Annotated in this window: 186 protein-coding genes and 3 tRNA genes (2 of these 189 running past the window's edge); 81 read left to right on the forward strand and 108 right to left on the reverse strand. The window is 62.2% G+C overall.

The window, feature by feature from the left end:
• From ASE26_RS03660 to ASE26_RS03685, 6 genes are all read left to right on the forward strand, one after another.
• Positions 1-3084 carry the 3' portion of a hypothetical protein gene (locus tag ASE26_RS03660; protein ID WP_057245621.1) on the forward strand. Its footprint begins 201 nt before the window's first position, so the window shows 3084 of its 3285 coding nt (coding positions 202-3285); the start codon falls outside the window, past its left edge; it ends in the stop codon at positions 3082-3084.
• 17 nt (positions 3085-3101) lie between these two features.
• Positions 3102-3779 (forward strand): hypothetical protein, encoded by a 678-nt coding sequence (locus tag ASE26_RS31005; protein WP_162246573.1) that lies wholly within the window; start codon positions 3102-3104, stop codon positions 3777-3779.
• Positions 3780-3798: 19 nt separating this feature from the next.
• The gene (locus ASE26_RS03670) at positions 3799-7416 is read left to right on the forward strand and encodes an Ig-like domain-containing protein (RefSeq protein ID WP_162246572.1); all 3618 of its coding nucleotides are present in this window, start codon (positions 3799-3801) and stop codon (positions 7414-7416) included.
• A gap of 11 nt (positions 7417-7427) precedes the next feature.
• On the forward strand, positions 7428-9020 hold the full coding sequence (locus ASE26_RS03675; RefSeq protein WP_082507402.1) for a di-heme oxidoredictase family protein: 1593 nt from the start codon (positions 7428-7430) through the stop codon (positions 9018-9020).
• Positions 9021-9056: 36 nt separating this feature from the next.
• Positions 9057-9509 carry a site-specific integrase gene (locus tag ASE26_RS03680; RefSeq protein ID WP_156409864.1) on the forward strand — a complete coding sequence of 151 codons (453 nt, stop codon included), beginning with the start codon at positions 9057-9059 and terminating at the stop codon, positions 9507-9509.
• 89 nt (positions 9510-9598) lie between these two features.
• Complete coding sequence (locus tag ASE26_RS03685) at positions 9599-9889, forward strand: hypothetical protein (protein WP_057245623.1); 291 nt, start codon at positions 9599-9601, stop codon at positions 9887-9889.
• Positions 9890-10202: 313 nt separating this feature from the next.
• On the opposite strand, the gene ASE26_RS03690 is transcribed toward ASE26_RS03685, so the two are convergent.
• From ASE26_RS03690 to ASE26_RS03700, 3 genes are all read right to left on the reverse strand, one after another.
• Positions 10203-10293, reverse strand: a tRNA-Ser gene (locus tag ASE26_RS03690).
• A gap of 123 nt (positions 10294-10416) precedes the next feature.
• Complete coding sequence (gene acs, locus ASE26_RS03695; RefSeq protein WP_057245624.1) at positions 10417-12408, reverse strand: acetate--CoA ligase; 1992 nt, start codon at positions 12406-12408, stop codon at positions 10417-10419.
• Positions 12409-12468: 60 nt separating this feature from the next.
• Positions 12469-13617, reverse strand: coding sequence for an acyltransferase (locus ASE26_RS03700; RefSeq protein ID WP_082591283.1), 1149 nt, complete (start codon positions 13615-13617; stop codon positions 12469-12471).
• A gap of 133 nt (positions 13618-13750) precedes the next feature.
• Between ASE26_RS03700 and ASE26_RS03705 the strand changes: the two genes are divergently transcribed.
• The 4 genes from ASE26_RS03705 (at position 13751) to ASE26_RS03720 (ending at position 16899) form a co-directional block, all read left to right on the forward strand.
• Positions 13751-14359: a TIGR00645 family protein gene (locus ASE26_RS03705; protein WP_055933441.1), complete on the forward strand. Its 609-nt coding sequence runs from the start codon at positions 13751-13753 to the stop codon at positions 14357-14359.
• Positions 14360-14377: 18 nt separating this feature from the next.
• Positions 14378-15904, forward strand: coding sequence for a fumarate hydratase (locus ASE26_RS03710; protein ID WP_057245626.1), 1527 nt, complete (start codon positions 14378-14380; stop codon positions 15902-15904).
• Positions 15905-16741: a glutamate racemase gene (murI, locus tag ASE26_RS03715; RefSeq protein WP_055933436.1), complete on the forward strand. Its 837-nt coding sequence runs from the start codon at positions 15905-15907 to the stop codon at positions 16739-16741.
• 82 nt (positions 16742-16823) lie between these two features.
• Positions 16824-16899, forward strand: a tRNA-His gene (locus ASE26_RS03720).
• Between the two features lie 33 nt (positions 16900-16932).
• Here the strand turns inward: ASE26_RS03720 and ASE26_RS03725 are convergent.
• Positions 16933-17259: a helix-turn-helix domain-containing protein gene (locus tag ASE26_RS03725; RefSeq protein WP_055933434.1), complete on the reverse strand. Its 327-nt coding sequence runs from the start codon at positions 17257-17259 to the stop codon at positions 16933-16935.
• A gap of 80 nt (positions 17260-17339) precedes the next feature.
• Here ASE26_RS03725 and ASE26_RS03730 point away from each other — a divergent pair, with 80 nt between their 5' ends.
• From ASE26_RS03730 to ASE26_RS03755, 6 genes are all read left to right on the forward strand, one after another.
• Positions 17340-18245, forward strand: a complete 906-nt coding sequence (locus tag ASE26_RS03730; protein ID WP_082591290.1) for an NAD(P)-dependent oxidoreductase — start codon at positions 17340-17342, stop codon at positions 18243-18245.
• Positions 18246-18304: 59 nt separating this feature from the next.
• Complete coding sequence (locus ASE26_RS03735; protein WP_057245628.1) at positions 18305-19228, forward strand: hypothetical protein; 924 nt, start codon at positions 18305-18307, stop codon at positions 19226-19228.
• Positions 19229-19247: 19 nt separating this feature from the next.
• Entirely contained in the window at positions 19248-20225 is a 978-nt protein-coding gene (locus tag ASE26_RS03740) for a hypothetical protein (RefSeq protein WP_055933425.1), read from the forward strand.
• Positions 20218-21540 carry an adenylosuccinate synthetase gene (locus ASE26_RS03745; RefSeq protein WP_057245629.1) on the forward strand — a complete coding sequence of 441 codons (1323 nt, stop codon included), beginning with the start codon at positions 20218-20220 and terminating at the stop codon, positions 21538-21540. Before ASE26_RS03740 ends, ASE26_RS03745 begins: the two co-directional genes overlap by 8 nt.
• 31 nt (positions 21541-21571) lie before the next feature.
• Positions 21572-22276, forward strand: a complete 705-nt coding sequence (locus ASE26_RS03750) for an NIPSNAP family protein (RefSeq protein WP_055933419.1) — start codon at positions 21572-21574, stop codon at positions 22274-22276.
• 78 nt (positions 22277-22354) lie between these two features.
• Positions 22355-22795 carry a hypothetical protein gene (locus ASE26_RS03755; RefSeq protein ID WP_055933416.1) on the forward strand — a complete coding sequence of 147 codons (441 nt, stop codon included), beginning with the start codon at positions 22355-22357 and terminating at the stop codon, positions 22793-22795.
• Between the two features lie 214 nt (positions 22796-23009).
• Here ASE26_RS03755 and ASE26_RS03760 read toward each other — a convergent pair whose 3' ends face one another.
• From ASE26_RS03760 to typA, 9 genes are all read right to left on the reverse strand, one after another.
• A complete protein-coding gene (locus tag ASE26_RS03760) occupies positions 23010-23351 on the reverse strand; it encodes a hypothetical protein (protein ID WP_055933414.1) in 342 nt (113 codons plus the stop codon).
• 81 nt (positions 23352-23432) lie between these two features.
• Positions 23433-23996, reverse strand: coding sequence for a hypothetical protein (locus ASE26_RS03765; protein ID WP_156398058.1), 564 nt, complete (start codon positions 23994-23996; stop codon positions 23433-23435).
• An 80-nt stretch (positions 23997-24076) separates the two neighbouring features.
• Positions 24077-24409: an energy transducer TonB gene (locus ASE26_RS03770; protein ID WP_055933573.1), complete on the reverse strand. Its 333-nt coding sequence runs from the start codon at positions 24407-24409 to the stop codon at positions 24077-24079.
• 35 nt (positions 24410-24444) lie between these two features.
• The gene (locus ASE26_RS03775) at positions 24445-24777 is read right to left on the reverse strand and encodes an energy transducer TonB (RefSeq protein ID WP_055933408.1); all 333 of its coding nucleotides are present in this window, start codon (positions 24775-24777) and stop codon (positions 24445-24447) included.
• 51 nt (positions 24778-24828) lie between these two features.
• A complete protein-coding gene (locus ASE26_RS03780; protein WP_055933405.1) occupies positions 24829-26559 on the reverse strand; it encodes a methyl-accepting chemotaxis protein in 1731 nt (576 codons plus the stop codon).
• Between the two features lie 338 nt (positions 26560-26897).
• Positions 26898-27893, reverse strand: a complete 996-nt coding sequence (gene dusA / locus ASE26_RS03785) for a tRNA dihydrouridine(20/20a) synthase DusA (RefSeq protein WP_057245630.1) — start codon at positions 27891-27893, stop codon at positions 26898-26900.
• 100 nt (positions 27894-27993) lie between these two features.
• The gene (locus ASE26_RS03790; RefSeq protein ID WP_055933265.1) at positions 27994-30135 is read right to left on the reverse strand and encodes a DUF3141 domain-containing protein; all 2142 of its coding nucleotides are present in this window, start codon (positions 30133-30135) and stop codon (positions 27994-27996) included.
• A gap of 66 nt (positions 30136-30201) precedes the next feature.
• Complete coding sequence (locus tag ASE26_RS03795; protein WP_057245631.1) at positions 30202-30819, reverse strand: DUF1080 domain-containing protein; 618 nt, start codon at positions 30817-30819, stop codon at positions 30202-30204.
• 49 nt (positions 30820-30868) lie between these two features.
• Positions 30869-32704: a translational GTPase TypA gene (gene typA / locus ASE26_RS03800; protein WP_055933258.1), complete on the reverse strand. Its 1836-nt coding sequence runs from the start codon at positions 32702-32704 to the stop codon at positions 30869-30871.
• A 167-nt stretch (positions 32705-32871) separates the two neighbouring features.
• Between typA and ASE26_RS03805 the strand changes: the two genes are divergently transcribed.
• From ASE26_RS03805 to ASE26_RS29660, 3 genes are all read left to right on the forward strand, one after another.
• Complete coding sequence (locus tag ASE26_RS03805) at positions 32872-34062, forward strand: tetratricopeptide repeat protein (RefSeq protein ID WP_055933255.1); 1191 nt, start codon at positions 32872-32874, stop codon at positions 34060-34062.
• Entirely contained in the window at positions 34062-35213 is a 1152-nt protein-coding gene (locus ASE26_RS03810) for a polysaccharide deacetylase family protein (protein WP_057245632.1), read from the forward strand. Before ASE26_RS03805 ends, ASE26_RS03810 begins: the two co-directional genes overlap by 1 nt.
• A 319-nt stretch (positions 35214-35532) precedes the next feature.
• The gene (locus ASE26_RS29660) at positions 35533-35829 is read left to right on the forward strand and encodes a DUF4351 domain-containing protein (RefSeq protein ID WP_162246570.1); all 297 of its coding nucleotides are present in this window, start codon (positions 35533-35535) and stop codon (positions 35827-35829) included.
• A gap of 55 nt (positions 35830-35884) precedes the next feature.
• Here the strand turns inward: ASE26_RS29660 and truB are convergent, their stop codons facing one another.
• The 13 genes from truB to ASE26_RS03875 form a co-directional block, all read right to left on the reverse strand.
• Positions 35885-36820: a tRNA pseudouridine(55) synthase TruB gene (truB, locus tag ASE26_RS03815; protein ID WP_055933249.1), complete on the reverse strand. Its 936-nt coding sequence runs from the start codon at positions 36818-36820 to the stop codon at positions 35885-35887.
• Positions 36817-37218 (reverse strand): 30S ribosome-binding factor RbfA, encoded by a 402-nt coding sequence (gene rbfA, locus ASE26_RS03820; protein ID WP_055933246.1) that lies wholly within the window; start codon positions 37216-37218, stop codon positions 36817-36819. Before rbfA ends, truB begins: the two co-directional genes overlap by 4 nt.
• Positions 37219-37307: 89 nt before the next feature.
• Positions 37308-40196, reverse strand: a complete 2889-nt coding sequence (infB, locus tag ASE26_RS03825; protein WP_055933242.1) for a translation initiation factor IF-2 — start codon at positions 40194-40196, stop codon at positions 37308-37310.
• A gap of 63 nt (positions 40197-40259) precedes the next feature.
• Positions 40260-41825 (reverse strand): transcription termination factor NusA, encoded by a 1566-nt coding sequence (nusA, locus tag ASE26_RS03830; protein WP_055933239.1) that lies wholly within the window; start codon positions 41823-41825, stop codon positions 40260-40262.
• Entirely contained in the window at positions 41822-42310 is a 489-nt protein-coding gene (gene rimP / locus ASE26_RS03835) for a ribosome maturation factor RimP (RefSeq protein ID WP_055933236.1), read from the reverse strand. The genes nusA and rimP overlap by 4 nt, the downstream gene beginning before the upstream one ends.
• 229 nt (positions 42311-42539) lie before the next feature.
• A complete protein-coding gene (gene rluB, locus ASE26_RS03840) occupies positions 42540-44579 on the reverse strand; it encodes a 23S rRNA pseudouridine(2605) synthase RluB (RefSeq protein WP_055933233.1) in 2040 nt (679 codons plus the stop codon).
• Positions 44566-45300, reverse strand: a complete 735-nt coding sequence (scpB, locus tag ASE26_RS03845) for an SMC-Scp complex subunit ScpB (RefSeq protein WP_055933230.1) — start codon at positions 45298-45300, stop codon at positions 44566-44568. The genes rluB and scpB overlap by 14 nt, the downstream gene beginning before the upstream one ends.
• A gap of 180 nt (positions 45301-45480) precedes the next feature.
• Positions 45481-46491, reverse strand: a complete 1011-nt coding sequence (locus tag ASE26_RS03850; RefSeq protein ID WP_055933227.1) for a glucokinase — start codon at positions 46489-46491, stop codon at positions 45481-45483.
• Positions 46492-46702: 211 nt separating this feature from the next.
• A complete protein-coding gene (locus ASE26_RS03855; RefSeq protein WP_055933224.1) occupies positions 46703-47692 on the reverse strand; it encodes a VTT domain-containing protein in 990 nt (329 codons plus the stop codon).
• 30 nt (positions 47693-47722) lie between these two features.
• Positions 47723-49945, reverse strand: coding sequence for a response regulator (locus ASE26_RS03860; RefSeq protein ID WP_055933221.1), 2223 nt, complete (start codon positions 49943-49945; stop codon positions 47723-47725).
• A gap of 70 nt (positions 49946-50015) precedes the next feature.
• Positions 50016-51689 carry an ABC transporter ATP-binding protein gene (locus tag ASE26_RS03865; RefSeq protein WP_057245633.1) on the reverse strand — a complete coding sequence of 558 codons (1674 nt, stop codon included), beginning with the start codon at positions 51687-51689 and terminating at the stop codon, positions 50016-50018.
• A 1-nt stretch (position 51690) separates the two neighbouring features.
• Positions 51691-52719 (reverse strand): ABC transporter permease, encoded by a 1029-nt coding sequence (locus ASE26_RS03870; protein WP_057245634.1) that lies wholly within the window; start codon positions 52717-52719, stop codon positions 51691-51693.
• Positions 52720-52728: 9 nt separating this feature from the next.
• Positions 52729-53664, reverse strand: coding sequence for an ABC transporter permease (locus ASE26_RS03875; RefSeq protein ID WP_055933212.1), 936 nt, complete (start codon positions 53662-53664; stop codon positions 52729-52731).
• A 241-nt stretch (positions 53665-53905) separates the two neighbouring features.
• On the opposite strand from ASE26_RS03875, the gene ASE26_RS03880 reads away from it, so the two are divergent.
• The 4 genes from ASE26_RS03880 (at position 53906) to ASE26_RS03895 (ending at position 66115) form a co-directional block, all read left to right on the forward strand.
• On the forward strand, positions 53906-56671 hold the full coding sequence (locus ASE26_RS03880) for a TonB-dependent receptor (protein WP_057245701.1): 2766 nt from the start codon (positions 53906-53908) through the stop codon (positions 56669-56671).
• Positions 56672-57047: 376 nt separating this feature from the next.
• Positions 57048-59945 carry a TonB-dependent receptor gene (locus ASE26_RS03885; RefSeq protein WP_057245635.1) on the forward strand — a complete coding sequence of 966 codons (2898 nt, stop codon included), beginning with the start codon at positions 57048-57050 and terminating at the stop codon, positions 59943-59945.
• Positions 59946-60112: 167 nt separating this feature from the next.
• On the forward strand, positions 60113-62929 hold the full coding sequence (locus tag ASE26_RS03890; protein ID WP_055933205.1) for a TonB-dependent receptor: 2817 nt from the start codon (positions 60113-60115) through the stop codon (positions 62927-62929).
• A 393-nt stretch (positions 62930-63322) separates the two neighbouring features.
• Complete coding sequence (locus tag ASE26_RS03895; protein WP_055933202.1) at positions 63323-66115, forward strand: TonB-dependent siderophore receptor; 2793 nt, start codon at positions 63323-63325, stop codon at positions 66113-66115.
• A gap of 74 nt (positions 66116-66189) precedes the next feature.
• Here the strand turns inward: ASE26_RS03895 and aroG are convergent, their stop codons facing one another.
• The gene (aroG, locus tag ASE26_RS03900; protein WP_055933199.1) at positions 66190-67248 is read right to left on the reverse strand and encodes a 3-deoxy-7-phosphoheptulonate synthase AroG; all 1059 of its coding nucleotides are present in this window, start codon (positions 67246-67248) and stop codon (positions 66190-66192) included.
• Positions 67249-67488: 240 nt separating this feature from the next.
• Positions 67489-68319 carry a choice-of-anchor L family PEP-CTERM protein gene (locus tag ASE26_RS03905; protein ID WP_055933196.1) on the reverse strand — a complete coding sequence of 277 codons (831 nt, stop codon included), beginning with the start codon at positions 68317-68319 and terminating at the stop codon, positions 67489-67491.
• Positions 68320-68608: 289 nt separating this feature from the next.
• On the opposite strand from ASE26_RS03905, the gene ASE26_RS03910 reads away from it, so the two are divergent.
• Positions 68609-71272, forward strand: a complete 2664-nt coding sequence (locus ASE26_RS03910) for a TonB-dependent receptor (RefSeq protein ID WP_229207185.1) — start codon at positions 68609-68611, stop codon at positions 71270-71272.
• Between the two features lie 403 nt (positions 71273-71675).
• Entirely contained in the window at positions 71676-74522 is a 2847-nt protein-coding gene (locus tag ASE26_RS03915; RefSeq protein ID WP_055933193.1) for a TonB-dependent receptor, read from the forward strand.
• A gap of 56 nt (positions 74523-74578) precedes the next feature.
• Here ASE26_RS03915 and udk read toward each other — a convergent pair whose 3' ends face one another.
• The 4 genes from udk to ASE26_RS03935 all read right to left on the reverse strand — a co-directional run bounded on the left by udk (position 74579) and on the right by ASE26_RS03935 (position 81729).
• Complete coding sequence (gene udk, locus ASE26_RS03920) at positions 74579-75211, reverse strand: uridine kinase (protein ID WP_055933189.1); 633 nt, start codon at positions 75209-75211, stop codon at positions 74579-74581.
• Positions 75212-75273: 62 nt separating this feature from the next.
• Entirely contained in the window at positions 75274-76734 is a 1461-nt protein-coding gene (gene tldD / locus ASE26_RS03925; RefSeq protein ID WP_055933186.1) for a metalloprotease TldD, read from the reverse strand.
• Positions 76735-76771: 37 nt separating this feature from the next.
• A complete protein-coding gene (locus ASE26_RS03930; protein ID WP_082507393.1) occupies positions 76772-77569 on the reverse strand; it encodes a carbon-nitrogen hydrolase family protein in 798 nt (265 codons plus the stop codon).
• Positions 77566-81729 (reverse strand): YhdP family protein, encoded by a 4164-nt coding sequence (locus ASE26_RS03935; protein ID WP_307144622.1) that lies wholly within the window; start codon positions 81727-81729, stop codon positions 77566-77568. Before ASE26_RS03935 ends, ASE26_RS03930 begins: the two co-directional genes overlap by 4 nt.
• A gap of 101 nt (positions 81730-81830) precedes the next feature.
• Between ASE26_RS03935 and glnE the strand changes: the two genes are divergently transcribed.
• The gene (gene glnE, locus ASE26_RS03940) at positions 81831-84548 is read left to right on the forward strand and encodes a bifunctional [glutamate--ammonia ligase]-adenylyl-L-tyrosine phosphorylase/[glutamate--ammonia-ligase] adenylyltransferase (RefSeq protein WP_057245636.1); all 2718 of its coding nucleotides are present in this window, start codon (positions 81831-81833) and stop codon (positions 84546-84548) included.
• Positions 84549-84639: 91 nt separating this feature from the next.
• Here the strand turns inward: glnE and ASE26_RS03945 are convergent, their stop codons facing one another.
• Complete coding sequence (locus tag ASE26_RS03945; RefSeq protein ID WP_055933177.1) at positions 84640-85218, reverse strand: glutathione S-transferase family protein; 579 nt, start codon at positions 85216-85218, stop codon at positions 84640-84642.
• Between the two features lie 92 nt (positions 85219-85310).
• On the opposite strand from ASE26_RS03945, the gene ASE26_RS03950 reads away from it, so the two are divergent.
• Positions 85311-86279 (forward strand): YafY family protein, encoded by a 969-nt coding sequence (locus tag ASE26_RS03950; RefSeq protein WP_055933561.1) that lies wholly within the window; start codon positions 85311-85313, stop codon positions 86277-86279.
• A gap of 125 nt (positions 86280-86404) precedes the next feature.
• On the opposite strand, the gene gap is transcribed toward ASE26_RS03950, so the two are convergent.
• Both gap and tkt read right to left on the reverse strand, forming a co-directional pair.
• Positions 86405-87415, reverse strand: coding sequence for a type I glyceraldehyde-3-phosphate dehydrogenase (gap, locus tag ASE26_RS03955; RefSeq protein WP_055933174.1), 1011 nt, complete (start codon positions 87413-87415; stop codon positions 86405-86407).
• A 24-nt stretch (positions 87416-87439) separates the two neighbouring features.
• On the reverse strand, positions 87440-89431 hold the full coding sequence (gene tkt, locus ASE26_RS03960; protein ID WP_057245637.1) for a transketolase: 1992 nt from the start codon (positions 89429-89431) through the stop codon (positions 87440-87442).
• 126 nt (positions 89432-89557) lie between these two features.
• Here tkt and ASE26_RS03965 point away from each other — a divergent pair, with 126 nt between their 5' ends.
• Positions 89558-90283, forward strand: coding sequence for a 16S rRNA (uracil(1498)-N(3))-methyltransferase (locus ASE26_RS03965; protein ID WP_057245638.1), 726 nt, complete (start codon positions 89558-89560; stop codon positions 90281-90283).
• Between the two features lie 166 nt (positions 90284-90449).
• On the opposite strand, the gene ASE26_RS03970 is transcribed toward ASE26_RS03965, so the two are convergent.
• The gene (locus ASE26_RS03970) at positions 90450-93242 is read right to left on the reverse strand and encodes a TonB-dependent receptor (protein ID WP_057245639.1); all 2793 of its coding nucleotides are present in this window, start codon (positions 93240-93242) and stop codon (positions 90450-90452) included.
• A 236-nt stretch (positions 93243-93478) separates the two neighbouring features.
• On the opposite strand from ASE26_RS03970, the gene ASE26_RS03975 reads away from it, so the two are divergent.
• Positions 93479-95113, forward strand: a complete 1635-nt coding sequence (locus ASE26_RS03975; protein WP_057245640.1) for an NAD(P)/FAD-dependent oxidoreductase — start codon at positions 93479-93481, stop codon at positions 95111-95113.
• Here the strand turns inward: ASE26_RS03975 and ASE26_RS03980 are convergent.
• From ASE26_RS03980 to glnA, 7 genes are all read right to left on the reverse strand, one after another.
• Positions 95088-96431, reverse strand: a complete 1344-nt coding sequence (locus tag ASE26_RS03980) for a GAF domain-containing sensor histidine kinase (RefSeq protein WP_055933160.1) — start codon at positions 96429-96431, stop codon at positions 95088-95090. The two genes, ASE26_RS03975 and ASE26_RS03980, sit on opposite strands and share 26 nt — an antisense overlap.
• A gap of 9 nt (positions 96432-96440) precedes the next feature.
• Positions 96441-97982 carry an HD domain-containing phosphohydrolase gene (locus tag ASE26_RS03985; protein ID WP_162259159.1) on the reverse strand — a complete coding sequence of 514 codons (1542 nt, stop codon included), beginning with the start codon at positions 97980-97982 and terminating at the stop codon, positions 96441-96443.
• 42 nt (positions 97983-98024) lie between these two features.
• Positions 98025-98990, reverse strand: a complete 966-nt coding sequence (gene corA, locus ASE26_RS03990; RefSeq protein ID WP_055933154.1) for a magnesium/cobalt transporter CorA — start codon at positions 98988-98990, stop codon at positions 98025-98027.
• A 135-nt stretch (positions 98991-99125) separates the two neighbouring features.
• Positions 99126-100610, reverse strand: coding sequence for a nitrogen regulation protein NR(I) (gene ntrC, locus ASE26_RS03995; RefSeq protein WP_057245641.1), 1485 nt, complete (start codon positions 100608-100610; stop codon positions 99126-99128).
• A 9-nt stretch (positions 100611-100619) separates the two neighbouring features.
• Positions 100620-101711: a nitrogen regulation protein NR(II) gene (gene glnL / locus ASE26_RS04000; protein ID WP_055933149.1), complete on the reverse strand. Its 1092-nt coding sequence runs from the start codon at positions 101709-101711 to the stop codon at positions 100620-100622.
• Positions 101708-102193: a DUF4124 domain-containing protein gene (locus tag ASE26_RS04005; RefSeq protein WP_057245642.1), complete on the reverse strand. Its 486-nt coding sequence runs from the start codon at positions 102191-102193 to the stop codon at positions 101708-101710. The genes glnL and ASE26_RS04005 overlap by 4 nt, the downstream gene beginning before the upstream one ends.
• A gap of 99 nt (positions 102194-102292) precedes the next feature.
• On the reverse strand, positions 102293-103708 hold the full coding sequence (gene glnA / locus ASE26_RS04010) for a type I glutamate--ammonia ligase (protein ID WP_055933143.1): 1416 nt from the start codon (positions 103706-103708) through the stop codon (positions 102293-102295).
• Between the two features lie 218 nt (positions 103709-103926).
• Between glnA and ASE26_RS04015 the strand changes: the two genes are divergently transcribed.
• Complete coding sequence (locus ASE26_RS04015) at positions 103927-104388, forward strand: rhodanese-like domain-containing protein (protein WP_055933140.1); 462 nt, start codon at positions 103927-103929, stop codon at positions 104386-104388.
• A 1-nt stretch (position 104389) separates the two neighbouring features.
• Here ASE26_RS04015 and ASE26_RS04020 read toward each other — a convergent pair whose 3' ends face one another.
• From ASE26_RS04020 to ASE26_RS04060, 9 genes are all read right to left on the reverse strand, one after another.
• Positions 104390-105790, reverse strand: coding sequence for a sulfatase-like hydrolase/transferase (locus ASE26_RS04020; protein WP_055933137.1), 1401 nt, complete (start codon positions 105788-105790; stop codon positions 104390-104392).
• A gap of 136 nt (positions 105791-105926) precedes the next feature.
• Positions 105927-108395, reverse strand: coding sequence for a TonB-dependent siderophore receptor (locus tag ASE26_RS04025; RefSeq protein ID WP_057245643.1), 2469 nt, complete (start codon positions 108393-108395; stop codon positions 105927-105929).
• 106 nt (positions 108396-108501) lie between these two features.
• Positions 108502-109800 (reverse strand): TAXI family TRAP transporter solute-binding subunit, encoded by a 1299-nt coding sequence (locus ASE26_RS04030; protein ID WP_057245644.1) that lies wholly within the window; start codon positions 109798-109800, stop codon positions 108502-108504.
• A 135-nt stretch (positions 109801-109935) separates the two neighbouring features.
• Positions 109936-113031, reverse strand: coding sequence for a transglycosylase domain-containing protein (locus ASE26_RS04035; protein WP_373922084.1), 3096 nt, complete (start codon positions 113029-113031; stop codon positions 109936-109938).
• Between the two features lie 429 nt (positions 113032-113460).
• Positions 113461-114246, reverse strand: coding sequence for a molybdopterin-binding protein (locus ASE26_RS04040; RefSeq protein WP_055933129.1), 786 nt, complete (start codon positions 114244-114246; stop codon positions 113461-113463).
• The gene (locus ASE26_RS04045; RefSeq protein WP_057245645.1) at positions 114231-115058 is read right to left on the reverse strand and encodes an EI24 domain-containing protein; all 828 of its coding nucleotides are present in this window, start codon (positions 115056-115058) and stop codon (positions 114231-114233) included. The genes ASE26_RS04040 and ASE26_RS04045 overlap by 16 nt, the downstream gene beginning before the upstream one ends.
• Positions 115059-115061: 3 nt before the next feature.
• Positions 115062-116027, reverse strand: a complete 966-nt coding sequence (locus ASE26_RS04050) for a sterol desaturase family protein (protein ID WP_055933123.1) — start codon at positions 116025-116027, stop codon at positions 115062-115064.
• The gene (locus ASE26_RS04055) at positions 116024-116788 is read right to left on the reverse strand and encodes a polysaccharide deacetylase family protein (protein ID WP_057245646.1); all 765 of its coding nucleotides are present in this window, start codon (positions 116786-116788) and stop codon (positions 116024-116026) included. Before ASE26_RS04055 ends, ASE26_RS04050 begins: the two co-directional genes overlap by 4 nt.
• The gene (locus tag ASE26_RS04060) at positions 116788-117756 is read right to left on the reverse strand and encodes a cytochrome D1 domain-containing protein (RefSeq protein WP_055933117.1); all 969 of its coding nucleotides are present in this window, start codon (positions 117754-117756) and stop codon (positions 116788-116790) included. Before ASE26_RS04060 ends, ASE26_RS04055 begins: the two co-directional genes overlap by 1 nt.
• A 141-nt stretch (positions 117757-117897) precedes the next feature.
• Here ASE26_RS04060 and ASE26_RS04065 point away from each other — a divergent pair, with 141 nt between their 5' ends.
• Complete coding sequence (locus ASE26_RS04065) at positions 117898-118254, forward strand: FKBP-type peptidyl-prolyl cis-trans isomerase (protein ID WP_055933114.1); 357 nt, start codon at positions 117898-117900, stop codon at positions 118252-118254.
• A 19-nt stretch (positions 118255-118273) separates the two neighbouring features.
• Here ASE26_RS04065 and ASE26_RS04070 read toward each other — a convergent pair whose 3' ends face one another.
• The gene (locus ASE26_RS04070) at positions 118274-119032 is read right to left on the reverse strand and encodes an anti-sigma factor (protein ID WP_055933111.1); all 759 of its coding nucleotides are present in this window, start codon (positions 119030-119032) and stop codon (positions 118274-118276) included.
• Positions 119029-119532 (reverse strand): RNA polymerase sigma factor, encoded by a 504-nt coding sequence (locus ASE26_RS04075; RefSeq protein WP_082507390.1) that lies wholly within the window; start codon positions 119530-119532, stop codon positions 119029-119031. The genes ASE26_RS04070 and ASE26_RS04075 overlap by 4 nt, the downstream gene beginning before the upstream one ends.
• An 89-nt stretch (positions 119533-119621) precedes the next feature.
• On the opposite strand from ASE26_RS04075, the gene ASE26_RS04080 reads away from it, so the two are divergent.
• The 10 genes from ASE26_RS04080 to ASE26_RS04130 all read left to right on the forward strand — a co-directional run bounded on the left by ASE26_RS04080 (position 119622) and on the right by ASE26_RS04130 (position 126034).
• The gene (locus tag ASE26_RS04080; RefSeq protein WP_057245647.1) at positions 119622-120962 is read left to right on the forward strand and encodes a S8 family serine peptidase; all 1341 of its coding nucleotides are present in this window, start codon (positions 119622-119624) and stop codon (positions 120960-120962) included.
• Between the two features lie 107 nt (positions 120963-121069).
• Complete coding sequence (locus ASE26_RS04085; RefSeq protein WP_055933105.1) at positions 121070-121975, forward strand: hypothetical protein; 906 nt, start codon at positions 121070-121072, stop codon at positions 121973-121975.
• Positions 121976-122147: 172 nt separating this feature from the next.
• Complete coding sequence (locus tag ASE26_RS04090; protein WP_028100727.1) at positions 122148-122435, forward strand: HU family DNA-binding protein; 288 nt, start codon at positions 122148-122150, stop codon at positions 122433-122435.
• A gap of 110 nt (positions 122436-122545) precedes the next feature.
• Positions 122546-123127 carry a DUF1176 domain-containing protein gene (locus ASE26_RS31815; protein WP_055933101.1) on the forward strand — a complete coding sequence of 194 codons (582 nt, stop codon included), beginning with the start codon at positions 122546-122548 and terminating at the stop codon, positions 123125-123127.
• The gene (locus tag ASE26_RS31820; RefSeq protein ID WP_255357536.1) at positions 123070-123459 is read left to right on the forward strand and encodes a DUF1176 domain-containing protein; all 390 of its coding nucleotides are present in this window, start codon (positions 123070-123072) and stop codon (positions 123457-123459) included. The genes ASE26_RS31815 and ASE26_RS31820 overlap by 58 nt, the downstream gene beginning before the upstream one ends.
• Before the next feature lie 86 nt (positions 123460-123545).
• Entirely contained in the window at positions 123546-123797 is a 252-nt protein-coding gene (locus ASE26_RS04105) for an acyl-CoA-binding protein (protein WP_028100729.1), read from the forward strand.
• A gap of 81 nt (positions 123798-123878) precedes the next feature.
• Entirely contained in the window at positions 123879-124217 is a 339-nt protein-coding gene (locus ASE26_RS04110) for a hypothetical protein (RefSeq protein WP_057245648.1), read from the forward strand.
• The gene (locus ASE26_RS04115) at positions 124217-124735 is read left to right on the forward strand and encodes a DUF2867 domain-containing protein (RefSeq protein WP_055933092.1); all 519 of its coding nucleotides are present in this window, start codon (positions 124217-124219) and stop codon (positions 124733-124735) included. Before ASE26_RS04110 ends, ASE26_RS04115 begins: the two co-directional genes overlap by 1 nt.
• Before the next feature lie 105 nt (positions 124736-124840).
• The gene (locus ASE26_RS31365; RefSeq protein ID WP_156409866.1) at positions 124841-125761 is read left to right on the forward strand and encodes a GNAT family N-acetyltransferase; all 921 of its coding nucleotides are present in this window, start codon (positions 124841-124843) and stop codon (positions 125759-125761) included.
• A 3-nt stretch (positions 125762-125764) separates the two neighbouring features.
• On the forward strand, positions 125765-126034 hold the full coding sequence (locus ASE26_RS04130) for a hypothetical protein (protein ID WP_057245649.1): 270 nt from the start codon (positions 125765-125767) through the stop codon (positions 126032-126034).
• Here ASE26_RS04130 and ASE26_RS04135 read toward each other — a convergent pair.
• A complete protein-coding gene (locus ASE26_RS04135) occupies positions 126031-126312 on the reverse strand; it encodes a polyhydroxyalkanoic acid system family protein (protein ID WP_055933084.1) in 282 nt (93 codons plus the stop codon). The genes ASE26_RS04130 and ASE26_RS04135 overlap by 4 nt on opposite strands.
• 121 nt (positions 126313-126433) lie before the next feature.
• Between ASE26_RS04135 and ASE26_RS04140 the strand changes: the two genes are divergently transcribed.
• The 8 genes from ASE26_RS04140 to ASE26_RS04175 all read left to right on the forward strand — a co-directional run bounded on the left by ASE26_RS04140 (position 126434) and on the right by ASE26_RS04175 (position 132406).
• Positions 126434-127843, forward strand: a complete 1410-nt coding sequence (locus ASE26_RS04140; protein ID WP_055933080.1) for a hypothetical protein — start codon at positions 126434-126436, stop codon at positions 127841-127843.
• Positions 127840-128118, forward strand: a complete 279-nt coding sequence (locus ASE26_RS04145; RefSeq protein ID WP_055933076.1) for a protealysin inhibitor emfourin — start codon at positions 127840-127842, stop codon at positions 128116-128118. Before ASE26_RS04140 ends, ASE26_RS04145 begins: the two co-directional genes overlap by 4 nt.
• Positions 128119-128258: 140 nt before the next feature.
• Positions 128259-128582 carry a ferredoxin FdxA gene (gene fdxA / locus ASE26_RS04150; protein ID WP_055933073.1) on the forward strand — a complete coding sequence of 108 codons (324 nt, stop codon included), beginning with the start codon at positions 128259-128261 and terminating at the stop codon, positions 128580-128582.
• An 81-nt stretch (positions 128583-128663) separates the two neighbouring features.
• Positions 128664-129731, forward strand: coding sequence for an NAD(P)/FAD-dependent oxidoreductase (locus ASE26_RS04155; protein ID WP_055933068.1), 1068 nt, complete (start codon positions 128664-128666; stop codon positions 129729-129731).
• A gap of 208 nt (positions 129732-129939) precedes the next feature.
• The gene (locus ASE26_RS04160; RefSeq protein ID WP_057245650.1) at positions 129940-131175 is read left to right on the forward strand and encodes a polyhydroxyalkanoate depolymerase; all 1236 of its coding nucleotides are present in this window, start codon (positions 129940-129942) and stop codon (positions 131173-131175) included.
• Between the two features lie 76 nt (positions 131176-131251).
• Positions 131252-131557, forward strand: coding sequence for a metalloregulator ArsR/SmtB family transcription factor (locus ASE26_RS04165; RefSeq protein WP_055933062.1), 306 nt, complete (start codon positions 131252-131254; stop codon positions 131555-131557).
• Positions 131558-131561: 4 nt separating this feature from the next.
• Complete coding sequence (locus tag ASE26_RS04170; protein WP_055933060.1) at positions 131562-131993, forward strand: YeeE/YedE family protein; 432 nt, start codon at positions 131562-131564, stop codon at positions 131991-131993.
• Positions 131990-132406: a DUF6691 family protein gene (locus ASE26_RS04175; protein ID WP_055933057.1), complete on the forward strand. Its 417-nt coding sequence runs from the start codon at positions 131990-131992 to the stop codon at positions 132404-132406. The genes ASE26_RS04170 and ASE26_RS04175 overlap by 4 nt, the downstream gene beginning before the upstream one ends.
• Before the next feature lie 341 nt (positions 132407-132747).
• Here ASE26_RS04175 and ASE26_RS04180 read toward each other — a convergent pair whose 3' ends face one another.
• On the reverse strand, positions 132748-133524 hold the full coding sequence (locus tag ASE26_RS04180) for an ABC transporter substrate-binding protein (RefSeq protein ID WP_055933054.1): 777 nt from the start codon (positions 133522-133524) through the stop codon (positions 132748-132750).
• Positions 133525-133639: 115 nt separating this feature from the next.
• Here ASE26_RS04180 and rsxB point away from each other — a divergent pair, with 115 nt between their 5' ends.
• Positions 133640-134317 carry an electron transport complex subunit RsxB gene (rsxB, locus tag ASE26_RS04185; RefSeq protein ID WP_055933051.1) on the forward strand — a complete coding sequence of 226 codons (678 nt, stop codon included), beginning with the start codon at positions 133640-133642 and terminating at the stop codon, positions 134315-134317.
• Positions 134314-134961 carry an endonuclease III gene (gene nth, locus ASE26_RS04190; protein ID WP_055933048.1) on the forward strand — a complete coding sequence of 216 codons (648 nt, stop codon included), beginning with the start codon at positions 134314-134316 and terminating at the stop codon, positions 134959-134961. Before rsxB ends, nth begins: the two co-directional genes overlap by 4 nt.
• Before the next feature lie 108 nt (positions 134962-135069).
• Here nth and proB read toward each other — a convergent pair whose 3' ends face one another.
• The 4 genes from proB to rplU all read right to left on the reverse strand — a co-directional run bounded on the left by proB (position 135070) and on the right by rplU (position 138467).
• Positions 135070-136188 (reverse strand): glutamate 5-kinase, encoded by a 1119-nt coding sequence (proB, locus tag ASE26_RS04195; RefSeq protein WP_055933045.1) that lies wholly within the window; start codon positions 136186-136188, stop codon positions 135070-135072.
• 137 nt (positions 136189-136325) lie between these two features.
• Positions 136326-137435 (reverse strand): GTPase ObgE, encoded by a 1110-nt coding sequence (gene obgE, locus ASE26_RS04200; RefSeq protein WP_055933043.1) that lies wholly within the window; start codon positions 137433-137435, stop codon positions 136326-136328.
• Between the two features lie 416 nt (positions 137436-137851).
• Complete coding sequence (gene rpmA, locus ASE26_RS04205; RefSeq protein WP_055933040.1) at positions 137852-138112, reverse strand: 50S ribosomal protein L27; 261 nt, start codon at positions 138110-138112, stop codon at positions 137852-137854.
• Positions 138113-138155: 43 nt separating this feature from the next.
• Entirely contained in the window at positions 138156-138467 is a 312-nt protein-coding gene (gene rplU / locus ASE26_RS04210; protein WP_055933037.1) for a 50S ribosomal protein L21, read from the reverse strand.
• Between the two features lie 228 nt (positions 138468-138695).
• Between rplU and ispB the strand changes: the two genes are divergently transcribed.
• Complete coding sequence (gene ispB, locus ASE26_RS04215; protein WP_055933545.1) at positions 138696-139646, forward strand: octaprenyl diphosphate synthase; 951 nt, start codon at positions 138696-138698, stop codon at positions 139644-139646.
• 33 nt (positions 139647-139679) lie between these two features.
• Here ispB and ASE26_RS04220 read toward each other — a convergent pair whose 3' ends face one another.
• The gene (locus ASE26_RS04220; protein ID WP_057245651.1) at positions 139680-140489 is read right to left on the reverse strand and encodes a hypothetical protein; all 810 of its coding nucleotides are present in this window, start codon (positions 140487-140489) and stop codon (positions 139680-139682) included.
• Positions 140490-140837 carry an arsenate reductase (glutaredoxin) gene (gene arsC, locus ASE26_RS04225; RefSeq protein ID WP_057245652.1) on the reverse strand — a complete coding sequence of 116 codons (348 nt, stop codon included), beginning with the start codon at positions 140835-140837 and terminating at the stop codon, positions 140490-140492.
• A gap of 91 nt (positions 140838-140928) precedes the next feature.
• On the opposite strand from arsC, the gene ASE26_RS04230 reads away from it, so the two are divergent.
• Together ASE26_RS04230 and ASE26_RS04235 are read left to right on the forward strand one after the other, a co-directional pair.
• Positions 140929-141005 (forward strand) — tRNA-Pro (locus ASE26_RS04230).
• Between the two features lie 151 nt (positions 141006-141156).
• Positions 141157-143733, forward strand: a complete 2577-nt coding sequence (locus ASE26_RS04235; RefSeq protein WP_057245653.1) for an MXAN_6230/SCO0854 family RING domain-containing protein — start codon at positions 141157-141159, stop codon at positions 143731-143733.
• On the opposite strand, the gene ASE26_RS04240 is transcribed toward ASE26_RS04235, so the two are convergent.
• From ASE26_RS04240 to ASE26_RS04280, 9 genes are all read right to left on the reverse strand, one after another.
• Positions 143725-146145: a glycoside hydrolase family 31 protein gene (locus tag ASE26_RS04240; protein WP_082591286.1), complete on the reverse strand. Its 2421-nt coding sequence runs from the start codon at positions 146143-146145 to the stop codon at positions 143725-143727. The two genes, ASE26_RS04235 and ASE26_RS04240, sit on opposite strands and share 9 nt — an antisense overlap.
• Positions 146132-147397: a sugar MFS transporter gene (locus ASE26_RS04245; RefSeq protein WP_055933022.1), complete on the reverse strand. Its 1266-nt coding sequence runs from the start codon at positions 147395-147397 to the stop codon at positions 146132-146134. The genes ASE26_RS04240 and ASE26_RS04245 overlap by 14 nt, the downstream gene beginning before the upstream one ends.
• Before the next feature lie 23 nt (positions 147398-147420).
• The gene (locus ASE26_RS04250; RefSeq protein ID WP_057245655.1) at positions 147421-149823 is read right to left on the reverse strand and encodes a GH92 family glycosyl hydrolase; all 2403 of its coding nucleotides are present in this window, start codon (positions 149821-149823) and stop codon (positions 147421-147423) included.
• Positions 149823-150746 (reverse strand): carbohydrate kinase, encoded by a 924-nt coding sequence (locus ASE26_RS04255; RefSeq protein ID WP_057245656.1) that lies wholly within the window; start codon positions 150744-150746, stop codon positions 149823-149825. The genes ASE26_RS04250 and ASE26_RS04255 overlap by 1 nt, the downstream gene beginning before the upstream one ends.
• A complete protein-coding gene (locus ASE26_RS04260; protein WP_057245657.1) occupies positions 150739-151953 on the reverse strand; it encodes an AGE family epimerase/isomerase in 1215 nt (404 codons plus the stop codon). Before ASE26_RS04260 ends, ASE26_RS04255 begins: the two co-directional genes overlap by 8 nt.
• A gap of 19 nt (positions 151954-151972) precedes the next feature.
• Entirely contained in the window at positions 151973-152959 is a 987-nt protein-coding gene (locus ASE26_RS04265; protein WP_055933008.1) for a LacI family DNA-binding transcriptional regulator, read from the reverse strand.
• 192 nt (positions 152960-153151) lie between these two features.
• Positions 153152-155800 (reverse strand): glycoside hydrolase family 2 protein, encoded by a 2649-nt coding sequence (locus tag ASE26_RS04270; RefSeq protein ID WP_055933006.1) that lies wholly within the window; start codon positions 155798-155800, stop codon positions 153152-153154.
• A 114-nt stretch (positions 155801-155914) separates the two neighbouring features.
• Complete coding sequence (locus tag ASE26_RS04275; protein ID WP_082591287.1) at positions 155915-158989, reverse strand: TonB-dependent receptor; 3075 nt, start codon at positions 158987-158989, stop codon at positions 155915-155917.
• A gap of 250 nt (positions 158990-159239) precedes the next feature.
• Positions 159240-160004 carry a carbohydrate-binding family 9-like protein gene (locus tag ASE26_RS04280; RefSeq protein ID WP_057245703.1) on the reverse strand — a complete coding sequence of 255 codons (765 nt, stop codon included), beginning with the start codon at positions 160002-160004 and terminating at the stop codon, positions 159240-159242.
• Positions 160005-160137: 133 nt separating this feature from the next.
• Here ASE26_RS04280 and ASE26_RS04285 point away from each other — a divergent pair, with 133 nt between their 5' ends.
• The 5 genes from ASE26_RS04285 (at position 160138) to ASE26_RS04305 (ending at position 165568) form a co-directional block, all read left to right on the forward strand.
• A complete protein-coding gene (locus tag ASE26_RS04285; RefSeq protein ID WP_229208108.1) occupies positions 160138-160902 on the forward strand; it encodes an AraC family transcriptional regulator in 765 nt (254 codons plus the stop codon).
• A gap of 35 nt (positions 160903-160937) precedes the next feature.
• Positions 160938-161864, forward strand: a complete 927-nt coding sequence (locus ASE26_RS04290) for a DMT family transporter (RefSeq protein WP_057245658.1) — start codon at positions 160938-160940, stop codon at positions 161862-161864.
• A 62-nt stretch (positions 161865-161926) separates the two neighbouring features.
• Complete coding sequence (locus ASE26_RS04295) at positions 161927-162214, forward strand: hypothetical protein (protein ID WP_055933000.1); 288 nt, start codon at positions 161927-161929, stop codon at positions 162212-162214.
• A 42-nt stretch (positions 162215-162256) separates the two neighbouring features.
• A complete protein-coding gene (locus ASE26_RS04300; RefSeq protein WP_055932997.1) occupies positions 162257-162799 on the forward strand; it encodes a hypothetical protein in 543 nt (180 codons plus the stop codon).
• 15 nt (positions 162800-162814) lie between these two features.
• Complete coding sequence (locus tag ASE26_RS04305) at positions 162815-165568, forward strand: TonB-dependent receptor (RefSeq protein ID WP_055932994.1); 2754 nt, start codon at positions 162815-162817, stop codon at positions 165566-165568.
• Here the strand turns inward: ASE26_RS04305 and ASE26_RS04310 are convergent.
• Entirely contained in the window at positions 165565-167880 is a 2316-nt protein-coding gene (locus tag ASE26_RS04310; RefSeq protein ID WP_055932991.1) for a DNA polymerase II, read from the reverse strand. The genes ASE26_RS04305 and ASE26_RS04310 overlap by 4 nt on opposite strands.
• 119 nt (positions 167881-167999) lie before the next feature.
• Here ASE26_RS04310 and ASE26_RS04315 point away from each other — a divergent pair, with 119 nt between their 5' ends.
• Positions 168000-168482: an outer membrane beta-barrel protein gene (locus tag ASE26_RS04315; protein WP_055932988.1), complete on the forward strand. Its 483-nt coding sequence runs from the start codon at positions 168000-168002 to the stop codon at positions 168480-168482.
• 49 nt (positions 168483-168531) lie between these two features.
• Here the strand turns inward: ASE26_RS04315 and ASE26_RS04320 are convergent, their stop codons facing one another.
• On the reverse strand, positions 168532-169872 hold the full coding sequence (locus ASE26_RS04320; protein ID WP_057245659.1) for a S41 family peptidase: 1341 nt from the start codon (positions 169870-169872) through the stop codon (positions 168532-168534).
• A gap of 142 nt (positions 169873-170014) precedes the next feature.
• On the opposite strand from ASE26_RS04320, the gene ASE26_RS04325 reads away from it, so the two are divergent.
• A complete protein-coding gene (locus tag ASE26_RS04325) occupies positions 170015-172378 on the forward strand; it encodes a S9 family peptidase (RefSeq protein ID WP_057245660.1) in 2364 nt (787 codons plus the stop codon).
• A 70-nt stretch (positions 172379-172448) separates the two neighbouring features.
• On the opposite strand, the gene ASE26_RS04330 is transcribed toward ASE26_RS04325, so the two are convergent.
• Genes ASE26_RS04330 through ASE26_RS04340 form a run of 3 tightly spaced genes read right to left on the reverse strand, consistent with a single transcriptional unit; the run spans position 172449 to position 175347 of the window.
• Positions 172449-172898 carry a thioesterase family protein gene (locus ASE26_RS04330; protein ID WP_055932978.1) on the reverse strand — a complete coding sequence of 150 codons (450 nt, stop codon included), beginning with the start codon at positions 172896-172898 and terminating at the stop codon, positions 172449-172451.
• Positions 172899-172912: 14 nt separating this feature from the next.
• Entirely contained in the window at positions 172913-174142 is a 1230-nt protein-coding gene (locus ASE26_RS04335) for a M20/M25/M40 family metallo-hydrolase (RefSeq protein WP_055932975.1), read from the reverse strand.
• Positions 174139-175347 (reverse strand): urate hydroxylase PuuD, encoded by a 1209-nt coding sequence (locus ASE26_RS04340; protein ID WP_057245661.1) that lies wholly within the window; start codon positions 175345-175347, stop codon positions 174139-174141. Before ASE26_RS04340 ends, ASE26_RS04335 begins: the two co-directional genes overlap by 4 nt.
• A 113-nt stretch (positions 175348-175460) precedes the next feature.
• On the opposite strand from ASE26_RS04340, the gene ASE26_RS04345 reads away from it, so the two are divergent.
• Both ASE26_RS04345 and ASE26_RS04350 read left to right on the forward strand, forming a co-directional pair.
• Positions 175461-176390 carry a LysR family transcriptional regulator gene (locus ASE26_RS04345; protein ID WP_055932969.1) on the forward strand — a complete coding sequence of 310 codons (930 nt, stop codon included), beginning with the start codon at positions 175461-175463 and terminating at the stop codon, positions 176388-176390.
• Between the two features lie 156 nt (positions 176391-176546).
• Complete coding sequence (locus ASE26_RS04350; RefSeq protein ID WP_057245662.1) at positions 176547-178301, forward strand: allantoate amidohydrolase; 1755 nt, start codon at positions 176547-176549, stop codon at positions 178299-178301.
• Between the two features lie 6 nt (positions 178302-178307).
• Here ASE26_RS04350 and ASE26_RS04355 read toward each other — a convergent pair whose 3' ends face one another.
• The 4 genes from ASE26_RS04355 to ASE26_RS04370 are packed head-to-tail and all read right to left on the reverse strand — an operon-like array spanning position 178308 to position 183889.
• Complete coding sequence (locus tag ASE26_RS04355) at positions 178308-179390, reverse strand: CaiB/BaiF CoA-transferase family protein (protein ID WP_055932963.1); 1083 nt, start codon at positions 179388-179390, stop codon at positions 178308-178310.
• A 1-nt stretch (position 179391) separates the two neighbouring features.
• The gene (locus ASE26_RS04360) at positions 179392-181524 is read right to left on the reverse strand and encodes an FAD-dependent oxidoreductase (RefSeq protein ID WP_055932960.1); all 2133 of its coding nucleotides are present in this window, start codon (positions 181522-181524) and stop codon (positions 179392-179394) included.
• Between the two features lie 12 nt (positions 181525-181536).
• Positions 181537-182742: an acetyl-CoA C-acetyltransferase gene (locus ASE26_RS04365; protein ID WP_055932957.1), complete on the reverse strand. Its 1206-nt coding sequence runs from the start codon at positions 182740-182742 to the stop codon at positions 181537-181539.
• A 10-nt stretch (positions 182743-182752) separates the two neighbouring features.
• Positions 182753-183889, reverse strand: a complete 1137-nt coding sequence (locus tag ASE26_RS04370) for an acyl-CoA dehydrogenase family protein (protein WP_055932954.1) — start codon at positions 183887-183889, stop codon at positions 182753-182755.
• Between the two features lie 93 nt (positions 183890-183982).
• Between ASE26_RS04370 and ASE26_RS04375 the strand changes: the two genes are divergently transcribed.
• A complete protein-coding gene (locus ASE26_RS04375; protein WP_055932951.1) occupies positions 183983-184618 on the forward strand; it encodes a TetR/AcrR family transcriptional regulator in 636 nt (211 codons plus the stop codon).
• A gap of 4 nt (positions 184619-184622) precedes the next feature.
• Here the strand turns inward: ASE26_RS04375 and ASE26_RS04380 are convergent, their stop codons facing one another.
• The 10 genes from ASE26_RS04380 to ASE26_RS04425 form a co-directional block, all read right to left on the reverse strand.
• Positions 184623-184976 (reverse strand): hypothetical protein, encoded by a 354-nt coding sequence (locus tag ASE26_RS04380; protein WP_055932948.1) that lies wholly within the window; start codon positions 184974-184976, stop codon positions 184623-184625.
• A 112-nt stretch (positions 184977-185088) separates the two neighbouring features.
• Positions 185089-185523, reverse strand: coding sequence for an EamA family transporter (locus tag ASE26_RS04385; RefSeq protein ID WP_055932945.1), 435 nt, complete (start codon positions 185521-185523; stop codon positions 185089-185091).
• 7 nt (positions 185524-185530) lie between these two features.
• The gene (locus tag ASE26_RS04390; protein ID WP_055932942.1) at positions 185531-186766 is read right to left on the reverse strand and encodes a Zn-dependent hydrolase; all 1236 of its coding nucleotides are present in this window, start codon (positions 186764-186766) and stop codon (positions 185531-185533) included.
• Between the two features lie 10 nt (positions 186767-186776).
• Positions 186777-188171 carry a dihydropyrimidinase gene (hydA, locus tag ASE26_RS04395; RefSeq protein WP_057245663.1) on the reverse strand — a complete coding sequence of 465 codons (1395 nt, stop codon included), beginning with the start codon at positions 188169-188171 and terminating at the stop codon, positions 186777-186779.
• Positions 188172-189650, reverse strand: a complete 1479-nt coding sequence (locus ASE26_RS04400; protein ID WP_055932936.1) for an NCS1 family nucleobase:cation symporter-1 — start codon at positions 189648-189650, stop codon at positions 188172-188174.
• Complete coding sequence (preA, locus tag ASE26_RS04405; protein WP_055932933.1) at positions 189647-190933, reverse strand: NAD-dependent dihydropyrimidine dehydrogenase subunit PreA; 1287 nt, start codon at positions 190931-190933, stop codon at positions 189647-189649. The genes ASE26_RS04400 and preA overlap by 4 nt, the downstream gene beginning before the upstream one ends.
• Complete coding sequence (locus ASE26_RS04410; protein WP_055933534.1) at positions 190933-192300, reverse strand: NAD(P)-dependent oxidoreductase; 1368 nt, start codon at positions 192298-192300, stop codon at positions 190933-190935. The genes preA and ASE26_RS04410 overlap by 1 nt, the downstream gene beginning before the upstream one ends.
• Before the next feature lie 11 nt (positions 192301-192311).
• Entirely contained in the window at positions 192312-193814 is a 1503-nt protein-coding gene (locus ASE26_RS30435) for a CoA-acylating methylmalonate-semialdehyde dehydrogenase (RefSeq protein ID WP_055932930.1), read from the reverse strand.
• Positions 193815-193829: 15 nt separating this feature from the next.
• Positions 193830-194945, reverse strand: coding sequence for an alanine dehydrogenase (ald, locus tag ASE26_RS30440; protein ID WP_055932927.1), 1116 nt, complete (start codon positions 194943-194945; stop codon positions 193830-193832).
• Positions 194946-194957: 12 nt separating this feature from the next.
• Complete coding sequence (locus ASE26_RS04425) at positions 194958-196274, reverse strand: aspartate aminotransferase family protein (RefSeq protein ID WP_055932924.1); 1317 nt, start codon at positions 196272-196274, stop codon at positions 194958-194960.
• Between the two features lie 163 nt (positions 196275-196437).
• Here ASE26_RS04425 and ASE26_RS04430 point away from each other — a divergent pair, with 163 nt between their 5' ends.
• Together ASE26_RS04430 and ASE26_RS04435 are read left to right on the forward strand one after the other, a co-directional pair.
• A complete protein-coding gene (locus ASE26_RS04430; protein ID WP_057245664.1) occupies positions 196438-197892 on the forward strand; it encodes a PLP-dependent aminotransferase family protein in 1455 nt (484 codons plus the stop codon).
• Entirely contained in the window at positions 197879-198532 is a 654-nt protein-coding gene (locus ASE26_RS04435; RefSeq protein ID WP_055932918.1) for a TetR/AcrR family transcriptional regulator, read from the forward strand. The genes ASE26_RS04430 and ASE26_RS04435 overlap by 14 nt, the downstream gene beginning before the upstream one ends.
• Here the strand turns inward: ASE26_RS04435 and ASE26_RS04440 are convergent.
• Genes ASE26_RS04440 through ASE26_RS04450 form a run of 3 tightly spaced genes read right to left on the reverse strand, consistent with a single transcriptional unit; the run spans position 198513 to position 199905 of the window.
• Complete coding sequence (locus ASE26_RS04440) at positions 198513-199085, reverse strand: diguanylate cyclase domain-containing protein (protein WP_055932915.1); 573 nt, start codon at positions 199083-199085, stop codon at positions 198513-198515. The genes ASE26_RS04435 and ASE26_RS04440 overlap by 20 nt on opposite strands.
• 14 nt (positions 199086-199099) lie before the next feature.
• A complete protein-coding gene (locus ASE26_RS04445; protein ID WP_055932912.1) occupies positions 199100-199534 on the reverse strand; it encodes a nuclear transport factor 2 family protein in 435 nt (144 codons plus the stop codon).
• Positions 199534-199905: a VOC family protein gene (locus tag ASE26_RS04450; RefSeq protein ID WP_055932909.1), complete on the reverse strand. Its 372-nt coding sequence runs from the start codon at positions 199903-199905 to the stop codon at positions 199534-199536. The genes ASE26_RS04445 and ASE26_RS04450 overlap by 1 nt, the downstream gene beginning before the upstream one ends.
• A 117-nt stretch (positions 199906-200022) precedes the next feature.
• Here ASE26_RS04450 and ASE26_RS04455 point away from each other — a divergent pair, with 117 nt between their 5' ends.
• From ASE26_RS04455 to ASE26_RS04485, 7 genes are all read left to right on the forward strand, one after another.
• A complete protein-coding gene (locus ASE26_RS04455) occupies positions 200023-200574 on the forward strand; it encodes a GNAT family N-acetyltransferase (protein ID WP_057245665.1) in 552 nt (183 codons plus the stop codon).
• A 113-nt stretch (positions 200575-200687) separates the two neighbouring features.
• Entirely contained in the window at positions 200688-200930 is a 243-nt protein-coding gene (locus ASE26_RS04460) for a hypothetical protein (RefSeq protein ID WP_156398042.1), read from the forward strand.
• A complete protein-coding gene (locus tag ASE26_RS04465) occupies positions 200923-201819 on the forward strand; it encodes a sensor histidine kinase (protein WP_055932901.1) in 897 nt (298 codons plus the stop codon). Before ASE26_RS04460 ends, ASE26_RS04465 begins: the two co-directional genes overlap by 8 nt.
• 3 nt (positions 201820-201822) lie before the next feature.
• Positions 201823-202611 (forward strand): LytTR family DNA-binding domain-containing protein, encoded by a 789-nt coding sequence (locus ASE26_RS04470; RefSeq protein WP_055932898.1) that lies wholly within the window; start codon positions 201823-201825, stop codon positions 202609-202611.
• A gap of 78 nt (positions 202612-202689) precedes the next feature.
• A complete protein-coding gene (locus ASE26_RS04475) occupies positions 202690-203115 on the forward strand; it encodes a VOC family protein (RefSeq protein ID WP_057245666.1) in 426 nt (141 codons plus the stop codon).
• Entirely contained in the window at positions 203115-203516 is a 402-nt protein-coding gene (locus ASE26_RS04480; protein ID WP_057245667.1) for a VOC family protein, read from the forward strand. The genes ASE26_RS04475 and ASE26_RS04480 overlap by 1 nt, the downstream gene beginning before the upstream one ends.
• Complete coding sequence (locus ASE26_RS04485; RefSeq protein ID WP_055932888.1) at positions 203513-203893, forward strand: SgcJ/EcaC family oxidoreductase; 381 nt, start codon at positions 203513-203515, stop codon at positions 203891-203893. The genes ASE26_RS04480 and ASE26_RS04485 overlap by 4 nt, the downstream gene beginning before the upstream one ends.
• Here the strand turns inward: ASE26_RS04485 and ASE26_RS04490 are convergent.
• The 7 genes from ASE26_RS04490 to xapA all read right to left on the reverse strand — a co-directional run bounded on the left by ASE26_RS04490 (position 203886) and on the right by xapA (position 212473).
• Complete coding sequence (locus ASE26_RS04490; protein WP_055932885.1) at positions 203886-205100, reverse strand: nucleoside deaminase; 1215 nt, start codon at positions 205098-205100, stop codon at positions 203886-203888. The genes ASE26_RS04485 and ASE26_RS04490 overlap by 8 nt on opposite strands.
• A 5-nt stretch (positions 205101-205105) precedes the next feature.
• Positions 205106-205510, reverse strand: a complete 405-nt coding sequence (locus ASE26_RS04495; protein WP_055932884.1) for a cytidine deaminase — start codon at positions 205508-205510, stop codon at positions 205106-205108.
• 80 nt (positions 205511-205590) lie between these two features.
• On the reverse strand, positions 205591-206913 hold the full coding sequence (gene deoA, locus ASE26_RS04500; protein ID WP_055932881.1) for a thymidine phosphorylase: 1323 nt from the start codon (positions 206911-206913) through the stop codon (positions 205591-205593).
• A gap of 54 nt (positions 206914-206967) precedes the next feature.
• The gene (locus tag ASE26_RS04505) at positions 206968-209355 is read right to left on the reverse strand and encodes an aldehyde dehydrogenase family protein (RefSeq protein ID WP_373922083.1); all 2388 of its coding nucleotides are present in this window, start codon (positions 209353-209355) and stop codon (positions 206968-206970) included.
• A 12-nt stretch (positions 209356-209367) separates the two neighbouring features.
• Complete coding sequence (gene deoC, locus ASE26_RS04510) at positions 209368-210330, reverse strand: deoxyribose-phosphate aldolase (protein WP_055932875.1); 963 nt, start codon at positions 210328-210330, stop codon at positions 209368-209370.
• Positions 210327-211520 (reverse strand): phosphopentomutase, encoded by a 1194-nt coding sequence (locus ASE26_RS04515; RefSeq protein ID WP_055932872.1) that lies wholly within the window; start codon positions 211518-211520, stop codon positions 210327-210329. The genes deoC and ASE26_RS04515 overlap by 4 nt, the downstream gene beginning before the upstream one ends.
• A 113-nt stretch (positions 211521-211633) precedes the next feature.
• The gene (gene xapA / locus ASE26_RS04520) at positions 211634-212473 is read right to left on the reverse strand and encodes a xanthosine phosphorylase (RefSeq protein WP_055932869.1); all 840 of its coding nucleotides are present in this window, start codon (positions 212471-212473) and stop codon (positions 211634-211636) included.
• Positions 212474-212694: 221 nt separating this feature from the next.
• On the opposite strand from xapA, the gene ASE26_RS04525 reads away from it, so the two are divergent.
• Genes ASE26_RS04525 through ASE26_RS04535 form a run of 3 tightly spaced genes read left to right on the forward strand, consistent with a single transcriptional unit; the run spans position 212695 to position 215612 of the window.
• The gene (locus ASE26_RS04525) at positions 212695-213795 is read left to right on the forward strand and encodes a carbohydrate kinase (protein WP_055932866.1); all 1101 of its coding nucleotides are present in this window, start codon (positions 212695-212697) and stop codon (positions 213793-213795) included.
• Positions 213796-213798: 3 nt separating this feature from the next.
• Positions 213799-214725, forward strand: a complete 927-nt coding sequence (locus ASE26_RS04530; protein ID WP_055932863.1) for a pseudouridine-5'-phosphate glycosidase — start codon at positions 213799-213801, stop codon at positions 214723-214725.
• Positions 214710-215612, forward strand: a complete 903-nt coding sequence (locus ASE26_RS04535) for a LysR family transcriptional regulator (RefSeq protein ID WP_055932860.1) — start codon at positions 214710-214712, stop codon at positions 215610-215612. The genes ASE26_RS04530 and ASE26_RS04535 overlap by 16 nt, the downstream gene beginning before the upstream one ends.
• Here the strand turns inward: ASE26_RS04535 and pcp are convergent.
• The 4 genes from pcp to ASE26_RS04555 form a co-directional block, all read right to left on the reverse strand.
• Positions 215609-216253 (reverse strand): pyroglutamyl-peptidase I, encoded by a 645-nt coding sequence (gene pcp / locus ASE26_RS04540; RefSeq protein WP_057245668.1) that lies wholly within the window; start codon positions 216251-216253, stop codon positions 215609-215611. The two genes, ASE26_RS04535 and pcp, sit on opposite strands and share 4 nt — an antisense overlap.
• Positions 216250-217200: a DUF979 domain-containing protein gene (locus ASE26_RS04545; protein WP_057245669.1), complete on the reverse strand. Its 951-nt coding sequence runs from the start codon at positions 217198-217200 to the stop codon at positions 216250-216252. The genes pcp and ASE26_RS04545 overlap by 4 nt, the downstream gene beginning before the upstream one ends.
• Positions 217197-217892: a DUF969 domain-containing protein gene (locus ASE26_RS04550; protein WP_057245670.1), complete on the reverse strand. Its 696-nt coding sequence runs from the start codon at positions 217890-217892 to the stop codon at positions 217197-217199. Before ASE26_RS04550 ends, ASE26_RS04545 begins: the two co-directional genes overlap by 4 nt.
• A 92-nt stretch (positions 217893-217984) precedes the next feature.
• A complete protein-coding gene (locus tag ASE26_RS04555; protein ID WP_055932847.1) occupies positions 217985-220249 on the reverse strand; it encodes a TonB-dependent receptor in 2265 nt (754 codons plus the stop codon).
• A gap of 392 nt (positions 220250-220641) precedes the next feature.
• Between ASE26_RS04555 and ASE26_RS04560 the strand changes: the two genes are divergently transcribed.
• The 4 genes from ASE26_RS04560 (at position 220642) to ASE26_RS04575 (ending at position 225312) form a co-directional block, all read left to right on the forward strand.
• Complete coding sequence (locus tag ASE26_RS04560; RefSeq protein WP_055932844.1) at positions 220642-221640, forward strand: BMP family protein; 999 nt, start codon at positions 220642-220644, stop codon at positions 221638-221640.
• Positions 221641-221722: 82 nt separating this feature from the next.
• Entirely contained in the window at positions 221723-223252 is a 1530-nt protein-coding gene (locus ASE26_RS04565) for an ABC transporter ATP-binding protein (RefSeq protein ID WP_055932841.1), read from the forward strand.
• Positions 223253-223254: 2 nt separating this feature from the next.
• Positions 223255-224337 (forward strand): ABC transporter permease, encoded by a 1083-nt coding sequence (locus ASE26_RS04570; protein WP_055932838.1) that lies wholly within the window; start codon positions 223255-223257, stop codon positions 224335-224337.
• A gap of 3 nt (positions 224338-224340) precedes the next feature.
• Positions 224341-225312 carry an ABC transporter permease gene (locus tag ASE26_RS04575; protein WP_055932835.1) on the forward strand — a complete coding sequence of 324 codons (972 nt, stop codon included), beginning with the start codon at positions 224341-224343 and terminating at the stop codon, positions 225310-225312.
• Here ASE26_RS04575 and ASE26_RS04580 read toward each other — a convergent pair.
• Positions 225299-225862: a PEP-CTERM sorting domain-containing protein gene (locus ASE26_RS04580; protein WP_057245671.1), complete on the reverse strand. Its 564-nt coding sequence runs from the start codon at positions 225860-225862 to the stop codon at positions 225299-225301. The genes ASE26_RS04575 and ASE26_RS04580 overlap by 14 nt on opposite strands.
• Positions 225863-226066: 204 nt before the next feature.
• Here ASE26_RS04580 and ASE26_RS04585 point away from each other — a divergent pair, with 204 nt between their 5' ends.
• A complete protein-coding gene (locus ASE26_RS04585; protein WP_229207181.1) occupies positions 226067-226903 on the forward strand; it encodes an ABC transporter substrate-binding protein in 837 nt (278 codons plus the stop codon).
• Positions 226904-226914: 11 nt separating this feature from the next.
• Here ASE26_RS04585 and ASE26_RS04590 read toward each other — a convergent pair whose 3' ends face one another.
• The 3 genes in view from ASE26_RS04590 to ASE26_RS04600 are tightly spaced (at most 13 nt apart) and all read right to left on the reverse strand, a layout consistent with a single transcriptional unit that may run on beyond the window.
• A complete protein-coding gene (locus tag ASE26_RS04590; protein WP_055932829.1) occupies positions 226915-227940 on the reverse strand; it encodes a S1/P1 nuclease in 1026 nt (341 codons plus the stop codon).
• Positions 227937-229178 carry a phospholipase D-like domain-containing protein gene (locus ASE26_RS04595; RefSeq protein WP_057245672.1) on the reverse strand — a complete coding sequence of 414 codons (1242 nt, stop codon included), beginning with the start codon at positions 229176-229178 and terminating at the stop codon, positions 227937-227939. The genes ASE26_RS04590 and ASE26_RS04595 overlap by 4 nt, the downstream gene beginning before the upstream one ends.
• Positions 229179-229191: 13 nt before the next feature.
• On the reverse strand, positions 229192-230686 hold the 3' portion of the coding sequence (locus tag ASE26_RS04600) for a bifunctional UDP-sugar hydrolase/5'-nucleotidase (protein WP_055932824.1). It continues 161 nt past the right edge of the window; only the last 1495 of its 1656 coding nucleotides appear in the window; its start codon lies off the right edge, out of view; its stop codon occupies positions 229192-229194.

Genomic DNA, 230686 nt, shown 5'->3' on the forward strand with positions numbered 1-230686 from the left:
AACGCCGACGGCAGCGTGCAGAGCATCGTCGGCGTGCTGCATGACGATGGGCGGCAAGGCGACGCCATTGCAAACGACCAGTTGTACACGCTGGACATGCAGCTCAACGAGGCGAATGCAGGCAGCGTGCGCTTCCAGGTCTCGGCCGCCTACAAGCGCGAAATCAAGCGCACCCTCTCGGCCCCGCTTACGCTGGCGGTAACGGGTGCAAGCGGCGCTCCCAAGATCACGGCCGCCAGCTTCAGCGTCGCCAGCACCCCGGCCGGCGCCGCTGTGATCGGCCTGGCCAGCGCCAGCGTCGAGTCCGAAGTCCCGCCCACTTCCCTCGTGCTGCAGAAAATCGATGGCGACGGCGCGGTGCTGGCGAACCTGGGCCAGTTGCACGACGACGGTGCGGAAGGCGATGCGCAAGCTGCCGACAAGATCTACAGCCTGCTCAGCACCATCCTTGAAAACGCGCCCGGTACCGTGCGCTATCGCGTGGCCGGCAGTTTCCCCGGCTACAGCCAGGCGGTGTATTCCAGCGTGCTCAGCGTAGCGATCACCGGCACCGCCACCAGCGTCGAGATCACCGCGCCGGCCAGCGGAGCCTACCTGAACACGCCGGTGGTCACCGTCTCGGGCAAGGTCGGCGACCCGGCCGCCCAGGTCACGCTGAACGGCATCGCCGCCATTCTCAGCGGCACCAGCTTCAACGCCTCCGTTCCGCTCAATGAGGGGCCCAACACCATCACGGCCGTCGCCACCAATAGCGGCGGCAGCACCACCACCAGCAGCATCCTGGTCACGCTCGACACCACCGCACCGAAAATCGAAATTTACTCGCCGTCCGCCAACGGCAGCACCAATGCCGCCAGCGTCACCGTCAGCGGCATGGTCAACGACATCGTGGTCGGCACCGTCAATCCGCAGCAGGCTACCGTCACCGTCAACGGCATCAGCGCCGAAGTGCTGAACCGAAGCTTTACGGCACGCGAAGTGCCGCTCAGTCCCGGCGCCAACACCATCCAGGCCACGGTCACCGACCGCGCCGGCAACCGGGCGACCACCAGCACCACGCTGACCCGGCTGGCGGCAGCCGGCGGGCTCCGGCTCGTGTCGGGCAACAACCAGAGCGGCCCGGCCGGCAACCTGCTGCCCGCGCCACTCGTGGTGGCGCTGACCAATGCCCAAGGCGCGCCGCTCGCCAACCAGCCTGTCGTGTTCAGGGTCGTCGGGCTGGACGGCACACTGGCCGCCGGCACGGCCCCGGGCAGCGCGCTCTCCGCGCTGGCCGTCAATACCGACACCGAAGGCAAGGCCAAGGTGTTCTACCGCCTGGGCCGGCGCACCGGCAGCGGCAACCTGGTCGAGGCCAGTACCGCCGGCAGCCAGGCTACCGTCGACTTCGTTGCCATCGGCGCACCCGGCGGCCCCAAACTCATGGTGGTCGACTCCGGCAATACCCAGACCGGTGTGGTAGGCCAGCCCCTGCCCCTGCCCTTGATTGCCATCGTCACCGATGCCCACAACAACCGGCTCGCCAACATTCCCGTCACCTTCCAGGTGAAAGGCGGCGGTGGCGGATTCGGCGCGACGCACCAGGCCACGTACCAGACCACCAGCGACAGCGATGGACGTATTGCCGCGACCTTGATCCTGGGACCGGACCAGGGTGTCGGCAACAACGTGGTGGAAGCCAATTTCACCGGCAACCCCGGCTTCGCGGCTGCCTTCAGCGCTACCGGCCTGGTGCCGGGACCGGCGGCGCAAACCCGCATCACCGGCGTGGTGCTGGACAACAGCAACAACCCTCTCCCCGGCGTTACCATGCGCCTGCTGCACATTACCCAGGGCAACCGCAGCAATATCCCGCAGGAGATGGCGACGCCCGTGCAAACCGACGCGCAAGGCCAGTTCGTAATGCAGCCGGTACCGGTCGGCGTGTTCAAGCTGATGGCCGACGGCGGCACAGCCGCTCGCCCCGGCACCTGGCCGACGCTGGACTTCGACATGATCACCGTCGCGGGCCAGAACAATACCCTCGGGATGCCGGTCTTCCTGCCCGAAATCAACCCGAACAACCGCATCTGCGTCAACGAAACCACGGGTGGCACACTGACCCTGCCCGAGGTGCCCGGCTTTGCCCTGGCCATCGCGCCCGGTTCGGCCACCTTTGCCGGCGGCTCGCGCAGCGGCTGCGTATCGGTCACACCGGTCAATATGGACAAGGTGCCGATGGCGCCCGGCTTCGGCCAGCAGCCGCGCTTCGTGGTCACCATCCAGCCGGTCGGCACCCATTTCAGCCCGGCCGCGCGCATGACCATGCCCAACGTCGACGGCCTGCCTCCGCGCGCCGTGACCGAGATGTATTCCTACGACCACGACCTGGCGAGTTTCGTCGCCATCGGCAGCGCCACGGTAAGCGAGGACGGCGCAACCATCACTTCCGATCCGGGTGCCGGCGTGATCAAGGCAGGCTGGCACTGCGGCGGCGACCCGAACACCTCCGGCTCCGCCGGCACCTGCCCCACCTGCAAGCAATGCCAGGGCAGCACCTGCGTGCCGGTGGCCGATAGTCCGGCAATTCCGCCACCGCCTGCATCGCCAACACCAGCGGCGAGCAACGACAATGGCGATGCGGTCGCACTTGGCGAGTTCGGTGCCAATACCGGTTTTGGTTACGATGAGGCCTTAAGCTGCGCGTCCATCTGTGCCGGCGGCAGCGAACAGGCGGCAATGAACGGCGACATCACCCCAAAAGCCGCCTGGCGTGTCACCATTCACACCAAGGCGCAAGTTGCCGGCTGCGGCGCGATCACGCGCACCGCCGCCAATATTTCGCGCACCACGACGCATGAACTGAAGCACGCCAGCCTCCTGATGTCAGTCATCAACGGGGCAAAAGGCATCGTCGGCACAAAGTACGCATCAATGCAGGCATGTAATCAGGCAAAAACCGCCGCAGTGACACAGCTCTCCGCCGACTGGAGCGCCATGGTGGCACGCCAGGCGGCGCATACCGATTTCGCAGGGGAGATGCGTTATGGCTTCCAATGCCAGGGCGGTGTGACGGTGGAAGTGCCAAGTGGCGTAACGTATTGATCGAAGAGGAGGAAGGCATGAAACGATTGATCAAAGGACTACTCATGATAATCATCTGCAGCGCAGGACCGGCCGTCCTTGCGGAGGACGTCTTTTACCCGGGCGGTAAAAAGCAAATTCTTTCGACCGCCGAAAAGGTCCAGCGCAGCATGGGCAACGCTGCGTTTATCGCGGAAGGCCGCTTCATCGCCGCGCAACCGGGCCATAAGATGGAAGTCCTGGACAACGCCAGGGGGATGCAAGAGCTGGAATTCCAGATTAGCCAACGCTTCGATCACGGCAAAGCCGTCGCCGGCAAAACCATCCCGCTGAAACTGGTCACCTACCGCCCCGCGGAAGGAAAAGCGGCGCTTTCGGACAGCCAGGCGCTGTCCTTGAGCCGCGATGTCGAGCGCAAGGCCAGCGGCAGCCTGGTGGTCTTTGACCAGTACCAGAATGCGCTGGCAAACGCGCGTGCGCCCCTGCTGAAGGCGCCGGACTACCTCAAAGAGTTCTTCGTGGTGCCAGTCGCTGTCGGCGGCCTTGACAATCCTTACCGCTTGGCCGATGTGGTTGTGCAGCTGCGGAAGAAGTACATCATCTTCGTCATGCGCGAAATCGATGGCAGCAAGCCGACCACCATGTTCCAGAACGAACTCGATATTTACGATGCAGACGATGCCGAAGTCATTGCGGCGCTGGGCAGCACAAAATAAACCGAACCCGGGGGGCGCGATGAAGTTCTTATTTGACGGCGTGAGAGATGCACTGGCAGCGGCGTTAACGTGCACCCTACTGCTCTCCGGCATGCCTGCGTATGCGCAATCCAATGGACTCAACGAGAACTGCACAGTCAGCGTCCTTAACCGCAATGTTCAGGTCAAGGCAGACGGCACCTGGGTATTACCCAACCTGCCGGCCAATTTCGGCAGGGTACGGGCCCGCGCCACTTGCGTGCAAAGCGGCGTCACCTCGTATGGACAGTCGAGCGAATTCACGATTCCGGCCAACGGCTCGGTCTCCCTGCCGCCCATCTTGCTTGGCCCCACCACCCCGATCCCGTCCAGCCTGCGCGTCAGCCTGGGCGCGCCGGTGCTGACCAGCGCTGGCGCTACCACCCAGCTGCAGGCGCTGGCGACCTACCCGGCCGGCAACCAGGTCGATGTCACGGCCACGGGCACCAGCTACGGCATCAGCAATCCGGCCATTGCCACCATCAGCCCCAGCGGCCTGGTGACCGCCGTGCGCAGCGGCACCGTGGCGATCCAGGCCACCAACGAAGGGACGCAAGGCATCACCCAGCTGCGCGTCGCCCTGTCTGGCGCCGACAGCGACGCCGACGGCATTCCGGACGATGAAGAACTGCGCCTCGGCATGAATCCCAACAACGGGGCCGACGCCCTGCTCGACCTGGACCATGACGGCCTGACCGCAGTGGACGAATACCGCGCCGGCACCAATCCCCGCAATCCCGATACCGACGGCGATGGCCTCAGCGACGGCGATGAAGCGCATTGCACCCGTGGTTTCTGCACCAGTCCGCTGCTCGCCGATACCGACGGCGACGGCGTACGCGACGGCATCGAGATCCAGACCGGCAGCGACCCGACCAACCCGGCCAGCGTCAACCTGGGCGCAGCGTTGGCCGGCGTCCGCGTCACGCCGGGCAACTTCACCCTGGTCGTCAACTCCTTGTCCGGCAGCGCCAGCGTGCAGCTGACCGTGACCGGGACGCTGATCGACGGCAGCGAGATCAACCTCACCAGCAGCGCGCGCCAGACGCAATACGCCAGCAGCAATGTCGCCTCCTGCAACTTCGGCGCGCCCGATGGCCGGGTCTACGCCAGCACTGCGGGCAGCTGCACCATCACGGTCAGCAACAACGGCCATTCCGCCACCGTGCTGGGAACCGTGCAGGATTTCGCGCCGGGAGCGCTGTCCTTCGTCGCTATTCCCGGCCTGGCCAACGGCGTGGCGGTGGGCGGTGAATTCGCCTATGTCGCAGCGGGCTCGGCCGGCTTGCACGTGGTGGCACTCGGCAGCGACCGCCGCACCCCGACCTTGCTGGCCAGCCTGAACCTCGGTGCCAGCGCCAACGACATCACCCTGGCCGGCAACATCGCCTACCTGGCCACCAGCGGCGGCCTGAAGGTAGTGGATGTGTCCACGCCAGCCGCACCGCGCCTGCTGGGCACCTTCGCAGCGGTGGGCAACGCGATGGGCGTGAAGGTGCGCGGCAGCATGGCCTACGTGGTATCGGGCAGCAGCCTGTACCTCGTCAGCGTGGCCAATCCCGGCGCCATGATCCAGGCCGGCACCATCGGCCTGGGCGGCACGGCCTGGAACCTGGACCTCGATCCCAACCGCAACCTGGCGGCCGTGGCAATGGGCGAAGCCGGCTTGAAACTGGTGGACGTCAGCAACGTGTCGGCGCCGCTGCTGCGCGGCACGGCGGCCACCGGCGATGCGCGCGGCGTTGCCTTGCGCGGCAATACAGCCATCGTGGCCGATTACGCCAACAGCATGACCTCGGTCGACATCGCCAACCTGGCAGCCCCGGCCATCCTGTCGCGCACGCAGCAGTCGCTCGGCGGCCTGCTCAACAACGTGATCCTGAGCGGCAACTTCGCGCTGGGGGCGGACGTGCTCTTCGTCAACGGCGTTCCTATCGTCGACACCAGCAACCCGCAGGTATTGCAGCCGCGCGCGATCCTGAACTTCAGCGCCCGCGACGACAACGGCATGGGCATTGCCGCCGATGACAGCTACATCTACCTGGCCGCCGACCGCAACAGCCTGGCACGCGGCGGCAGCAGCGGCGACAGCCGCCTGTACATCGGCCAGTACCAGCCACGCATCGACCTGGCCGGCGTACCGCCGACAGCCGCCATTACCGCGCCGGCCAACGGTGCCCTGGTCTATGAAGGAGCGCCGCTGACCATTGCGGTGGACGCCCAGGACGACATTACAGTCGCCTCGGTGCGCTTCCTGGTCAACAGCCAGCCGGCATTCACCGGCACCGGCGCGCCCTACCAGTACACCTTCACCGTGCCGACCGGCGTCTCCAGCCTGGAGCTGGGTGCGGTGGCGCGCGACCTGGGCGGCAATGAAGGCAGCGCCCAGGCGGTTACCGTCAGCGTAGCGCCTGACCCGTTGACCCAGGCGATCGGCCAGGTAACCGATGCCGAAGGCACGCCGCTGGCGGGGGCCCTGGTCACCGCTCCGGGTGGCCGCAGCGCCACCAGCGGTGCCGACGGCCGCTTCGCCATCAGCGGCGTACCCACCGTGCTTGGCAACCTGGTGCTGCAAGCGTCCTACACCCCGCCAGGCGGCGCCATGCGCAATGGCTCATCGGCGGCCGTGGCGCCGGTCCTGGGCGGGCAGACCGATGTAGGGCGCATCAGCGTCATCGACGTCCGCTTCGAAACCGACTATGGCACGCTATGGACCACTTGCGACGACTGCTACACCGGCCGTAGCCTGCCCTTCCCGTTCCCGTTCTACGGCCAGAACGAGAACACCGCTTATGTCGGCACCAATGGCTACATTACCTTTGGCTCGGGCGACGACACTTACGCCGAGAATGTGGCGGACTTCAGCAACCGCAAGCGCGTTTCCGCCTTCTTCGACGACCTGATCGGCGGCGGCGGCGTGCTGATCAACGACACCCTGCCCGATCGCTTCATCGTCACGTACGACCGCACCCGCCAATACGGTGAAGGCGGCAGCAATACCCTGCAGATCCAGCTGTTCCGCGACGGCCGCATCGTATTCGCTTTCAAGGGCATCACGGCACTCAGGAGCGGTGCGATCACCGGCATCACGCCGGGCCCGAATTCACCCTTCCAGCAGGTCGATTTCAGTGCCACGCCGACGCTGGAAGTCCCGGCCGCCACTGCGGTCTACGAGTACTTTACCGGCGCCAGCCCGTTCGACCTGGATAACAGTTTTGTCGTACTGACGCCGGCGCCAGGCGGCGGCTATAGCGTGCGCACCGTGCTGCCGGCAATGGGCGCTGCCACTACCGCCCTGTCCGGCGGCGGCGCAGCGGCGCAGCAGGCCGCGCCGGCACAGTTACGCGCCGCGGCACAGCGCCCGGGACGCATCCTTGCCGGCAAGTCCCTGGCCAATGCCGAAGTGCGGGTGCGCTCTTCGGCAAATGCCAGGTATCTCGGCATGGCCAATACCGATGGCCAGGGCCGCTTCACGCTAAGCGGCGTGCCGGCCGGCGGCATCAACGTCGAAGTCTGGCGCGACGGCATGATGCTCGGACGCGGCACCGGCCGCTCCGCTGCCGACGGCGGCGCCTTGCAAATCGAACTGGTGTCGCCCGAGGCGCCACAGAAGAAATAAGGGGACCGGCGATGCAAAGGAAATTACTCACCGCACTGGCCTTGGCTGCACTTGCCGCCAGCGCAGCCGCCACCAGCGTGCTGGTCGACGCCTCCTTGCGCCAGACCGAGATCGGCCTTGAGCTGGGCCTGCCCGTCCACATGCAGGACGACGAAGAGTACACGGCGCCGCTGGAACGGCTGCTCGAACATGGGCGCCGCGTGTTCTCCGCCAACTGGACCAAGGCCGAAGGCGGCGGCCGCCCGCTCACCAAGGGCAATGGCCGCGGCTTGTCCGATGTGTCGATGCCGCTGGTTGGTGCGCGCGGCTTCAACCGCATTTCCGGCCCGGATGCCAACTCCTGCATGGGCTGCCACAACCAGCCGTTCGGCGTGACAGGCGGCAGCGGCGATTTCGTGGCGAATGTGTTCGTGCAGGGCCAGCGCTTCGACTTCGCAACATTTGAGCGGACCGACCTGGTGCCGACGCGCGGTGCGCTCGATGAACGCGGCAAGCCGGTCACTCTGGCCAGCATCGGCAACTCTCGCCATACGCCGGGCATGTTCGGCGCCGGCTATATCGAGATGCTGGCACGCGAGATCACCGCCGACCTGCAGCGCATCCGCGACAGCATGAAGCGCGGCGAAACGCGGGCACTGACCGCGAAAGGGGTCAGTTTCGGCAAGCTGACCCGGCGCAGCGACGGCTTGTGGGATGTCAGCCAGGTTACCGGACTGCCGCGCCTTAGCCTGATCACGGCCACGCCAATCGACCCGCCCACGCTGTTGATCAGGCCCTGGCACCAGGCCGGCAATTCGGTATCGCTGCGCGACTTCACCAACACCTCGTTCAACCACCATCATGGCATGCAGTCGACCGAACGCTTCGGCGCCAATACCGACCAGGACGGAGATGGCTTCAGCAACGAGCTGACCCGCGCCGACGTGACCGCTGCTTCCATCTTCCAGGCTGCCATGGCGGTGCCGGGCCAGGTCATTCCAGGCAATCCCAAAATTGCGCAAGCGATCGTGCACGGCCAGGCGAAATTCAATTCATTCGGCTGCGCAAGCTGCCACGTGCCGGCCCTGCCGCTCAGCCGCGAAGGCTGGACCTTCACTGAACCTGGCCCCTTCAACCCGGTTGGCAACCTGCGCGCGGGCGATGCCAGGACCGTCCAGGTCGACCTGAACGATCCTTCGCTGCCGCTGCCGCGCCTGGCCCCCGAACATCCCGACGACCTGGTGATGATGGTGCCGGCCTACACCGACTTCAAACTGCACGACATTTCCGACCCGTCCGATCCCATGCCGCTCGAATCGCTGGACATGAACTGGCCTGTCTGGGCGCCCAAGTTCCCCGAAGGTAACCGGCGCTTCCTGACGCGCCGGCTATGGGGTGTTGCCAATTCCGGCCCGTATTTCCATCACGGCATGTACAGCACCATGCGCGAAGCGGTACTGGGACATGCAGGCGAAGCCCTTGCCTCGCGCAAGGCTTACCAGGCCGCCAGTAAATATGACCAGGACACCTTGATTGAATTCCTGAAGTCGCTGCAAGTCCTGCCGCCCGGCACTACCGCCCTGGTGGTCGATGAGAACTTCAAGCCAAGGACGAGCCAGCGATAAACTGTACTGGCTCGCCAAGAGGGCATCATCAACGCCGTGCGCATGGCCAAACGGTGCCCTGCTGGCGACGCTGTCAGAAGTACTTTGTCGGTCAATGCGTTCGTCCACTCTGAGATCAAGGCCGCATTGAAGATGGAGACCTGGAAAAGCAATAAAAGCCGGAACAATCAGCTCTCAATCATCAAGCGCGTTTTCGAACTGGCGGTGATGGACAAGCAGATCAAGGAAAACCCCTGCAGCGGCCTGGAACACGCCAGCTTCCAGGCGCCTGGGCCTGACCCCTTCTCCTTGGACGAAGTTCATAAGATCCTGACCAGCATTGGAAAGCACTACAGCGAGCAAATCCTCAACTACGCCCAATTCCAGTTCTTCTCCGGTCTGCGTACATCAGAGTCGATTGCGCTGGAATGGTCAAACGTAGACCTCAACAAAGGTGAGGTCAAGGTGGACGTCGTGAACGTATATGACGAAGAACAGGACGCGACCTAGACTTCGACCGTCCGCATCGTGAAGCTGCCGAGGGAAGCCATGGCTGCACTCGTCGCGCAGAAGAAAATATACCCATAGTCGGGGGCAAGGTGTTCAACGACCCGTACTATAACGAGCCTTGGATCTACCACCGGGTTACCCGCGCAGCGTTCTGGACCACAACGCTAAAACGCTTGGGCATCCGGCACCGGCGCACATACAACACGCGACACACGTTCGCCACAATTGGCCTGATGGCCGGCGCGAACCCGGCATACATGGCCCGTCAGTTGGGCCACAGCCTCGAAATTTTCTTCAAAGTCTATGCCAAATGGATCGATGGGCAAAACGACTCCAGAGAGCTGGCGAAGATGCAGGTGGCGATAACGGCCTCATTGTAAAAACCGGCCCCGCGCCGGTTTTTACTTTCCCTTGCTATTTCAACCCGGCTTTTTGAAATGCCGCACTGAGAGTCGTGGCGGCCTGGTTCGCTGGTCGCGTCTTAAACTCTGACGTTGCAACAGCTTTCAGGGTGTTGGCGCTGACCGAAAATTGATGGGTCAGAATTCACACAGCGGCCTGAGCTGAGGGGAGCAGGGGAATGACCGATTTATCCCAAAGTTAACCCAATAACTCTGCGAAAAAGCCCAAAAAAAAAGCCAGCTATCTAAGCTGGCTTTTTTTCGCAAGTAAATCAACTACTTACGCACATTCTGGCGGAGAGACGGGGATTCGAACCCCGGATAGGCTATGAACCTATACACGCTTTCCAGGCGTGCGACTTCAACCACTCATCCATCTCTCCTACATTCTCACGCTTATCGCGAGAGGCCCGAATTATAGCAGGGTTATGCAAGAGTGCAAAGGGTTTCTATTTAAACCCGGCAAACCTGGGTCAGACCCAAGGGTCTGACCCGCCCGTTCAGGCTTAGGAGGTTTCTTTCAGTTGCTCGAGGATGGCTGGGTTCTCCAACGTCGAGACGTCCTGGGTGATGGTTTCGCCTTTGGCGAGCACGCGCAGCAGGCGGCGCATGATCTTGCCGGAGCGGGTCTTCGGCAGGTTGTCGCCGAAGCGGATCTCTTTCGGCTTGGCGATCGGGCCGATCTCCTTGCCTACCCAGTTGCGCAGTTCGGTGGCGATCTGCTTTGCTTCGTCGCCGGTCGGGCGGGCGCGCTTCAACACTACAAAGGCGCAGATCGATTCGCCGGTGGTTTCATCCGGCTTGCCCACCACGGCGGCTTCCGCCACCATCGGATTGGCGACCAGCGCAGATTCGATCTCCATCGTGCCCATACGGTGGCCGGACACGTTCAGTACATCGTCGATACGGCCGGTGATGGTGAAGTAGCCGGTTTCGGCGTTGCGGATTGCGCCGTCGCCGGCCAGGTAGTATTTGCCGCCCAGCTCCTCAGGGAAGTAGCCGGACTTGAAGCGGTCCGGGTTGCCCCAGATGGTGCGGATCATCGAAGGCCATGGGCGTTTGACGACCAGGATGCCGCCGCTGCCGTTCGGTACGTCGTGCCCTGCTTCGTCCACGATCGCGGCCATGATGCCTGGCAGCGGCAAGGTGCACGAGCCTGGCACCATCGGGGTGGCGCCTGGCAGCGGGGTGATCATGTGGCCGCCAGTTTCGGTCTGCCAGAAGGTGTCGACGATCGGGCACTTCTCGCCGCCCACGTTCTTGTAGTACCACATCCAGGCTTCCGGATTGATCGGTTCACCTACAGTGCCCAGCAGGCGCAGCGAGGAAATGTCGAAGTTCTTCGGATGCACTTTCGGATCGACGTCGGAGGCCTTGATCAGCGAGCGGATCGCGGTCGGTGCGGTGTAGAAGATATTGACCTTGTGCTTGGCGATGGTTTCCCAGAAGCGGCCGGCGTGCGGGAAGGTCGGGATGCCTTCGAAGACAACCTGGGTCGCGCCAACGGCGGTCGGGCCGTATGCGATATAGGTATGGCCCGTCACCCAGCCGATATCGGCGGTACACCAGTACACGTCTTCCGGCTTGAGGTCGAACGACCACTTCATGGTCAGCGCGGCCCACAGCAGGTAGCCGCCGGTGGAGTGCTGCACGCCTTTCGGGGTGCCGGTGGAGCCGGAGGTATAGAGGATAAACAGCGGATGCTCCGCGTCCACCCATTCAGGTTCGCAGGTGGCGGCCTGGCCTTCAACCAGATCGTGCAGCCAGATGTCTCGGCCTTCGGTCCAGGCAATATTGCCGCCGGTGCGCTTGTACACCACCACGTTCTTGATGGTGTCGCAGCCGCCCATGGCCAGGGCTTCGTCGACGATGGCTTTCAGCGGCAGTTGTTTGCCGCCGCGCAGTTGCTCGTCGCAGGTCAGCACGGCGACAGCGCCGGCGTCGATGATGCGCTCCTGCAGCGACTTGGCGGAGAAGCCGCCGAACACCACGGAGTGGGTGGCGCCGATACGGGCGCAAGCCTGCATTGCCGCTACGCCCTCAACCGACATCGACATATAGATCACGACGCGGTCGCCTTTCTTGATGCCGCGTGCCTTCAGGCCGTTGGCGAACTTGCAGGTCTTGTCGTGCAGCTGCTGGTAGCTGACGCGGGTCACCTGGCCGTCATCCGCTTCGAAGATGATCGCGGTCTTGTCGCCCAGGCCGTTCTTGATATTGCGGTCCAGGCAGTTGTACGAGACATTCAGCTTGCCGTCTTCGAACCATTTGTAGAACGGCGCGTTGTCTTCGTTCAGCGTGCGGGTGAACGGCGTTTGCCATTCCACGTGCTCGCGCGCCAGGCGCGCCCAGAAGCCTTCATAGTCGCGCTCCGCTTCGTCGCACAGCGCTTTGTAGGCGGCCATGCCCGATACTGCGGCCTTTTCGACGAATGCCGCTGGCGGCGCAAAAATACGCGATTCCATTGGTCCCTGTTGGTCGGCGCCCTGGTTGGTCATGCTTGTCTCCGGTTAGTGATGGTTTGCTTGCAACAATAGAGCTTGTCGCTTACTGCGCCCTTACATTTTTCGAGGCGCTACTTTTGCCATTTTAATCACATCCAGCCCCTCTGGTACAGGCGGCGCTGGCAGCACGCGGTCCACGAGCAATACCAGTTTGCGGCGCGTCCATCCGCCCAGCTGGCGCTCCAGCAGCCAGTGCGAAGCCGATGCAACCGGGATCGCCAGCAACAGCGCGAGGAAGATCTCATTCCAGCTTTGCGTATGCAGCCCGCGCTTCTCCAGCCAGCTAATCAAGACCAGTTGGCTTAGATAATGCGTCAAGTACATCGAGTAGGACACGGTGCCGGTCCACACCAGCCAGCGCGGCATATTCAGGGTGACGGTTTTGCTGGCAACAGCCAGCACAAGCAGCATAACTGCCAAGGGCCAGCCCCACCCTGCGGGGCCATGGAAATCGCCAACTCCGGACCAGCCCCACCACAGTACAAAGCCAACGCTGCAGATGACGGCCTGCCACGCCACCGAAACGTTCGGGAAGCGCACGCGTGGGCTCAGGTAAAGCAGACCAATCACCACACCTGCCAGGAACTCATAAATAATCGGGTTGGTCACCAACTGCATATAGCCGGAGCGAAATTGCAGGAACTGCTGCACATTCAGCGTGGGACCTCCATGGTTCAGGGGCAGAAGCACAAGGGTCAGCAGCATCCAACTGGCGAGCACTAGCCACCGCAGGCGCCCCGCCAGCATGCTAATGCCAAAGACGATGTAGAAGTACATTTCGAAGGCCAGCGTCCACGCCAACGGAAACACCAGCCCGAAGTAAGGCGCCTGTTCAGGCACCTGAGGCCGGAGAGTCAGGGATCTAAATAGGAAACGCAGCTGTTCTGCATCCTGGAAGAACGACAGGCCATCGCGCCTGACGAAAATCCACAGCAAGGTCACCACTGCGTAAGCAGGCCAAATGCGAGCAAAACGCTTGACCGCGAATACGGCCGCGTTGCGCACGCCGCTGGCGTTCTGGGTGGTGTACACCATGATAAAGCCGCTAATCAGGAAAAACAGGTCAACACCCATTGCGCCGGGCCGGAAGAAGGCATCAGCCAGAACAAAGTTCGGCGTGCCGCTCAGTAAATAACGACCATGCGTAAATACCACGCCCAACACGGCGAGGCCGCGCAGACCTTGTAACCAATCAAGCTTCATCTTGGCTTAAAAAATAGACAAAAGTCTGTACTTTAGCACCCCCCCATCAGTGAAGCAATGCGCTTGCCGCTGCTGCGTTGCCCTGCGCGTGTAGAATATCGGCTGTTTTTCAACGCTTGAACAATAACCGCAGATGACCGAACCACTGAACCCCAACGGCAAACGCCTTAGCCCGATCCCCGCCTTTATCTTCATGTCGCGCTGGCTGCAGCTTCCACTGTACCTGGGCCTGATCCTGGCGCAGTGCGTCTACGTGTTCCATTTCTGGGTCGAGCTGAAGGACCTGATTGGCGCAGCACTTGGCAACGCTTCCTCGCTCGACCACATCCTGCAAGCGGTAACCGTCAAGGGAACCGAGGCGCCGACCAAACTGACCGAAACCACCATCATGCTGGTGGTCCTGGGCCTGATCGACGTGGTGATGATTTCCAACCTGCTGATCATGGTGATCGTGGGCGGTTACGAGACCTTCGTTTCGCGCATGCACCTGGAGGGCCACCCAGACCAGCCGGAATGGCTGTCGCACGTGAACGCCTCGGTGCTGAAGACCAAACTGGCAATGGCGATCATCGGCATCTCTTCGATCCACCTGCTGAAGACCTTCATCAACGCCCACGCGTACGACGAAAAGGTCCTGATCGCGCAGACCGTCATTCACATCGCATTCCTGCTGTCCGCAATGGCGATTGCGTACACCGATCGCATCACCACCCTGACGCACCACGATTCCAAGCAACACTAATTAGCCAACGAGCCAATCATGACCATCATCAAGCAAGACGACCTGATCGAATCTGTTGCCGCCGCGCTGCAGTACATCAGCTACTACCACCCAGCCGATTACATCCAGCACCTGGCGCGCGCGTACGAAGCCGAGCAAAGCCCGGCAGCGAAAGATGCGATCGCCCAGATCCTGACCAACTCCCGCATGTGCGCGGAAGGCAAGCGTCCGATCTGCCAGGACACCGGCATGGTGAACGTCTTCCTGAAGATCGGCATGGGTGTGCGCTTTGAAGGCTTCAAAGGCACCGTGACCGACGCCGTCAACGAAGGCGTGCGCCGCGCGTACAACTTCGCCGACAACAAGCTGCGCGCGTCCATCGTGGCCGACCCGCACTTCGAGCGCAAGAACACCAAGGACAACACCCCGGCCGTGGTCCATATGGAACTGGTGGAAGGCAATACCGTGGAAGTGGCCGTTGCGGCCAAAGGCGGCGGCTCCGAGAACAAGACCAAGTTCGTCATGCTGAACCCATCCGACTCGCTGGTGGACTGGGTGCTGAAGACCGTGCCGCTGATGGGCGCCGGCTGGTGTCCGCCAGGCATGCTGGGCATCGGTATCGGCGGCTCCGCAGAGAAAGCCATGCTGCTGGCCAAAGAATCGCTGATGGAAGACATCGACATGTTCGAGCTGAAAAAGCGCGGCCCGCAAAACAAGCTGGAAGAACTGCGTATCGAACTGTGCGACAAGATCAATGCCCTGGGCATCGGCGCGCAAGGCCTGGGCGGCCTGACCACCGTGCTGGACGTGAAGATCAATATGTACCCGACCCACGCCGCCTCCAAGCCGGTCGCCATGATCCCGAACTGCGCGGCCACCCGCCACGCCCACTTCGTGCTGGATGGTTCCGGCCCGGCCTACATCGAGCCGCCGAAGCTGTCCGACTGGCCTGATGTCACCTGGGCTGCAGATACCGAGAAGTCCAAGCGCGTCGACCTGAACACCCTGACCAAGGAAGAAGTGGCTTCCTGGAAGCCGGGCCAGACCCTGCTCCTGAACGGCAAGATGCTGACCGGCCGCGATGCCGCCCACAAGCGCATCCAGGACATGCTGGCCAAGGGCGAGCAGCTGCCGGTGGACTTCACCAACCGCGTAATCTACTACGTTGGCCCGGTCGATCCGGTCGGCACCGAAGTCGTTGGCCCAGCCGGCCCGACCACCGCGACCCGCATGGACAAATTCACCGACATGATGCTGGAAAAAACCGGCCTGATCTCGATGGTCGGCAAGGCGGAACGCGGCCCGACCGCGATCGAATCGATCCAGAAGCACAAGTCGGCCTACCTGATGGCTGTCGGCGGCGCTGCTTACCTGGTATCGAAAGCGATCAAGGGCGCCAAGGTTGTCGGCTTCGAAGACCTGGGCATGGAAGCGATCTATGAATTCGACGTGGTCGACATGCCAGTCACCGTAGCCGTCGATTCCACCGGCACGTCCGTGCACAACACCGGCCCGAAAGAATGGCAGGTGAAGATCGAGTCCCTGAAAGCGGCGCAGCCAGCATAAATGATCCATCCAATCCCCTCCTCCGCCGACGCGCCGATCGGCGTTTTTGATTCCGGCGTCGGAGGGCTCTCCGTGCTGCGCCATATCCACGCGCAGCTGCCGCACGAGCACGTGATGTACTTCGCCGACTCCGCCTTTGCGCCTTACGGTGCGAAGACGGACGAATGGCTGGTGCAGCGCGCAGTCGCCGTCACAGCCTTCCTGCTTGAGAAGGGCGCCAAGGCGCTGGTGGTGGCTTGCAATACCGCCACCGTGGCGGCCATCAAGGCAGTGCGCACGGCTTACCCTGCGCTGCCGGTGGTTGGCGTGGAACCTGGCCTCAAGCCTGGCGCCGCGGCCACCCGCAATGGCACGGTCGCCGTCATGGCGACGGCAAGCACGCTGCGCGGAGAGAAGTTCCTGGCGCTGCGCGAACAGATCTCCGGCACCAGCGGCACGCGTTTCCTGCTGCAGCCATGCGTCGGCCTGGTGGAACGCATCGAACAGGGCGACCTGACCGGTGAAGAAACTGCTGCCATGCTGAAGGGCTATGTGGAGCCGCTGCTGGAACAAGGCGCGGATACGCTGGTCCTCGGCTGCACCCACTACCCGTTTGTGCGGGACGCCATCGCGCAGCTGGTTGCGGAACGCGGCGACGCCGCAGCGGTCACGCTGATCGACACCGGCGACGCCGTAGCCCGCCAGCTGGCACGCCTGCTGGAAGGCGCCGGCCTGCTGCGTCCGGGCGGCACGCCTGCCCACCTGCACGGCTACACCAGCGGCAACGCAGCAGCCTTGCAGCAGCAGTTCGCCAACCTGCTTGGCCTGCACCCCAAGGTCGAATCAGTGGTCGTTTGAAATATATTTGCCAGATTATCGGAGTCCCTATATAATCTCGGCTCTGTCGCGCTACGGGGCGATAGAAAAGCAGTTTTCAGTGGTGGCTGTAGCTCAGTTGGTAGAGTCCAGGATTGTGATTCCTGTTGTCGTGGGTTCGAGCCCCATCAGCCACCCCACCGAATTCATGAAGAAGGCCTGATAGTTCGCTATCAGGCCTTTTTTGTTTGTGCAAACTTCTCGCCCCAGCGCGCGACCGGTCCCAGCGCGGCATTCAGCTCCGCACCCAGCTCAGTCGTCGAATACTCGACCCGTGGCGGCACCTCGGGGAACACCTCGCGCCGCACGATGCCGTCAGCTTCCATTTCCCGCAGTTGTTGAATCAACATTTTCTCCGTGATGTCGCCCAGCACGCGGCGCAAGCCGCCCGGACGCACCGGTCCCGCCTGCAGTTCGTACAGGATCAGCGCCTTCCATTTGCCGCCAATGACCTCGAAGGCCGGGCCGATGCCGCAGTTATAAGGTTTGCTCGCAGCCATTGAATCTCCACAAAACTTACCAAATGGGAAGTACCCCACAAAAAAGTAGGTACTTGCCGAGCTTTATGGTACCCCAAGATATGGCAACTCCCACCCACATTAAGGAGTTTGAAATGAAAAGCATCGCTATCATTGGCCTTGGCCAGATGGGCTCTACCCTCGCCCGCCTTTTGCTCGAGGCAGGCTTTGAAGTCCACGTTTGGAATCGTTCCCCCGGCAAGACCGCAGCCCTGGCCGAAGCCGGCGCCCATCTCGCAGCAACGCCGGCGGATGCCGCCAGCCGCGCGCAGTTCGCCGTGATGTGCGTACACGATCACGCGGCGGCAATGGAGATCCTTTCGCAGCAAGGCGTATGGCACGCATTGAAAGGCAAGGCGCTGCTGCAGTTCACCACCTTCAGTCCGCAGGAAGCAGCGGCGGCGTTCGAAGCGGCGCGTGCACACGGCATGGCCTACCTGTCCGGCGCGATCCAGGTTGCTCCGGAGCAGATGGGCAAGCCGGATACCACGATCCTGCTTTCCGGCCCGCGCACCGTAGCCGATTCGGCCAACGCAGTGCTGGCAGCCTTGGGCGGCAACGTCGTCTGGCTCGGTGAACGCGCCGCGGCAGCGGCCACCATGGACCTGGCGACGCTGTCTTTCGTGTACGGCGCAACGGCAGGCTTCCTGCAAGGCGCGGCACTGGCGCAAAGGGAAGGCCTTGACCTCGAGCACTACGGCGCTATCGTGCAGGCCATGTCGCCTTCGTTCGGCGAATTCCTGCGGCATGAAGCCAAGGTGATAGCCAGCGGCGATTTCGCCGTCACACAAAGCCCGCTTTCGATCTCGGTCGATGCCACGCGCCGCATCCTTGGCGCGATGCATGAAGCAGGCCTCGACGCAACGCTGCCGGCGGTCATTGCGCAATTGCTTGAGCGGGCCGTGGCACAAGGCTATGGCGGCGAAGAGCTGGCAGCAGCCGTAAAGGTGATCGGCGTAAAATCCTGAGGTTGGTAACTTTGCATTCCTGAAATATAATTAATTTCAGACAACCCTCCAGGACCAGCGTGGATTTCCAGTCTTTGCATTGCCCGCAATGTGGCGGGGTGCTGCCGCGCCAGGCAATCTGGCGCACAGTCGCCTGCCCTTATTGCGACGCCACCGTCACCCGTTCCGATTCGGTGGTCGACATCGCCCGTTTCCACGAAGCGCTGCAGCGCTTCCAGAACGATCCCGCCGGCCAGGACGCCCGCTGCGGCGAACGGCGCTACCGCATCGTGCGCCAGTTGTACCAGGGTGCCGCTTCACGCGTCATGCTGGCGCGCCGCTGCGGACGCCTGGGTGAACACGTCGTCCTCAAATTCGCCGACGCCGCAAAGCTGGAGCTCGAGCGTGATGGCCTGCGCCAGCTGCAGGCGGACACCTCCTCCGGCTCCGCCTACTTCTCGCAGCGCCTGCCGGAATCCATTGCCTTGGGACCGGATGGCAATGGCGGCACGGTGCACGTGCTGCGTCACCCGCCTGGCTACTGGGGCAGCCTGGCCGAAGTCCACCGTCATTACGGGACTGGCCTGGATGCACGGCATGTAGTCTGGATGTGGCGCCGCGTGCTCGAGGTGCTGGCGCATGTGCACAGCATCGGCTGGAACCACGGCGCTGTCAGCCTGGAACACATGCTGGTGCACCCGGCCGACCACGGCATATTCATGGTCGGCTGGTCGCGCGCGAAACGCCATGGCGACGAGTCGCGCGACCTGATGCAATTGGCGTGGAGCATGCGCGCCTTGCTGGCCGGTCAGCATGCCGGCGATGACGCCCCTGCCCTGCCGGCATCGCTGCCGGCGCCGCTGGCGGAACTGTTGCAGCGCGCCAGTTCCGACGCTCGCTGGCTGCGCGCGCGCGGCGCTGCCGGCCTGCACCACGAGGTTACCAGCGCGGCAGCGGCGGCATTCGGCGCGCCGCGTTTCCTTCACTTCCAACCAACACATTAATCGTATCCAAAGGAGCCAAATGGGACACGGTAACTACTCCTTCTCGGCGCACGCCGCCCTGGTCGCAGACCGGGCGTCCGCCTCGCGCACCGAAGTATTCCAGCAACGTAACTGCCATCCGCTGATGAACCCCAAGGACATCAAGATGCGCGAGTCGCGCGACAATGCCGACCACCCGAATTCGCTGGGCATCGTCTTCGCGCTCGACGTAACCGGCTCGATGGGAGATATCCCGCAGCAGTTGGCCACCAAAGAGCTGCCGACTTTCATGCGCCTGCTGATGGCCTGCGGCGTCGCTGACCCGCAAATCCAGTTCATGGCAATCGGCGATGCCGTATCGGACCACGCGCCTTTGCAGGTCGGTCAATTCGAGTCGACCGCGGAACTGATGGACCAGTGGCTGACCTGGAGCTACATCGAAGGCGGCGGCGGCGGGTCTGGTGAAGAAAGTTATGAACTGGCCTTCTACATGGCAGCCCAGCACACCGACCTCGATTGCTGGGCCAAGCGGCGCAAGAAAGGCTACCTGTTCGTGACGGGCGACGAATTGCCCTACCCAGCGGTGTCGCGCCACCAGATCGAAGCCCTGGTTGGCGACCGCCTGGACCAGGACTTGCCGATCGAAGAGGTGATTGCCGCCGCTTCCGAGACCTTCCACCTGTTCTTCCTGATTCCTGACCTGCAGCGCCGCCAGCGTTGCGAGGCGCGCTGGCGCGAGCTGCTGGGCGACCATGTGATCTGCATGGAAGACCCACAGGATGCCTGCGCCGTCGCAGCTTCTATCGTAGCCCTGACTGAAGGCGCCTTGCCGAAGCTGGACGCGCTGCCAACCGTGCTGACAGGAGAAGGTATCGATGGCGGCCGCGTTTCCGCCATCGTACGCGCCCTGCGCCCATACGCAGCCTTGCTGGATGGCGGCACAGCGCATGACATTCCGGTGTCGTCGCCTGCCGTGGCGCTCGGCGAACGTCCATGGTGGAGGCGTCTGTTTGGTTGAGGGCAGGATCGTATCGGTCATCGGACTCGCCTTCGGTGACTGCGGCAAAGGCTTGTTCACGGACTACCTTTGCCGCGCGAAGTCGGCGCACACCGTCGTGCGCTTCAATGGCGGCGCGCAAGCGGGGCACAACGTGGTCCTGCCTGATGGCCGTCATCACACTTTCTCGCAATTCGGCGCCGGCACCTTTAATCCCGGCGTCGCGACCGTCCTGTCGGCGCCGGTCGTAATTCACCCCACTGCCCTGCTGGTTGAGGAAGCCTATTTGCAGCGAGCAGGTGTCGGCGACGCGCTGGATCGCCTGTCCATCGATGCACGCTGCCTCGTCACCACGCCCTACCACGAAGCCGCCGGCCGCCTGCGTGAACGTGCGCGTGGCCCCGCCGCACACGGCAGCTGCGGCGTAGGCTTTGGTGAAACGGTGGGCCATGCGCTGGCCCGGCCCGAACAAGCACTGCGCTATGCCGACCTGCTGCATCCCTGGCGCGCCCACGACAAGCTGGAAGCCATGCGCCAAAGCTTGCGCGCCACGCTGTCCGGCGAGGCCGCGGCGCTCAACCCGCAAGATGCGGCAATCCTGGACGATCCTGGATTCGGCCTGCTGTGGCTCGAGCACGCGCGACGCCTCATCGCCGCAGTGCCGCCCTGCGCGCCGGGCCGGATCGCCGCGCAGTTGGCCCGTCCAGGCAACATCGTGATGGAAGGCGCGCAAGGCATGCTGCTCGACGAATGGCACGGCTTCCACCCCCATACAACGTGGAGCAGCACCGGTCCCGCTGCTGCCGAAGCAGCATTGGCCGGCTACGGCCTTTCCGAGCGCATCACGCATCTCGGCGCCATGCGCAGCTACTTCACCCGCCACGGCCAGGGCCCGATGCCAACGGAGGACCACGCCTTGCGAAGGCTGGCAGAGCCGCATAACAATGACAGCGGCTGGCAGGGCCGCTTCCGCCGAGGCCACCCGGACGCCGTCCTGCTGCGCTATGCGCTCGCGGCCGCGCGCCGTATCGACGGCCTGCTGGTCAGCCACCTCGACGCATTCGAAAGCGCGCCAGGCCTGCGCTGGGCCCACAGCTACAACCTGCACGGCCACGAAGTCCACGACCTCGCGCCATCCGCGCACCTCGACCTGTCACACACGGCGGCACTATGCGAACAGCTAAACGCCGCAAGCCCGAACTACGCAGCCACACCTATCGCCAATGCCGAAGCGTTCTTGCGCGAACTGGAAGCAATCAGCAAACTGCCAGTCGTCCTCGGCTCACATGGCCCGACCTGGCGCGACGTTGCGGCACTTCCCGCAAATAGGGCCTGATCCGACCGCATTGCCGCCTAAGCTGGCATGCATGGATACCTACCCAGTCATTGAATTCCGCCGCTACACGACTGTAGAAGGCGGGCAGGCAGCGTTCTCGCGCTATTTCGAAACCTTGTTCCCGGAAGCCTTCCAGCAACTGGGCGCGCTGGCGCTCGGCCAGTTCACGGAGCGCGGCAATCCGAACAGCTTCCTCTGGATGCGCGGCTTCACCAGTTGGGAGCAGCGCGCCGTGGTCAACGCCGCCTTCTACTACGGCCCGGTATGGAAGGAGCATAAGGCTACGCTGAACGGCCTGATGACCGACAGCGATAACGTCCTGCTGCTGCGCCCCTGGCGGCCCGGCAGCGGCGTGCCGGCAATGCCCGCTGTCGATCCTGTGCTGGAACCTGAAGGCGCGCAGGGCGATGTGGTCGCCATCCTGTGCAGCGTCAAACCCGGCCAGGTGGAGCAATTTGCTGAACTGGCCGCACCGGCCTTCGCCGCTTGGCGCGAAGGCGGCTGGCACGAAGCCGGCACCCTGGTCACGCTCGACATGCCGAACAACTTCCCGCAATTGCCTGTACGCGGCGATGGCCCGCACCTGGTGTGGCTGGGCAGCGCCGCGCCAGGCTGTCAACCGCCCGCGCTGGAAGCACTCACTGACGCAGCGTACGGCCTGTTGCGCGAGCCGCCGGAGCGCATCCTGCTGCGTCCGACGCATCGGTCGCGCCTGCGGTACAACACAAAAATATAAGCAACGGCCATTGTGCTGCGGCATTTGTTTTGGGGATAAAATAACGACTCAGAGAATATTGCGCCTACGAAAGAAATCATGTCTGAGTTGAAAGATCTATCCACTTACAGCAAGGACACCCCGGTAGGCCTGCCAGCCCTTGGTGGCCGCGCCGGCGTGTTCGTCCCCACCGACTTGTTCGACGTGGCGAACTCCAGCACCATCCGCAAAGGCGCCGGCATTGTCGGCTTCGGCAATCCCGACGGTTCGCTGACGATCTATTTTGAAGCCAACCGCTTCGACGATTCTTCCCTGCATAAATGGGAAAACAAGGCGCGCAAAGCCTACGACCGCATGGTCGCCGTAGCGCCGACCGTTTCCAAAGCCAAGATGGATGCCAAGTTCCTGGAGCAGGTTGGCTACATAGACGGCGCCGGCATCACGCTGAAAGAGCCGGACCGGCTGAACGATTGGCTGAACCTGTCGAACGCCCTGGATACCGCACCGGAAGCAGCCGTGGTGTTGTGGGGCAAGAAATAGCGGACGAGCAATAGTCCTACAAAGGCATCGGCGACTCTCCGATGCCTTTTTTGTTTGCACTTGATTAAGATGAGATCATGATCTTAGGCAGGAGCATCCCATGTCCCACCATCCATTCACCAGTAGCGCTGTGCTGCTCAGCCTGGTGGCCTCGGCAACTTGGCTGCTGTGCTCGGCGGACGTGCTGATGCACATCCCCCTTTTCTTCCACTGATTACCAGCGGCGGCCACGATAGCCGTGGCGGTGGCCGTTGGTGAACAGGAAATCAAAGCCGATGGTCACCGGCGGGTAAGCATACACCGGCGCTGGCGCGTAATACGGCGCTGGCGCTACGTACACCGGCTGCGGCGCCGCATACACAGGCTGTTGTTCCACATACACCGGCTCGCTCGAATAGCTCACCGGGGCGCCAGAGCGCGCTGCGGTACCGTTCGCCACCGGAGTGACCGACACCGTCCGCCATTCGTATGGATTGCTGGAGGCATAGCGCACCGGCTGTTGGGCGCAACCGGCCAGGCCCAGGGCCAGTACCGGCAAGATCATCAAAGTTTTCATGGCATTCTCCTTCCCAGGATTCAACTATAGGGAAAATTCGGGCGCATGTCGCAGCTTTTACAAATGCTTACCGCGAGCAACTCAAATATACGGAATATCGCATTTGTCGACCGGTTTACCTGCCGCATCGACGCGCTGGGCACATAGCTGGTAAGTGATCCCGAAATCCATATCGACCCGGTACACCTTGCCGTATGGCAGGGACACCGTTTCCTGCAGCACGTGCTGGTAGCTCAGGGCAGGCACATCCGCCGGCACGGCGATCGAGGTATGGAAGTTGCGCCGGCGATCCTGCTGGCGGCGGTGCACATCGACATTCAGGCCCAGGTCGAGCGTAACGCCACCCGGTTCGTAGTTATAGCGCGTCACGTTGCGCGAGGCGAGCAGCACGCCCCAGGCGCAAGGCAGGGCATCCGGGCAGTGCTTGAGCTGGGCTAGCGGGAAGATTTCCTCATTGTTGCTTAATTCCGGCAACTGCCAGACGGTGCGCGTGCCATCCACCTTGCCGCTGGCGGCATTCGGCCATGTCATTGAATTTACGACAACAACATACTGCTTGTTGCGCGCCGGGTCATTCGGGTTGCGCCACATGGCGCAACCGGATAGCAAAATGCCGGCTAGTGGAATGAGAAACAGAACTTTCATACGGGCTACCCAGACGTGATACCCGCAGATTAACAAAAAACGGCCCGCGAGGGGCCGTTTTCTTATACAGGAACACCAGGTCAGTCCAGTTTCCAGGCGTAGTCCACCTTGGTCCAGGTTTCGGCCGGTGCGCCGTCCTTGGTGCCAGGCTTGAATTTGCAGGCGCTCAGCGCCTTCATTGCAGCCTTGTCCAGGTTCTTGAAGCCGGACGACTTGTCCAGCTTGGAATCCTTGACTTCGCCGTTGGCGGCAACCAGGAAGGACATGCTCACGGTGCCCTGCTCTTCATTCATCAGGGACGCTTTTGGATACTCAGCCTTGCAATTCTTGGCATCGAACGATGCCGGTACTTCGGCCGCGAAGGCCGATGCGCCCATTGCGAGCGCTACAGCCATAACACTCAACTTGGTCATCATGATGTTCCCCTACTGAATGAGAAAGAAATGAATTACAGGGACCAGACGTAGTCGACCTTGGTCCAGGTCTGGGCTACGGCGCCATCCTTGGTGCCTGGCTTGAATTTGCAAGCGCTGATGGCCTTGACCGCAGCCTTGTCCAGGTTCTTGAAGCCGCTGGATTTATCGACTTTGGAATCCATCACTTCGCCGCCAGCCGAAACCAGGAAGGACATGGTGACCTGGCCTTGTTCTTCGTTCAGCAGGGAAGCCTTCGGGTATTCAGCCTTGCAGTTCTTGGCATCGAATACTGCCGGGGTTTCGCCCGCAAACGCGGAAGCGGAAACGATGGATGCTGCGACAAAACCAATCAGACGCTTGTTCATTTCAAATCCCAATCAAAAATTATGAAAAACTGCGGGTCTGTACCCGATTAATTAAAACTCTTCCCACTCGTCGCTGCCGGCAGTGGCGGCGACAACTTTCTTAGGTGCTGGTGCCGCGGCCGGCTTGGCAGCAGGCGCGCGTTTCGCTGGCGCCTTCGGTACCACGGCCACAGCGGTCTGGGTGACAGCCGGCTTGGCGGCGGTCAGTGCATATTCAGCTTCAGCATCGAGCTTGAAGATCGACACCACGCGCGACAGTTCGCCAGCCTGGTCTTGCAGCGACTGCGCAGCGGCAGCGGCTTCTTCAACCAGCGCGGCATTCTGCTGGGTCATCGCGTCCATCTCGATGATCGACTGGTTCACCTGCTCGATGCCGGCGCTCTGTTCCTGCGAGGCGCTGGCGATTTCGCTCATGATGTCGGTCACACGGCGCACGGAAGCAACCACTTCATCCATGGTCACGCCAGCCTGGCCCACCAGTTTCGAACCGCGCTCCACTTTCTCGACGGAGTCGCCGATCAGGGACTTGATCTCTTTCGCAGCGCCAGCGGAACGCTGGGCCAGGTTACGCACTTCCGATGCCACCACAGCGAAGCCGCGGCCCTGCTCACCGGCACGTGCTGCTTCAACAGCGGCGTTCAGCGCCAGGATGTTGGTCTGGAAGGCGATGCCGTCGATCACGCCGATGATGTCGACGATCTTGTTGGCCGAAGCGTTGATCGAGCTCATGGTCTCAACCACTTGCGACACAACCTGGCCGCCTTTCAGCGCCACGTCGGAGGCCGATGCCGCCAGCTGGTTGGCTTCACGTGCATTGTCGGCGTTCTGCTTCACGGTGGAGGTCAGTTCTTCCATGGCGGAAGCGGTCTTCTCCAGGTTCGAAGCCTGCATTTCGGTACGGGACGACAGGTCGATATTGCCGGCGGCGATTTCGCGCGAAGCGGTGCCGATGGTTTCGGTACCCTGGCGCACCTGGCCGACGATGTCCACCAGGCTGTCGCGCATTTCCTTGATTTCGACCAGCAGCGAATCCTTGTCGGTGGACGAGGTGTGGATGCTCACCGACAGGTCGCCGTTGGCGATGGCGCCGGCAATCGAAGCGGTGTAGTCAGGCTCGCCGCCCAGTTGCTTCAGCAGGCCGCGGGTGATGACCCAGGCCGCGAAGATCGACACCACCATGGCGGCCAGGCCAGCCACGATCATGAACAGGCGTGCCGAGGAGAAGCCTTCGGCAGCTTCAACCTTCATTTCTTCGTTGATCTTGTCTTCCAGCGAAGCCAGCTGGCCCAGTGCTTCGGTCCACTTCTTCTGCGCCGGCTTGATTTCTTTCAGGTAGATCTTGGTTGCAGCCAGGGCATCGTTGGCCAGCCACAGTTCGGACGCCTTCTTCACGGCCGGCAGCACCAGCGTTTCCTGCGCCTTCACTTGCGCCAGCAGCGCTTTTTCTTCAGGGGTGGCATCTTTGGCGTACACGGCGGCCAGCTTGGCGTCGGCATCCTGGTAGTCCTTCAGTTCCTTGTTGATGCGCGCCAGTTCCGGCTCCATGTCGGAAGGCTCGGACATCAGGGTCAGGATCTTCAGGTCGCTGACGTTTTCAACGTTGTTGCGCATGTCGATCACCAGGCGGGTCGCGACGGCATTCACACTCACGACATGATCCAGGCGGTCCTGAATCTGAGCCATGCGCCAGATGCCGACGACAGTGATAATGGCGAGAAACACCAGTACCAGTGCGAAACCGAGGCCAAGACGGGCCCCTACCTTCAGTTTACTCAAATTCATTTCGGCTCTTATTTAGAAAGATTTTCGATTGCCTAAAGGATAACGGTGTCAAACATTTACCGAATCCACTGACCCTTGCTGCTACGCAAGTAGCGACAGTAGCAAACTATGACTGCGAATGCAAAGACCGCTATCGCCGTGGGATGAAACCTGTCGTATTTCATCCCTAAAACACACGGTAGGAACCGTAAATAGCATGTGTGAATCAGGGAAATTATAGACTCGAGGTTTCCACACGGCAAGCAAATTTTGCTTACCGTGTGAGCAATTGAACTTCCTTCGGGGAAACAGCTCAGCAGCAGCGCAAATCGGAAGTGAATGCGCAGGACAACTTGTGTTTACTTGGTTCGGCTGAAAGCCTCGAGCAAGATGCGGGGATCGCCGGCCGCCAGCTTCTTGGCGTCGGACAGGGTCTGGCGATACTGGCGCGCACCCTGCAAGCCCTGCGCCAGGCCCAGCATGTGACGCGTGATGGTGTTGATTTTCAAGCCCTTGCCGCCCTCTTTCGCCAGCTGTTCCTCGATATACGGCATCATCGCTTCCAGCACCTGCTGGCGGCTGCGCGGCTCTTCAGCCGCGCCGTAGTAGCGCTGGTCGAAGGCAGCCATCAGGTAAGGGTTGTGGTAGGCCTCGCGGCCCAGCATGACGCCATCCACATGCTGCAGGTGGGTGTCGACTTCTTCCAGGGTCTTGATGCCGCCGTTGATCAGGATCTCGAACTGCGGGAAATCCTTCTTGAGCTGATAGGCGTATTCGTATTTCAGCGGCGGGATCTCACGGTTCTCCTTCGGGGACAGGCCCTTCAGGATCGCGTTACGGGCATGCACCACGAAGGTCGTGCAGCCGGCTTCCGCCACGGTGCCGACGAAATCGCGCACGAAATCGTAGCTTTCCTCGTGATCGATGCCGATGCGGTGCTTGACGGTGACTTCGATGTCGACCGCGTCCTTCATCGCCTTGACGCAATCGCGCACCAGTTCCGGCTCGGTCATCAGGCAGGCACCAAATGCGCCCTTCTGCACGCGCGGCGACGGGCAACCGCAATTGAGGTTGATTTCATCGTAGCCCCACTTTTCGCCCAGTTTGGCGGCGCTGGCAAGATCCTTCGGATCGGATCCGCCCAGCTGCAGCGCCACCGGATGCTCCTCGTCATTGAAGCGCAGGTGGCGCTCCACATCGCCGTATACCAGCGCACCGGTGGTCACCATCTCCGTGTACAGCCAGGTGTACTGCGAGATCAGGCGATGGAAATGGCGGCAATGGCGGTCGGTCCAATCCATCATCGGCGCCACGGACAGGCGGCGGGAAGGCTTGGGGGCGATCGAGGTGGTCATAATGCAAAGCTCAACAAACGGGGCCGCATATTATAGCGAAAGTCGGGGTCAGGTCTGGCAATCGGACAAAATGTCCGATTGCTAGACCTGACCCCGACTTTCAAGCGAAGAGTTCTTCGACGCGGGACAGGCGGCGGGCGGCTTCGCCCGTCAGGGAGCCGGAGGCGGTCATGATCTGGCGGATGCCTACCAGCGCGCGCTTGCGGTCGGCGTCGGCCAGCAGTTTAGGCAGGGCCGACATGGCGCGTTCTTCGTCCAGTTGCAGGATCATGTTCTGCTCCTGCACTACCTCTTTGAAGCGCGCCAGCGATATGCGTTCCTTGGCCGGCAGCAGCGCGCGCAACTCGCGCAGGACGCCAAAGGCCCGTTCGTCGGCCACGCGCACCTCGGGACTGCGGGCGATATACAGGATCGAACGCACCACCGCCTCGCGCTCGCCGCCACTGGCCAGCCGCTTGGCAGCTTCGGTGCGGCGCGCAGCCACCACCGATTCGCGCGCGATATCGCGCCCGATGCGGCGGCGGATATTGGCCGAATCGGCGCGCAAGCCAAGCAACGTTTGCAGCAGCGGCTGGCCATAGGTGGACAGGAAGAACTGCTCCACCGACTGGTCGCGCATCACCTGGTACTGCTCGAGCGCTGCCACGATCTGTTCCGAAGCCGCCTCCTGCAGCTTGAGGAAGAAGTTATCCTGCGCGGCGGGCTTGCGCTGCTCCCTCACCTGTTCCGCAAGTGCGCTGATCCCGCTCAGGAACGGGTTCATGTCGGAGAACAGCTCATAACGCATGCGGTAGGGATGCATGCGCCGCATCCACTCCGCCGATTGCTCATTGGTCGCGGCTTGCACGAACGGGCTGACGAAAGTGCGATACAGGCCCTGGTTGATCTCCGACAGGCGCGCCACCGTGGCGAAGCGGCGCTCGTCCTCATCATCGTTGCCGCCCAGCGCGCGCAGTTCGTTCAAGTCGCGCCGTTCGAAGCGCACCACGTAATTCCCATCGGCCAGCTCGGGGCTATGCACGCCCTCTCCGGCCTTGTCGATAAACACCGCTTCGTACAGGCCCGGCGGCAGCACGTCGATCAAGTCCATGGAACGCGTGAATTCGTCATGCTCCTTGTTGGCCACAGAGGCTGACACGAAAATGCCCAGGTGCCCGATCGATTCGTGCAGCGTGTACACCGCCGTTTGCCCGCCGGCCACCAGCGCAGCGTCGTCCTCATACAGATCGAGCAGCCAGCCCAGCGCCTGCTGCGGCGGCGTGATGTCGTCGCCCCAGGAGCAGAACACCACGATCGGTGAGCGGATATTGCGCAAGTCGATGCGGCGGCCCGCGGTGTCATGAATCGTGCCGTTGCTCAGGCGATTGCCGACAAACAGGTTATCGGTGATGAACTGGATCTCCTCCGCGTTCAGCAGCACCGGATTACCCCACCAGCGTTCGAATTCCAGGAAGCGCTTTTCCTCGGTATCGACATTGGCGTACACGTGGTAGCTCTTCTTCCAATAAGTATTGGAAGGATTCATGTTCTCGAAATTGCTGACCAGGTGGGCGCCATCGAACTTGCCGTTGCCAAGGTCGCCCGCCAGGGACGTCATCCAGGTGCCGCCGGTCAGGCCGCCCAGGTAGCGCAAGGGGTTCTTGCCGCGTACGCCGGCCCAATACGACAGCGGCGCGCCGGCCAGCACCAAGGGGCCGGCCAGCTCGGGATGCAGTGCGGCCGTCATCATGATCTGCCAGCCGGCCTGGCAATTGCCGATCAGGGCCGGCTTGCCTTCGGCTTGCGGGTGCAGGTAGGCCACCTGCTCGATGAACTGCGCTTCGGCGTGGCAGACGTCTTCAATCGTCTGTCCGGGCACCGGTGCCGGCAGGAAGCCAATGAAGTAGCAGGGATTGCCGGCCTTCAGGACCACGCCGATTTCGCTGTCCTGCTTCATGCCGCCGATGCCCGGCCCGTGCCCGGCGCGTGGATCGACGACGATAAAAGGTCGCTTGGTGTCGTCGATCTCCACGCCTTCCGGCGGGATAATACGCATCAGGGAATAGTTCACCGGCCGCGCAAGCGTGCGGCCATCGAGCAGGGTCTCGAATTCGAAATTGAGCACATGAGGCGCGGTCTCGCGCTCGCGCGCATTGCGCTCGGTACCGCGGCGATACAGGACGTCCATGAACAGGATCGAGCGCTGCCAGGTGTCGGTCCAATATTCCACGGCCTGTGCGGCCAGGTTGCTAGGTTCGGCCATGCGGGTTCTCCTCGTCGATTCCGGCTTGGGACATACAGGTTACCACGCTCATGTGCCCAGCGTGCTTCACTCCAGTGGCGTCAATTCCACATGGCGCAACTCGTACGGCGTGCCCTCAAGCTGGAAGCCAATCCGTCCTTCGCGTGGCAATGTGCCAGTCACGCGATTCTGTACCACTCCGTTAACCGACACCTCGATCACGCCATTGCGCGCCACGATATCGGCACTGTTCCACTCGCCTGAAGGCAGCTCGGAACCGGCGGCGATGCGCGCCTTCACGGCCGGCTTGTCGCCCGTCAGCGGCTCGGCGAACGTTGCGCCGGCCATCGGCAGCACGTCGCCGGCACTGCCGGACTTGGTCTGCACTTGTAAACTCAAAGGCCAGACGCGATCCATCGGCCCCTCGCTGATATGCAGCAGAACGCCGGCATTGCCCTCCTTGCCCGGCCAGCGCCACTCGACGTGCAGCCGGTAGTTGCGATAGCTGGCAGTCGTGGCGAAGAAGCCCGAGGGCGCGCCGCTCACTGCAAGCACGCCATCGGGACGCACGCCGATAGCGCTAGCAAGGTCCGCCGCCGGTGCAGTGCGAAGCTCCCAGCTGCGCAAATCGCTGAACATGTCGCCCGCAGCGGCGCCGCCAGCTGCCGCCAGGCAGGCCGTGGTAAAGAGGATTTGCTTGATCATCTGGTCTCCGAAGAAAAAAAAACCCGCCTTGCGGCGGGTTCTTCATGCATTACGCGTTTTCTTTGTTGGCACGCTTGCGCTCGTGCTCTTTCAGGTAGCGCTTGCGCAGGCGGATCGATTTCGGGGTGACTTCCACCAGCTCGTCGTCATCGATGAATTCCACTGCGTATTCCAGCGACATCTGGATTGGCGGCACCAGGCGCACTGCTTCGTCGGTACCGGACGAACGCACGTTGGTCAGCTGCTTGCCCTTGATCGGGTTGACCACCAGGTCGTTGTCGCGCGAGTGGATACCGATGATCATGCCTTCGTACACTGGGTCGTTGTGGACCACGAACATACGGCCGCGATCCTGCAGCTTCCAGATTGCGTAGGCCACGGCAGCGCCGTCGTCCTGCGAGATCAGCACGCCGTTGCGACGGCCGCCCAGTTCGCCTTTCGAGCTGTCAACCGGAGCGTAGGCGTCGAACACGTGCGACATCAGGCCGGTACCGCGGGTCAGGGTCATGAATTCGCCCTGGAAGCCGATCAGGCCACGCGCAGGAATGCGGTACTCCAGGCGCACACGGCCCTTGCCGTCCGATTCCATGTTCTGCAGGTCGCCACGACGACGGCCCAGTTCTTCCATCACGCCACCCTGGTTGGCTTCTTCCACGTCAACCGACAGGTTTTCGTACGGCTCATGGCGCACGCCATCCACCATCTTGAACACCACGCGCGGACGCGACACAGCCATCTCAAAACCTTCGCGACGCATGTTTTCGATCAGGATGGTCAGGTGCAGTTCGCCGCGGCCCGATACTTCGAAGACGGTATCGTCGTCGGTCGGTGCCACGCGCAGTGCAACGTTGGCCTTCAGTTCTTTGTCCAGGCGGTCGCGCAGCTGGCGCGAGGTTACGAACTTACCTTCGCGGCCGGCCAGAGGCGAGTTGTTGACCATGAAGTTCATGGTCAGGGTCGGTTCGTCGACGGTCAGCATTGGCAGCGCGTCCGGGGTATCCGGTGCGCACACGGTGGAGCCGATGCCGATTTCTTCGATACCGTTGATCAGGATAATGTCGCCGGCAACCGCTTCGTCCACCAGCACGCGCTCCAGGCCCTTGAAGTTCAGCACCTGGTTGATGCGGCCCTTGATTGGGGTCGAATCAGGGCCGTTCAGGACCACCACGTCCTGGCCGGTCTTCACGCGGCCGCGGGACACGCGGCCGATACCGATCTTGCCGACGTAGGACGAGTAGTCCAGCGAGGTGATTTGCATCTGCAGCGGGCCGTCCGGATTGTCGTCGCGCACCGGCACGTACTTCAGGATGGCTTCGAACAGCGGCTTCATGTCGCCGTCACGCACGGTTTCGTCCAGGCCGGCGTAGCCGTTCAGGCCCGAGGCGTACACGATCGGGAAGTCCAGCTGTTCATCGGTTGCGCCCAGCTTGTCGAACAGTTCGAAAGTCTGGTTGATCGCCCAGTCGGCGCGCGCGCCCGGACGGTCGATCTTGTTCACCACCACGATCGGCTTCAGGCCCAGGGCCAGTGCCTTACGGGTCACGAAACGGGTCTGCGGCATCGGGCCTTCCTGCGCATCGATCAGCAGCAGCACGGAGTCGACCATCGACAGCACGCGCTCCACTTCGCCGCCGAAGTCGGCGTGGCCTGGGGTGTCGACGATGTTGATGTGGGTGCCTTCGTACTCAACGGCGCAGTTCTTCGACAGAATGGTAATGCCGCGTTCTTTCTCCAGGTCGTTGGAGTCCATGACGCGGGTATCAACCTGCTGGTTCTCACGGAAGGTACCGGACTGCTTCAGCAGCTGGTCCACCAGGGTGGTCTTGCCATGGTCAACGTGGGCGATGATGGCGATGTTGCGAATTGCGCGTTTAGTATTAGACATGATTTGTGTGTGGACAGGAATTCTGCAAGTGCGGGAGCACTGAACCCACTAGTATAGCATGCTGCGCCGCAAGCTAGAAGCTCCCCATCTTTGATTTCCGTAGGGTATTATTAGAAAATAAGCAATCACGCTTATTTGAGCCCTATGAACTGCCTGGAGAGCACTACATGAAATTGCGTTTGACGAACACCGTTTTGACGGCCGCCCTGTCCCTGCTGGTGGCTGGCGCCGCCGCCGCCGCACCGGTCGGCGTGCAGATCCTGAGCGCTACGGTCAAGGACAAGAAGATCGACGGCGCCACCGTCACGCTGCAAAAGAACGGCGAACAATCGGTCAGCGCAAACACTGACGCTCAGGGCCAAGTCAAGCTGGCGCCAACTTTCGCCGACGACGCTTCGACCCTGATGATCGTCAAGAAGCCGGGCTATTCCAACCTGGTGGTGAAGTGCCCGTGCAACGGCTCGACTTACGCTATCAGCCCGGTGATGAATAACCTGGACGGCATGCGTATCGTGTTGAACTGGGGCGCCAGCCCGGCCGACCTGGATTCCCACGTGGTCTACCCGGACAACCACGTCTACTTCATGCAGATGCGCGGCACCGACGCCAAGCTGGATGTGGACGACACCAACGGCTTCGGTCCCGAGACCATCACCATCGATCGCAAGCACGTCGGCCAGCGCTATGTCTACGCCGTGCATGACTTCACCGACGGCTCCAACCCGAACACCCGCAACCTGGCCAACAGCGGCGCCAAGGTCTTCGTGTACGTCGGCCAGACCCTGATCCGCACCTATTACGTGCCGACCACCGGCACCGGCAACCTGTGGACCGTGTTCGCGGTGACCGAAGATGGCGAGTTCCAGGACTTCAACACCCTGAAAGGCGTGACCAGCCATGACCGCCTGCAAACCTCCGAGTTCTCCGGTGTTGGCCGTGCAGCCGACCTGCAAGCCGTGAATTACAGCGCGAGCAGCCAGGACAGCGCCAAACGCCTGAACAGCCAGGGCGAAGCGGCCTACCACGCCGGCAACCTGGACGAAGCGATCCGCCTGTACCAGGAAGCGATTGAATTGAACGGCAACTACGGCCAGGCATACAGCAACCTGGGCCTGGCGTTCCAGAAGGCCAACCGCACGGCGGAAGCCATGTGGGCCAACCGCAAGGCCATTGCACTGGCCAGCGGTTCGACTGCACCTACCGTGCGCGCCAGCTCGCACTACAACAACGGCAAGATCTACGAAGCGGCATCGCAGTGGGATGACGCGCTGCGCGAATACCGCGCGGCGCAGGCGGAGAAGAGCAACCCGACCTACGACAAGGCCATCGCGCGCATGCAGCAGAACGGGGCGAAATAATGCGCTGGCCAGCGCTGCCCTCCCTGTGCATGGCCGCCGCGCTGGCCGCGGTTGCCATGCCTGCCTTCGCCGTCGGCCCGGCTGCGGTGGCCAAGGCCGACCGTCGCTTGTGGACGGAGACCCTGAACAGCCGCAACGGCTTCGACAAGGCTTCGCGTGCATCGATCCTGACCTATGCTTCGGCACTGCAGGAAATGCACAAGATGGCCGATGCCGACATGATGGCGTCGTTTAAGATCAAGAGCCTGAACCGCGCCTCGGTCGACAAGTGGCTGAAGTCGGAAATGGCGCTGGCGCTGACGAACTACCAGCGTGCGGCGCGCGACTGCGCCGGCGGCGACTGGACTTGCGTAGCGCAGGTCGACAGCGTTGACACCCTTCTGCGCCAGGCCGATACCTGGCAGAAGTCGGTACCGGCCGGCCAGCAAGCCTGGCACGCCAACCTGTCCGCCTTCACCCGCGCTTATCTTGCCGAGCAATTGCGCCTGGCCGCACTGTTCCCGAAGATCAGCAGCGAGATCGATCGCTTCGGCCCGCACGAATGGAATGGCGACACGCTGGAAGACCGACAGTTCCTGCTGACCTTCGACGACGGCCCTTCGCCAGGCGCGAATACGGACGACACGCTGGCCATGCTGGCAAACGCCAGGAAGACCGGTGTGTTCTTCGTGCTCGGCGAGAACCTGCAGAACCGCGTCAACAAGGCCGGTGCGGCCAAGGTCGCGGCTTCGTACAAGAACCAATGCATGGCTTCCCATGGCTGGCAGCACCAGTCGCACGCCAAGTGGGACCAGTGGCAGGATTCGATCACCCGTACCCACGGGCTGTTGAATGCGACCTTCGCCAAAGGCGACGTGCTGCCCTACTTCCGCCCGCCCTATGGCCAGCGGCCTGCGGACAGTGCATCGTTCTTCCAGCAGCAGGGCCTGCAGGTCGCGCTGTGGAACCTGGACTCGCAGGACTGGAGCAGCCAGGTCAGCGCGGACGACGTGAGTAACCGCATGATCGCGCTGATGCTGATCAAGCGGCACGGCGTGCTGCTGTTCCACGATGTGCATAGCAAAGCGAAGGCGGCGCTGCCCGTCATCTTCGACGAGTTGGGCAACGCAGTCAGCTGGCGTGACTGCCAGCAGCCAATGGCCAAGTCCTGATGTACCGGGGCGGCATTATTCGCCGCCCCGTTCTTTGAGGCAGATCAATCCGCCTTCATCCTCACGCAACGCTCCTGTGCACGTCCGCTCAAAGCGGTCATGCAAGATCACGATTCCCTCTGGAAAAAGCAATCGACGCGTTCCTGTTTGAATGCATCGAATTCTGTTGGCCAACTGCTTAGTCATTGGCGGCCGTTTCGATCTCGCTGCCAATCCTGGACGGTGAAATACAGCTCCGCTCTCCAATCTTCAAGCTACTGGACTGGGATCGCCAAGCCGATGACTTATTAAATAGCGAAAGTGCGACATGGACATAGACATGGAACTGATGCCAAGATTTGCCGAGAAGATCAGGGACAAGGCGCGCGAAGAAGGACTAAGTCATGGCCATCAACAAGGCCTTGCAAACGGCCGCGCAGAAGGTCTTGAGCAAGGTCTTGCACAAGGGGTGCTGGACGGACAACGCCAAATAGTGGAACGCCTGCTGACAGTCCGCTTCGGGCAATTGCCCGATGGGGCAATAAAACGAATTCGAAGCTCATCGCTGGGAGACCTTGAGCAATGGACCAGGAATCTGTGCGATGCGCCGTCCCTTTCCGAAGTGTTTTGCGCGTGAGTAATTAAACTTCGTCGCGCTCAGGCAATGGATACCAACAGCCGCCTTGCTACGCTTAGTTGCCGCTGGCTGCAGCGATCAGGCGCTCGGGGGCGAGGATGGCGTATTCGCCAAAGATGCCAGTGCCGAGCAGGCGGCCTGCATCGTCGTAAATGCGTACCCGGCCTTCATACGGCGTCGGCACGGCGATCGATGGCTCTTTGCCGAGCGGCAGGCGTTGGCCGTGCAGGAAGCGCTTGGCGAGATCTGCATCCAGCACGATACGCGGGAAGGACGACAGCAGCGCGTCCACCGGCGCCAGCAGCTCACGCGGTGCAGCGTGGGCTGCCAGGTCTTCCAGCGTGACCATCTTGTCGGTGGTCAGGGCGCCGACTTGCGTGCGGCGCAGGGCGTTCAGGTGTGCGCCGCAGCCCAGGGCCGCGCCGATGTCTTCGCCCAGCACACGGATGTAGGTGCCTTTGCTGCAGGTGACTTCGATCTTCAGGAAAGGCGCTTCCCACGAAACCAGTTCCAGCTTGTGGATCACCACCTCGCGCGCTTCGCGCTCCAGCGTGATTCCTTCTCGGGCGTACTCGTATAGCGGCTTGCCGTCGCGCTTCAAGGCGGAATACATCGGCGGCACCTGCTTGATCGGGCCGCGGAAGCGGGCCATCACGGCTTCGATTTCAGCTTGCGTGCAGTTGACATCGCGCGTTTCCAGCACCTGGCCTTCGGTGTCGCCGGTATCGGTGCGCACGCCCATGTGCACAGTGGCCAGGTAGGTCTTGTCGGCTTCCAGCAGGTCCTGCGAGAACTTGGTCGCTTCGCCGAAGCACAGCGGCAGCAAGCCGGTGGCGAATGGATCGAGCGTGCCGGTGTGGCCGGCCTTCTTCGCGTTCATGAAGCGCTTGGCCTTGATCAGGGCGTCGTTGCTGGACAGGCCTACCGGCTTATCGAGCAGCAGCACGCCGTCAACGGCATCGCGCACGCGCTTTACACGTGCTTCAGTCATTCTTCTTCGCTGTTCTCGTCGAAGTCGGCAGCGCGAGTGGCGTTGGCCTTGTCGATCAGGGCGGACATCGCCATGCCGCGCGAGGCGGACATGTCATGCTGGAAGTGCAGCTGCGGCAGCGTGTGGATATGCAGGCGCTTGCCCAACTGGTTGCGCAGGTAGCCGGCAGCAGCGGCCAGGCCGGCCAGCGTGTTCTTGATCGATTCCGGATCGTCTTTCAGCGTGGTGAAGAACACCTTCGCGTGCGCGTAGTCCGGGGTGAGCTGCACTTCGGACAGGGTGATCATGCCGACGCGCGGATCCTTCACTTCGAAGGCGATCAGTTCGGACAGGTCTTTCTGGATTTGATCCGCCACGCGCAGGCCGCGCTGGGGGATCGATTTGCTATGTTTAGCCATGATTTGCTTTCGATAAAACTAAAAGGCGGGTGCCCTGCCCCGCTCTCGCGAGGCGGGAAGCACCCGCCGTGTATCGCGCCGTCCTGCTGTTACAGGGTACGGGCGATCTCCTGCACTTCGAACACTTCGAGCACGTCGCCGACGACGATATCGTTGTAGCCCTTCAGGTTCAGGCCGCATTCCAGGCCGGCACGAACTTCTTTCGCATCGTCCTTGAAACGCTTGAGCGAGTCGATCTCGCCGGTCCACACCACGATGTTGTTGCGCAGCAGGCGTACGGAAGACGAGCGCTTGACCACACCATCGGTAACCAGGCAGCCGGCAATCGCGCCAACCTTGGAGACCAGGATGACCTGGCGGATCTCGACCTGGCCGGTAACGGTTTCCCGCTTCTCCGGAGCCAGCATGCCCGACAGCGCCGCTTTGACCTCTTCGATCGCATCGTAAATGATGTTGTAGTAGCGGATGTCGACGCCGTTGGTCTCGGCCAGCTTGCGCGCCTGTGCATCGGCACGGGCGTTGAAGCCGATGATGACTGCCTTGGAGGCGGTCGCCAGGTTGACGTCCGATTCCGTGATGCCGCCCACCGCTGCGTGCACGATCTGTACCCGCACTTCGGAGGTCGACAGCTTCTGCAGCGAGCCAACCAGCGCTTCCTGCGAACCTTGCACGTCGGTCTTGACGATCAGCGGCAGGTTCTTCACTTCGCCTTCGGCCATCTGGTCGAACATGTTCTCCAGCTTGGCCGCTTGCTGCTTGGCCAGCTTCACGTCGCGGAACTTCCCTTGGCGGAACAGGCCAATCTCACGGGCTTTACGCTCGTCAGCCATGACCATTGCTTCTTCACCAGCAGCCGGCACCTCGGTCAGGCCTTGGATCTCTACCGGGATCGACGGACCAGCTTCGGAAATAGACTTGCCGTTTTCGTCCAGCATCGCACGAACGCGGCCGAAGGACGAACCAGCCAGCACGACGTCGCCGCGCTTCAGGGTGCCCGATTGCACCAGGATGGTGGCCACGGGACCACGGCCTTTGTCCAGGCGAGCTTCCACTACCAGGCCGCGCGCAGGCGCTTCGACCGGAGCTTTCAGTTCCAGCACTTCGGCTTGCAGCAGCACTTGCTCCAGCAGGTCGTCGATGCCCTGGCCAGTCTTCGCCGACACCGGCACGAATGGCGAATCGCCACCGTATTCTTCCGGCACCACTTGCTCGGCCACCAGTTCCTGGGTCACGCGGTCAACGTTGCCGCCCGGTTTGTCGATCTTGTTGATCGCCACTACCAGCGGTACGCCTGCGGCCTTGGCGTGGGCAATTGCTTCTTTGGTCTGCGGCATCACGCCGTCGTCGGCAGCCACCACCAGGATGACGATGTCGGTTGCTTTCGCACCGCGGGCACGCATTGCCGTAAAGGCTTCGTGGCCCGGGGTATCCAGGAAGGTGATGCTGCCGCGCGGGGTGTCCACGTGGTATGCGCCAATGTGCTGGGTAATACCGCCGGCTTCGCCCGACGCTACTTTGGCGCGGCGGATGTAGTCCAGCAGCGAGGTCTTACCGTGGTCGACGTGGCCCATCACGGTCACCACTGGTGCGCGCGGGGTTGCTTCGTACTCGGCGTGTTCGCCCTGGTCGGCCAGCAGTGCTTCCGGATCATCTTCAGCGGCAGCGAAGGCTTTATGGCCCATCTCTTCCACCACGATCATCGCGGTTTCCTGGTCCAGCACCTGGTTGATGGTGCACATCTGGCCCAGCTTCATCAGCTGCTTGATCACTTCCGATGCCTTGACTGCCATCTTGTGCGCCAGTTCGGCCACGGTGATGGTTTCCGGCACGTGCACGTCATGCACGATCGCTTCGGTCGGCTGCTGGAAGTTGGTTTCACGGTCATCGTGATGGCCGCCGCGGCGACCGCCCCTACCACCAGCACGCCAGCCGTCGCGGCCGCCGGCGTTGCCGCCGGTGCTGCCGCCGCGGCCTTTGCCGGCACCGCCGCCTGGGGCGCCACGGCGCTTTTCATCCTGCCAGGTCGAAGCCACGTTGGCCGACTTGATGGATTTCTTGTCGCCAGGCTTGGCATCCTTCTTGTCGCCGCCAGGAGCAGCTGCGGTCGTCGCAGGCTTCTTGTCGGCTGGCTTGTGCAGCGTGCCTTCAGCAACCTTCGGCTTGGCAACAACCGCTGCGGGTGCCGGCTCGGGAGCCTTCATCACGCGGCGCGGCTGGCTCATCATCAGTTTGATCTGGGCCACTTCGTCTGCAACAGCCTTACGGGCACGTTCGGTCGCTTCCGCGCGCTCGGCGGCTTCCTTGGCGGCGACTTCGTGCTTGCGCTTGGATTCTTCGGCATCAGCCAGGCGTTTCTTTTCTTCTTCGTCGGCGGCAGCTTTCTGGGCGGCGCCGGCGGCAGCGGCAGCAGAAGCCTTCTCGGCGGCGGCCTTGTCGGCGGCGGCTTTCTTGGCTTGATCTTCCGCTACACGCTTGGCTTCCTCTTCGGCGGCCTTGGCTTGTGCAGCCTTTTCCTCGTCGAGTTTGGCCAGGCGCTCCTGCTTCTCTTTCAGTTCCGCTTCCTGGCGAGCGATCAGCTCGGCCTGCCGGCGTGCGTCTTCTTCACGGCGCGCCTGCTCGGCGGCGTCGATCACCGGTGCGGCCGGTTTGGCGGTCGCGGTGGTGGTCAGGTCGTCGCGCTGCACGAAGGTACGCTTCTTGCGTACTTCGACCTGGATGGTGCGGGCCTTGCCGGAGGCGTCGGCCTGCTTGATCTCCGTGGTCTCTTTACGAGTCAGGGTGATCTTTTTCTTTTCGCCCGGTTCTGCCCCTGCGCCGTGGGTACGGCGCAGATGTTCCAGCAGCTTGTCCTTATCATCTTTTGACAATGGATCTGACGCCGAAATCTTGTCGACGCCAGCAGAACGCAGCTGCGACAGCAGCAAATCTGCAGGCATCTTCAGTTCGGTGGCAAATTGGGCTACGTTGTTACTCGCCATTCAGTCCTCTTTTCTATGTGTCTCGATGATAATTAAAGCTGCTTCTGCTGTTCAGGCCATGACTCAGGCCTTGGCCGTTTCGGATGATGCCCATGCCTTGGCTTGCAGCGCCTTGGCACGATCATCGTACTTACCGTCGACCAGCTTCATTTCATCGTCGGTCACATTCTCAAACTCATTCGTAATCAGTTCACGTGCGCGGTCCGACGACAGGGCCAGGATGGCGCCGAACTCGTCGTAGGCCAGACCGGCAAATGCTGCCAGGGTCTTGATGCCTGCGAGGCCCAGCTTGCCCGCGGTAACGCGGTCCATGCCTTCCAGGCCAACCAGCTGTTCTTCCATGCCTTCCAGGCCCTCTTCCGAAGCAATCGCCTCGGTTACCAGGGCGTCGCGGGCGCGGGTGCGCAGCTCGTTGACGGTGTCTTCGTCGAACGCGTCGATGTCCAGCATTTCGGAGATCGGCACGTAAGCGATTTCTTCCAGGCTGCTGAAGCCTTCTTCCACCAGGATGTCGGCCACTTCCTGGTCCACATCCAGTTTTTCCATGAACAGTGCGCGCACTGCAGCGGTTTCGGTAGCCAGCTTGTCGGCCGATTCTTCCGCGGTCATGATGTTGATCTTCCAGCCGGTCAGCTCGGAAGCCAGGCGCACGTTCTGGCCGGAGCGGCCGATGGCGATGGCCAGGTTTTCTTCGTCAACCACCACGTCCATCGCGTGCTTGTCTTCGTCAACCATGATAGAGGACACGTTGGCTGGTGCCAGCGCGCCGATCACGAATTGCGCAGGATCTTCCGACCACAGCACGATGTCCACGCGCTCGCCGCCCAGTTCACCGGTCACGGCCTGCACGCGCGAGCCGCGCATGCCGACGCAGGTACCGATCGGGTCGATGCGCTTGTCGTTGGTGTGCACAGCGATCTTGGCGCGCACGCCGGCGTCGCGTGCAGCGGATTTGATCTCCAGCATGCCTTGTTCGATTTCCGGCACTTCCAGTTCGAACAGCTTCATGATGAACTCTGGCGCGGTGCGCGACAGGATCACTTGCGGGCCGCGCATATTGCGGTCAACACGCAGGATGTAAGCACGTACGCGGTCGCCGATACGCAGGTTTTCCTTTGGGATCATCTGGTCGCGCGGCAGGCGTGCTTCGATCTTGCCGGATTCGACGATCGCATCGCCGCGTTCCATACGCTTGATGGTGCCGGTGACCAGCGCGTCGCCGCGCTCCAGGAAGTCTTGCAGGATCTGCTCGCGTTCAGCATCGCGCACGCGCTGCAGGACCACTTGCTTGGTATCCTGGGCGAAGCGGCGGCCGAATTCCACGGATTCGATCGGCTCTTCGATGTATTCATCGACTTCGATGTCCGGGATCTGTTCTTTCGCTTCGAACAGCAGCACTTCCTGGTCAGGCAGCTGCAGGCCCGCTTCGTCCGGCACGACGTGCCAGCGGCGGAAGGACTCGAACTCGCCGCTTTCACGGTCGATCGAAACGCGAATATCCACTTCGCCTTCATAGCGCTTCTTCGTGGCTTGCGCCAGTGCGAACTCGAGCGCGCCGAACACGACTTCCTTGTCGACGTTCTTTTCGCGCGCCAGCGCATCAACCAATAACAATACTTCGCGACTCATGCTTTGCGGCTCCCAAAATTCACCTGCGGCACCAAGCGTGCCTTGTCAATGTCCGCGAGCGTGAAATTCAGCACCGCAGGACCTTCTTTACCTTCAAATTCAATACCCAGTTGCTCGCCATCAGGCTCCGTCAGGATGCCCTGGTAGGACTTACGGTTCGCGGTGCCTGGAATGGCCATGCGCAGCTTGACGATGGCTTCGCTGCCGGCAAAGCGGACGAAGTCGGCGAACTTGCGCAGCGGACGGTCCAGGCCAGGCGACGAAATCTCGAGGCGTTCGTAAGGAACGTTCTCAACCGTCAGCACGTGCGACAATTGGTGGCTCACCGTGGCGCAGTCTTCGACCGTGATCAGGCCTTTTTCTTCTGCTTCTTCTGCCGTGAAATCGATATAGATGCGCAGCAAACCACGTTCGGCCCGTTCGAAATCGACCAGGTCGTAGCCGAGGCCAGCGACGGTTTTTTCAATCAATTCAAGCAGTTGCAAAGAAAATCTCCAGATACTTAAAACGGTTCAACCAAAAAAAAATGGGCAACTGCCCATCTTTCGTTACTGCAGCCAGATGAAAGCACTCTCAGCAAAATAAACTGCGAAGAACTTTAACTAGGCTGCTCATTATAGCGTGATATTGATTTCGCTGCAATGCCGCATACCACATCGGGAGCGGGTGTAACAATAGCAAGGCGCTTAAAATCCAACACCTTGCCGGGCTGCGTTAGCCTTTGCGGCGGCGCGGCATGCCGTGGTCGGATGCCCCGCCGCGCGGCTGGTGGCCGCCGCGGCGCTGCTGGCCCTGGCCATGGCCCTGGCTGGCAAAACCAAACGTCGTCATCAGCGGATCAGGCTGGCGTGGGCCGCCCTTGCCCTGGCCCTGCCCTTGTCCTTTACCCAGGCCCTGCCCTTGCCCCTTACCCGGACCGGCGCCTTTGCCCTTGCCTTTGCCGCCGGCACCGCCACCTGCACCACGGCCGAAGCCGCCCGGCTGCTGGTCGCCAAAGCCGGCGCCGCCATGCCGCGGAGCACCGAAGTAGCCTCCTTGACCCTGGCCCTGGCCACGGCCGCCACGTGGCGCCTGCGGGAATGGATCGGCATTCTTGTTGCTCACATCCATGCGGTTGCCGTTCGGCTCACGCTCGCGCTCGCGCTTGCCCTGGCCACCCTGCGGCTTGGCAGCCTCGCCTGCGCCTGCACCGCCCTCCTTCTTGAAGCCCACCGCCGACAACAGGTCGCGCACAGTGTTCTCTTCCATCTCTTCCCAGCGGCCGCGCTTCAGGTTGCTCGGCAGGGTCAGCGCACCGTATCGGGTACGGATCAGGCGCGACACGGTCAGGCCGATCGCCTCGAACATGCGGCGCACCTCGCGGTTACGGCCTTCGCCGATCACCACGCGGTACCATTTGTTGACGCCTTCACCGCCGCCATCGGCAATCTTGGTGAACTGCGCCAGGCCGTCCTCCAGCTCGACGCCGGCCAGCAGTTTCTGGCGCATACCCTCTTCCAGCTCGCCCAGGGTCCGCACGGCGTACTCGCGGTCGATGTTGTAGCGCGGATGCATCAGGCGGTTGGCCAGGTCACCGGAGGTGGTGAACAGCAGCAGGCCTTCGGTATTGAAGTCCAGGCGGCCGACGGCCAGCCATTTGCCGGTTTTCATGTTCGGCAGGCGGTCGAACACCGATGGACGGCCATCCGGGTCGTCGTGCGACACGATTTCACCGGCCGGCTTGTGATACACCAGCACGCGCGGTGGCTTCTTGGACACTTTGCGCTGCACCAGCTTGCCGTTGATGCGAACCGCATCGGTCGGCAGGATGCGCTGGCCGATGTGGGCCGGTTCGCCATTCACCGACACGCGGCCGGCGACGATCAATTCTTCCATGTCGCGGCGCGAGCCCATGCCCGCTTCCGCCAGCACTTTGTGCAACTTCGGTGCATCGTCTTCTGCCGTCAGGTCGCGGCGAGCCTTGGCAGGCTTGCTGGAACCGCCTTCGTCGCGGTCGAACGCGTCCGAGGTGACGAAGGAGAACACGGCATCGGCTTCGGACGATTTGTCCTTGGCTTTCATCTTGTTGCCGAAAGCGCCGTGCACGCGCGGCTTCTGGCCCTGGCCGCCCTGGGTCCTGCCCTGGCCAGCCTCGCCGACTGGCGCGCCCTGGCCGTCGCCATGTGCCGGCTTGCCGTGCTTGCCTTTGCCCTTATGCTTGCCGTGGCGTTTTTCAGCCGGCACAGCGGATGGCCACGGGGTGCCGCCTTCGGTGGCTGCGGTAGCTTCAGTGCCTTCGGCGCCCGCAGGCGCGGCCGGGGCCGGCTCGCCGGCCGATTCAGATGCCACGGCAGCAGCCACAGCAGCCTTCTCAGCCTGGCGCTGGGCGCGCTGTTCGCGCATCTGGCGCGGGCCGCGCGGTGCACGGCCGCGATCCTTGCCCTCACCCTCAGCGGCTGGCGCGGTTTCTGCCGGCGCCGGGGCGGCCGGTGCCGCAGCGGCATCCAGCGCCGGCGCGGCTTCCGCCGCCACGGCCTTCTTGGCGCGTGGCTTCTTCAGCGGCGCAGCCTCGGCGCTGGCAGCGCCGTGCTCGCCGGCCTCGGCTGCGGCTTCAGCTGCCACAACAGCCTTGGTGCGACGCTTTGGTTTTGGCGCTTCGCCGGCAGCCAGAGCGGCGGCATTATCCGCCTCAATCTGCGCCTTGGTGCGGCGTTTCGGCTTGGCGGGTGCGGTGTCGGCGGCGCCGGTCTCAGGGGTGTTATCAGGCTTGTTCATTATTCGTTTCTGCAAAGGGCTCGACGTTATCGGGCGCCGGGTCGTCTATTACCGACGGCGCCTCGACCGGCGTCGCCTCTTTCTCTTCTTCTGCTGCTTGTGCTTCCTGCGCCGCCTTCTCGAAGTTTTCTGTGAGGCGAGCCTCCAGCACTTCCAGCGGATTTTCATTCTGCGTATCGCTGATCTGCTGCAGGGGCGGCAGCTGCGACAACGATTCCAACCCCAGGTCGTCCAGGAACTGCTTGGTGGTCCCCAGCAAAGCCGGGCGGCCCAGTACATCGCGGTAGCCGACAGTGTCGACCCAGCCGCGGTCTTCCAGCATCTTGATCGTCTGCGAATTCACCGCAACGCCGCGGATTTCCTCGATATCGCCGCGGGTAACCGGCTGGCGATAAGCGATGATGGCCAGCGTTTCCAGCGTGGCGCGCGAATACTTCTGCGGCTTTTCCGGATTCAGGCGTTCCAGGTACATCTTCATTTCAGGCCGGCTCTGGAAGCGCCAGCCGCTGGACAAGCTGACCACCTCGATGCCGCGCCCCTGCCAATCCAGGCGCAATTCTTCCAACAATTCCTTGATCGTATCGGCGCCAATGCCGGCGCCGAGCGGATTGCCCTGGTCGTCGGTTTCGACGTACAGCTTTTTCAGGCTGTGGATCGATAAGGGTTCACGGGCGCATAGCAGCGCAGCTTCGAGGACTTTCTTAGCCTCTGCATTATCCATACACTACAAGCTGGTTGTGTAACTTAGTAAGAAGGCGCCGGACCGCTACGCGCCGGGGCGAGAGTCTCAGGTGGAGAGCGTTTTCAGGGCGAAAACAAGGCAGGCGACAGGCGCCGCTTCATCCAACTTGGGCAATTGTACCCGATAAAACCGGGAAGAAGTGTAAAAGCCTGAATTCGCTTAACCGGCGAGGCGCTCGGACAGTATTGCCGAAACACCAACAAAGGCCGGGTACTCGGCAGTAATTACATAGGTGGGGATGGCCGCCAGGTATTGATTGAAGCGCCCTTTTTCCTCAAAGCGCGCACGGAAGCCGGAGCGATCGAAGCGATCGCCCAGGCGCGGCACGATGCCGCCGCCAATATATATACCGCCGGTTGCCCCCAGGGTCACGCCCAGGTTGCCGGCAATGGTGCCGAGCATGGTACAGAAGTGTTCGATCGCGTCGTCGCACAGCGGGCATTCGCCAGCCAGCGCCCGGCGCGCAATTTCCGGCGCCGGCAGCACCGGCTCATCATGGCCGCGCCGGGCCACCAGCGCACGGTAAATCAGCTCGATCCCCACGCCTGACAGCAAACGCTCTGCCGACACATGCGGGAATTCTGTCCATGCATATTGCAAGATCGCCACTTCTTCCGGATTCATGGGCGGGAAGCTGACATGGCCGCCCTCGCTCAGCAGCGCGGTCCAGCCCGACGCCGACGGGATCAGGCCCGACACACCCAGGCCGGTACCGGCGCCGATCAGTCCCAGCGGCGCGCCGGCCTGCGGCAGGCCGCCCCCGACCTGGCGTTTCTGGCCCTCCGCCAGCAGCGGCAGCGAGCGCGCCAGAGCGGTGAAATCATTGGCCACCACCAGCACCTCAAAGCCAACCTCCAGGCGCAGCGCCTCGATCGAAAACTCCCAGTGGTGATTGGTCATCCTAACGTAATCGCCATTGACCGGATTGGCAATCGCGATCGCACCATGGCGCACACCCAGGCCGGCTGCGGCCACCACATCCGGCAGCGCCAGGTAGGCTTTCAGCGCCGCACCCAGCGTTGCATGGGCGGCACCGGACAGCACATGGATGTTATCAATCCTGCCAGGCGCCAGCTCCAGCGCAAACCGGGCATTGGTACCGCCGACGTCGGCCAGCAGGCGCGGGCTTGGGAAGGTGGCAGGCGTTGCGAAGTTGGTCTGAACAGTCATGGGCGCAAGCAGTTAAGTTGAGCCTTAATGCTAAGGGATATGTTAGCCAGGACGCAAGGATTTCTTTGTAGTTTGAGTACAAGAACGAGGTAAATTAGGTTCGGATGCTACATAGCGGGATATATCGCAGGTAGTATGACTACTCACCCCATCCCCGGCAGGCAAGCGCCGCCCTGCCCGGAAGGGCATGCGGCAGGTCGGCGTTCACGATTTAATGGCGGGAATCTGCGGGCGTAAGGCCGTCCGGCACATGTTCGGCAATTACGGCAGATTCGCTTTCGCCGCGGAAAGCGGTATTCCAGGCATCGAGGCCGCCGTGCAAAGGCTTGGCGCGCTTGTAGCCGTGGGAATGCAGCTGCTTCGCCAGCTTGGCGGCAGTAACATCGTTCGGGCAGCTGCAGTAGACGATGATGTGGCGGTCCTTCGGCAAGGACTTGATCACGGCCAGCGGGTCGCTCGCCCCCACCAGCAAGGCTCCCGGCACCGGCGGGTCGAGCATTTGCGCGGTAGCGCTGCGCGCATCCACCATCACCGGGTCGTGGCCGGAATCGAGCAGTTCCTTCAGTTCAGCGATGCTGATACGCTCGGTCTGCATCGCCTTCTGGAAGCGGCGGCGCTCGATGAACTTGGCCAGCACGAACAGGCCGAGCAGGATTACCAGCACCGTCAGCGCCGTCGATCCCATGGTCGACAGCACGTCGAGTACTTTATCGACATCGGCATGGAAATAGGCGCCGATCAGCAGGCCGGTGGCGCTCCACAGCAATCCACCCAGCAGGCTGAAACCAAGGAAGGTCGGCATGCCCGTGCCGAGCGCGCCGGCCATCGGCGGCGCAATGGTATTGAAGCCGGGGATGAATTTGGCCACCACCATCGACTTCGGGCCCCATTTGCGGAAATTGTCTTCCGTCTGGCTGACGCAGTAATCCGGCGACAGCGAGATCTTGCACAGCAGCTTGAGGATGCGCTTGCCAAAGCGGCGGCCGGCGCGGAACCAGAAGAAATCGCTGAGCAGGCATGCCAGCATGGCAACGCCCAGTACCACGGGAAACGGCGCGCTGTTGCTGTTATCGATGGCCAGGGCACCGGCCACGATCAGCACTGGATAGGCAGGAATTGGCAACCCCATCTGTTCGACCAGCACCACGGCAAAGACGATCAGGACACCATACTGCTGCAACAAGGTAATTAGGTTAGCCATAGTTCGCCTATGGTAGCGCAAAACGGGGGGCTAAGGCAGGACCCCCTCGACATACTGCAGCGAGAGCAGTTGCTGCAGCATGCGGAACAGCTTGTCCTGCTCCACCGGCTTATGCAGGAAGTCGTCGGCGCCGGCCGCCTGCGCCTGCTGCCGCTCGCCGCCGAAGGCAGACGCCGTCAGCAATACCACGCGCGGCTGCGGCAGGCTGTGGTCGGCGCGCAGGCGGCGCGTCGTTTCCAGCCCGTCCAGTACCGGCATGCGCCAGTCCATCAAGACCAGCTCCGGCTGCGATGCCGCAATCGCGTCCAGTGCTTCCACGCCATCCGACGCCTCCCGCACGTCGAAGCCGGCCGGCACCAGCATACTGCGCAACAGGTGGCGCCCCTCGCCACCATCATCGACCACCAGGATGCGCCGCCCCTGGTGCTTTGGCGCTAACTGTGGCAGGCGCGCCAACGGCGCCCCGGCATCGGCTTCTTCCGCCTCGATGGTGAAGCGGAATACCGTTCCCTCGCCCGGCGGCGGCGCTGCCTCGATTTCCAGTTCACCGCCCATGATGCGCACGTACTGGCGCGAAATGGCCAGGCCAAGGCCCGGATCCTCGGGAATCCCGGCCCGCGCGGCATGCACCGCGAATGCCAGGCCGTGCCGCCCGCCCGGCAGGACGGTCGGACGCAGCGAAAGCCTGACCGTGCCATCGTGCGCAAATTTGAGCGCGCTGGTGACCAGGTTGAGCAGCACATGGCGCACTTTGGCGCCATCCATCGTCAAGGCGCGCGGCAAGGCGCCGCATTCAAGTTTCAGGACCACCCCGGCCTGTGCGGCGCGCTCGCCCACCATATCGCACACATCGCGCAGCAGTTGCGCCACATCGACCGCTTCCCGCTGCACGCTGACGCCGCCGGCCTCGATCCTGGACAGCTCGAGGATGTCGTTGATCAAAGCCAGCAAATGCTGCCCGCTGCGATGGATGATCGCCATATTGCGCTTTTCATCGGCCGTCATGGTGCTCGATTGCGCCATCAGGCGCGAAAAACCGATCACGGCATTCAACGGCGTGCGCAGTTCATGGCTCATGGTGGACAGGAACACGCTCTTGGCGCGGCTGGCCGCCTGCGCCTCCGCGACGGCGACCGACAGGGCCGCCGTGCGCTCGCTCACCAGTTCTTCCAGGTGGCTGCGGTGGCGCCGCAATTCCTGCTCGCTTTCGGTGGCCTCGGTCACGTCGATGCTGACGCCCACCATGCGCACCACCTTGCCCTGCACATCGCGGAAGGAACGCGCCATCGAACGCAGGTGGCGCAGGGTGCCGTCAGGCCGGCGCACGCGGAACTGCAGGGAGAAGTCGCGCTCGCCGGTCAGGGCGGCCGCCACCTCGGCGCGGGCGCGCTCGCGGTCTTCCGGCACTACGCGTTCCAGCCAGGCCTTGTAATTGCCCCCTCCCAGCCGGGTGCCCAAGCCATACTGGCGCATGATCTCGTCGTCCTGGATCAGTTCATCGTAGATCACGTCCCAGTCCCAGATGCCGATGCGGGCAGCGCGGGTGGCCACGCTCAGGCGCTCTTCGCTTTCGCGCATGGAGCGGTAGCGGCTATCGAGCAGCTCCCACATCTTGTGGATGGAGTCCTTCAGGGTGCGCAGTTCGCCGTAGAACCAGGCTTTTTGCGGCGTGTCGCCCATGACGTACTGGCCGACCGCCTTCAGCGGCCGCAGGATCAGGAACCACAGCAAGCCATACAGGCTGGTGACCAGTACCGCCGCCAGCACCAGGATCGCAACCAGGTTGGAGCGGCGCTGGTCCTGCAGGTCCTGCCGCATATAGGCGGGCGTGGCGAAGACTTTGATGGTGCCGATGGTGGCGCCATCGACCACGATCGGGCGCTGGGCCACCAGCATGTCGGGCATGGTCGCCAGCGGCAGGCTGGTTTCCAGCTTGTCGCCTGCGCCACGCTGCACCACCTGCTCACGCTTGCTGCCGCTGCCGTACAACACGATCGCATGCAGGTCGCGCTGGTTCATGCTGGCGCGCATGATGGACAGCACCTGCTTGTCGTCGAAGTTCCAGGCCGGCATGGCCACACCCAGAGCCAGCTGGTCGGCGCTGATATTCAGCACGCGCTGCAGCTCCTGCCAGCGCTTGCTGCTCGCGGAATTGTAGGAGTAGGCGGCGAACACCAGCAGCACGGCGCTGACGATGGTCGTCAACGCCACGCTGACCAATAATGCGATGGAGGCAACTTTGTTCGAACGCAAAGACCTGCTCCGGCCGGGGCGCTGCGGTATGCAGCGCAGATGGCCAGTGTGCCAGCTTTACATGGGCCGATCAAGCAGCCCTGGGAATGGCCGCCAGCAGCGAACGCGTATAGGGATGCCGGGGATTGCGATAGAGTTCATCGGAATCGGCCATTTCCACCACTTCCCCCTTGTGCATCACCATCACCTGGTCGGAAATGTGCTTCACCACCGACAGGTCGTGCGAGATAAAGATATAGGACAGGCCGAATTCGTCCTGCAGGTCCTGCAGCAGGTTCAGCACCTGCGCCTGCACCGACACATCCAGTGCCGACACCGATTCGTCGCACACCAGGATTTCAGGCTTCATCGCCAGGCAGCGCGCGATGGCGATGCGCTGCCGCTGGCCGCCTGAGAATTCGTGCGGATAGCGATGGCAGGCTTGCTGCGGCAACCCTACCCTCTCCAGCAGCGCCAGCGCCATCTGCGTGCGCTCCGCGTCGCTGGCGCCGATGGCGTGCAGCCGCATCGGCTCCAGCAGGATCTGGCCCACAGTGAAGCGCGGGTTCAGCGAGGCATACGGATTCTGGAAAATGATCTGGATGCGGCGCTTGAACGGCTGGAATTCCCTGGCACTCATGGCCAGCAGGTCGCGTCCCTCGAACAGGGCGCTGCCGCCTGTCGCCTGATGCAGGCGCAGCAGGGTCAGGCCGACGGTGGACTTGCCGCTGCCCGATTCGCCCACCACGCCCAGCGTCTTGCCGCGCGCCAGCTTGAACGACACGCCTTTGACGGCCTGTAGTTCGCGCTTGCCGAACAGGCCTTCGCGCAGCCAGAAGCTTTTTTTCAGGCCCTGCACGTCCAGCACGATATCGTCATCCGGGGCGCTGCCGCGCGTACGCTGCGGCTGCTGTTCGGCGGCGCCGAAACGCCCCTCCATGTAATCGTTGATCACCGGCAGCCGCAGCGGGCGCGCGTCGAGCGACGGCCGGCAGTGCAGCAGCGCACGGGTGTACAGGTCTGCCGGTTCGGCGAATACGGCGCGCGCATTGCCGCTTTCGCGCACTTCGCCGTGGCGCATCACGATCACGTCATCGGCGATCTCCGCCACCAGGCCCAGGTCGTGGGTGATGAACAGCACCGACATCTGGTGCTTTTTCTGCAGGCCGGCAATCAGCTCCATGATCTGCTTCTGGATCGTTACGTCCAGCGCCGTGGTGGGCTCGTCGGCGATCAGCAGCCTGGGCTTGCAGGCAATGGCCATGGCGATCATCACGCGCTGCTGCTGGCCGCCCGACATCTGGCCCGGGTAGGCATCGATCCTGGTCGCAGCATCGGCGATGCCGACCTCCTCCAGCAGTTCCAGCGTACGGACGCGGGCGCTGCGCCGGTCCATCCCCATGTGCAGGCGCAGCACTTCGCCGATCTGGAATCCGACCGTGAACACCGGGTTCAGCGACGACATCGGCTCCTGGAAAATCATCGCAATCTCCTTGCCGCACATGGCGCGGCGTTCGGCAGCCGACTGGTGCAGCACTTCGCGGCCCTCGAACAGCGCGCTGCTTTGCGCGTCGATCAAGGTCGTCTGCGGCGGCAGCAGGCCCATGACCGCCAGCGAGCTGACCGACTTGCCGCTGCCCGATTCGCCCACCAGGGCCACCGTGCGGTTGTGCGGGATATCGAAGGAAACGCCCTTCACCGCTTCGACCGTATTGTTCTTGTCGGTGCGGAAGCGGATGCGCAAATTGCGGACCTGTAGCAGCATGTCATTTCACCTTGGGATCGAGCGCGTCGCGCAGGGCGTCGGCGAACAGGGAGAAGGCCGTCACCAGCAAGGCCATGGCGCTGGAGGCAGCAGCCAGTTGCCACCATTTGCCGAGGATTAGTTCACTTTGGGCTTCGTTCAGCATCGAGCCCCAGCTCACCACGCCGACCGGCACACCGAAGCCGAGGAAGGACAGGATGACCTCCGCCTTGATGAAACCCACCACCAGGATCGACACCTGCACCAGCGCCACGTGGCTGACATTGGGGAAGATGTGGCTGAACATCTTGCGCCAGGCCGATGCCCCGATGGCATCCGCCGCCATCACGTATTCGCGCGCCTTGTGCTTGATGTACTCGGCGCGGATCAGGCGGTAAGGGCCGGTCCAGCCGGTCAGCCCGAGGATCAGGACGATAGTCAGCACGCCTTTCTGCTGCAGCACCGCGGCCACGGTCAGGATCATCAGGATCGAGGGGATCGAGGTGAACACGTTGTAGAACCAGTTGAAGAAATCATCCACTATTCCGCCATAAAAGCCGGAAACTGCGCCGAACAGCGTGCCCAGGCCGACCGCCAGCGTGGCTGCGGCCAGCCCCACCACGATGGAGGTCTCGCCGCCCTTGATGGTCTTCAAAATGATGTCGTGGCCCCATTTGTCGGCGCCGAACGGCAGACTTGGCGCGCGCCCGCCGGCCGGCTCCGCGACGGCTTTGCCCAGGGTGGCACGCAGCTCGCGCAGGTCGGCGGCTAAGGGGTCGAATTCGTTGGCGGGCGGTGCGCTGTCCGCAGCGTCCGGCACGCCCGGCGCGCTGGACGGCGGCGGCGCGGCGCGCGGCGCGGCAAACGTCGGCGGCGCGTAATTGAGCGCGACCTCCTCCTCCCAGCCCGCGGCCACCATGCCGCTGGCGGAGGCCGCAAGCAGGAGCAGGAAGGCTGCCACCACCGCCAGCGCCGCCATGGCCAGCCGGTCCGCCCGCAGGCGGCGCCAGGCCAGGGTCCACAGGCCGGCCGAATCATGAATTGCGTGCATGTGCGGTCCTTACTTGAGCTGTACGCGCGGATCGACAGCCTGGTACAGCACGTCGGTCAGCAGGTTGAATACCATGGTGGCCACGGCAACGTAGACGGTAATCGCCTTGATGACGGGGAAATCGGAGCGCTCCACCGCCAGGATCACTTCGCGCCCGATGCCCGGGATGCCGAAAAAGCGCTCCAGCAGGAAGGCGCCGATCAGCATGGCCGGCAGGTTGGCCATCACATGGGTGATGATCGGGATCGCCGCGTTGCGCAGCACATGCACCCACATGACGCGCCGCTCAGGCAGGCCTTTTGCGCGCGCCGTGCGCACGTAGTCCTGGCCCACTTCGTCCAGCACGAAGCTGCGGTACAGGCGCAAGGTGGGCGCCAGCGATACGGCCAGCCCGATCAGGATCGGCAGTGCGGCAAAACGCAGGTTCTCCAGCAGGCTGCTGCCCCAGCCCTGCACCGGAAACCAGCCGGCCTGATAGGCGAGCCAGTACTGGAACACGATGATGTAGACCAGGATCGAGATCGACATGCCCACCGTGCATGCCAGCATGACTGCACGGTCCGCCAGCGTGCCGCGCAGGAAGGCGAGCGCCAGCGCCAGCGCGATGCCAAGCACAGTCTCCAGCACTGTCAGCGGCACCAGCACCGTCAGCGAAGGCCCGAGCCGGCTCGTGATGATGTCCGCCACCGCCTCTCCCGTGGCCCAGCTCTGGCCGAAATCGAAGGTGGCGATCTGCTTCAGGAAGATGCCGAGTTGCACGTACCAAGGCTGGTCCACCCCCAGCTGGCGGCGGATATTTTCGATGCTGGCAGCATCAGACATCTTGCCGGCCAGCAAGTAGGCCGGGTCGCCGCCAACCCAGTTGAACAGCAAAAACACCAGCAGCACCACGCCCAGCAGAGTCGGCGCCATTTGCCAGGTGCGACGTATCAAAAATGAAATCATCCTTGGCAATTATTCTATAAGTGGTTCACGTAGTATCGTTTCATAAATGAGACGGTTCGTCTGAAAAATGTATCGCTTACCAGTTTTTAATTGACGCAATGTTAGCCCAAATGCTCTCATCTTTCTCCGAGGAATCACCTAGATGGTTCCTTCGAATGGGAGCGCCGAAGCAGTAGTCAATAGCTGTAGCTCGTCTTTTTATTCCAAATTTTTGGAGATAGCAAACATGATGGAAAAAATCATGGCTCGTTCCGTACGGCTGGTTTGCGCCGGCGGTATGCTCGCCACCATAGCCGCCCCTGTCTTTGCCCAGGAAGCACCAGCGCCAATGCAGCGCGTGGAAGTGACCGGTTCGAGCATCAAGCGCGCGACCCAGGAAACTGCATCGCCGATCCAGGTCATCAGCAAGGAAGACCTGATGAAGTCCGGCAAAGCCACCGTGGCCGAATACCTGCAGACCCTGACCGTTGACGGCGCAGGTTCGCTGCCGACCGGTTTCGGCAACGGCTTCGCTGCAGGCTCCACCGCGATTTCCCTGCGCGGCCTTGGTGCGACGTCGACCCTGGTGCTGCTGAATGGCCGCCGCATGGCGCCGTTCGCCCGTGCCGACGACGGCCAGAAGAGCTTCACCGACCTGTCGACCGTGCCGATGCAGATCGTCGAGCGCATTGAAATCCTGAAAGACGGCGCTTCCTCCACCTACGGCGCAGACGCGATTGCCGGCGTGGTCAACATCATCCTGCGCAAGGACTTCGAAGGCCTGCAAGTCAAGGGCGATACCGGCTGGTCGCGCTACGACGACGGCAAGCAGAACAAGGCTTCCATCACCTACGGCCTGGGCAACCTGGACGACAACAAGTACAACTGGGTCGTCAATGCTGAGTTCATGGATTCGGATCGCCTGAAAAACAGCGACCGCAAGGACCGCGGCCACATCGGCAAGGGCGACCTGCGTCCATACGGCTTCCCGGTCGGCACCCAGTTCGCCAGCGGCTATATCGCCGGCCTGAACAGCGCACAGCCGAACCCGGCCGGTTCGATCCGCAATCCTGCCACTACCGCTTACACCAGCCTGCCAGGCTGCTCGATGCTGTCGAACACCGTCGACCAGACCGGCGCCAACGGCGGCTGCCTGTGGCACCAGGACCAGTTCCGCGATATGCAGCCGGAGATCGAATCGATCAACCTGTACACCCGCGGCACCTGGCAAGTGAACAACGACACGCAAGTGTATGCCGAAGCCGGCTACTCGAAGCGCGACACCGCGTTCACCCTGACCCCGCCATCGATCACCCCGACCGTGGCCTTCCCGCCTAACGCGGCTAATCCGCTGGGCTTCATCAACTACGGCAACCTGCCATTGATGGCGGCGAACCACCCGCAGAACCCGTACGGCGCGGCCACCCGCGTCCGTTACTCCGCGTTCGATGTCGGCCCGAGCACCCGCTCGGCCAACAATGAGTTCACCCGCTTCGTCGTGGGCGTCAAAGGTGCGGTCGCAGGCTGGGACTATGACGCAGGCCTGACCCATTCCAAGTCCAAGCTGCACCTGGACTACAGCAATATGCTCAACATGAATGTTGTGCGTACCGCACTGAGCGACCCGAGCAAATACGGCTGGTACTACCTCGGCGTGGATGCATCGAAGAACTCGGCCGCGCTGTATGCCGCCATGGTGACCAACGCCACTTCGGATTCGACCACCAAGCTGGACGTGCTGGACTTCCACGCTTCGCGTGAACTGTTCGCCCTGCCAGGCGGCAACCTGGGCCTGGCAGTCGGTGCCGAACACCGCCGTGAAAAGCTGGAAAACCCATCGCTGTCCGGCTCCATGGACGGTTCGATCAACTCTTCCTACGTAGCCGCCTTCGGCGACAACAAAGTTTCGGCAGTATTCGCCGAACTCGCCGCTCCGGTGCTGAAAGGCCTGGAACTGAGCGCTGCCGTACGTTACGACAAGTACGACAACTTCAAGTCCACCACCCCGAAAGCCGGCTTCAAGTGGACCCCGGTCAAGTCCTTCGCCCTGCGCGGTACTTACACCGAAGGCTTCCGTGCTCCTGGCCCAGCTGAAGGTTCGCCGCTGTCGCAATCGACCGGTACCTCGACCGTGCGCGACCCGATCCGCTGCCCAGGCGGCACCCCGGCAGCCGGCGGCGCCACCGCCACCGATTGCGCGATCCCGGTGGCAGCTGTGAAGGTCGGCAGCGGCTCCCTGAAACCTGAAACCTCCAAGGGCTCGACCCTGGGTGTGGTGTGGGATCCGTTCGACGGCACCAGCCTGGCGCTGGACGCATGGAAGATCAAGCGTAGCGACGAGATCAACCCGCTGCCATACAACGAAGCAGCTGCCCTGCCAACCGCGATCCGCAACGACAACAACCTGGTCGTCAACGGCGTAGCGATCCCTGGCACCGGCACCCTGGTGCTGACCCAGGCGCCATACCGCAACTCCAGCTTCACCGAAGTGAGCGGCATCGACCTGGACATCAAGCAGCGCATCCGCCTCGGCAGCTACGGCCGCGCCAACCTGGGCTTCGTCTGGACCCACACCGCGTCCTGGAAGCGCCACGAGTCCGCAACCACCGTGTACCAGTTCAACGGCACCCACGGCAACTGCGATACCTCGAACTGCGCCGGTACGCCTAAGAACAAGATGAACCTGAATGCATCGTGGGACTACGGCGACTGGAACGTTGCCGGTATCGTCAACTACCGCGACAGCATGGACAACGTCCTGTTCGCCGGCGACCTGTGCGCCTCCAAGCTGGCCAACGGCCAGCCAGGCACCAACGGTTGCAAGATCGCATCGTTCACCACCCTGGACATGTCGGCGCGCTACAACGTGAACAAGCAGTTCACGGTGTTCGCTTCGATCAACAACGTGACCGACAAGATCGCTCCACTCGATCCGCTGACCTACGGTGGCATGAGCTACAACCCGATGGACGCTTCCGGCGCCATTGGCCGCTACTTCAAGCTCGGCGCCCAGTACAAGTTCTTCTAAGCCGCTCGGCTTGAAGCACACAAAAACGGCACTTCGGTGCCGTTTTTTTTGTCCCGACGATTGAAGATTACTCAAGTTGTGTACACAAGCCTCTTGTATCTAAACAGTTACAAAGCGAAATATACAGGACCAAATCACCTGCATTTCATTCGCTAAGCATCTTACAAAAACCGCTATTTTGCGCAAAAACGCCGACATCTTACATCATTCCCTTTTTCCGACAAAAACGCTCAATGTTGCGCTTTTGTAACAGCTTGTGGCTTTTTATTTCAAAAAGATTGCAAGCAAAGAACTCTTGCAAGAAAGTACCAACAGCCTATTGCTAGGTTTTGCGCAAACGCAAAGAACAGTCCAACTTCTGGGAGATCTAAGAATTATGATGAAAGAGAACACCCTGTCATATGCAATCCGCCTGGCGTGCGCCAGCGGCCTGCTGGCAGCCGGAGTCTGCGCACCAGTTTTCGCCCAGCAAACTGATGCCGCTATCCAGCGCGTTGAGATTACCGGTTCGTCGATCAAACGCATCGCCCAGGAGGGTGCGCTGCCGATCCAGACCCTGAGCCGCAAGGACATCGATCAAACCGGCGTGCAGAACGTGGCCGACCTGGTCGCCCTGCTGCCATCGATGCAGGGCATGATCACCTCGTCCGCCTCCATCAACGGCGGAGGCGGCGGCGTACAAAGCGCATCGGTGCACTCGATCGGTACCGACTACACCCTGGTGCTGTTGAACGGCAAGCGCATGGCGCCATACGGCACCGGCAGCGCCGTCAACCTGGCCTCCATCCCGCTGGCAGCGGTCGAGCGCGTCGAGATCCTGACCGACGGCGCTTCCACCCTGTACGGCTCGGACGCCATTGCCGGCGTGGTCAACTTCATCCTGAAGAAAAACCAGAACGACCTGAGCATCGACGCCACCTACAACCGTCCGCAGGAAAAAGGCGGCCAGAGTTCCAATTTTTCGCTCACCAAAGGCTTCGGCAACTACGACAGCGACGGCTTCAACGTCATGCTGGCTTACAGCCACGACCAGAGCAAGGCACTGAGCGCGAGCCAGCGTGACTTCTCCAAATCCGGCGTGGTCAAATTCAGCAAGGACGGCAAGCAATACGCCACCTGGCAGAACTCGATCAACTCGATCCCGGCCAATGCCGATGTATTCAACGGCCCCGACGTCGAAGCGACCTTCTCGCCGGACCTGGTCAACACCGGCAAGTGCAACGGCCCCAACACCTTCGCACGCGGCGGCGTCTGCCGCTACGACTACGCGGCTACCGTGGAACTGCTGCCGGAACTGAAGCGCGACAGCCTGTTCACCTCCGGCGCGCTGAAGATCTCCGACAAGACCCGCCTGACCGGCGAGTTCGTCTACTCCAAGTTCACCAGCACCGCCCGCTATGCAGCACCGGCGCAGCCGCTGACCACCATGAGCACCGATCCGGAAACCCACGTGAAGACCATCAGCCCGGTCTACATCGTGCCTTACAAGAAATCGGTGGAACCGTTGCTGGCTGGCCAGGGCATCGATCCGAACGCGGTGACCGACGCCTACCTGTACTACCGCGCGCGTGACGCGGGTGGCCGTACCGACGACTGGGGCACCAAGGCTCTGCACTTCTCGGTAGGCCTGGACTCCGAGTTCGCCGGCTGGGATGTCGGCGCGGCCTATACCCATTCGCAGAACAAGCAGACCGACAAGGCCGCCGGCGGCTACATGAGCGGCGACAAGTTCGAAGCCCTGGTCCAGTCCGGCGCCTACAACCCTTACGTCTTCGACCCGAATTCCGCCGCCGTCCTGGCGCCGGCAGTGCTGCACGAAAACCTGTCGACCACCAAGTCCAAGCTCGATGTCGTGAGCGCCCACGCTTCGCGTGAAGTGTTCGCCATGGCAGGCGGCAATGCCGCCCTCGGCCTCGGCGCCGACTACACCATGCAGAAGTACGAAGACTCGCCAAGCAGGATCCTGATGGGCCCTGGCCCGGGCAACCCGGGCTGGACCGACACCGTCATCGGCGGCGGCACCGGCTCCCAGCCGCTGGATGCCAAGCGCAATAACTGGGGTGCATTCGGCGAACTGCAAATGCCCGTGATCAAAGGCCTGGATGTAACCGCCTCTGCGCGCTACGACAGCTACGACGCAGTCGACAAGCGCAACACCAGCTACGACGTGAACGGCAATCCGTCGCTGGCCGGCAAGCAGGGCAAAGACGTCTCCAAGGCCACCTTCAAGCTGTCCGCACGCTGGCAGCCTTCGAAGGAAGTCATGCTGCGCGGCTCCTACGGCACCGGCTTCAAGGCGCCGACCATGAACGACATCTCCGATCCGCTGAAGAACGCCGGCTCGTCGAACTTCTTCGCCTGCCCGATCAAGAACGCGGCCGACCCACGCTTCGCTTACTGCCGCGGGGTACAGGAATACGGCCTGCTGACCGTGGGCAACCCGGCCACCGGCGGCGAAGCGCTCAAGCCTGAAACCTCGAAGCAGGCTTCGATCGGCATGCGCCTGGAGCCAATGGACTCGCTCTCTCTGGGCGTGGACTTCTGGGACGTGCGCCTGAAGAACCAGATCCAGAACCTGTCGCAGGACATGCTGTTCGGCACCGAAGCCCTGGCCAGCAAGTACGCCACCATCTACTTCGACCCGATCCAGAAATCGAAGGTCCTGGTCATGACCCAGTCGCCGCTGAACCTGGCCAGCTCGCGCTATCGCGGTATCGACATGGACGCGACCTTCCGCGCCGCCACCCCGATCGGCAAGCTGACCACGAACTGGAGCGCGACCTATATGCTGAAGGCCGAGAAGACCGTGCCTGATGCCGACCATCCTGGCACCAACAAGACCGAGAGCAGCATTGCCCGCTTCGACTCGTACGACGACGTGACCTTCCGCTGGATCTCGCGCCTGGTGTTCTCGCTGAAGTCGAGCGAGCAGTGGGCCAACTCGCTGACCGTGAACTACAAGTCCGGCTACGCCGACAAGGACTTCACGGAAGACGATGGCCGCGTGCGCTCGGTCAACGACGACGGCACCCTGGGCGGCTATGTCGACATGAAAGGCCGCAAGGTCAAGGCATATACCACCCTCGACTGGCAGTCGAAGTATGTCTTCAACCAGAACTTCTCGATCACCGGCGGTATCCGCAACCTGCTGGACAAGGATCCTCCACTGTCGATCCGCGACACCGGCGGCGGCAACCAGGTTGGCTACGACGGTCGCTACACCGACCCGCTGGGCCGTACTTTCTACCTGACCGCCAGCTACAAGTTCAAGTAATCGCGCATTAAATACAACTCCCGCTCCCCGCCCGCGCAAGCTGGCGGGGATTTTTTATGCCTAACTTAATTGTTTCAATTTGTTTCACTTATCAAACATCTATTGCTAAGCTATTGAGTCGGTGGTTTGATATCGCTCCCACTATTTCATTAATGAGACGTTTATCAATGATCATCGAGAAAGCCCTGTCGCGCTCCCTGCGCGTGATGTTCGCCGGTAGCCTGGCCATCGGCAGCGCAGCCGCCTTTGCCCAGGAAGCAGCTCCTGAAGCGCCGATGCAGCGCGTTGAAATCACCGGTTCCAGCATCAAGCGCATCGCTGCAGAATCCTCGCTGCCGGTACAGTCGTTCAGCCAGAAAGACATCAAGAAGACCGGCGTGTCCACCGTGACCGACTTCATCCAGCAATTGCCAGCCATGCAGGGCTTCTCCGTCGCGGCCGACTCGGTCGGCGGCGGCGGCGGCGGTGTCACCACTGCTTCCATCCACGATATCGGCGCCGCCTACACCCTGGTGCTGCTGAACGGCCGCCGTATCGCCCCGTCCAATTCCGGCACCACCATCGACCTGAACTCGATCCCGCTGTCGGCCATCGAGCGCGTCGAAGTGCTGACCGACGGCGCCTCCGCGCTGTACGGCGCCGACGCCATTGCCGGCGTGGTCAACTTCATCCTGAAAAAGGGTGCCACCGACTGGGAAATCAATGCCAAGTACTCGCGCCCCGAGCAGAGCGGCGGCGCCAGCAACGCAATCTCCCTGAGCAAGGGCTTCGGCGACATCGACGAAGACGGCTACAGCGTGTTCTTCTCGCTCAGCCACGATGAGCAGAAACAGCTCAAGGCATCGCAGCGCGACTTCGCCCGCACCGGCATCATCAACTTCACCGACCCGGCCAACGGCAAGCAGTTGCAGTTCATCAACGGTTCCTCGCGTTCGCTGCCAGCCAATGCCGGCGTGAACTACCTCTCCAACGAAATCGATCCGGCGACCGGCGAACGCGTCAGCAAGACCGTCAACCTGAACCCATACGCCCTGTCCCACGGCGGGAAGTGCGCCGCGGTCAATGCCGACTTCTACGGCGACGGCAACTGCTACTTCGACAACGCCTCGACCATCGAGATCAATCCGAAAACGCAGCGCGACGCCTTGTTCTCGTCCGGTAGCGTAAAGCTGGGCAACACTGGCTTCAAAGGTTTCTACGACCTGGCCTACACCGAAGCGAAAGTGATTGCCTCCATCGCCCCGTATCCGGCCGACTTCTCGATCGCCAAAGGTTCGGCCCTGTACAACAAGTACATCCAGCCTAACCTGAGCGCCGAACAGGATGCCGGCGCCACCTCCGTCGTGGCCAAGTACCGCCTGTACGAAATGGGCAACCGCACCTACGACTACGGCACCAAGGCCACCCACCTGGTGGCAGGCGTGGACGGCGCCGTTGCCGGCTGGGACGTCAACTCGGCCCTGACCTACTCCAAGAACAAGCAGACCCAGAAATACGTCGGCGGCTTCCCGCTGGCCGACAAGTTCCAGGCTGCGATTGACGCCGGCAGCATCGATCCGTTCGCCTACGGCCTCGGTGAAATGCCGCAAGCCATGCGCGACACCTTGCTGTCGACCGGCTTCAGCGGCACCTACAATACCCAGACCGTGGAAATGAAGGGCTGGGATGCCCGCGCCTCTCGTGAAGCGTTCAAGCTGCCGGGCGGTGCGGCGCAGATCGGCGTTGGCGTCGATTACCGCAACACCTCGTTCAAGGTCAAGCAGGCTGACGTGGCGAAGAACGCCCAGATCCTGTTCGACAACCCGCAAGTGGACAGCTCTTACGAGCGCGACAACTTCGGTGCCTACACCGAGCTGGTGATGCCAGTCAGCAAAGCGCTGGAACTGACCGGCTCCGCCCGCTACGACCAGATCGGCGCGATCGACAACAACCTGACCGGCAAGAAGGTCGGCAGCAAGGAAAACGCCGCCACCTGGAAACTGAGCGCCAAGTACACCGCGGCCAGGAACCTGCTGTTCCGCGCTGCGGCCGGTACCGGCTTCCGCGCCGCATCGATGCAGGAAATCGCCGGCCCGCTGGAAGACTGGGGCGTCACTGGCGGTAATTACCAGTGCCCGCTGACCGGCACCGGCCACCCGCTGGCCTCCTACTGCAACGGCGTGGTGCGACAGCAGTTCGAAGCCTTCCAGGGTGGCAACCCGGACCTGAAGCCGGAGAAGTCCAAGCAGTGGAGCATCGGCACCGTATTCGAGCCGACCAACGCGCTGTCGATGTCGTTTGACCTGTGGAATGTGGAAATCCGCGACCAGGTGACGTCGGTCTCCGAAGGCCTGATCTTCGCCGACCCGGCCAAGTACGCCAACCTGTTCACCACCAAGCACATCGGCTCGACCGGCGCCGACGTGCTGGCCATCAAACTGCTGCCGATCAATATCGGCAAAGTCGAGAACCGCGGCGTCGACTATGACTTCACCCACAAGACCAAGCTGTTCGACGGCAAGCTGACCAGCCGCCTGGCCGGCACCTGGCTGCTGCGTTCGCGCTACACCACCCCGGGCACCGACGACCAGTGGGAATCGAGCCTGAACCGCTACGGCTCGAACGACAAGGTCAGCTTCCGCCATGTGGTGCGTGCTTCGACCAGCTTCGAGCAGGCGCAATGGACTCACACGCTGAGCGCCAACTACCGCAACGGCTACACCGACAAGGAGCAAAGCGCGGACGTGTGTGCCGTGATCGTGGCTGGCCAGCCGGGCGAATGCTATGGCATTACCCTGCAGGTGCCGAGCTATACCACCTTCGACTTGCAGACGGCTTACCGCCCGCTGAAGAACCTGGAAATCACCGGCGGCATCATCAACCTGTTCGACCGCGATCCGCCGTTCACCCTGCGTAACGCCGGCTCGCACCAGGTTGGCTACAACCCGTCCTACTCGTCGGCACTAGGTCGCCAGTTCTACCTGAGCGCGTCGTATAAGTTCTAATTCGCCTGCTTAAAAAGTCCCCGCCTGCCAAGGCGGGGATTTTGACTGTTTACCCAAGTTTTGTGGCAAATCGGGCACACTTCCCCGCCCGTTAACAAGCTGCATTTCGGCAAGTCATCGCGGCCAATTCGGTCGAATAAAACACCCCTTCCCCGCGCAACATCGCTCAAAAAAGGCCAATCCCAGCCTTCATCGAACCGTCTCGTTACTACCAAGTGCGAAGTTGCATGCACAACTTCGGCATTTCTATGGATTGACACAATTCGTCAATGAATGATTTGATAAGCGCGGACGAAAGGCAGGGACCACAAGTTGCGCTGTTTGTCGTCAAACAAAAATTAAAGGGCCAGTAACGGCCTTAAACAGTTTGTAATTCTTGGGAGTATCAAAGATATGTTGAAGGAAACCATTCTGTCGCGCTCGATCCGCGTGATCTGCGCCGGTGGCCTGGCGCTTGGCATGCACGCTGCATTCGCACAAGAAGCAGCTGAACAGCCAATCCAACGCGTGGAAATCACCGGCTCCTCGATCAAGCGCATCGCTGCCGAGGCATCGCTGCCGGTTCAGACATTCAACCAGAAGGACATCCAGCGCACCGGCGTGACTTCGGTCACCGACTTCATCCAGCAACTGCCTGTGATGCAAGGCTTCACCGCCTCGTCCGACTCGGTTGGCGGCGGCGGCGGCGGCCTGACCACTGCTTCCATCCACGGCGTTGGCGAAACCTACACCCTGGTCCTGGTCAATGGCCGTCGTATCGCTCCTGCGAACTCCGGCACCACCATCGATATCAGCACCATCCCGCTGGCGGCCGTTGAACGTATCGAAGTGCTGAGCGACGGTGCATCCGCACTGTACGGCGCCGACGCGATCGCCGGCGTGGTGAACTTCATCATGAAAAAGGGCGCAGCTCCGCTGACCGTCGACGCCAAGTACAGCAAGCCGCAGCACCCGGGCGGCACCGACCGTACCGTGTCGATTTCGAAAGGCTTCGGCGACTACGAAGCTGACGGCTACAGCCTGTTCATGTCGTACAGCCACCAGAATTCAGACCGCCTGAAGGCTTCCCAGCGCGAATTCGCCAAGACCGGCATTATCAACTTCAACGATCCCAAGACTGGCAAGCCGCTGCAGTTCTTCAACGGCTCTTCCCGCTCGATTCCGCCAAACGTCACCGTTGGCTACCTTGACGGCGCCGGCGACAAGCAGTCGGTTTCGGTCAACCCATACCTGAAACTCAACGGCAAGTGCCCAGCCGCCCACGTTGACCTGGGCGACGGCCAGTGCTACTTCGACTACACCTCCTCGGTGGAAATCTCTCCTGAAATCAAACGCGACGGCTTCTGGGCGTCCGGCAGCCTGAAACTGGGCAACACCGGCTGGAAGGCGTTCTCCGACGTGTCGTTCAACAAGTCGCATATCTACGCGACCATCGCTCCTTATCCGGCTGAATTCTCGCTGGCACAGGGCAGCCCGCTGTTCACCAAGTACGTCCAGCCTTACCTGACTCCTGAACAGTTGAGCGGCATGACGTCGGCGACCGTCAAGTACCGCCTGCAAGACCTGGGCGGCCGTGCTTATGATTACGAAAGCAAAGCGTCCAACATCGTCGCTGGCGTCGAAGGCCAGGCCGCAGGCTGGGATATCAATTCGGCCGTGATCTACTCGCGCAACAAGCAGCCACAGAACTACCTGGGCGGCTTCCCTCTGGCCGACAAGTTCGATGCCGCGATCGCCGCCGGCAAGCTGGATCCATTCCCGTACGCACTGGGCGAAATGCCGCAGGGCATGCAAGACGTGCTGCGCTCCACCCAATACGTCGGCAACTACAACACCACCGACATCAAGGTGTACGGCTGGGATATGCGCGGCTCGCGCGAAGTCTTCTCGCTGCCAGCCGGCCCGGCCATGCTGGGTGTGGGCGCCGACATCCGCAAGACCAAGTTCTCGCAACGCGCCAACCAGGCCGTGGCCCATTCGGAAATCCTGTTCGACGACGACCAGCCGGAATACGCTTTCTCGCGCAAGAGCGGCGGCGTGTTCGGCGAACTGGAAACCCCGATTACCAAGGAATGGTCCGTCACCACCTCGGCGCGCTATGACCGCGTGACCAAGCTGAGCGACGACCTCAATGGCGGCGACGTCGGCAGCAACCAGTCGGCCGGCACCTTCAAGGTCAGCACCCGCTGGCAGCCAAGCAAGTCCATGGTGTTCCGTGGCGCTTACGGCACCGGCTTCAAAGTTGCTTCCATGACCCAGATCGGCCAGCCACTGGCTGACTTCGGCGTGACCGGCGGCACCTACAACTGCCCGCTGAGCGCAGCCAACGGCCTGCAGAACCACCCACTGGCGCAGTACTGCGATACCCGCGGCCAGCTGGAAGTGTTCCAGGGCGGTAACTCCGGCCTGAAGCCAGAGAAATCACGTCAGTGGACCCTGGGTGCCGTGTTCGAGCCAACCTCGAACTTCAGCGCCAAGATGGACCTGTGGTCGGTTGAGATCCGCGATGCGGTGACCAGCGTCAGCGAAGACCTGATCGCCAACAATCCAGGCAAGTACATCGACCTGTACACGGTGAAGCACAAGGCTTCCACCGGCCTGGACAAGCTGGCCATCAAACTGCTGCCGATCAACATCGGCCGTCAGGAAAACAAGGGCGTGGACTACGATTTCCAGTTCCGCGAAAAGGTTTGGGAAGGCAAGCTGACCGCGCGCCTGGCCGGTACCTACATCTACCACTCGAAGTACACCACGCCAGGCACCAACGACTCGTGGGAATCGAGCCTGAACGTGTACGGTTCGGATAACACTGTGCAGTTCCGCAACGTGATCGCCACCAGCCTGACCTACGACATCGGTCGTTTCACCCACAACCTGGTGGGCAACTTCCGCAATGGCTACAAGGACAAGCACCACGACGCGGAAAACTGCGCGGTCAACACCAACGACGCGGCAGCGGAGTGCGTGGACGTGCAGCTGGACGTGCCAAGCTACACCACCTTCGACTGGCAGACCACCTTCCGCGCCATGAAAGGCCTGGAGCTGACCTTCGGCGTGAAGAACCTGACCGACCGCGATCCACCGCTGTCGCTGCGTAACACCGGTTCGCACCAGTTGGGTTACGACCCACGCTACGCCAGCGCCCTCGGCCGCACCTACTACCTTGGCGCACAGTACAAGTACTGATTGCTGAAGTAGCTTGAGTAAAAAAACCCCGGCTGTGCACTGCGCAGCCGGGGTTTTTTATTACCTGCCGGTTCTTACTCGCCCTGCAGGCGGCGCTGGCGCACGGCGGCAGCCAGGTTCTCCAGCACCTGTACGCTGGTGTCCCAGTCGATGCAGCCGTCGGTGATCGACTGGCCGTAGGTCAGTTCCTTGCCCTGCACCAGGTCCTGGCGGCCTGCCACCAAGTGCGACTCAACCATCACGCCGACGATGCGGGTATCGCCGCCGGCCACCTGCTGCGCGATATCGGCGCACACCGGCACCTGGTTTTCCGGCTTCTTCGACGAGTTGGCATGCGATGCATCGATCATCAGGCGCGCCGCCAGGCCGTAGCCGGAGATCGCCTTGCAGGCTTCTTCCACGCTGGCCGCATCATAGTTCGGCGTCTTGCCGCCGCGCAGGATGATGTGGCAATCTTCATTGCCGTTGGTCGACACGATGGCAGAGTGGCCGCCCTTGGTGACCGACAGGAAGTGGTGCGGCTGCGAGGCCGCCTTGATCGCTTCCACTGCGATCTTGGTGTTGCCGTCGGTGCCGTTCTTGAAGCCCACCGGGCAGGACAGGCCGGAGGCCAGTTCGCGGTGCACCTGCGATTCGGTGGTGCGGGCGCCGATTGCGCCCCAAGAGATCAGGTCGGCAATGTATTGCGGGCTGATGACGTCCAGGAATTCGGTACCGGCCGGCAGGCCCATCTCATTGATGGAGCGCAGCAGTTCGCGCGCCATGCGCAGGCCGTCGTTGATGCGGAAGCTGTTGTCCATGTACGGATCGTTGATCATGCCCTTCCAGCCCACGGTGGTGCGCGGCTTTTCGAAGTAGACGCGCATCACGATCTCCAGGTCGCCCTTCAGGCGTTCGCGTACCGGCGCCAGGCGCCGCGCATATTCCAGCGCCGCTTTCGGGTCGTGGATCGAGCATGGGCCGACCACCACCATCAGGCGGTCGTCCTGGCCGTGCAGGATGCGGTGCAGCGCGACGCGCGCTTCGGAAGCCGTGTTGGATGCCGCTTCCGTGCAGGGAAATTCGCGAATCAGGTGCGACGGTGGCGTCAGCTCCTTCATTTCACGAATACGCAGGTCGTCGGTACGTTGCATGATGGTTTCTCCTGAGGCTTAAATAAAATCGGGTAAAAAAAAACCGCCATTGCTGGCGGTTTGTCTTGGTATCTGCTGGGATCTCGTTTTGCTGCTACGTGAACCGGCCGCTACTCCACCGCCTTTGGGTTGGAATTGCTAAAGTAAAAAAAGCCGGTAAAGAAGTGCAGCTGCATGGGTCGAGTTCCGTGGATTTCGATCCACTATAACAACAGTTATCGCCTAATGCAAGCGAGGCGTTCAGGCCTTGCGGCGGCGGCGCGCCGCCAGCAAAGCCAGTAGTCCCGCACCCGCCAGGCCCAGTGCACCAGGCTCCGGCACATCGACCGGACGCGTGCCGCTCAAGGCACTGATGTAGACCGTGGTGTCCAGCCGGTCATCGCCGCGGTCGCCGATGATGAAGGTCAGGGTATGGCTGCGGTCCGTGCTCAGGCCGCTCAACGCAAAATTCTGCACTGGCTTGCAGCTGGTCGCCGTATCCGGGCAGAGGATGCCGTTCAGTTCAGTTCCATCAAACTGCTGCACCGATGGATGGTCAATATTGACCGGCAAACCGCCAACGAAAGCGATATTCACGCCATCGATCAGCAAGCCGAAGCCATCGACGAATTTGCCGACGAAGTCCGGGAATTCTTCCGAGCCGAACACGGTCTGGAAAAACACGCTGCCGGTGCCGGTCGTGAAATTGATATCGAGCTGGGTGACATCGAAATAATTGTCGTTGCCACCGATTTGGGACAGGATCGCGTGCTGGGCTGCCGTGCCCAGCACCCCGTACTGGGTGGTCTTGGTATCTTTTTGGTTTGGTCCGTCCGCGTAGTCGCGCACATCGCCGGTCGACAGCATGATGCCGCTGCCGATGCCGTAAGTGCCGCTGGCATTGCTGAAGGTGCCGCTGGAAGTGGCATGGCCGCTCAGGGCAGCTGCGTTGACCGTCAAACCCGATGCACCGGCCGAGACTGCGCTTGCCAGCGCGACGGCGTCGCTGGTGGCGCTTGCGACGATTGCGTGCGCGGCATTGGCAACACACAGGCAGCTTGCCGTCAAAACCAGTCCAGCCAAGTACTTCATGAACCACTCCTTTTTCGTATGAACCCTGCATTGTAGCAATTTTAATACCAAATTAATAACTTATTGTTTTTCTTGATATTATTAAATCGATTCAGGGCGCAATGTATCAATATTCGACAGAAACTTGCACGAGTGAAGTAGACGCGCAGGCGCAACAGTGAATAGTTCCGGGCGGAAGTTTTGGACGTTTGTTATCAGATCTCAAATAGAATTCCTTCAACCTTTGCAGGTGCCTAACGCCCGGCACTTCCATCGGACCCGACATCCCATCTATTTGAGGAGAAGTACGTTGGCTACAATCAAGGCTAAATCGATCATTTATTCCCTGTTGTCAGCATTCGGTGCATTGGCAGTCTTGCCGGCCATGGCGCAGCAACAGGCTCCCGAAGAAAAAATGATCCGGGTCGAAGTGACCGGATCCTCCATCAAACGACTGGTATCGGAAACGTCCCAGCCGCTTTCCGTTTTCAAGGCCGAAGAATTTACCAAGCAGGGCTTGACCACCGCCCAGGAAGTGCTGGACCGGATCCCGTCCAACCAGACCAGCATGGGCGCCGGCAACGTCGTGGGCGGCAACGCCAGCGGCCTGCCGACCGGCGGCCAGGCGGTGGCCGACCTGCGCGGCCTCGGCGGCGACAAGACCCTGGTGCTGCTGAATGGCCGCCGCATCGCCAACCACCCGTATGACGGCGCCAGTGTCGACCTGAACATCATCCCGGTGGCAGCGCTGGAGCGGGTTGAGGTCCTGCGCGACGGCGCTTCCGCCATCTACGGTACCGATGCCATCGGCGGTGTGATCAACTTCATTACCAAGCGTTCCGTGACCGGCACCACCGTCGCGGCGGAAACCATGCTGCCGCGCGAAAAGGGCGGCAAGGAGCGCCGCGCCAATATCGTCAGCGGCGTCGGCAACCTCGACAGCGACGGCTGGAACCTGATGGGCGTGCTGGACTGGCAAAAGCAGGATGTCCTGACGTCGCAGCAGCGTGATTTCTCGAAGACCGCCGTGATCCCCGAGCGCGGCATGACCGTGGCTGACGGCACTTCCGGCACAACCTTCCCTGGCAACTATTTCGATCCGGTCACCGAAGCGACGGGCAACCCCGGCTTTGCCAGCGGCTGCCTGCCGCCGTTCTCGATCCCGCGGCCATCCAACGGCACCTGCCGCCAGGACTATACGCGCCAGATCGACGACCTGCCGAAGCAGGACCGCCTGGTCTTCTTCGGCAAGGCCGCCTTCAAACTCAATGCCGACACCACGGCCAGCCTGGAATACCTGCACTCGCGCAACAAGGTAATGTCGCGCACGGCACCGCCGCCGCAGACCGGCCTGGTCTTGCCTATCACCAGCCCTTACTATCCGGGTAATGCGGGCGGCGTGCCGGCCCAGCCAAACCTGTCCGGCCAACCACTGTCGGTCAACTGGCGCCCAACGGAAGCCGGCCAGCGCCAGATCAACTCCAAGGGCGAAGGCGACCGCCTGGTAGCGGCGCTGGAAGGTATCGCGGCAGGCTGGGACTACAAGGCAGGCTTGAACCACTCGGTCAGCAAGTCCGAGGAAAACTTCACCGGCGGCTATGTGCAGGACGCCGGCTTTGCCGCTGGCGTGCTGAACGGCATCCTGAATCCTTTCGGCATGCAGAATGAAGCCGGCCGCGCCTACCTGGCCAGCGTAGCGCTGCGCGGCAAGGTGCAGGACGCCAAGAACAAGGCCACCACCTTCGACATCAAGGGTTCGCGCGACGTGATGCAACTGGCTGGCGGCGCCATGGCAGTCGCGCTGGGCGCCGAATACCGCAAGGAAGACGCCGACTTCAACGTCAACCGGGATATCGCCGGCCAGGCCTCCAGCTCCGGCCTGTCCGGCTCGCAGTCCAAAACCGGTTCGCGCAATGTGAAGGCGGTGTATGGGGAATTGAGCGTGCCGCTGATCAAGGATCTCGACATCCAGGCCGCCGTGCGCTACGACCATTACAGTGACGCGGGCAGCACCACCAACCCGAAACTGGGTGTTCGCTACCAGCCAACCCCGCAACTGCTGCTGCGCGGCTCAGCCAGCACCGGCTTCCGCGCCCCGACCTTGTTTGAGAAAAACGCACCGCAGTCGAAGAACGACACCAGCAACACTTACGACGATCCGATCCTGTGCCCGGGCGGCGTGCCACAGCCTGGCGCCAACCCGCTGCGCGATTGCGACCTGCAACAGTTCAAGTTGCAAGGCGGGAATACTGCGCTGACGCCAGAAAAATCCAAGACCTTCTCCTTCGGCGCAGTCTTCGAGCCGGTGCGCAACACCACCATCGCGCTGGACTACTGGAATATCCGCCTGAAGGACAAGATCGGCGCGCTGCCGGAGCAAGCAATCTACGGCGACTACGCGAAATACCAGGCGCGCTTCCTGCGCAACCCGGATGGCTCGCCGTTCGCGATCCTGGACCTGAACGAAAACCTGGGCCGCGTGAAGACCGATGGTATCGACCTGAGCGCAACGGTCAACTCGGGCCGCACCGAGTACGGCAGCTTCACCTTCACCCTGGATGGCACCTGGGTCCACAGCTACAAATACCAGAACGAGCGGGACGGCGCGTTCATCCAGAATGTCGGCACCTACGGCGACAATGGCCCGATCATGCGCTGGCGCCACAATGCCTCGCTGACCTGGCGTGACGGGAACTGGAGCACGACCCTGTCGCAGAATTTCAAATCGGGTTACGTCGACCAGAACTTCGTGGCGCCTGAGTTCTTCAACAAGGTGGATTCCTACCAGTTGTGGAACCTGTCCGCGACCTACACCGGCTGGAAAGGCGTAACGCTGACCGGCGGCGTGAAGAACCTGCTGGACAAGGATCCGCCATTCACCAACCAGGGCACGGTGTTCCAGAAAGGCTATGACCCGCGCTACTCCGACCCGATCGGCCGCGCAATTTACCTGCGTGCCAGCTACAGCTTCTAAATAGCTGCGTAGTTATACGTAAGGAAAATAAATATTCGCTTCCTGAACCAAACCCCAATTGTTGGCATCCAACAATTGGGGTTCAGTTCATTGGTTGGCTTGTTTTGCTTTCTGCTGGCAATTCTGTTGTTTTTACGCGAACCCATCGTTACATATTCGCCGTTGCACGGGAAAGCCAAAAGAATCGAAGAAATTGGCCTAAAAGTCGTATACACAGGCAGTTTCGCTCCATTTGGGCGCGGAATCGCAGCACTTAGCCTATTTTGCGTCAGCGAAACTTCGTATTTGAAAGTTATTTTCGGGGGAGAATTTTTGTAACGCCCTATTCCCTTGTCAATAGAAAAATATTATAAAAGATAGATCTCTTGCAAAAGAGTTATCCCCCCCTTTTGGAGACTGTCCAATGCAACAAAAGAAACTGGTTGTGAATCTGCGCCGCTGCCTGCCTTACCTGGCTGCGCCGCTGCTGCTGTCTTCTGTGGCCGCCCAAGCCCAGCAGGCTCCCGCGCCGATCCAGCGCGTCGAAATCACCGGCTCGCACATCCGCCGTGCCGAAGCCGAGTCCTCGAACCCGATTCAGGTGCTGTCGCGTGCGGACATTGAAAAGTCCGGCAAGACCACCGTCGCCGAACTGCTGCAAACCCTGGCAGTCGACAACCAGGGTTCGGTCCCGACATCCTTCGGTAGCGGCTTCGCCTCCGGCGCATCGGGCATCTCCCTGCGCGGCCTGGGCGCTGCTTCCACCCTGGTACTGCTGAACGGCCGCCGCATGGCACCGTACGGCCTGGCTGATGACGGCCAGAAAGTGTTCTCCGACCTGAACGTGATCCCGGCCGAAGCGGTCGAGCGCGTTGAAGTGCTGAAAGGCGGCGCCTCCGCCCTGTACGGCTCGGACGCGATTGCCGGCGTGGTCAACATCATCCTGCGCAAGGAATTCAAAGGCACCACCGTGCGCGCCAGCCAAGGCCTGTCGCAAGAGCGTGACGGCGGCGATACCCGCCTGGCCCTGACCACCGGTTTCGGTGACCTGGACACCGACCGTTACAACGTGCTGTTCAACGCCGAATTCGGCCTCAAGCGCGAAGTATGGAACCGTGACCGCAGCGACCGCGGCGCCGTTGGCAAGAGCGACCTGCGCGACTTCGGCTTCAGCGCCCAGGAATCGCTGGGTGGCACTGGCGCCATCGTCGACAACAACCTGGCCGGCAGCTCCATCGTCGGTAACGTCCGTAACCCGGCAACCCTGGACTACTACAGCCGCGGCAACATGGCTGCTGGCACCGGTTTCACCCGCACCTTCGCCGGCGCCGACTGCAGCAAGCTGACCAGCCACCCGCAAGGTGACCCACTGGGCGGCTGCCTGACCGATGCCGCACAGGAATACGGCCAGATCCAGCCACGTCAAAAGACTGCCAACCTGTTCACCCGCGCCACCATCAACCTGAGCCAGGATTGGCAAGCCTATTTTGAAGGCAACGCCTACCGCAGTGAGTCGGTCGCCAGCGGCACCCCGTCCGGTATTTCGGGCAGCGTTGGCTATCCAGGCGGCCCGGTCAGCAACGCCGCCGTGGCCCTGGGCGCGGCCCACCCTGACAACCCTTACTTCGGCAGCGCCGCACGCCTGCGTTACCTGGCTGCGGACGTCGGCCCACGCGTCAGCAACGTCGACTCCAACTTCTACCGCGCCTTGATCGGCGTCAAGGGTACGGCAGCCGGCTGGGATATCGACACTGCCTACCTGTACTCGGCAACCAAAGTCAGCAACGAGCGTAGCGGCTACCTGCAACGCGACGTGACCTTCGCCCTGCTGAACCCGAGCGCAGCCAACGTCGCTGCCGCCATGAAAAACGCCCGCTACGCAGCCCTGCCAGCTGGCAGCTTCTGGCGCATCGGCGAGAACGCCGGCCTCAACTCGGGCGCGCTGTACGCCGCCCTGTCGCCGAACATTTCCAACGATGCAGCAACCAGCATCTCGCAAATCGACTTCAAGGCTTCGCGTGAAATCGCCAAGTGGGAAGCCGGTTCGGTCGGCCTGGCATTCGGTGCAGAATACCGCCGCTCCGAGACCCGCCTGCAGCCAACCGAAGGCACCGACACCGGCAACATCATCGGCCTGGGTTACTCGGCCTATGACGGCAAGCGTAACGAAAGCGCGGTATACGCTGAAATGGCGATTCCGCTGCTGAAGACCCTGGAAGCGCAAACCGCAATTCGCTGGGACCATTTCTCTGACGTCGGCAATTCCTACACGCCGAAGCTGGGCCTGAAATGGACTCCGACCGGCAACTTCGCACTGCGCGCCAACCTGGAGCGTGGTTTCCGCGCCCCAAGCGCAGCAGAAAACGGCAAAGGCGGCCTGGCAGCGTTCTCCACCGCAACCGACCCGGTACGTTGCGCCCTGGGCGTAGCATCGGCATGTAACCCTGCTTCGATCGCTATCATCACCAGCCCGAATCCAGCCCTGTCGCCGGAACGTTCGAAGAGCTACTCGGTGGGCATGGTATGGGATCCAATGCCACGTACCAGCCTGGCGGTCGACCTGTGGCAGATCAAACGTACCAACGAGATCAACCAGGAGCAGACCGATGCAGCAATCGCTGCTGGCCACGTTGCACGTGACCCATCGACCGCTACCAACATTCCTGGCGACCCAGGTGCGATCACTGCCGTGCTGGCCAACTACGTGAACTCGGCTTCGACCATCGTTCGCGGTGTCGACCTGGATGCACGCAAGTCCTTCGCGCTGGGCGACGGCAATGGCACCCTGACCATCGACGCCAAATGGACCCATCTGATCAAGATGGAACGCACGGAGAAGGATGGCAGCAAGCGTGACTTCGCTGGTACCCACGGTAACTGCGATGCCACCAACTGCATGGGCACGCCTGACAACCGCGTGAACCTGGGCGCCACCTGGGAGCGTGATGCTCTGCGCCTGTCGCTGAACATGAACTACCGCGACAAGCTGGACAACATCAACTTCAAGGATGACCCTGATGGTTGCGCCTCGCACTTCGCTAACGGCAACGATGCACCATCCGGTTGCAAGATCTCGTCCTTCACCACGTTCGACCTGGTGGGCCGTTATCGCCTGAGCGACAAGGCTGAGCTGTTCGGTTCGATCAACAACCTGTTCGACAAGAAAGCTCCGCTGGATCCGCTGACCTACGGCGCGCAAAGCTACAACCCGCTGGACTACAGCGGCGCACTGGGCCGTTACTTCAACATCGGCATGCGCTACAAGTTCTAAGTAGCACGGCACCTGGTGCCAGACAACCGCGCCCTTCGGGGCGCGGTTTTTTTTGTTTACTCGCCTTTGATCAGGCTCGCCACCTTGGTGGTGATGATGTCCACCGCCGGCCCGTTGGCACCATGAGGAAGAATCACGTGGGCGTGGCGCTTGGTCGGTTCGATGAACTGCTTGTACATCGGGCGCACGGTTTCCATGTATTGGTTGATCACGCTCTCCGTGCTGCGGCCGCGCTCTGCGATATCGCGCTGCAGGCGGCGGATAAAGCGCACGTCGGCAGCGGTGTCGACAAAGATTTTCAGGGACATCTGCTTGCGCAGGTCGGCGTCATACAGCGCGAACAGTCCTTCGATCACGATCACGGGCGCCGGTTTAACGGTGATGGTCTGGGTAGTGCGGTTATCGATGGAAAAGTCGTACACCGGCATTTCGATCGATTCGCCCTCGCGCAGGCGGCGTACGTGCTCCACCATCAGCGGCCAGTCGAACGCTTCCGGGTGGTCGTAGTTGACCTTGCGCCGGTCTTCGGGCGACATATGGGTCTGGTCCAGGTAGTAGTCGTCCTGCAGGACCACCGAGACTACCTCGGAGCCGAAGGATTTCAATACTTCGCGCGTGACGGTCGATTTGCCGCTGCCGCTGCCGCCTGCGACGCCAATCACGAAGGGTTTGTTGTTCGAATTGTTCATGTGATATCCGTCCCAGGCAAAAAAAACCGGGTATTTTACCCGGTCTTTGTGTTGCCCTTGTTTTAGGCGGTGCCGCCGACTGTCACGCCGTCCAGCCGTAGCGTCGGCTGGCCGACGCCGACCGGCACGCTTTGCCCTTCCTTGCCGCACACTCCGACACCCGGATCGAGCTTCATATCGTTGCCGATCATGGTGATGCGGTTCATGACGTCAGGGCCATTGCCGATCAGGGTGGCGCCTTTGACCGGATAGCTCACCTTGCCGTTTTCGATCATGTACGCCTCGGAGGCCGAGAACACGAACTTGCCGTTGGTGATGTCGACCTGGCCGCCGCCGAAGTTGACCGCGTAGATGCCGTTCTTCACCGAAGCCAGGATCTCCTCCGGATCCTTGTCGCCGCCCAGCATATAGGTGTTGGTCATGCGCGGCATCGGCAGGTGGGCGAACGATTCGCGGCGTGCGTTGCCGGTGACGTTCATCTTCATCAGGCGCGCATTCATGGTGTCCTGGATATAGCCCTTCAGCACGCCGTCTTCGATCAGCGTGGTGCACTGGGTCGGGTTGCCCTCGTCATCGATGTTCAACGAGCCGCGGCGGTTGGCCAGCGTGCCGTCATCGACCACGGTAACGCCCTTGGCGGCCACGCGCTCGCCGATGCGGCCGGAGAAGGTGGAAGAACCCTTGCGGTTGAAATCCCCCTCCAGGCCGTGGCCGATCGCTTCGTGCAGCAGGATGCCCGGCCAGCCAGGGCCCAGCACCACGGTCATCGGGCCGGCAGGCGCCGGGCGCGCGTCCAGGTTCACCAGTGCCGACTTCACCGCGTCGGTCGCGTACTGGTCCAGCAGCGCATCGGTGAAGTAGCCGTATTCATAGCGACCGCCGCCGCCGGAAGAGCCGACTTCGCGGCGGCCGTTCTGCTCCACGATCACGGTCACCGACACGCGCACCAGCGGGCGGATATCGGCTGCCAGTACGCCATCGCTGCGCACCACCAGCACCACATCGTATTCGCCGGCCAGGCCGGCCATCACCTGCACCACACGCGGATCCTTGGCACGCGCCATCTTCTCGACGCGCTCCAGCAGCTTGACCTTGGACGCGGCGTCGAGCGACACCAGCGGGTCATGCGGCATGTACAGCGAACGGCCGCCGACCGGCGTCATCTTGCCGGCCACCTTGATCTTGCCGGCGCCGGCGCGCGCAATGGTGCGCGTGGCAGCGGCAGCATCCAGCAGTGCCGACTCGGAAATCTCATCGGAATAGGAGAAGGCGGTCTTGTCGCCCGACACGGCGCGCACGCCGACGCCCTGGTCGATCGAGAACGAACCGGTCTTGACGATGCCTTCTTCCAGGCTCCAGCCCTCGTTCTTGGTGAACTGGAAGTACAGGTCGGCGTAGTCGACCTTATGGGTGAACATGCTGCCCAGTGCTTTCAGCAGTTTGCCTTCATCCAGGCCAAATGGCGTCAGCAGGATGTCTTTCGCTGCGGCCATGGCGGACATATTGGGGTCGAATGGTTTCATATCGGAATCTTGTTTTGAATGGTACTTAAGCCGGATTTTAGAGGATTCGGTGTTTCAGTGCTGGCAAGCTCTCACGAACGCCATGCACGAAGGCCGGGTCCAGTTCGCCGCTGACAACGCCCTCGCCTTCCGCCAGCACGGCCTTGACCTCGCCCCACGGGTCGATCAGCATCGAATGGCCCCAGGTACGGCGGCCGTTGACGTGGCTGCCGCCCTGCGCCGCGGCCAGCACATAGCACTGGTTTTCAATGGCTCGTGCGCGCAGCAGGATTTCCCAGTGCGCCTTGCCGGTGGTGTAGGTAAAGGCTGCCGGCACCACGATCAGGTCGAGCGGGCCCATGGCACGGTACAGTTCGGGGAAACGCAAGTCGTAGCAGACCGACATGCCGACCTTGCCGAGCGCTGTCTCAACCGTGCCAACCGTCTTGCCAGGCACGATGGTGCGCGCTTCGTCATACGATTCCGTGCCCTTGGTGAAACCGAACAGGTGGATCTTGTCGTAACGGCCAGCATGCTTGCCCTGCGGATCGTAGACCAGCGTGGTATTGACGACACGTGCGGGATCGTCGGAAGCCAGCGGCAGCGTGCCGCCCAGCAGCCAGATGCCGTGCTCGCGCGCCATGGCCGACATGAAATCCTGGATCGGTCCCTGTCCCAGCGCTTCCGCCTTGCCGACCTTGTCGCTATCGTGCATCCCCATGATGGCCCAGTATTCGGGCAGCAGCACCAGCTTCGCCCCCTGCGCGGCAGCTTCGCCGATCAGACGGCTGGCAGTAGCGATATTCTCTTCCACGACAGGGGTGGACACCATCTGGATCGCGGCGACTTTGGTCATGGCGTTGGCTCCTTTGGGTTTTCGATCTTGGTAATGACCGGCGCCTTCCATGGCCCGGTCACCTGCATCTGGTAAGTCAGCGCCTTCATCACCGGCGCGCTCAGGAACAGCTGCGCCAGGTAGCTGCCGAGGCCAATCACCGGGTTGACCGCCAGCGCATACACCAGCGGCGCGGTACCCAGGTTGACCTGCGGGATGACTACCACGCGCAGGTTGGTCAATTCATTGGCAATATCGGCCGTGCCGTCCATCAGCACCGTGGCCTGCACACCGTGCATCTTCAGGTTATCCGTCTTCACGATGCCGTGGTTGATGCTGGCGTTGGCGGTGATGCCATCGAACTGCAAGCCTTCCGAGAAGACGTCGTTGAAGTCGAGCTTGAGCAGGCGCGGCAAGGCCTGCAGGCTCAGCACGCCGAGCAGCTTGGCCGCGCCCGGATCCTGCTTCAGGAACTGGCCCTTCTCCACGTTCAGCGCCAGCGTGCCCGACAGGCTTGGCAAGTCCATATGATAAGGCAAGCCCTTCCAGGCGATATCGCCGCTCAGCTTGCCCTTGCCGTTGCGCAGGGTATCCTTGAAACCGAAGCGATCCAGCAGCTTGCCGGCATCATGGATGTCCATATTGAAGTTCAGCGCCGTATTGTGTTGGCCGTCCTTGGTTTGCCAGCGACCCGTGCCATTCAATTCGCCGTCGGCATTGACCAGCGACAACTTGCTGATGCGCCATTCGCGCGCGGAGGTGATCAGCGCGTTGTACGCATGCAGTTCCAGCTGGCCCAGCGGCCGGTTGAACCATTCCAGGCGCTGCACCTCGATATCCAGCGCCGGGATGGTCGGCGCATTGGTCGAACTTTCCAGCAGGTCCTTGACCGATGCCGCCTGCGATTCCGGGATGGTCAGCGACGACAGGCGCGCAGTGACCTTGCCCACGCCCTTGCCGGTCGGCGATTCATTCCACGTGACATAGCCCACCGCCTGCTGCGAATCGATACTGGCTTGCCAGACGCCCTTGCTGTGCGTGGTTCCCACCACCACGTTGTCCAGCTTGCGTTCGCCGACGATCAGTTCGACAGCACGGGCCGCCATGGTCTCCGGCACCACATATTGCGAGATATCGCCGCCTTCAGCCGCGCCTTGCTCGGCAGGTTTGCCTGGCGCGTCGCGCTCTTCCTTGCCGGCGATTTCGCTCGCCAGGTCGATCCAGTCATCGACATTGAGCGACTTCAGGCTGGCATGGATCATCATGCCGCTGTCCGGTTCCGGGGCCGGCACATTGACGCCGATGCCGCCGTTGACCAGCTTCCACGGACCTTTGTTGACGCGCTGGCGGTGGTAGCGCGCAGCGTAGGAGGCGCCCAGCGCAACACGGATTTCATCGCGCGCCACACCCTGCTCGTTGGCACTGCCGCCATTCAGCTGGAAGTGCAGCTGCATGCTGTCGGCAGCGGCTTTCTTCAGCGGCACCGGGAAATCCAGGCTCGCGCCCTGCAGGCTCGAATCAAGCGCCACTTCGTATTTGTGGTCCTTGGCCGTGATCAGGCCGGTGAACCTGGTGCCGCCGCCGAGGTGATTGGCCAGGCGCTGAACGGCAGCCACCGGGTATTGCTTGCGCAGCCCATCGACCGTCGCCGTGCCGCTCAAACGTACCTGGATGCCGCCATCTTTCTGGCTGCCGCCCGTCACCGACAGCGGGCCGCCCAGCAAGTTGCCGGCCAGGTTGTTCAGGTTGACGCCCTTTTCATTGAATTCGATCTTGCCGGTGGTCCCTGCCACAGTCGGCATGTCATGCCACAACAGCACGTCGTTGCCTTGCAGCTGCAGGCTACCCTGCACCTTGGCGTCGATGATATGCGACAGCGGCAGGTGCAGGTTGAGCGCCAGCCTGGCATTGCCGGTCGCCGTGGTGTCCTCCGTGAAATGGCCGATCCACTCCAGCACCGGGCTGGCCGTCACGTACTTGAGGAAGTCCTGCATTGCGCCGGCGGCCGTGCCGTCGATGTCCAGCATGCTGTCATGGGTGCCCAGGTCCGGAATCACCGCTTTCACATTGCTCAGCGCCACGCCCAGGGTGCGCGCGGTCTCCGCCTTGATTTCCATGCGCGCGCGGTCGAACACGATCGTGCCGCGGATCTTTTCCGCCAGCGGCCACACCGGTGTCTTGCCATCCTTGGCGAAATATCCCGGCGTGTAATTGAGGCGCCCATCCACGATGCGGCCGGCCACGCGGAACTCGCCCTTGGCCTTGTCTGGCGAGCCCTCCTTGAACGGGAAGTGCGCCAGGTCGCCGCGCAGGCGCAGCGAGGTTTCCGTCAGCATGCCGTCTTCCAGCGCACCCACCAGCCAATGGCGCGTATGTTCCGGCGTCTGCTTCGGCAGGTAGCGGCCGATGCGGCTGATGCTGAAGTCGTCGATGCTGCCGCTGAAGTCCGACAAGCCCAGGCCCTTGGCGCCGGGGCCGCGCGGCAGCGTGTGGCTGCCGGCCAGCTTGAGCTTCATGCCTTCTTGCACCAGGTCCAGCTGTTCCAGCTTGACCGCCACTTGCCTGGCATCGGCCAGCGACCAACTGCCGTTCAGCCTGAACTGCTCGAATGCCAATGGCTCGTCGTCGAACCAGGCCGGCATCGCCAGCGTGAAGCCGGGTGCATCGAGCGCTACGCTGCCGCCCTGTTCACCAGCTTCCACATGGCCGCTCAATTTCTCGAAGCCGGGAATATTGGGCAGCGCCGGCATCGGCCACGCCTTGGCCGAACGCGCCACGGCGGGACGCGCAGCCAGCGCCTCCATGCCCAGCGCATCGAGATCGCCCTTCAGCTTGTAATCCCTGGCTGCCGACAGCGGACCACGCCATTCAGCCACCAGGTTAGTTACGCGGCCGCGCGGCGCAGCTTCCGCCAGCAGGTCGCGCTGCACCTGCGGCAGCGGCAGGCGGGTGGCCAGTTCGGACAGGATCTTCAGGTCCAGCGCGGCAGCCTTTACTTCGGTCCAGGTCGGCTGGTTGGTGGCCGCCACATGGCGCGCCGAAGCGGTGGTCGGCGCCAGCTCAACGCCGTCGCGCGTACGCAGCGTGACATCCTTCAGTTCCAGCGTACGCGTGATGGCGGGGGGCGTGCCCGGTGTGGGCACCAGGGTGGCGGCGTGCTCTTCGGCTGCTGTCACACGGCCGCGCAGGGCCGCCACGTCCAGCTGCGGCAAATCGTTGCCCAGCGTCGCCACCACATTGTCCAGCGCTACGTCGGCGGTAATGGCGGCCGGGCGCGCATTATCGATGCTGAGCCAGGCGCGCACGCCGCCGCTGGCGGACTGTACATCGAGCTTGCCCGGCAGGTAAGGCCTCCAGCCCGCCAGGTCGGCGCGCCGCAGTTCGACATACATCTCGCCCTTCCACAGCTTGAGGTTGGAAATCCGGGAAAACGGCTGGTGGCTGAAATCGGCGCGTACATCAAGCGGCGCAGCCATGGCGGCAGGCGGGGTGGCCTTGAAGGCGAACTGGTGGCGGCGCCACTTGTTCAGCATCAGGGCGGTGACATTGTCAAGCTTCAGCGGCGCGCTGCCGCGCTGCATATCGGTCCAGGTGATGCGGCCATCGCGCACCACCACTTCGCGTTGCGACAGCAGCCAGTCGGCGCTCCTGCCGTCGCCCTTCTTTTCCAGGTCCAGGTAGATGCCGGCGGCATACAGCTTGCCATCGGCCTCGCGCCGCACGTCCACTTCAGGACGGTGGAATTCCAGCGACTCGAAGCGCAGCCCGCCGGCCGGCACGCTCCACCACGACAGGGTGGCCGACACGCTGGGCAGGTGCAGCGCCTGCTGGCCGCGCGCATCGCGCATCACCACGTCGCCCAGAATCAGCTGCGGGCGCAGGCCCTTCCAGGAAGCGTAGACGCGGTCGATGACCACCTGGTTGCCAACTGCCTGGCTGGCCAGGCGTTCGATGTCGCCTTTGTAGTGGTCGATATTCGGCAGGATCACCCAGCGCAGGGCCAGGAACAGGATGGTGAAGGCAAAATACAGCAGCAGCACCAGCTTGATGGTGAAGCCCAGGACATGATGGGTGGCCAGGTTCCAGAAGCGATAGGCCGCCTGCAGGCGATGCCAGCGCTCTTTGAGCGGGGCCTCGACTGCCTCGATCTGCTCCACCAGGTTGTCCTTCAATACGCTCAAGCCAGGCCTTTATCAATACAGCATTTTACCGCACCGCCCCCTTAAACTATGTTCCAATAGGCACGGTTTCGCAGGCTTTTTACACTCTCTAACATCTGTCAATGAGCACTTCCGCACTCGTTTCCGCTTCCCGCTTTTACCAGCGCTGGCTGGCTGCCGATCCATCCCGCCAGGCCAAAATAGATGCTTTGGCGCAATTATCGCTTGCCTCGCTGAACTTTGCCGATGTTTTGGCAAGCGAACGGGGCGAGCTGCCGCTGGCGCGCGGCATGCGCCGCTTGCGCAACCTGGTGCTGGCCACCCTGATCCGGCGCGACCTGGAAGGCAAGGCCGACCTCGATGAGGTCGTGACCACCATGACCAGGCTGGCCGATTTCGTGATCCAGACCCACCTGGCCGAGCTGGACACCGCCCTGCGCGCGGCCCACGGGGTGCCAACCGGTGCCGAATCGGGCGTGGCGCAGCAGATGATCGTGCTATCGATGGGTAAAGGCGGTGGCGGCGAACTGAATGTGTCGTCCGACATCGACCTGATCTTCGTCTATCCGGAAGACGGCGACACGGCGGCCGGCCCCGGCCAGCGCCAGCTCTCCAACCACGAGTACTTTGTCCGCCTCGGCAAGCAACTGATTGCCGCCATTTCGGAGATCACGGAAGACGGCTTTACCTTCCGTGTCGACATGGCGCTGCGCCCGAACGGCGCCTCCGGCCCGCTGGCTGCCAGCCTGGGCATGGTGGAGAACTACCTGATCGTGCAAGGCCGCGAATGGGAACGCTATGCCTGGGTCAAGGCACGCGCCGTGACCGGCCGCGCGGAAGACATCAAGGCCCTGGACGCCATCGTGCGCCCGTTCTGTTTCCGCCGCTACCTCGATTTCGGCGTGATCGACGCCATCCGCTCCATGCATGCCCAGATCCGCGCCGAAGTGGCGCGCCAGGAAAGGCTGCACCCGGAGCGCAGCCACAACGTCAAGCTGGGCCGCGGCGGCATCCGCGAAATCGAATTCCTGGCCCAGGTCTTCCAGCTCATCCGCGGCGGGCGCGATCCAGAGCTGCGCGGCCGCTCCACCCGCGGCACCCTGCGCCAGCTCCCGGAAAAAGGCTTGCTGGGCGCCGACGTCGTAGCCCGCCTGATGGAGGCCTACACCTTCCTGCGCAACCTGGAACACCGGCTGCAATACATCGACGACGCCCAGACCCACACCCTGCCGCCGAACGAAGCCGACCGCTTGGCCGTAGCGCAGATGATGGGACTGCCCGATATTTCTTCCCTGCTGGCCGGGATGGATGCCCACCGCCAGTACGTCGCAGAGCAATTCGACGCCATCTTCGCCGACAAGAGCGGCAATGGCAGCGAAGACGTCGACCCCGCCACCAGCAACGAGTGCGCCGATCCCGACAACCGCGAAGCCATCGAAGCGCGCTTCACCAGCCTCGGCTACGAAGACCCAGCGGCGGCGGCGCAGCGCCTGATCGCCACCTGGCAAGCGCCCAAGCTGGCCAGCCTGCCCGACGCCAGCCGCCAGCGCCTGGTAGCCCTGGTCAATGCCGCCCTGCCCCAGATCGCCCGCGCCGCCGAACGCAATAGCGCCGGCAGCAAGCTCGGCACGCTGGGCCGCCTGCTCGACTTCCTGGAAGCGATCTCGCGCCGCTCGTCCTACCTGTCGCTGCTGACCGAATACCCGCACACGCTCGAGCGCGTGATCACCATGATGCACGCCAGCGGCTGGGCCGCCAAATTCCTGACCCAGCACCCGATCCTGCTTGACGAACTGCTGGACGACCGCATTCTCAGCGCCGTGTTCGACCCGGCCGCCGCGGCTGCCGAGCTGGAACGCCAGCTGGCCACCGCCCCCGGCGACACCGAACGCCAGCTCGACATCCTGCGCGAAGTACACCACGCCCAGTTGTTCCACCTGCTGGCGCAAGACCTGGCCGGCTCGCTCACGGTGGAAAAGCTGGCCGACCACCTGAGCGCGCTGGCCGACGTGATCGTCGCCGCTGTCGTCAAAGCAGCCTGGCAGGCCGTCGCCAAGCGCCACCTGGAAGTACCGAAGTTCGCCGTCATCGCGTACGGCAAGCTGGGCGGCAAGGAACTTGGCTACGTCTCCGACCTCGACGTCATTTTCCTGTTCGACGACGAAGACCAGGACGCGCCCGGCCTGTACGCCAAACTGGCGCAGCGCTTCATCACGTGGATGACATCGCACACCCCGGCCGGCATCCTGTTCGACATCGACACCGCCTTGCGGCCGGATGGCGCCAGCGGCATGCTGGTATCCAGCGTCGGCTCGTTTGAAAAATACCAGCAGAGCTCGGCATGGCTGTGGGAACACCAGGCCCTGACGCGCGCCCGCTTCTGCGCCGGCGATGCCGCCATCGGCCAACGCTTCGAGCAAATCCGCTGCCAGGTGCTGCGCAAGGAACGGCCGGACGCCGCCGCGCTGAAACAGGAAGTGCTGGCCATGCGCCAAAAGATGCGCGATGCCCGTCCCAACCGCAGCGAACTGTTCGACCTCAAGCAAGACGAAGGCGGCATGATCGATATCGAATTCATCGTGCAATACCTGGTGCTGCAGCATGCCGCACAGTACAGCGAGCTGACCGGCAACATCGGCAATATCGCCCTGCTGCACCTGGCAGGAAAGCTGGGCCTGGTCGATGCCGCGTTGGCGGCTTTGGTCGCCGACGCCTATCGCGACATGCGCAGATGGCAGCACCAGCTACGCCTGCAAGGCCAGGACCAGTCGCGCGTCCCGATGGAAAAAGCCGCCACCCACGCCGCCAACGTCCGCCAGCTGTGGAGCAGTATCTTCTGAAATAAAAGTCGGGGTCAGCTCCGGCAAACAGACACGGGCTCAAGCGCTAGCGCTTGAGCCCGTGTCTGTTTGCCGGAGCTGACCCCGACTTTTAAGCTGCGAGTGGGAGTTCGTCGAGGCTGGTGCTGCCCAGGTAGCGGCCGCTGCTGACCGCTGGACGCTGGGTTTCGATGGCGTCGGCGAAAAACACAGCGGGGTCGCCATACAGCTCGGCCACATGGCGCTGCAGCTGCGGGTATGCCGCCAGGTCCAGGCCCGCCTCCCGTTGCGCCCAGCGCACCACGGCCACCAGGCAGGCATCCGCGACGGTGCGCTTCTGGCCGTCCAACCACTCCTGGCCGCCCAGCACTTCGTCCAACGCGGCGCAGGTCTGCGCCATGCGGGCGGGACCGGCATCGAAGCCTTCGTGCAGATAGTCGAGCAGCGTCTCGAGCTTGCGCGCCTCTGCCGAGCCGGCGCGGTAGCCCAGCAGGTAGCGCCGTTGCTGGCCGACATGGCGCAGGATGGCGCGGCAATCATTCAGCAGTTTGTTACCCGTCTGCATCACCGGCACCGGCAAGCCCGGCAGGTCAACCTGCACCAGCCGGTAAGGCCGGCACAGCCATTCGAGGGCGACGATTACGCCGAATGCGCAGCCCTGCGGTGCGCCGTGGTACAGGATGGTTTCCATTTGCTTGCCTCATTGTTCTTGTTGGGGATGAGGCATTGTCTGATCGATATAGGACAATATCCGCCCTGATTTCGTGCAATGATTGCATGATCATGTCAAAACCAGCGATCAAAGCCCTCTCCATCCTCGAACTGCTGCAGAGCCAGCGGCAGATTTCGGGCGCCGATATGTCGGAGCGCCTCGGCATCGACCGCCGCACGCTGCGCCGCTATATCGCCATGCTGGAAGAGCTGGGCATCCCGATCACGGCCGAGCGCGGGCGCTACGGCGGCTACATGCTGGTGCCCGGCTTCAAACTGCCGCCGCTGATGTTCACCAACGATGAGGCGTCTGCCGTGGCGCTCGGCCTGATGGCGGTGCGTTCGCTGCGCCTGGCCGACACAGCACCTTCGGTAGCCAGCGCACAGGCCAAGCTGGAGCGCGTCATGCCGCCTGCGCTGCAAGGCAGCGTGCAGGCGCTGCGCGAAACCGCCGTACTCGACACGCCGGAACAGCGTTGGGCCTATTCGGGCACCGCCCGCCCTGCTTTGACCGGCGAGCTGACGGCACTGGCGCTGGCCGCGCAGACCCAGCACCGGGTGCGCTTCCGCTATACGCCGCAGGATGGGGAATCGATGCAACGTGAGTTCGATCCCTACGGCCTGGTGTTCAGTCATACGCGCTGGTATGTGGTGGGGATGTGCCGGCTGCGGCTGGCGATCCGCTCGTTCCGCCTGGACCGCATCGCAGAAGTGAGTGAAACCGGCGCCGTGTTCGACAAGCCGGACAGCTTCGACGCCGCCGCGCAACTGCAGCATGCGATGGCGACCTTGCCGCGCCCCTTGCCGGTACAGGTGCTGCTGCACACCGACCTGGCCTGCGCCGCACGCGAAGTGGGCCGCTATATCGGCCCGCTGGCCGAAGTCGAAGGCGGCGTGCGGCTGAAGACCACCACCACCAGCTACAGCTGGTTCGCACGCATGCTGGCCTCGTTCAACTTCGACTTCACGATCGAAGGCCCGGACGAGCTGCGCGACGCCGTCCGCGAAGAAGCCCGCCGCCTTGCCCGCATCGCAGGATGAAAGTCGGGGTCAGCTCCGGCAATCGGACATTCGCTACGCGAAATGTCCGATTGCCGGAGCTGACCCCGACTTTCAAAAAAAAAGCGCCCGGATGGGCGCTTTCCTCTTGCAGCTGAAGCCTGGGATCACTTGGCGCTCATCAGCGCCACGGTGGTGTCCAGCATGCGGTTGCTGAAGCCCCACTCGTTGTCGTACCAGGACGATACCTTGACCAGCTTGCCCGACACTTTGGTCAGGGTGGCGTCGAAGTTCGACGATGCCGGGTTGTGGTTGAAGTCCACCGAAACCAGCGGCTCGGTCTGGTAGGTCAGCACGCCTTTCAGTGCGCCTTCCGATGCGTCCTTCATGATCTTGTTGATTTCTTCAACCGTGGTGTCGCGTTTGGCGATGAAGGACAGGTCGACGATCGATACGTTGATGGTCGGAACGCGGATGGCGTAGCCGTCCAGCTTGCCGTTCAGTTCCGGCAGCACCAGGCCAACAGCGGCAGCAGCGCCGGTCTTGGTCGGGATCATGGACTGGGTGGCGGAACGGGCGCGGCGCAGGTCTTCGTGCATCACGTCGGTCAGCACCTGGTCGTTGGTGTAAGCGTGCACGGTGGTCATCAGGCCGGTTTCCAGGCCGATGGCGTCGTTCAGCGGCTTGACCAGCGGGGCCAGGCAGTTGGTGGTGCAGGATGCGTTCGAGATCACGGTGTCCGAAGCTTTCAGCACGCCGTGGTTCACGCCGTACACGACGGTCGCATCAACGTCCTTGCCGCCTGGTGCGGAGATGATCACTTTCTTGGCGCCGCCTTTCAGGTGGGCCGATGCTTTTTCCTTGGTGGTGAAGAAGCCGGTGCACTCCAGCACTACGTCCACGCCCAGCTCGCCCCATGGAATTTCAGCAGGATTGCGCTGTGCGAACACGCGGATCGAATCGCCGTTCACGATCATGTTGTCGCCTTCTACCGTGACGGTACCAGGGAACTTGCCGTGGGCGGTGTCGTAGCGGGTCAGGTGGGCGTTCGACTCGGCGTTGCCCAGGTCGTTAATTGCCACAATCTGGATGTCCTGCTTTTTGCCGCCTTCGTAGAAAGCGCGCAGGACATTGCGGCCGATACGGCCATAACCGTTAATTGCTACTTTGATCGTCATGCTGTTTACTCCTGATGATAGAAATTAGATGACTGCTTTGACTTTTGCCACGACATTGTCGACGGTGAAGCCGAAGTGCTTGAACAGCACACCGGCCGGTGCGGATTCGCCGAAGGTGTCGATACCAACCACTGCGCCTTCCAGGCCAACATACTTGTACCAGAATGCGGTGACGCCTGCTTCAATCGCCACGCGCGGCATGCCCTTGGTCAGCACGGATGCCTTGTAGGCTGCGTCCTGGCGATCGAACACGTCGGTCGACGGCATGGACACCACGCGTACCGGGGTGCCGGCAGCCTTCAGTTCGGCGGCGGCTTTCATGGCCAGTTCCACTTCGGAACCGGTGGCGATGATGATGGCCTTGGCGCCGGCTTCGTCGGACAGCACGTAGCCGCCTTTGGCGACGTTGGCCAGGACTTCAGCCGAACGCTCGATGAACGGCAGGTTCTGGCGCGAGAAGATCAGGGTCGACGGGCCGTCGGCACGCTTCACGGACTCGCCCCATGCGACCATCGATTCGACGGTGTCGGCAGGACGCCAGTTGTCCAGGTTAGGGATCAGGCGCAGCGAGGAGACGTGTTCCACCGACTGGTGGGTCGGGCCGTCTTCGCCCAGGCCGATCGAATCGTGGGTGAACACGAACAGGGCACGCTGCTTCATCAGCGCGGCCATGCGCAGTGCGTTGCGGCTGTAGTCGGCGAAGGTCAGGAAGGTCGCGCCGAACGGGATGTAGCCGCCGTGCAGGGCGACGCCGTTCATGATGGCGGACATGCCGAACTCGCGCACGCCGTAGTTGATATGGTTGCCCGGCACGCCGGAACGAACGGCGATGCATTCCTTCCAGTTGGTCAGGTTGGAGCCGGTCAGGTCGGCCGAGCCGCCCAGGAATTCAGGCAGGATCGGTGCCAGTGCCTGGATCGCGTTCTGCGATGCCTTGCGGGTGGCGATGGTTTCTTTTTTCTCGATGCAGGCGGCGATGGCGGCATCCAGGGTTGCCTGGAAGTTGCCTGGCAGTTCGCCCTTCATGCGGCGGGTCAGTTCAGCGGCTTCGGTCGGGTACTGGGCCGAGTACTTGGCGAACATCTCGTTCCAGCTGGCTTCGAATTTCGCGCCTTCTTCCTTGAAGTCCCATGCTTCCTTCACATCGTGAGGGATGTCGAACGGCTCGGCGCCCCAGGAGATGTACTCGCGCACTGCGGCGATTTCCTTGTCGCCCAGCGGTGCACCGTGCACCTTGTCGCCGCCTTGCAGGTTTGGCGAACCCTTGCCGATGACGGTCTTGCAGCAAACCAGGGTTGGCTTGTCGGATTTCTTGGCTTGTTCGATGGCGGCGGACAGCGCGGCGACGTCGTGGCCGTCCACGTTCTTGATCACGTTCCAGCCGTAGGATTCGAAACGCTTAGGCGTGTCGTCGGTGAACCAGCCTTCGACCTTGCCGTCGATGGAGATGCCGTTGTCGTCGTACAGGGCGATCAGTTTTTTCAGGCCCAGGGTGCCGGCCAGCGAGCACACCTCGTGCGAGATGCCTTCCATCAGGCAGCCGTCGCCCAGGAAGGCGTAGGTGTGGTGGTCGACAACTTCGAAGCCGGGCTTGTTGAATTCGGAAGCCAGCAGCCACTCAGCCAGCGCCATGCCGACTGCGTTGGCGATGCCCTGGCCCAGCGGGCCGGTGGTGGTTTCCACGCCTGGGGTGTAGCCGACTTCAGGGTGGCCCGGGGTCTTGGAATGCAGCTGGCGGAAGTTCTTGATTTCTTCCATCGGCAGGTCGTAACCCGACAGGTGCAGCAGCGCGTAGTGCAGCATCGAGCCGTGGCCGTTGGACAGCAGGAAGCGGTCGCGGTTGACCCAGGCTGGATTGGTCGGGTTGTGGCGGTGATGACCGCTCCACAGTGCTACGGCGATCTCAGCCATGCCCATTGGCATGCCTGGGTGGCCGGAGTTGGCCTTCTGCACAGCGTCCATTGCCAGCGCACGGATTGCGTTGGCCATTTTGGTGAAGGGGAGCGAAGTTTTCATCGTATATCGAGGAAGGTTGAGTATTTGGTGCACTGCGGCAGGCGCCGCTTTCGGAACCCGATATTTTACCAGAGCGTGACACCAACGCTTAAAATTGGTGCATTTCAACCTTTCCGAAGTGACCATATGCCCCGTTTCCACGTGCCACAGCCCCTTGCCGCTGGCCAGCAACTGGAACTGCCCGCCGATGTTTCCCACCATGTCAATGTGGTGCGCATGGAGCCGGGCGACACGCTGACCCTGTTCAATGGCGATGGCGGCGAGTATACGGCAGTGTTGACAGAAGTGCAAAAGAAGAAGGCTTGGGCGGAGCTCAAGGTCTTCGACCCGCGCGAGGCGGAACTGCCGTTTGCCGTGACCCTGGCCCAGGCCTTGCCCGAAGGGTCGAAAATGGACTGGATTATCGAAAAGGCGGTGGAACTGGGCGTGGCCGGCATCCAGCCGCTGGCGGCACGGCGCTGCGTGGTGCGGCTGTCGGCGGAGCGGGCGGAGAAAAAGCTGGAGCACTGGACTGGGATCGTGGTGTCGGCTTCGGAACAGTGCGGACGGAATCGATTGGCGCCGGTGGCGGCGCCGCTCGAGTTTCGCGACTGGATCTCGCAGCAGGATTTGCATAAGCGCGTGATCCTGACGCCGCGCGCAACGGAATCTTTGGCGGATTGGGCAAGGCACCAGCCGGCGCAGGCGCTCAGCATCATGGTCGGGCCGGAAGGCGGCTTTTCCGATGAGGAGGAGGCTGAGGCTTTGCGGCATGGCGCCCTGCCCTTGTCGATTGGGCCTCGGGTGCTGCGGACGGAGACTGCGGCGTTGGCGGCGGTGTCGATTCTTGCTGCGGCTTGGGGTGGGATTTAAAACCGGTAAACCGGGGTCCGCCCCAAGGGTCAGACCCTGTCTGCTCGTCTGCTACGGGGCTGGTTCTGGGCTTTTGACTTATTGAAATGTCAAAGACCTCGAACCCTCCCCCCAGCCTAGAGACCGTTGAGGGTCAGACCCTTGGGTCTGACCCAGATTTACCGGTTTAGAACTTGTAATTCCCCACCAAGTACAACTGCCTTCCCAGCGGATCGGTATACCGCGCATCAAACCCCATCTGGTTCCCGCCGCCGGCAATGCGCTGCGAGAACGGCGGCTCCCGGTCAAACAGGTTCTTGATACCGCCAGTCAGCACCAGGTTCGGATTGAAGCGATAGCGCGTCTGCCAATCCCACACCAGGTAGTCGCCAACCTTGCGGTTCAGGGCCACGAAGTTCCCAGCCTCATCCCGTACCGCCTGGCTGCCCTCGCTGATCGGCATATCATGGTAGCCGGACTTGTACACCCCGGTCAGCGAATGGGTCAGCACATCCGACTGCTTCCAGCTCGCCACGACCTTGCTGATCCAGCGGAAGGTCACCGAGTTATACGAATCGAAGCGGCCCACGCTGTTTTCGACCGGGTCGGTCGCCAGCGTCTGGAAATCCGCCTTCTTCATATAAGTACCGGTCCAGTTGAACGACAGCCTGCCCTGCTTGTAGGTGTGGTCCCAATCGATGCCCTGGTAATGCGACTTGGCCAGGTTGAATGGCGTCAGCGAGGCGGCCAGCGTGTTCTGCTTCTGGATCGGGTCGTAGTACGACACGAACAGCCCCATATACTTGGCCGGATTGTTGAACACCTCGTTTTCCGGCAGCTTGGAAATCTGGTCGTTGATCTTCACATCCCAGAAATCAAAGCCGATCGACAGTTCGCGCATAGGCTCGACGCGCAGGCCGATGGAAGCCTGCTTCGACGTCTCCGGCTTCAAGCCAGTCGCGCTGGCATACGGATTGCCGCCATTGAGCAGGTTGTACTCCGAGTTGCCGTTACACAGCGGCAGCAGCGGGCCGGAGGTGATCGGGCAAGGGTGCGCATTCGACGAGCCGCCGCCTTGCAGCGGGTTGGTAATGTCGGTCATCACCGGCGCCTTGAACCCGGTGCCGTAGGAGCCGCGTACCAGCACGCTTTCCGCAGGGCGCCAGGCGGCGGCCAGCTTGTAGGTGGTCTTGCTCGCCTCATTGCCCTTGGTGCCCGGCGCTACCAGCTTGCCGGTGCTGTCGAAGTTCATCTTGTCCTTGACCGCGTCGTAGCTGTCGTAGCGCACGTCGGCGGTCAGTTCCAGCCCTTTCACCACCGGCACCACCAGTTCGGCGAAAGCGCCCCAGTTCTTGCGCGAGGCGTCGGTCGGCAGCGAACCCGAAATACCGCCGATCGGGCTATCGGTGAAGTTCGGCTGCAGGCTGTTGGCGCCCATCGTGATTGCGCTAGGATCGTAGACATATTTCTGGCGCAGGAAGTCGCCGCCCAGCGCCAGCATGGCCGAGCCGCCCGGCGCTTCGAAGACCGGTCGCGAACCGCGCAGGTTGACCACATCGATTTTGGAGGTGGTCTCATCCAGCTTCTGGTGCAGCACGGCCGAGGCGAGTGCTGCGCGCGTTTCCGCCGTCGGCACGATGAAAGGGTTGTAGGCGCCGGAGGCCATCAGTGCGTCCAGTTTGTCGCTGCTGGTGTAGCCGGATACCGCATGGTCTTCCGCCGTGGTTTCGGAATGGGTGTAGGAAGCAGCCACGTCCCAGCCGCCCAGGCGTCCCTCTACGCCAAGTGCCAGGTGTTTGGCTTCGGTCTTCCAGTCGTCGGTACGGCCGCCGGCATCGACCAGGCGCAGGCTCATGGTCGCCGAGTTCACGGTGGCCGGGTTCACGCCCAGCTTGACCAGCGCCGGCACCACGTGGGCGTTGTACAGCGGGGAATTGATGTCCAGCGACAGCGGCTGGGCCGGTGGCGCATAGCGCGCCGTGCTGGTGAACTTCGAGTACAGGCCTTCGGCAAACACGGTCCAGTCGGCGTTCAGCTTGATATGGGTGGAAGCGAACAAGCCGTCGCGCTTCAGTTCCGGCAGCAATTCGACCACCGAGCCGTAGTTGAACATGCAGCGGTCGCCGACCTTGAAGGTATTCGGCGCACCGCAGGTTCCAGTGTTGATCAGGCTCGGGTTGAACAGCACATTGCCGTTGCTGGTGCGCGCATTGACGTTGCCCGGGATCGAATTGGCCGATACCTGGTACAGCGAATAGCCCTTGCCGCCCTCGCCGAAGGCATGCACCCCGCCCGGCGCCGCGAAGCGGCGGTCGCTCGCGCTCAACTCTTTCTGCGCGTCGTGGCTATAGGCCAGCAGCACATTGAAGCCGTCGGTCTCCAGCTCGCCGAAGCCCTTGGAGATGGCGACGTTCGAGGTGGCCCCTGCGCTGCCCTTGGTGGGGCGGTTGTAGGTCAGCTCGATGTTGGCGTCGGTCTGGTTTTTCTTCAGGATGAAGTTGACCACGCCGGCAATCGCGTCGGAGCCGTACAGCGCGGAAGCGCCGTCGGTCAGGATCTCTACCCGCTCGACCGCCGACAGCGGGATCGAGGCCAGGTTGACCGCGGAGCCCGAGCTGTAAGGCGCGATGCGGCGTCCGTTCAGCAATACCAGCGTGTAGCCGGTGCCGATGGCATGCACCGAAGCGGTCTGCACGCCGCCGCCACCGCCGTTGATCGACGCCGACGAAGTGACGAAGCCCTGCATCGAGGGCAGCGTGGCGACCAGGTCGGCCACGGTGGTAGCGCCGGTCTGCTCGATCTGCGCCTTGGACAGGGTCTGTACCGGCAGCGCGCCTTCAACGGCAACGCGCTTGATTGCCGAGCCGGTGATCTCGACCCGCTGGATGGTCTCCTCAGCCATCGCCGGCAGGGCAGCTACGCCCAGGCCGGCCATGAACATCAGTCGCACTGAACGCGACAGGATGGTTTCTTTCATCATCGTTTCCTCTTTGACTCTCTGTTTTTGTACTTGCCGCGGGGTGCGGCTTGCAAATCAGAGCATGTCAATTCAGCAATGAATAATGAAAAAAGCAGATTGTGCCGAAGTCGCCAGGAAGCCTGCCGGGAATCGGCAAAGCCTTATGGCGTGCAACCAACACCACTTCGTTAAGAAGGAAGCAGGTAAAATGTCGCCTTTGGGCCCGTTGCGCGCCCCATCCGAGAGAGAAAACCACCATGTTGCGACTGAACGAGATCAAGCTCCCCCTCAACCACGCTGAACCGGAGCTGGCGCAAGCCATCCTGGCCCGATTGAAGATTTCACCGCAGCAGATGCTGGGTTTTACCGTCTACAAGCGCAGCTACGATGCGCGCAAGAAGTCGAATATCTCGCTGATCTACTCGGTGGACGTGGAAACCTCGGACGATGCCGGCGTCCTGGCCCAACGTGCCGACGACAAGCACCTGATGGTCTCGCCGGACATGGCTTACAAATTTGTGGCGCATGGCGTCAACGCCGACGGCAGGCAAGCGCGCCCGGTAGTCATCGGCATGGGGCCTTGCGGCCTGTTCGCCGCCCTGATCCTGGCGCAAATGGGCCTGAAGCCTATCGTCCTCGAGCGCGGCAAGACCGTTCGCGAGCGCACCAAGGATACTTTCGGCTTCTGGCGCAAGCGCGTGCTGAACCCTGAATCGAACGTGCAGTTCGGCGAAGGCGGCGCCGGCACCTTCTCGGACGGCAAGCTGTATAGCCAGATCAGCGACCCTAAGCACTACGGCCGCAAAGTGCTGACCGAATTCGTCAAATCCGGCGCACCGGAAGAAATCATCTACGTCAGCAAACCGCACATCGGTACTTTCCGCCTGGTGAAGATGGTGGAAAACATGCGCGAGGAAATCACCGCCCTGGGCGGCGAAATCCGCTTCGAGCAGCGCGTGACCGATTTCGACATCCGCGAGGAAAACGGCGTGCGCCAGATGCGCGGGCTGCACCTGGCCAGCGGCGAATACCTCGAAACCAGCCATGTGGTACTGGCCATCGGCCACAGTTCGCGCGACACATTTGAATCCTTGTACCAGCGCGGCGTCTACGTCGAAGCCAAGCCGTTCTCGATCGGCTTCCGCGTCGAGCACCCGCAATCGCTGATCGACCAGTGCCGCTTCGGCCCGAATGCCGGCCATCCTATCCTCGGCGCGGCCGACTACAAGCTGGTGCACCACGCCAGCAATGGCCGCGCTGTCTACAGCTTCTGCATGTGCCCTGGCGGCACTGTGGTGGCGGCGGCTTCCGAGCCGGGCCGCGTGGTCACCAACGGCATGTCGCAATACTCGCGCGCCGAACGCAATGCCAACAGCGCCATCGTGGTATCGATCAGTCCTGAAGAGGATTACCCGGGCCACCCGCTGGCCGGCATCGAGCTGCAGCGCCGCCTGGAAGAAAAAGCCTATGTGCTGGGCGGCTCCAACTACAATGCGCCGGGCCAGTTGATGGGCGACTTCGTGGCGGGCCGCGCTTCGAGCGATGTCGGCGCCGTGACGCCGTCTTTCAAGCCGGGCATCACCTGGACCGACCTCGCGACCATCCTGCCGGAATACGCCGTGGTGGCGCTGCGCGAAGCCTTCCCGGCCTTCGACAAGCAGGTCAAGGGCTACTTCAAGCACGACGCCGTGCTGACCGGCCTGGAAACCCGCACCTCGTCGCCGATCCGCATCAAGCGCAACAACGACGACCTGCAAAGCCTGAACACGCGCGGCCTGTTCCCGGCCGGCGAAGGCGCAGGCTATGCCGGCGGCATCCTGTCGGCCGGCGTGGACGGCATCAAGGTGGCGGAAGCCGTTGCGCTGTCTATGCAGGCGGCTGACAAGTCCTGACTTCGAACGGAATGCGCAGGTGGAAGCGGCAGCCCTGCCCGGGCTTGCTGTGCACTTCCACCGCGCCGCCCATCTGCTGCATGATGGTGTACACAATATGCATGCCCAGCCCTGAACCGCCCTGCCCGCGCTTGGTGGTGAAGAAGGGCTCGTAAATCCTTTCCTGCACGCCGGGCGCCAGCCCGACGCCCTGGTCGATGAAATCCATGTCCAGCCAGCCGTCCGCCTCGCTGGCGCGCACGGTCACCGTGCCCCCCTGGCCGTCGGGATAAGCGTGGCGCGCCGCGTTCATCAGGAGGTTGGACAGCACCTGCGAGAATTTCCCGGGCGGCAGGCGTGGCCGCAGCAGGTGATCCATTTCGACCTGCACCTTGATGCCGGCCTTGCGCAATTCGGGACTGTGCGCCGACACCACGCCTTGCACATAGTCTTTCAGCGCGAGGGTGCTCACGTGCTCGGTGCCCTGATCCACCGCCAACTGCTTGAAATTGCCGATCAGGGCCGCCGCGCGGTGCAGGTTCTGTTCGATCAGCGCCGCCGCGTCGTTCAGGCGCGCGGCCAGGTTGACCAGGTCGGAGCGGCTCACTTTCGGCGCTTCCAGCGCCTGCACCAGTTGCGCGGTATAGCTGCTCATGGCCGATGCCGCCGTCAGCGCCACGCCCACCGGCGTATTCACTTCATGCGCCACGCCGGCCACCAGCGATCCCAATGCCGCCATCTTCTCCTGCTCAACCAGGCTGGCCTGCGCTGCGCGCAAGGCATCGGTGCGGCGCGCAACTTTTTCTTCCAGCAGGTGCTCGCGGTCCTGGTGCTGCAGCTCGGCTGCCGCACGCGCCGCGAAGATCGACAGCAGCGACAGCGCCAGCAAGCGCTTGTTCTCGTCGATCTGCCTGGTATCGATGGCCGACAGGATGCCCAGCGTCTTGCCCTCGGTATCGACCATTGGCATGCCGACATAGCTTTCCGCCTTCATGTCCACCAGCAGCGTGTCAAGCGGGTAATCCTGCTGGATGCCGCAGCCATGGAAGCACATGGTCTGGTCGGTGACGTTGTGGCAAGGAGTATGTTCCAGGCTGTACTCCATATTCGGCAGGAATTCACTGCCGCCCCATACCGCCAGCGTGCGGATGCCTTCCTGGCCATCGGGCATATGAATCACGCGGCCCGCGATCACATAGGTCACCTCCAGCGCCGCCGCCAGGTCGCGTACCAGCACGCGGAAGAATTCATCGCCGCGCGCGCGCGCGGTGGAATCGGTAATCGAGCGCAACGCCGCTTCGGCCAGGGTGCGCGCGTCGTTGGCGTCGAATAATTCCATGACGGGCTCCTAATGAGGTGGGTAGCGCCGATACAGCTCTTGCAGCTCGCCTTGGTGCTGCAGGAGCATGTTGGCCAGTGCAGGGTCGAAGCGGCTGCCGCTGCCCTCGCGCACTTCGTCCAGCGCATGCTGCAGCGAGTGCGGCGGGCGATAGCTGCGCGGGCTCACCATGGCGTCCACGAAATCGGCCAGCGCGGTTATGCGCGCGGCCAGGCTGATGTCGGCGCCCCGCAAGCCTTGCGGGTAACCGGCGCCATCCCAGCGTTCATGGTGCTCGTGGGCGATACGCGCAGCCAGCTGCAATACCGGCTGCGGCGACGAGGACAGCATGTTCCAACCGATATCGCTATGGCCCTGCATGCGCGTGCGCTGCGCCGCATTGAGCGGGCCTGGCAGGTTGAGGATTTCGTCCGGGATGCCGGCATGGCCGATATCGTGCAGCGGCGCTGCCTGGCGCAACTGGCGCACCGCGTTGTCCGGCATGTCGACCGCCGCGCCCAGCATGGCGGCGATCTCGCCCACGCGCTCGACGTGTCCGCCCGACGCGGCGGAGCGGCTTTCCAGCGCCTCGCCCAGGATGTGGATGATGGCGTCCTGCGTCGCTTCCAGTTCCTCGCGTGCCAGCAGGCGTTCGTAAGTGATGGCGACATTCGCCGAGAACAGGCCGAGCAGCTCGCGCTCCTCGTGTTCCAGCGGCTCGCTGAACGACATATAGAGCAGGCTTTCATTGCCGTCGCGCGTGCGATAGTAGCAGGCGTAGTACAGCGGGCCATAGTGGTCGGCCTGCTCCGCCATGCAGCGCAGGAAGGCCTCGCGCACCTGGGACGGCAAGTGGTCCAGGGTTTCTTCCAGCGCCAGTTCGGCATAGGCCGTGGTCACCGCCAGCACCTGCAGCCGGCCCGGCTGGCGCGCGGCGGCGTAGGCGTTCATGCGGCTGGCGCACACGCCCTCCGCCTGGCGGCCCAGGAGGGCCGAGGCCTGCTCCAGTACGGCAGAGCAGAAATGGCGCAGGTTGTCGGAATCGCAGACGTGGGTGATGGCGTCGATTGAACGGCGCAAACCAAGACGGGCGCGGTCGAGGCGCATCAGGTCGCGGTATGCGCGCAGGCCGGAGTAGAACACGGTGCTCAGTTTGGCGTGCGTCAGCTCGGTCTTTTCACGGTAATCGTTGATGTCGTAGGTCTTCAGCACCAGCGCTTGCGGCGCCTGGCCCGGCTGGCCGGTGCGCAGCACGATGCGTACATTGCGGTCGCCCAGCTCTTCGCGGATGTAGCGCACCAGCTCGAGGCCGGCATGTTCGGACTCCATCACCACGTCAAGCAGGATCAGGGCGAACTGGCCGGGGCGCGACAAGCGTTCGCGCGCCTCGGCGCCGGAATAGCAATGGGAAAAGTGGACGCGGCGGCCGTCGAACTCAAAGTCCGACATCACCAGTTCTGTCACCTGGTGTACCGCTTGCTCGTCATCAACGATCAGGATTTCCCAAGGGGCAAGGACCGCAGCCGGGGCTGGCGTCTCATCATCGTCGAACAACATTGCGTCATCCACCATGCCCAGCCCCATAGGAGGTTGTTTATTGTAAATTATATACCGCTAGAGCCAGCCCACCTTCTTAAAGCGTCGATACAATGCCCCGCAAACAACAGCCATTAAAGTCAGGGCGGCCGGGTAGCCGAAGCGCCAGTCCAGTTCGGGCATGTGCTTGAAATTCATGCCCCACAGGCCGGCAAAGGCGGTCAATACCGCGAAAATTGCCGCCCATGCCGCCAGGCGCTTGTTCACTTCGCCCTCTTCCAGCGCCACCATCGACAGGTTGACCTGGATCGCGGTCCCGATGGTCTCGCGCATGGTATCGAGAGCGGAGTTGATTCGGAGCAAGTGGTCATGGACGTCGCGGAAATATTCCTGGGTATTGCTGCAGACCGAGGGCACGCGGCCGCCATGGAGCTTTCCGATTGCATCGAGCAAGGGAGCCACGGTATGGCGCACCGTCATCACCTTGCGCTTGAGTTCATAGAGCCGTTCGATATTGTCCTGCTGCGAGCCGCGGATGAAGATGCGTTCCTCGATCTTTTCCAGTTCGAGTTCCAGCGTATCGATGATCGGGAAATAGCGGTCGACCACCGCGTCCATCAAGGCGTACAGCACGAAGCCGGAGCCCTGCTGCAGCAGGTGCGGTTCGCGTTCGGCGCGGGCCCGCACGCCGAGGAAGTCCTTGGTCGAATTGGAACGGTTGGACAGCACGTAGTTCGGGCCGACGAAGATGTCGACTTCGCCGACGTGCAGTTCGTCTTCGCGCAGTTCGAGCATTTTGACGACGACGAACAGCGAGTCGCCGTACTCCTCGATTTTCGGCCGCTGCTGGCCGCGGCCGGCGTCTTCCACCGCCAGTTCGTGCAGGCCGAACTCCTCCTGCATCACTTCGAGTTCGGCGGTTGAAGCGTCGCGCAGGGCGACCCAGACGAAGGCGTCTTCACGCGCCACGTAATCGCTGATGTCCTCCACCGGGATATCAGCCAGCTTGCGCCCATCCTGGTAGGCGACGCAGTTAATCAGCATGCAGGCTCCTCAAATTTCCAAGCCCGCAGCATACCCTAAACCCGGTAAACCAGGGTCTGACCCAAGGGTCAGACCCGAGGGGCGACGGTCGCGTAATCGGGTCTGACCCTTGGGTCTGACCCAGGTTTACCGGTTTTAATCGTCCTTGGCGCCGTCGATGCCGAGCTCGGCGATCTTGCGCGTGATGGTATTGCGCCCTATACCGAGCCGGATCGCTGCATCGTTCTTGCGTCCATGCGTGTATTTCAGCGCCGTGCGGATCAAGGCCGACTCAAACTGGCGCCCGAGGATATCCATCACATCCTGCTGCCCGCTGCTCAGCATCCCCGCAGCCTGCAGCTCGAGCAGGCTAAGCCAGCCTTCCGGCGAGGTGGCCAGTGCCGGCGGGGCCAGCGGCTGTACCGTGCCGTGATGCTGCGGCATTGCCGTCTCTGCAGCGACGGGAGCAGCAGCGGCATGGCTCTCCTGCCCCTGCGTCAGCTCCAGCGGCAAATCCTTCACTTCCACCGACTGCCCCGGCGCCATCACCGTAATCCAGTTGCACAGGTTTTCCAGCTGCCGCACGTTGCCCGGCAACTCAAGCTGCTGCAAGAAGGCCAGCGTGGAATCGCTCATGCGCTTGGCTTCCACGCCCAGCTGGCGCGCGCTCTGCACCAGGAAGTGGCGCACCAGAATAGGGATATCCTCGCGCCGCTCCCTCAAACTGGGCAGGCGCAGGCGGATCACATTCAGGCGGTGATACAAGTCCTCGCGGAACAAACCATCGCGCACGCGCTGTTCGAGGTTCTGGTGCGTCGCCGTAATCACGCGCACATTGGCCTTCAGCGGCGAGTGGCCGCCGACACGGTAGAAGTGGCCGTCCGACAGCACGCGCAGCAAGCGTGTTTGCAGGTCGAACGGCATGTCGCCGATTTCGTCCATGAACAGCGTGCCCCCTTCGGCCTGCTCGAACCGGCCGCGGCGCGTGGTCTGGGCGCCGGTGAAGGCGCCGCGCTCATGGCCGAACAGTTCGGACTCCAGCAGGTCTTTCGGGATCGCCGCCGTGTTGATGGCGATGAAAGGCTGGTCCGAGCGCGGGCTATGCTTGTGCAGCGCCCGTGCCACCAGCTCCTTGCCGGTACCGGATTCGCCGGTGATCAGCACCGTCACGTTCGACTGCGACAGGCGGCCGATGGCGCGGAACACTTCCTGCATGGCCGGCGCCTGGCCCAGGATTTCCGGCGTGTCGGCCGGCCCGGATTCGATGCTCGATTCACGCAGGCTCTCGTCCAGCGCACGGCGGATCAGCTCCACCGCCTTGTCGATGTCGAACGGCTTGGCCAGGTATTCAAAGGCCCCGCCCTGGAAGGCCGCCACGGCGGAATCCAGGTCGGAGAAGGCGGTAATGATGATCACCGGCAGGCCGGGATGGCGCTGCTTCACCAGTTGCAGCAAGTCGAGGCCGGAGTCGCCCGGCATGCGGATGTCCGACACCAGCACCTGCGGTGTCTCATGTTCCAGCGCGGCGACCGCATCGCGCGCATTGGCAAAGCTGCGCGTTGCGAGGTTCTCCCGCGCCAGTGCTTTCTCAAGCACCCAGCGGATCGATTCGTCGTCGTCAACTATCCAGATTGGTTTCATTTAATCCGATCAAGGCAAAGGCAATAAGATTCTGAAGTCCGTTTGACCAGGCCTGCTTTCGCATTCGATAACCCCCATGTGCTGCTGCACGAAGGTTTGCGCCAGCGTCAACCCCAGGCCGCTGCCGCCATCCCTGCCCGACACCAGCGGGTAGAAGATACGGTCGCGGATCTGGGGCGGGATGCCCGGTCCGTTATCGATGATATGCAAATCTAATGCCAGCGCATAACGCACCTTCGCCAGCGTCATCTGGCGTGCCACGCGGGTACGGAAAACGATCTCGGCGTCGCCCTGTTCGATACGCGATGCCAGCGCCTGGGCCGCATTATGGGCGATGTTGAGTACCGTCTGGATCAACTGCTCCTTGTCGCCGCGGAATTCGGGCAGGGAGGCGTCGTAATCGCGGCGGATGGTGAGCCCGACCGGGAACTCGGCCAGGATCAGGCTGCGCACCCGCTCCAGCACTTCGTGGATATTGACGTCGCCCACGATATGCGGCCGGCGGTGCGGCGCCAGCAGGCGGTCCACCAGCGTTTGCAGGCGGTCCGCTTCCTTGATGATGACCTGGGTGTATTCGCGCAGCTGCGTCAGGTGCAGCGGCGGCAGCTCCATTTCCAGCAGCTGCGCCGCGCCGCGGATGCCGCCCAGGGGGTTCTTGATCTCGTGCGCCAGGTTGCGGATCAGCTCCTTGTTGACCTGGCTCTGGTCCATCAGGCGCTCTTCGCGGTCCTGCTTCATCTGCTGCACGATTTCGCGCAGCTCGATCATTACCGCGCCATCCGGCTCGTCCAGCGCGCTGGCGATGATGTGCACATGCAGCGCTTCGCGCCCGGCGCGCTCCAGCACCAGCTCTTGCCGTACATCGGAAAACTTGTGATCGCGCGCCTGCGCGATAATGTTTTCCAGTTCCAGCGGCGCCGCGAACAGGCCGCCCAGCGCTTGCCGCGCCAATGCTTTCAGCGACGATTCGAGCAGGTTCTCGCCGGCGGCGTTGAGGTACAGGATATGGCCGCCGCCATCGACGATGACAACGGCCGATGCCAGCAGGTCCAGTCCTGCCAGTTCAGCGGGCCGGATACTGGCAGGGCTGTCTGGGATCATTTGATATTGGAAAGCTCGCGCTTCAGCGCTTCCACGTTCGATTCCGCACGCGCGATGCTGTCCTTCAGGCCAGCGACGCGCTCCTGGTACTTGGCCGCATTGCGCTCGTCGGCCCGGCGTTCGGGCTCGCCGTTGTTGAATTCCTTGCGCAAATCCGCCAGCTTACGGTTTTCGGTGTTGAGCTCATCGGTCAGGATGGCGCGGCGGTCGGCATCGCGGGCTTTCTGCTCCGAGCTTTCAACGCGGGGGAAATTGGCTGGCGCTACGGCAGGTGCGGACGGCGTGGAGCCGCGGCGCGCTCCGGCAGGCGCGGGTATCGCGGCGCCAGGCAGGTCCAGCATCTTGCAGTTCTTTCCCTTGCGGCTATCGGTCAGTTCCTTGCGGCCATCGGCATCCACGCAGAGAAAAATTTGCTGCGCCTGCGCTGCGCCACTCACGGCCAGCAGCGCCAGCCCATGTAATACGAGAGTGCGAGTGTTCATGCCCCGACTATACAACATCCGAAAAAAAACGCGAGGAAAGCAGCTGGCTGACCTCGCGTATTTGTTGACTGCCAGGCAATTCCGGCAGTCGAGCCCTGGTTACAGGGAGTAGTACATGTCGAACTCGACCGGGTGAGTGGTCATGCGCATGCGGGTGACTTCGGTCATCTTCAGTTCGATGTAGGCATCGATCATCGAATCGGTGAACACGCCGCCGCGGGTCAGGAACTCACGGTCTTTGTTCAGGTGATCCAGCGCTTCTTCCAGCGATGCGCAGACGGTTGGGATCAGTGCATCTTCTTCCGGCGGCAGGTGGTACAGGTCTTTGGACGCTGCTTCGCCTGGGTGGATCTTGTTCTGCACGCCGTCCAGGCCGGCCATCATCAGTGCTGCGAAGCACAGGTATGGGTTGGCCAGCGGGTCCGGGAAGCGGGTTTCGATACGGCGGCCTTTTGGATTGGCCACGTGTGGAATACGGATCGAAGCCGAACGGTTACGCGCCGAGTAAGCCAGTTTCACTGGCGCTTCGTAGCCTGGCACCAGGCGCTTGTACGAGTTGGTGCCCGGGTTGGTGATCGCGTTCAGTGCCTTGGCGTGTTTGATGATGCCGCCGATGTAGTACAGGGCGAAATCGGACAGGCCGGCATAGCCGTCGCCAGCGAACAGGTTCTTGCCGTCTTTCCAGATCGACTGGTGCACGTGCATGCCGGAGCCGTTGTCGCCAACGATAGGCTTAGGCATGAAGGTCGCAGTCTTGCCGTAGGAGTGAGCGACGTTCCAGACGATGTATTTCAGGTTCTGGGTCCAGTCGGCGCGCTCGACCAGGGTCGAGAACTTGGTGCCGATTTCGTTCTGGCCAGCGCCAGCCACTTCGTGGTGGTGCACTTCAACCGGAATGCCCATCGATTCCAGGATCAGGCACATTTCGGAACGCATGTCCTGGAAGGAGTCGACCGGAGGCACCGGGAAGTAGCCGCCCTTGACGGTTGGACGGTGGCCGGAGTTGCCGCCATCGATGTCCTTGTCGGTCGACCAGGAAGCTTCGTCGGAGTCGATCTTGACCATGGCGCCGGACATGTCGATCTTCCACTTCACGGAGTCGAAGATGAAGAATTCCGGCTCAGGGCCGAAGTAGGCGGTGTCGCCCAGGCCGGAGGATTTCAGGTAGGCTTCAGCGCGCTTGGCGATGGAGCGCGGGTCGCGGTCGTAGCCCTTGCCGTCCGACGGTTCAATCACGTCGCACTGCATGAAGAGGGTGGTTTCTTCGAAGAATGGGTCGATATTGGCGGTCGATGGATCCGGCAGCAGGATCATGTCCGAAGCTTCAATGCCTTTCCAGCCGGCGATGGAAGAACCGTCGAAAGCGTGGCCCGATTCAAATTTGTCGATGTCGAAATGGGACACAGGCACGGTTACGTGCTGTTCCTTGCCACGGGTATCGGCGAAACGGAAGTCCACGAACTTGACTTCGTGCTCTTGTACCATCTTCAGAACATCTGCGGCGGTCAGTGCCATTACATATCTCCTAAGTGAAAAAACTGCCGCGACCTCTTGGGTGCGGCGAACGCTGGTGGTACATTAAGCAGATATCATGCCAGCCAATTCCCTACTACCGGCACGCGAAAAGACGCACCAGGCGGGTGCGCTTGCCGATCATTGCACCATGGTGGTGCAATATTGCACCAATTAATGCAAATGCATCGTTGTGGTGCAGTCATCATAAAGGAAAAACCATGAGTTCCAATTCCGAAATCCTCGACCGTGCACGCAAACGCGACACTTCCCTGCCCTACGCCGGTGCAGTGACCCCGCATGAGGCATACGAACTGCTGAAATGCGACCCGCATGTGCGCCTGGTCGATGTGCGGACCAATGCCGAGCGCGATTGGGTGGGACGGGTGGCGATTCCGGCCGGGCAGCACCTTGCGGCGCAGTGGAACGTGTATCCGGGCGGTACGCCGAACCCGGACTTCCTGGGACAGCTGGCAGCGGCGGTGCCGGGCAAGGACACGGTGCTCGTCTTCCTGTGCCGTTCGGGCGTGCGTTCGCGCCACGCGGCCAAGGCGGCGACCGAAGCCGGCTATACCCAGTGCTACGATATCCTGGAAGGCTTTGAAGGCGACAAGAACGCCGACGGCCATCGCAAGACGGTGGGCGGCTGGTGCAAGGCCGGCCTGCCCTGGGCCGGCGCCTGATTCACTTGCGCCCATCCCACAGGGCCAGGTATTCGCGCGATCGATTCAGCAGGTCGCGCTCCATTGCCGCCAGCCGCTCGGGCGGCGGCAATGGACGGTGCGCGTTGAAGCCGCTGTAGCCCAGGCCCAGGCGGCCGCCCGGCACCTGGTAGCCGATGAATTCGAGGATGGATGGCAACAGGTCGAAATGCAGCAACTGCGCACGGTTGGGCACCGCTGCCTCGTGGGCCAGGAAAGTATTGAAGATGGTCCGGCGCGGCATCTGCGCCAGCTGCGGCGATAGCGGATTCTTGCGCGACAGGTGGTCGCCGACAATCACCACATTGGTGTTCTCCAGGTAGCCGCTGCGCTCCGCATAGCGCACGAAGTCCGCCACCGCTGCCGCGGTGCAGGACACGATGCCGTCGAATTTATCCGCATAGCCCTGCTGCGCGCACTGTGCCGACAGCATGCCGGCCGGCTCGTGGGTATCGACCGTCAGCAGCGACAGGTTGAACTTCTGTTTCGAGGCCGCCAGGTCGCGCAGCCTTGCCTTCGCCTGGCGGAACAAATCGGCATCGTACAAGCCCCAGCCATTCATCGTGCTTTCGCCGGCGCCGCGCTGCAGCCATTCATCCTTGCCGTAAACCTCGTGGTAGTGGTGCTGGCGCAGGAATTTATCCTTGCCCGCAAAGCTCGATGCGGCGCCGCCCATGAACACGTTGCGGTAGCCGCGCTGGGCCAGCAGGTCGCTCAGGCACACCGCCTTGCCGAGGAAGGACTCCATCATCTGTCCTTGCGTATTGCCGTCGAAAATCGACACCCGTTCCAGCGGCACTGCGCATTGGGTGGCGACCATCGCAGCGATGGTCCAGCTGGTGCCGGGCGCCTGCTCGTAGTCGGGAAAGCTGGTGCCGTGCAGTGCGGTCAGCGGCGCAAGCAAGTCGCGTCCGAAAGCGTTGCGGTCGGCATAGCCTGACTCCAGGCTCTCGACGTAGATCAGCACCAGGTTTTTCGCCTTTTGCTCGTGCAGGGCAACCGAAGCTGGCGGCACATAGTTCGCACCGAAGTAGTCGGCACCGAAGTTCGCTTCCAGATACTTGAAGGCCGATACGTCCCACAGCCAGAAACCGATGGCGGCGGCAAGCAGCAAAGGTGGCAGCAGGCGCTGCTGCCGCTGTGCCAGGCGGCTCTGCAGCCAGCGCAGCAGCACAAAGAACAGCAGTGGCGCGATCACGCACCAGCGTACGAATCGCTTGGCAAATACCGGGTCGGAAGTCCTCGCAAGATCGAGGCCGAAGTCCAGGTGATAGGCGATCTGGTGGATGTCGACCTGCCCGAAGTACCGGTGGATCCAGTAGCTCAGGCAAAACAGGAAGATGGCGGCCAGCGACAGCGCGCCGCGAACAAATGAAATGGGCATCGGGATAGTTCAATATCGTCGATGCCCATCGTCGCAGGCCGGTGTAACAGCCGGTTATCCAAAACCCCGCTTTTTGTATCGCAGTATTACGCTCTTGTAAAAAATCTGCTCAACTGTAAAACCGGGTTAAGACAGGTTAAAGCGCGTAGTTCAAACGGGCGTACACAAAGCGGCCGGAGCGGCCGAACGGCGAGTAGTTGGAATACGGTGCATTGCCGGTGCCGTTCAACAGCGCCGGATACGGGTCCGGATATTGGTCGAACAGGTTCTCGGCACCCACCGCGGCAGTCAGGCGCTGCGTGATCTTGTAGCGACCTTCGACGTCCACCAAAGTCTTCGGCGTCATCCAGTGATCGCGTGCCGGGTTGGCGTCCGGCTGCAGCACCTTGCCGTAGCGCGTGGCGCGGAAGGTACCGCTCCAGTTGCCCAGCGTATGGTTCACACTGGCCGTAAATTTGGTCTGCGGCGTGCCATGCTCGAAGGTCAGCACATTGACGCGATCAAACAGCGGCGGCGCAGGATTCAGCGCAGCCAACTGCGCGGTCACCGGCACCTTGGTCACTTCGGTCTTGGTGTAGTTGCCCGCCAGCGTGAAGTCAAACTTGCCCACGTTACCGGCGTTCCATGGATAGTTCGCCACCACGTCCACACCACGCGTCGTGGTGTTCACGCCGTTGATGAAGAAGCGTCCGCCGCCAACGCCGATAAAGCCTTGCGAGGCCAGGTAGTCGCGCACATTGGTCTGCAGCAGGTTCTCCGACAGCACGATGCGGTCGCGGATCTTGATCTGGAACGCATCCACCGTCAGGCTGGCCTTGCCCATCTTGCCGACGGCGCCAAGCGAGAAGTTGGTCGACTTCTCTGCATCGAGCGGTTTGGCGCCCAACGCGATCGCAGCCGGATCGCTCGGCTTGAAGGTGGTGATATCGAACGGTACCCCGCCGACGAAGTTGGTCGCCGTGGAGGTGAAGAACTGCTGTTGCGGCGACGGCGCGCGGAAGCCGTTCTGCGCCGAACCGCGCAGGGCAAACGACGGCGAAAAGTTGTAGCGCGCCGCCAGCTTGCCCGACCAGTTGTTGCCGAAGTCGGAGTAATGCTCACCGCGCACCGCGGCCGATGCCAGCAGGTTCTCCGTCACGTTCGCTTCCACGTCGGCAAACACCGAGTAGGCTTTGCGGTTGGCATCCGATTCGTCGCTCGGACGGAAGCCAGGGAACACCTGCGAGCCGGACGCCGTCGGCTGCCCGTTCGGCAGCAGCACGCCGCCATTGCGCCAGGAATCCGGTTCGCCGGCATGCAGGGCGTAGCCTTCACGCCGCGCTTCCGCACCAATTGCCAGGTTGAGCGGCGAAGACAGGCCCACTTCGAACTGGCGCACGGCCGACAGGTTGAAGGTGAGCTGGTCGTACTTGAAGCCGCCCGCGTCGAAGGCGGTTTTGGAGCTCGGGCCAAGGGAACGGTTCAGCGTGTTCTCGATGGTGAAGTCCATCCGGTTTTCGCCGTAGGTGAGGGAGGTATCCATCTCCCACGCGCCGGCGCTCCAGGTCGCGCCGAAGGCCGCGCTGAAGTCTTCCACCGCCGGCGCGATGATCGGCAGGAAGCCATCCGGATAAATCTGGATCGTATTGTTGTCCTGGATCGCACGGCGGAAGAAGCCGCCCGAGCGCGCATCGCGGTCCTGGTAGCTGGTCCAGCCATACAGCTTGACGCCGCCGGCCAGGTTATAGCCGGCATTGGCGAAGAAGGTGTTCTGCGTCAGCTCAGGCTCGCCGTACCAGGCGTTGAAGCGATTGATCGTCGCTTCGCGCGGGTCGAAGGCGCCGTTCAGCAGCGGATATTGCTGGCGCACGTCCCAGCCCGATCGCTCGGTGTGATCCTGGCGCTTGCGCTCCAGTGCCAGCACCAGGAAGCCGTCTTCACCCAGCTCCATGCCCTTCCACAGGCTCAGGTTCAGCGTATTGCCGTCCTTGCGCTTGCGCGAATCCTGCACGCCCCAGGTGGCGCCGGCTGGCGGCGTGCCCGGATTGAAGTTGTATTCGGTATCGCGGCGGCCATAGCTCACACTGGCCTCGCCACCGGTGCGGTCGGTACGCAGGCGTACGTTGATCACGCCTGCAATTGCGTCGGAACCGTATTGCGCGGAAGCGCCGTCACGCAGCACTTCAATGGTTTTGACGATACCGGCCGGGATGGAGTTCATGTCCACCGCCGCCGAACCGCGGCCGATGGTGCCGTTCAGGTTGACCAGCGAGGAAGTATGGCGGCGCTTGGAGTTGACCAGGACCAGGGTCTGGTCAGGCGCCAGTCCGCGCAGCGTGGCGGGGCGGATGGTGTCGGTACCGTCGGCCAGTCCAGGACGCGGGAAATTCAGCGAAGGCAGCGCCACGGACAGCGCCTGCGTGATTTCCGGAACACCGGCGTTCTTGATGCTGTCGGCGCTGATGACGTCCACCGGTGCGGTGGTGTCGAGTACCGTGCGGTTGGAGACCCGGGTACCGGTCACCACCACGGTAGCGGTTTCGCCGGCAGGCGCTTCCTGCGCCCACGCGGCGTTGCTGAAAAGTGATGCAACTGCGATTGCGAGAACCTGTTTTTTTGGTGCCATAGCTACCCCTTGTAGTTAAACCAGTTTCACTCCCCGGCTTATATTTGAGGTAACTATGAGCAACTGTCAATTCAGGTTCTCGCGGATACAACACTTTCAAGTTGTTTTACGTGTTTGTACGTAGCTTCTGGCGCACAAACTCGATGTGGTTGCGCAGGCCGTAGAACTCATCGGCAAAGGACAGCGGCACGGTCAGGCGATTGACCCGCTCTTCGATCTGGTCCAGGCGGTGCAGCAGTTCTTCGCGCGGCTTGCCTTCATCGACGCCCTGCTCCACCGAGCGCAGCTGGCCGTACCAGCGGTAGACGCGCGAGCGGATGCGCCACACGTACAACGGCGGCACCACTTTCGACAGCGGCAGGATCAGGGCACCGGTGGCCAGCAGCACCACCCACAGGCGGTCGAACAGGTTGGCCAGCCAGAAGGTCATATAGCGTTGCAGGAAAGGCGGCCCGTCCTTGTAGAACTTGGCCGCTTCATGCGCGACCGGAATCTCGGTATAGCGCGGCGAAGGGAACTGGCCCTGCTGCTGGAACCAGCCCGCCCCGCTGTGGATGCTGCTGGCGGCCTGCACGAACAGGTCGACCAGGGCCGGATGCAAGTCTTCGCGCGCCACCAGGGTCGCCGTCGGCGCGATCAGGTGGTAGTCGCGGGCCGGCAGGTCGCGCCCCAGGTCGACGATCCCGCGCGGCAGGGTGACGTGGGTCAGGTACGGCAGGCGGCGTGCATAGGCTTCGGCCTGGGTGAAGTTGAACAGCTTGATCCCGGGCGTCATCAGCAGCATCTGGATCAGCGGGTCGTCGGGGGCGGCGGCGAACACCAGGGCGTCGATGCGGCCTTCCAGCAGTTCCACCGTGGCGGGGGTGTTTTCCAGGTCGCTGGCCTTGATGTCGCCGACGTGCAGGCCGTTGATCTGCAATACCTGGCGGAACAGGCGCGGCACGCCGCTGCCCTCGGGACCGAGGTTGACCTTCATGCCTTTCAGGTGGGTCAGGCTGGTGACGGCTTTCCTGTCGCGCATGAAGAGCCACAGCGGCTCGGTGAACAGGCTGCCCAGCGAGACCAGGCCGGTGCGCTCGGCTTCGGCTTCGTTGGTGGATCCGCTTTGCACGAAGGCGATGTCGGTTTCGCCTTTATTCAGGCGTTGCAGGTTTTCCTGCGAGCCCTGGCTTGGCTGCAGGACGACTTTGATGCCGTGCTTGGCCATCGCTTGCGCGTAGCGCTTGCCGATGTTTTCGTAGGCGCTGTTTTCCTGGCCGGTGGCGAGCTTGACCACGCGCGGCGGGGTGGGGTCGATGATCCAGTAGGCCAGCGCACAGGCGCCGGCGATCAGCAGGACGGTGGGGGCGAACGAGACCAGCAGGTCGCGCAGGCTGATGCGGGTGAACTTGGTGATGAGTTTCATGCGCGCATTGTAAACCGGTAAACCTGGGTCAGACCCAAGGGTCTGACCCGTGCGGCGCATCCGCCGCAGGCAGGGTTTGAGGTTTTTGACTTTCGGCAGGGTCAGACCCTTGGGTCTGACCCGGGCTTACCGGGTTTAGCGGGCGCCGCAGGCGCGCAGCGGTGCGGCAGGAAATGCGGCCGCAGTGGCAGCCGCCAAGGCAGCCGTAGCCACCGGCTGCACTCCGCCCGGCGCATTGCTTGCCGCCATCGCCGTCACAACCGGCGCCGCCTTCTGCGCATTCGGTTCGATCAGCGGCATCAGCGAAGGTGCCAGCACCGTCAGCAGCTGCACCGGCAGCGCCGAAGTGAAGTCGTAGTTTTTCGACTCCGGCCCATGGACATAAGCCGTCATCGAGCCGAAGAAGCGCTCGCCGATATTGAACACAAAGGTCGCCGAACGGTTCACATAACGCGATTCGATCAGGCGCCCGCCCGCCGCATACACGTCAAAACGCTGGTCGCCGGTACCGGTCTTGCCGCCCACCGGAATGATCTGCCCGTCCGAGCCCACGAACGCCGCCTTCACGCGCCGCGCCGTACCGTCCGACACCACTTCGCGGATCGCATCCGCCACCGCGCGCGCCACTTCCGGCGTCAGCACCTGCTCATTGGTAGACGACTTGTTGCGCGCAACCGTGGTTTCGTACGGCGTACCTTTCGCAAAATGCAGCGACTCGATGCGCTGCGTTGTCTTGCGCACGCCGCCGTTGATGATAATGCCCATCATCTCGGCCAGCGCGGCAGGACGGTCGGCCGAAGCACCCAGCGTGGTCGCATACGACGGCACCAGCGAATCGAACGGATAACCCATCTTCTTCCACTGGCGATGGATGCCCATGAAGGACTCCATTTCCAGCAGGCCGGCAATGCGCTTGTCCTGCGCGTATTTGTGATGGGTCTTGAACAGCCACTGGTAGACCTCCTGGCGCTCCTTCTCGCTGGCGGCAACCACGTCGGACAGCGAAGCGCCTTCATTCTGGTGCAGGTAGGCCACCAGCCAGAGTTCCAGCGGGTGCACGGCAGCCAGGTAGCCGCGGTCGGCCAGGCTCCACTTGTCCATCGCGTACTGCTCGTACATCTTGGCCAGGCGCTCTTCCGGCACATCGTTCTGCACCTTCAGGTTGTCGTTCACGAACTTGTCGAATTCCGCCAGCGTCGCATTCGGATACACGGTGCGGTGGATATTCGCCAGGCGCACCGGCGTCGGGCGGATCGTATCGAGCAGGATCGCGTCCAGCTCCGAAGTCTTCTTGCCTTTGTACTTGGCGTAGAAGCGGTACAGGAATTCCTTGCCTTCCTTGTCGGCGAAGCGCGCCAGGTAGGCCGCGCGGCGCGGATCGTCGGAGTCGGTCAGCAGGGTCTGCGAGGAACCCGGCATCTGGAAGGAGTAATACTTGACCACATCGCGCATCAGGCGCACGAACACCAGGTTGGTGGAACGGCGCAGCGCCTCGCGCACCGTCATGATCTTGAAGTCGTCATCCTTGCTGAAGTTGCCGAAGTAATGCAGGCCGCCGCCGGTAAAGAAACCTTCCCCCGGATTGGCCGAATACTTGCGCTCCAGCGCCGCCTGCAGCATGGCCGGCAAGTCGCGCTTGTCCATCGGCGTCATGGCCAGGTATTCGATGCCCCAGGTGGTCAGGCGGTCGCGCTGGTCGACGTTGACCTTCTTCAGTTGCGCCGCGTCCATCTGGCCATACTTCTTGTGCAGCTGGTCGACGATGTCCATGTACGTCACCAGGGTGCGCAGCTTGGCGGTGGAACCCAGGTCCAGCTTGGCGCCTTCGTTGATGTCCAGCGGCTGGTCGTAGTTGTCGGTCTGCACGCGCAGGTAGTTGGCGTGCTCGCCGCGCTCCAGCAGCGTGAAGCTGTACACCACATTGGCCGGGTCGCCGTTGCCCAGCATGCCCTTGCCGGTCAGGCCGGCCTGCACCGCGGTTTCCGGCTCGCGCAATTGGCGCAGCATGGCGGTCACGGTCTTCTGGGTCTCAGCATCGAGCGTGGTGTTCACCGACAGGTCGAGGCGGTCCAGGTTGTACATGCGGTTGTCGCCCAGCAGGTTGGCCAAGTGCACGCGCACCGCGTTCGAGGCTTTCTTGGTCACATACGTCATCGGCGGCGCCGCCTGCACGCCGCTGCCCTTGGCCGGATGCAGCTTCTCCTTCAGCGCAGCGTCGCGCAGCTGCGCCGTGATGATGCCGGCGCTCGCCAGCAGGCGCAGGTGGCTGTTGGCCAGTACTTCCAGGTCCTCATCGCCTTCGCCCAGGTAGTAGCTCGGGCGGCGCTGTGCAATCAGCAGCGACAGCGCTTCCTTGAAGGCCAGCGGGCTGCCCGGCTGGTCCATCTTGCCGCCCAACAGGCGCGACACTTCATCGAATTCGCGGCCGTACCAGACCCACATGCCGTCGCCCACGCCGTTCACTTCACCGTAGCCGGGCTTGGCCGACAGCGGTACCGTATTGAGGTAGTCGAGCACAATCTGGCGCCGTACCTTGGTGGTATCTTCGCCCTGCTGGTACGCGCGCAGCGAAGCCGACACCATTTGCTGCAGCTTGTCCTTCATCGAACCGGTGCGCCCTTCCGGTGAATGGCGGTATTTCTCGATCTGGGTCGCCAGCGTCGAGCCGCCCGCAGCGCGGTGGCCGCCGGCGCCCACGGCGCTCATCGACTTTTCCAGGATGGCCTTGGACAGCCGGTCCCATTCAACAGCCGGATTGCGCTTCGGATACTTGTTGTCCAGCAGTTCGCGGTTCTCGATGAACAGCAGGCTTTGCACCAGCGCGTTCGGCGCCTGCTCGAAGCTGCCGTAAATACGCTCCGGATAGCTGGCGGTGAACAGCGGCTGCTCGCGGCAATCGAGAATCGACAGGCCGGTACGGGTTTTTTCATGATAAGTCGCGAACACGCCCATGTCGCTCAGCTCCACCATTTTCGGCGAGAAGCGGGCCTGCGAGGTGACCTCGTAGTCGCGTGCTTTCAGCTTGTCCAGGTAGTCCGGCAGGTTGGCGTAGCCAAGGCGCTCATCGTATGGGCTGTCGTGCGGAAAGCGGATCGACTTGCTCGGCCCCGGCTCCACCTTGTAGGTCAGCTTGCCGACCAGGTCGGTGAACACCTTCGCCTGCATCGTCGAGGTGCGGGTCTCGTGATAGCCCCAGACGCCGGCCACCGTCAGCAGCACCAGTACCAGCACAATGAACGCATTGCGCAGACGTGAACCCTTTTTGGGTTCGGATGGAGGCGGTGGTGCTGTCTCGGTTGGTTCGTGTGGTTCGAAGGAGCTTGATTCGTGATCTTGTTGGGAAGGCATAGGTACCGAGCGCAAACGCCGCCTGTTGCCGCCGTATCCAATCGCTGCCGCACCGGCGCGCATCTTGCGCACCGCTCGGACGACAACTCGGGGCCGGCGAAAACGACGATTGCTTAACATAGTGTTCAAACCGGACAGTACACGCAGAGTATTTCTGCTTGATTACCATTGCACCACATCGGCGCGCACTGCACGGGGCAACTCGCAAAATATTTAAACTTCGCGTATCAGTTTCGCAAAAAAACAACGGCGCTTCACACCTTTTGTGAGCGCCGTTGCAAGAGCAGTTAACACCCTTTTCACACTGTGGATTCAGGGCTTCGCGTACTCCACTTTCAGGGCATCGAGCTCACGGCACATTTGGATAAATGCAGCCTCGCATTGGGGCGGATCGCCTTTCACACCAAGCTCGATATGGCGCCGGGTCTTGGCATCGCCCACACTTGGCAGGCTGAAGACCTTGATGCGCGGCCAGGCTGCTTCCAGGGCCAGCATCAGCGGAGTAAGTGCTGCTTCCGCTGCTTCGTACACTAACACCGATTGCTCAGCACGGGCCTCACGATTGAACAGGTCGGCGTAATGCGTGTCGAGTACCCATTCGATCATCGGCCACGCCATCACCGGGAAGCCGGGCACGAAGTAATGCGTGCCGTGCGCGAATCCAGCCACGTTGTTATACGGATTTGGAATAAGCGCCGCACCTTGCGGGAATTCGGCCATCTGCAGGCGCTGCAGGTTTTCCGCCGAAGCGAGGTCGGCAACTTCGCCTTTTTCTTCCGCCACCTGGCGCACGCGCTGCTGGATGCTGTCCTTCGCGCCCTCATGCAGCAGCAGCGGTACGCCCAGCGCGGCAGCGGCGCACTGCCGCGTATGGTCGTCCGGCGTGGCGCCGATGCCGCCGCAGGAGAACACGATATCGCCGCTGGCGAAAGTGCGTTTCAGCGTGGCGGTGATGCGCTCGCGGTCATCGCCGACGAACTCCGCCCATGACAGTTGCAGGCCGCGTTCCGCCAGCAGCTGCACCACTTTGGGGAAATGCTGGTCGGTCCGCTTGCCGGACAGGATTTCGTCGCCAATGATGATCAATCCGATTCGCATAGGCTTTCCTCAAATGGAGCATGGCGCAATTGCGCCAGCGCTTGCAGGCAATAATACTCAAACCACAGGCCGGTGAAGATGAAAATCACGACGTAGACCCAGATCGATGCCGCCAGCAGGATAGGGAAGAAGGCAATCGCCGCAGCGGCGCCGCCTACCCACACCAGGGCCGGCAGCGAACCCGCCAGGCCGGACACCACGCCGATCGACATCAGCTGCCAGCGGTGTTCGCGCTGCAGCTTGGACAATTCTTCCGCACTGGCGTAGTCGGCCAGCGCGTCATAACTCATGACGCGGCTGGTGAGCCAGCCCCACAGCAGCACGGTAGCCAGGCCCGCCAGCGGCGGGAAGACATACATCGGCAGGATGCACAGCCATGCCACCACGAAAATGCCGAAAGCGCCGAAGGCCTTGAGCACGCCGCCCAGGATGGAGCCGCCCTGCTTTTTCTCCAGCTGCGGGAAATGGCGGCCGCCGACGTGGCGCACGATGAAGGGCATGGCTGCCACGCCGATGAAAATCATGGCCGTCACGATCATCAAGGGCAGCAGCAGGAGCAGCGCAAACAGTGGCACCAGGACGTTGCGCAAGCCATCCAGGCCGATCGATTGCAGCCAGTCGCTGGTGACGCGGTAGACCTCGAATCCAACGTAGTAGCCGTGCAGCCAGTCCAGCAGCGGCTGCAGGCCAAACCCCAGCAGCAGCGCCCACAGTGCGACTGACAAAATGAAAGGAACAATACTCAGCAATAAAATCTTGCCGTGGAACTGGGACAGCAGGGCCCTGCCGTAAGCGTTGATAACTGCGCGCATTAATTAACTCGGTTTCTTTCTCAAATATTCAAACATCCGTTTCAGGCCAAGCCATTGCTGGGCCCAGAAGCCGCGGCCGTAGTCGCGGCCCGCCAACTGGTCGCGCACGCCGGTCGCTTCGAAGCGCGGCGTGAAGTTAGCAGTGCGGAAAATAATGTCCCAAATCGGGAACAGCACGGCGAAATTGCAACCGCCCAGCGTGCCCTGCCCTTTCGATTCATGGCCGATGCCAATCGCGTGGTGCATGCGGTGGTAGCGCGGCGACACCAGCAGCCGTTCGCCGATGCGGCCGAAGTGTATACGAACATTGGCGTGTTGCAGGCTTTGCACGATACGGGACAGCGATACGAGGAGCACGTACTGGCTTGGCGGTACGCCGATGGCCAGCGCCAGCACCGCCATCACGATGTCGCGCAGCAGGTCGTCCAGCAGGTGGTTGCGGTCGTCGCTCCACAGGTTCATGTTCTGCTGGCTGTGGTGCAGGCTATGCAGGCCCCACCACCAGTTGAATTTGTGCTGGGCGCGGTGGAACCAGTAATCGGCAAAGTCCAGCACCAGCAGGTAGATGGCGAAGCTGGCCAGCGGGTGCATATTGGTGACCAGGTTTTCCAGGTTGAAGGGCTGCACGCCTTCCATGTGCAGGGCGCCGGCGATGGCGTCCATCAGCGGGTCGAGCGTGAAGAACAGCAGCAGCGGGATCAGGCCGATACGCTGCAGCACGGTATAGATGAAGTCATTCCAGCGCGCGCGCCTGTCGCTGAACTGGTGCACCGGGATGGCCGCCTCCAGCGGGCGCAGCACCAGGAAGATCAGCAGCAGCTCGGCCAGCCCGATCAGCAGCCATTCGGTGCCCTCGAAGGCTTCTTCGGTGATGTCGCCCATGCCGCTGAAGTAGATGGCCGGCTGGATGGCGTTTTCAAACAGCCAGCCCTGGGCTTGGCCCAGCAGGTCCAGGAAAAATTGAATCATTTGCGGTAGTCCGGGTGTTCTCTCAGGGTGGCGAAGCAGAAGCCTTTCAGCTTGAGGCCTTCAATCAGCGGTTCCAGGTTGGCCGGCGCCCAGGGGTCCTTGCGCGACCAGATGCCCATGTGGGCCATGAAGATGTCGCCGTCGCGCAGGCCGTCCAGCGCGCGCTGCAGCAATTGCGCATTGCTGGCGCGTTCCACCGGCAACTCGTCGCCCGAGAAGCCGGCCGGCATGGCCCATGCCGCATGCTGGTAGCCGCATGATTTGCCGGCCGCCAGCGTGCGTGCGCTGGTCTTGCCGCCGGGGGCGCGCCAGAACGGGTCCAGCGCCTTGCCGGTCAGTTCGTGGAAGCGCTGGTCGACGCGGCGCAGCTCCTCGCAATACTGCCGTGGCGTCCAGTCCTGCGCCTTGCCGGCGTGGGCGCCGAATTGCGGCTTGACCGTGATCTTGCCGTTGGCGGCATCGCGCACGTAGTAAGTATGATCGAAGGTGTGGCTGCCGAAAGCGTGTCCCTCGGCTACGCGGGCGCGCCAATAGGCTTGCCAGGACGGGTCCAGGCTGTAATCGCCCTTGACGGTCTTTTCGTTCGCCAGGAAGAAGGTGGCCTTGACGTTTTGCCGCGCCAGGACGGAGGCGATCAGCTCGGCCTGCGACTGGCTGCCGGTGTCAAAGGTCAGGTAGACGGTCGCGCGGCATTGCGGGCCCGCCGACGCGCCGCCGGCCGCCGCAGCGGCCAGTCCCAGCACGCAAGCCTGCCAGCGCATTACATCCTCGCGGAAGAGTTGGCGAAGAAGACGCCGTGCGGCGAACGGCCGACCGGGATCATCTTGACGACCTTTTTCTGCTGCAGGTCGATCACTGCCACTTTCTTGATCCAGCGCAGCGTGGTCCACATGTATTTGCGGTCGGCGGTGATTTCCATGCAATCCGGCCCGCCGGGCACATCGATGGTGCCGACGTTCTCCAGGGTCTTCTGGTCGATGATATTGATGGTGTTGGAGACCCGGTTCGACACATAGGTGTAGCGCCCATCGCCCAGGGCGCGGAAGTTGTGGGTGCCGGCGCCGGCCTTGATGCGCTTGACGGTCTGGCGGGTGCGCCAGTCGATCACCTCGACGTAGTCGCTGCCCATGATCCCGACCAGCAGGTATTTGTCGTCCGGCGTCATGGCGATACCCGCCGGCAGCTTGCCGACCGGGATGGTCCACAGCACGTTCTGCGTCTTCAGGTCGATCGCGCTGACCTGGTCGCTGCCCTGCTGGGTGACAAAGACGGTGCTGCTCCTGGCGTCGAAAGCCACGTGGCTGGGCAGCTTGGGCAGCGGAATGCGCTTGGCCAGCGTCATTTCCTTGCCGTTGTAGGAGTAGATGTCAAGCCGGTGCAGGCGCAGCGAAGTCGCCACGAACCACTTCTGGTCCGGCGAAAAGCCGATCTGGTAAGGGTCGAGGATATCCTTGACGTGGCGCTGCACCTGGCCGGTCACCGGATCCAGGAATACCAGCTCGTTGCCCACGGCGCTGGCGACGATCAGCGACTTGTTATCGGGGGTGGCCATCAAGTGGTGGGGCTCTTTCCCCACCGGGAAGGTTTGCAGGCTCTTGTAGCTTACCTGGTCCAGCAACTGGACCGTGGCATCGCGCGAATTGAGCACGACGACAACGTTTGCCTGGACAGGCTGCACGCCTGCCAGCAAAGCTAATGAAACTGCTGCGCTACGGATACTGCGGAACATGAAAACTCGCTTATTGGTTAAGCCAACCAGTATTTTACGGTCAAACGTCTTGTATTAAGTTATTGCCGACAACATTTAATGGGTATCGGCCGTGAATGCACTACAATCGCGGCCTAAGCCCCACATTTCTAAGGAATCCACATGACTATCATCACTAACGCATCCGGCCTGCAATACGACGACATCAACGTTGGCGATGGCGCCGAAGCCAAAGCCGGCCAGAACGTCACTGTTCACTACACCGGCTGGCTGCGCAACGACGACGGCAGCAAAGGCCCGAAATTCGATTCCTCCAAGGACCGTAACGATCCGTTCGAGTTCGCCCTGGGCGCAGGCATGGTGATCCGCGGCTGGGATGAAGGCGTGCAAGGCATGAAAGTAGGCGGCACCCGCCAGCTGATCATCCCTGCTGAACTGGGCTATGGCTCGCGCGGCGCCGGCGGCGTGATTCCGCCCAACGCCACCCTGATCTTCGACGTGGAACTGCTGGGCGTTTAATCAGCCCCCGGACGGAGGCCTAGCGCTGCCATTTGCGCTGCACGGCCTCCTGCTCCGCTTTCGCGTCCAGCGCCTGGCCGGCGATTCGCTGGTCGATCGCATCCAACACCTGCGTCGGCATATCCGCCGCCGCCTGCCGGTATTCCCCCTGCTGTGACTTACCCTGGCTTTGCACCGCCAGTTGCACCTTCCATGCGCCGCCCTGCTTGCAGGCCAGGCCCGACATTTCCTGCGCGGTGGTGAAGCTGCGGCAGTAGCTGTTGTCCTGCGCCAGGAAGCTGGTGCCGATGCGCACCGGGCCGCCGCTGCCGGCCAACTGCTGGTCCAGCGCCGTCGCCAGGCGGCCTTGCGCCACCAGCACGCCATCGCGGCTGGCGATCGTTTCGCTGCGGTCGAGCGGCAGCATGCCGACGCCATAGTGGCCAGCCATCACGCCCACCATCAGCATCGCCGCTAACGCGCCCCATTCCGGCCAGGACCAGCGCCGGCCGCGGCTGGCCTTGCGCGCGGCCTGCTGCTCCGCCTCGCGCCGGGCACGCACGGAATCCAGGCTGACCACCGTAGCCTGGCGCAGCGGCTGCGCCAGCCTTGGCGGCACCGCCTCCTCCGCCACCGGGGCAAAAGCGGCAAAGACGTCGTTGCGCATGGCTTTGTGCTGGGCCACGCGGCGCGCCAGCGCGGCATCCTTGCGCATGGCGTCTTCCACCGCACGGCGGGTCACCTCATCCAGTTCACCGTCGGCATAAGCCATCAAGGTCTCGTCGGAAAAACTCTTCATACCGTCCTCGCTTGTTCCGATAACATTTCTTGCAACGCCGTGCGGGCGCGCGCCAGGCGGCTGGTCAGGGTGCCGACCGGGATTTCCAGCACTTCAGCTGCCTCTTTATATGGCAGGCCTTCCACCAGCACCAGGCCGACCACCAGCCGGTGTTCCTCGCTCAGCAGGCTGACAGCCTTTTGCACCGCCATCCGCTGCTGGTGAGCTTCGGCATAATCGTCCCCTACGTGCTCACCCTCCTCCTCCGGCGCAAACAGCTCGCTGCGGCGGGTACGGGAGCGCACTTCGTCAATCCAGGCATTTTTAATAATGCGGAACAACCAGCTATCCAGGCGGGTTCCCGGCTGGTAAGAGCTGCTGTGCACGATCGCGCGCTCCACGGAGAGCTGGACCAGGTCGTCGGCATCTTCGCGGTGCCAGGCCAGGGTACGGGCGAAACGCCGCAGCCGCGGCAACAGTGTGGCGATTTCCTCGTGCAGGGAGCTATCGTTGTCCATCATATGAAGATAACGAACGGGGCGGGGATTTTCTTCCCTCTCTCCATCGTTAATACAGAATAGATACCGTTAGCCTATATTATCATCCGACCATGCCAACCTTGCGCCCGACTTATTCCCTGTTGCGTACATGCCGCTGCCTGCTGCTGGCCCTCGGTTTACTGGCTGGCGCAGGACAGGCGGCAGCGCAAATCGGCCGGCCGGGATTGCCGCAGTTGCCGGGCGGCCTGTCGCCACGCCTGGGCGACAACGGCTTGCGCGATCGCCTGCGCGAGAAGCTGCTGGATTCCACCGAACTGCCGCGCAAGGTGGCGCCGGACCAGCTTCGGTCGCTGAATGTGCGCGAATTGTTGCAGCGGCATTCAGCCCTGCTGGAGCCGGACCCTGCCGGATTCCCGATCGTGCGCAGGGAGATCCTGGCGTGGTCGCCATCCGGCGCCGGACTTGCGGCCGCCGCCGCCGCCGGGATGACGGTGGCCGGCCGGCAGGATATGCCGGAGCTCGGGCAGTCGCTGGTGACGTTGCGGGTGCCGGATGGTGTCGCTACGGCGGATGCGCTGGCCATGCTGCGCGCTGCCGATCCTGGCGGCAGCTACGATTTCAACCATGTGTATACAGGTGCCGATGCGGCGGGCGGCACATCGGCCCTGTCCCCGCCTGGCGCGGCGCGGATGGAGACTGGCGGCGGCGACGTACGCGTGGGGCTGGTCGACAGCGGCATCGATGACCGCCACGAGGTGTTCGAAAACTCCCGTATCGTGCGCTGGGGCTGCGACGGCGCGACGCACCCGGCTGCCCATGGCACGGCGGTTGGCGCCCTGATGATCGGCAAGTCCGAAAGGTTCAGGGGCGCGGCGCCGGGCGCCAAGCTGTATGCCGCAGATATCTATTGCGACCAGCCGAGCGGCGGCTCGGCAAGCCAGATCGTGCAGGCGCTGGCCTGGCTGGCGAAAGAACAGGTCGGCGTCATCAATATCAGCCTGGTCGGCCCGCCCAACCAGATGCTGGGCCGCGTGGTGCAGGCAATGGTGGCACGCGGCCACCTGTTGGTGGCGGCCGTGGGCAACGACGGCCCGGCCGCTCCTCCTCTTTATCCGGCCAGCTACCCCGGCGTGGTAGGCGTCACGGGGATTGACCCGAAACGGCATCCGCTGCCGGAGGCTGCGCGCGGTCCGCAAGTGATGTTTGCGGCGCCGGGCAGCCAGATGGCGGCCGCCGCTATCGGCACTCCGCCATACAAGCTGGTGCGCGGAACCAGTTTCGCCGCGCCGCTGGTGGCGGCGCTGCTGGCGCCGCGCCTGCCTTCCCCCTCCCCGGCGCAAGCGGCCAGCGCGCTGGCTGCCCTGGCAGCCGGCGCCAGCGCAGCCGGCGACGGCACCGGCCGCGGCGTGGTCGGCGAAAACCTGCGCACTCCCCCTTCCGCCTTCCGCTGAAAAAGTTTTTTGAATTTTTTTTCGGATGAATGGAAGAAATCCCGAACCTGGTTCGTTCTCTGTATGTAAGCGGCGGATTTCCCGCAGCCAGACCAAGGAGAACTGATATGAAAACCAACATCGCAACCCTCATCCGCGCTGCCTTTATCGCTGCCGCCAGCGCCGCATCCATCGCCCACGCCGGCCCTCTCGGCGGCGCGCTTGGCGGAAATATCGGCGGCGGCATCGGTGGTGCTTTCGGTGGCGGCATGGGTTCAATGCGCGGCGGAATGACCGGCGATATCGCCGGCAGTACCATGCGCGGCGGCCGTGCTGGTGCGGATATCGCGGGCAATGCGGCGGGCAGTGCCGCTGCCAACGCCTCTCGCACAGCTGCTGCCGATTCGGCGGCAAACAACGCTGCCCGGCGCGGCCTGGATGCCAGCGGCGCAGCGAACGGCACTGCCAACCTGGCCGGCAACCTCGCGCGCAATGCCGGCGCGGCCGGCGGCAACGCTGACGGTGCCGCAAATGGCGCCGCCAACCAAGCCTCGAATAGCGCAGCAGGCAGCAATGCCAGCGGCAATTCGAATGGCGCGGCCAGCGGTAGTGCGAATGGACTGGTTGGCGGACTGGCAGGCGGAGCGGCAGGCGCTCATTCCCTCGGCGCCCAGGCTGCACGCAATGCCGGCGCCGTCAGCGGCAGCGCCGACAGCGCGGCAAACAGCGCGCCAGGCGTTACTTCGGACGGCGGAAAATCCGGTTCCGCTTCAGGCAGTGGAAGCACTTCGTCCGGCTTGGGTGCAAACCTGGTGCGCAGCGCCGACCGCCAGGCAAACGCCTCGGCAAACAGCTCGGCGAACAGTTCCGCCAATGCCAGCAAAGCCCCCCGCAGCAGCGGTGGCAATGGCGGCGGCAGCAGCCAATCCGCACCGCAGCAGTCGCCGAAAAGCGCTTCCGCCAACGCAAGTGTCAACGCCGGTTTCAACGCTCAAGCCGGCAGAAACACCGCAGTTGAAGGCTCCGCACAATGATGCACCAAGCCGGGGCGGGGCGGCGAAAAAGCTTAAACTAGCTGAGGTTTTCGCCAGAATCCGTCCCGTATTTCGTGGCGAGCCAGTCACTATATGGGCTTCTTCAAAAACGGTACACACTTTTTTCAATTAATGTGCTAATCTGCGCGCTCCATTAACCAAGGAGGTAGTAATGAAAAAAGGCGAACTGATTGCAGAATTTGCGAAGCGTACCGAAATGTCCGGCGCAGCTGCTAACGAAGCAATTAACACCCTGATCGCGATCGTTACCGAGCGTCTGAAAAAGGGCGACACCGTTGGCATCACCGGTTTCGGCACCTTCTCCGTCGCCAAGCGCGCAGCGCGCAAAGGCCGCAACCCGGCAACCGGCGAAGCGATCAAGATCGCTGCATCCAAGACCCCTAAGTTCTCGGCTGGCGCGACCCTGAAAGCCGCTGTGAACCCAACCAAGAAGAAGTAATTCTTCGGGCTTACCGCCAGAACGGCGGTTCAAGGCTGGCCAAAAATGGCTTGTCTTGAACCGCCGTTTTTTATTGTGCGGCGCACACCGCACCAACTACAGGAAAATCGATGCGCCTGATTTTTGCCCTCGCCACGGCGCTGCTGCCGCTGTACGCCATCGCTTTCAGCCCGTCCGGACTGTACTTCGCACACAAGGAATGGGAGCTGGCCTGCGACAACACCGGCACCTGCCGCGCAGCCGGATACGGTGGCGACCGCATTGACGGCCTCTCGGCCTCCGTTCTTCTGACCAGGCAAGCTGGCGCCAGCCAGCAAGTCAACGGACAGTTCATGCTCGCCCATGCTGACATGAATGACGCGAAGGAACGCTTGCCGGCAAAATTCAAGCTCGAACTCTGGATCAACGACACGGCAGCGGGATCGCTGGAATTTGTCAAGGAAACGATGGTGGCCGAGCTTTCGCAGGCGCAGGTTGCGGCGCTACTGGACGCTTTGCCGGACCATGCCGCCGTCGAACTGCTCCGGGAAAACGAGCTATGGGGAGTAGTATCGGATACAGGCGCCGCAGCGGTCTTCCTGAAGATGCCGATGGCCGCTTCATCTCGCAGCGCCGCAAGCCCCTGGTTGCGGCACTGCGCGCCAGCGCGAAGCCGGATGAATGCGAAGAACTGTTTGAAGACGAGAAGCTGAGTGCGCTCAGAGCGGTCCGGCTCTCCTCCACCAAAATGCTGGTATCCATGCGCTGCTGGATAGCGGCCTACAACGCCGGAGCCGGTTACTGGGTGGTCAGCGACAAGCCGCCATTCCGGCCTGTGCTGGTGACCACCACCGCCGCCGACTATGCCGCAGGCAAGATCCGAGAGCTTCACAAGGGACGTGGTCGCGGTGACTGCTGGGAGTTCAAAACCAGAGGCTGGAACGGCAAGCAATTCCAGCTCATCGCGGCATCCACGACTGGCATGTGCCGGATGATTGCCCCCGATGGCGCCTGGTCCCTGCCAACCGTGGTGACGCAGGAGTAGCGAATTTGGAGCCTATACTCTAAGGCAGGGCAAGTTTTCTTTTGTATGATGGCGCTTCACACACCCCACTATCCAAAGGTAAAACCATGAGCCTGCAAGAACAGTTTGACCAAGCGATGGCCGATTCCAAGAACCTGCCGGAACGCCCAGACAATATGACGCTGCTGAAGATCTACGCCCTGTTCAAGCAAGGCTCGGCAGGCGATGCTACCGGCGAGCGTCCAGGCATGACTGATTTCGTCAACCGCGCCAAGTTCGACGCATGGGCAGCGCTGGCCGGCACCAGCCAGGACGACGCCAAGCAGCAGTACATCGACCTGATCGAAAGCCTGAAGTAATCTTCCCGCTTCCGGCGCTGCGCTTGTCAAAACCGGCGCGGCGCTGCACACTGCAGCATTTGCAAAATAAATAATAGTCAAATGCTGGATAACCACTCCAAAATCGCCGCGATCGTCCACATCGTCCTCGGCTTCCTCTCTTTGCTGTTATTGGCATGCATGGCCGTCTTCTTCCGCGCTTTGGCGGAAATCGTCCGCAATGCCCCAAATGTCGTTGAATTCATCATGGGTGCGGGCAGCATCATTTTTGGCGTACTGGTTGCGCTTTGCCTGCTGCAAATCGGCTCCGCCATCGCATACTTGAATGGATCGCGCGCCGCTCGCACACCGCTGATCATCTTCAGCATTTTCGCCCTGTTCAATGTTCCGGTCGGCACCGTCGCTGGCGGCTATTCCTTGTGGGCGCTGCTGCGCAAGTGATGCACGGTGCAGTCACTTCAGGCGCGGCGCCGGCCGGCAGCCAGGCCAGCCTGCTCCTGCCGGGTGCTTATTTCCATGACTGCTACCAGATCGCGGCACCGGACGCCGACATCTGCGCGCTGGAGCTTTATCTGCAGGTTGTAGGCCAGACACCTGGCTGGGTGAACCGGCTCATGGCAGTACGTAACCGGCTGGCCGGCCTGGTCGGCCTGAAAAACCTGGGCCACCTGGGCGCTTTGCGCACCGCTAAACCGCTTACTGGGTATCGCGTCGGCGACCGTGTTGGCATCTTCTCCCTGCTTTACCTGTCGCCGGACGAAGTGCTGCTGGGCGACTCGGACAAGCACCTGGACGTGGTGCTGTCCGTCTGCAAAGCGCCGCAAGGTGCGGTCAGCGTCACCACCGTAGTCCATATCCATAACTGGCTGGGGCGCCTGTACATGCTGCCGGTCGCACCGCTGCACAAGATCATCGTCAAGACCATGCTGAAGAGGACGGCATCGCTGCGCCTGGCCTGATTTTTTCCCGCCACGACGGCCTGCGCCTGCCCGGTGGCGCGCGGGCTAGCCACCGCTTCCGGCAGGCATGCTAGAGTTGCGCTTTTTATAATCCGACGCCAACGCATGACACTTCAATTCCGCCGCGCGACGACTGCCGATATCCCCGCCATGGGCGCAATCAGGCTGGCCGTGCGCGAAAATGCGCTGTCCAATCCGGCACGCATTACGCAACAGATGTACGAGGATTACCTTGAGCGCCTGGGCCGGGGCTGGGTGTGCGAGCGCGATGGCATCGTCATCGGATTCTCTTACGCAGCGCGTGACGACAGTTCAATCTGGGCGCTGTTCGTCGATCCGGCGCATGAGGGGCTGGGCGCAGGCAAGCGCCTTTTGCAGCTCGCGGCCGACTGGCTCTTCGCCAGCGGCGCGCACGCGGTAAGCCTTTCCACCGCTGCCGGCACCCGCGCCGATCGCCTCTACCAGGCCCTGGGCTGGCAGCGCGGGGAAACAGGGGATGACGGCAACGTCCACTACCGTCTTGCGCGTGGAACGACGATCCGCCGCGCGGAGGCGGGCGACCTTGATGCCATGTGGGCCATCTTCCAGCCGCTGCTGTCTGGCGGCGATTCCTTCCCATTCGGCGCCGGGTTCGAGAAATCCACCTTCCAGCTACACTGGTTCAGCAGCCACCCGGCTTACGTTGCCTGCGCGGGCGAGCGGATCCTCGGCATGTACAAGATGGGCGCAATCTATCCCGACCACGGTGCACACGTCGCCAGCGCGACTTACGCCGTCGCCACGCAGGCGCAAGGTAAAGGCATTGGCCGCGCGCTGGTCGAGCACAGCCTGGCGCAGGCGCGGCGCGAAGGCTTCCTGGCGATGCAGTTCAATTACGTCGTCAGCACGAATGCGCCGGCGGTGGCCTTGTATCGCAAGCTGGGCTTCAGTATCGCCGGCACCTTACCGCAAGCGTTCCGACACGGCGAACAGGGGCTGGTCGACGCATACGTGTTGCACCGATTCCTTGAGGCGGATCAGTCATGAAGAATGCGGCGCATCAAATGGACGCCCCTGGTCTACTTTTCGAACGGGCCAGTACTGTTGATCCGCGCGGAAAAGGAACGCGTGCTATTTGGATTCTGGCGCGGCAAGCGTTTGCTGCATCTTGAGCCGCGCATGTCCGGCGGCGGCAAATATGAGTTACGCCCACTGGCACTGCGAAGGGAAACGCAACTCGAGCGCACAACCGTACTGGAACTGGTGCGCGCTGCGGTGGCACTGAACGAAACGGTGGGCGATCCCACCGGGACTGCTTAAGCCGAAGCGAATACCGAACGCATCTTCTCGGCCACCTTACCTTCGATGGCACTCTTGAAGGCGCCCATCAGGAAGCCGAGCTTGATATTCATGTGGGCGGCGCTCTCGGCCAGTGTCAGCGTGCCTTCCACGCCGCTGCGGCCGAATTTCAGGGTATCGCCATGCCATTGGCAGGCCAGGTCGAATTCCTTGGCAATACGTTGTGCGACTTGTTCTGCTGCTGCGCGCGCTTGCGCAGGTTCCAGGCTGTGGGCTTGGGTGATGTTGATATCGGCCATACTCTGCTAATCAAAAAGCACAAAAGGCGCTATTTTAACGCACACACCTTTGTGCTGGATCAAAGGGCAGCGCCGCCGACAGGGTAACCATGGTCATTCAACCGCCCTTGGGAGAGTGATCATGGATGAGAATATGTGCATGACTTTGCCTGTCAGCTTTGTGCCGACGCCATCCGCCCTGTACCGCGCGCACCGCAAGTCGGCGCAACTGCTACAGCAGCCCAGCCTGCCACGCCTGAAAGATACCGCGTTGCCCACGCGTCCCGCCGCTGCGCCGCCCGCCGGTGCGCGGGTGCTGATCTGGAAACAGGATCCGTCCGTGAACGAACTCGGCACCCGCAAGATTTTCCTGCCCGGCGTGATCCTGGAAGGCCCGCGCGATGCCCGCGTCACTTACGGCCAGCCCGGCATTGCGCCGGTCAGCCCGAATGCCTTCGGCGACTTCATCATGGCGCCGGACACCGACCAGTTCGACGCAGTGCACGCGTTTGCCGTGGTGCGCTCGACCCTGACCATGTACCAGCGCGTACTGTCGCGCGCCGAGCAAAACGCCCCCCTGCCCTGGGCCTGGAACAGCAGCCACAACACCGACCCACTGGAAGTCTTCCCGCACGGCTTGCCGAATGTGATGAACGCCTACTACAGCCGCAACGATCGCGCCCTGAAGTTCGGCGACTTCGTGCCGACCGGATCAAGCGGCCGCGTGTTTACCTGCCGCTCTTTCGATATCGTGTCGCACGAGACCGGCCACGCCGTGCTGGACGGGCTGAAACCGAAGTGGATCCTGAACAGCGCGCCGCCGCAAACGGGCGGCCTGCACGAATCGTTTGGCGACCTGACCGCGATTTTCCTGGCCCTGTCCCAGCTCGACCAGGTGGAAGCGGTGATCGCGCAAACCAAGGCCGACCTGCACGACAAGACCTTCCTGGCGGATATGGCGGAGCAGTTCGGCCTGGCGCTCGGCCGACCGAACGGCTTGCGCAATGCCGACAACGACCTCAAGCTGTCGGAGACGGGCAACGAGGTCCATGCCATCTCGCAGGTGTTTACCGGCGCCATCTATGACATCCTGGCCGACATCTTCGGCTTCGAGCGCGCCCCGGGCTTGCGCGACGATGCCGCAGTGCTGCACAGCGTTGCCGGCTATCTATGCAGCCTGGTGCTGCGTTCGCTGGTTGCTGCCCCCGACTCCAACGCCAAATACGCCGATGTGGTAAACCAGATGCTGCGTATCGCGGCGGAAGACGGCAAACCGGTCGACTATGCCAACTTCATCCGCAACCGCTTCGCCCTGCGCGAAGTGGTGGTATCGCCGCTGCCGCTGACCGAGGACCAGCCGCAAAACCTGGAACTGCCGGCGATGGTGGAAGATGCGCCCGACGCGCGCCAGGACCGCCGCGCCTGCTGCGGCACCATGAACCATGCCGAATACTTCGACCTGGAAAGCGTACTCGATGCCGAGCGCCAGGCTTTGGCCGCCTGGTGCAAGAATTACAGTAGCCGTCACGGGGAGGTAGTCACTGAAAAATGAAGATCAGCGCGTCGGGCGGGGGCGGCTTTGCCGGCCTCAGCCAGCACTTTGAAGTTGACACGGAGATAAGCCCGGCCGGTCCCGCGCTGGAGGCGGCCCTCGCCTCCAGTGGTTTTTTCACCTCCGCGGAAAATTTTTCGCCCCCGATTGGCGCTGATTTGGGGCAATGGACTATCACAGCCGATGACGGCCGTCGACGACATAGCTTAAGCTTTGTCGAGACCGGCGGTCCGCCCTGGCAAAATCTGCTCGATTTGATCCGTTCTACTGCTTGAAAGCAAGACTGTTAGAGGCACGCCACGAATTTGCTTATTTAGATTGTATCTAAGCCCGAATTGTGAGAAATAGCGGATTGCCTTAAAATACAGTGCTTTGCTGAGCTTTTCTCCAGCGCTTCAATATAGATAGGACTGTTATGACCCACGTTGTCACCGAATCCTGCATCGCCTGCCGCTATACCGACTGCGTCGATGTTTGCCCGGTAGATTGCTTCCGCGAAGGCCCGAACTTCCTGACCATTGACCCGGACGAGTGCATCGACTGCGCCGTGTGCGTGGCCGAATGCCCGGTCAACGCCATCTTCGCCGAAGAAGACGTGCCGTCCGACCAGCAGCAATACATCAAGATCAATGCCGACTTGTCGCGCAACTGGCCTTCGATCACCAAGACCAAGCCTGCCCTGCCGGAAGCCGAGCAGTTCAAGGACGTCAAGGAAAAGGCCCACTTGCTGAAGCGTTAATCGCTTCCAGCAGCCTGTTATTCACCGTGCAACACCGCGCCTGACGCGGTGTTCGCTTATTCAGATGGAATGAGAATCGTTATGAATGTCGTCAGCACCCCACCAGGCGGTCTCCACGAGACCGATGCAGTCATCATCGGCGCCGGCCCAGTCGGCCTGTTCCAGGTCTTCGAACTCGGCCTGCTGGAGATCAAAGCCCACGTGATCGACTCGCTCAGCGCCGTTGGCGGCCAGTGCGTGGAACTGTACCCGGACAAGCCGATCTACGACATTCCAGCCATTCCATCGTGCACCGGGCAGGAACTGACCGACGGCCTGCTGAAGCAGATCGAGCCGTTCGGCGCGACCTACCACCTGGGCCAGGAAGTGACCGTCGTGCAAAAGCGCGAAGACGGCCGTTTCGACGTCGAGACCTCGCTGGGCACCAAGCTCATCACCAAGACCATCTTCATCGCAGCCGGCGTGGGCTCGTTCCAGCCGCGCACCATGAAGGTTGACGGCATCGAAGCCTTCGAAGGCTCGCAGCTGTTCTACCGCGTCAAAAACCCGGCCCAGTTCGAAGGCAAGAACCTGGTGATCTGCGGCGGCGGCGACTCCGCGCTGGACTGGGCGCTGAACTTCGTCGGCAAAGCCGAATCCGTGGTACTGCTGCACCGCCGTGACGACTTCCGCGCTGCGCCAGCCTCCGTGGCCAAGATGAAGCAGCTGTGCGACGAATACGAGATGCAGCTGATCGTCGGCCAGGTGTCGGGCATCGAAACCAGGGATGACAAACTGTCCGAACTGCGCGTGACCGGCGCCGACGGCGTGACCCGCCGCGTGCCGCTGGACATGCTGCTGGTGTTCTACGGCCTGTCGCCAAAACTGGGCCCGATCGCCGAGTGGGGCCTGGATATCGAGCGCAAACAGCTGAAAGTGGTCTCGACCGAGAAGTTCGAAACCAATGTGCCAGGCATCTTCGCCGTGGGCGACATCAACACCTACCCAGGCAAGAAAAAGCTGATCCTGTCGGGCTTCCACGAGGCCGCACTGGCCGCTTTCGGCGCTGCACCATATATCTTCCCGGACAAGAAGATCCATATGCAATACACCACCACGTCGCCAAAACTCCACAAGGTGCTGGGCGTCGAAACCCCGGTGTTCGACTGATCCGACTGATTCCTCGGACGCATCCTACAAAAAAGCAGCGGAAACGCTGCTTTTTTTATTTTCAAGCTCGTATTATGTTGGAATCATAAGGTCTTAGCCCTTGCTCATGTACTTTCTGGGAGGTACTGCGGAATGCTGTAGGTCATGTATAAATGGCCTATAATTGAATCATCTTTGCGCATTGCCACAATTTTCAGCGGGACATACTATGCTTTACCAATTGCACGAAATGCAACGCTCTCTCCTGCACCCATTGATGCAGTGGGCTGAAGCCTCGTCCAAGCTGTTCACCAATCCTGTTTCGCCTTTCGCCCACACGCCGTTCTCGCAGCGTATCGCCGCGGGCTACGAATTGATGTACCGCCTGGGCAAGGAATACGAGAAGCCGGAATTCGGCATCGAGCAGGCTGTGGTCAATGGCAAGCAAGTCCATATCGACGAACGCGTCGTCGAAAACAAACCCTTCTGCAAGCTGCTGCACTTCCGCAAGGATTTGAGCGAAAAGGAGTTCAAGGCCCTCAAGCAGCCGACCGTGCTGCTGGTAGCGCCGCTGTCCGGCCACCATGCGACGCTGCTGCGCGACACCGTACAGTCCCTGTTGTCCGAACATGACGTCTACATCACCGACTGGATCGACGCGCGCCTGGTGCCGCTGTCGGCCGGCCCGTTCCACCTGGACGACTATGTGCGGTATGTGCAGGAATTCATCCGCCTGCTCGGCCCTGACCTGCACGTGATTTCCGTCTGCCAGCCGACAGTCCCGGTGATGGCGGCGATATCCCTGATGGCCAGCGCCAAGGATCCGAAACTGCCGAAGACCATGACGATGATGGGCGGCCCGATCGATCCGCGCAAGTCGCCGACCCAAGTCAACAACCTGGCAGTGGAAAAGAAGTTTTCCTGGTTCGAAAACACCGTGATTTATGCGGTGCCGCCTAACTATCCGGGCTTTGGCCGCAAGGTGTACCCAGGCTTCCTGCAGCACGCCGGCTTTATCGCCATGAACCCTGGCCGCCACGCCCAGTCGCACCGCGAGTTCTACATGCACCTGGTGCGCGGCGACGACGAGCCGGCGGAATCGCACCGCAAGTTCTACGACGAATACAACGCAGTGCTGGACATGCCGGCCGAGTACTACCTCGACACGATCAAGACGGTGTTCCAGGACTTCAGCCTGCCGCAAGGCACCTGGGAAGTGGACGGCGTGTTTGTGCGTCCGCAGGATATCAAGAACGTGGCGCTGTTGACCGTGGAAGGCGAACTGGATGATATTTCCGGCGCCGGCCAGACGCAGGCCGCACACGACCTGTGCTCCGGCATTCCGGCCAATATGCAGGAAGACTTCGTGGTACCGGGCGCCGGCCACTACGGCATCTTCTCCGGCCGCCGCTGGCGCGAGATGGTTTGCCCGCGTATCTCATCGTTCATTAAAAAACACGGCTGAGGGCTCCAGCCCTTCAGCCGGCCGGGTCCGCGTGCCCGGCTTTTATTACGGCAAACAATATACTTTTTTATATAATATGAAAATTAATCCTGTTGCCTTGCAGGCCGCTGCCGGCCGCGCGTCCGGGCTGTTGAAATCCCTGTCCAACCAGGACCGCCTGCTGCTGCTTTGCCAACTGGTCGACGGCGAACATTCCGTGGGCGAGCTGGAAGCTGCAACCGGCGTCGCCCAGCCCACCCTGTCGCAGCAATTGACCGTGCTGCGCAACGCTGAACTGGTCGCTACGCGGCGTGAAGGCAAACAGATCTTTTATAGCATCGCCAGTGCAGAGGCGATGGCGGTGCTGCAGGTGCTGTACAAACTTTACTGTCCAAAGGAGTAGGGAGATGAGTACTTACTACGCGCCGCTCTTAGGCGGCATCATGATCGGCCTGGGTGCGGCCATGCTCTTGTTGCTCAACGGACGAATTGCCGGCATCAGCGGCATCGTCGGCGGGCTGCTTGGCAAGGCCTTCACGCGCCAGCCCGATTCCGGCGGCGACGCAGGCTGGCGCATCGCTTTCCTGGCCGGCATGGTGGCCGCGCCCCTGCTCTACGGCGCTTTCACCGTACTGCCGGCAGCGCAAGTTGATGCCAGCATCGGCACCCTGGTGGTCGCCGGCTTGATGGTTGGCGTGGGCACGCGCTACGCCTCCGGCTGTACCAGCGGCCATGGCATCTGCGGGCTGTCGCGCTTCTCGCCGCGCTCCCTGGCCGCCACCCTTACCTTCATGGCAGCGGGTTTTGCGACCGTCGCTGTGGTGCGGGGCCTGCTATGAGCACACTCGCCTCTTTGCTGGCCGGACTGATTTTCGGCCTGGGCCTGGTCGTTTCGGGTATGACCAATCCGGCCAAGGTGCTGGGCTTCCTCGACATATTCGGTAAATGGGATCCCGCGATGGCATTCGTCATGGTGGGGGCGCTGCTGGTCGGCACCGTCTCCTTCCGCATCGCAGGCAAACGCACCCGCGCCATCCTCGGCGCGCCGATCAGCCTGCCGACTGCGCGCGATATCGATCGCCGCCTCGTATTGGGGAGCCTCGCATTCGGCATCGGATGGGGGTTGGCCGGTTACTGTCCTGGCCCGGTAATCACCTCGCTTGCAACCGGCGGCGGCAAGCCATGGATCTTCTTCATCGCCATGCTGGCGGGGATGGCAATCTTCGAACTCGCCGAACGGCGCAAGGCCTAGGAAGTCTTTTCGATCGCCATGCTCGGCCGCGTGTTCGGGAAAATCTGTTCAACACGCGGCTCGCCCTGTCCGGGCTTCTTGATGCCATAGCCGTTCACGGGCTGCGAGCGATTGACCCAGAGCGCATAAAAAAGATGAGGATGGAGTGACGTGCGGGCCGCGCGGCTCCAGGTTCCAGTCGCCCAATTCCACCTTGAATCGCTCGTAATTGCGCCGGCGCGGCGACAACACTTCCGCCCAGTGGCGGTCAACAGCATCAGTCATGGATTCCTCCGTCGAAGGCGCCAGAGTAAGTGCGGCAGCCGGCATCGCCAACGAATAGTTTCGTATAGCCTTATTGCTTAATTGACGGTTGGACGGTCGGTGTCGAGGCGGCGCAGGTAGTCGCGTTCAAATTTGGGGAGGTCGATATCGCGGGCGGCCTCGTTGAAGGCGCGCTGCTGCGCCAGGCCGGCGGGGGTACGCTGGAAGCAGATGTGGACGGTGCGTTCATGGAACAGGTTGTCCGAAAAGGCGATGCGTTCGCGCTCGGCGCGCGTGAAGCGCGGGCTGGCGAGCAGATGGCGCAGCACGCGTTTTTCGATCACCATCGCATCAAAGCGCTTGCTCAGGAGCTTGCGCAGATTGGTCTCGTCGTTGACACCCTCCTGCACGTGCAGCAAGCCGCGCCGCAGCAGCCCGTCGAACTCTTCGCCGTTCGAATATCCGGCCACAATGCCGATGCTGGCATCTCGCAGGTCGCGCATGGTGGAGGCGATCAGCGGCGACTCCTTCAAATACGCCAGCACGTTCGAAGTGGTACCGATCGGCGTAGAGAAGTGGCATTGTGTTTCGCGCTGCGGCGTGCGCCAGACCGCCAGCAAGCCGGCGTAGCGCGAGTCGTTCATGCCCACCTCAAGGGTGCGCTTCCAGGGATAAAAATCGATGGTGGCGACACTTCCGAGGCGCGCAAAGACTGCCAGTGCATAGGCGCCGGAAACGCCATTATCGGGCAAGGAGGCCGATACAAACGGCGGCCATTCGTCCGATGCGAGCCGCACTGAAGAACCAGCAGCGGCGCAGCCTTGCCACCCAAGCAGCAAGCCCAGCCCCCAACCGATCACCTGCACAACACGCATGGTTCCCCGCCTAATGTAAAGAGGAGTAATGATCCCACGGAGATTGACATAAAGCAACTTCCGCAAAGGCCGCGCAGATATTGGATAATAGCGCTTTATCGTATCGCCTCAGACCGTGACTGATCCGAAGACCCTGGCCGACCGCATCGAGGACGTGCTGCCGCAAACCCAATGCACAAAGTGCAGCTACAAGGGCTGCCGACCGTATGCGGAAGCGATTGCGTCCGGCGAAGCGAACATCAACCAATGCCCGCCCGGCGGCGCGCAAGGCATCCGCCGCTTGTCCAGCGTTACAGGTCGCCCGGTCATTCCGCTGAATCCCGTCAACGGCTTCGAACGCCCGCGCGCGGTGGCCTTCATCGACGAATCGCTATGCATCGGCTGCACGCTGTGCATCCAGGCCTGCCCGGTCGACGCGATCATGGGTGCGGCCAAGCAGATGCATACCATCATTCCGGAGGACTGCACCGGCTGCGACCTGTGCGTGCCGGCCTGCCCTGTCGATTGCATCGTCATGTACCCGGTGACCGAGACCACCGGCTGGGATGCCTGGACGCAGCCGCAAGCCGACGAAGCGCGCGACCGCCACGACTTCCGTTTGGCGCGCCTGATCCGCGAACGCGAGGAGAACGATGCGCGCCTGGCCGCCAAAGCACATTCCAAGGCCGCCGCGGTGGAGCGACTCAATCCTGAAAACGATGCCGAGGCGGCAGAGAAGGAGCGCAAGCGCCAGATCATTGCCGCCGCCATGGAGCGTGCCCGCAAACGTGGCGAGGGCGACCAAAGTAAATGAATCCAGCAAAACGACTAGAAATCTTCACTCGCCTGCGCGAGGCCAATCCAAATCCCGAGACTGAACTGGAATACACTACCCCGTTCGAGCTGCTGATCGCCGTGCTGCTGTCGGCGCAAGCGACCGACGTCGGCGTGAACAAGGCCACGCGCAAGCTGTATCCGGTGGCGAACACGCCGCAAGCGATCCTGGATCTGGGCCTCGAAGAACTGACGGAATACATCCGCACCATTGGCCTGTACAAGACCAAGGCCAAGAACGTCATCGCGACCTGCCAGATCCTGGTGGAGCAGTATGGCGGGGAAGTACCGCAGACGCGCGAGGAACTGGAGCAATTACCGGGCGTGGGCCGCAAGACGGCAAACGTAGTACTGAATACCGCCTTCCGGCAAATCGCAATGGCAGTGGACACGCATATTTTCCGCGTCTCCAACCGCACCGGCATCGCGCCGGGCAAGAACGTGGATATCGTCGAACAGAAGCTGATGAAGTTCGTGCCGAAGGAATTCCTGATGGACGCGCACCACTGGCTGATCCTTCATGGCCGCTACACCTGCGTAGCGCGCAAGCCCAAGTGCTGGAACTGCATCATCGCCGACCTGTGCGAATTCAAAGGCAAGACCCCCGCCCCCGCCGACGCCTGAGCCCGTGTCACACCTTGGGGTCACACCCTAACTGTGACACGGACTCGTGCATTTAACGGCTGCGCTCGTGTCACACCTGGGGTGTGACCCCATGGTGTGACACGAGTTCTACAGTAGGACCATATTGTCGCGGTGGATCAGCTCGTGGCCTTCGACGTAGCCAAGGATGGCTTCGATTTCGGCGGATGGCTTGCGCTTGATGCGGCGCGTTTCGGCGCTGGTGTAGTTGCTGATGCCGCGCGCTATCGCGTGGCCGTCTTCGCCGACGCAGGTGATGACCGCGCCACGGCCGAACTCGCCGTGCACTTCGATCACGCCGATCGGCAATAGCGATTTTCCCTCTTTCACCAGCTTTTGCACCGCACCCGCATCCAGCACGACCTGGCCCGCGGTGTGCAGGTGGTCCGCCATCCATTGCTTACGCGCCGTCAAGTGGCCGGTTTGCGCGGACAGTTCGGTGCCGATGCTTTCGCCGGCCGCCAGGCGGGTCAGCACGTCGTTCTCACGGCCGAAGGCGATTACGGTGTGTGCACCCGATTTCGCGGCGCGCTTGGCGGCCAGGATCTTGGTCAGCATACCGCCGCGCCCCAGCGAGGAACCGGCGCCGCCGGCCATCGCTTCCAGCGCCGGATCGCCGGCGCGGCCGTGCGTGATCAGGTACGCCGCCGGATCCTTGCGCGGATCGGCGCTGAACAGGCCGCGCTGATCGGTCAGGATGATCAGCGCGTCGGCTTCGATCAGGTTGGCCACCAGTGCGCCCAGGGTGTCGTTGTCGCCGAACTTGATTTCGTCGGTGACGACCGTGTCGTTCTCGTTGATGATCGGGACCACGCCCAGGCGCAGCAAGGTGGTCAGCGTGGAGCGCGCGTTCAGGTAGCGTTCACGGTCCGCCAGGTCGGCGTGCGTCAGCAGCACCTGGGCGGTGCCGATGCTGTGCTCACGGAAGCTGGTTTCATAGATCTGCGCGAGGCCCATCTGGCCCACGGCGGCGCATGCCTGGAGTTCGTGTATGTCCGTCGGTCGCTTGTCGAAGCCCAGGCGCAGCATGCCTTCAGCTACGGCGCCGGAGCTGACCAGCACAACTTCCTTGCCCATCGCACGCAGGGCGGAAATCTGTGCGGCCCAGCGGGCAATAGCGGCATGATCGAGCCCGCGGCCATCATTGGTGACGAGCGAGGAGCCCACTTTGATAATAATGCGGGTGGAGTTCTGGATAAGCGAATTCATAGGACGGCAAAAGTCTGATCAAACAAAAGGTGGTGAAACTTCTGGTGATGCGCCGGGCGGGGTGATGCCGGCTTGCCGCAGACAATGCGCGCCCCTGCGGTTGGCAGGGGCGGCAAAGATAAGAGGTTGTCTCGATTTTAATCGAGAACTTTGAAACGTGGGTCGTCCGGGTCGATGGAGGAGATACCGCGGGCTTCTTCGGTCATCTGCACTTCTTCCGAGCGCTGCTCGGAGTAGCGCTGCTGCTCCAGGTGCAGGTAGATGGCGTTGACCAGTTCCTGCGTGCCTTCGTGCGACAGGGCGGAGATTTCGAACACAGGGCCTTTGAAGCCGAACTTCTTGACGAAGTCCTTGACCTTCTTGGCACGCTCTTCTTCCGGAACCACGTCCAGTTTGTTCAGCACCAGCCAGCGCGGCTTGTCGCCCAGCGCAGGATCGTACTTTTGCAGTTCCTTGACCAGGGCCTTGGCTTCCTTCACCGGATCGACAGTCGCCTCGAACGGCGCCAGGTCGACGATGTGCAGCAGCAGGCCGGTACGCGACAGGTGGCGCAGGAACTGGTGGCCCAGGCCCGCGCCTTCAGCGGCGCCTTCGATCAGGCCTGGAATGTCCGCGATCACGAACGATTTTTCGTGCGACACACGCACCACGCCCAGGTTCGGGTGCAGGGTGGTGAACGGATAATCGGCGATCTTCGGACGGGCATTCGACACCGCGGTGATAAAGGTCGACTTGCCGGCATTCGGCATGCCCAGCAGGCCGACGTCCGCCAGTACTTTCAGCTCCAGGCGCAGCTCGCGGCGTTCGCCGTCCTTGCCGTCGGTCTTCTGGCGCGGCGCACGGTTGGTCGAGGTCTTGAAGTGGATATTGCCCCAGCCGCCTTCGCCGCCCTTGGCCAGCAGTTCCATCTGGCCGTGTTCGGTCATGTCGGCGATGATTTCGCCCGACACTTCGTCGATCACCAGGGTGCCGACCGGCACGCGCAGGAAGACGTCGTCCGCACCCTTGCCATAGCAGTCGGAGCCGCGGCCGGATTCGCCGTTGCCGGCACGGTGCATCTTGGAATAGCGGTAGTCCACCAGCGTATTGACGTTGCGGTCAGCTACCGCCCAGATGCTGCCGCCTTTGCCGCCGTCACCGCCATCAGGGCCGCCGAACGGACGGAATTTTTCACGGCAAAAAGAGGCGCAACCATTGCCGCCGCTGCCGGCGATAACTTCGATTCGTGCTTCGTCAATAAACTTCATCTGGTAGTACTCCGAATAACTTCGTCCTGGTGGGCGAAGTGTGAGATAAGCCGAACGCGCATCGAGTGCCCAGCGCCCCGGTGAGGGCGGGCGTGCGCCAGCCGGCAAAAATACTGTATATATTTACAGCTAAATTCTAATTGGCCTACTGCCTTATGCTAGCGCACAAACCCGCAGTTCTGCTCGCATTGGGCACATTCACAACGCGAGGCCGAAAGGTATCGCAAGACCTGGAATATGAGAATGAACTAGATCATTCTTCCGTCGCGGACATGCGACGCTGGCAGCAGGATTCTCCGGCCTTTATGGCGGAGGGGACGTCAGGTGACCACCATGAAAACTAAAAAAGGCCCTACCACTGGCAGAGCCTTTTGGAGAGCAGGCTTGCGCCTTACTGTACCAGTATTCGTCGCTGATTAAGCAGCAGCGATGACGGTAACGTACTTCTTGCTGTCCGGACCCTTGGTCACGAACTTCACAACGCCGTCCACCAGTGCGAACAGGGTGTGGTCCTTACCGGTGCCTACGCCTTCGCCAGCGGACACGGGGGTGCCGCGTTGACGGATGATGATGCCACCAGCATTGATGGTCTGGCCGCCGTACACTTTAACGCCAAGGCGTTTTGATTCAGAGTCGCGACCGTTGCGGGTAGTACCGCCGCCTTTTTTGTGTGCCATTTAGTTACTCCTTGATAGCTCGGTGAGTCTTGATGAACAGCGATTAGCCGTTGATCGAAACGATTTGGATTTCGGTGAAGTTTTGGCGATGGCCTTGACGCTTCTGGTAGTGCTTACGACGGCGCATCTTGAAGATACGGACCTTGTCGTGACGACCTTGTGCGACTACTTTCACCAGAACCGATGCACCTGCAACCAGTGGAGCACCAAACTTGATGCTGTCACCCGCGCCAACGGCGAGGACCTGGTCGATAGTGATTTCGGAACCAATGTCAGCCGGCAACTGTTCTACTTTAATTTTTTCGCCAGCAGCAACTTTGTATTGTTTGCCACCGGTTTTTATGACCGCGTACATGATTGGAAACCTCTTGGATTGTTAATAAGTCTCCCTTGCTCGACGCCCAAAAACAACAAGGCGAAAGCCGGGGAACCGCTGATTATACATAGTTTCGGGAAACCGGTCAAAAGGTATTGTCGGCGGGCGGGCCACGTGGTATGTGGGCAACGAGTAACGTATAATCGCGGCACTCTTACCAACCTTACCAGTAGGTTTGCCTTGTCGAACAACGCCCAGAACAACATCATGAGCACCATTGCCGCCGATATGGACGCGGTCAATTCGGTGATCCGCCAGCGCCTTCACTCGGAAGTGGCGCTGGTCAACCAGATTGCTGAATATATCATCAGCGCGGGCGGCAAGCGTATCCGACCAGTCCTGGTCCTGCTGGTAGCGAATGCCTATAGCTATAAAGGCGTCGGCCACCATGAACTGGCCGCCGTGGTGGAGTTCATCCACACCGCGACCCTGCTGCACGATGACGTTGTTGACGAATCGTCAATGCGCCGCGGCCGCCAGACTGCCAATGCGCTGTTCGGCAATGCCGCTTCGGTGCTGGTGGGCGACTTCCTGTATTCGCGCGCTTTCCAGATGATGGTGTCGCTGGATTCCATGCGCGTGATGCAGATTTTGTCCGATGCGACCAATGTGATCGCAGAAGGCGAAGTGCTGCAGCTGCTGAATATGCACGACCCGGACGTGAGCGAGGAAAGCTACCTGCAGGTGATCCGTTCCAAGACTGCCAAGCTGTTCGAAGCGGCAGCGGAACTTGGTGCACTGGTAGCCGGTGCGTCCGACACCGATATCGCCGCCGCCGGCGAATACGGCCGCTCGCTGGGCACCGCCTTCCAGCTGATCGACGACGTACTGGATTACGCCGGCGATGCGGAAGAAATCGGCAAGAACGTGGGCGACGACCTGCGCGAAGGCAAGCCTACCCTGCCGCTGATCTGGCTGATGGAAAACGGCACCGAAGAACAGCGCGCCCTGGTTCGTTCCTGCATCGAAAACGGCGACGAGCAGCACTTCGACACTATCCTGGCCGCCATTACCAACAGCGGCGCACTGGATTACACCCGCCGCGCCGCCGAAGTGGCCGCGCAGCGCGCCATCGATGCCATTGCCAGCATGCCGGACGGCGTCTACAAGCAGTCCTTACTGCAGCTGGCCCGCTTCTCGGTGGACCGCAGCCACTAATGAATAAGGCGCCGAAATCGGCGCCTTTTTTTCTTATTGCGACTTGGTCGAGGCGAGGCGCCGTTTGGCGAAGTAGGCCTTCCATGCATGCGGTGGAATCGAAGGGTAGCGCAGCTTGCCCAGTCCCAGCCATGCATCGCGGTAGGCGAGCCAGCTTCGCTGTTTGTCCGGCGCTATTTTCATCTGGCTCATTTCACGCTCGGCTGCGGCGGCATCTTCCACTGAGAAAGACGGCAGCTTGCCTGCCTCGAAGTCCTGCAACGAGATCAGGATTTCCTCAATTTGCGCCGGGTCCACCGCATGGCGCCGCACCGACAGCAGCGCGGTCTTCTCGGTATCGCGCCAGCGCGCCGAGATGGTGTCAATGCGTCCATTGCGGTCCTGGTCGGCCAGTTGCAGCTGGATCGCCGCACAACGCGACTGCAAGTGGCTGTTTGCCGCGCCATCGCACATATCGATTTTCGGCGACGGGCCTTCCTTACCGGTCTGCATACGGGCCAGCCTGGCCAGGCGCGCTTCGATCTCGGCAGGTTCGGAAAGGCAGGCAGCCATTTTTGCCACTGCATAATTACGCGGTGCGCCCAAGCCGTTCGCGTACAACATCATCAGCACGTCCTGCCTGTCCGTCGCGAATGCACAGTGACGTGCCCTCACATAGTCGAAGTGCACGCCGATGCCGTAATACAGCTTGTCCGCGTCGCAATCCTTCAGCGCTGCGGCCTGCTCCGCCGTCGGGCGATGCGGGAACGGGAAGGTGGCCAGCTTGTGGATCTCGCATTCCGAGGTATCGGCATGGGCGCTGGCAGCCAGTGCAAGCAAAGTGGTAGCGAAGGCTTTGCGCACTTAGAGGATCTCTTTGACCATTTCCGGCGGGCGGCACAGGCGCACGCCCTTCTCCGTCACCACGAAGGGACGGTTGATCAGCTCCGGATGCGCCATCATGGCGTCGACCAGCTTATCTTCCGACAGCGACTCATCACCCAGGCCGAGCTGGTCATACAGCTCGCCCTTGTTGCGCATGGCGCCGCGCGCAGTCAGGCCGGCACGTGCGATCAGGTCTATCAGGACTTCGCGCGATGGCGGCGCCTTCAGGTATTCGACGATCTCCGGCTCAATGCCCGCCTCGCGGATCAGCGCCAGCGCGCCACGCGAATTGCTGCATGAGTTGTTGTGATAAATAGTGATTCCCATGGTGCAAATGAATTTATCCAAAGCCGCACTATAGCACCTGCAAAGGTGTTGATAAATCCATAAAATTATGGGTAAAATTAATTCACACCGTCGGGGTGTAGCTTAGCCCGGTAGAGCGCTACGTTCGGGACGTAGAGGCCGGAGGTTCGAATCCTCTCACCCCGACCACGGAATCCTTCCCTTCAGCCCCTGGCCGCTGACCGTATTTCCCCCTTGCTCCCCAATTGCAAATATATTACGATCCTGGCCGAGAAGGCTCAGGACGGGCTTCCTTCTAACTTCCGATTCAGTTCGTCCGCTTCCCTTCTCCCCGAATTCCATGACCTTCACTGCCTCCCACGCTATCCTCCTGCGCAGGCAAGGCTTGCTGTTTATTGAAGCAGGCACTGCGTCCCTTCCCGGCAATTTCATCGAAGCTTTCGAGATCAATCTCGAGAAGCTGGGGTATGCGATTTCCACGCGTTTGCGCCATCGCCTGCAGACAATTTCCAGCGAAGCTTTGACCGTGCTGCAAGCGCAGGCCTGGAGCGTATTGGCGGAACAGCTGGGTGGACACCGGACCCACGTGCCGCTTTACCGCAGCTTTCCCGACGACGTTCCGGCGGATACCCACGGCTTGTGGCGGCAACGGGTGCTGTCCCATTTCATGCAAGCGGAAGGCCAGCCTTGCCTGCATTGCGGGCTGACGGGGACCACACACGTGCTCAATCCATGCATGCACGTGGTATGCGACCAGTGCTTTGACGGCAGCAACTACTCGGCTTGCCCCATCTGCGAACGGCAGGTCGACCGTCATTCCGCCTTCTTCAAGCCTGCGCCGATCAGGGGCACGCCAACTGAGAACGTCACACTCAAGTTGCTGGACCTTGGCACGTCCGCCGAGCAGGTGGTGCGCGAATTGTTCGTCAGCTTTTGCCAGCGTACGCAGGCCATGTCGCCTGTGGACGTGGCGGACTTGTCGGATATCGTCACCGAATACGGCCCGTTAATCCTGGCCTCGCTCCCGGCCACCATTCCGGTGCGCGAGAACATAGCGCATGTTTTCGGCACGCTGCTGCGTCATTGCGATCCTGCCATTACCCTGCCGGCCGCAGCACCCTACATGAACACCGCAACCGATGTACTGCGTTTAATCGCCTGTTATTCCGGGGCAGATCCAGGATTACTGCCGCAAACAGTCCTACGCGAGTTCACCGTCGAGGCAGCCAGGAAGAAGAAGCAATTTAGCGAACTGTATGCGCATAGCTACTACGATAGGGTCGCGTCGCTCAAGCTGCCGGTGGAAATCTACCGCTTCAAGATGGCAAAGCTTGGCCGTCCGCTCAGGCGAGCCTTGCTGGAGTTCATGGAAAACCTCATCCCGGCATCGATGATCGACGACATGCTGCGCCATCGTTCATATTGGGTCTGGCTCGGCGAGTTCCTGCATCCAGCCGAATACAAGCAGCGTTTTCCAAACGTTGCGCGGGCTTTCGAGATTGTGCGGCGCAAAGCGCCGGATGGCAGCCGTGCACCAGCCTGGCTGACGTATTACGGCAAACTGGAAGCGGCCATCAATCTCAATGATGCCGCCAGCATGACAGCCTTGCTGTTGCAGCGCCCTGGCGAACTGGCGAGACGGTTCGACCATGCACTCCGCATTGCGGGCGACGATGACGTTGCTGTCGAAGGCCTGCTGGCAGGCTTTGAGCGCTGCGCGCCAAAGTTTTCAACGCCGGTCCTCCTGACGCTTCTCGCCTTGCTGCCGACGCGTGGTGTGCAAGCCAAGTCACGCGTTTACTGGCCGAAAGGCTCCGTCGTCAACGGCATATTTGCACGTGACAAGCGGCCCGTTCTTGCGCTGGAAACAATCAAGCGCAGCGTTGCGATCGTCGAACGGGCACTGCTTGCGCGCTTTGAAAGCAAGCCGGCCATCGGCGATTTCATCATCGACTCGGCGCTGAAAACCTTCATGGTGCCGTTCAACGAACGGACCGCTTCGCGAGCGGCAATTCAGCTGTCGCGCGGCTCGACCATCGATATCGCCCCGGAAAAGACCATACGACTATTCCTTCACTGGTGCGAACCGGAGAAAGCGCACTTCGACACAGACCTGGATCTGTCGATCGGGTTCTATGACGCGCAGTGGCAGCACGTTGGAACGTGCTCCTATTACCAGCGCGTACTCCAGGGTGCGTTTGGGCAGATTGCCGTCAGCTCCGGCGATCTAACCAGTGCGCCCTTCCCCAATGGCGCGTCGGAGTTCATCGACCTGGATTGCGCCATGGCGGAAAAACATGGCATCCGCTATGCCGTGACGGTTGTGAACAATTACTCCGGCCAGGCTTTCGAGCAACTGGAGCATGCCTTTATCGGCATGATGCTGCGTAGCGATACCCAGGGCCAGCATTTCGATCCACGCACGGTCGAAATGAAGTTCAATCTGCAGGGTGCAGACGGCATCTTTATGCCAATGGCGATAGACCTGGAGTCGAAATCGCTGCACTGGCTGGATGTCTACTCGCGCGGGAAGCTCGAGTTCAATAACGTGGCCACCTCCAACACCGCAATTACCAGTATCTGCCCGACGATGATCGGCTATTTTGCCAGCGGTGTGCGAGCAAATATGTTCGACCTCGCCGTGCTCCATGCTGCGGCACGGGCGCAGCGCGTCCTCATTCGCGGGAAAGGGAATATCGTCATCGAGCGTGCTGCAGGAGAGTCGAGCCTTCAATTCCTGAAACGCTTGCGAGACGGCGACGGTGCCACAGCGGAAAAATTAGCTATTCGGCAGAGTGGTCCAGTCATGGCAGCCTTGTTCAACGGTGACATGTCCCTGCCGCCCGATGCATCGGCGTATGTATTGAAGCCCGGAGCAATGACCGGCACAATCTCCGCGAGTGATTTTTTATCTTGATCGGCTGATCTCGACCGACCCATTGACCATGTCTGGGACCTGGATCAAGGCTGCTTTCTGCGCACGGTCTACCGATGCCGCTACTGCGGCGCCAAAGGCGTGAACTTCTGGTGGTGCGTCGGATTCCCATCCATGAATATAGAGTTCCACCCCGCTCCACCACGGCCTCCAGCTTCCCTCGCGCTGTTCGAACAGTATTTTCAGGCCGGATTGCGACTCCTCACAGCGAATGTGTTGGCGCAGGAAGCTGCCGCGCTGGTAAGCCATGCTGATGCCATCGTCGGCATAAAGGTCGCCATGGCAGTCCGCGCCGGGATAGACATGCAGTTCCAGCCGCCCTTCCGGCACGAAGGCGGTGCTCTGGACCGGCGGCTGCTTCGGGATGATCGCGCCCGGTCGCACATAGACCGGCAACTGGGCGATATCCGGTTTGACCGTTTGGCTCTTGCCATCCAGGCGCCGCCCAGTCCAGTAGTCGTACCAGTCCTTGCCAGGAAGTTCAACGTTGTAATCGCCCGGCGACTCCAGCGTCGGCGATGGTGCCAGCAGCAAATCGCCGCCCACCATGAACTGGTCCTCCGAACCGCCAAGCCGGTCGCCATTTGCCAGCACTGAAGGAAAATTGAGGAAGACTGGCCGCAGCAAGGGAATGCCGCTGCGGCTGTTCTCTTCTGCAGTGGCATACAGGTACGGCAGCAACCGGTAACGCTCGGAGATGAAGCGGCGTCGGATTTCGACTTGCACGGCGTCGCCCACCCATGGTTCCTGGTCGGGCCGGCCGGTTTCCGCATGGGCGCGGAACAGCGGCATGAAGGCGCCAAGCTGGAACCAGCGCGTCAGCAGCTCCGGCGAGGGGGGCTCGCCCGCGTAGCCGCCAACGTCATTGCCAACCCAGGAAAAGCCGCTCAGGCCAAGATTGACCAGCTGCTGCATGCCCGTCTTGAGGTGCTGCCAGCTCGAGACGTTATCGCCGGTCCACGTCGCGGCGTAGCGCTGGCCGCCCGCATAGGTGGCGCGGGTCAGCACAAAGGGGCGTACGTCCGGCTGCAGCCGAGCCAGGCCTTCATAAGTGGCGCGCGAGTTGAGCTGGCCGTAGACGTTATGCATTTCGGCGTGGGAAGTGCTGCGTGGTGCAAAGTCGTCGCTCTCGATCCGGTGCACGACATCGAGCGGCATGGTTTTGCTTGGCACGTTGAAGATCGACGGCTCATTCATGTCGTTCCAGAAGCCAGCCACACCATCGCCAACAAAACCCGCATACAGGTCGCCCCACCAGCGGCGGGCCTGGACGCGGCTGAAATCGGGGAATACCGCGGCTCCGGGCCACACATCGCCAGAGTAGTATTGGCCTCCCGGCAGTTTCAGGAACAGGTCGCGTGCGGCGCCGCCGTCGTAGGCGGCATAACCCTGGCCAGGTGCATTGGCGACATGCGGGTCCGTAATCAGCACCAGGCGGATACCCTGCCCGCGCAAGTCGGTGGCAAGCTTGCGCATATCGGGGAAGGTTGCGCCGTTAACGGTGAAGGGCCGCGAACGGTCCTGGTAATCGATGTCCATGTAGACCACGTCTGACGGCATGCGTTCGCTGCGCAGGCGCTGTGCGATTGCGCGCACTTCGGCGTCGGTCTTGTAACTCCACTTGGATTGCTGGAAGCCCAGCGCCCATTGCGGCATCAGCGGCGGCGTGCCGGTCAAGCGTGCGTATTGCTGCAGCACGTCTTTCGGTGCGGGGCCGGCCATCACGTAGTAATCGACCGGGCCGCCCTCGCCGCTGATCGACAGCATGCCGCGTTCGGTCTTGCCGAAGTCAAAGGTGGTACGCCAGGTATTGTCCAGGAACAGCCCGTAAGCCTGGCCACGGTCGCTCACCGTCATGAAGAATGGAATCGTCTTGTACAGTGGATCGGTCGCCTGCGTGAACTTGTAAGTGTCCGAGTTCCACATGGTGTAGGCACCGCCCTTGCGGTCGAAGGTGCCAGTCTTGTCGCCCAAGCCGAAGACGTGGTCGTCGCCGCTCATGCGGCCGCGCATGCGGAAGCCGCCTTCTCCAGACAATGCGGAGCGGCCGGCAAGGTCGGCCAACAGCAGCTTGCCGACGCCGTCCAGTACATCCACTCGCAGCGTACGCATGTCTATGCGGGCGCCGATATGCGCAGCGCTCAACTGCAGCACATCGCTGCCGCGCGTAACGTTCAGCGGAAGACGGGTCCTGCGTGCAGCTGCGGGCACCGCCCATGAAGCATCTTCCGGCAATGTCCCGCGCCCCATGCGGATGCGCATAATGCCGCTGGCTGGCGCGGATACTTCAAGCACCACGCCTCCGCGCGACAGCACCATGCGGTCCATGGTTTCCGCGTGCAGCGCGCCGGCTGCACACAGGGCAACCATCGCCAACACACTATTGCGTCGCATACATGGACGAATACTTCGCGCCAAAGTAAAGGATAAAGGCATAGCAAGCGGCTGGCAGCATGAACGATGCCTGCACACCGATGGTATCGGCCAGCGCACCTTGTGCGAACGGCACCAGCGCGCCGCCGACAATCGCCATGCACAGGATACCCGAACCCTGGCCGGTGTACTTGCCCAGGCCGTGCAGGGCCATGCTGAAAATAGTCGGGAACATGATCGAGTTGCACAGGCCAACGGCCAGAATGGCCCACATTGCTACGCTGCCCTTGCCGAAGGTAGCCGCCAGCACGAGGCCGATCGCCACCAGCGAATTGACGGCCAGGGTTTTGCCAGGACTGGCCACGCGCATTACCACGAAGCCGATGAAGCGGCCGACCATGGCGCCCCCCCAATAGATGCTGACGTAGTGTGCCGCATCAGCATGGGCCAGCCCCGCTATATGCGATTCGCCAAGGAAGTTGATCAGGAAGCTGCCGATGCTGACCTCAGCGCCGACGTACAGGAAAATACCGATTGCGCCCAATACCAGATGGCGGTGGGCCCAGGCCGAACCGTGGCCCTCGCCCGCCAGCGACTGGTCTTCGCTGTCGGCGATCTGCGGCAACTTGGCGACCAGGAACAGCACCGCCAGCAATGCCAGCGCACCGGCCAGCGCCAGGTAAGGGCCGCGTACGGTGGCGGCATTCGCCGCGGCGCCCACTGCTGCGGCGCCGGTCGACAGGATCAGCACCCCGCCTACGGAAGGGCCGATGGTGGTGCCGAGGGAATTGAAGGCTTGCGTCAGGTTCAGGCGGCTGGACGCGGTGCGCGGCGGGCCAAGCACGGTGACATAGGGATTAGCCGCTACCTGCAGCACGGTGATTCCCGATGCCAGCACGAAGAACGCCAGCAGGAACAGGCCGTAGCCGCCGAAAGACGCCGGATAGAACAGCACGCATCCTCCAGCGGCAATCAGCAGGCCGGTGACAGCGCCCTTCTGGTAGCCGATGCGGCGGATCAGGACACCCGCCGGCAGCGACACGATGAAGTAGGCGCCGAAGAAGCAGAGCTGCACCAGCATCGCCTGGAAGTAGGACAGCGTGTAGATCGCCTTCAAGTGCGGAATCAGCACGTCGTTCAGCGAGGTAATCAAGCCCCACATGAAGAACAGCAGTGTGACGATCACCAGCGCGCTGGTGTTTGTTCCGTTCTGTGCGCCGCCCGCCGTTTGTGGGGCCGCAGCAGGCGTGGTGTTCGGTGCCATGGATGCCATGATTGTCTCCTCAATTTTTATGTTTACATGCCGGCTGGTGAGCGCGGCAGGTCGCGGCCACGCGTGCCCCAGCCAGCCGTTTCAGGCTGCGGCGCAAGCTTGAACGACAGGGTACCGGCACCTTGCAGTTGTTCCCAATCCAGCCACACGCGCGACAGCGGGCGGCCGCCCCATTGCACCGATTGCACGAAGCGGCGCTCACCCGGCTTGGCCTGCGGCGCTTCGATATGCAGCGTGCGGCCTTGCGGCAGGTCGATCTCGGCGCGGGAAAAGCGCGGCGCGTGCAGCAGGAAGCGGCCGCTGCCCGGTGTATCCGGGTACAGGCCCAGTGCGCTGAACAGGTACCAGGCCGACATCGTGCCCAGGTCGTCATTGCCGGTAACGCCGCTTGGACCGTTGCCGAACAGGGTTTCCGCCGCGCGCAGCACAGTGGTGGTTTTCCACGGCTGTCCCATCAGGGTGTACATCCACGGTGCGTGCAGGTCCGGTTCGTTGTTCGGGTTGTAGCGGAACTGGCTGTAGTAGCTGTAGGCGCCCACCACCCACGACTTGCGCACAGCCGCAGGGTCGGCCCGCACCGCGTCGTAATCGAAGAACTGGTCGAGGCGCTGCAGCGCCTTGGCCTGGCCGCCCATGGCGGCCACCAGGCCAGGAACATCCTGCGGCACCAGCCATTGGTACTGCCAGGCCGTACCTTCATGGAATCCGCGCTCGGCGCGCGGGTCGTAGCTGCCATTCAGGTCGGTGAACCAGCTACCGTCCAATACGCGTGGACGCGGGAAACCGCGCTGCCCGGTCGGGGCGTCAATCACCGACGGATCCCATACCTTACGCCAGTTGAGGGCGCGCTGCTCCAGTACCTGGGCATCCTTTGCCTGTCCGAGCGCCTTGGCCATGACCGCCAGCGAGCTGTCGGCCAGCGCATACTCCAGCGTTGCCGAAGCGCCGTGGTGCGGGTCGATGTCCATGCCCTTGGCGACAAAGCCGCGGTCATACTGGACGAAGCCCTGGCTCAGGTAATTTGGATTGCCGGCGCGGCCTTCAGCGCGAATGCGCGAAGGCGGCACGCCAAAGGCGTTCTCGCGCAGCGCGGTGTAGGCTTCGCGTTCACGCCCCTTCAGCGCGCCAAAGCGCCACAGGTCGACCAGGAACGGAGTGACCGGATCGCCGGTCATCACGTTGCTGTCGAAATTGGCGTAGCCCCAGCGCGGCAGCCAGCCGCCCTGCTCGCGGATCTTGAGGACCGAATTGGCGATATCGCGCGAGCGCTGCGGGCGCAGCAAGGCTAGCAGCTGGTTCTGCGCACGGTAGGTGTCCCACAGCGAGAAGAATTCGTAATAGGTCCAGTCTTTGGCGCTATGCAGTGCATTGTCATAGCCGCGATAACGGCCGTCGGCATCGCTGCCGGTCAGGGGCTGCAGCAGCGCGTGGTACAAGGCGGTGTAGAACACGGTACGGTCATCGCTGCTGCCGCCCTCGATGCGTACGCTGCCCAGTTCCTTCTGCCACGCTGCCTGCGCCTGTGCCCGCATTGCGTCGAAAGTGAGCGGCTTGCCAGCCGCCATGCCTTCGGCCTTCAGGTTGATGCGCGTGCCTTCGGCATCGACGTGCGAAATAGCGCTGACCGCTGTCACGGCTTGCCCGCCCTTGAGGTCGAAAGTCAGCCAGGCACCATGTGGGCGGCTGTCGCCTTGCTGGCTCGGGCCTTTCACTCCCGGCCAGCCGCCGCGGTCATCCCAAATGCCGCTAGCGACGAAAGGCTGGTCAAACACAATGCGGAACCAGGTCGTATATTGGGCGCCGCCGCAGAAGCTTTTGGTGACGATCTTGCCTTCGACACTGCGGTCATCCAGCACGCGCACCTCGCTGCCGACCACGGAATGGCGTTCGTTGGCCTGGCCCAGGTTGAGCAGCACATGGCCGCTGGCGGTGCCGGCGGCAAAGGTATAGCGCTCGGCAGCCGCGCGGGTCAGTGCGGTGGCTTCGGCGGTAATGCCGCCATAGCTGGTGAGCTGCACCTTGTAGTAGCCGGCCTGGCCAATCTCGCCATCGTGGCTGTAGTTTGCGCCGTAGCGCTTGTTGTTGAAGCTCTCTGCCTTCTTGGTGTCGAAGTCACCGCCAGGTCCGATGCTGCCGGTGACCGGCAGCACCGAAAGCTGGCCCCCCTGCTCCCAGCAACCGGCGCCGGACAGGAAGGAATGGCCAAAGCCGCGAATGCGCGCGTCGCTGTAATGCCAGCCGGCATAATGCTCGCCGGTCGGGCTGACCTGGATCATGCCGAAGGGTGCCGAGGCGCCGGGGAAGGTATTGCCCTCATCCTGGGTGCCGATGAAGGTATTGACCGGCATATCGGCCGGTGCTGCGGCAAGCGGCAGCGCGAATGCCGCCAGCAAGACAGAGCAAAATGTAAACCGGATTGCTTTCATTACGCTGACGTTCCTTCCAGTAATTCGAATAGCTGCTGCATGGCCGCAGGCGGCGGCGGGGTGGCGCCGGATTGCAGGCAGGCGGCGGAGCCGGCAGCCAGCGCCGCATGCAGGTGGGACTGCAGCGAACGCCCCGGATGGCGTGCGAAACTATGCAGCAGGCCGGCCACGCTGGCGTCGCCTGCGCCGACCGTATCGATTACCGCGACTGCCGGCGCACGTGCATCGGCGCGCTGCTCGCCATGGAACAGGCTCGCGCCCTGGCCGCCGCGTGTCAGCAGGCAGAATGCGGAAGGCGCGGCGGCGCGCAGCTGCTGCAGCGCTGCATCCAGCGCGACGCCGGGGACCAGTCCTCGCAAGTCGTCGTCGGAAACCTTGATCACGTCGGCCAGCTCCGCCATGCTGCGCAGGGTCGGCGCATAGCGCTCATCCATCAGGTTGCGGTAGTTCGGGTCGTAGCTGATGGCCACGCCCTGCGCTTTCAGTTTTTCAGCCAGCGCCACCAGGTTCGATGCCAGTGGCTCGCGCGCCAGGCTGATGCCGCCGAAATGCGCCCAGCGCAGGTCGCGCGACCAGTATTCCGGCAGCGTCGCCGGATCGAAATGCAGGTCGGCGCTGTCGTCGCCGATAAAGAAGTAGCGCGGCGGCTCGCCCTGTTCCACGATTGCCAGCAGCGGTGAGCGTTCAACGCGCTGCAGCAGGCGCAGGTCGAGGCCGACGGCTTCGCTGGCGGCCCACAGCGCATCGCCGAACCGATCGCGGCTGATGGCGCCTGCGAAGGCAGTGCGTTCGCCCAGAACGGCCAGCGCGCGCGCCACATTCCATACCGAGCCGCCAACGCGGCTCACCCAGCGCTCGTCGCCCTGGTGAATCATATCGGTCAGCGCCTCTCCGGCGCACAGCATCAACGGTGCGTCATGCATGGTCGGCGGCCCCCAGCACAGCCACGATGTCGTAGCAGGCGCCCATGGTGTGGTAGTCCACCTTGCCAGCCGGGCTCTTCTCGTCGCTCAGCTTGCGGTTGTCGCCGGACAGGATACGGTACCAGGCACCGTGTTCGTGGTCGACGAAGTGGGTCCAGCTATAGGCCCACAGGCGCTCATACCAATCCCAGTATTCGGCGCTGCCGGTGCGTTTGGCCAGCATGGCGGCGGCCGCAGTGCTCTCGGCCTGCACCCAGAAATACTTGTGCGGATCGCATACCGTCAGGCCTGGTGCCAGCGAATAGCACAGGCCACCATGTTCGGCATCCCAGCCCTTGCCTGTTGCAGCATGGAACAAGCGCTCCGCGGTCGGCAGCAGCCAGCCCAGGTCCTTGTTCAGCACACTGCCGCGCGCTTCCAGTTGCAGCAGCAGCTTGGCCCATTCGGTGAAATGGCCCGGCTGGTAGCCCCATGGGCGGAACAGGTTTTCCGGATCGTCGATATTGAAGCGCCAGTCCGGCTGCCAGTCGGCGTCGTAGTGCTCCCAGATCAAACCGCCGCAGCGGGACGCCTGGCGCTGGGTGATGTTGTAGGCCACGGTGTAGGCGCGTTCCAGGTAGCGCCGCTCGCCGGTTGCCTGGTGCGCTGCCAGCAGCGCTTCGCAGGCGTGCATATTGGCGTTCTGGCCGCGGTAGCTCGAAAGCACGCTCCAGTCGCGGGTCGCCTCGTCGGCGTACAGGCCTGCCCGCTCGTCCCAGAAGTGCTTTTCCATCAGTTCGAAGGTCTCGCCGATCCATGCGCGCGCCTCTTCGATGCCCGCCATCGTGGCGTGCGAATAGGCGAGCAGCACGAACGCCTGGCCGTAGGCGTGCTGGGTACCATCCTCCACCTCGCGCCCATCCAGCATCCAGGCATAGCCGCTACCGCCTGGCTCGCGGTGCACTTCGCGCAGGAAGCGCAGCGCATGGCGTGCGCCTTCCAAATAGGCCGGATCATGGAAATGGCGGTAAGCCATGGCATAGGTGAACACGAAGCGCGTGCTGCTGACCAGGTGCCGGTGCTGCGCATCGTAGACGGTGCCGTCGTCCTTGAAGTAGTGATACAGGCCGCCGGCCGGATCGATTGCGCGCGGATGATAGAAGCGCATGGTGTGGCGCGCGTGGTCGAGCAGGACATCCGGGTCGCGGAAATTCGGGAGTGTGGTCATGTTGGTCCTGGTGGGTACGCTAGTCGTCGCAACTGCTTTCGCGCACGATCAATTCGACTGGCATGGTTATCTGGGAGGGGGCTTCTTCCGGTCTTTGCAGCAGCAGTTCGATCCCCGCCCGTCCCAGGTCTTCCTTGTCGACGTGGATGGTGCTGAGCGGGGGGATGGCGGCGGCCGCGCTGCTGATATCGTCGAAGCCGACGATTGCGATGTCATGCGGGATCTTCATGCCCTCGTTCAGGCAATGCTTCATGGCGATCAGCGCCGTGCTGTCGTTGTAGCAGAACAGCGCGTCCGGCCGTTTTGGAAGGCCGAGCAGGCTGCGCATGGCTTCCACCACGGCTTCGTCGCCCTCGCCCATGGTGGGAACAATGACTTCCAGGTCCGGGTCGGCAAACACCTTGGCATCGAATAGCGCCTGGCGGAAACCGCGATTGCGCTGCTGGATGCTGTAGTGGGCCAGTGAGCCTGACATCATGGCGATGCGCTTGCGGCCGCAGCGCAGCAAATGCTGGGTGGCCAGGTAGCCGCCGCGCACATTGTCCGGATTGATCGAGGTGAAACCGCGGCGGTGCATGTCCACCAGCACGATGGGCTTGCCGGATTGCTGCAAGGCCGCCAGTACTTCCGGCTCGAAGAAGCCTGCGCACAGGATGGCATCCGGCTGGTGCACGCGGATCAGGCCCTGCACCGGTTCGGCCGGTCCCACTGCGATAAAAGACAGCGCAATGCCCTCGCGCCGGCAAGCCGCCTCGGCGCCATGCAGCACCGGGGAATAGAACTGGCTCGATGCCAGCGTATTGTGCTGGCTATGCAACAGGAAGGCGATCCGGCGAATGCGCCCTTTCTTGAGCTGTCCGAAGTCATAGCCCATTTTCTCGGCGGCCTGGCGCACCTGGTTGCGGGTCACCTCGGTCATGCCGGCCTGGTTCTTCAGCGCACGCGAGACCGTGCCAATCGATAGCCCGGTGGCTTCGGCGATGTCGCGCAAAGTGACCTGGCTCACGGCTGCACCTCCTGGCGGGAGTTCAAGTGCATGAAGGGAGTCTCCAATGTTCAGTTTAATAAACGCCTCTTTGAGCGCTTCCAGGTGCCTGGCGTGTGCCGGTTTGGGCGCCTGCACATGGGTAAGTTTTATATCAGCCGCCTTTTGCAGGCGTCAACAAGAGCAGTAAAAAATTAGATCTTTTAGCTTGTTTTAGTAAACACGCACCTCGCCAGCCAATGAGCGCAGGCGCAAGGACTTGCGCAGCGCCGGGAGGCTGGCTTTGGACGCGATATGCAAGGCCACCGGTTCGCCGGGCAGCAGCGTCATTGCGTTATCGGCAATCTCGGCGTCCGCGTCGCCGAAGTCGATCCACAGGGCGCGCGTGAGGTTCGCGGCACGCAGCTCAAGCGTGAAGCCGCTTCCGTCGCGGCGCAGCTCCGCCTTCAGGCCAGGATCGGGCCAGCCCATGTCCTTCGCGGCCTTGAAGTACACCACTCGGCGCGAGGCGGGCTCGCCCTCCGCCTGCAGGTCGAATACGGCGACTGTTGACGCAGGGTCCGCATCACCCAGCAATTCCAGGTCGGTATAGCTGGCCAGCTTCGTCGCCGACAACGGTGCCAGTTCAACCGGTTTGCGCTCCTCACGCAGCGGCGTGCCATCAAGCGTCATGAGCCGCAGGCGTAATTCGCCGCGCACGGCGTGCGTGCGGTCATTGAGCAGGCTGATGGAAGTCCTGCCTTCGGCGCTGCGCAGCGCGGCTACGGCAACCGGGGCGTAGAAACGGCGCGCGTGGAAATGCAGCGCCTTCCAGCGCCCGAACCAATCCACGCTCGACCACGAGGCGCCTGGCCAGACATCATTAAGCTGCCAATACAGCGTGCCCATTGTGTATGGCCGGCTGGCGCGGTGGTGCAGCGCCGCCAGCTCGATGCCTTCCGCCTGCGCCGCCTGGCCAAGATAGACGAAGCTGGCAAAGTCCTTCGGTTCGCCAAACTCGTAGTTCACGTACTTCATCAGCCGTTCATTACCCTTCCCGGCCAGGAATTTCTGGTGCGCCTCGATGACTGGCGAGGCAATACCCTGCTCGCCGCGACTGGCGAAGGCGTCAATCGTGCGCTGCACCGGCCACGCCTGCAGGCCGTACTCGGACATGAAGCGCGGCGTGATCTCCAGGTACTTCGAAGGCGGGTGCGCCGGGTTGCCCCACACTTCCCAATAGTGCATATCGCCGCTGGCCGGCGTGTTTGCCACCTCGGCCAGGTCGTCGCTGGGCGAACTGGCCCAGTAGGCGATACCGCCACCCTCTTCTGCCACGACCTTGCGCAGGCCGGTGCCGAAAAGCTGCACGTAACCGTTCCAGACTTTGCTGGCGAAGGCGGGATCGGCTGCCATCATTTCCTTGCCGGGGCCCCAGTACTTCCAGGCGATTTCTTCCTCGTTGTTGCCGCACCAAAGTGCGAGACTCGGATGGTTACGCAGCCGGCGCACGTTGTCACGGGCTTCCGCGAGCACGTTGGCGCGAAAGGTGTCGTCATATGCCGGCGGCATGCCGCCGCCGAACATGAAATCCTGCCATACCATCAGCCCCAGTTCATCGGCGAGATCGAAGAAGTCTTCGCTCTCGTAATATCCGCCGCCCCAACTGCGCAGGAAATTCATGTTGGCGTCGCGTGCTGACTGAAGCACGCGGCGCAACTGCCCCTTGCTCACGCGCGGCTGGAACATATCGAACGGAATACTGTTCGCGCCTTTGGCGAATACTGGAATACCGTTGACTTCGAAATAGAAGCTCCTGCCCTTGTCATCCGGCTCGCGGCGTAAGGCGATGCTGCGCAAGCCGGTGCGGGCGCTGGCTTTGGCAATGGCGGCCTTGCCATCGCTGACTTCAACCTCGAAGCGATACAAGGGCTGTGCGCCGTAGCCGTTAGGGAACCAGCGCTGCGGGCGGTCGATGCGCAGCGGCAGTTCAATGCGGTTGCCACCTGCGCGTAGCCCGACGCGGCGTAAGGCCGCCAGCGAGCGCTTGCCGCCGGGCGCGGTTTGCCACAAGCGCAGTTGAAACGCGCCATCGCGCACCGCATCGACAGAAACGACTGCCGCAATATCGGCACGCGCTTCATTAACGTGATCCTGCCGCAGCTGCAGGTTATCGATGCGCGCCGCATCCCAGCTTTCCAGCACGACCGGCTTCCATATGCCCGCAGTAACGTAGCGCGGGCCCCAATCCCAGCCGTAGTGATAGCCGGGCTTGCGCACGAAGTTGCCGGTCATCGCATCGGGCGGCTCATCGCCAAAGGGGGAAGGATAGTTTCCCGCCAGCTTGCGCGGCATGGCTCGAACAGCCGGCAGCAGCCTTGTAATCGGTGAGCGCAAAATCACACGCAGCTCATTGCCTTTTGCGCGCAGCCTGCCCTGCACGGGAATGCGCCAGGTGCGGAAGGTATTGTCGGCATCGAACAGCTTCTCGCCATTCAGCCAGACCTCGGCGAAGGTATCGAGGCCCTCGAACACGAGGTCACTGCGCGCCGCCTGCTTCAACGCATCGAAATGCGTGCGGTACTCCCAATCGGCGAGGCCGATCCATTGCAAACCGGCCTCCGGGGCGCCGACGTACGGATCAGGGATCAGCTTGCGGGCGAACAGGTCGCTGTGCACCGTTCCCGGCACCTTTGCAGAATGCCAAGGCAAGGCTTCGGGATGCGCGGCGAGCTGCGTGTTGCCGGGCAGGAGGCGGAAGCTCCAGCTATCGCCGATGACGGTGCGGACCGGCGTAGCCGCCGACGCGACCGCTGCCACCACCGTAAGGCAGAGGCCCAGCAGCAGGGCCGCCAGGGAGCGCCAGTACAGGTGCGTGCTCATGGCATCGCGCCAACGATTGCAAGCTTGCTGATTCGGTTGTGCTGGTTCATTGCGGCACCCAAAACAGGAAAAAACCTCCCCTGCCGCGAAGCGCGGGGAGGAAGGAGGGAAGCATCAGAACTTGTAGTTCAAGCCAAAGTAGGCAATGCGGCCGGCATAGCCATTGGAGTAGAAGCGATCCTTGGTGTCGTTGCCCAGGTGGGAGCGCGTTTCCTCCTTGGTCAGGTTCAGCACCGAAGCAGTCAGGCTCAGCTCCTTGGTGATGTTGTAGGCCACGTTCAAGTCGACCTGGTAATACGGCTCCTCATACACGTTCAGGCCGTTGACCAGTCCATCCACCACTTCGCCGCGACGGTTGTACGAAGCGCGCGCCAGGAACTTGTCGGTTTCGTAGAACACTGTCAGGTTCATCTGGTTTTTGGCGCTGCCGACCAGCGGGGATTCGCCGATCTTGGTGCCGTCCGCCATCGTGATATCCGCCTGGTTGGTCTTGTTGTAGGTGTAGTTGAACTGGAAGCCGAGGCCCATGTCCAGCGTATGCTGCGCGTACAGCTCAACGCCCTTCGATACGCCGTCACGGCCGCCGGCGCTGGTCGAGTAGCGTTGCACGATCACGTTCTGCCCACCCACGTTCATGGTCACGTCGCGCACCACGGGAACGGCGAAGTTGCTGACATTCTTGCGGAACAAGTCGATGCCGAGCACGGAGCCGCGATGGAAATACCACTCCAGGCCCAGGTCGAACTGCTTGGCCTTGTACGGCTCGAGCTGCTTGTTGCTGCCGGCGCCGAACCAGCCTTGCTGGTCGCCGCCGCCGATCAGGCGACGGTCATTGACGTATTCCTGGCTGTAGTACTGCAGGCCGCCTGGCGAAGCGATGTCGTTGTAGCTTGGACGGGAGATTACCTTGGATGCCGCCGCGCGCAGCAGCAGGTCCTTGGTCAGCTCATACGCCAGGTTGAAGCTTGGCAGCACGTCGTTGTAGCTGCGATCGAGCGAGCTGACCACGAACGACGAATCGCGTGCAATGCTGTCAGGCAGGCGGGTGAAGCCACTGGTGCAACCCGAGCCCGCTGGTGCGCCCGCAGCCGGCAGGCCGCCTGCCAGGCACGGTGCCGGGCTGCCATTGGCGCCGTTGAAGAAGTAGTCGTTGTAGCTCTCCACCTGGTCGGTCGAATCGGCATGCTGCCTGGTGCGCACAAAGCGCATGCCGACGTTGCCGCGCAGGCGCTCGGTCTTCACGTTAGCCTGCAGGTAGGCCGAGCTGATCTTCTCGTCGACGTTGTAGACGAAATTATCTTCGTTACGAGTCTGCATCGTCCCGTACGACTGGTTCAGGAAGGAGATGTAGGCCGGGTAATTGATCGCCGGGAAGGCGCTGGCATTGATACCGCCTGCCAGGTTGCCCAGCGAACCGCCGTACAGGAACTGCGGCAGGAATTTGTTCGCGGTCGGATCGCAGCCTGCCTGGTAGCGCTTGTCGTAGTCGGACGGGTCGGCGCCTTTGCAAACCCAGTAGTTGTTGCCGGTGGCGCGGTGGGTGCCGCCATCACGGTATTTGGCGCCGAATTGCAGCGAGTCGAGCCAGGTGCTCTCGGTGCGCCATGTCATGTCGGCCTGGGCATACTTCTGCTGGGTGCTGTTCCTGGTCCATGACGACGAGGTGGAACCGAGGTCGATCTCACCGATGCCTTTTCCCAGGTTGGCCATCAGCTCCGGCGAGAACACCATGGCCGGCGTGCCGACCGTGTTCCAGGAGCTTGCGTAGTTGCCGAGGGTCCAGCTGCCGTCGGCATTCTGCACGCGCGGTTTGATCGGCATCGTCATCTGCATTTTCGGTCCGCCGCTGGCCCAGGTGCGGCCGAACTTGAAGATGCCGTCCAGCGACTGGCCGCGCCATTCGGCTTCAAAGTCGGCGGTCTGCGACAGCGATTTTTCCTGGTTGTAGCTGCCGGTGATCTGCGGCGTCGGGATGGTGCAATCATCCGGCCCCCAGCCGCCAGGCTGCTTGCCGGCTGACGCGGCTTGCGCTTCGCTGCAGTAGTAGGCCTTGCCGGCATGGGCGCTGTACTGGGCGCCGGTCACCAGGGTGCCGCTGCGGTCGAAGGTCAGGCCGTCGAGCATGCGGCCGCCCGGCCAGTTGCCGTCGCCGTTGTAGCGCGCCAGGTTCCACTCAGGGACTTTCAGGATATTGGTCTGCGAGTTCTGCGACAGGTTGAAGCGGAAGTAGTTGGCTGTCAGCGTCAGGTTGCGCACCGGCTTGAATTGCAGGGTCATCTGGCCGCCCTTGCGTTCCCGCTCCTCGCTCTTCACGTTCAGGTTGACCGAAGTCGGCATCATGAAGTTGGTGTAGTACTTGCCGCCCTGGTCGTAGAAGCCCGACTGGCCCCACCAGTAGGAACTCAGCTCCGATGGCTTGCCATTGACGTCGGTGGCCGGATGGGCATCGTAATCGTCGCCATACCACTGCCAGTTCTCGGTGCTGGCGCCCATGGTGCGGGTGGTGCGCTTCTGCCTGGTCAGGCCGACCAGGATGCCAAAACGGTTGTCCTCATCGTGCCAGGCATACTGGCCGGAGAACTGGCCGTCGGTCTTCTTTGTGGTATCGGCCCAGGTGCCATCCGCTGAAACGAAGCCGGAGCCCGATTTCACTTCCAGTGGACGGCGGGTATGCAGGATTACGGTGCCGCCAACGCCGCCTTCGTCGATGCGCGCTTCCGGAGTCTTGAACAGCTCTGCGCTGGACAGCATGTTCGACGGCAGCATCGTGTAGTTGAACGAACGCGATGGATCGCCATTGGATTCGGCAGTGGCGATGTAGTTGCCGTTCAACTGGGTCAGGGTCAGTTCCGACGACAGGCCGCGCACGCTGACGTTCTTGCCCTCGCCGCCGCTGCGGGTCACCACCACGCCCGGTACGCGCTGCAGCGCATCCGCCACGTTCTTGTCCGGGAATTTGCCGATATCTTCGGCGGTGATCACTTCCACGATCGAATTGGCGTCGCGCTTCTGGTCGAGGCTCTTCTCGATCGCATAGCGGTAACCGGTGACGACCACGGTATTCGGGTCGGTGGACGCGGTTTGCGCCTGGGCGCTTGCAAGGGAAAGCAGTGCCACGCTCACCGCCATGGCGATGGGCGTAGCGCGGCAGCCGCGCTGCCGTGAAGCGAGATGGGTGTTGAACGTCATGCGTGTCTCCTGGTTATGCCCGTTTTAGGGCTTTATATCGCGGTAGCAAGCCTCGAATCATCGATTTACTAAACGGCGACGATGCCGTTTGCACATCGATGGGATCGCGTCCACTCAGGAGAATTCTTACAAAGGAGGCCATGACACTTCAACAAACTTTCAATGTTTGAATGAAGTTTAGTTTTGATTAGTAAACAAGAGTGCAGCGGATTTGCGACAGTGGCTTTCCGCCCTGTAGTGGCACGTGCCGCTATTTGTTTAGTGTGGAAGTATTTTCGGAGAAATGCAGGTAGCCCCAGCGGCCTGGCACGTGCATGTCGATCAGGCCTTGCGGCGACCACACCCAGTTGTCTTCCTTCGGCTGGCCGGCGGTCCATTCGACGCGGCTGAAGTTGATGCGCCAGGTGCTGCCCTGCCTGGGATGCGGGACGGCCTGGCGCGAGGCGAAGGCGTTCAGGGGGTAGGCGATTTCCACCGTCCAGCCGCGGTCCTTGTCGCCGGGCTGGTTCAAGCTTCCCTGTACCGCGATGGCGGTCTGCAGGCCCTTGATGTCCCAGCTATTATCCGGCTGGCCGTCTTCGTTGTAGGGTTTGGGCAGGAACAGGTCCCAGCCGGTGTTGAAGGCATTGATCTCGAATTCGTAATAGCTTTTGGTGTCCGGCAGCGGCTTGATGAAGACCTCGAAATCATTGTCCTTGAAGATCACGGAATCGCGCCGGGTCAGCGTGGCCGTCACTTCGGGTTCCTCCAGTTCGGCAGCGATGTAGAGGTATTGGTCGTCCCACAGCATTTTTACGCGCGTGCGGAATTTAGGCCGTGGCTTGTTGCCGCCCTCGATGTCGACGAAATCGGCGGTCCACGGCGCGTCCTGCCATGCCGGGTCGTCCAGCTTTCCGTCGATACGGATGGCCCCCGCAGCCCGCAGGCATTCATAGGCGAGCGGTGCGGAGTCTTGTGCCGCGGCGGGAATGCAGCCAGCCAGCATGGCCCCTGTTACGAATGCAAATGCCTTCATCGACATACCCTCCCTGGATGTTCAAAACTTATATCAAGGAGACAGGACCTGTTCAACCGGCCTCGCGAAATTCGGCCACTATTTAGTGAACTTTAGTAAACTGTGGCCTCCATCCCGCACCACAGCTTCTACCGTGCCTATCACCCATCCCACTTTGGTCGACATCGACATTCGCAGCTACGGCGAGCGCTGGGCGGCGGACCAGCACACCTTTGCCCAACTGGTGTTGCCGCTGTCCGGCGAAGTGGAGCTCGACATTGAGGGCAAGGGCGACAGGCTTAATCCCTTGAAAGGCGCGGTGGTCGTGGCGGGCGCATGGCATGCGCAGCACAGCATCGTTGAAAACCACTCGCTGGTCGTGGACGTCGACCAGGCTGCAATAGGCCACCCGGTCTGGGAACGCATTGCCGATAGGCCCTTCACCGACATCAGCCCTGCTGCGCGCAAGCTGGTCGAATTCATGCACCTTTCAATCGCTGGCCGCGCGGCACCGCCATCGCTGCTCCAGGGCTGGCTGCCGCTGCTGCTGGACACCCTCACGCTGGAGCAGCCACGCCCGCAATCGCGCCTGGCCGCCCTGCTGGCACATGCGGAAGCCAATCCCGCATTGCCCTGGACGACGGAATCGATGGCGCAGTTTGCGCGCATGAGCGTGAGCCGCCTGCATGCGCTGTTCCAGGACGAGCTGAATACAAGCCCACGCGCCTGGCTTCTCTCGCGGCGCCTCAATCGCGCCTGCGAACTGCTGCGCCATACCTGCCAGCCGATTGCCGATGTCGCCCAGTGTACCGGCTTCGGGGACCAGAGCGCCCTCACCCGCGCCATGCGCATCCAGCTGGGCACCACGCCGGCGGCCTATCGCCGCCGGGGACAGGAGCCTGGCACAAAAATACAGTAGGCTGCGCCAAGACCTTACGGCGCGCAGCATCCACCATGTCCCTATTTGGGAGGTGGACGTTGAATATTTCACTTGGTATTATTGCCGGCATCATCGCCGGCGCATTCTGGGGACTGGTATTCCTCGCACCTGAGCTGACGCGCGGCTTCACGCCGATCCAGCTCTCTGCAGGCCGCTACCTGGCATATGGTCTGATCGCCGCCATCCTGGTTGCGCGCTCCTGGCGCCGCCTGTTCGCCATGCTGGCGTGGCGCGAATGGAAGGCGCTGGCCTGGCTCAGTTTTACCGGCAACATCATGTACTACTTTTTCCTGGCAAAGGCGGTGCAGACCGGCGGCATCGCCACGGCATCTATCGTGATCGGCTTGCTGCCGGTGGTAATAACCCTGGTCGGCAGCCGCGATGCCGGCGCCATTCCTTTGCCACGCCTGCTGCCGTCAATTGTCCTCAGTAGCGCCGGCCTGTTTTGCATAAGCTGGCAACACATGCAATCCGGCTCGCTCGCGGGCGTGCTGTATGCGAGCGGCGCCCTCGCCTCCTGGACCGCCTATGCAGTCGGCAACAGCCGATGGCTGGCCCGCCTCAAGGCCGTCACAGCGCATGAATGGAGTATGCTTACCGGCCTGGTCACCGGCGCCGAAGCGTTGCTTTTGGCGGTACCGGCGCTGTCCTGCGGAGCGCCGCAACACAGCACGCCCGAATGGCTGTACTTCGCTGCGGTAGTGACCAGTGTCGCCCTTCTTTGCTCGATCATCGGCAACGGCTTCTGGAACTACGCCAGCCGCGCCTTGCCGCTCACCCTGACCGGCCAGATGATCGTCTTCGAAACCTTGTTTGCCGCCCTTTACGGATTTTTATGGGAAGAGCGCTGGCCAGCCATCGTCGAGGTAATGGCAATATTGCTGCTGGTGGGCGGCGTCGCATCCTGCGCGCTGGCCCATGGGCCGAAGACTTCACACTGAGTGCATCCAAGCTTCACAATGGACGGATAAAGTAACATCTTCACCCGGAACAGGAGAGGACCATGGCAATCCCCAAAAAAATGGCCTGTGTCGGCCTTGGCGCCGCGACGATATTGCTCGTCCCTTTGATTGCAATGCAGTTCACTGACGAAGTGCGATGGGATTGGTTTGACTTCCTTGCAGCGGGGATGCTGCTTGTGGTCAGCGGCGGCAGTTACGTGCTTCTGGCAAACCGCATGGACAACAGGGTGCAGAAAGCAGTACTGGCAATTGCGCTTGGTATCGGATTGCTGGCAGTCTGGATGGAACTGGCCGTCGGTGTGTTCGGCACACCATTTGCCGGGCGCTGAAGGTGTTAAGATCTGGGGATTCGTCCACGACAAACGACTAGCATGACAAGCATCCGCCAGAACCTTTCCATGATCTTTGCGACGATGGTGATGTTTGGCGCTGCCTTGCTGATCAATGAACTCCTGTTCAAGAAGCTGGAGTTCGCCGAAGGTATCAACTGGATCTACCTGCCCGCCGGCGTGCGCTTGCTGGCCACCCTGCTTTTTGCCGAAGCAGGTGCAATCGGCCTGCTGGCGGTTTCCTGGCTTTACTGCTTCCTCGTCCTGTTCCCGCACGAACCGGTGCGCGCCTTTGCCGGAGGCATCCTTGCCAGTGCAGCGCCCTATCTTGTCTACCTTGGCGCCAGGCGCTGGCTCGACCTGCAAGGCTCGCTGGCCAACCTGGCTGCCTGGCAGATGCTGGTCTGTGCCGTCGCCTATTCACTGGCCAGTCCCTTGCTTCATCACATCTGGTTTGCCTTATACGAGGGGCGCGGCCAATTACTGGGCAGCTTTGCCGTCATGGGGCTTGGCGACCTGGCGGGCACGGTGATCCTGCTATTTTTCACAAAGTGGGTAATGCGGCTCTCCACGCCGCGTGATTAGCACCCCTGATTTCACATGCATGAAGTAAAAGACCAATACCGTTTGGCCGGCATCGCCGTCGCCGTCCTCAATACGCTTGCCTTCCACGGGCAGGCCCGTGCCGCCGAGGAGCCACCAATCCCGGAAGTCATCGTCAGCGGCGCCAGCGACCCGCGGCAGGATGCCGTTGCCGCCAAACTTGCTTACACCGGCATTGCCGATGTGGCAGGCGCAGGCGACGTACAATCCTTGCCCGACCTGACTGCGCTCGATGTCCTGCGCCGCCTGCCCGGCGTAGCCTTGCTGCCGGTGCTTGACAACGAACGGCCGCGCGATACAGCCGCCGCACCAGTCATTCGCGGCCTGGGCGCGGCCTATAACCCGGTCACGATCGACGGCATCCCGGTCGCTTCGCCCGGCGTCGCCAACGGCAATGGCTCCGCCAGCCGCGGCGCGCGCCTTAACCTGCTGCCTTCGTCGATGATCGGCGCAATGCTGGTATCGAAAACCTTCCTGCCCGACCAGGACGCACACGGCATCGGCGGCGCCATCGACGTGCGGACGCGCAGCGCCTTCGCACTTGGCGGCAGCGACTTCCTGTCCGTGGAAGCAGCCCTGGGGAAGCCAAACGATGCCGCCGGTCCGCACCGCCACGACCGCATCGGACAACGCCTGGCGGGTACCGCCAGTACTACGTTCGGCCCGCAGCGGCAGTTTGGCCTGGTAATAGCGGCCAGTTACCAGGCGACAGCCAGCAGCGCCAACGCCCACATGACCACCGACAGCACCAGCGAGAGCTTCTACAATGCGGCTGGCGTCCTGCAGGGCGGGGCAAACCAGGGCAACGGCTTTGCCGTGCCGCAGCAGGACAAATACTGGTATTCGGAGAATCGCCGCGAGCAATACGGCCTTGCCGCCAAGCTGGAAGCAAAGTTCTCCGGCACACTGCGCGGCTTCGCGACCGGCGGGCGCTTCGTATCGCGTGACGATATGGAACGCAATGAGCTCATCATCGATCCGCGCAACCGCGCGAAAGTACTGGGCCAGGCCGCCACCTCGGGCCGCTATCCAGCAGGCGACGTTGAAGTTGGTTACACGCGGCAGCAAGCCACCACTGCCACCAGCTTGCTGCAAACCGGACTGGATTGGGAAACCGCAGCACAACAAGTGGCAAGCCTGCGTGCCGGCGCTTCGCGTGCGTCCTACCGCGAGCCCATCCTGATGATCAAATACTCGACCGGCAGCCGCAACAGCCCGCCGGGAACCGGTGATACCTCGCCCACCCCGACTCCGGATTACGCGATTGACTACAACACGGAATCGCTCGATCACTCCTTTAATATTTCACCGGCCGCCTACTACAAGCTGGAAAACTACAGGCTCAATTACTACCGCCCGGATTCCGGTTTTCACCGCAATGCCGGCAACGACATCAAGTACCTGCGCCTGGACTTCCGCCACAACGGCGACGGCCCGGGCTGGGGCTATGCCGTCGGCACCAGCTTCACGCGCGATGCATCCTCCTACAGCCTTTCACGCACACAGTTTTCCCCTAATACCGGTGCAAAACAAGGCACGCTGTCCGACGTGCTCGGACCAGTCGGGCCGGGGCTGATATACAACCAGTCCGGCCTGGACATGTTGACGATCGATCCGCAGCGCGCAGCCGCTTATGTCGACACGCTGCGCGCCGCAGGGGGCCTGAATGCGGTGGACCAGACCGCCCTGGGCAACCAGGACAATTACGAACATACGGAACGCATTGCCGGCGCCTACGGCATGCTTGGCTATGCTGCCAACGCCTGGAAGACCCGGTTCGGCGTGCACCTGGATTCCACTCGCCAGTCTACGATCGGCCGTGCGCGCGTCGCAGGTGCATGGACGGACCTGCCCACCGGGTCGCGCTACCACTTCGCCCTGCCCTCTGCGCTGGCCAGCTACCAGTGGTCGCCATCGCTCGATGTGAGAATGGGCGCCAGCCAAAGCATCGGCCGCCCTGCTTACGACTCGTATGCGGCGCGCAGTTCGATCGACTTCGCGAACCCTGGTGAGCGCGGGAATGCCAACGCCACTGGCGTCACCGTCACGGCCGGCAATCCCGACATCAAGCCGCGCCTGTCCACCAATACCGATCTTGGCGTCAACTGGAAGCTGCCGCCGCAGGCTGGCGGCCTGCTGTCTGCCACCGTTTTCAACAAGGACATCAAGGACGAAATCTTCAACGCCTCCTCGCTGGGCTACACCTACGAAGGCGTCAGCTATGCGAATGCTGTCGTAACGAAGCCGGTCAACGCCGCGTCGGCCTCGATCAAGGGACTGGAAATCAGCGCGGTAGTGAATTCGCTGGCGTGGCTGCACCCTGCCGCGCGCGACTTTGGCTTCAGCGCCAACTGGACCCTGCTCAAAGGCCGCATGGAAGTGCTGAAGTCCGATAAGCGCACCCGCACCATTGGTCACCTGACAGGCCAACCCGGCCAGACGCGCAACCTGTCGATTTTCTACGGCAATGGGGCACTGGAATTGCGCGCCGCCTATAACCGGCAGGGCCAGGCCTTGCGTGCGGTGGTGCCGGACATCGAGTGGCAAGACCTGTATTGGGCGCCCCGCCACCAGGTCGACCTGCAAGCCAGCTATAGACTCCAGCCAGGCCTTACCCTGCTGGCGCAGGCGCAGAACCTGACCGGCGAGCGCCTTACCAGCACGGTCGGCGCAGCCGGCAAGGTGCTGAAAGACAGCCATTCGATCCCGACGCTCTACTGGTTTGGCCTGCGCTATACGCCTGCGCCCTAGAACAGTGCCTGCTGCGTCGTGGTCAAGGCAGTGAAGCTGTCATGCAGCGGCAGCAGGATCGCATCGGCGATCGGCTGCAATTGCTTGTCGAGATAGTGCTGGTAATCGATCGGTGAGCGCTGCACTTCCAGCGGCTCCGGGCCGCTGGTGGTGATCACGTAGCTGATCCGGCCGCCATTCTGGTAGCGCAGCGGGCGCCCTTGCGCCTTATTGAATTCATCGGCCAGGCGCGCGGCACGCACCTGCGGCGGTACATTCACCTGGTATTCGTCCAGGCGATGACGCAGGCGCTTGCGATACACCAGCAGTTCGTCGTTCGCACCGGACAAGGTGTTGCGCGCATAGTCGCGTACAAAGTCCTGGTAAGGCTCATTGCGGAAGATCCGGGCAAACAGGCCTTGCTGGAATTGCTGCGCCAGCGGGGTCCAGTCGCTGCGCGCGACTTCCAGGCCGCGGTAGATGATATCGCCGTCGCTGGTCAGGCCAGCGTAGCGCTTCTTGCTGCCCATGTCCGTACCGCGAATGGTCGGCATGAAAAACTTCTGGTAATAGGTATCGAACTCGATCTCCAGGTGGCATTCCAGCTTGTACTTCTTGCGCAGGCGCTCGGTCCACCATTTGTTAATTTTGGCGACCAGCGCGCGCGCAATGGCCAGCGCCTCCTCCGTTTCATGCGGGCGCTTGAGCCAGATGAAAATGGAATCGGTATCGCCATAGATCGCTTCGTAGCCTTCCTTTTCCACCAGCTCGCGCGTAAGCTTGAGCAACTCATGGCCGCGCAGCGTGACCGAGGAAATGAGCTGAGGATGGTAAAAGCGGCAGTCGGTTGAGCCGAGCACGCCGACGAAGGAATTCATCAGCAACTTGAGCGCCGTCGACAGCGCGTCGTTCTTTTCGCGCTTCGCTCTATCGCGGCCCTGCCAGAGTTGGGTGGTAATGGCGGGCAGGCAGTGGTGCGCGCGCGAAAACTGGGCGCCGCGCATGCCAGGCACCGGGTCGCCGCCTGCTTCCGCCTCCGCCTCGGCTTCGACCATGCCCACCGGATCGACCAGGAAGGAACGGATGATGGACGGGTACAGGCTTTTGAAGTCCAGCACCACGACCGAGTCGTACAGGCCTGGACGCGAATCCATCACGAAGCCGCCGGGTGAGGCAACGGCCGGAATCTCGCCCACATTCGGCGCCACATAGCCTTCGCGGTGCATGCGCGGCAGGTACTGGTGGCTGAAGGCGGCAATCGAACCGCCCATATGGTCGGGCACCAATCCCGTCACGTGGGAACGCTCAAGGATGAAGTCCATCACGCGCGTCTTCTCGAAAATACGCGTGACCAGTTCGCAGTCTTTCAGGTTGTACGTGGCCAGGGCAGGCTTGTCCTCGCGGAAGCGGCGCTCGATTTCGGCCATCTTGTCGTAATCGCTGCCGATATCCTTGCCCTCCCCCAGCAAGGCTTGCGACACGTTCTCCAGGCTGAAGGACGGGAAGGTCCAGGAAGCGGCGCGCAGGGCCTCGATGCCGTCGATGGCAATGCGGCCCGGGATGGTGGCGAACACATAGCCGTCGCGCGCCTGGTGGGTACGCCATTCAACCGGGCGGCCTTCACGGCCGAGCAGCAGCGGCACCTTGTACTTCTCGGCGTTCTTTTGCAACGTTTGCAGGTCGAACTGCACCACGCTCCAGCCGATAATGGCGTCCGGGTCGTGCGCGCGGAACCATTCATTGAGCTTTTCGATCACGCGGCGCGGCGTCGGGCAGTATTCGAGGGAGAAGTCTACTTCAGGCGCAACGTCCGGCTGCTCGCCCAGCATATAGACCTGGCGCTGGCCGCAACCTTCCAGTGCGATCGAATACAGGTCGCCAAATGCGCTGGTTTCGATATCCAGCGACACCATGCGCAGGCGCGGGCGATACTCCGGCGCCGGCCGCAGCTTGCCGCCTTCGAATTCAACGCCGGCGGTGATGAAGCGCTCCATCAGGTAGCGCTCCGGCGGCTTGATGTCCGCCTCGTACAGGCGGATGCCGCGCTCGCCCAGCTTGCGCTCCAGCGCCAGCAACTGCTTGTAATGGCTGGCGTAGATGCCGACCACGGGTTCGTGCTGGAATGTCTTCAGCGCAACTTCACGCACGTCGATGCCCGGCATGCCGGCCACCAGGATTGCAATGGTGTCGCGCAAAGCAGCCTCGGCGAAAGCCACCGAAGCTTGTGCTGTGAGCAATATTTTGCGGGGACCGTCGTCGGTCGCGAGCCAGAACTCGATTTCCGTCCCATCGCGGGCATCGCGCCAGGCGCGGGTGAGGATAAAACCAGGCATGCCGAAATTATACTGTACGAACGCACAGTGGACTTGCAATACCCAATTAAGATTGTTAGAATGGTATGTTGCCTTGTATCAAGAGCAGGCAACCTAACTAGAAATAGGAATACTTAACAATGATCAAGCAAATCACCGCAGCCGCTCTGCTGGCCGCTACCTCCTTCGCCGCTTCCGCAGCTGAGCCAACCAATTTCTACGTCGGCGCCGATGTAGCTTCGACCAAGATCGACGACCTGTCCACCGAAACCGGCTTCGGCTTGTTCGCTGGCTACAAGATCGACGAGACCTTCGCTATCGAAGGTACCTACCGCAAGCTGGGCGACTTCGACGTGTTCGGCACCGAAAAAGTCAAGGGCACCCACATCAGCGCTTCCGTGCTGGCTTCCATGCCAGTAGCTGACCAGCTGGCTGTGTACGGCCGTCTGGGCTACGGCCGCGCCGAATTCAAAGGCGACGGCGGCAAAGACCACCTGAACCGCGCCCTGTTCGGCATCGGCCTGAACTACGCGATCACCAAAGAAGTGAGCGCACGCGTTGAATGGCAGAAGCCTGCCAGCGACGCATCGATCATCAGCCTGGGCGTGGCTTACCACTTCTAAGCTTTTGCTTTGCAAAGAAAGCCGCCGGACCTGGTCCGGCGGCTTTTTTTTATTTCGGCTGCAGTGAAGCGAGGGCTGCTTCCAGCACCTCGTCGCGGCCCGCCCGAACGCCCTCAACGGTCTGCTTGACCAGGTGCTGCGGCTGTACACCGACGCCGACGAATGCCCGGCCGTCCGGATAGATATCCTGCTTGGTGCAGATGCGCGCGCTGCCGCCGCCCGGCAGTTTGATGAACAGCGGCTGGCCGGTGCTGCCGCCGGTCGCCTCGCCCACCAGGGTGCCGCGCTGCATGACGTCAAAGGCGACTGCAAAATCCTCCGCCGCCGAGAAGGTGGCAGCACTGGTCAATACCAGCACTGGTTTCTTGTACTGCCGCTGCGCGTCGGGTTGAATCGCGTCCGGCGCTTCGGCGTACATCGGCTGCTCCTTCTCCCAGGCACGCCAGGTTGGCTTGTACTCGCGGGTGGCCCAGCGGCTGGTCAGGAAAGCCTTGTCGTCCAGTGTGGACAGGATTTTGTAGCCCACATCCGAATTGCCGCCGCCATTGCGGCGCACATCGATCACCAGCGCCGAAGACTTGGCGATTTCGTCGAAGGCGGCCAGCCAGGCATCCGCCGCACTATTGTCATCAAAGCTATTGAGCGAAACGTAGGCCACGTCGCCCTGCAATATGCTGAATTCAAACGACGGTGAATTGACCGTCGCGGCCTTGCGGGCATCGCGGCCGACGCGGGCAACTTGCTGCTCGAACTGCTTGCCGGCGGCATCGCGGAAGGTCACGCGCGCCGCGGAGCCAACTGCGCCGCGCAGGAACTGTGTGCCGAACGTGCGCAGGGCTTCGTCCTGCGGTGTGGAGGCACTCACATACGGGGTGATTTCACGGGCAGCGTAAGTCTTCACTTCGGCCCCATCCACGGCCACCACTTCCAGGCCGGGCATGATGCCCTTGGCGCGCAGGCCGGGGTCCAGTACCTCGGTCACGATGACGCGGCCCTCGATCGGGCGTGTGACCAGCAGCGGCAGGCCGCCCATCCGGTCCGACAGCTCATTTGGCGGCATGACGTTGGTATGACCGTCTTTCAGCTTCGCCACCATTTCCATCAGAACGCGGTAATACTCTTCGGTGCCGCGCGCGGCACGTACGCGCGGCAGGGTTTCCAGGTACAGCCTGTCCCAGTCCAGCTTTTCCAGTGTGGCGGTATCGACGAAATTGTATTTCACCTCCGACCACAATTTGGACAGGCCGGCGATCTTTTCATCCTCACTGATGTTTTCTTTATAAGACCCGGCAAGCGCCTCGGTCTCCCACTGCATGGCAGGCTGTTGCTGCGCCATCGCACCGGAGGCCACCAAGGCCAGGACCAGCGCCGCTACATGGCTTTTTGCCATTTTGTCTCCTGAATAAGCTGAATGCCCGTCATTCTAGAGGCCCGGCGGCGCAGACGCTACCCTGTTACAAGCCTGATACTTTTCGTAGAGGGGACGACTGTTAGAATCCTTCCTCGAAGTTCTACATTTCCCATCAGAGACCATGCGACGACTTGCACTTCCCATGCTGGCTGCCCTGCTGGCAGCCCCCGCGTTTGCCACAGCCCCAACCCCTATCACCCTCGACCAGGCCATGTCCCACCCGGACTGGATCGGCACGCCGGTCGAAGCTGCGTGGTGGAGCTGGGACGGCAAGCAGATCTTCTATAAACAAAAGCGCATCGGTTCCTCGCTGCGCGATACCTTCCTGGCCGGCGACAAACCGCGCCTGGTGGCGGACTCCGAGCTGTCCAACCAGGACAGCCCGAACATGGTGTTCAACCGTGAGCGCACCCGCGCCATCGTGCTGCGCAACGGCGACGTGTTCGAACGCGACCTGAAATCCGGCGCCCTGCTGCAGATCAGCCGCGGCACCGCCAACGCTTCCGCGCCGCAGTATTCGGCCGACGGCCGCAGCGTGCAGTTCAAGGTCGGCAACGACTGGTTCAGCTGGAATCGCGCCGACCGCCTGCTCTCCCCTGTCGCCTTGCCGCGTGCCGCAAAAGACCCTGCCGCCGCGCCGGATGAAGACTACCTGAGCGAAATGCAGCTGCGCCTGATCACCACCCTCAAGCGCCAGAAGGACGAACGCGATGAAACGCGCGCCCGCGCCAAGGCCGAACGCACTGCCGACGCCACGCGCGCCCCGGCGCCGATCTACTTCGGCGACAAGGTCTCCATCGATGCCTCCTCGCTGTCGCCGGATGGCCGCTGGCTGATGGTCGCCACTTCGCCGAAAGGCAGCGAGAACGGCCGCGTCGGCAAAATGCCGCGCTACGTGACCGAATCGGGTTACGAAGAATTCGACGACCAGCGCACCCGCGTCGGCCGCAACCTGCCGCTGGCGCAATCGTTAAAACTGGTCGACCTGCGCACCGGCGCCATCAAGGACCTGTCGTTCGATTCCCTGCCGGGCATCGCGACCGACCCGCTGGCCGGCCTGCGTGAAGCAGCCAAACAGCCGGCCCTGAAAGGCAATCGCGCCACCCGCCTGGAAAACGACGAAGGCGACGGTATCGCCTGGAGCGACAACGGCGCCAAAGTCGCCGTCATGCTGCGCACAGTGGATAACAAGGACCGCTGGCTGGCCGGCGTCGACCTGGAAGGCGCCAGGCTGAAGTCCTTGCACCGCCTGACCGACAACGCCTGGATCAACTACAGCTACAACGATTTTGGCTGGCTGCCTGACAACAGCACGCTGTGGTTCATGTCCGAAGAAACCGGCTACGCCCACCTGTACACCCTGGGCGCCGACGGCAGGCAGCGCGCCCTGACCAGCGGCAAATGGGAAGCTTCGAACGTGAAATGGAATGCCGACGGCAGCATGGCCTATATGCTGTGCAACCGCCGCACGCCGGGAGAGTATGAAGTGTGCTCGGCCTCGGCCAAGGATGCGACCGTGCGCGAAGTGACCCAGCTCAGTGGCGGCGTCGAACAGTTCGACCTCTCTCCTGACCAGCGCAAGCTGCTGGTGCATTACTCGTCGGCCTACGTACCTTCGCAACTGGCCACCGTGCCGGCTGCCGGCGGCGCGGCAACCAGGCTGACCGATACCCGCAGCGCCGAATACAAGGCACGCGAATGGATCCAGCCGCAGATGGTAGCCGTGCCATCCACCCACGGCGCCGGCCAGCCTATCTGGTCCAAGCTGTATCGTCCGGCCACCCTCGAACCGGGCAAGAAGTATCCGGTCGTGATGTTCGTGCACGGCGCGGGCTACCTGCAGAACACCCACAACCGCTTCCCGAACTATTTCCGCGAGCAGATGTTCCACAACCTGCTGGTTGAAAAAGGCTACATCGTGCTGGACATGGACTACCGCGCATCCAAAGGCTATGGCCGCGATTGGCGCACGGCGATCTACCGCCAGATGGGTCATCCGGAACTGGACGATTACGTCGACGGTGCCAAGTGGCTGGCGGCAAACCACCAGGGCGATATCGACAAGGTCGGCATCTACGGCGGCAGCTACGGCGGCTTCATGACCTTCATGGCACTGCTGCGCGAACCGGACTTGTTCAAGGCCGGCGCCGCACTGCGCCCGGTAACCGACTGGACCACCTACAACCATGGCTACACCGCCAACATCCTGAACACGCCGGATATCGACCCTGAAGCCTACCGCAAATCGTCACCGATCGAGTACGCGGATAAACTGAAGGGTCACCTGCTGATCGCCCACGGCATGGTCGACGACAATGTGTTCTTCCAGGATTCGGTGCGCATGACGCAGCGCTTCATCGAGCTGAAAAAGGACAACTGGGAACTGGCGGCGTACCCGCTGGAGCGCCACGCCTACGTGCAGCCCGAGAGCTGGTACGACCAGTACCGCCGCATCTACAAGCTGTTCGAGAGCACCCTCAAATAAAACCCGTGCCGTGACTGCAGCATGTCGGGTCTGACCCTTGGGTCAGACCCAGGTTTACCGGTTTTGGGGTTTAAGGTTTAGCTACGCTGGAAGGCAGCGCCTGAAAATCATCAGTCTGGTAAAGCGAGTGCCAGGCCGCCAGCAGCGCCGGCGGCGGCGTGACCAGCTTGCGCGCAGTCAGGTCCAGCCAACCGCCCGAGCTGTTGATCCGGGCGGACAGCTTCCCATCACTGCGATACACATCGCTGCGCAGCATCCAGCGGCTGCCATCCTGCGACATCCCGGCCAGCGCCAGTGTCACGGTGATGGTATCCATCAGCAGCACTTCCTTGAAATAAGCGATATCGTCCTTCATCACGACAGGACCGATGTTCAGGCGCTTGAATTCCGCCATCGGGAAGCCATTCTCGCCCAGGAACATCATGCGGATATCGCCCGCCTTGTTCAGGTAAGCCGTGTTGGCCATATGGCTGTTGAAATCCATATCGCCCCAGCCAGCCAGCATCTTGCGTTCAAACATTGCTACTCCCCTTTTTACTCGGCTGCGAGGAAGTCCAGCAAAGTCAGGGCCACGATCTTGGTTGCCTTGCGCAAGTCTTCCAGCAGCAGTTTTTCATCCGCCTTCTTGGCATTCGATTCGGGTACGCTACGCGGCCCAGCGCCATATAGTACTGCGGGAATGCCTTGTTCGCCGTACAGACGCGCATCGGCGTACAGCGGCGTGCCGACTGCCGGGATATCCTCGCCCAGCACCGCGCGCGCATTCTTCTGCAAATTGGCCACCAGCTTTTCTCCAGCCGGCAGCGGGCGCAAAGCATGCGACAGCAGCAGGCGCTTGATCTCCAGGCGGATGCCGGGCTCGCCCTGCACTGCGTCTTCAATCAGTTTGCGCACCTGTGCTTCCACCGCTACCGGATCTTCTTCCGGGATCATGCGGCGGTCCATCTTCATCACGACCTTGCCCGGCACCACATTGGTATTGGTTCCGCCGTCGATACGGCCCACCAGCATGGTCGGCGAATCGATGCCCGGCACCTTGGATTTGATCTTTTTCAGTTCCGGCAGCTGGCCGTAGACCGCATTCAAAATCCTGGTGGCCGCCTGCAGCGCGTCATGTCCGGTTTCCGGCATGGCGCCGTGGCCGGATTTGCCGTGCACGGTGATTTCAAGCTGGAGGCAAGCGTTGTGCGCGGTGACGATGTTGTAGCTGAAACCTGCCGCGATTACGTAATCCGGCCTGGTCAGCTTTTCGCGCAGCAGGAAGCCCGGCCCGAGCAGGCCGCCGAATTCCTCGTCGTAAGTAAAGTGCAATTCGACGCCGCCCTTTAGCTTGACGCCCAGCGCTTCCAGCGCGCGTACGGCGAAGATATAGGTGGCGAAGTCGCATTTCGACACCGCTGCGGCGCGCCCATAGATATAGCCATTGTCGATCACGCCGCCGTAGGGAGGGTAGGTCCAGCCCTCGCCCGGCGGCACTACGTCGCCGTGGGCGTTCAGCGCGACCGTCGGTCCGCCGGCTGCGTAGGGGCGGCGGATAATCAGGTTGGTGATCGACTCCATGCCGTAATCGCGCACTTCCCGCTCCGGCACGACATGCTTTTCCGCATTCCAGCCATACGCCTTCACCAGCTCCGCCACCGTTTCCGCGTGCGGCGTGTTATTGCCAGGCGGGGTATCGGTAGGCACGCGCAGTACCTGCTGCATGAATGCCACTTCTTCATCGAAGTGGGCGTCGATCCATTGGGTCAGTTTGTCGTTCATCATTTCGCTCCTGCTGCGAACCAGGCGCCCAGTTCGGCGCGTTCCGCGTCAGTCATATTGGTCAGGTTACCGATCGGCATATCCTTCTGCTCCACCGCGCGCTTGTGAATCTGCGCCGCGCGCTGGTGCACCTGGTCAGCCGTGTCGAACATCACGCCGGCCGGCGCCGTGGCGAAACCGGGCTGGGTTGGCGTCGCCGAATGGCAGGCCAGGCAGCGCTGGTCGACAATCGATTTCACTTTCGCGAATTGCGCCGCGGGATCTGCCGCAGGCTTCACGGCGGCAGGCTTGGATGGTGCAATGACCACGGCAATCGCCAGCAGCAGTGCCACGCCAATCGCCGGATAGCGCCACTCGACTCGCCCTTTGTGGCGCAGGTTGAAGAAGTGGCGAATGAAGACGCCGGCCGCCATGATAAAACCGAGCACCAGCCAGGCATTCTTGTTCTGGTAGGTCATCGCATAGTGATTGCTGATCATGATGAACAGCACCGGCAGCGTGAAGTAGTTATTGTGCACACTGCGCTGCTTGGCCTTGATGCCGTGGATCCGGTCCGGCAGGCTGCCCGCCTGCATGGCTTGCACCATCTTGCGCTGGCCCGGGATGATCAGCATCGCCACATTGGCCACCATGATGGTGCCGATCATGGCGCCGATGTGGATAAAGGCCGCCCGGCCGCTAAGCAAGTGCGTCAGCGCATAAGCCGCGGCAACCAGCAACATGAACACAACCAGGCCAAGCCACTTCTCGCTCTTGCCCAGCGGGGAGCGGCACAGGGCGTCGTACACCACCCAGCCGGCAACCAGGAAGCCGATGCCGATGCCGACCGCCTGCAGGCTGGAGAGGTCCGCCACCTGCTTGTCCACCATCATGGCCTGCGCATTGAAGTAATAGGCAATCGTCAGCAGCGCGATGCCGGACAGCCAGGTGGAATAGGCCTCCCACTTGAACCAGTGCAGCTCCTTCGGCAGTTCGGCCGGCGCCACCAGGTATTTTTGCGGATTATAGAAACCGCCGCCGTGCACCGCCCACAACTCGCCGGAGACGCCCTTCTTCGCCAGGTCCGAACCTGGAGCCGGCGGACGGATCGAGTTATCCAGCCAGACGAAATAGAACGACGCGCCAATCCAGGCGATGCCCGTGATGATGTGCAGCCAGCGCACCAGCAGATTCGCCCATTCCAAGCCGTAGGGCAGCAGGTATTCCATGTAAATCCTTGAGTTGAAGAAGTGGCAATCTATCGAAGATACGCGCTTTCGAGCCCCCACGACATGAAATATGTCGTATATTCAAGATATTCGAATTCATATACGTAAGCAAGATGTCCGGCCTGCCGCAACACCTCGATATTCACCTCATCCGAATTCTCTACCTGCTGCTGGTCGAGAAGAACGTGTCGCGCGTGGCGCTCAAACTGAATCAACCGCAACCCTCGATTTCCGCCTCGCTGCGAAAACTGCGCGAGCTGACCGGCGATCCACTGCTGGTGCGCGGCGCGCGCGGCATGGTGCCGACCCAGCACGGTGAAAGCCTGCTCAAGCCGGCCAAGCGCATCCTGGACGAGACGGAATCGCTGTTCGTGAAAAAAACGCCGTTTGTAGCGCAGGAGGAAGCGCGCACCTTCAACATCGCGGCGCCGGATTACCTGGACAGCCAGTTCCTGCCGAATGTGGTGGCGATGCTACGCCGGGGCTCACCCAAGAGCCGCGTGGTGATCCACTCGATCGGCCCCGGCACCGACTACCTGCGCCTGCTGTCGGACGGCGACATGGACCTGGTCATCGCCAACTGGGACGAACCGCCGCAGCACCTGCACATTTCCAAACTGTTCGAAGACCCGATCATCTGCGCCATGCATGCCGGCAGCCCATATGCCAAGCGCACCGCCAGCGACGCGATGTCGCTGGACGACTACCTCACCCTGCCGCATGTCGCACCATCGCAAATGGTGCCTGGATACGGCGGCGTGATCGACTCCTTCCTGGAACGCCAGGGAATGCGGCGCAATGTAGCGGTGGAATCGGCCTATTTCAGCCTGATCCCGTACATGCTGGCGCAGACCGACCTGGTGCTGACCACAGGCCGCCAGTTCCTGCGTTTTTACGAAAACTCGCTACCGCTCAAAGTATTTACGCCGCCGGTCAAGTTCCCGCCGATGCGCTTCTACCAGCTCTGGCACGAACGCGTGCACCAGGCCCCCGAACACAAATGGCTGCGCGACCAGGTCACCGCCGCCGCCAAGGCTCTGTGATGAAAGTCGGGGTCAGGTCCGGCAATCGGACATTTGCTGCGCAAATGTCCGATTGCCGGACCTGACCCCGACTTTCATAATGGCAGGTATATAGGGGCGCTTATGGCGCGAGACACTGATCGGGATATGATCGATTGTTCAAGATAGGACAAAGCAATGACCACGACTCTCCCTGAACTGAATTCCTGCGACCTTGCCGCTTTTGTTGACCGCCTGCGCGGCATCTACGAACATTCGCCATGGATTCCGGAACGCGCTGCGGCCCGGCGGCCATTTGCGACATTGGCGGCGCTGAAGCAGGCATTGCAGGGCGTGGTGAATGGTGCGACCGAGGCCGAGCAGCTTGGCCTGATCCGTGCCCACCCTGAACTGGCCGGCAAGGCCGCCATCGCCGGCGAACTGACTGCCGAATCAACCAGTGAACAAGCCAGGTCCGGCCTGAACCTGTGCAGCGCGGAGGAATTCGCAACCCTGCATAAGCTGAATGCCGATTACAACGCCAAGTTCGGCTTCCCCTTCATCCTTGCCGTCAAAGGTCCTACGGGGCAAGGCTTGACGCGCGAAGCCGTCATCGCCACCTTCGCACGCCGCCTGAAAAACCAGAAGGCGGACGAAACCGCGGAATGCCTGCGCCAGATTCACCGTATCGCCGAAATTCGCTTGAACGACCTGCTGGGCGTGAAGCTGGAGTTCGGCCCGCAGATCATGCAATGGTCGGAAGACCTGGCCCAGTGGAGCGATGACCAAGGCGCCCTCACCTGCGCCTATATGACCGACGCCCATCGCGCTACCGCCGCGCAACTGGCCACGTGGATGCGCGAAGCCGGCATGCAGGTCGAGATCGATGCTGTTGGCAACGTCGTTGGCCGCCACCTGTCCAATGCGCCAGGCGCAAAGACCGTCCTCACCGGCTCGCATTACGACACCGTACGGAACGGCGGAAAATACGACGGTCGCCTAGGCATCCTGCTGCCGATCGCCATCGTGCGCCACCTGCACGCCAAGGGCGAAAAGCTGCCTTTCAACTTCGAGGTGATCGGCTTCGCGGAAGAAGAAGGCGTGCGCTTCCGCAGTACCTTCCTTGGCAGTAACGCCGTCACCGGCAGGTTCGATATGGCCCTGCTGGACGCGCTTGACGCCGATGGCGTCAAGATGCGCGATGCGCTTGCCGCCGCAGGCCACGATATCGCCGCCATTCCCGCGATTGCGCGGCGCCGCGAAGATATCGCCGCCTATGTCGAGGTCCACATCGAACAAGGCCCGGTCCTGCTGCAGCATGGCCTGCCGGTAGGCGTCGTGACCGCCATCGCCGGCAGCTCGCGCTTCCTGGTCGAATTGCAGGGCGTTGCCAGCCATGCCGGCACAACGCCTATGCATATGCGCAAAGATGCGGCCGCGGCGGCGGCCGAAATCGTGCTGCTGGTCGAGCAGCGTTGTGCACAGGGCGAGGCATTGGTAGGAACAGTCGGCCAGCTTCAGGTACCCGGCGGTTCGGTCAACGTGATTCCCGGCGCATGCAAACTATCGCTCGACATCCGCGCTGCCGACGATACGGTGCGCGAGGCGGCGGTGCGCGATGTGCTGGATGGGCTGGCGGCCATCTGCGCGCGCCGCAATATCGAAGTCAAGGTGGAGAAGATCGTGCAGGCCAATGCCGCGCCGTGCGCACCGTGGTTGATGCAGCAGCTTGGCGATGCAGTCCAGCGCAGCGGCTTGCCGCGCTTTGACCTGCTATCCGGTGCCGGCCATGATGCGATGGCGATTGCGGCCCTGACCGACGTGTGCATGCTGTTCACACGCTGCGGCAACGGGGGCATCAGCCACAACCCGCTGGAGACCATGACCGCCGACGATGCGGAAATCGCCGCGCAGGTATTGCTCGACTTCCTGCGCGGCTTCCTGCCGCAATAAGACCATCTACCGTCGCAGCGCCGCGAGGATTTCCTCGTTGTGCTGGCCGACGGCTGGAATTGCGTTCGGCCCCGACGATGCCCGGCTGGCGGAGAACCGCGGCGCGGCGTTCGCTTGCAGTACTCCTTCGGTGGAATAAACGCCGCGCGCCTGCATATGCGGGTGCTGCGCCGCCTCCGACGGCGCCAGCACCGGCGCGAAGCAAGCGTCCGTCCCCTCCAGCAGTGCGCACCATTCGTCACGCGTACGCATCGCAAACAGTTCGGCAAACGCAGCCCGCTGCAGCGGCCACTGGCCCGCGGCATGCTGCGCCGCGAAGCGCCGGTCCCCAGCCAACCCAAGTTTCTCCAGCAGCAGTTTGTAGAACTTGCCCTCCAGCGCGCCAACGGTGATATCGCGTCCATCCTTGCAGCGGTAAGTGTTGAACCAGTGCGGCCCATCCAGCACCGAGGTGCCGCGCTGCTCGCGCATCAGGCCCACCGCCGACAGGTCCAGCAAGAGGTTCATCATGTGCGCGGAGCCGTCGACGATGGCAGCGTCGATCACCTGCCCCTTGCCGCCGCCGCGTGCGTGCAGAACGGCGGAAACCAGGCCCAGGGCAAGATACAGCGCCCCGCCGCCAAGGTCACCGACCAGCGTTGGCGGCGTTACCGGCGGCACGTCGCCAGCGCCGGCGTAATGCAGCGCTCCCGAAAGTGCGATGTAGTTGTTGTCGTGCCCTGCCGACTGAGCCAGCGGACCGTCCTGGCCCCAGCCAGTCATGCGTCCGTAGGCAAGGCGTGGGTTGCGCGCCAGGCATACGTCCGGTCCCAGGCCAAGGCGTTCCATTGCACCGGGCCGCATACCCTCGATCAGGCCGTCGGCATCCTCGACCAGTTGCAGCACGGTATCGATGGCGCCCGGCTCTTTGAGATCCAGCGCCAGCGAGCGCTTGCCGCGACGCAGGATGCCTGCGGTCGGTATCTCCGCCGGGCCGGGACGCTCGACCACGATCACTTCCGCGCCCAGGTCCGCCAGCAGCATGCCGCAAAACGGGCCCGGGCCAATGCCCGCTATCTCGATGATCCTGACTCCGGACAGCACGCCCATCTCAACGCTCCGTGTAGTAAGTAGTCCCGGCAGCGGCCATCGCCTTCAACTGCCCCGGCGGCGCAAAGCGGTCACCGTGAGCGGCCGCCAGGCGTTCACACTGCGCCACGAAGGCCGCCGGTCCGGCATTGTCGATCATGCTCAACGGACCGCCGCGGAATGGCGGGAAGCCCCATGCGAGGATAGCACCGACGTCCGCATCGCGCGCGGAGCGCAGTACGCCTTCATCCATGCAGCGTGCGGTTTCGACAGCCTGTACCACGGTCAGTCGCTCGGCCACGGCATTTACGTCCGGCTGCACTGCGGCGCGTGGGAACAGTTCCGCCAGGCCGCTCCACAGCGACTTCCTGCCGCCTTCCGGATACTCGTAAAAACCTTTGCCGGCCTTCTTGCCGATGCGGCCCAGTTCCACCATGCGCGCCGCGACTTCGTGGCCTGGACGGGCCTGGTAGGCATCGCCCAGGTCAAGGTGCGTCTGGCGGTCGATCTTCCAGATCAACTCGGACGACACTTCGTCCGTCAGCGCAAGCGGGCCGACCGGCATGCCCGCCTGCAGGCCGGCGTTTTCGATCAGTGCGGGCGCGACACCTTCCGCCAGGAGAGCCAGGCCTTCCAGCACATAGGTCGAGAACACGCGGCTGGTATAGAAACCGCGCGCATCGTTGACCACAATCGGCGTCATGCCCAGCGCACGAACCAGGTCCATCGAGCGTGCCAGCGTGGCTTCGGAGGTCTGCTTGCCGACGATGATTTCGACGATGGCCATGCGGTCCACCGGCGAGAAGAAATGCAGGCCGATGAAATTGGCAGGGCGCGCGCTAGCTTCCGCCAGGCCGGTGATCGGCAAGGTGGAGGTGTTGGACGCAAAGACCGCATCCGCCCCCAGCACAGCCTCTGCACGGCGCGTCACGTCGGCCTTGATGCCGCGATCTTCGAAGACCGCTTCCACCACCATGTCCGCGCCGGCCAGCAGCGAAAAGTCGGTCGTCGGGGTAATACGTGCCAGCAGCGCCTCCGATTTTTCGGCGGAGACCTGGCCGCGTTGCTGCTGCTTGGCGAGCAGCGCCGCCGAATGCGCTTTGCCTTTCTCGGCCGCTTCTTGTGCGGTATCGACCAGCACGACCTCGATGCCCGCTTTGGCGGCGACATAAGCAATGCCGGCGCCCATCATGCCCGCGCCCAACACACCGATCTTGCTGTACTTCTGCTGCGGCACTTCCTTCGGGCGCGAGGCCAGCTTGTTTGCCTCGTTCATGCTGAAGAACAGCGTGCGGATCATGTTCTTCGCTTCCGGCGACAACACGGTTTGCACGAAGTAGCGCGCTTCCGTCATCAAGCCGGTGTCGAGGTCCGTGATCAGGCCTTCGTATACGCAGGACAGGATATTGCGCGGCGCCGGGTAGTTGCCGTAGGTCTTGGCACGCAGCATGGCGTTAGCCGCCATGAATACCTGCTGCACCGCCGGCGAAGATACCGCGCCGCTCGGGATCTTGAATCCCTTCGCATCCCAGGGCTGCTGCACGCCGCCGGCAGCGATCGCGCTTCCCAGCCATGCGCGCGCCGCATCCAGTTCGGTGCCGGCCGGGACAACTTCGTTCAGGATGCCCAATTCGCGCGCAGCGGCAGCACCCAGGCGCTTTCCTTCCAACAGCATCGGCAAGGACTTCTGGATGCCGACCAGGCGCGGCAAACGCTGTGTACCGCCACCGCCCGGCAGCAGGCCGAGCGTCACTTCCGGCAAACCGAAACGCGCTTTCGGGTTATCGGCCGCCACGCGGTAATGGCCGCACAGCGCCACCTCCAGCCCTCCGCCAAGCGTTGTTCCCGGCAGCGCCATGGCGACCGGCTTGCCGCAGGTCTCCAGCTTGCGCAGCGCGCGGTCGAGGCGCACCACGCGCTCAAACAGCACTTCGGCAGTCTTCGCGGACAGCAGCCATTCCAGGTCGCCGCCAGCGATGAAGTCCGGCTTGGCGGACGTCATCAGCACGCCCTTCACGGCTGCGTCGGCAATCACGCGCTCTACCAGTTCGCACAGTGCGAGGCAGCTGTCCTCATTCAAAACATTCTGGCTGCGCCCCGGCATATTCCAGCTCAGGGTAGCAACGCCTTGGGAATCCAGGCTGTAATCGATCATTGTCCGTCTCCCTTAGATGCGCTCGATGATGGTTGCAGTGCCCATTCCAGCGCCAACGCACAGCGTGGCAAGGCCGGCCTGCAGGTCGCGGCGTTCCAGCTCGTCGAGCAAGGTGCCGAGGATCATGGCGCCGGTTGCGCCCAGCGGGTGGCCCATGGCGATGGCACCGCCGTTGACGTTCATCTTCTCGTGCGGCACATTCATCACTTCCATGAAACGCAGCACCACAGAGGCAAAGGCCTCGTTCAATTCATACAGGTCGATGTCGGACGCCTTCATGCCCGCGCGCTTCAATGCTTTTTCTGCGGCGTAGCTTGGACCGGTCAGCATGATGGAAGGCTCGCTGCCGATCGAGGCGAAGGATCGGATCCGGGCGCGCGGCTTGAGTCCCGCACGTTCGCCCGCTTCGCGCGTACCGATCAGCACTGCAGCCGCACCATCCACGATGCCCGAGCTGTTGCCGGCATGATGCACGTGCTGCATCTGCTCGATCTGGGGATAGCGTTGCGTGATGACGGAATCAAAGCCAAAGTTGGCGCCCATGTCGGCAAACGACGCCTTCAGCGCGCCGAGCGAATCAACGGTAGTTTCCGGACGCACCAGCTCATCGCGCGCCAGCATCGTCAAACCATTGCGGTCCACCACCGGCACCACCGAGCGTGCGAAGCGGCCTTCCTGCCAGGCGCGGTGGGCGCGCTGCTGCGATTCGACTGCGTACGCGTCGACATCACGGCGGCTGTAGCCCCAGATGGTCGCGATGGCGTCGGCCGAGATCCCTTGCGGCACGAAGTAGGAGTCGAAAGCGCTTTGCGGATCTACCGGCCATGCGCCGCCGGAAGAACCCATCGGCACGCGCGACATTGCCTCCACGCCGCCGCCGACCACCATGTCGGACTGGCCGGACATCACCTGCGCCGCAGCCATATTGCAGGCCTCGAGGCCGGAAGCGCAGAAGCGGTTGATCTGCACGCCGGCGACCGACTCGGCGTAGCCGGATGCCAGCGCCGCCACGCGGCCAATGCAGGCGCCCTGCTCACCGACCGGCTCCACGCAGCCCAGCACCACATCGTCGATCATCGCGCTGTCGAAGTTGTTGCGGCTGACCAGCGCGCGCAGCGCAGTCTCCGCCAGGCGCAGCGGCGTTACACCGTGCAGCGAACCGTCCTTCTTGCCCTTGCCGCGCGGCGTGCGCACGGCGTCAAAGATATAAGCTTCCAAGCTGGTCTCCTTACAGCGTACGGCTGATCAGTTCTTTCATGATTTCGTTGGTGCCTCCATACACGCGCTGCACGCGTGCATCGGCCCAGGCGCGGGTGATCGGGTATTCCCACATGTAACCATAGCCGCCGTGAAGCTGCACGCACTTGTCCAGCACGCGAAACTGCATTTCGGTGGTCCAGTACTTGGCCATCGACGCCGTCGCGGCATCGAGCTTGTCCTCGATGAGCAGCTCCATGCAGCGGTCGACGAACACGCGGCACATCTGCACCTCGGTCTTGATTTCGGCCAGCGCGTGGGCAATGGTCTGGAATTCGGCGATCGGACGCTTGAAAGCCTTGCGGTCGCGCGTGTATTGCACGGTCCATTCAAGGCCGGATTCGGCGGCTTGCACCGCCATGATGGCGATCTGCATGCGCTCCCATGGCAGTTCCTGCATCAGGTACTTGAAGCCCATGCCTTCTTCACCCAGGAGGTTCCGGGCCGGCACGCGCACGTTTTCGAAAAACAGCTCGGAGGTGTCCTGCGCCTTCATGCCGGCCTTCTTCAGGCGTTTGCCTTTGCTGAAGCCTTCCATCGAGGTGTCGACCACGAACAGGCTGATGCCCTTGGCACCGGCCGTCGGGTCGGTCTTGGCGACCACGATCACGCAGTCGGCGTTCCAGCCGTTGGTGATGAAGGTCTTGGAGCCGTTCATCACGTAATAATCGCCGTCGCGAATCGCGGTGGTGGCCACGCCTTGCAGGTCGGAGCCAGTACCAGGCTCGGTCATCGCGATCGCGCCGATCATTTCTCCGGTGGCCAGCTTGGGAATGTAATGCGACTTCAGGTGCTCGCTGCCGTAGTGCAGGATGTAGGGCGCCACGATTTCGGAGTGCAGCATGAAGCCAGGGCCCGAAGCGCCGACGCGCGCCTGTTCTTCGATCAGCACCATGCTGTAGCGGCGGTCCACGCCCACGCCGCCGTACTGCTCCGGCATGGTAGGGCACAGGAAGCCAGCTGCACCGGCCTTCCGCCAGGCGTCGCGGTCCACATAGCCTCGCTCCTCCCAGCGTTCATGATGCGGGGCGATTTCGGTTTCCATGAAGCGGCGCGCGGATTCGCGCAGCATGTCGTGTTCTTCGGTGAATAAGGTGCGAGGAATCATCAGGCAAGGTCTCCGTTGATGTTATAGGTCAGTTGACCGAAATAGTATCGGTCAGTTGACCTATTTGTCAATCGACGGGATAATTCGTGTCTTATGAAGAAAAAGTCAGACACGCCCCTGCAGGCAAAGGAATCCAACACCACTACCAAAGGGTTTGAGCGCGCCAGTGCGATCCTGGAGGCAGCCCGCCTGTTGCTGGCGCACGACGGTTATGCGGCGCTGGCCATGCGCGGCGTGGCGCAGCAGGTTGGGGTGAGCCTGTCGACGGTGCAGCACTATTACCCGAGCCGGGATGCGCTGATCGAAGCGCTGCTGGAGCAGACTTTCGCCCGCTACCAGGCTGGCATCGACGAACGCGTCGCCGCAGCCGGGACCGGGCCGCGCGTGGAGCTGTTCGAGTCGATCATTGATTACTTCCTGGCCGACTTGCGCGACCAGGTGTCGAGTGGGCTGTTCTTCGAAATCGCTGCGCTGGCAAACCGTCATCCGGTGGCCACGAAACTATTCGACACCATGATGACCCGCGCCCGCAGGACGCTGCGCAACCTGATCCACGAAATCGACCCGGCGCTGTCGATGCAGCAATGCGAAATTCGCGGCACGCTGATTGTGGCGCAGATGCTGGGCACCATGCTGTTCATCTCCGAAACCCGCCCCCAGCACAAAGAACTGGAAGACCTGGCGCACGAAGCCACCGTCGCAATCACCCGCATCGCCTTCGGCCGCTGATAGATCAGAATTTCGAGGCGATAGCGTTGCGCTGCTTTTCAACGGCCTTGCCATCCGCACCGCCAACGGTCATATAGACGAACGAGCCATACTGGATCTCCGCGCACTTTACTACTGCGCGAGTATTGCCGAGATTTCCGTAGGCTGAATCGTTGGCCTGCACCACCTGTTTGTAATTGAGCGATTCCAGCGCCTGCCTGGCCTTGATGGCGCAACTGGCCACAGGCATCTCGAGGACTTTATGGTGGGACCACAAGCTCGGTGGATGGCCCGCTTCGGAGGCTGCAATCTTATCCACGGAACGGGTACAGGCGGTCAATGCAAATGCTGCGAGGAAAACGGCGAAGTATTTGGTCATGCGGTGCTTTCGTTAGTAAAAAAACAGCCGCAGTATGTGCCGCCAGTTACCAGGAATCAAGCTGATACCGCGGTAATCGATACCAGAAATTACCGCAAGCCGCTGGCTTGCGCTAGGTTCTCCATGAGAGCAATAGTACTCCGCCGGCAATCATGCCGATGCCGCACCACGACTGCAGCGAAGGCCGTTCGCCGAGGAAGACTACTGCGAAGAGGGCCACCAGCACGACACTGAGTTTGTCGACCGGTGCGACACTCGATGCTTCGCCCAACTGCAGGGCGCGGAAATAGCAAACCCAGGATGCGCCGGTTGCCAGAGCGGAGAGCGTAAGGAACAGCAAGGTGCGGCCCGGGAGTGCGCGCGGGTCGCTCCACTTTCCAGCCAGGCCGACAAAGGCTGCCAGCACGACCACGATGATCACCGTGCGCACCAGCGTCGCCAGGTCGGAATCCACATCGCGGATACCGATCTTGGCAAAGATGGCTGTCAGCGCGGCAAAGGCGGCCGACAGCAATGCCCAATAAAGCCAGCCGTGCGGCGCGCTCACGCCAGGCTCACACGACGCCGGCGCGTTCCAGCATGGCGTGCAGCAGGACGTTGCAGCCTGCCTCCAGGTGCTCCTTCTTGGCGTCTTCGATTTCGTTATGGCTGATGCCGTCCTTGCAGGGAACGAAGATCATGCCGGCTGGGGCGACACGGGCGGCGTAGATGGCGTCGTGGCCGGCGCCGGAGACTACGTCCATTGTGGAGTAGCCCAATTTTGCGGTCGCCTTACGCACAGCTCCAACACAGTCGGGATGGAATGGACACGGCGGATAATATGACACGCGCTCAATCTTCACCGGAAGCCCGGTTTCGGCGGAAGTCTTGTCGATGAAGGCCAGCATGTCTTCATGCATCTTGTTCAGCAGCTCGTCGTTCACATTGCGCAGGTCGATGCTGAATTTGACCTCGCCAGGAATCACGTTGCGGCTGTTGGGGAAGACCTGCATCATGCCAACCGTGCCGCGCCCGTAAGGTGGATAGCGGTTGGCAATGGCGACGACTTCGGGAATGATCTGCGCCGCGACCTGCATCGCATCCTTGCGCAGGTGCATAGGCGTTGGGCCGGCGTGGGCCTCCATGCCGGTCACCGTGCAGTCGTACCATGAAAGCCCCATTACAGCCGGAACCACGCCGATGACCTTGTCGGCATCCTCCAGCACAGGGCCTTGTTCGATGTGCGTTTCAAAATAGGCGCCGATCGGATGCTGGCCAGGTACCTGCTCGCCTTTGTAGCCGATTCGTTCCAGCTCCTCGCCTACCGTCTTGCCCTCGGTGTCCTTGGCGGCGTAAGCATGTTCCAGCGTGAAGGCGCCGCAAAACACGCCAGAGCCCATCATCACCGGCACGAAGCGCGAGCCTTCCTCATTGGTCCAGAACGCGACTTCGATTGGCGCGCGCGTCTTGATGCCTTTGTCGTTCAGGGTGCGAACGACTTCCAGCCCGGCCAGCACGCCGTAATTGCCATCGAACTTGCCGCCTGTTGGCTGGGTGTCGATATGGCTGCCGGTCATGATTGGCGGCAGCGTATTGTCTTCGCCATCGCGGCGCATGAACACATTGCCGATCTGGTCGACCGTGATCGACAGTCCTGCATCGCGCGCCCAGCCTGTTACCAGGTCGCGGCCCTGTTTATCGAGGTCCGTCAGGGTCAGGCGTTTGACCCCGCCTTTCGGGGTGGCGCCAATTTTGGCCAGTTCCATCAACGAATCCCACAGGCGGTCGCTGTTAATGCGTATATCGCTCATACTGCGCTCCTTAGCGCGCCGTCACCAGCGCAAAAGCTGGACGGTCGATGTGGCGCCCGGCCCCCTCGACTGCCCGCAAATCTCCACGATGGAATACGACTTTGCCTGCCGCCACCGTGGTGCTCGGAATCCCTTTGACGGTACGTCCCTCGAAGACATTGAAGCCGCCCTTGGCATACTGGGTCTTGGCCGAAATCGTGCGGGTTCCTTCCGGGTCCCACACCACGATATCCGCATCCGAACCGGCAGCGATCACGCCCTTGCGCGGATAGATATTGAAGATCTGCGCCGCGTTGGCCGACGTTACGCGCACGAATTCGGACGGCGTCAGCTTGCCGCTGTTGACGCCTTCGTCCCAGATTACGGCCATGCGGTCTTCCACGCCGCCGCAACCGTTCGGAATCTTGGTGAAGTCGTTGCGACCGGCAGCTTTCTGTTCAGCGCAGAAGGTGCAGTGGTCGGTGGCGGTGGTGTGCAGGTTGCCGCCTTGCAGGCCTTGCCACAGCGCCTTCTGGTGCTCGCGGCTGCGGAACGGTGGACTCATGACATGGCCGGCGGCGAACTCGAAGTCGGGATGGTCGTACACGCTGTCGTCGACGATCAGGTGGCCCGCCAGTGCTTCGCCATAAACACGCTGGCCGGCAGCGCGGGCACGGGTGATGGCGTCCAGCGATTCCTTGCACGACACGTGCACGATGTACAGCGGCGTATTCAGGACATTGGCGATAGCGATGGCGCGGTTGGCCGCTTCCGCTTCCACAGCCGGAGGGCGCGACAGCGGATGCGCTTTCGGGCCGGTAATCCCCTGGCGCAGCAGATCCTGCTGCAACTGGTATACCAGCTCGCCGTTTTCCGCATGCACAGTCGGGATCGCGCCCAGCTCCAGCGCGCGGCGGAAGCTCTTCACCAGCGTTTCATCGTCCGCCATGATGGCGTTCTTGTAGGCCATGAAGTGCTTGAAGCTGTTCACACCATGGCTGCGTACCAGCGTGCCCATTTCCTCATGTACTTTGTCCGACCACCAGGTGATCGCCACATGGAAGGTGTAGTCGCCAGCAGCCTTCTCGGCCCAGCCGCGCCACTGATGGTAAGCCTCAAGCAACGGCTGCTGGGGACTTGGAATGACGAAATCGATGATGGTGGTATTGCCGCCTGAAAGTCCGGCAGCGGTACCGGTGAAGAAATCGTCTTGCGTGACGGTGCCCATGAAAGGCAGGTTCATATGGGTGTGCGGGTCGATCCCGCCCGGCATGACGTACTGGCCGCCGGCATCGATCACTTCCGCCCCGGCTGGCGCCGCGAGCCCGGGTCCGACGGCGACGATCTTGTCGCCCTCGCACAGAACATCGGCGCGGAACGCACGGTCCGCGTTGACTACAGTACCGCCACGAATCAATGTCGCCATTTAGGCTTTCTCCGCTAATGGTGGATGGACCGTGCGGGCGGCCCTGCCCTTCATCAAAATGCCGTACACCAGCGCCGCAATTGCGATGCCGACGAACCATGCATAGGTATAAATCAGCTTGAAGCCTTCGCCGACGTCGCCAAACGATGCCGGAAAGGCCGCATTCAGGAAGCCCGGCACATTAGGCGCTACGCCGAACGCGAAGGCCAGCAGCGCGGCGGAATTCCAGCCGTTGGTGTAGCTGTATTCGCCATTGTCGACGTATAGCGCACCGACATTCAGTTCTGTCTTTCGGATCAGGTAGTAATCGACGATCAGCACGCCCGCAATTGGACCAAGCAAGGCCGAATAGCCGATCAGCCACGTGAAGATGTAACCCTGCGTCGTCTCCAGCAGCTTCCAGGGCATCATCGCCAGCGCGATGCCGGCCGTGATGTAGCCGCCGGTGCGGTAGGAGATATGCTTTGGCGCCAACGCGGAAAAGTCATAGGCAGGGCCAACCAGGTTGGCCGCCAGGTTGACCGAGATGGTGTCGATCAGCAGGACCACCAGCGCAAGCAGCACGGCCACGCCTGTCATGCGGCTGGCCAGGTCGACCGGATCCCAGATTGCCTTGCCGTACAAAACGACCGTAGCGGAAGTCACGATCACCGCCAGCGCCGCCAGCAATCCCATGGGCACCGGCAGGCCGACCGACTGGCCCAGCACCTGGTCGCGCTGCGTTTTTGCGAAGCGGGTAAAGTCCGGGATATTCAACGCCAGCGTGGCCCAGAAACCGATCATGGCCGTCAGCGAAGGCCAGAACGTCGGCCAGAACTGGCCGGCCTTCTTGCCGCCTTCGACAAATTGCGAAGGCTGCTCCAGCAAAGTACCGAAGCCGCCCGCCTTCTGGTAGACCCAGCCAAGCAGCACAAAGCAGATGATGATCTTCAGCGGTGCGGTATAGGTTTCCAGTTTGCGGATCGCATCCATACCGTGCACGATGTACCAGAACTGGATCGCCCAGAACGCAATGAAACAAAGCAGTTGCGCGCCATTGATGCCAAGACCGCCGATCTTGGCGCCGCCGATCTCGCCGCCCATCATCACGCCCAGCAGCGTATAGATCATCTGCCCGCCGAACCAGGTCTGGATACCGTACCAGCCGCAGGCCACAATGGCGCGCATCAGCGCCGGCAGGCGCGCGCCGGAAGTGCCGAACGAGGCGCGCGCCAGCACCGCATACGGTATACCGTATTTGGTTCCGGCATGGCCGATCAGCAGCATCGGCAGCAGCACAATGGTGTTGGCGAGAAAAACAGTGAGGACAGCCTGTCCCGCCGACATGCCGCCTTCAATCAGGCTGGCAGCCAGCGTGTAGGCGGGGATGCACATGACCATCCCAACCCAGAGTGCAGCGAAGTGATACCAGCGCCAGGTGCGCTGCGATTCATTGGTCGGGGCCAGGTCTTCGTTCCACAACTGGGAATTGTCGCTCATGCAGTCTCCTTGATTTCGGCGCGAGGATTGCGCGGGTCCTGCGTCCAGTTCATGTAAGGCTTGCCCGTGGGGACTGCGACCATCGTAATACAACCTTGCACCGGACAGGTAATTTCACACAAGTTACAGCCGACGCATTCTTCGTCATTGACCTTGTACGTCCGCGTGCCGCTCGCTTCGTCAACCAACTGGAAGATGGACTGGTGCGAAGTATCCTCGCAGGCCACATAGCAGCGGCCGCACTTGATACAGTCGTCCTGGTTGATGTGGGCGATGGACTTGTAGTTCATGTCCAGGAACTTCCAGTCCGTGGTATTCGCCACCGCCTTGCCCATGAAATCATCCAGCGTCCTGTAGCCCTTGGAGTCCATCCAGCGCTCCAGGCCATCCTTCATCTCCTGCACGATGCGGAAGCCGTGCAGCATCGCCGCGGTGCAGACCTGCACACAGCCTGCGCCCAGCGCGATGAACTCAGCCGCATCCTTCCAGTTGCCGATGCCGCCGATGCCGGAAATCGGCAGGCCGCGCGTTTCCGGATCGCGCGCGATCTCGGCCACCATGTTCAGCGCAATCGGCTTGACCGCCGGGCCGCAATAGCCGCCGTGGGTGCTGGCGCCGCCTACATTGGGGAAGGCCACCATCCTGTCCAGGTCCAGCGAGGTGATGGAGTTGATCGTATTGATCAGCGAAACGGCATCGGCGCCACCGGCCTTGGCCGCGCGCGCCGGACGCCGGATGTCGGTGATGTTCGGGGTCAGCTTCACGATCACCGGCAATTTGGTATGCTTCTTGCACCATGCCGTCACCTGTTCCACGTATTCCGGCACCTGGCCGACAGCGGAACCCATGCCGCGCTCCGGCATGCCGTGCGGGCAGCCGAAATTCAGCTCGATGCCATCAGCCCCGGTGGCTTCGACTTTCGGCAGGATGTCAGCCCAGTAGTGTTCTTCGCAAGGCAGCATCAGCGAAACCACAATGGCGCGGTCCGGCCAAGCCTTCTTCACATCGGTGATCTCCTGCAGGTTCAGCTCCAGCGAGCGGTCGGTAATCAGCTCGATGTTGTTAAAGCCAAGGACTTCGCGGTTCTTGCCATAGATGGCGGAGTAGCGCGACGACACGTTTACGGCTGGCGGATCTTCACCCAGTGTTTTCCAGACCACGCCGCCCCACCCTGCTTCAAAGGCGCGGATCACGTTGTATGCCTTGTCGGTCGGCGGTGCGGAGGCGAGCCAGAATGGATTCGGCGCCTTGATGCCGCAGAAATTGACGCTCAGGTCGGCCATTATGCTGCCCCCTTCTTTGATTGGATGTCGGAATGGATCGCCATTGCAGCGCGCTTGCCATGCTCCACGGCTTGCACGGTCAGGTCCTGGCCAAGCGAGACGCAGTCGCCGCCGGCATAGATACCCGGCAGGATGGTGCGGAAGCTGTCATCCACGTGGATTTTGTCGCCATCGCGTTTCAGCATCGCAGCCAGCGGGTCGGCCAGTGCAGCCGGCTCCATCGCCTGGCCAATTGCTTTAAAGACGGCATCGGCCGGCAGTTCGAACGTAATGCCGGTACCGATCATGCGCGATCCTTCCATCGCCGTGCGTTCGAAACGCATGCCGCGTACTCGGCCGGCTTCGTCCAGCAGGACTTGCTGCGGCTGCGCCCAGGTCTGCATGCGCACCTGGTTGGCCTTGGCGATATCCTGCTCGTGGCGGGTAGCGCTCATGGCGTCGAAGCCGCGGCGGTAGACCATCGTCACTTCCTCCGCACCCAGGCGCTGGATCTGCACCGCCATGTCGATAGCGGTATTGCCAGCGCCAATCACGATGGCACGGCGCGGCACCGGCAGTTTGGCCAGGTCGTCGGCCTGGCGCAGTTCGGCAATGTAATCCACCGCTGCCATCAGGCCGGGCGCATCCTCGCCGGTCAGGCCGAGGGCGCGGCTGGCGCCCAGTCCAAGCCCGAGGAAAACCGCGTCGTATTGCGCGTGCAGTTCTTTCAGGTGCAGGTTGGCTCCCAGCTTCTGGCCATGGCGCACCTCGATGCCGCCGATCCCCAGCAGGAAGTCCACTTCCTTCTGGGCGAAATTGTCGGTCAGCTTGTACTTCGCAATGCCGTACTCATTGAGTCCGCCCGATTTCTCGTGCGCTTCAAAAATCACGACATCGTTGCCCAGCATGGCCAGGCGATGGGCACAGGACAGGCCGGCAGGCCCGGCGCCGACGACGGCAACTTTCTTGCCGGTCGAGGGAGCGCGTTTGAACGGGTGGCCTTCCAGTGTCGCGTTATCGAGTGCGAAGCGTTGCAGCAAGCCGATCTTTACCGGCTGGCCTTCCGCGTCGTGATTGCGCACGCAGGCGTCTTCGCACAGGATTTCGGTTGGGCAGACGCGCGAGCAGCTGCCGCCAAGGATATTCTGCTGCAGGATAGTCACCGCAGCGCCGTTGATGTTCTTGTCATGGATGTTGCGGATGAAGCTCGCGACATCGATGCTGGTCGGGCAGATGCGCGTACACGGCGCGTCGTAGCAATACAGGCAGCGCGAGCTTTCAATAGCAGCCTGGCGCGCGTTCAGGGCTGGCGCCAGGTCGGTGAAATGACCGGCCAGCTCTTCGTTCGTGGCTTTCGGCTGCGGTATGTATTTGAGTGACTCGATCATTGGTTCCATCCTCACTTCATCTGTGGGAAAGCAAACTGTGCGCCAGCACTTGCGGTATTTGGCCAGCGCTCCATCACGGCCTTGTGGCGGGTATAGAAACGCACACCTTCCGGACCATAGGCATGGTGGTCGCCAAACATGCTGCGCTTCCACCCGCCGAAACTATTGAACGCCATCGGCACCGGCAGCGGCACGTTGACGCCTACCATGCCGACCTGGATCTGGCGCACGAATTCGCGCGCCACGCCGCCGTCGCGCGTGAAGACCGCGACGCCGTTGCCGTACTCGTTCCTGTTGATCAGCTCTACCGCCGTCGCAACGTCCGGCAGGCGCACCATGCACAGCACGGGGCCGAAGATCTCCTCCTTGTAGATGGACATGTCGGTCGTGACGTGGTCGAACAGCGTGCCGCCGATGAAGAAGCCGTTCGGGCGGTCGGCGACCTGGTAATTGCGGCCATCGACCACCAGGGTCGCCCCCTGCTCCACACCCTCGCCGATCAACCGTTCGATGCGCTGCTTGGCGGCCGACGTAACGACCGGCCCCATTTCGGCATCCGACGCCATGCCGTCGCGCACTTTCAGTGCAGCAGTGCGCTCTTTCAGTGCGCCCAGCAGCTTGTCGCCCGCATCGCCGATTGCCGCGACCACCGAGATTGCCATGCAGCGCTCTCCTGCCGAACCGAAGGCGGCCCCCATCAGGGCGTCGGCGGCCATGTCCATATCGGCGTCCGGCATCACCACCATATGATTCTTTGCCCCGCCCAGCGCCTGCAAACGCTTGCCATGCTGCGAGCCACGCGAGTAGATATATTCCGCAATCGGCGTCGAGCCGACGAAACTCACCGCCTGGATTACCGGATGGTCGAGCAGCGCATCAACCGCCACCTTATCGCCCTGCACGACGTTGAACACGCCGTCCGGCAGGCCGGCTTCCTTCAGCAGGCGTGCATGCAGCAGCGATGGCGAAGGATCGCGCTCGGAAGGCTTGAGGATGAAGGTGTTGCCGCAGGCGATAGCGATGGGGAACATCCACATCGGCACCATCACCGGGAAGTTGAACGGCGTAATGCCCGCCACCACACCGAGCGGCATACGCATCGACCAGGCGTCAATGCCGCGCGCGATCTGGTCGGTGTATTCGCCCTTCATCATCTGCGGGATGCCGACCGCGAATTCCACCATCTCAATACCACGCGCCACTTCGCCCTTGGCATCCGCGAACGTCTTGCCGTGTTCGCGGGTCAGCATGGCGGCGAATTCCTCGGTGTGCTGGTGGCACAGTTCGAGGAATTTGAACAGCACGCGCGCGCGGGTCAGCGGCGGCGTGTTCGACCAGGCGGGGAAAGCCGCTTCCGCAGCGCGCACCGCGGCATCCACTTCCTGCGCAGTGCCGAGCGCCACGCGTGCGACCGGCTCGCCCAGCGCTGGATTGAAGACATCGCCATAGCGCCCGCCGGCCGTGTCGACCTTCGCGCCATTGATAAAGTGGGTAATAGTATCGAGATTGCTCATTTCAAGCCCTGAGGATTAAGCCAGCAGAGATTCCGCCGGCACGTAGGTATAGCCAAGGTCGTGCGCCACCGCTTCATAAGTGACGTGTCCCTGGCAGACATTGAGTCCATTGCGCAGGTGCGGGTTGGCCTTCATGGCCTTGGACCAGCCCTTGTCGGCCAGCGCGACGGCATGACCGATAGTGGCGTTATTCAGCGCAAAGGTGGAAGTGCGGGCAACGGCTCCCGGCATATTGGCGACGCAGTAGTGCACTACGCCGTCGACGATGAAGGTCGGGCTTTCGTGCGTGGTGGCGTGCGAGGTTTCGAAGCAGCCGCCCTGGTCGATGGCGACGTCCACCACCACCGAGCCCTGCTTCATGCGCGACACCATGCTGCGCGTGACCAGCTTCGGCGCCGCGGCGCCGGGCACCAGCACGCCGCCGATCACCAGGTCGGCATCGGTCACGGCATCATCGATGGTGTGGGCGTTGGAAAACATGGTCTGGATGCGGTTGCCGAACACCAGGTCAAGCTGGCGCAGGCGGTCGACGTTCTTGTCCAGCACCGTGACGCGGGCACCCATGCCGACTGCAATCTGCAGCGCATTGGTGCCGACCACGCCGGCGCCGATAACCACCACATGGCCCGGCGCCACGCCGGGCACGCCGCCCAGCAGCAGCCCCATGCCGCCTTTGGATTTTTCAAGATGGGCAGCGCCAGCCTGGATCGACATGCGCCCTGCCACTTCGCTCATCGGCGCCAGCAGCGGCAAGCCGCCGTTTGCGCCGGTGATGGTTTCATACGCGATGCAGACGGCGCCGGATTTCACCAGCGCCCTGGTCTGCTCTGGATCGGGAGCCAGGTGCAGGTAGGTGTAAAGAATCTGGTTCTCTCGCAGCATCGCGCATTCCTGCGGCTGCGGCTCTTTCACTTTGACGATCATTTCCGCCTTGGCGAAGATTTCCTCCGCGGTCGGGATGATCGTGGCGCCGGAGCCCACATACATTTCGTCGGTCAGACCGATTGCAGCGCCCGCGTTGTGTTGCACCAGGACCTGGTGCCCGCGGAGTGTCAGTTCCTTTACGCTGGCCGGGGTAAGGCCAACGCGCGATTCCTGATTCTTGATTTCCTTCGGTACGCCTACCAACATGGTTCGTCTCCTCTAGTCTAGGTCCTTCAACACCTTTCCAAGCTTCCCGAACAATTCGTCGATGTGCTTCTTCTCAAAGGTGAGTGGTGGCGACAACGCGATGATGTCGCCGGTGGTGCGGATCAACAGCCCATCCGCGAAAGCTTTCTTGAACGCCGCGTACGCGCGCGCTCCGGGTGCACCTGCGCGCGGCGCCAGCTCGATGCCCGCCACCAGGCCAATGGTGCGAATGTCGATCACATGCGGCAGGCCTTTCAGCGAATGCACCGCATCTTCCCAGTAGGGCTGGATTTCCTTGGCGTGGTCCAGCAGCTTCTGTTCCTTGAATACTTCCAGCGTGGCCAGCGATGCTGCGCAGGCCACCGGGTGGCCGGTGTAGGTATAGCCGTGGAACAGTTCAATGCCGGCCGGCGCTTCCATGAAGGCGTCGTGGATGAACTTCTTGCTGAACACCGCGCCCATCGGGATGGTGCCGTTGGTCAGGCCTTTGGCGGCGGTCATCATGTCCGGCTCGACGTCGAAATAGTCGGTGGCGAACGGCGTGGTCAGGCGGCCAAAGCCGGTGATCACTTCATCGAAGATCAGCAGGATGCCGTGCTTGGTGCACAGTTCACGCAGGCGTTTCAGGTAGCCTTTCGGCGGCACCAGCACGCCGGTAGAACCAGCCACCGGCTCCACGATCACGGCGGCAATGGTGGAAGCGTCGTGCAGCGCGACGATGCGCTCCAGTTCATCGGCCAGGTGGGTGCCGTATTCCGGCTCGCCGCGCGTGAAGGCGTTCTTTTCAAGGTTATGGGTATGCGGCAGGTGGTCCACCCCTGGCAGCAGCGTGCCGTAAGGCTTGCGGTTGCCGGCAATGCCGCCGACCGAGATGCCGCCGAAGCCGACACCGTGGTAGGCGCGCTCGCGGCCGATCAGGCGGGTGCGGGATGCTTCGCCGCGCGCCTTGTGGTAGGCCAGCGCGATCTTCAGCGCCGTGTCCACCGCTTCGGAGCCGGAGTTGGTGTAGAACACGTGGCCGAAGCGATGGTTGGTATATTCCATCAGTTTTTCGGCGAGGTCGAAGGCGGCCGGGTGGCCCATCTGGAAGGTTGGTGCAAAGTCGAGCTGGCCGACCATCTCGCTGACCGCCGCCACGATTTTCGGCTGCCGGTGGCCGCACGGTACGCACCACAGGCCGGCGGTGCCGTCCAATATCTGGTTGCCGTCGACGTCCTTGTAATACACACCTTCCGCCGAAACCAGCAGGCGCGGATTGGCCTTGAAGTCTCGGTTGTTCGTGAACGGCATCCAGAAAGATGCCAGGGACTGCGGCCGGGCTTCGTTCATTGCTATCTCCCTTGGTGGGTTTTTTACGACGCTCAAAAAACTTTACCAGTTGGCAAAATCATGATGCAATAATAGACAGCAAGTTAACTATGGCACATATACACACACGCGGAAACGTTCCAACCGTACAGGTAGCAAAAACAGTACAGTTTTAGAGGCCCGAATGGACGATAGCGCAAACCCAAACTCCGCATGGCCCGTGCTTTCCATCGAGCGCGCGAAGAAGGGCAGCCTGGTTGAACAGATCGTGGACGCCATCAGCGCCATGGTGGCCAGCCGCGAGCTGCGCCTTGGCACGAAGATGCCCTCCGTCAGGCAATTCGCGAAGTGTAATGGCATCAGTACCTTTACAGTTGTGGAGGCTTACGACCGCCTGGTCACGCTCGGACTGTTGTCGTCACGCCGCGGTTCCGGCTATTTTGTTGCTCGCCACGACGTCCCGGCCCTGCTGCCGCCGGCGGCCATGTTCGCCACGCCCGCCGCCGTCGATGCCCTGACCCCGGAACTGTATTCCGGCGCCTCCGAAGCGCTGCCGGTCGGCGCCGGCTGGCTGCCGCCCGAATGGTATGGCGAGGACACCATCCTCGACGCCGTGCGCCACGCCATGCGCATTCCCGCCAACCGGCTGCGCGGCTACGGCCATCCGCTCGGTTTCCCCGGCCTGCGGCAATACATGGCGTCCACCTTAAGCGGCGAATTGTTCGCCGTCGAAGCGGAGCAGATCCTGCTCACGCACGGCGCCACCCATGCCTTCGACCTGATCCTGCGCACCTTGACCAAGCCGGGCGACACCGTCTTCGTGGAAGACCCGGTGTACAGCAACCTGCTGTCGCTGATCCGCCACCACGGTTGCCACGCCATCGGCATCCCGCGCGACGAGCATGGCCTGGACATGGACTTCCTCGCGGCGCAAGCACGCGAGAGCCAGCCCAAGCTCATGTTCGTCAATACCGTGCTGCAAAACCCGCTCGGCACCAGCCTGACGCAGGCGCAGGCGCACCGCCTGCTTGGATTTGCCGAGCAGTTCGACTTCTGGCTGGTGGAAGACGACATCTACCGCGAACTCACCGCGCGCGGCGAAGCCTCGCTGGCCGCGATGGATGGCTTGCGGCGCGTGATCCGCGTCGGCAGTTTTTCCAAGACGCTGTCGCCGGTTCTGCGTGTCGGCTCAATCTGCGCCTCCGCTTCCCTGCTGCCGGAACTGGTGCGCGTGAAGATGCTGGCCGGCCTCACCACGTCGGAAGTCAATGAACGCGCCGCCTACCACGCCATCACAGCGCGGCCCTACAAGCGCATGGTGGAAAAGCTGGTGGCGCAACTGACTGAAGGTCGCGAGCGCACCATCGACCTGCTTGCCTTGGCTGGCATGGCGCCGATCGCCAGGCCGCGCGGCGGCATGTTTGTCAGCGCCGGCTGGCAGCAAGCACCGACGCCGGAATGCAACGGCAAGCTGCTCGCCGACCAGGCACTGAAGTCCGGCATCCTGCTCGCGCCGGGTGAATTCTTCCAGCTGCGGCAACCGGCCTCGATCTGGTTCCGCTTCAACGTTGCGTATTCGGACAGCCCACAACTGCGGAACTTCCTGCAGTCCATGAGGAGGGAACATGGCATCAGCTAAACTGCGCCGCGTGATCAACCGCGACCGCCTGGAGGCGGAGATCGCTGCCGAAGCGGTGCGCGTATTCGCCGAATCGGGTTATGAAGGCGCCTCTGTCGCCACCATCGCCGAAAACGTCGGCCTCTCCAAGCAGAACCTGATGTACTACTTCTCCACCAAGCAGGCGCTCTACCAGCGCGTGCTGGACGACGTACTGGACGAGTGGCTGGCGCGCATGGCCAATATCGCAGAGCCTGACGGCGAGCCGGCCGAGGTGCTGCGTGCGTACATCAAGGCCAAGCTGGATTTCTCGCGCGAGCATCCATGCGGATCGCGCGTCTACGCTATGGAAGTGATCAGCGGCGCGCCCCTGTACGGTGGTCAGATTCGCGAACGCGTGGTGCCGCTGGTGCGCAAGGATATCGAAGTCTTCGAACGCTGGATCGCCCAAGGCCGCATCGCCCCGGTCAACGCCACCCACCTGCTGTTTGCCATCTGGGCCATGACCCAGTCATATGCCGACTTTGCCGCACAGATGCAGCTGGTGCTTGGCGCCGGCCAGTTGACCGGCACCGACTTCGCCGAAGCGGAAGAAACCATCACCAGGCTGGTCATAGCGTCCCTGGTGCCGGCGAATCCACTTATTCCTGGCTTTGAATGATGGAGCGGCGCGCAGCAACGCTCAGGATCACGCCGAATTCGTCGCCACCCAGCCGCGCCAGAACGTCGCCCTCGCGGCATTCCCGGGCCAGCCGCCGGGCGATTTCCATCGTCACGTCGCGCTGTTGCGGACGCACGCGCGCCGCCATCACGCCCACGCGGCCGCTGCGCGCAATCGCATCGTCGACGCGAACACGCAACTGCTCGTAGAACCAAGAACGGTTCGGCAGCCCCGTCGCGGGGTCCTGCGTCACCTTGCGCTGCAGCGTTTGCGCGCCTTCTTGCGAAGCATGGAACATCAGCGCGGCGGTCATATCGGCAACTGCCTGGCCCACCGGCACTTCGTCCTCATCGAAAGGACGCGGGTCACGCCACGCCAGCTTCAGTACACCGCCTGCCTGCTCGCCAATCAGCAGCGGCAGGATCGCCATCGAGCGCAGGCCGACCCGGCGGCAGGCCTCGCGATTCACCCGTTCGTCGACTTCGGAATCAGTGCACGTGGCAGCCCTGCGCGACGTCAGCACAAGACCTGACGAGCTGCCTTTGATCTGCATGCGCCGGTCAAGTCTTACTCCTGTACTGGCGTAATCTGCACGCTGGCGACGCGCCACTTTCCTTCCTTGCGCAGGTAGACGTCAACATAGCGGTAATGGCTGCCGAATGGCTTGCCGTCATAGCTGCCGGTCATGCGCGTGCGGCCGCTCACCAGCGCCACGTCGCCGTAGAAGCGGATATCCATGTCTTCCACGCCATAGGGATTGATCACCAGCTTGGCCGACATGATCGCATCGAGGAAGGCTGCCTTGTCGGCCACATCGCCGCGCGCGCTGATCTGGCGGAAATCTTCCGCCATGTTTTCAGCAATGGCAGCGCGGTCCTTGCTGATGATGGCTTTGTCCCAGGCGTCGGCCTGCCGCGCCAGTTCTTCGGATGGCGTCACAGCGCAGGCATTCGCGGCAGCCAGTGCCAGTACTGCCGTGATTATCGTTAAACGGATCTTCATCAGATATGCTGGTCAATCAGGATAGGATTGCCGTCGGGGTCGACAGCGATGATGTAGGCCGGGCCGGTGGTCGATTCGTCGGCACGCGCGGCCAGCATCACCCCGTTCTCTTCAAGCTGGCGTTGCAGCTGGCGCACATCGGTATAGCCTGGCACCAGTTGGGCGTTGCTATCCCAGCCCGGGTTGAAGGTCAGCGTATTCTTCTCGATCATGCCCTGGAACAGGCCGATCACCTGTTCGCCATTCTTCATGATCAGCCAGTTTTGCTCGATGTTGCCGCCAAAATCCTGGAAGCCGAACTTCGCGTAAAACTCGCGCGAAGCACGTATGTCTTTGACGTTCAGGCTAAGGGAAAATACACCGAGTTGCATGCCGAATTCCTCCGATCGCTTGGGTCTTGGCAATCTAACATCACCCCACGACATCGGCAAGACCTGCCAAAGTTGCTTCCTTGTTAAAATGTCCAAAAACCCCGGAGTTCGCCTTCCATGCCAGCCTTTGCGCCTTTCACCCTGGCCACCCAGCGCCTGCAACTGCGCGCCCTGAGCGCCGCCGACGTGCCAGCACTGTACCGCATGTATTCCGACCCGGACGCCATGCGCTATTGGAGCAGCGCGCCCTGGGACAGGCTGCAACAGGCAGAGGACTATCTCGCCGCCGCGCAGGCAGGGTACGACAGTGGCGACCTGCTGCGCATGGGCATGGAGGTGGACGGCGAGCTGGCGGGGATTATCAATCTGTACAGCTTCAACCGCCAGAACCGACGCTGCGACATCGGTTACATGCTGGACCGTGCGTTCTGGGGCAAGGGCTATATGCGGGAAGCCATGGCCAGCGTGATCGACTACGCCTTCCGGGTGCTGGATTTGCACCGCATCGAGGCCGACATCGACCCGCGCAACGCGGCCTCGGCCAGGCTATTGAAAAGCTTGCACTTCGTGCATGAAGGCCATATGCGCGAGCGCTGGATCATCAATGGAGAGATCTGCGACACGGACTTTTTCGGCCTGCTGGGTTCCGATTGGCAGGCCGCGCGCTAGCCGTTCATCGCACGCCAGAGCAAATCAGCCGCCCCGCAGTGCAGTTCGTCGGATGCGGCTCCACTGTTGCCAGGCGCAGCGGTACAGTTGCATCATCGAAACGCAAGGAGGAAATGATGAAAACGATTAACAAAAGCGCCAAGGAAACCGTGAAAGAAGTGTGGCAAGCCTTTGTCGGCATCGGCCGCCACTTCGTGCGTACGCTGGACCATATGTCCTGGCCTGCCATCGTCGGCATGTGCGTCGTGATTGCGCTGTTCCTGACCATCCTGCCACTGGTCATCACCCTGTTCGTCGGCGTGCTGATCGCCAAGCTGGCCATCAACCTCTTCGGAGACAAGAAACAGCATGGGTAACCGGACCCGCAGCGTGCTCTCCTTTGTCGGGGAGATTGGCGACACAGCCAGCAGCCTGTGGTGGGACTTCTTCGACTGGCTGGCGCAGGTGCCTTTGCGCCAGCTGGTAGTGACGTGGATGCTCGCCTTCCTGCTGGGACTGACGCCCGTGCTGCATCCGAAACAGGTAGCCTTCTTCATCATCGGCTCGGCCGGACTGAAGATCCTCGCCGGCGGCAAGCGCAAGGCGGAAATCGAAGCACGCAAGTCGGCTGCGCAAGCCGGCAATGAAAGCCTGGAGCGGCGCCTGGTGGAAGCCCAGATGTCGGCCCTGCAGGCGCAAGTCGAACCGCACTTCCTGTTCAACACCCTGGCCCTGATCGGCCAGCTGATCGAAACCGACCCGCCGCAAGCGGCCAAGATCCACACCCACCTGATCGAATACCTGCGCGCCACCCTGCCCCAGATGCGCTCGCGCGGCAACGGCACGCTGGGGCGCCAGATCCAGATGGCGCATTCCTACCTGGCCATCATGCAGGCGCGCATGAAGTCACGCTTGTCGGTATCGATCGACGTGCCACAGGAACTGGAAAGCGCTACGTTCCCGCCAATGATGCTGCAGATCCTGATCGAAAATTCGATCAAGCACGGCCTGGAACCGAAAGTGGAAGGCGGCCGCATCGACATTCGCGCCAGCGTGAACGGCAGCGTACTGCAACTGGACGTGCAGGATGACGGCGTCGGCTTCAACGCTTATGCCGGCGATGGCGTCGGCCTGACCAATGTGCGCGAACGCCTGAAGCTGATGTATGGCACCCGCGCCCAGTTGCTGATCGAACAGCCGATGGACGGCGGATGCCGCGCCTCGATCTGCATTCCGTTTGCACCGGATATTTTCGCCAAGCCCTGAACCATGAGCAACCAGCCTAAAGCCACGGCCATCATCGCCGACGATGAAGAACCAATGCGCGACATGCTGCGCAAGCGCCTGCATGAAGCCTGGCCCGAGCTGGAAATCGTGGCCGAAGCGGCCAACGGCATCGAAGCGATTGCGCTGGCCGGCCAGCACCAGCCCGACATCGTCTTTCTCGATATCCGCATGCCCGGCCTGACCGGCATCGAGGCAGCACGCATGCTGTTCAACCGTTGCCACATCGTCTTCATCACTGCCTACGATCAATATGCGATTGAAGCCTTCGAACAAGGTGCGCTGGATTACCTGCTCAAGCCGGTCAACCTGGAGCGCCTGAAAACAGCCTGCGAGCGCTTGCAGGCGCGGCTTGGCAAGACGCCCAACAATATCGAACGCCAACTGAGCCAGCTCTTGCAGCAAAGCGGCCGCGGCCCGGCCAGCGGAGCCGGTCCCGCCCAGCCCGAGTTCCTGCATTGGATCCAGGCCCAGGTTGGCAACAGCCTGCGCATGATCTCGACCAGGGAAGTGTTGTTCTTTCGCGCCGATGAAAAATATACGCGGGTGCAAACAGCACAGGGCGAATTCCTGATCCGCAAGACCTTGAAGGAACTGGAAGATGAGCTGGACCCGAACGAGTTCTGGCGCATCCACCGCTCCACCCTGGTACGCGTCGATGCGATTGCCGAAGTAACGCGCGACTTGCGCGGCCGGCAGATGGTCCGCGTGCGCAACTCCACCGAAGAACTCGAAGTCAGCCGCGGCAACACCCATTTATTCCAGCAAATGTAGGTCGCCCGCGCTTGCTTGCCCCCTGTACGGTGCTAGTCTATATTGAGCTGACCATGCCGTGATTACAGGGAGAGAGCGATGACGATTCCAAAGGCCACGCGCGCGACCATCATACCTTGCCTGCGTTACCGCGACGCTCCGGCCGCCATCGATTGGCTGTGTAAAACGTTGGGCTTCAAGGCCACGCTTGTGGTCCCCAACGAAGACGGCACCATCGCCCATGCCCAGCTTTCCTATGGCAATGGCATGGTCATGCTAAGCTCCATCTTTGACACCGACTATGGCCGTCTACTGAAGCAGCCCGCCCAGCTGGGGATGGCTGTCACCCAATCTGCCTACCTGGTCGTCAACGACGCCGACGAAGTGCACGCTCGCTGCGTGCAAGCCGGGGCGCCAATCGAGATGCCCTTGCAGGATGAAGATTACGGCGGCCGTGGATTTACCTGTCGAGATCCCGAAGGGCATATCTGGAGCATAGGCACTTATGACCCTTGGGAGCACTGATGGGACGCACAGTTCACTTTGAGATCCAGGCTAGCGAGCCACAAGCCCTGATCGATTTTTACGGCAAGATGTTCGACTGGAGCTTTTCCAAATGGGAGGGCGGCGAGTACTGGCTGGTCGGCACCGGTGAAGTCGGTGCGCCCGGCATCAATGGCGGCCTGCTGCCGCGCCGCGGACCTCGCCCGGAGGAAGGCGCCTCAGTCAATGCCTTCGTCTGCACCGTCGACGTGGAAGACCTCGACAAATCCATTTCCCTGCTGAAGGAACTCAAGGGCACGGTCGCCGTGCCGCGCATGCCGGTACCGGGCGTCGGCTGGCTGGCCTACACCAAGGATCCAGACGGCAATCTTTTCGGCATGATGCAGAATGACGCCAGCGCCTCATTCGAGGGGGGTGAATGAGCGATGAACAGGCAATCCGCGACCTGGTCGCGGAATGGACCCGTGCCACCCTCGCCGCGGAAGTCGACCGTATTCTCCCGCTCATGACGGAAGACGTGGAATTCTACGTGCCTGGCCAGCCCGTCATGCGCGGCCGCGCCGCATTCGAAAAAGGCGTGCGCGCCGTGCTGGCATCGCATCGTGTCGAATCGCACGCCGATGTGCAGCAGGTTGAAGTCAGCGGCGACCTCGCGTATTGCACTACGCACCTGCGTGTGGCAATTACGCAACTGGCAGGCGGCGAAACCGTGCTTAAGGAAGGTAATGTACTGTCGGTGTATCGCAGGAACGCCGCCGGCAAATGGCAGTTGGCGCGCGACGCGAATATGCTTAGCTGATCGCGGCGACCAGGGCGGCATCCGCCACCTGGGTCGGGCGAATCCTGATCAGGTTGCGGTATAGCGGAGGCAGGTGGCTGCACAGCTCGTGCAGCGCCTGCTCCGGCATTGCCGGGCGCACGTACTGGAACTGCGCCGGATTGTTGTGCGGCAGCGCGCCTTCCATCGTCGAGCCATAGGCGCCGAGCGTCATGAAGCTCAGCGCGCTTTCATCGGGGCCCACGGCAAATACGAACGTCCCGTCTTTCGGATGTCCCAGGTAGTGGCGCACCTCCGCCTGCGTCGCCGCATCGGCGCCTTCCATCAACTTGTAGCGCAGCTGTGCGTACGCCCGCGTGCATTCCATGAAGGCGGTGCGGATAGTCGAAGCCTGCAGGCGGCCGTGGCAGCACAGCAGCAGGTTGCCGAAGGAATCGAGCAGCGCCACGGCATCGCCCTTGCCGCCTTGCGCCTTGTCGCGTGCCATGGCTTGCTGCAGGTATGGCGCCAGGCCGGCATCCGGCATGCGCGCTTTGCAGCGGTAAGTCAGCGCATCCGGGAAAGTCCGCTTCAGCGCACGCACGATGAAGTGGTCTTCGGCAAGCGTTGCCGGGTCCATCAACTCCACTTGCGGCGGGTCGATATTAAACAGGTCCATCACGTTGGCCGAGGTGGCCTCGAACACCAGCGAGCATAAGGCTTGCGTTGGTTCGGCGATGGTTTTCCCGATGAAGAATGGCTTCGGCGAGGCCCCTGCCCCACGCCGTGCATAAGACGAGGTGCCCAGCACTGCAGGATAGGCAAAGGTACGTTCGGCCTGTGGGCGCAAAGCCACCGGCAGCGATGGATAGAAGGCGGAACCGTTGTAGTTGATGCCGGCCTTGCTGTCCGGTGCCGCAACCACCACGTTGAAGCCTGCCGCCAGGATGGCTCCCGTGCACATGCAGCACGGGTCGAGCGAAGTCACAATGGTGATTTCCTCTGGCGGCGGCAGCTCGTGGCCTTTGGCGCGTTCGGCGAAGTACCAGTCGATCAACTGGCGCTCGCCGTGCGCAGTGGGGTCGTAAATCAGGCCGTGCTTGATGACGTTGTTATGCAGCGCCTTGAGCACGGTGCCGCTGGCGTCCAGCATCACACCGCCTACGCCGAAGGTGCCCTGGGTCTTGGCTGCAATGGCTTCAGACGCCGCGATGGCGACGGCTGTCTGGACGTCGATGGCCTTCTTCACGCGTGTTACTTCTTCAAATCCCAGCCGCCAAAGGCTTCCGGGAGCAGTTCAGCTGCGGTGGTTTCGCGGACGCCGCCTTTCAGGTTGGCCAGCACGACCGGCAACTGGTTGCCGCCCAATTCCAGCGTGACCTGGCGGCAGGCGCCGCAAGGAGCGATAGGGTTGTCCGTGTCGCCGACAACAGCCAGCTTGTCGAAGTCACCGGGCTGGTAGCCTTGCGCGACTGCGCTGAAGAAGGCGGTGCGCTCGGCACAGTTGCACAGGCCATAGCTGGCATTTTCCACATTACAGCCGTGGAAGACTTTGCCGTCCTTCGCCAGCAGCGCGGCGCCGACCTTGAAGTTGGAATACGGCGTGTAGGCTTTCAGGCGCGCAGCCTTGGCCTCTTCGATCAGTTTTTCGTTGTTCATGTGCACTCCGAAACCGGTAAAGCGGTGCTCGCCGGCCAGTGGCGTGTCAGACCCTGCGGGTCTGACACTGGTTTACCGGTTTAAGGGCGAATAGTACGATAAACGATAGGGTTCGCCGCCGGCGCCGCATCCGCAATCGTGTACGCCGCCTGCACCTCACGCACAGCCTGTTCCGCAGCGGCTTGGGTACGCGCATGCACCATTGCCATAGGCTGGCCCGCCTGCAGCGGCTGCCCCAGTTCCACCAGGTCAGTCAAACCAACAGCAAAGTCAATCGCGTCGGTCGGTCGGCGGCGGCCGCCGCCCAGCGACACCACAGCCAGACCAATATCGCGACAAACGGTCGAAGCAGCGTAACCAGTGCGCGGCGCAGGCACCGGCACCACGATCGGCGCCTTCTCCAGGTGCTTGTCCATGTTCTCCACCAGGTCGGCCGGGCCGCCCAATGCCTTGACCATGCGGGAGAAGCGCTCGGCAGCCTCTCCGGAATCCAGCGCGTGCTGCAGCTTGGCGCGCGCATCGGCTTCATTGGCAGCCAGCTTGCCCAGCACCAGCATCTCGGCGCACAGCGACATGGTGACTTCGTGCAGGCGTGCAGGGCGGAATTTGCCGGTCAGGTAGTCAATCGCGCCGCGCACTTCCAGCGCATTGCCTGCCCATGGGGACAGCGATTCGTTCATATCGGTCAGCAGGGCCGAAGTCAGCGTACCCGCGCCATTGCCCACCTTGACGATCGATTCAGCCAGTTCGACCGACTTCTCGTAGGTCGGCATGAAAGCGCCGGAGCCGGCTTTCACGTCCATTGCCAGCACATCCAGGCCGGCGGCCAGTTTCTTGGACAGGATGGAGCCGGTGATCATCGCCACCGATTCCACGGTGGCGGTGACGTCGCGGATCGAGTAGAAGCGCTTGTCCGACGGTGCCAGCGACGCGGTCTGGCCGATGATGGCCACGCCGACGTCTTTCACCACTTCACGGAACTTGTCGTTGGTCGGGACGGTGGAGTAGCCTGGGATGGAGTCGAACTTGTCCAGCGTACCGCCGGTGTGGCCCAGGCCGCGGCCGGAGATCATCGGCACGAAGCCGCCGCAGGCAGCGATCATCGGGCCAAGCATCAGGGACACCACGTCGCCCACGCCGCCGGTGGAGTGCTTGTCCATCACCGGACCTGGCAGGTTCAGGGATTTCCAGTCCAGCACTTCGCCGGAATCGCGCATGGCCAGGGTGAACGCCACGCGCTCGTCCATGCTCATGTCGTTGAAGAATACCGCCATTGCCAGCGCGGCGATCTGGCCTTCGCTGACGCTGTTGTCGGTGATGCCTTTGACGAAGAATTGGATCTCTTCTTTCGACAGCACACCGCCGTCGCGTTTTTTACGGATGATTTCCTGGGGGAGGAACATATTTCTATCTCTTTAGTTACGAAGGGCTGCGTCTGCAGCCCTTTTTTGTTTTTATCAGACGCCGTAAGGAATCCAGATGTTTTTCACTTGCGAAGCATGCGCCAGCACAACGCGGCCGCCACACTGCGCGGTCGAGAACCAGTCACGGCCCTTGGCACCGCCAGTCCAGGTGCGCTTCAGCGAACCAGCGGACAGCTTCTCGACTTCCGCGCAACCGGCTGCGGAACCATCGTGGCGCCACACGGCGTCAACGTCGGCGTGCGAAGCCAGGGTACGCGCCAGTTCGTCCGCCGAACCGGTGACGATGTTCACCACGCCGCCCGGCAGGTCGGAGGTATCGAAGACCTGGTACAAATCGGTCGCCGACAATGGATACGCTTCCGAAGGCACAGCCACCACGCGGTTGCCCACGGCGATAGCCGGGGCCACCAGTGAGACGAAGCCCAGCAGCGGGTTCTCGTTCGGGCAAACAACGCCGATCACGCCAATCGCTTCGTTCAATGCCACGGTGATGCCGTGCATTGGCGGCTGGTGCGCCAGGCCGTCGTACTTGTCAGCCCAGGCCGCCCAGTAGAACAGGCGCTCGATGGAAGCTTGCACTTCCTTCTCGGCGTTCTTGGTGCCGGTCTGCGCAGCAATACGTTCTGCGAATTCGGCGCCGCGCGCAGCCAGGTTTTCAGCGATGTAGTACAGCACTTGTGCGCGGTTGTGCGCAGTGGCTTTGGTCCAGCCGGTCGCCTTGTGCGCAGCTTCTACCGCGTTGCGGATATCCTTGCGGTTGCCTTCGCCCACTTCGCCGAGGAACTTGCCGTCGGCGCCGTGGATGGCGCGCGAGTAGGCGCCGTCAGGGCGGGCCTGCTTGCCGCCGATGTACAGCTTGGCGGTACGGTCGACTGCGAACGGGTCGGTCGACGGAACGTGCTCGGTATCCGGCTTGGCAGGCTTCTTGAACGATGGCGCGGCCGGACGTGCATCTTCCGACACCGGCACCAGGTACTCGAACATGCCTTCACGGCCGCCTTCACGGCCGTAGCCCGATTCCTTGTAGCCGCCGAAGCCGCAAGCAGCGTCGAACTGGTTGGCGGTGTTGATCCACACCACGCCGGCCTTGATAGCTGGCGCCACGTCCAGCGCCAGCGAGATGTTCTCGGTCCATACGCAGGAAGCCAGGCCATACACGGTGTTGTTGGCCAGTTGTACCGCTTCGGCAGGCGTGCGGAAGCTCATTGCCACCAGCACCGGGCCGAAGATTTCAGCCTGCGCCACGGCGGCGGAAGTCGACGCACCGGTGATCAGGGTCGGCGGGAACCACGAACCGCTGGCCGGTACTTCGCAGCCGGCTGGCTGGTATACCTCGCAGCCTTCGGCACGTGCGGATTCCACCAGGCCGGCAATACGCTGCTGCTGGATCGGATCGACCAGGGCGCCGATATCCATCGACTTGTCCAGCGGGGAACCCAGGCGCAGGTTGTCCATGCGCGCTTTCAGCTTCTTCAGGAAGCGGTCCTGCACGGATTCCTGCACCAGCAAGCGGGAGCCGGCGCAGCAAACCTGGCCCTGGTTGAACCAGATCGAATCGACCAGGCCTTCTACCGCAGCATCCAGGTCAGCGTCTTCGAACACGATGAACGGCGACTTGCCGCCCAGTTCCAGCGACAGCTTCTTGCCGGTGCCGGCGGTGGCTTCGCGGATGATGCGGCCAACTTCGGTGGAACCGGTGAAGGCCAGCTTGTCGATGCCTTGATGGCCGACGATGGCTTCGCCAGTGCGTCCGTCGCCGGTCACGATGTTCACGACACCAGCCGGTACGCCGGCTTGCTGGCAGATCTCGGCGAACAGCATCGCAGTCAGCGGCGTGAATTCAGCCGGCTTGAAGACGATGGTGTTACCGGCAGCCAGCGCAGGAGCGATCTTCCATGCCAGCATCAGCAGCGGGAAGTTCCAAGGCACGATCTGGCCGACCACGCCGACGGCGCGGTGGCCCGGGAATTCTTCGTCCAGCAGTTGCGCCCAGCCAGCGTGGTAGTAGAAGTGGCGTGCGACCAGTGGCAGGTCGGCGTCGCGGGTTTCGCGGATGGTCTTGCCGTTGTCCAGGGTTTCCAGTACGGCGAACAGGCGCGCATGCTTTTGCATCAGGCGTGCGATGGCGTACATGATCTTGGCGCGGCCGTGGCCGCCCAGTGCCTGCCAGCCCGGCAGCGCCTTGCGCGCCGCGGTGACTGCGCGCGCCACGTCGACGGCGGTCGCCTGGGTCAGTTCGGCCAGCTGCGAACCGTCAGCCGGGTTGTAGCTGGCGAAGGTTTCGCCTGGCGAAGTCCATTCGTTGTCGATAAACAGGCCGAACTTGCGGGAGCGCTGCTCCAGCCACGCTTGCGCTTCTTTCTGGCTTTCTGGTGCAGGGCCGTAGTCCATGGTGTTGAGGATCTCGTTAATAGTTGGCATGGCGGTGTCTTCTTATGGTTGCGCGTGGCGATGGGCGGCGGAGTAGGCGCCGGTCACATGGTGCTCCAGCTGGCGCTCGATGTCGGTCAGCAGGGACGATGCGCCGATACGGAACAGGTGCGGCTCGAGCCACTCGTTGCCCAGTTCTTCCTTCATCACGGTCATATATTGCAGCGCGGTCTTGGCGCTGCCTACGCCGCCTGCCGGCTTGTAGCCCACCTTGAAGCCGGTGCGCTCGTAGTATTCACGGATTGCGCGAACCATCACCAGCGATACCGGAATGGTGGCGTTGACGCCTTCCTTGCCGGTCGAGGTCTTGATGAAGTCGGCGCCTGCCATCATGCAGACCCACGAAGCCTTCGCCACGTTTTCCAGCGTCACCAGGTCGCCGGTAGCCAGGATGGCCTTCACGTGGGCTTCGCCGCAAGCCTTGCGGTAAGCCAGCATTTCATCGTACAGCGCTTGCCAGTTGCCGGTCAGGACGTGCTGGCGGGTGATGACGATGTCGATCTCTTTCGCGCCTGCGGCGACGGACAGTTCAACTTCGCGCACCTTGGTTTCCATGCTGGTCAGGCCGGCCGGGAAGCCGGTCGACACTGCAGCGATAGGCAGGCGGCCTTTCAGCACAGCGTCGGCGTGCTGGATCATCTCGTGGTACACGCAGACGGCGCCGGTCATCAGCTTGCGCTCTTGCAGGCCCAGTGCTTCCACCAGGTCCTGGCGCAGCGGACGCATGGCCTTCATGCACAGGCGCTCAACGCGGCCCGGGGTGTCGTCGCCGGCCAGGGTGGTCAGGTCGATCAGTTCGATCGCCTTTACCAGCCAGGCAGCCTGGTACTCTTTCTTCACGCTGCGGCGGTTCGCCAGCGATGCGGCGCGGCGATCCGCGGCGGCCTTGTTCACGTGGATGTGATTCAGCCAGCCCAGGTCGAGGCCAATCGCCTCGTTGCGCTTGAAGTCAGGGGTCATAGTCATAGCAGGTTGGTTCCGTTGGAAAGAGGTTTCACGCCGAGGTGATGCGCGATGGTCTGGCCGATGTCGGAGAAAGTTTCCGAGATGCCGAGCGACTGCGGCTTGACGCCAGGGCCGAAGAACAGCACAGGAATATGTTCGCGGGTATGGTCGGAGCCCGGTGCGGTCGGGTCGCAGCCGTGGTCGGCAGTGATCACGCACAGGTCGCCGTCCTTCAGGTTGGCGATGAATTCCGGCAGGCGTGCATCCATTTCGTGCAGCGCATTCGAATAGCCCGCCACGTCGCGGCGGTGGCCGAAGTGCATGTCGAAGTCGACGAAATTGACGAAGGTCAGCGACTTGTCGCCCGCTTCGCGCTGGGCTTCCAGCAGCTTGTCGAACAGCGCCATATTGTCCGGTCCTTTCAGGACGCGGCTCACGCCTTGGGCGGCGTAGATATCGCTGATCTTGCCCAGTGCGATCACCTCGCCGCCGTCGTCCTTCACGTGGTCCAGCAGGGTTGGCGCGCTTGGCGGCACGGCGTAATCGTGGCGGTTGGCGGTGCGCTTGTAGTCGCGGTTGGCGCCGACGAATGGACGGGCGATGATGCGGCCGATGTTGTACGGTTTGACCAGTTCGTAGGCCTTCTCGCACATGTCGTACAGGCGCTCCAGGCCGAAATGTTCTTCGTGGCATGCGATCTGCAGCACGGAGTCGGCGGAGGTGTACAGGATAGGCTTGCCGGTCGCGACATGCTCGTCGCCCAGGTCATTGATGATGGTGGTACCCGAGGCGTGGCAGTTGCCCAGGAAGCCCGGCACGCCGGTCAGTTCCTGCAGCTTGTCGGTCAGCTCTTGCGGGAACGACGGTACTTCTTTCGGGAAGTAGCCCCAGTCGAACAGCACCGGCACGCCGGCGATTTCCCAATGGCCGGACTGGGTGTCCTTGCCGGTCGATTGTTCGCGTGCCGCGCCGTAGGCGCCGGTAAAACCGTCGCGCTTTTCGAAGCCGGCGGCCCACTGGCCAGACGCGGTATGCGCGGCGGCAGCCAGGCCCAGGCCTTCCATGATTGGCAGGGACATCGGCTTGCCTTCGCTGGCCGCCCACTTGGCGATATGGCCGAAGGTGTTATAGGCCTGGTCGCCGTACTTATGGGCGTCCGGCGTTGCACCGAGGCCGAAGGAGTCTAACAACAGGATAAATGCGCGGGACATGGGATGCCTCTCAATTCAAACCCGAAAATCTGGGTCTGACCCAAGGGTCAGACCCGCTACGCGACGGCGACCGGTCGGGTCTGACCCTTGGGTCTGACCCAGGTTTACCGGTTTTAAGCCTTAGGCGCCTTCGCCACATTCTCCAGGAACGCCAGGATCAGCTTGATCAGCGATTCCGCGCCAACAGCGGCATACTTCAGCGTCTGCTCATGCGACAGCGGGAACGGCGACAGCCCTTCCGCCAGGTTGGTCACAACGGAAACGCCCACCACCTTCAAACCGCAATGGCGCGCCGACACAACTTCCGGCACCACCGACATGCCCACTACGTCGGCACCCAGGGTCTTGAACGCACGGATTTCCGCAGGCGTTTCAAAGTTCGGGCCCGGGTAAGCGATGTACACCCCTTCATGCAGGGTGATCGACTTGTCCGCAGCGGTCGACTGCAGCAGCTTGCGCAGGTCCGCATCGTAGGCATTGGCCATCGAGAAGAAACGAGGACCGAAACGCTCGTCGTTCGGGCCAACCATCGGGGTACCCGGCAGGAAGTTGATATGGTCGTTCAGCGCCACCAGCGAACCGGCGTCCACTTCAGGACGCAGCGAGCCCGCCGCATTGGTCACGAACAGCATTTCGCAGCCCAGCAGCTTGATGGTGCGCACAGCGGAAGTCATCACCGCAGGGCCGTAACCCTCGTAGAAGTGGCCGCGGCCTTTCAGGCAGACAACCTGCACACCAGCCAGCGTGCCCAGTACCAGCTGGCCGGCGTGGCCATGCACGGTGGAGATCGGGAAACCTGGCAGTTCGTCGAAGGAAATCGACACTGCATCGGTCATCTGTTCGGCCAGCACGCCCAGGCCGGAGCCCAGGATCATGGCAACGCGTGGCTGGAAATTGGCCGGCATGCGAGCACGGATGATGGCGGCTGCCTGGAATGGGGTATTGGAAGACATGGAGTTCCTCGTTTTTATATCTTTAGGTGAGCTGGCCAGAACAGGCCCTTGAACGTACCACGACACTATGCATCATCGTCTATATGTATGGCAAATACCATTTTTCTTTGCCATTTATATGCAGGCGCTATAAATATGGGTTTATTATAGGAACGCCTTCCGTTTGACATGTGACGGACAAATGTTTAGCATCGCAAACAAATGTTTATAGCGAGCTTTTCGTGACCGATCTCTCCCGCAAGGAACAGCTCTACGAGCTGATTCGGGCCAACCCCTTTATCTCCCAGCAAGAGCTGGCGGAGCAGCTCGCCCTGTCGCGCTCTGCGGTGGCAGGCCACATCGCCAGCCTGATCCGCGAGCGTAAACTGCTGGGCCGAGCCTATGTCCTGCGCAATGAACGCACCGTTCTGTGTATCGGTGCCGCCTGCCTCGACCGCAAACTGCGCCCGCACGCCCCGCTGCAAATGGCCACCTCGAATCCGGCTTGCGCTGAAGAAAGTTTTGGCGGCGTTGCAAGAAATATCGCGGCCAACCTGTCCCAGCTCGGCCTGCCCTGCTCCCTGCTGACGGCCCTGGGCGACGACTCCTCCGGCCGCGCGCTGCGCGCCCAGGCCGAAGCTTTCGGCATCGGCATGGAAGGCAGCCTCCAGGTCAACGGCATCGGCAGCGGCACCTACACCGCCGTGCTGGATGCCTCCGGCGAAATGGTGGTCGCACTGGCCGACATGGCGATCTTCGACCAGCTTACCCCGGGCTGGGTCGCCAGCCGCCAGCCGCAGCGCAATGCCGCCGGCATGGTGGTGGCCGACCTGAACCTGCCGATCGAATCCGTGGCCATGCTGATAGCCGATGCCCGCGCCTCCGGCGTGCCGCTGGTCGTGGTCGCGGTGTCGCAGCCGAAAATGGCGCGCCTGCCGAAGTCCCTGAGCGGCCTGTCTTTGCTGATCCTGAATCGCGGCGAACTGGAAACCCGCGCCGGCCGCCCCCTGCCGACCGAAGCCGACGTGCAGGCCGCCTGCCACGACCTGCAGGCCGACGGTGCGCGCGACATCGTCGTCACCTGCGGCGCCAGCGGCGTCTATCACACGCTGGGCCAGGCCCTGCACTGGCTGCCGGCGCACGACGCCAGGGTAGTCGACGTGACCGGCGCCGGCGATGCCTTCTCGGCCGCCGTCTGCTGGTCGCTGCTGCAAGAACCCGAACAACTGACCCTGGCCTGCGAGCGCGGACTGAAAGCCGCCTCCATCACGCTGGCCAGTCCACACACCGTGTCGCCCGAGTTGAGCGCAGACCTGCTCGCCACGGCGCATATCGAGGAGTAAACCATGCACCAATTCCTGTCCTTCTCTCCGGAAGTCGCCAACGCCCGCGCCACCGGCAAGCCGATCGTCGCGCTTGAGTCGACCATCATTTCGCACGGCATGCCATACCCGCAGAATGTGCAGACTGCACGCGAAGTGGAACAGATCATCCGCGACGCTGGCGCCGTGCCGGCCACCATCGCCATCATCGGCGGCAAGATCTGTGTCGGCCTGACCGAGGAACAGCTGGAAGAACTGGGCAACTCGCCGAACGCGATCAAGGTCTCGCGCCGCGACCTGCCTTATGTACTCTCGCAAGGCAGGCTGGGCGCCACCACCGTGGCTGCCACCATGATCTGCGCCCAGCTGGCCGGCATCAAGGTGTTTGTCACCGGCGGCATCGGCGGCGTGCACCGCGGCGCGGAAACCAGCATGGACATCTCGGCCGACCTGCAGGAACTGGCGCAGACCAATGTCGCCGTCGTATGCGCAGGCGTGAAGTCCATCCTCGACATCGGCCTGACGCTGGAATACCTGGAAACGCACGGCGTGCCGGTGGTATCCGTCGGCCAGCCCGGCTTCCCGGCCTTCTTTACCCGCGAAAGCGGCTTCAATGCCGACTTCCAGCTGGACACGGCCGCTGAGCAGGCATCCTTCATCGCCACCAAATGGGCCCTGGGCCTGGACGGCGGCGTGGTAGTCTCGGCACCGGTGCCGGTGGAAGAAGCCATGCCGAAAGATGAAATCGACGCCATTACCCTGCGCGCCCTGCAGGAAGCGCAAGACAACGGCGTCACCGGCAAGAAGGTAACCCCCTTCCTGCTGGCCCGCATCAAGACCCTTACCGAGGGTCGCAGCCTGAAAACAAATATCGCACTGGTGAAAAACAACGCACGCGTCGGCGCTGCCCTGGCACGTGAGCTGCAGGAGCATCCATGTCCATCGACCTGAAACAGTTAAAGTACTTCCTCGCCGTCGCCGAAGAGAAGAGCTTCAGCCGCGCGGCCGAACGCCTGCATATTTCGCAGCCGCCGCTTTCGCAGCAGATCATGAAGCTGGAGGCGGAGCTGGGCGTGAAGCTGTTCGCCCGTACCACCCGCACCTTTGAGCTGACTGTCGCCGGCAAGGCGCTGATGCAGGAGGCCTCGGACCTGCTGGCCAAAATGCGCATGACCATCGACACCGTGCGCCAGATCGACCGCGGCGAAGTAGGCCGGCTGCGCGTCGGCATCGTGGGCTCGGCGATGTGGGGGCCGATTCCGTCCATGCTGGAAGAATTCCAGAGCAAGTATCCGCGCGTGACCTGGACCATCCACGAATCGGGGCCGACGGTGCAGTACGACGCGCTGCGCGCCAAGCAGATCGACGTCGGCTTCTGGCGCGAGCCCAAGCTGGACGATGATGAGCTGCGGCGCGATAACCTGAGGCAGGAGCTGTGCTTCCGCGAGAATGTCTGCGTGGCGGTCAATGAACACCACCCGCTGGCGAAGATGGATGCGATCGAGCTGGCGGACATTGCGGACGATCCGATGCTGACGCTGGCACTGGACAAGTCGGCATTCCCGCGCTACCTGATCCAGTGCTGCGTGAACGCGGGCTTCCAGCCGGAGATTTTCCAGGAAGCGCACGAGCCGCAAACCTTGCTGGCCATGGTGGGCGCGGGCCTTGGCGTCACCCTGATGCCGGAGACGACGGCACGCATCGGCTGGCCTGGCGTGGTATTCCTGCCGATCCGCACCAACCCGCCATCGGCCAACCTGTACATCACCTACACCACGCTGGATGACGCGCCTGTCGTGCGCGCCTTCCTCAACATCCTGCGCCCGCCAGGCGGTTAATGCGTCGCGCCGGCGGCTATCGCAGCATCGCGCTCAACCGCCAGCGCAGTACGTATTGAAATACGCAGCCCTTCCGTCATCTGCTCCAGCGACATGCTGGCCGCACCGGGGTGGCGTGCAGCCTGCTCCGGAAGATAGGGAATATGGATGAAGCCTGCCTTCACGCCGCTGCGGCCGGACACGGCGTGCATCAAGCCGTAGAAAACGTGGTTGCAAACGAAAGTGCCGGCAGTCTGCGACACCGACGCCGGCAAGCCTGCCGCCCGCAACGCTGCGACAATCGCCTTGATCGGCAGCGTCGAAAAATACGCTGCCGGCCCGCCCCTCACGATCGGCTCATCCACCAGCTGCTGTTCGGCGTTATCCTTGATCGGCGCATCGTCGACATTGATTGCCACCCGTTCCACCGACAAGTCCACACGGCCGCCGGCCTGCCCGACCGCAATCACCAGTGCCGGCTGCAGTTCATCGATCAGCGCCGCCATGGCAGCATTCGCATCGCCAAACACGCAAGGCAACTGGCGCGCAACGACTCGGAAGCCGCGCTCACCCCAGCCATCCAGCGCGCGCACGGTTTCCCAAGCCGGATTGATAGGCTCTTTGTTAAAAGGCTCGAAGCCCGTCAGCAGAACAGTTTTCATAGCAAAAAGTACAGCAGAACGATATTTGCACCCAGCAGCGGCAAGGCTGTCGGCACCTGCGCCTTGATGACGGCATTACGGTCGGTCAAATCCAGCAGCGCAGTCGGAATGATGTTGAAGTTGGCCGCCATCGGCGTCATCAAGGTGCCGCAATAAGCGCTGAACATGCCGATCGCCGCCATCACAGCTGGATTGCCGCCAAATTTCGCCACCAGCACCGGCACGCCGACGCCGCCTGCCATCACCGGGAAGGCGGCAAAACCATTGCCCATCACGATCGTGAACAGCGCCATGCCGACACAATACACCGCAACGGCCACCAGCTTCGAATCAAGGCCAATATAGGTCGTCGTCACTTGCGCTACCGCCTTGCCTACGCCCGCCTCACTGAACAAAAGGCCCAGCACCGCCAGCATGTGCGGCAGGACGATCATCCAGCTCATGGCGTCTATCAGGCGGCGCGATTCCCGGCCAGCCTGCAGCGGCGTCGAACGCGTCATCCAGCAGGCTACGCCGACTGCAATCACCGCCGCACAACCAAGGCTGACCAGCGTAAGGTGTTTCGGGTCCAGCACGAACAGTTCCCCGACGCGCACATCTTTGAGCAGCGTGGAGCCGGCCATCGTCACTGCAGGAATGACCAGCGCTGGCACGAACAGCTTGTGCCCAAGCCGCACGGCACTGGCGCGGCGTGCATCGTCCGGCAGCACGTCCGGCTTGCCGCTCCTGACGCCGCCGAAACCTGCCAGCAGCGCCATCACGATCATTGCCAAACCCACGACCGCTGGCGGCAAGCGCTCCCCCACCAGGTAGGCCATCGCGTATAGCGTCCAGAACAAGCCCGTCGTCCAGCGCCGCGGATTCGTGCGGTCGCCAAAAGACATCAGTGCGACCAAAGCCAGCATGATGCCCAGGAAGTAATAGAAATACTCGACGCGGATAATCATGCGCGTGCTCCGGCGACCCGCGCCAGGTAGCGGTCCAGCCGGCGCAGCCGCCAGGCGTGGATGATGAAAGCACTGATGGCCGTCGGAATACCCCATAGCGCCATATGCAGCGGATCGACCTCGATGCCCTCCGCACGCAGCACGGTCTGCATCAGGACGATGGCACCGAAAGCGACAAAAATATCCTCCCCGAAGAACAGGCCTATATTGTCGGTGGCAGCGGCCATGGCGCGAACGTGCTGGCGTTGCTCGTCGCTGAGCGCAGGATTGCGAAGCTGGGCAGCACCTTCTGCCATCGGCGCCACGACCGGGCGCACCATATTCGGGTGGCCACCCAGTGAAGTCAGGCCCATTGCGGCCGACAGTTCACGGACCGCCAGATAAACTATCAGCAGCCTCCCCGCAGTTGCGGAACGCATGCGCGCTACGGCGGCCTGTGCGTGCTCGCGCAAACCGAAGCGCTCGAGCAAGCCGATCGCCGCCAGCGGCAACAAGTAGATCATCGGCAGGTTGCGCGTCTTGACGAAGGCAGTGCCAAGCGAAGCAAGCAAGGCCTCTACCGGCATGAAGGCAGCGAAGCCGGTAGTGAAGCAGGCGGCGACAACCACCAGCACAGGGTGCAGCCGCAGCAGGAATCCAAGCACAATCACGGCCACGCCAAGCAGCGGCCACATATTGACAGCAGTTTGCATCTCCCCTCCCCAAGGAAGGCCACATCTTACCCCAGCACGATCAAAAAAAACGCGCACCGAAGTGCGCGTCCTTGGGGGATGCTACGAACCGATCAGAAGTTCGCCTTGAACTGCACGCCGTAGGTGCGCGGTTCGTTGACGATACCGGTCAGGTTGTTGAAGTCGATTGCGCCCAGTGCCTGGATACGATTGGTGATGTTGCGGCCGTATGCAGCCAGCTCGTATTTGCCGTCGTTCCAGCGATAGCCCACGCGCAGGCCGCCTTCCAGCAGTTCCTTGGCCTTGTACTCGGGAGCTTCGTACAGGAAGAAGTTGTACGAGGTGCGGTATGCCCAGTCGGTGTAGGCGTAGATTTCGCCATCACCCAGCGGCTGGCTGAAGCGCAGGGTGAAGTTGTGCTGCCACTTCGGTGCGCGCGGCAGTGGGTTGCCGTTGATGAGGGCAGCACTACCAACGACGTTGCCGTTCGCATCCAGGAACTGGACTCGCGGATCGGTCGGGGTGCAACCACCGCCGCAGGACTGGACAAACAGGTCTGCATCCTTGATCTTGGTGTCGTTGTAGCTGGTACCGAACGTCACGGCCCATGCGTCGCTCAAGTTCGCCTGCAGGTCCACTTCAATACCGCGGCCGGTCACCTTGTCGGCGTTGATCAGGCGGTTCATGTTCACGGTGCCGGAACCCGCGGTAAGCTGCTTGTCCTTCATGCGGTAGTTGAACACGGTGGCCGACATGCGCGCACGGCGGTCGAACAGGTCCTGCTTGACGCCGAATTCCACCGACAGGGCCTTTTCAGCGTCAGCCTTGGATGGCAGCGAAGTCAGGTCGAACAGGCGGCCCTGCATGGAAGGGGCGCGGTAACCGGTAGCGATACGTCCGAACAGGTTGGTGTCCTTGTTCAAGGTGTAAGTACCGCTCAGGTCCCAGCTCACATTGCTCGAGGTATCGCTCAACGCATTGGAAGCCGATTGCGGCGGTTCAACGCGGGTGGCGATGAAGTCCTTCTTGTCCTTGGTGTAGCGCAGGCCGGCACGCAGCTTGAAGGCTTCGTTCACGGTGTAGTTGATGGTGCCGAAGGCGGCGTACGACTTGGCATCCTGCTGCTGGGTCGAGTAGGCGGCGTTTTGCGGGTTACCAGCGGTGAAGGAATCGAACGAGATCGAATCGATCTGGATATGTTCGTCAAAATAGAACACACCGGCGATCCACTGCAGAGGGCCCTTGTTATTGGACTCGACGCGGAATTCCTGCGAGATCTGCTTGTGGTCAGGAATCAGGTCGGCAGTTTCGACAGGGAACGGAATCGTCCCTGGACCGCTAGGCGGATGGAAGCTGGCGCCATAACCGCCATCGACGTCGCCGCGGCTATAGAACTCCAGCTTTTCATAGCCAGTGATCGAGTGGAAGGTCAGGCCTGGGGTATCCCAGCGCAGGCGCAGGTTGGCGCCCTTGTTTTTCAGGTGCTGCTCGTTGCCGCCGTCGGTCGGGTAGGACTTGTAGTCGAAGTTGTCGACCAGCTCATTGGTACCCTTCTTCAGGATATTGGCGCGGAACAGGGTGGCGTTGCCGTCCATGTCGCGGCCGTGCAGGTTCAGCAGGGCGCTGAAGTCCTTATCAGGCTTCAGCAGGAACTGGATACGGCCGGCGTTGTCCTTATAGCCTTCGAAGTCCCGGATCGGCGCGCCTGGACGATCGTTGTGCACGCGGTCGCCGCGGTGCTGCGATTGCAGCGAGATGCGGGTTGCCAGCACATCATTGACCGGGAAGTTGTAGGCGCCTTCATAGTTACGCACGCGGTCCTTGCCGAAGCCGACGTTGACGTAGCCTTCCTGGCGGAACACCGGCTTGGCGGAGTCGAACTTGATCACGCCGGCTGGGGAGTTACGGCCGAACAGGGTGCCTTGCGGGCCGCGCAGCACTTCCACCTGGTCGACGTCGAACACCGGGAAGCCCTTCAGCATCGGGTTTTCCTGCACGATGTCGTCCATTACCAGGCCGACCGGCTGGGAAGCGTTCAGGTCGAAGTCGGTGTTACCCAGGCCGCGGATATAGAAACGCGGGAAGGTACGGCCGTAGTCGGACTCCACGGATACGGATGGCGAACGGCCGTTCAGGAAACGGATATCCTGGCCGCCGGAGGTCAGCACGTCCAGCTTCTCGCCCTTCAGGGTGGCGATCGCCATCGGCACGTCCTTGATGTTCTCCGCGCGGCGCTGTGCAGTAACGATCACAGTCTCCAGCTGGCCCGGCTTTTTCACTTCTTCGGTTGGCTGTGCTTCCTGGGCAGAAGCGCTATATAGAGGGAAAGCACTGGCCACGGCCAAGGCAATCAGGGAGTGTTTGAGGCGTTTATCCATACCCGATGTTCCAATCTTTAAAAGAAAAGTAACGTAATGTTGCAATGGCGCAAATGCTAACACGAAAGCAAATCCCTTCTCTTACTTACGAGAAACCCCTCATTTAGTTGCCTTGCATATAAATAAGTAAGCAAAAACGTATTTGCCATACATATCGCGCCTGCTGCATAGTAGTGAGCCACGAATCCATGCCGTGAGAAGCGGATTCGACTGCAGGAACAAGTGATTGCAGTTTGATGACGTGCCCAAGAATTAATCAAGGGTACATGTACAAAATTTGCATTTGTGCGTTGTTGGCAAGCTACAAGGTGCCGTGGCCGGGATTGGCTCGAAAAAGCGGAACGGGGCACTCCATAAAAATATACAATAACGAACTTCGACGGAGCCCTTACATGAAAATCAAACAACTTAGCATGATGATCGCCGCAGTTGCGGTGGCAGCCAGCGCAAACGCGGCTGATCCGAAGCTGGGCATCGTGTACGACGCCGGCGGCAAGTTCGACAAGTCGTTCAACCAGTCCGCTTTCGAAGGCGCTTCGCGCTTCCAGAAAGAAACCGGCATCAAATTCATCGAAGTGCAAGCCAGCAGCGACACCCAGGCTGAGCAGGTGCTGCGCGGCCTGGCCCGCAAGAACCTGGACCTGATCGCCTCGATCGGCTTCGCCCAGACCCAGGCGGTGCAGAAAGTCGCCAAAGAATTCCCCAAAGTCCGTTTCGTCCTGATCGACGGCGTTGCGCAGGGTAATAACGTCAATTCCGTGACGTTCAAGGAAGAAGAAGGTTCTTACCTGGTTGGCGTGGCCGCTGCCATGGCCTCCAAATCCAAGAAGCTGGGCTTCATTGGCGGCATCGATATTCCGCTGATCCGCACCTTCGCCTGCGGCTATGCCCAGGGCGCCAAAGCGACCGACAAGAAAACCGAAGTGATCTCGAACATGGTCGGCACCACTTCCGCTGCCTGGAACGACCCTGCCAAGGGCGGCGAGCTGGCACGTGCCCAGTTTGACCGCGGCGTGGACGTGGTGTTCGCAGTGGCCGGCGGTTCCGGCATGGGCACCCTGCAGACTGCCAAGGAAAAAGGCAAGCTGTCGATCGGTGTCGACTCCAACCAGAACCATCTGTATCCAGGTTCCGTGCTGACCTCCATGGTCAAGCGCGTGGACAACGCCGTGTACGATTCCTTCATGCAGATGAAGAACGGCACCTGGAAGGCTGGCGTGACCGCCAAGGGCCTGAAAGAAGGTGGCGTGGATTGGGCGCTGGACGAGAACAACCGCAAGGTGATCTCGCCTGAGATCGAGAAAAAGGTCTTGGGCGCGCGCAAGGACATCATCGATGGCAAGATCAAGGTCATCGACATCCGCACCACCAACGCCGCCTGCCCGGCTTAACCAGTAATTCCATTAAAGAGAACGCGCCGACGGGAATGCCCGTCCGGCGCGTTTTTCAGTAAATAAGACCCGAAAAATCCTTATGACGCCAGCAGTAGAATTCCGCAATATTTCCAAGCACTTTGGAGCGGTGAAGGCGAATACGGACGTCAGTTTCTCCATCGCCAAAGGGGCCATCCATGGCCTGGTGGGTGAGAATGGCGCCGGCAAGTCGACCTTGATGAGCATCCTTTACGGCTATTACCGCGCAGATGGCGGTGAGATCCTGCTGGACGGTAAGGTGCAGCACATCCACAATTCGCACGAAGCGATCCGCCTCGGCATCGGCATGGTGCACCAGCACTTCATGTTGGTCGAGAACATGACCGTGCTCGATAACGTGATGCTGGGCAGCGAAGGCGGCTTCCGCCTGCGCGAGCAGCGCGCCAGCGTCGAAAAGAAGCTGCGCGAAATCTGCGACCGCTACCGCCTGGACGTCGATCCGCTGGCGACCATCCACGACCTGTCGGTGGGTGCGCAGCAGCGTGTCGAAATCCTGAAGCAGATCTACCGCTCGGCCAACATCCTGATCCTGGACGAGCCGACCGCCGTACTGACCGCGCAGGAAACCGAATCGCTGTTCGAGATCCTGAAGCTGTTCAAGGAACAGGGCAAGACCATTATCCTGATCACCCACAAGCTGCAGGAGATCAAGGACATCACCGACACCGTCACCGTGATGCGCGGCGGCCGTGTGGTGGGCGCGGTGCAGACTGCCGACACCACCAAGGAAGAACTGGCCCAGATGATGGTCGGCCGGCCGATCGAGAATAACCTGCCGCGCGGTGAATACAAGCCTGGCAAGGCCGTTCTGGAAGTGAAGAACCTGCAGCTGTCGGACGACAATGGCGTCAAGCTGCTGCAGGACATCAACTTCACCCTGCGCGCGGGCGAAATCGTGGCGATTGCGGGGGTATCCGGCAATGGCCAGTCCGAGCTGATGGCGATCCTGTCCGGCATGAAGCTGCCGACCGCCGGCGAAGTGGACTTCGAAGGCAAGGCCCTGCCCTTCCCGAAAAGCGGCGATGCCGACGGCCTGCCGACCAAGTTCCGCAACCTGGGCATCGGCCATGTTCCGGAAGACCGCCTGCGCGATGGCGTAATCAAGGCCTTCTCGGTGATGCAGAACACCTTCTTCGGCTACCAGGACAAGGTGAAGAACAAGTGGGGCCTGATCGACTTCAAGGGTATCGCCCAGCGCTGCGCCGGCCTGATGAAGGAGTTCGATGTGCGCCCGGCCAATCCGGACTTGCGCATTGGCCTGCTGTCCGGCGGTAACCAGCAAAAGGTGGTGATCGCGCGCGAAGTGCTGGCCAAGCCGAAGCTGATGCTGGTCGGCCAGCCGACCCGCGGCGTGGACATCGGCACCATCGAATCCATCCACACCCAGCTGCTGGCCCTGCGCGACCAGGGCGTGGCGATCCTGCTGGTATCGGTGGAACTGGAAGAAGTGCGCGCCTTGGCCGACCGCATCCTCGTGATGTGCGGCGGCAAAATCACCGGCGAACTGAAAATCGACGAATTCGACACCACCCGCATCGGCTTGCTGATGGGCGGCATGCATAAACACTGATCATGACTACGAACGATATGCCACGTTGGGCGACTGGCTTTGTCCTGCCCATCCTGAACCTGATGTCCGCCCTGCTGGTGGCCGCGCTGGTGATACACCTGCTCGGCGAAGACCCGCTGGAGTCGATGCAGATCCTGATCAACAGCGCCGTCGTCAATCCGGAAGGCTTGTCCTACACGCTGTTCTACGCCTCGACCTTCGTCTTCACCGGCCTGGCCGTGTCGATCGCAATGCAGGCTGGCCTGTTCAACATCGGCGCCGAAGGCCAGATGTACTTCGGCGGCCTCGGCGTGACCCTTGCCATGCTGGCCTTCGACGCCTCGCTGCCGTGGTACCTGCTGATCCCGGCCGGCATCATCGGCGCCGCCCTGTTCGGCGCCCTGTGGGCCTTCGTTCCCGGCTACCTGCAAGCCAAGCGCGGCTCGCACATCGTGGTGACCACCATCATGTTCAACTTCATCTGCGCCTCGCTGATGAACTTCGTGATCGTGAAGTACCTGATTCCTGCCGGCGAACAGAATACCGCCTCGCGCGTATTTTCGACCGCTGCGGAAATGCCGCGCCTGAATAGCCTGTTCCCGATCCTGGGCGAAACCCCGCTGAATATCGGCTTCTTCTTCGCCATTGCCGCGCTGGTGGTGTACGGCGTCGTCATGAACCGCTCCGCCTGGGGCTACAAGGTACGCGCGCTTGGCCTGAACCAGCACGCCGCCCATTACGCCGGCGTGAAAATCAGCGCCATGATCATCATCGTCATGATGATTTCCGGTGCGCTGGCCGGCCTCGGCGCGGTCAACTCCATCATGGGCTCGACGCACTACCTTTCGCTGAACTTTGTTGGCGGCGCAGGCTTCGTCGGCATCGCGATCGCGCTGATGGGCCGCCAGCATCCGGTCGGCATCTTCCTGTCGTCCGTGCTGTTCGGCGCGCTGATCCAGGGCGGCTTCGACCTGTCGCTGGAAAAACCGAATATTCCAACCGAAACCTTCATCTTCATCCAGGGCTTGATCATCCTGTTCTGCGGCGCTATGGAAAACCTGTATGCCCCGGCAATTATCAAGCTGATCAAATCGCGCAAGGGTTAGACCATGACATTCGAAGATCTCCACCTGGGCTCCATCCTCGTCTCCACCGTGCGCAACGCGCCGGTGCTGATTTTCGCCGCCATGGCCGGCCTGTTCGCGGAACGCTCCGGCGTCATCGACATCGGCCTGGAAGGCAAGATCCTGGCTTCCGCCTTCGTCTCGGCAGCCGTGGCCTTCGCCACCAGGAACCCGTGGTTCGGCATCCTGGCCGGCATGGGCATCTCCGTCGCACTGGCGATGCTGCAAGGCTTCGTCGCCATCACCCAGAAAGGCAACCAGCTGGTAGGCGGTATCGCGATCAATATCGCCATGAGCGGCCTGACCTTCGTGGTCGCGCAGTACTTCTTCCAGCAAGGCGGCCGCACCCCGGACCTGGGCGAAGCACGCCTGTTCGACGTGGTGTTGCCGGGCAGCGCTGCCGTGGCCGACGTCCCTTTCCTCGGCTGGTTCTACACCAAGCTCATTGGCGGCCACTCCGTGCTGGTCTACCTGGCCTTCCTGCTGGTACCGCTGGTGCACTGGTTCCTGTACCACTCGCGCTTCGGCCTGCGCCTGCGCGCTTGCGGCGAGAACCCGCACGCAGCCGATGCCGCCGGCGTCTCAGTTGAACGCACCCGCTACAGCGCCATGCTGATCGCCGGCGTGCTGTGCTCCTTCTCCGGCGCCTACCTGGCCATCGTGCAATCGGGCTTCTTCCTGCGCGACATGTCGGCCGGTGCCGGCTACCTGGCCCTGACCGCCATGGTGTTCGGCAACTGGCGTCCGCTGTACACCTTCCTCGGCTGCCTGATGTTCGGCTTCTTCGGCGCCGTGCAGATCCAGCTCGAAGGCGTGGACCTGCCGGTGATCGGCCGCATTCCGGGCGCCCTGATCCAGATGGTGCCTTACGTCGTCACCGTGATCGTGCTGGCCGGCCTGATGGCCAAGTCGGTGGCACCGAAAGCCATCGGCGTACCGTTCGTCAAGTCGCGTTAAGCGCACCCTCCTTCGCCCTGCGCCGGCCCACGCCGGCCAGGGTCGCCAATCCCGCCAGCAGCATCACCCCGGTCGCCGGTTCCGGCACGGCCGGAGCTGGCGTAATGTCGAAGCTGGTCTGGCTGGTCCAGTACCAGGTGCGGCTCCAGTCCGCCCATCCGTAGCTCCACTGCGAGTATTGGTCTCCCGTGCGAAAGCCCGCGCCCCAGCCTGAGAACGCCTCGTCATTCCCCCACCAGTTGGCGTCAACCGACAACTGCCCCGTCAGCTTGTAGCTGAACGCTCCGATCTCGCATCGGAAATAGGGATCGCTCAAGCTCAGGCAACCATCCAGGTATTCGCGCCCGGCGATGACCAGCGAGCTAAGCTCCGCCAGGGAAATAATGCCATCGAGATCAAGATCCGAGCCACGGAAGCTGCCGTCGACGCGCGCGTCGTGAACGAAGGCACCATTCTCGTTAAAGCCGGTATAACTGAATTGCCAATCTTCCGCACAAGCGCTGACCGCAGTGCAAGCGAGTGCCAGCGCCAAAACATGTTTGCAAGCCATGATGCCCTCCCTCGTGAGAACCGGTTTTTGATGCTAGCAGCAAGGCGCTGAAGATCGAACCCAGCCGGTATGCCGTGCGCAACACGTGCCACTGTTGTGCCCGGAGGGTGTCCGGTTTATATTGCAAGGAGCAAGGAGTCCTCCATGAACCGGCGCGCCTGGATTTTGCAGAGATTATTGCCGTCAGCAATTTGCTGCCTGGGCTTGACTGCGCACGCGCACGACGGCCCAGTCACCCACCTGGTCTTCCCGCGCTATTTCTCGATCCTCGACACCAGCAAAGGTTTCGACTGGATCGTGCTGCAGGCCGTCATGGAAAGAACGTCCGCCAAGTTTGGCCCGTTCACGCTGTCGGCATCGCCGGAGCCGGTATCGATTCCGCGCATGCTGCAAGAGCTGGACCGCTCCGATGGCGTCATCAACATCATTGCCCGTGCCACCCAGCGCGACCTGGAACACCAGTTCCAACCGATACGCATCCCGATCGACCGCGGCCTGATGGGCATGCGTTTGCTGCTGGTGCGCAAAGCCGACCTGCCGCGCTTCGCCAGCGTACGCACGCTGGATGACCTGCGGCATATGAGTGCAGGCCAGGGCAAGGGCTGGGTGGATACATCTGTGTTGTCGGCCGCAGGCATCAGCGTGGTGGAATCGCCACGGCCCGGCAGCCTGTTTGGCATGCTGGAGGCGGGCCGCTTCGACTTTTTCCCGCGCGCGCTGGATGAAGCACCGCGCGAGTACGACGTGATCCGCAAATCGCACACGGACATCGTGATCGAGCCTACGTTGATGCTGCGCTATCCCCTGCCGCGCTACTTCTTCGTACGCCGTAATGCAGAAGGCGACAGGCTTGCCGAACGCATCAAGGCAGGCATGGAGATGATGATAAAAGACGGCTCGCTCGCAGCACTGTTTCACAAACACAAAGGCCCGCTGATCGAGCGGGCCGAGATCAGGAAAAGGCACGTCATCGAGCTGCGTAATCCCATGCTGCCGCCGGAGACTCCGCTCCAGCGCAGCGAATTGTGGTATCGGCCCTAAGTCCCGCGCATTTAAGGCCAGATCTTCTGCAGCAGGCCGGCCAGGTTGTAGCCGCCCTTGATCAACTGCTCGCGCGCCAGCGCGGACGATGGCACAGGGTAGCTGTCCGGCACAGTCATCGCCCACACGGTGTAGGTATCACCGTTACGGCTGGCCTGCTTGCTTGCCACACCCACTTTGACATCGGCGTAAGCCTGCTTGGCCGCCACCAGCGAATTATTCGCCCATTGCTCCGGCCAGGTAATGGCGTCGCCTTTCGGCAGCGTCACGGCCGGCTTGCCGTCAATGGCCCACTGGCTGAACTTGTCCACCGTGCGCATGCTGCTGCGGCGCATGGCGTAATCGACCACCGTGGTATCCCAGTAGGAGTGGAAAGGCTTGGTCGGATACTTGGATGGCGCTTCGTCGCCGGCGGGGATGCCGCTCTTGGCGCTGGCTGCGGCCAGTGCCGCTTCATCCATCTGCAGGTTATTGCCGCCGCGCGAATCGAAGATATTCAGCGAGTCGATTTCCTTGTCGGACTTCGGCACCACGAACTTGCCTTCCTTGTCGACGAAGGCTGCGCCGACGTGCAGCGGCTGGTGGATATCGCCTGCCAGGTGGGTCAGCATCAGCAGCGCCTGGCGCTTGGTGAATTTGCCGTCGCCCTTGTCCTGCAAGGTGGCGATGCATTGCTGCAGCACCTGCACCACGTCATGCTCGGACGTACCGGCACCGTGCAGGTGATACTCGGTGAGCTGAAACGGCACGTCGGTGTAATGGTATTCGCTGTGCTTCGGGTGCGCCGCTACATAGTCGTTCATTTCCTGCGTCTGCGGGCCGCAGAAAGTGCCTTTCACGCAGTCAGCCCAGTTGGCGATCTTTTCCAGGTCTTCGCCCGGCTGCAGCAAGGCCTTTACCTGCTTCTCGGCGTTGGAGCCTTTAATCAGGTTATCGGCAATGGCACCCACGATGCGGTGGCCGGCATTACCCCAGGCCATGGCGTTGGTGGACAGGAAGGCGCCGGACAGCGCGGCGATCAGTGCTAGTTTTTTCATTCGTCTTTACCTTTGTTCGGTTTCGGGTAGTCCTTGTTGATCTCCAGCGGCTCCGCATATTGCGAACTCCAGGCTTGCTCCTGCAAGGCATACACCCGCCTGGCCATGGCTTCGTTGCGCATCACTACTTCCATATTGCGCGACAAGTCAAAGTAGCCGCCGGCCCAGTTGCTGGTGCCAACCCATGCCAGCTTGCCGTCGATGACCAGGGTCTTGCTATGCCACACCCGTGCAAACGGGATGAAGCCTGTGGACGCCTTTGGAATTGTCACAATGCGTACTTCCACGTTCGGCAGGATGGCCAGCGATTTCAGGTGCTGGATGGCCGGCTTTTCGAGGTTCCAGTTCGACACCAGCAGCTTGACCTTGACCCCACGCGTGGCTGCGGCACGCAGCGCGTTGTCGACCACGGCATAGAACGGACGGGTGCCGTTCGGGCCATAACTCAGGGGCGCGTAGTCCAGCATCGAGACGCGGATCTCCTGTTTTGCATCGGCCAGCAAAGTTGGCAGCACGATTTCGGAATCGGGCACGCCAGCCGGGTTAAATCCACCCGGGCTGGCGATCAGGAAATTGGCCTCTGTGGGCAAGGCCACCGGCGCGGAGTTGGCAAGGACAGCGGCCTTGGCTTGTAACGGCGCGACAGTCTTGCCTGCGGCCAGCGCCGCTTGCGCAGCCCAATCCTGTTCAAAGATGGCTTGCACTTGGCCGGCGATCTTGGCGTCGCTGATGCGCAGGCCTGTTTCATGGATGTGCGTGAATGCGCGCCAGTCGAAATTCTGGCTGCCGATGAAGGCAACCTTATGATCGACCGTCAGGTATTTGGCGTGAATGATGCCGTTGCCGGTGAGCTGGCCCACATCCAGCACACGCATGTCGAGATTTGGAATGGCGCGCAGGCGATCCACGGTGGCCTTGTCGGACAATCCCGATACACCCTTCTTGTCTACCAGGAAGCGGATCTTCACGCCGCGCTTGCCGGCCGCTTCCAGGCGTTCGATCACTTTCTCGAACGGCGCGCCGGGCACGCTGGCGATGTAGAACTGGCCGATGCAGATTTCGGACTTGGCGTTGTCGAACAACTCGGTCCAGACTTCAAGCGGGCCGCGCAGGTCGTCGCTTTTCAGCGTGGTTTCAACCGGCGCAGTCTGCACCAGTTCAAAACCCGGAATCTGGAAAGCCGCGTGGGCGCTGGAGAAGCTTGCTGCCAGTGCAGCTGCGAGAAGATAGCGGCGCATGGGCTCCCTTTCTTTATTTGATACGGATAATGCGCGGAACGGCGGCGTTGGTGCCGGCCGGCTTATTGTCCTGCTCCTGGCGCACCAGGTAGCTGCGCAGCGAATCGACATCGCGCACGCCGGTCGCCGCCTGGTTGCTGCCCTGGCGGAAAGTCACAAAGCCGTCATTGCCTTCGGCCAGGAAGTTATACACGGCCACGCGATAGCTGGCGCCTTCGTCGATCATCACGCCATTCAACTTGACGCTGTCGCGCACGATGCGCTGGCCCTTCGGCTTGCGCGCGTCCCAGGAATAGCTGAAGCCTTCCGACACTTGCAGCAGGCCGCGCTTGTCGGCTTCACTGCCGCTCCACTGCCCTTCCAGCAGCGCGAAGATCTGCGCGCCGGTCAGGTTCATCACCACGATCTCGTTGCCGAATGGCAGCACGACCTGGGTTTGCGCGACACTCACCACATTGTTCGCGCCGGCGTCCAGCGCGGTGCGGATGCCGCCGGTATTGGTGAACGCGATCTGCGCGCCCCATTTACGGGCGGAAGCAAGGATCGCATCCGCGACCACCTGGCCCAGCGGCGATTCATCGGCGTTCGGCATGATGTGCTTGCTGATCGAAGGCGCGGCAATCTTCGCCACCGGCTTGTCCAGCTCTGCGCTGCTGCGCGCGCGCACCGAAGCCACCAGCGCATCGACTTCAGGCATGCCGGCGTATTTGCCCGGCTCCACCACGATATTGCGCGCGCTGGCGTCAACCACGGCGCCGGTCTGGCGGTCCACCACCAGCGAAATGCGCGACAGCATATGGCCGAACTTTTCGGCCTGCGTCACCAGCTTGCCGTCCACGCGGCACAGGTAGCCGTTGTGCGAATGGCCGCTGACCACCAGGCGCACGGCGGGATCGAGGCGCTTGACCACATCGGCGATGTCGCCATCGAGGTCGCTGCAGTACTGCTGGTCGTAGCGCGCCTTGGTATGGCCGCCCTGGTGGATCAGCACCACGAATACGGTCGCGCCTTGCGCGCGCAGTTCCGGCAGCAGCCGGTTGACCGCTTGCGCTTCGTCGATGAACTCCAGGCCGCTGATGCCGCCCGCCGCCACCAGTTCCGGCGTGTCTTTCAGCACCGTGCCGATGAAGGCGATCTTCACGCCCTTGACTTCGTCGATGCGGTAGGCCGGCAGCAAGGTCTGGTTGGTGCGCGTGTCGATCACGTTTGCGGCCAGGTAGCTGAACTTGGCGCCATCCCAGGAAGGATTGTATTTACAGGCTTTCTCCGGGCGCGGCGAATTGGTGCAGCCGCCCTTGGCCTGGCGCAACAGCTCTACGCGTCCGGCGTCGAATTCATGGTTGCCGACCGACGTGGCGCGCATGCCGAGCAGGTTCAGGGCCTGGATGGTCGGCTCGTCGGCGAACATCGCCGACATGGCCGGGCTGGCGCCGATCATGTCGCCTGCGCCGACCACCACCAGGTCCGGGTCATCCTTGCGCCAGGCTTGCAGCGTGGCTGCCAGCGCG

Origin of the sequence: Duganella sp. Root198D2 (assembly GCF_001428585.1) — a bacterium.
In the GTDB taxonomy this organism is placed as follows: domain Bacteria; phylum Pseudomonadota; class Gammaproteobacteria; order Burkholderiales; family Burkholderiaceae_D; genus Rugamonas.

Coding starts and splice junctions, on each gene's coding strand:
- ASE26_RS31005 (WP_162246573.1), top strand. CDS start 3,102: ATGAAACGATTGATCAAAGGACTACTCATGATAATCATCTGCAGCGCA.
- ASE26_RS04165 (WP_055933062.1), top strand. CDS start 131,252: ATGAAAATTAATCCTGTTGCCTTGCAGGCCGCTGCCGGCCGCGCGTCC.
- ntrC (WP_057245641.1), bottom strand. CDS start 100,610: ATGAAACCAATCTGGATAGTTGACGACGACGAATCGATCCGCTGGGTG.
- ASE26_RS03870 (WP_057245634.1), bottom strand. CDS start 52,719: ATGCACGCAATTCATGATTCGGCCGGCCTGTGGACCCTGGCCTGGCGC.
- ASE26_RS04515 (WP_055932872.1), bottom strand. CDS start 211,520: ATGTCCCGCGCATTTATCCTGTTGTTAGACTCCTTCGGCCTCGGTGCA.
- ASE26_RS04485 (WP_055932888.1), top strand. CDS start 203,513: ATGAGCGATGAACAGGCAATCCGCGACCTGGTCGCGGAATGGACCCGT.
- ASE26_RS04560 (WP_055932844.1), top strand. CDS start 220,642: ATGAAAATCAAACAACTTAGCATGATGATCGCCGCAGTTGCGGTGGCA.
- glnL (WP_055933149.1), bottom strand. CDS start 101,711: ATGATCCCAGACAGCCCTGCCAGTATCCGGCCCGCTGAACTGGCAGGA.
- ASE26_RS04440 (WP_055932915.1), bottom strand. CDS start 199,085: ATGCAGATCAAAGGCAGCTCGTCAGGTCTTGTGCTGACGTCGCGCAGG.
- typA (WP_055933258.1), bottom strand. CDS start 32,704: ATGTCTAATACTAAACGCGCAATTCGCAACATCGCCATCATCGCCCAC.
- ASE26_RS04040 (WP_055933129.1), bottom strand. CDS start 114,246: ATGCGAATCGGATTGATCATCATTGGCGACGAAATCCTGTCCGGCAAG.
- ispB (WP_055933545.1), top strand. CDS start 138,696: ATGAGCACCATTGCCGCCGATATGGACGCGGTCAATTCGGTGATCCGC.
- ASE26_RS03905 (WP_055933196.1), bottom strand. CDS start 68,319: ATGAAGTACTTGGCTGGACTGGTTTTGACGGCAAGCTGCCTGTGTGTT.
- ASE26_RS31365 (WP_156409866.1), top strand. CDS start 124,841: ATGACACTTCAATTCCGCCGCGCGACGACTGCCGATATCCCCGCCATG.
- ASE26_RS04030 (WP_057245644.1), bottom strand. CDS start 109,800: ATGAAACTCATCACCAAGTTCACCCGCATCAGCCTGCGCGACCTGCTG.
- ASE26_RS03805 (WP_055933255.1), top strand. CDS start 32,872: ATGAAATTGCGTTTGACGAACACCGTTTTGACGGCCGCCCTGTCCCTG.
- ASE26_RS04310 (WP_055932991.1), bottom strand. CDS start 167,880: ATGCCTGGTTTTATCCTCACCCGCGCCTGGCGCGATGCCCGCGATGGG.
- gap (WP_055933174.1), bottom strand. CDS start 87,415: ATGACGATCAAAGTAGCAATTAACGGTTATGGCCGTATCGGCCGCAAT.
- ASE26_RS03810 (WP_057245632.1), top strand. CDS start 34,062: ATGCGCTGGCCAGCGCTGCCCTCCCTGTGCATGGCCGCCGCGCTGGCC.
- ASE26_RS04300 (WP_055932997.1), top strand. CDS start 162,257: ATGACAAGCATCCGCCAGAACCTTTCCATGATCTTTGCGACGATGGTG.
- scpB (WP_055933230.1), bottom strand. CDS start 45,300: ATGGATAATGCAGAGGCTAAGAAAGTCCTCGAAGCTGCGCTGCTATGC.
- ASE26_RS04565 (WP_055932841.1), top strand. CDS start 221,723: ATGACGCCAGCAGTAGAATTCCGCAATATTTCCAAGCACTTTGGAGCG.
- ASE26_RS03730 (WP_082591290.1), top strand. CDS start 17,340: ATGGCAACTCCCACCCACATTAAGGAGTTTGAAATGAAAAGCATCGCT.
- ASE26_RS04005 (WP_057245642.1), bottom strand. CDS start 102,193: ATGAACACTCGCACTCTCGTATTACATGGGCTGGCGCTGCTGGCCGTG.
- ASE26_RS04250 (WP_057245655.1), bottom strand. CDS start 149,823: ATGAAAGCAATCCGGTTTACATTTTGCTCTGTCTTGCTGGCGGCATTC.
- ASE26_RS03895 (WP_055933202.1), top strand. CDS start 63,323: ATGTTGAAGGAAACCATTCTGTCGCGCTCGATCCGCGTGATCTGCGCC.
- ASE26_RS04145 (WP_055933076.1), top strand. CDS start 127,840: ATGAAGATCAGCGCGTCGGGCGGGGGCGGCTTTGCCGGCCTCAGCCAG.
- xapA (WP_055932869.1), bottom strand. CDS start 212,473: ATGTCTTCCAATACCCCATTCCAGGCAGCCGCCATCATCCGTGCTCGC.
- ASE26_RS04435 (WP_055932918.1), top strand. CDS start 197,879: ATGGCATCAGCTAAACTGCGCCGCGTGATCAACCGCGACCGCCTGGAG.
- ASE26_RS04050 (WP_055933123.1), bottom strand. CDS start 116,027: ATGATTCAATTTTTCCTGGACCTGCTGGGCCAAGCCCAGGGCTGGCTG.
- ASE26_RS04545 (WP_057245669.1), bottom strand. CDS start 217,200: ATGATTATCCGCGTCGAGTATTTCTATTACTTCCTGGGCATCATGCTG.
- ASE26_RS04020 (WP_055933137.1), bottom strand. CDS start 105,790: ATGCCCATTTCATTTGTTCGCGGCGCGCTGTCGCTGGCCGCCATCTTC.
- ASE26_RS04355 (WP_055932963.1), bottom strand. CDS start 179,390: ATGGGCGTGCTGTCCGGAGTCAGGATCATCGAGATAGCGGGCATTGGC.
- ASE26_RS04555 (WP_055932847.1), bottom strand. CDS start 220,249: ATGGATAAACGCCTCAAACACTCCCTGATTGCCTTGGCCGTGGCCAGT.
- ASE26_RS03880 (WP_057245701.1), top strand. CDS start 53,906: ATGGCTCGTTCCGTACGGCTGGTTTGCGCCGGCGGTATGCTCGCCACC.
- truB (WP_055933249.1), bottom strand. CDS start 36,820: ATGACTGAAGCACGTGTAAAGCGCGTGCGCGATGCCGTTGACGGCGTG.
- ASE26_RS04475 (WP_057245666.1), top strand. CDS start 202,690: ATGACGATTCCAAAGGCCACGCGCGCGACCATCATACCTTGCCTGCGT.
- ASE26_RS03790 (WP_055933265.1), bottom strand. CDS start 30,135: ATGGCCGAACCTAGCAACCTGGCCGCACAGGCCGTGGAATATTGGACC.
- ASE26_RS03675 (WP_082507402.1), top strand. CDS start 7,428: ATGCAAAGGAAATTACTCACCGCACTGGCCTTGGCTGCACTTGCCGCC.
- ASE26_RS03725 (WP_055933434.1), bottom strand. CDS start 17,259: ATGGCTGCGAGCAAACCTTATAACTGCGGCATCGGCCCGGCCTTCGAG.
- ASE26_RS04105 (WP_028100729.1), top strand. CDS start 123,546: ATGAGCCTGCAAGAACAGTTTGACCAAGCGATGGCCGATTCCAAGAAC.
- ASE26_RS29660 (WP_162246570.1), top strand. CDS start 35,533: ATGGAACTGATGCCAAGATTTGCCGAGAAGATCAGGGACAAGGCGCGC.
- ASE26_RS04295 (WP_055933000.1), top strand. CDS start 161,927: ATGGCAATCCCCAAAAAAATGGCCTGTGTCGGCCTTGGCGCCGCGACG.
- ASE26_RS04160 (WP_057245650.1), top strand. CDS start 129,940: ATGCTTTACCAATTGCACGAAATGCAACGCTCTCTCCTGCACCCATTG.
- ASE26_RS03850 (WP_055933227.1), bottom strand. CDS start 46,491: ATGACTGTTCAGACCAACTTCGCAACGCCTGCCACCTTCCCAAGCCCG.
- ASE26_RS04465 (WP_055932901.1), top strand. CDS start 200,923: ATGGGTAACCGGACCCGCAGCGTGCTCTCCTTTGTCGGGGAGATTGGC.
- ASE26_RS03930 (WP_082507393.1), bottom strand. CDS start 77,569: ATGACCAAAGTCGCCGCGATCCAGATGGTGTCCACCCCTGTCGTGGAA.
- ASE26_RS03750 (WP_055933419.1), top strand. CDS start 21,572: ATGGATACCTACCCAGTCATTGAATTCCGCCGCTACACGACTGTAGAA.
- ASE26_RS03970 (WP_057245639.1), bottom strand. CDS start 93,242: ATGATGAAAGAAACCATCCTGTCGCGTTCAGTGCGACTGATGTTCATG.
- ASE26_RS04045 (WP_057245645.1), bottom strand. CDS start 115,058: ATGCGCGCAGTTATCAACGCTTACGGCAGGGCCCTGCTGTCCCAGTTC.
- aroG (WP_055933199.1), bottom strand. CDS start 67,248: ATGCAACGTACCGACGACCTGCGTATTCGTGAAATGAAGGAGCTGACG.
- ASE26_RS04430 (WP_057245664.1), top strand. CDS start 196,438: ATGGACGATAGCGCAAACCCAAACTCCGCATGGCCCGTGCTTTCCATC.
- ASE26_RS04070 (WP_055933111.1), bottom strand. CDS start 119,032: ATGAAGAGTTTTTCCGACGAGACCTTGATGGCTTATGCCGACGGTGAA.
- glnA (WP_055933143.1), bottom strand. CDS start 103,708: ATGGCACTGACCGCCGCAGATGTTCTGAAGATGGTACAAGAGCACGAA.
- acs (WP_057245624.1), bottom strand. CDS start 12,408: ATGACCAACCAGGGCGCCGACCAACAGGGACCAATGGAATCGCGTATT.
- ASE26_RS04260 (WP_057245657.1), bottom strand. CDS start 151,953: ATGACCACACTCCCGAATTTCCGCGACCCGGATGTCCTGCTCGACCAC.
- udk (WP_055933189.1), bottom strand. CDS start 75,211: ATGAACAATTCGAACAACAAACCCTTCGTGATTGGCGTCGCAGGCGGC.
- deoA (WP_055932881.1), bottom strand. CDS start 206,913: ATGTTCCTCCCCCAGGAAATCATCCGTAAAAAACGCGACGGCGGTGTG.
- ASE26_RS03770 (WP_055933573.1), bottom strand. CDS start 24,409: ATGACCAAGTTGAGTGTTATGGCTGTAGCGCTCGCAATGGGCGCATCG.
- ASE26_RS04065 (WP_055933114.1), top strand. CDS start 117,898: ATGACTATCATCACTAACGCATCCGGCCTGCAATACGACGACATCAAC.
- nusA (WP_055933239.1), bottom strand. CDS start 41,825: ATGAGTCGCGAAGTATTGTTATTGGTTGATGCGCTGGCGCGCGAAAAG.
- nth (WP_055933048.1), top strand. CDS start 134,314: ATGAATCCAGCAAAACGACTAGAAATCTTCACTCGCCTGCGCGAGGCC.
- ASE26_RS03875 (WP_055933212.1), bottom strand. CDS start 53,664: ATGATTTCATTTTTGATACGTCGCACCTGGCAAATGGCGCCGACTCTG.
- ASE26_RS04025 (WP_057245643.1), bottom strand. CDS start 108,395: ATGGCACCAAAAAAACAGGTTCTCGCAATCGCAGTTGCATCACTTTTC.
- ASE26_RS04140 (WP_055933080.1), top strand. CDS start 126,434: ATGGATGAGAATATGTGCATGACTTTGCCTGTCAGCTTTGTGCCGACG.
- ASE26_RS04245 (WP_055933022.1), bottom strand. CDS start 147,397: ATGGCATCCATGGCACCGAACACCACGCCTGCTGCGGCCCCACAAACG.
- ASE26_RS03700 (WP_082591283.1), bottom strand. CDS start 13,617: ATGAAGCTTGATTGGTTACAAGGTCTGCGCGGCCTCGCCGTGTTGGGC.
- ASE26_RS04400 (WP_055932936.1), bottom strand. CDS start 189,650: ATGAGCGACAATTCCCAGTTGTGGAACGAAGACCTGGCCCCGACCAAT.
- ASE26_RS04240 (WP_082591286.1), bottom strand. CDS start 146,145: ATGCGACGCAATAGTGTGTTGGCGATGGTTGCCCTGTGTGCAGCCGGC.
- ASE26_RS04130 (WP_057245649.1), top strand. CDS start 125,765: ATGCGGCGCATCAAATGGACGCCCCTGGTCTACTTTTCGAACGGGCCA.
- ASE26_RS04410 (WP_055933534.1), bottom strand. CDS start 192,300: ATGATCGAGTCACTCAAATACATACCGCAGCCGAAAGCCACGAACGAA.
- fdxA (WP_055933073.1), top strand. CDS start 128,259: ATGACCCACGTTGTCACCGAATCCTGCATCGCCTGCCGCTATACCGAC.
- ASE26_RS04180 (WP_055933054.1), bottom strand. CDS start 133,524: ATGCGTGTTGTGCAGGTGATCGGTTGGGGGCTGGGCTTGCTGCTTGGG.
- pcp (WP_057245668.1), bottom strand. CDS start 216,253: ATGAAAACTGTTCTGCTGACGGGCTTCGAGCCTTTTAACAAAGAGCCT.
- ASE26_RS03795 (WP_057245631.1), bottom strand. CDS start 30,819: ATGATCAAGCAAATCCTCTTTACCACGGCCTGCCTGGCGGCAGCTGGC.
- ASE26_RS03890 (WP_055933205.1), top strand. CDS start 60,113: ATGATCATCGAGAAAGCCCTGTCGCGCTCCCTGCGCGTGATGTTCGCC.
- ASE26_RS04575 (WP_055932835.1), top strand. CDS start 224,341: ATGACATTCGAAGATCTCCACCTGGGCTCCATCCTCGTCTCCACCGTG.
- ASE26_RS04015 (WP_055933140.1), top strand. CDS start 103,927: ATGAGTTCCAATTCCGAAATCCTCGACCGTGCACGCAAACGCGACACT.
- corA (WP_055933154.1), bottom strand. CDS start 98,990: ATGCTGATTAACTGCGTCGCCTACCAGGATGGGCGCAAGCTGGCTGAT.
- rplU (WP_055933037.1), bottom strand. CDS start 138,467: ATGTACGCGGTCATAAAAACCGGTGGCAAACAATACAAAGTTGCTGCT.
- dusA (WP_057245630.1), bottom strand. CDS start 27,893: ATGACCACCTCGATCGCCCCCAAGCCTTCCCGCCGCCTGTCCGTGGCG.
- ASE26_RS04570 (WP_055932838.1), top strand. CDS start 223,255: ATGACTACGAACGATATGCCACGTTGGGCGACTGGCTTTGTCCTGCCC.
- ASE26_RS03705 (WP_055933441.1), top strand. CDS start 13,751: ATGACCGAACCACTGAACCCCAACGGCAAACGCCTTAGCCCGATCCCC.
- ASE26_RS03855 (WP_055933224.1), bottom strand. CDS start 47,692: ATGGCTAACCTAATTACCTTGTTGCAGCAGTATGGTGTCCTGATCGTC.
- ASE26_RS04535 (WP_055932860.1), top strand. CDS start 214,710: ATGTCCATCGACCTGAAACAGTTAAAGTACTTCCTCGCCGTCGCCGAA.
- ASE26_RS03965 (WP_057245638.1), top strand. CDS start 89,558: ATGCCCCGTTTCCACGTGCCACAGCCCCTTGCCGCTGGCCAGCAACTG.
- rbfA (WP_055933246.1), bottom strand. CDS start 37,218: ATGGCTAAACATAGCAAATCGATCCCCCAGCGCGGCCTGCGCGTGGCG.
- ASE26_RS04390 (WP_055932942.1), bottom strand. CDS start 186,766: ATGAGCGATATACGCATTAACAGCGACCGCCTGTGGGATTCGTTGATG.
- ASE26_RS04425 (WP_055932924.1), bottom strand. CDS start 196,274: ATGAACGAAGCCCGGCCGCAGTCCCTGGCATCTTTCTGGATGCCGTTC.
- tkt (WP_057245637.1), bottom strand. CDS start 89,431: ATGAAAACTTCGCTCCCCTTCACCAAAATGGCCAACGCAATCCGTGCG.
- ASE26_RS04110 (WP_057245648.1), top strand. CDS start 123,879: ATGCTGGATAACCACTCCAAAATCGCCGCGATCGTCCACATCGTCCTC.
- ASE26_RS04530 (WP_055932863.1), top strand. CDS start 213,799: ATGCACCAATTCCTGTCCTTCTCTCCGGAAGTCGCCAACGCCCGCGCC.
- ASE26_RS04370 (WP_055932954.1), bottom strand. CDS start 183,889: ATGATTCCTCGCACCTTATTCACCGAAGAACACGACATGCTGCGCGAA.
- ASE26_RS04505 (WP_373922083.1), bottom strand. CDS start 209,355: ATGCCAACTATTAACGAGATCCTCAACACCATGGACTACGGCCCTGCA.
- ASE26_RS04290 (WP_057245658.1), top strand. CDS start 160,938: ATGTCCCTATTTGGGAGGTGGACGTTGAATATTTCACTTGGTATTATT.
- ASE26_RS03755 (WP_055933416.1), top strand. CDS start 22,355: ATGTCTGAGTTGAAAGATCTATCCACTTACAGCAAGGACACCCCGGTA.
- deoC (WP_055932875.1), bottom strand. CDS start 210,330: ATGACTATGACCCCTGACTTCAAGCGCAACGAGGCGATTGGCCTCGAC.
- preA (WP_055932933.1), bottom strand. CDS start 190,933: ATGGCCGACCTGAGCGTCAATTTCTGCGGCATCAAGGCGCCGAATCCA.
- ASE26_RS30435 (WP_055932930.1), bottom strand. CDS start 193,814: ATGAGCAATCTCGATACTATTACCCACTTTATCAATGGCGCGAAGGTC.
- ASE26_RS04445 (WP_055932912.1), bottom strand. CDS start 199,534: ATGAAGATCCGTTTAACGATAATCACGGCAGTACTGGCACTGGCTGCC.
- ASE26_RS04580 (WP_057245671.1), bottom strand. CDS start 225,862: ATGGCTTGCAAACATGTTTTGGCGCTGGCACTCGCTTGCACTGCGGTC.
- ASE26_RS04455 (WP_057245665.1), top strand. CDS start 200,023: ATGCCAGCCTTTGCGCCTTTCACCCTGGCCACCCAGCGCCTGCAACTG.
- infB (WP_055933242.1), bottom strand. CDS start 40,196: ATGGCGAGTAACAACGTAGCCCAATTTGCCACCGAACTGAAGATGCCT.
- ASE26_RS04590 (WP_055932829.1), bottom strand. CDS start 227,940: ATGAAAAAACTAGCACTGATCGCCGCGCTGTCCGGCGCCTTCCTGTCC.
- ASE26_RS03775 (WP_055933408.1), bottom strand. CDS start 24,777: ATGAACAAGCGTCTGATTGGTTTTGTCGCAGCATCCATCGTTTCCGCT.
- arsC (WP_057245652.1), bottom strand. CDS start 140,837: ATGGGAATCACTATTTATCACAACAACTCATGCAGCAATTCGCGTGGC.
- hydA (WP_057245663.1), bottom strand. CDS start 188,171: ATGGCGACATTGATTCGTGGCGGTACTGTAGTCAACGCGGACCGTGCG.
- ASE26_RS04375 (WP_055932951.1), top strand. CDS start 183,983: ATGAAGAAAAAGTCAGACACGCCCCTGCAGGCAAAGGAATCCAACACC.
- ASE26_RS03740 (WP_055933425.1), top strand. CDS start 19,248: ATGGGACACGGTAACTACTCCTTCTCGGCGCACGCCGCCCTGGTCGCA.
- ASE26_RS04280 (WP_057245703.1), bottom strand. CDS start 160,004: ATGAAGGCATTTGCATTCGTAACAGGGGCCATGCTGGCTGGCTGCATT.
- ASE26_RS04350 (WP_057245662.1), top strand. CDS start 176,547: ATGACCACGACTCTCCCTGAACTGAATTCCTGCGACCTTGCCGCTTTT.
- ASE26_RS04085 (WP_055933105.1), top strand. CDS start 121,070: ATGAAAACCAACATCGCAACCCTCATCCGCGCTGCCTTTATCGCTGCC.
- ASE26_RS04380 (WP_055932948.1), bottom strand. CDS start 184,976: ATGACCAAATACTTCGCCGTTTTCCTCGCAGCATTTGCATTGACCGCC.
- rpmA (WP_055933040.1), bottom strand. CDS start 138,112: ATGGCACACAAAAAAGGCGGCGGTACTACCCGCAACGGTCGCGACTCT.
- ASE26_RS04135 (WP_055933084.1), bottom strand. CDS start 126,312: ATGGCCGATATCAACATCACCCAAGCCCACAGCCTGGAACCTGCGCAA.
- ASE26_RS03985 (WP_162259159.1), bottom strand. CDS start 97,982: ATGGTGGATGACGCAATGTTGTTCGACGATGATGAGACGCCAGCCCCG.
- ASE26_RS04075 (WP_082507390.1), bottom strand. CDS start 119,532: ATGATGGACAACGATAGCTCCCTGCACGAGGAAATCGCCACACTGTTG.
- ASE26_RS04340 (WP_057245661.1), bottom strand. CDS start 175,347: ATGGAATACCTGCTGCCCTACGGCTTGGAATGGGCGAATCTGCTGGTG.
- ASE26_RS04595 (WP_057245672.1), bottom strand. CDS start 229,178: ATGCGCCGCTATCTTCTCGCAGCTGCACTGGCAGCAAGCTTCTCCAGC.
- ASE26_RS03710 (WP_057245626.1), top strand. CDS start 14,378: ATGACCATCATCAAGCAAGACGACCTGATCGAATCTGTTGCCGCCGCG.
- ASE26_RS04550 (WP_057245670.1), bottom strand. CDS start 217,892: ATGCAAACTGCTGTCAATATGTGGCCGCTGCTTGGCGTGGCCGTGATT.
- ASE26_RS03915 (WP_055933193.1), top strand. CDS start 71,676: ATGCAACAAAAGAAACTGGTTGTGAATCTGCGCCGCTGCCTGCCTTAC.
- ASE26_RS04255 (WP_057245656.1), bottom strand. CDS start 150,746: ATGCATGACGCACCGTTGATGCTGTGCGCCGGAGAGGCGCTGACCGAT.
- ASE26_RS03885 (WP_057245635.1), top strand. CDS start 57,048: ATGATGAAAGAGAACACCCTGTCATATGCAATCCGCCTGGCGTGCGCC.
- ASE26_RS04330 (WP_055932978.1), bottom strand. CDS start 172,898: ATGTTTGAACGCAAGATGCTGGCTGGCTGGGGCGATATGGATTTCAAC.
- ASE26_RS04315 (WP_055932988.1), top strand. CDS start 168,000: ATGATCAAGCAAATCACCGCAGCCGCTCTGCTGGCCGCTACCTCCTTC.
- ald (WP_055932927.1), bottom strand. CDS start 194,945: ATGTTGGTAGGCGTACCGAAGGAAATCAAGAATCAGGAATCGCGCGTT.
- rluB (WP_055933233.1), bottom strand. CDS start 44,579: ATGAACAAGCCTGATAACACCCCTGAGACCGGCGCCGCCGACACCGCA.
- ASE26_RS04235 (WP_057245653.1), top strand. CDS start 141,157: ATGACCTTCACTGCCTCCCACGCTATCCTCCTGCGCAGGCAAGGCTTG.
- ASE26_RS04270 (WP_055933006.1), bottom strand. CDS start 155,800: ATGAGCACGCACCTGTACTGGCGCTCCCTGGCGGCCCTGCTGCTGGGC.
- ASE26_RS04080 (WP_057245647.1), top strand. CDS start 119,622: ATGCCAACCTTGCGCCCGACTTATTCCCTGTTGCGTACATGCCGCTGC.
- ASE26_RS04175 (WP_055933057.1), top strand. CDS start 131,990: ATGAGCACACTCGCCTCTTTGCTGGCCGGACTGATTTTCGGCCTGGGC.
- obgE (WP_055933043.1), bottom strand. CDS start 137,435: ATGAAGTTTATTGACGAAGCACGAATCGAAGTTATCGCCGGCAGCGGC.
- ASE26_RS03950 (WP_055933561.1), top strand. CDS start 85,311: ATGTCAAAACCAGCGATCAAAGCCCTCTCCATCCTCGAACTGCTGCAG.
- ASE26_RS03975 (WP_057245640.1), top strand. CDS start 93,479: ATGTTGCGACTGAACGAGATCAAGCTCCCCCTCAACCACGCTGAACCG.
- ASE26_RS04450 (WP_055932909.1), bottom strand. CDS start 199,905: ATGCAACTCGGTGTATTTTCCCTTAGCCTGAACGTCAAAGACATACGT.
- ASE26_RS04345 (WP_055932969.1), top strand. CDS start 175,461: ATGTCCGGCCTGCCGCAACACCTCGATATTCACCTCATCCGAATTCTC.
- ASE26_RS04470 (WP_055932898.1), top strand. CDS start 201,823: ATGAGCAACCAGCCTAAAGCCACGGCCATCATCGCCGACGATGAAGAA.
- ASE26_RS03945 (WP_055933177.1), bottom strand. CDS start 85,218: ATGGAAACCATCCTGTACCACGGCGCACCGCAGGGCTGCGCATTCGGC.
- tldD (WP_055933186.1), bottom strand. CDS start 76,734: ATGAAACCATTCGACCCCAATATGTCCGCCATGGCCGCAGCGAAAGAC.
- ASE26_RS03780 (WP_055933405.1), bottom strand. CDS start 26,559: ATGAATTTGAGTAAACTGAAGGTAGGGGCCCGTCTTGGCCTCGGTTTC.
- ASE26_RS03670 (WP_162246572.1), top strand. CDS start 3,799: ATGAAGTTCTTATTTGACGGCGTGAGAGATGCACTGGCAGCGGCGTTA.
- ASE26_RS04170 (WP_055933060.1), top strand. CDS start 131,562: ATGAGTACTTACTACGCGCCGCTCTTAGGCGGCATCATGATCGGCCTG.
- ASE26_RS03865 (WP_057245633.1), bottom strand. CDS start 51,689: ATGCTGCTACAGGTCCGCAATTTGCGCATCCGCTTCCGCACCGACAAG.
- ASE26_RS04320 (WP_057245659.1), bottom strand. CDS start 169,872: ATGGCAAAAAGCCATGTAGCGGCGCTGGTCCTGGCCTTGGTGGCCTCC.
- glnE (WP_057245636.1), top strand. CDS start 81,831: ATGAGCACTTCCGCACTCGTTTCCGCTTCCCGCTTTTACCAGCGCTGG.
- ASE26_RS03765 (WP_156398058.1), bottom strand. CDS start 23,996: ATGAAAGTTCTGTTTCTCATTCCACTAGCCGGCATTTTGCTATCCGGT.
- ASE26_RS04090 (WP_028100727.1), top strand. CDS start 122,148: ATGAAAAAAGGCGAACTGATTGCAGAATTTGCGAAGCGTACCGAAATG.
- ASE26_RS03760 (WP_055933414.1), bottom strand. CDS start 23,351: ATGAAAACTTTGATGATCTTGCCGGTACTGGCCCTGGGCCTGGCCGGT.
- ASE26_RS04060 (WP_055933117.1), bottom strand. CDS start 117,756: ATGTTCCGCAGTATCCGTAGCGCAGCAGTTTCATTAGCTTTGCTGGCA.
- ASE26_RS04155 (WP_055933068.1), top strand. CDS start 128,664: ATGAATGTCGTCAGCACCCCACCAGGCGGTCTCCACGAGACCGATGCA.
- ASE26_RS04495 (WP_055932884.1), bottom strand. CDS start 205,510: ATGAACAACGAAAAACTGATCGAAGAGGCCAAGGCTGCGCGCCTGAAA.
- ASE26_RS04460 (WP_156398042.1), top strand. CDS start 200,688: ATGATGAAAACGATTAACAAAAGCGCCAAGGAAACCGTGAAAGAAGTG.
- ASE26_RS03980 (WP_055933160.1), bottom strand. CDS start 96,431: ATGGAATTATTCGACGCCAACGACGCGCGCACCCTGGCCGAAGCGGCG.
- proB (WP_055933045.1), bottom strand. CDS start 136,188: ATGAATTCGCTTATCCAGAACTCCACCCGCATTATTATCAAAGTGGGC.
- murI (WP_055933436.1), top strand. CDS start 15,905: ATGATCCATCCAATCCCCTCCTCCGCCGACGCGCCGATCGGCGTTTTT.
- ASE26_RS04360 (WP_055932960.1), bottom strand. CDS start 181,524: ATGATCGATTACAGCCTGGATTCCCAAGGCGTTGCTACCCTGAGCTGG.
- ASE26_RS04325 (WP_057245660.1), top strand. CDS start 170,015: ATGCGACGACTTGCACTTCCCATGCTGGCTGCCCTGCTGGCAGCCCCC.
- ASE26_RS31815 (WP_055933101.1), top strand. CDS start 122,546: ATGCGCCTGATTTTTGCCCTCGCCACGGCGCTGCTGCCGCTGTACGCC.
- ASE26_RS04335 (WP_055932975.1), bottom strand. CDS start 174,142: ATGATGAACGACAAACTGACCCAATGGATCGACGCCCACTTCGATGAA.
- ASE26_RS04480 (WP_057245667.1), top strand. CDS start 203,115: ATGGGACGCACAGTTCACTTTGAGATCCAGGCTAGCGAGCCACAAGCC.
- ASE26_RS04055 (WP_057245646.1), bottom strand. CDS start 116,788: ATGCGCTGGCAGGCTTGCGTGCTGGGACTGGCCGCTGCGGCGGCCGGC.
- ASE26_RS04275 (WP_082591287.1), bottom strand. CDS start 158,989: ATGACGTTCAACACCCATCTCGCTTCACGGCAGCGCGGCTGCCGCGCT.
- ASE26_RS04115 (WP_055933092.1), top strand. CDS start 124,217: ATGCACGGTGCAGTCACTTCAGGCGCGGCGCCGGCCGGCAGCCAGGCC.
- ASE26_RS04305 (WP_055932994.1), top strand. CDS start 162,815: ATGCATGAAGTAAAAGACCAATACCGTTTGGCCGGCATCGCCGTCGCC.